At 62.4% G+C, this 224,514-nt stretch carries 228 protein-coding genes and 4 pseudogenes (2 of these 232 running past the window's edge); 27 read left to right on the forward strand and 205 right to left on the reverse strand.

Features of this window, described 5'->3' with window-relative positions; translation table 11 throughout:
• Positions 1-1,059, forward strand: partial view of an IS110 family RNA-guided transposase gene (locus tag HGI30_RS14760; RefSeq protein WP_168907279.1) — the 3' portion only. The gene continues 186 nt to the left of window position 1, outside the view; the window shows 1,059 of its 1,245 coding nt (coding positions 187-1,245); its start codon lies off the left edge, out of view; it ends in the stop codon at positions 1,057-1,059.
• Positions 1,060-2,273: 1,214 nt separating this feature from the next.
• On the opposite strand, the gene HGI30_RS14765 is transcribed toward HGI30_RS14760, so the two are convergent.
• From HGI30_RS14765 to HGI30_RS14780, 4 genes are read right to left on the reverse strand one after another with little or no spacing between them, the layout of a single operon-like run.
• Entirely contained in the window at positions 2,274-3,299 is a 1,026-nt protein-coding gene (locus HGI30_RS14765) for a response regulator (protein ID WP_168908252.1), read from the reverse strand.
• Entirely contained in the window at positions 3,296-4,993 is a 1,698-nt protein-coding gene (locus tag HGI30_RS14770) for an ATP-binding response regulator (RefSeq protein ID WP_168908253.1), read from the reverse strand. The genes HGI30_RS14765 and HGI30_RS14770 overlap by 4 nt, the downstream gene beginning before the upstream one ends.
• Before the next feature lie 14 nt (positions 4,994-5,007).
• Positions 5,008-7,218, reverse strand: a complete 2,211-nt coding sequence (locus HGI30_RS14775) for an ATP-binding protein (protein ID WP_168908254.1) — start codon at positions 7,216-7,218, stop codon at positions 5,008-5,010.
• Positions 7,190-7,831, reverse strand: coding sequence for a C40 family peptidase (locus HGI30_RS14780; protein WP_168908255.1), 642 nt, complete (start codon positions 7,829-7,831; stop codon positions 7,190-7,192). The genes HGI30_RS14775 and HGI30_RS14780 overlap by 29 nt, the downstream gene beginning before the upstream one ends.
• 277 nt (positions 7,832-8,108) lie before the next feature.
• Between HGI30_RS14780 and HGI30_RS14785 the strand changes: the two genes are divergently transcribed.
• The 5 genes from HGI30_RS14785 (at position 8,109) to HGI30_RS14805 (ending at position 13,113) form a co-directional block, all read left to right on the forward strand.
• Positions 8,109-8,495 (forward strand): SET domain-containing protein, encoded by a 387-nt coding sequence (locus tag HGI30_RS14785; protein WP_168908256.1) that lies wholly within the window; start codon positions 8,109-8,111, stop codon positions 8,493-8,495.
• Positions 8,496-8,693: 198 nt separating this feature from the next.
• Entirely contained in the window at positions 8,694-8,987 is a 294-nt protein-coding gene (locus HGI30_RS14790) for an ArsR/SmtB family transcription factor (RefSeq protein WP_168908257.1), read from the forward strand.
• Entirely contained in the window at positions 8,984-11,797 is a 2,814-nt protein-coding gene (locus tag HGI30_RS23260) for a DsrE/DsrF/DrsH-like family protein (protein ID WP_235680139.1), read from the forward strand. The genes HGI30_RS14790 and HGI30_RS23260 overlap by 4 nt, the downstream gene beginning before the upstream one ends.
• A 147-nt stretch (positions 11,798-11,944) precedes the next feature.
• Entirely contained in the window at positions 11,945-12,571 is a 627-nt protein-coding gene (locus tag HGI30_RS14800; RefSeq protein WP_168908258.1) for a helix-turn-helix domain-containing protein, read from the forward strand.
• A complete protein-coding gene (locus tag HGI30_RS14805; RefSeq protein ID WP_168908259.1) occupies positions 12,568-13,113 on the forward strand; it encodes a methylated-DNA--[protein]-cysteine S-methyltransferase in 546 nt (181 codons plus the stop codon). Before HGI30_RS14800 ends, HGI30_RS14805 begins: the two co-directional genes overlap by 4 nt.
• Positions 13,114-14,119: 1,006 nt before the next feature.
• On the opposite strand, the gene HGI30_RS14810 is transcribed toward HGI30_RS14805, so the two are convergent.
• From HGI30_RS14810 to HGI30_RS14865, 12 genes are all read right to left on the reverse strand, one after another.
• Complete coding sequence (locus HGI30_RS14810; protein ID WP_168908260.1) at positions 14,120-16,084, reverse strand: DUF2339 domain-containing protein; 1,965 nt, start codon at positions 16,082-16,084, stop codon at positions 14,120-14,122.
• A 1,223-nt stretch (positions 16,085-17,307) separates the two neighbouring features.
• Positions 17,308-18,792, reverse strand: coding sequence for an L-arabinose isomerase (gene araA, locus HGI30_RS14815; protein WP_168908261.1), 1,485 nt, complete (start codon positions 18,790-18,792; stop codon positions 17,308-17,310).
• 18 nt (positions 18,793-18,810) lie between these two features.
• The gene (locus HGI30_RS14820; RefSeq protein WP_168908262.1) at positions 18,811-20,559 is read right to left on the reverse strand and encodes a ribulokinase; all 1,749 of its coding nucleotides are present in this window, start codon (positions 20,557-20,559) and stop codon (positions 18,811-18,813) included.
• 12 nt (positions 20,560-20,571) lie between these two features.
• A complete protein-coding gene (gene araD, locus HGI30_RS14825; RefSeq protein ID WP_168908263.1) occupies positions 20,572-21,267 on the reverse strand; it encodes an L-ribulose-5-phosphate 4-epimerase in 696 nt (231 codons plus the stop codon).
• A gap of 462 nt (positions 21,268-21,729) precedes the next feature.
• Complete coding sequence (locus tag HGI30_RS14830) at positions 21,730-22,554, reverse strand: ABC transporter ATP-binding protein (protein ID WP_168908264.1); 825 nt, start codon at positions 22,552-22,554, stop codon at positions 21,730-21,732.
• Positions 22,555-22,644: 90 nt separating this feature from the next.
• Positions 22,645-23,691 carry a FecCD family ABC transporter permease gene (locus HGI30_RS14835; protein ID WP_168908265.1) on the reverse strand — a complete coding sequence of 349 codons (1,047 nt, stop codon included), beginning with the start codon at positions 23,689-23,691 and terminating at the stop codon, positions 22,645-22,647.
• Positions 23,692-23,758: 67 nt separating this feature from the next.
• Complete coding sequence (locus tag HGI30_RS14840; RefSeq protein WP_168908266.1) at positions 23,759-24,745, reverse strand: FecCD family ABC transporter permease; 987 nt, start codon at positions 24,743-24,745, stop codon at positions 23,759-23,761.
• Positions 24,746-24,816: 71 nt separating this feature from the next.
• On the reverse strand, positions 24,817-25,842 hold the full coding sequence (locus HGI30_RS14845) for an iron-siderophore ABC transporter substrate-binding protein (RefSeq protein WP_235680140.1): 1,026 nt from the start codon (positions 25,840-25,842) through the stop codon (positions 24,817-24,819).
• Between the two features lie 305 nt (positions 25,843-26,147).
• Positions 26,148-27,248 (reverse strand): GntR family transcriptional regulator, encoded by a 1,101-nt coding sequence (locus HGI30_RS14850; protein ID WP_168908267.1) that lies wholly within the window; start codon positions 27,246-27,248, stop codon positions 26,148-26,150.
• 72 nt (positions 27,249-27,320) lie between these two features.
• Positions 27,321-27,722 carry a large conductance mechanosensitive channel protein MscL gene (gene mscL, locus HGI30_RS14855; RefSeq protein WP_168908268.1) on the reverse strand — a complete coding sequence of 134 codons (402 nt, stop codon included), beginning with the start codon at positions 27,720-27,722 and terminating at the stop codon, positions 27,321-27,323.
• Between the two features lie 192 nt (positions 27,723-27,914).
• Positions 27,915-28,913, reverse strand: a complete 999-nt coding sequence (locus HGI30_RS14860) for an aldose 1-epimerase (RefSeq protein WP_168908269.1) — start codon at positions 28,911-28,913, stop codon at positions 27,915-27,917.
• Between the two features lie 109 nt (positions 28,914-29,022).
• Positions 29,023-31,905, reverse strand: coding sequence for a glycoside hydrolase family 2 protein (locus HGI30_RS14865; protein ID WP_206110104.1), 2,883 nt, complete (start codon positions 31,903-31,905; stop codon positions 29,023-29,025).
• A 150-nt stretch (positions 31,906-32,055) separates the two neighbouring features.
• On the opposite strand from HGI30_RS14865, the gene HGI30_RS14870 reads away from it, so the two are divergent.
• Positions 32,056-32,997 (forward strand): ArsR/SmtB family transcription factor, encoded by a 942-nt coding sequence (locus HGI30_RS14870; RefSeq protein WP_168908270.1) that lies wholly within the window; start codon positions 32,056-32,058, stop codon positions 32,995-32,997.
• A 437-nt stretch (positions 32,998-33,434) separates the two neighbouring features.
• On the opposite strand, the gene HGI30_RS14875 is transcribed toward HGI30_RS14870, so the two are convergent.
• The gene (locus HGI30_RS14875; protein ID WP_235680141.1) at positions 33,435-34,718 is read right to left on the reverse strand and encodes a multidrug effflux MFS transporter; all 1,284 of its coding nucleotides are present in this window, start codon (positions 34,716-34,718) and stop codon (positions 33,435-33,437) included.
• 31 nt (positions 34,719-34,749) lie between these two features.
• On the reverse strand, positions 34,750-35,799 hold the full coding sequence (locus HGI30_RS14880) for an NAD(P)-dependent alcohol dehydrogenase (protein ID WP_168908271.1): 1,050 nt from the start codon (positions 35,797-35,799) through the stop codon (positions 34,750-34,752).
• A 157-nt stretch (positions 35,800-35,956) separates the two neighbouring features.
• Here HGI30_RS14880 and HGI30_RS14885 point away from each other — a divergent pair, with 157 nt between their 5' ends.
• Positions 35,957-36,505, forward strand: a complete 549-nt coding sequence (locus HGI30_RS14885) for a TetR/AcrR family transcriptional regulator (RefSeq protein ID WP_168909909.1) — start codon at positions 35,957-35,959, stop codon at positions 36,503-36,505.
• Positions 36,506-36,702: 197 nt separating this feature from the next.
• On the opposite strand, the gene HGI30_RS14890 is transcribed toward HGI30_RS14885, so the two are convergent.
• The 3 genes from HGI30_RS14890 to HGI30_RS14900 form a co-directional block, all read right to left on the reverse strand.
• A complete protein-coding gene (locus HGI30_RS14890) occupies positions 36,703-40,875 on the reverse strand; it encodes a discoidin domain-containing protein (protein WP_206110105.1) in 4,173 nt (1,390 codons plus the stop codon).
• A gap of 100 nt (positions 40,876-40,975) precedes the next feature.
• A complete protein-coding gene (locus HGI30_RS14895) occupies positions 40,976-43,669 on the reverse strand; it encodes a discoidin domain-containing protein (RefSeq protein ID WP_168908273.1) in 2,694 nt (897 codons plus the stop codon).
• A 340-nt stretch (positions 43,670-44,009) separates the two neighbouring features.
• Positions 44,010-45,263, reverse strand: coding sequence for an MFS transporter (locus HGI30_RS14900; RefSeq protein ID WP_168908274.1), 1,254 nt, complete (start codon positions 45,261-45,263; stop codon positions 44,010-44,012).
• 172 nt (positions 45,264-45,435) lie between these two features.
• Between HGI30_RS14900 and HGI30_RS14905 the strand changes: the two genes are divergently transcribed.
• Entirely contained in the window at positions 45,436-46,068 is a 633-nt protein-coding gene (locus HGI30_RS14905; RefSeq protein WP_168908275.1) for a DUF1796 family putative cysteine peptidase, read from the forward strand.
• 756 nt (positions 46,069-46,824) lie between these two features.
• On the opposite strand, the pseudogene HGI30_RS14910 reads toward HGI30_RS14905, so the two are convergent.
• The 39 genes and pseudogenes from HGI30_RS14910 to HGI30_RS15100 all read right to left on the reverse strand — a co-directional run.
• Positions 46,825-47,199, reverse strand: a pseudogene (locus HGI30_RS14910) (sigma-70 family RNA polymerase sigma factor); the annotation flags it as partial.
• A 13-nt stretch (positions 47,200-47,212) separates the two neighbouring features.
• The gene (locus HGI30_RS14915) at positions 47,213-48,721 is read right to left on the reverse strand and encodes a recombinase family protein (RefSeq protein ID WP_168908276.1); all 1,509 of its coding nucleotides are present in this window, start codon (positions 48,719-48,721) and stop codon (positions 47,213-47,215) included.
• Positions 48,722-48,925: 204 nt separating this feature from the next.
• A complete protein-coding gene (locus HGI30_RS14920) occupies positions 48,926-49,405 on the reverse strand; it encodes an ArpU family phage packaging/lysis transcriptional regulator (RefSeq protein WP_235680142.1) in 480 nt (159 codons plus the stop codon).
• 46 nt (positions 49,406-49,451) lie between these two features.
• Positions 49,452-50,096 carry a putative metallopeptidase gene (locus HGI30_RS14925; protein ID WP_168908277.1) on the reverse strand — a complete coding sequence of 215 codons (645 nt, stop codon included), beginning with the start codon at positions 50,094-50,096 and terminating at the stop codon, positions 49,452-49,454.
• Between the two features lie 128 nt (positions 50,097-50,224).
• Positions 50,225-50,635 carry a type II toxin-antitoxin system PemK/MazF family toxin gene (locus tag HGI30_RS14930; protein WP_168908278.1) on the reverse strand — a complete coding sequence of 137 codons (411 nt, stop codon included), beginning with the start codon at positions 50,633-50,635 and terminating at the stop codon, positions 50,225-50,227.
• Positions 50,622-50,969: a hypothetical protein gene (locus HGI30_RS14935; RefSeq protein WP_168908279.1), complete on the reverse strand. Its 348-nt coding sequence runs from the start codon at positions 50,967-50,969 to the stop codon at positions 50,622-50,624. Before HGI30_RS14935 ends, HGI30_RS14930 begins: the two co-directional genes overlap by 14 nt.
• Positions 50,966-51,223 carry a hypothetical protein gene (locus tag HGI30_RS14940; RefSeq protein ID WP_168908280.1) on the reverse strand — a complete coding sequence of 86 codons (258 nt, stop codon included), beginning with the start codon at positions 51,221-51,223 and terminating at the stop codon, positions 50,966-50,968. Before HGI30_RS14940 ends, HGI30_RS14935 begins: the two co-directional genes overlap by 4 nt.
• A complete protein-coding gene (locus tag HGI30_RS14945) occupies positions 51,220-51,579 on the reverse strand; it encodes a hypothetical protein (protein ID WP_168908281.1) in 360 nt (119 codons plus the stop codon). The genes HGI30_RS14940 and HGI30_RS14945 overlap by 4 nt, the downstream gene beginning before the upstream one ends.
• Positions 51,569-51,739: a hypothetical protein gene (locus HGI30_RS14950; protein WP_168908282.1), complete on the reverse strand. Its 171-nt coding sequence runs from the start codon at positions 51,737-51,739 to the stop codon at positions 51,569-51,571. The genes HGI30_RS14945 and HGI30_RS14950 overlap by 11 nt, the downstream gene beginning before the upstream one ends.
• Positions 51,740-52,155: 416 nt before the next feature.
• Positions 52,156-52,881: a hypothetical protein gene (locus HGI30_RS14955; RefSeq protein ID WP_168908283.1), complete on the reverse strand. Its 726-nt coding sequence runs from the start codon at positions 52,879-52,881 to the stop codon at positions 52,156-52,158.
• Entirely contained in the window at positions 52,874-53,029 is a 156-nt protein-coding gene (locus HGI30_RS14960; protein ID WP_168908284.1) for a hypothetical protein, read from the reverse strand. Before HGI30_RS14960 ends, HGI30_RS14955 begins: the two co-directional genes overlap by 8 nt.
• A complete protein-coding gene (locus HGI30_RS14965) occupies positions 53,026-53,280 on the reverse strand; it encodes a hypothetical protein (RefSeq protein WP_168908285.1) in 255 nt (84 codons plus the stop codon). Before HGI30_RS14965 ends, HGI30_RS14960 begins: the two co-directional genes overlap by 4 nt.
• Positions 53,281-53,293: 13 nt before the next feature.
• Positions 53,294-53,470: a hypothetical protein gene (locus HGI30_RS14970; protein WP_168908286.1), complete on the reverse strand. Its 177-nt coding sequence runs from the start codon at positions 53,468-53,470 to the stop codon at positions 53,294-53,296.
• Complete coding sequence (locus HGI30_RS14975; RefSeq protein WP_168908287.1) at positions 53,463-53,675, reverse strand: hypothetical protein; 213 nt, start codon at positions 53,673-53,675, stop codon at positions 53,463-53,465. Before HGI30_RS14975 ends, HGI30_RS14970 begins: the two co-directional genes overlap by 8 nt.
• Positions 53,676-53,678: 3 nt before the next feature.
• Entirely contained in the window at positions 53,679-53,936 is a 258-nt protein-coding gene (locus tag HGI30_RS14980; RefSeq protein WP_168908288.1) for a hypothetical protein, read from the reverse strand.
• Between the two features lie 22 nt (positions 53,937-53,958).
• Positions 53,959-54,291: a hypothetical protein gene (locus HGI30_RS14985; protein WP_168908289.1), complete on the reverse strand. Its 333-nt coding sequence runs from the start codon at positions 54,289-54,291 to the stop codon at positions 53,959-53,961.
• A gap of 51 nt (positions 54,292-54,342) precedes the next feature.
• The gene (locus tag HGI30_RS14990) at positions 54,343-55,341 is read right to left on the reverse strand and encodes a DNA cytosine methyltransferase (protein ID WP_168908290.1); all 999 of its coding nucleotides are present in this window, start codon (positions 55,339-55,341) and stop codon (positions 54,343-54,345) included.
• A gap of 32 nt (positions 55,342-55,373) precedes the next feature.
• Entirely contained in the window at positions 55,374-55,571 is a 198-nt protein-coding gene (locus HGI30_RS14995) for a hypothetical protein (RefSeq protein ID WP_168908291.1), read from the reverse strand.
• Entirely contained in the window at positions 55,571-55,948 is a 378-nt protein-coding gene (locus HGI30_RS15000; RefSeq protein ID WP_168908292.1) for a nucleoside triphosphate pyrophosphohydrolase family protein, read from the reverse strand. The genes HGI30_RS14995 and HGI30_RS15000 overlap by 1 nt, the downstream gene beginning before the upstream one ends.
• Positions 55,945-56,178 (reverse strand): DUF3310 domain-containing protein, encoded by a 234-nt coding sequence (locus HGI30_RS15005; RefSeq protein ID WP_168908293.1) that lies wholly within the window; start codon positions 56,176-56,178, stop codon positions 55,945-55,947. Before HGI30_RS15005 ends, HGI30_RS15000 begins: the two co-directional genes overlap by 4 nt.
• 412 nt (positions 56,179-56,590) lie before the next feature.
• Positions 56,591-56,776 (reverse strand): hypothetical protein, encoded by a 186-nt coding sequence (locus HGI30_RS15010; RefSeq protein WP_168908294.1) that lies wholly within the window; start codon positions 56,774-56,776, stop codon positions 56,591-56,593.
• A complete protein-coding gene (locus HGI30_RS15015; RefSeq protein WP_168908295.1) occupies positions 56,760-57,071 on the reverse strand; it encodes a hypothetical protein in 312 nt (103 codons plus the stop codon). The genes HGI30_RS15010 and HGI30_RS15015 overlap by 17 nt, the downstream gene beginning before the upstream one ends.
• Before the next feature lie 76 nt (positions 57,072-57,147).
• Complete coding sequence (locus HGI30_RS15020; protein WP_168908296.1) at positions 57,148-57,741, reverse strand: hypothetical protein; 594 nt, start codon at positions 57,739-57,741, stop codon at positions 57,148-57,150.
• A 111-nt stretch (positions 57,742-57,852) separates the two neighbouring features.
• A complete protein-coding gene (locus tag HGI30_RS15025; RefSeq protein WP_168908297.1) occupies positions 57,853-58,041 on the reverse strand; it encodes a hypothetical protein in 189 nt (62 codons plus the stop codon).
• Entirely contained in the window at positions 58,025-59,359 is a 1,335-nt protein-coding gene (locus tag HGI30_RS15030) for a replicative DNA helicase (RefSeq protein WP_168908298.1), read from the reverse strand. The genes HGI30_RS15025 and HGI30_RS15030 overlap by 17 nt, the downstream gene beginning before the upstream one ends.
• The gene (locus HGI30_RS15035; protein ID WP_168908299.1) at positions 59,352-59,693 is read right to left on the reverse strand and encodes a replicative helicase loader/inhibitor; all 342 of its coding nucleotides are present in this window, start codon (positions 59,691-59,693) and stop codon (positions 59,352-59,354) included. The genes HGI30_RS15030 and HGI30_RS15035 overlap by 8 nt, the downstream gene beginning before the upstream one ends.
• Positions 59,626-60,543, reverse strand: a complete 918-nt coding sequence (locus tag HGI30_RS15040; protein ID WP_168908300.1) for a replication protein — start codon at positions 60,541-60,543, stop codon at positions 59,626-59,628. Before HGI30_RS15040 ends, HGI30_RS15035 begins: the two co-directional genes overlap by 68 nt.
• 5 nt (positions 60,544-60,548) lie before the next feature.
• Positions 60,549-60,974 carry an HNH endonuclease gene (locus HGI30_RS15045; RefSeq protein WP_206109929.1) on the reverse strand — a complete coding sequence of 142 codons (426 nt, stop codon included), beginning with the start codon at positions 60,972-60,974 and terminating at the stop codon, positions 60,549-60,551.
• A 23-nt stretch (positions 60,975-60,997) separates the two neighbouring features.
• Positions 60,998-61,309: a hypothetical protein gene (locus HGI30_RS15050; protein WP_168908302.1), complete on the reverse strand. Its 312-nt coding sequence runs from the start codon at positions 61,307-61,309 to the stop codon at positions 60,998-61,000.
• Positions 61,310-61,652: 343 nt separating this feature from the next.
• The gene (gene recT, locus HGI30_RS15055) at positions 61,653-62,501 is read right to left on the reverse strand and encodes a recombination protein RecT (protein ID WP_168908303.1); all 849 of its coding nucleotides are present in this window, start codon (positions 62,499-62,501) and stop codon (positions 61,653-61,655) included.
• Positions 62,502-62,503: 2 nt separating this feature from the next.
• Positions 62,504-63,373, reverse strand: a complete 870-nt coding sequence (locus HGI30_RS15060; protein ID WP_168908304.1) for a YqaJ viral recombinase family nuclease — start codon at positions 63,371-63,373, stop codon at positions 62,504-62,506.
• A 192-nt stretch (positions 63,374-63,565) separates the two neighbouring features.
• On the reverse strand, positions 63,566-63,745 hold the full coding sequence (locus tag HGI30_RS15065; RefSeq protein WP_168908305.1) for a hypothetical protein: 180 nt from the start codon (positions 63,743-63,745) through the stop codon (positions 63,566-63,568).
• Positions 63,742-63,963, reverse strand: a complete 222-nt coding sequence (locus tag HGI30_RS15070) for a hypothetical protein (protein WP_168908306.1) — start codon at positions 63,961-63,963, stop codon at positions 63,742-63,744. Before HGI30_RS15070 ends, HGI30_RS15065 begins: the two co-directional genes overlap by 4 nt.
• Complete coding sequence (locus HGI30_RS15075; RefSeq protein WP_328805137.1) at positions 63,929-64,180, reverse strand: helix-turn-helix domain-containing protein; 252 nt, start codon at positions 64,178-64,180, stop codon at positions 63,929-63,931. The genes HGI30_RS15070 and HGI30_RS15075 overlap by 35 nt, the downstream gene beginning before the upstream one ends.
• A 48-nt stretch (positions 64,181-64,228) precedes the next feature.
• The gene (locus HGI30_RS15080) at positions 64,229-64,408 is read right to left on the reverse strand and encodes a hypothetical protein (RefSeq protein WP_168908307.1); all 180 of its coding nucleotides are present in this window, start codon (positions 64,406-64,408) and stop codon (positions 64,229-64,231) included.
• Positions 64,405-64,656: a DUF7667 family protein gene (locus HGI30_RS15085; RefSeq protein WP_456238616.1), complete on the reverse strand. Its 252-nt coding sequence runs from the start codon at positions 64,654-64,656 to the stop codon at positions 64,405-64,407. The genes HGI30_RS15080 and HGI30_RS15085 overlap by 4 nt, the downstream gene beginning before the upstream one ends.
• Positions 64,653-65,087, reverse strand: a complete 435-nt coding sequence (locus HGI30_RS23645) for an ORF6C domain-containing protein (protein WP_168908309.1) — start codon at positions 65,085-65,087, stop codon at positions 64,653-64,655. Before HGI30_RS23645 ends, HGI30_RS15085 begins: the two co-directional genes overlap by 4 nt.
• The gene (locus HGI30_RS15095) at positions 65,011-65,961 is read right to left on the reverse strand and encodes a DUF3102 domain-containing protein (protein ID WP_235680143.1); all 951 of its coding nucleotides are present in this window, start codon (positions 65,959-65,961) and stop codon (positions 65,011-65,013) included. Before HGI30_RS15095 ends, HGI30_RS23645 begins: the two co-directional genes overlap by 77 nt.
• A 223-nt stretch (positions 65,962-66,184) precedes the next feature.
• Positions 66,185-66,418, reverse strand: a complete 234-nt coding sequence (locus HGI30_RS15100; protein ID WP_235680144.1) for a helix-turn-helix transcriptional regulator — start codon at positions 66,416-66,418, stop codon at positions 66,185-66,187.
• Positions 66,419-66,546: 128 nt separating this feature from the next.
• Here HGI30_RS15100 and HGI30_RS15105 point away from each other — a divergent pair, with 128 nt between their 5' ends.
• Positions 66,547-66,966 (forward strand): helix-turn-helix domain-containing protein, encoded by a 420-nt coding sequence (locus tag HGI30_RS15105; protein WP_168908312.1) that lies wholly within the window; start codon positions 66,547-66,549, stop codon positions 66,964-66,966.
• A gap of 507 nt (positions 66,967-67,473) precedes the next feature.
• On the opposite strand, the gene HGI30_RS15110 is transcribed toward HGI30_RS15105, so the two are convergent.
• The 3 genes from HGI30_RS15110 to HGI30_RS15120 are packed head-to-tail and all read right to left on the reverse strand — an operon-like array spanning position 67,474 to position 70,965.
• Positions 67,474-69,822 carry a type IV secretory system conjugative DNA transfer family protein gene (locus HGI30_RS15110; protein ID WP_168908313.1) on the reverse strand — a complete coding sequence of 783 codons (2,349 nt, stop codon included), beginning with the start codon at positions 69,820-69,822 and terminating at the stop codon, positions 67,474-67,476.
• Positions 69,819-70,502, reverse strand: a complete 684-nt coding sequence (locus tag HGI30_RS15115) for a M23 family metallopeptidase (RefSeq protein ID WP_168908314.1) — start codon at positions 70,500-70,502, stop codon at positions 69,819-69,821. The genes HGI30_RS15110 and HGI30_RS15115 overlap by 4 nt, the downstream gene beginning before the upstream one ends.
• A gap of 4 nt (positions 70,503-70,506) precedes the next feature.
• Positions 70,507-70,965: a hypothetical protein gene (locus HGI30_RS15120; RefSeq protein ID WP_168908315.1), complete on the reverse strand. Its 459-nt coding sequence runs from the start codon at positions 70,963-70,965 to the stop codon at positions 70,507-70,509.
• A gap of 290 nt (positions 70,966-71,255) precedes the next feature.
• On the opposite strand from HGI30_RS15120, the gene HGI30_RS15125 reads away from it, so the two are divergent.
• Together HGI30_RS15125 and HGI30_RS15130 are read left to right on the forward strand one after the other, a co-directional pair.
• Positions 71,256-71,711, forward strand: a complete 456-nt coding sequence (locus HGI30_RS15125; protein WP_168908316.1) for a Panacea domain-containing protein — start codon at positions 71,256-71,258, stop codon at positions 71,709-71,711.
• Entirely contained in the window at positions 71,708-72,100 is a 393-nt protein-coding gene (locus HGI30_RS15130) for an MAG6450 family protein (protein WP_168908317.1), read from the forward strand. Before HGI30_RS15125 ends, HGI30_RS15130 begins: the two co-directional genes overlap by 4 nt.
• Here the strand turns inward: HGI30_RS15130 and HGI30_RS15135 are convergent.
• The 3 genes from HGI30_RS15135 to HGI30_RS15145 are packed head-to-tail and all read right to left on the reverse strand — an operon-like array spanning position 72,090 to position 73,323.
• On the reverse strand, positions 72,090-72,251 hold the full coding sequence (locus HGI30_RS15135) for a hypothetical protein (RefSeq protein WP_168908318.1): 162 nt from the start codon (positions 72,249-72,251) through the stop codon (positions 72,090-72,092). The two genes, HGI30_RS15130 and HGI30_RS15135, sit on opposite strands and share 11 nt — an antisense overlap.
• A gap of 15 nt (positions 72,252-72,266) precedes the next feature.
• Positions 72,267-72,518, reverse strand: a complete 252-nt coding sequence (locus tag HGI30_RS15140; RefSeq protein ID WP_168908319.1) for a hypothetical protein — start codon at positions 72,516-72,518, stop codon at positions 72,267-72,269.
• A complete protein-coding gene (locus HGI30_RS15145; protein ID WP_168908320.1) occupies positions 72,505-73,323 on the reverse strand; it encodes a ParM/StbA family protein in 819 nt (272 codons plus the stop codon). The genes HGI30_RS15140 and HGI30_RS15145 overlap by 14 nt, the downstream gene beginning before the upstream one ends.
• A 464-nt stretch (positions 73,324-73,787) precedes the next feature.
• On the opposite strand from HGI30_RS15145, the gene HGI30_RS15150 reads away from it, so the two are divergent.
• Together HGI30_RS15150 and HGI30_RS15155 are read left to right on the forward strand one after the other, a co-directional pair.
• Positions 73,788-74,120 (forward strand): hypothetical protein, encoded by a 333-nt coding sequence (locus tag HGI30_RS15150; protein WP_168908321.1) that lies wholly within the window; start codon positions 73,788-73,790, stop codon positions 74,118-74,120.
• 1 nt (position 74,121) lies between these two features.
• The gene (locus HGI30_RS15155; RefSeq protein WP_168908322.1) at positions 74,122-74,370 is read left to right on the forward strand and encodes a hypothetical protein; all 249 of its coding nucleotides are present in this window, start codon (positions 74,122-74,124) and stop codon (positions 74,368-74,370) included.
• Positions 74,371-74,441: 71 nt separating this feature from the next.
• Here the strand turns inward: HGI30_RS15155 and HGI30_RS15160 are convergent, their stop codons facing one another.
• From HGI30_RS15160 to HGI30_RS15295, 30 genes are all read right to left on the reverse strand, one after another.
• Positions 74,442-75,320, reverse strand: coding sequence for a peptidoglycan recognition protein family protein (locus HGI30_RS15160; RefSeq protein WP_168908323.1), 879 nt, complete (start codon positions 75,318-75,320; stop codon positions 74,442-74,444).
• Entirely contained in the window at positions 75,307-75,684 is a 378-nt protein-coding gene (locus HGI30_RS15165; RefSeq protein ID WP_168908324.1) for a phage holin, read from the reverse strand. Before HGI30_RS15165 ends, HGI30_RS15160 begins: the two co-directional genes overlap by 14 nt.
• Positions 75,681-76,064 carry a hypothetical protein gene (locus tag HGI30_RS15170; protein WP_168908325.1) on the reverse strand — a complete coding sequence of 128 codons (384 nt, stop codon included), beginning with the start codon at positions 76,062-76,064 and terminating at the stop codon, positions 75,681-75,683. The genes HGI30_RS15165 and HGI30_RS15170 overlap by 4 nt, the downstream gene beginning before the upstream one ends.
• A gap of 4 nt (positions 76,065-76,068) precedes the next feature.
• Complete coding sequence (locus tag HGI30_RS15175; RefSeq protein WP_168908326.1) at positions 76,069-76,248, reverse strand: hypothetical protein; 180 nt, start codon at positions 76,246-76,248, stop codon at positions 76,069-76,071.
• A gap of 5 nt (positions 76,249-76,253) precedes the next feature.
• Complete coding sequence (locus HGI30_RS15180; RefSeq protein ID WP_168908327.1) at positions 76,254-76,529, reverse strand: hypothetical protein; 276 nt, start codon at positions 76,527-76,529, stop codon at positions 76,254-76,256.
• A gap of 24 nt (positions 76,530-76,553) precedes the next feature.
• Complete coding sequence (locus HGI30_RS15185; RefSeq protein WP_168908328.1) at positions 76,554-76,826, reverse strand: hypothetical protein; 273 nt, start codon at positions 76,824-76,826, stop codon at positions 76,554-76,556.
• Between the two features lie 18 nt (positions 76,827-76,844).
• A complete protein-coding gene (locus HGI30_RS15190; protein WP_168908329.1) occupies positions 76,845-78,668 on the reverse strand; it encodes a right-handed parallel beta-helix repeat-containing protein in 1,824 nt (607 codons plus the stop codon).
• On the reverse strand, positions 78,655-79,458 hold the full coding sequence (locus tag HGI30_RS15195) for a hypothetical protein (protein ID WP_168908330.1): 804 nt from the start codon (positions 79,456-79,458) through the stop codon (positions 78,655-78,657). Before HGI30_RS15195 ends, HGI30_RS15190 begins: the two co-directional genes overlap by 14 nt.
• Before the next feature lie 11 nt (positions 79,459-79,469).
• Positions 79,470-79,865: a phage tail fiber protein gene (locus HGI30_RS23750; protein ID WP_456238617.1), complete on the reverse strand. Its 396-nt coding sequence runs from the start codon at positions 79,863-79,865 to the stop codon at positions 79,470-79,472.
• Between the two features lies 1 nt (position 79,866).
• Entirely contained in the window at positions 79,867-80,910 is a 1,044-nt protein-coding gene (locus tag HGI30_RS15200) for a baseplate J/gp47 family protein (RefSeq protein ID WP_168908331.1), read from the reverse strand.
• The gene (locus HGI30_RS15205) at positions 80,894-81,343 is read right to left on the reverse strand and encodes a DUF2634 domain-containing protein (RefSeq protein ID WP_168908332.1); all 450 of its coding nucleotides are present in this window, start codon (positions 81,341-81,343) and stop codon (positions 80,894-80,896) included. The genes HGI30_RS15200 and HGI30_RS15205 overlap by 17 nt, the downstream gene beginning before the upstream one ends.
• A 209-nt stretch (positions 81,344-81,552) precedes the next feature.
• Entirely contained in the window at positions 81,553-82,623 is a 1,071-nt protein-coding gene (locus HGI30_RS15210) for an XkdQ/YqbQ family protein (RefSeq protein ID WP_168908333.1), read from the reverse strand.
• A complete protein-coding gene (locus tag HGI30_RS15215) occupies positions 82,620-83,264 on the reverse strand; it encodes a LysM peptidoglycan-binding domain-containing protein (protein WP_168908334.1) in 645 nt (214 codons plus the stop codon). Before HGI30_RS15215 ends, HGI30_RS15210 begins: the two co-directional genes overlap by 4 nt.
• Positions 83,265-83,268: 4 nt before the next feature.
• A complete protein-coding gene (locus HGI30_RS15220) occupies positions 83,269-85,107 on the reverse strand; it encodes a hypothetical protein (protein WP_168908335.1) in 1,839 nt (612 codons plus the stop codon).
• 193 nt (positions 85,108-85,300) lie between these two features.
• The gene (locus HGI30_RS15225) at positions 85,301-85,699 is read right to left on the reverse strand and encodes a phage tail assembly chaperone (RefSeq protein ID WP_168908336.1); all 399 of its coding nucleotides are present in this window, start codon (positions 85,697-85,699) and stop codon (positions 85,301-85,303) included.
• A gap of 3 nt (positions 85,700-85,702) precedes the next feature.
• Positions 85,703-86,152 carry a phage tail tube protein gene (locus HGI30_RS15230; RefSeq protein WP_168908337.1) on the reverse strand — a complete coding sequence of 150 codons (450 nt, stop codon included), beginning with the start codon at positions 86,150-86,152 and terminating at the stop codon, positions 85,703-85,705.
• A 13-nt stretch (positions 86,153-86,165) separates the two neighbouring features.
• Complete coding sequence (locus HGI30_RS15235; protein ID WP_168908338.1) at positions 86,166-87,242, reverse strand: phage tail sheath C-terminal domain-containing protein; 1,077 nt, start codon at positions 87,240-87,242, stop codon at positions 86,166-86,168.
• A gap of 2 nt (positions 87,243-87,244) precedes the next feature.
• A complete protein-coding gene (locus HGI30_RS15240; RefSeq protein WP_168908339.1) occupies positions 87,245-87,691 on the reverse strand; it encodes a phage tail terminator family protein in 447 nt (148 codons plus the stop codon).
• Positions 87,681-88,145, reverse strand: a complete 465-nt coding sequence (locus HGI30_RS15245) for an HK97 gp10 family phage protein (RefSeq protein ID WP_168908340.1) — start codon at positions 88,143-88,145, stop codon at positions 87,681-87,683. Before HGI30_RS15245 ends, HGI30_RS15240 begins: the two co-directional genes overlap by 11 nt.
• Complete coding sequence (locus HGI30_RS15250; protein ID WP_168908341.1) at positions 88,142-88,471, reverse strand: DUF3599 family protein; 330 nt, start codon at positions 88,469-88,471, stop codon at positions 88,142-88,144. Before HGI30_RS15250 ends, HGI30_RS15245 begins: the two co-directional genes overlap by 4 nt.
• Positions 88,471-89,037, reverse strand: a complete 567-nt coding sequence (locus HGI30_RS15255; protein ID WP_168908342.1) for a phage head-tail connector protein — start codon at positions 89,035-89,037, stop codon at positions 88,471-88,473. The genes HGI30_RS15250 and HGI30_RS15255 overlap by 1 nt, the downstream gene beginning before the upstream one ends.
• 15 nt (positions 89,038-89,052) lie before the next feature.
• Positions 89,053-89,280, reverse strand: coding sequence for a hypothetical protein (locus HGI30_RS15260; protein ID WP_168908343.1), 228 nt, complete (start codon positions 89,278-89,280; stop codon positions 89,053-89,055).
• Positions 89,281-89,341: 61 nt separating this feature from the next.
• The gene (locus tag HGI30_RS15265) at positions 89,342-90,769 is read right to left on the reverse strand and encodes a phage major capsid protein (protein ID WP_168908344.1); all 1,428 of its coding nucleotides are present in this window, start codon (positions 90,767-90,769) and stop codon (positions 89,342-89,344) included.
• Positions 90,766-91,590 (reverse strand): head maturation protease, ClpP-related, encoded by an 825-nt coding sequence (locus HGI30_RS15270; protein ID WP_235680145.1) that lies wholly within the window; start codon positions 91,588-91,590, stop codon positions 90,766-90,768. The genes HGI30_RS15265 and HGI30_RS15270 overlap by 4 nt, the downstream gene beginning before the upstream one ends.
• On the reverse strand, positions 91,590-92,843 hold the full coding sequence (locus tag HGI30_RS15275) for a phage portal protein (protein WP_168908345.1): 1,254 nt from the start codon (positions 92,841-92,843) through the stop codon (positions 91,590-91,592). Before HGI30_RS15275 ends, HGI30_RS15270 begins: the two co-directional genes overlap by 1 nt.
• Positions 92,844-93,083: 240 nt before the next feature.
• Entirely contained in the window at positions 93,084-94,781 is a 1,698-nt protein-coding gene (locus HGI30_RS15280; protein ID WP_168908346.1) for a terminase large subunit, read from the reverse strand.
• On the reverse strand, positions 94,747-95,283 hold the full coding sequence (locus HGI30_RS15285) for a phage terminase small subunit P27 family (RefSeq protein ID WP_168908347.1): 537 nt from the start codon (positions 95,281-95,283) through the stop codon (positions 94,747-94,749). Before HGI30_RS15285 ends, HGI30_RS15280 begins: the two co-directional genes overlap by 35 nt.
• A gap of 54 nt (positions 95,284-95,337) precedes the next feature.
• On the reverse strand, positions 95,338-95,685 hold the full coding sequence (locus HGI30_RS23650; protein WP_407944992.1) for a 4-fold beta flower protein: 348 nt from the start codon (positions 95,683-95,685) through the stop codon (positions 95,338-95,340).
• A 142-nt stretch (positions 95,686-95,827) separates the two neighbouring features.
• Positions 95,828-96,256 carry an HNH endonuclease signature motif containing protein gene (locus HGI30_RS15290; protein ID WP_168908348.1) on the reverse strand — a complete coding sequence of 143 codons (429 nt, stop codon included), beginning with the start codon at positions 96,254-96,256 and terminating at the stop codon, positions 95,828-95,830.
• Positions 96,257-96,370: 114 nt separating this feature from the next.
• Complete coding sequence (locus HGI30_RS15295) at positions 96,371-96,535, reverse strand: hypothetical protein (protein WP_168908349.1); 165 nt, start codon at positions 96,533-96,535, stop codon at positions 96,371-96,373.
• Between the two features lie 83 nt (positions 96,536-96,618).
• On the opposite strand from HGI30_RS15295, the gene HGI30_RS15300 reads away from it, so the two are divergent.
• Positions 96,619-97,332: a hypothetical protein gene (locus tag HGI30_RS15300; RefSeq protein ID WP_168908350.1), complete on the forward strand. Its 714-nt coding sequence runs from the start codon at positions 96,619-96,621 to the stop codon at positions 97,330-97,332.
• Positions 97,333-97,357: 25 nt separating this feature from the next.
• Here HGI30_RS15300 and HGI30_RS15305 read toward each other — a convergent pair whose 3' ends face one another.
• The 10 genes and pseudogenes from HGI30_RS15305 to HGI30_RS15350 all read right to left on the reverse strand — a co-directional run bounded on the left by HGI30_RS15305 (position 97,358) and on the right by HGI30_RS15350 (position 103,923).
• Positions 97,358-97,558: a hypothetical protein gene (locus tag HGI30_RS15305; protein WP_168908351.1), complete on the reverse strand. Its 201-nt coding sequence runs from the start codon at positions 97,556-97,558 to the stop codon at positions 97,358-97,360.
• Positions 97,558-98,031 carry a hypothetical protein gene (locus tag HGI30_RS15310; protein WP_168908352.1) on the reverse strand — a complete coding sequence of 158 codons (474 nt, stop codon included), beginning with the start codon at positions 98,029-98,031 and terminating at the stop codon, positions 97,558-97,560. Before HGI30_RS15310 ends, HGI30_RS15305 begins: the two co-directional genes overlap by 1 nt.
• Positions 98,032-98,196: 165 nt before the next feature.
• Positions 98,197-98,838: a DUF4145 domain-containing protein gene (locus tag HGI30_RS15315; RefSeq protein WP_168908353.1), complete on the reverse strand. Its 642-nt coding sequence runs from the start codon at positions 98,836-98,838 to the stop codon at positions 98,197-98,199.
• Between the two features lie 461 nt (positions 98,839-99,299).
• Entirely contained in the window at positions 99,300-99,644 is a 345-nt protein-coding gene (locus tag HGI30_RS15320) for a YhjD family protein (protein ID WP_168908354.1), read from the reverse strand.
• 762 nt (positions 99,645-100,406) lie between these two features.
• Positions 100,407-100,604: a hypothetical protein gene (locus HGI30_RS15325; protein ID WP_168908355.1), complete on the reverse strand. Its 198-nt coding sequence runs from the start codon at positions 100,602-100,604 to the stop codon at positions 100,407-100,409.
• Positions 100,605-100,625: 21 nt separating this feature from the next.
• Positions 100,626-101,087 carry a hypothetical protein gene (locus tag HGI30_RS15330; protein ID WP_168908356.1) on the reverse strand — a complete coding sequence of 154 codons (462 nt, stop codon included), beginning with the start codon at positions 101,085-101,087 and terminating at the stop codon, positions 100,626-100,628.
• The gene (locus tag HGI30_RS15335; RefSeq protein ID WP_168908357.1) at positions 101,084-101,389 is read right to left on the reverse strand and encodes a hypothetical protein; all 306 of its coding nucleotides are present in this window, start codon (positions 101,387-101,389) and stop codon (positions 101,084-101,086) included. Before HGI30_RS15335 ends, HGI30_RS15330 begins: the two co-directional genes overlap by 4 nt.
• 55 nt (positions 101,390-101,444) lie before the next feature.
• A pseudogene (locus HGI30_RS15340) lies at positions 101,445-101,792 on the reverse strand (sigma-70 family RNA polymerase sigma factor); the annotation flags it as partial.
• 303 nt (positions 101,793-102,095) lie between these two features.
• Positions 102,096-103,115, reverse strand: a complete 1,020-nt coding sequence (locus HGI30_RS15345; protein ID WP_168908358.1) for a Gfo/Idh/MocA family protein — start codon at positions 103,113-103,115, stop codon at positions 102,096-102,098.
• Positions 103,116-103,149: 34 nt separating this feature from the next.
• Positions 103,150-103,923: a sugar phosphate isomerase/epimerase family protein gene (locus HGI30_RS15350; RefSeq protein ID WP_168908359.1), complete on the reverse strand. Its 774-nt coding sequence runs from the start codon at positions 103,921-103,923 to the stop codon at positions 103,150-103,152.
• A 106-nt stretch (positions 103,924-104,029) separates the two neighbouring features.
• Here HGI30_RS15350 and HGI30_RS15355 point away from each other — a divergent pair, with 106 nt between their 5' ends.
• Complete coding sequence (locus HGI30_RS15355; RefSeq protein WP_235680146.1) at positions 104,030-104,884, forward strand: helix-turn-helix domain-containing protein; 855 nt, start codon at positions 104,030-104,032, stop codon at positions 104,882-104,884.
• Between the two features lie 85 nt (positions 104,885-104,969).
• On the opposite strand, the gene HGI30_RS15360 is transcribed toward HGI30_RS15355, so the two are convergent.
• Genes HGI30_RS15360 through HGI30_RS15385 form a run of 6 tightly spaced genes read right to left on the reverse strand, consistent with a single transcriptional unit; the run spans position 104,970 to position 112,388 of the window.
• Positions 104,970-105,842, reverse strand: coding sequence for a sugar phosphate isomerase/epimerase family protein (locus tag HGI30_RS15360; protein WP_168908360.1), 873 nt, complete (start codon positions 105,840-105,842; stop codon positions 104,970-104,972).
• Positions 105,839-106,846: a DUF6005 family protein gene (locus HGI30_RS15365; protein ID WP_168908361.1), complete on the reverse strand. Its 1,008-nt coding sequence runs from the start codon at positions 106,844-106,846 to the stop codon at positions 105,839-105,841. The genes HGI30_RS15360 and HGI30_RS15365 overlap by 4 nt, the downstream gene beginning before the upstream one ends.
• A gap of 1 nt (position 106,847) precedes the next feature.
• Positions 106,848-107,123, reverse strand: coding sequence for a phosphopantetheine-binding protein (locus HGI30_RS15370; protein ID WP_168908362.1), 276 nt, complete (start codon positions 107,121-107,123; stop codon positions 106,848-106,850).
• A 3-nt stretch (positions 107,124-107,126) separates the two neighbouring features.
• The gene (locus HGI30_RS15375) at positions 107,127-108,518 is read right to left on the reverse strand and encodes an AMP-binding protein (RefSeq protein ID WP_168908363.1); all 1,392 of its coding nucleotides are present in this window, start codon (positions 108,516-108,518) and stop codon (positions 107,127-107,129) included.
• Positions 108,502-110,544, reverse strand: a complete 2,043-nt coding sequence (locus HGI30_RS15380; RefSeq protein ID WP_168908364.1) for an IucA/IucC family protein — start codon at positions 110,542-110,544, stop codon at positions 108,502-108,504. The genes HGI30_RS15375 and HGI30_RS15380 overlap by 17 nt, the downstream gene beginning before the upstream one ends.
• Positions 110,541-112,388, reverse strand: a complete 1,848-nt coding sequence (locus HGI30_RS15385; RefSeq protein WP_168908365.1) for an IucA/IucC family protein — start codon at positions 112,386-112,388, stop codon at positions 110,541-110,543. The genes HGI30_RS15380 and HGI30_RS15385 overlap by 4 nt, the downstream gene beginning before the upstream one ends.
• Before the next feature lie 116 nt (positions 112,389-112,504).
• Here HGI30_RS15385 and HGI30_RS15390 point away from each other — a divergent pair, with 116 nt between their 5' ends.
• Entirely contained in the window at positions 112,505-114,139 is a 1,635-nt protein-coding gene (locus HGI30_RS15390; RefSeq protein ID WP_168908366.1) for an AraC family transcriptional regulator, read from the forward strand.
• A 31-nt stretch (positions 114,140-114,170) separates the two neighbouring features.
• Here the strand turns inward: HGI30_RS15390 and HGI30_RS15395 are convergent, their stop codons facing one another.
• The 3 genes from HGI30_RS15395 to HGI30_RS15405 all read right to left on the reverse strand — a co-directional run bounded on the left by HGI30_RS15395 (position 114,171) and on the right by HGI30_RS15405 (position 116,724).
• A complete protein-coding gene (locus tag HGI30_RS15395) occupies positions 114,171-114,728 on the reverse strand; it encodes a nitroreductase family protein (RefSeq protein ID WP_168908367.1) in 558 nt (185 codons plus the stop codon).
• A gap of 217 nt (positions 114,729-114,945) precedes the next feature.
• A complete protein-coding gene (locus tag HGI30_RS15400) occupies positions 114,946-115,668 on the reverse strand; it encodes an NAD-dependent protein deacylase (protein ID WP_168908368.1) in 723 nt (240 codons plus the stop codon).
• 99 nt (positions 115,669-115,767) lie between these two features.
• Positions 115,768-116,724: a 3'-5' exoribonuclease YhaM family protein gene (locus HGI30_RS15405; RefSeq protein WP_168908369.1), complete on the reverse strand. Its 957-nt coding sequence runs from the start codon at positions 116,722-116,724 to the stop codon at positions 115,768-115,770.
• A 178-nt stretch (positions 116,725-116,902) separates the two neighbouring features.
• On the opposite strand from HGI30_RS15405, the gene HGI30_RS15410 reads away from it, so the two are divergent.
• On the forward strand, positions 116,903-117,412 hold the full coding sequence (locus tag HGI30_RS15410; protein WP_168908370.1) for a hypothetical protein: 510 nt from the start codon (positions 116,903-116,905) through the stop codon (positions 117,410-117,412).
• A gap of 199 nt (positions 117,413-117,611) precedes the next feature.
• Here HGI30_RS15410 and nfsA read toward each other — a convergent pair whose 3' ends face one another.
• The 11 genes from nfsA to HGI30_RS15465 form a co-directional block, all read right to left on the reverse strand.
• Positions 117,612-118,385 (reverse strand): oxygen-insensitive NADPH nitroreductase, encoded by a 774-nt coding sequence (gene nfsA, locus HGI30_RS15415; RefSeq protein WP_235680147.1) that lies wholly within the window; start codon positions 118,383-118,385, stop codon positions 117,612-117,614.
• 269 nt (positions 118,386-118,654) lie between these two features.
• Complete coding sequence (locus HGI30_RS15420; RefSeq protein ID WP_168908371.1) at positions 118,655-119,098, reverse strand: MarR family winged helix-turn-helix transcriptional regulator; 444 nt, start codon at positions 119,096-119,098, stop codon at positions 118,655-118,657.
• A 177-nt stretch (positions 119,099-119,275) separates the two neighbouring features.
• The gene (locus tag HGI30_RS15425; protein ID WP_168908372.1) at positions 119,276-120,157 is read right to left on the reverse strand and encodes an urease accessory protein UreD; all 882 of its coding nucleotides are present in this window, start codon (positions 120,155-120,157) and stop codon (positions 119,276-119,278) included.
• Positions 120,154-120,906, reverse strand: a complete 753-nt coding sequence (gene ureG, locus HGI30_RS15430) for an urease accessory protein UreG (protein WP_168908373.1) — start codon at positions 120,904-120,906, stop codon at positions 120,154-120,156. Before ureG ends, HGI30_RS15425 begins: the two co-directional genes overlap by 4 nt.
• A gap of 38 nt (positions 120,907-120,944) precedes the next feature.
• Positions 120,945-121,712: an urease accessory protein UreF gene (locus HGI30_RS15435; protein WP_235680148.1), complete on the reverse strand. Its 768-nt coding sequence runs from the start codon at positions 121,710-121,712 to the stop codon at positions 120,945-120,947.
• A gap of 83 nt (positions 121,713-121,795) precedes the next feature.
• Entirely contained in the window at positions 121,796-123,511 is a 1,716-nt protein-coding gene (gene ureC, locus HGI30_RS15440) for an urease subunit alpha (protein ID WP_168908374.1), read from the reverse strand.
• Complete coding sequence (locus HGI30_RS15445) at positions 123,508-123,885, reverse strand: urease subunit beta (protein ID WP_168908375.1); 378 nt, start codon at positions 123,883-123,885, stop codon at positions 123,508-123,510. The genes ureC and HGI30_RS15445 overlap by 4 nt, the downstream gene beginning before the upstream one ends.
• A 36-nt stretch (positions 123,886-123,921) precedes the next feature.
• Positions 123,922-124,227: an urease subunit gamma gene (locus HGI30_RS15450; RefSeq protein WP_168908376.1), complete on the reverse strand. Its 306-nt coding sequence runs from the start codon at positions 124,225-124,227 to the stop codon at positions 123,922-123,924.
• A 400-nt stretch (positions 124,228-124,627) separates the two neighbouring features.
• Positions 124,628-125,731, reverse strand: a complete 1,104-nt coding sequence (locus HGI30_RS15455) for a sensor histidine kinase (protein WP_235680149.1) — start codon at positions 125,729-125,731, stop codon at positions 124,628-124,630.
• Positions 125,721-126,422: a response regulator transcription factor gene (locus HGI30_RS15460; RefSeq protein ID WP_168908377.1), complete on the reverse strand. Its 702-nt coding sequence runs from the start codon at positions 126,420-126,422 to the stop codon at positions 125,721-125,723. Before HGI30_RS15460 ends, HGI30_RS15455 begins: the two co-directional genes overlap by 11 nt.
• Positions 126,423-126,613: 191 nt before the next feature.
• A complete protein-coding gene (locus HGI30_RS15465; RefSeq protein WP_168908378.1) occupies positions 126,614-127,081 on the reverse strand; it encodes a copper amine oxidase N-terminal domain-containing protein in 468 nt (155 codons plus the stop codon).
• Between the two features lie 194 nt (positions 127,082-127,275).
• Here HGI30_RS15465 and ilvD point away from each other — a divergent pair, with 194 nt between their 5' ends.
• Complete coding sequence (ilvD, locus tag HGI30_RS15470; RefSeq protein ID WP_235680150.1) at positions 127,276-128,961, forward strand: dihydroxy-acid dehydratase; 1,686 nt, start codon at positions 127,276-127,278, stop codon at positions 128,959-128,961.
• 80 nt (positions 128,962-129,041) lie between these two features.
• Here the strand turns inward: ilvD and HGI30_RS15475 are convergent, their stop codons facing one another.
• The 3 genes from HGI30_RS15475 to HGI30_RS15485 form a co-directional block, all read right to left on the reverse strand.
• Entirely contained in the window at positions 129,042-130,028 is a 987-nt protein-coding gene (locus HGI30_RS15475; RefSeq protein ID WP_168908379.1) for an anti-sigma factor, read from the reverse strand.
• Entirely contained in the window at positions 130,025-130,600 is a 576-nt protein-coding gene (locus HGI30_RS15480) for an RNA polymerase sigma factor (RefSeq protein ID WP_168908380.1), read from the reverse strand. The genes HGI30_RS15475 and HGI30_RS15480 overlap by 4 nt, the downstream gene beginning before the upstream one ends.
• Positions 130,601-130,717: 117 nt before the next feature.
• On the reverse strand, positions 130,718-132,133 hold the full coding sequence (locus tag HGI30_RS15485) for a polysaccharide deacetylase family protein (RefSeq protein ID WP_168908381.1): 1,416 nt from the start codon (positions 132,131-132,133) through the stop codon (positions 130,718-130,720).
• A 157-nt stretch (positions 132,134-132,290) separates the two neighbouring features.
• On the opposite strand from HGI30_RS15485, the gene HGI30_RS15490 reads away from it, so the two are divergent.
• Positions 132,291-133,397: an AI-2E family transporter gene (locus HGI30_RS15490; protein WP_168908382.1), complete on the forward strand. Its 1,107-nt coding sequence runs from the start codon at positions 132,291-132,293 to the stop codon at positions 133,395-133,397.
• 87 nt (positions 133,398-133,484) lie between these two features.
• Here the strand turns inward: HGI30_RS15490 and HGI30_RS15495 are convergent, their stop codons facing one another.
• The 18 genes from HGI30_RS15495 to cymR all read right to left on the reverse strand — a co-directional run bounded on the left by HGI30_RS15495 (position 133,485) and on the right by cymR (position 155,554).
• Positions 133,485-135,563, reverse strand: a complete 2,079-nt coding sequence (locus HGI30_RS15495; RefSeq protein ID WP_168908383.1) for a methyl-accepting chemotaxis protein — start codon at positions 135,561-135,563, stop codon at positions 133,485-133,487.
• 88 nt (positions 135,564-135,651) lie between these two features.
• Positions 135,652-137,499 (reverse strand): peptidoglycan D,D-transpeptidase FtsI family protein, encoded by a 1,848-nt coding sequence (locus HGI30_RS15500; protein ID WP_168908384.1) that lies wholly within the window; start codon positions 137,497-137,499, stop codon positions 135,652-135,654.
• A 125-nt stretch (positions 137,500-137,624) separates the two neighbouring features.
• Positions 137,625-139,775, reverse strand: coding sequence for a methyl-accepting chemotaxis protein (locus tag HGI30_RS15505; RefSeq protein WP_168908385.1), 2,151 nt, complete (start codon positions 139,773-139,775; stop codon positions 137,625-137,627).
• A 185-nt stretch (positions 139,776-139,960) separates the two neighbouring features.
• A complete protein-coding gene (locus tag HGI30_RS15510) occupies positions 139,961-142,129 on the reverse strand; it encodes a methyl-accepting chemotaxis protein (RefSeq protein ID WP_168908386.1) in 2,169 nt (722 codons plus the stop codon).
• A 259-nt stretch (positions 142,130-142,388) separates the two neighbouring features.
• On the reverse strand, positions 142,389-143,642 hold the full coding sequence (locus HGI30_RS15515) for a peptidase U32 family protein (protein WP_206109931.1): 1,254 nt from the start codon (positions 143,640-143,642) through the stop codon (positions 142,389-142,391).
• Between the two features lie 29 nt (positions 143,643-143,671).
• Complete coding sequence (locus HGI30_RS15520; protein ID WP_168908387.1) at positions 143,672-144,610, reverse strand: peptidase U32 family protein; 939 nt, start codon at positions 144,608-144,610, stop codon at positions 143,672-143,674.
• 25 nt (positions 144,611-144,635) lie between these two features.
• The gene (mltG, locus tag HGI30_RS15525) at positions 144,636-145,655 is read right to left on the reverse strand and encodes an endolytic transglycosylase MltG (RefSeq protein ID WP_168909919.1); all 1,020 of its coding nucleotides are present in this window, start codon (positions 145,653-145,655) and stop codon (positions 144,636-144,638) included.
• Positions 145,656-145,841: 186 nt separating this feature from the next.
• The gene (locus tag HGI30_RS15530; protein ID WP_168908388.1) at positions 145,842-146,144 is read right to left on the reverse strand and encodes a DUF1292 domain-containing protein; all 303 of its coding nucleotides are present in this window, start codon (positions 146,142-146,144) and stop codon (positions 145,842-145,844) included.
• Positions 146,141-146,455, reverse strand: coding sequence for a DUF1292 domain-containing protein (locus HGI30_RS15535; RefSeq protein ID WP_168908389.1), 315 nt, complete (start codon positions 146,453-146,455; stop codon positions 146,141-146,143). The genes HGI30_RS15530 and HGI30_RS15535 overlap by 4 nt, the downstream gene beginning before the upstream one ends.
• 9 nt (positions 146,456-146,464) lie before the next feature.
• The gene (gene ruvX, locus HGI30_RS15540) at positions 146,465-146,866 is read right to left on the reverse strand and encodes a Holliday junction resolvase RuvX (RefSeq protein WP_235680151.1); all 402 of its coding nucleotides are present in this window, start codon (positions 146,864-146,866) and stop codon (positions 146,465-146,467) included.
• 38 nt (positions 146,867-146,904) lie between these two features.
• Positions 146,905-147,165: an IreB family regulatory phosphoprotein gene (locus HGI30_RS15545; protein ID WP_028597553.1), complete on the reverse strand. Its 261-nt coding sequence runs from the start codon at positions 147,163-147,165 to the stop codon at positions 146,905-146,907.
• Positions 147,166-147,226: 61 nt separating this feature from the next.
• Positions 147,227-149,863, reverse strand: a complete 2,637-nt coding sequence (alaS, locus tag HGI30_RS15550) for an alanine--tRNA ligase (protein WP_168908390.1) — start codon at positions 149,861-149,863, stop codon at positions 147,227-147,229.
• A gap of 435 nt (positions 149,864-150,298) precedes the next feature.
• Positions 150,299-151,804 carry a stalk domain-containing protein gene (locus tag HGI30_RS15555; protein WP_168908391.1) on the reverse strand — a complete coding sequence of 502 codons (1,506 nt, stop codon included), beginning with the start codon at positions 151,802-151,804 and terminating at the stop codon, positions 150,299-150,301.
• Between the two features lie 103 nt (positions 151,805-151,907).
• The gene (locus tag HGI30_RS15560; RefSeq protein ID WP_168908392.1) at positions 151,908-152,978 is read right to left on the reverse strand and encodes an AI-2E family transporter; all 1,071 of its coding nucleotides are present in this window, start codon (positions 152,976-152,978) and stop codon (positions 151,908-151,910) included.
• 186 nt (positions 152,979-153,164) lie between these two features.
• Positions 153,165-153,365, reverse strand: a complete 201-nt coding sequence (locus HGI30_RS15565) for a YrzR-like zinc ribbon domain (protein ID WP_028597550.1) — start codon at positions 153,363-153,365, stop codon at positions 153,165-153,167.
• Between the two features lie 25 nt (positions 153,366-153,390).
• A complete protein-coding gene (locus tag HGI30_RS15570) occupies positions 153,391-153,942 on the reverse strand; it encodes a PRC-barrel domain-containing protein (protein ID WP_235680152.1) in 552 nt (183 codons plus the stop codon).
• 12 nt (positions 153,943-153,954) lie between these two features.
• Positions 153,955-155,106, reverse strand: a complete 1,152-nt coding sequence (locus HGI30_RS15575; protein WP_168908393.1) for a cysteine desulfurase family protein — start codon at positions 155,104-155,106, stop codon at positions 153,955-153,957.
• A 28-nt stretch (positions 155,107-155,134) separates the two neighbouring features.
• Positions 155,135-155,554, reverse strand: coding sequence for a cysteine metabolism transcriptional regulator CymR (gene cymR / locus HGI30_RS15580; protein WP_028597547.1), 420 nt, complete (start codon positions 155,552-155,554; stop codon positions 155,135-155,137).
• A 256-nt stretch (positions 155,555-155,810) separates the two neighbouring features.
• Here cymR and mnmA point away from each other — a divergent pair, with 256 nt between their 5' ends.
• Positions 155,811-156,953 (forward strand): tRNA 2-thiouridine(34) synthase MnmA, encoded by a 1,143-nt coding sequence (gene mnmA / locus HGI30_RS15585; protein WP_168908394.1) that lies wholly within the window; start codon positions 155,811-155,813, stop codon positions 156,951-156,953.
• Between the two features lie 566 nt (positions 156,954-157,519).
• Here mnmA and HGI30_RS15590 read toward each other — a convergent pair.
• Entirely contained in the window at positions 157,520-158,335 is an 816-nt protein-coding gene (locus tag HGI30_RS15590; protein WP_168908395.1) for an ABC transporter permease, read from the reverse strand.
• Complete coding sequence (locus tag HGI30_RS15595) at positions 158,332-159,348, reverse strand: ATP-binding cassette domain-containing protein (RefSeq protein ID WP_168908396.1); 1,017 nt, start codon at positions 159,346-159,348, stop codon at positions 158,332-158,334. The genes HGI30_RS15590 and HGI30_RS15595 overlap by 4 nt, the downstream gene beginning before the upstream one ends.
• 514 nt (positions 159,349-159,862) lie before the next feature.
• Here HGI30_RS15595 and HGI30_RS15600 point away from each other — a divergent pair.
• Positions 159,863-160,378, forward strand: coding sequence for an SRPBCC family protein (locus tag HGI30_RS15600; RefSeq protein ID WP_168908397.1), 516 nt, complete (start codon positions 159,863-159,865; stop codon positions 160,376-160,378).
• A 206-nt stretch (positions 160,379-160,584) separates the two neighbouring features.
• On the opposite strand, the gene HGI30_RS15605 is transcribed toward HGI30_RS15600, so the two are convergent.
• The 16 genes from HGI30_RS15605 to HGI30_RS15680 form a co-directional block, all read right to left on the reverse strand.
• The gene (locus HGI30_RS15605; RefSeq protein ID WP_168908398.1) at positions 160,585-161,658 is read right to left on the reverse strand and encodes a hemolysin family protein; all 1,074 of its coding nucleotides are present in this window, start codon (positions 161,656-161,658) and stop codon (positions 160,585-160,587) included.
• Between the two features lie 158 nt (positions 161,659-161,816).
• Positions 161,817-163,181, reverse strand: a complete 1,365-nt coding sequence (locus tag HGI30_RS15610) for an Nramp family divalent metal transporter (protein ID WP_168908399.1) — start codon at positions 163,179-163,181, stop codon at positions 161,817-161,819.
• A 292-nt stretch (positions 163,182-163,473) separates the two neighbouring features.
• Positions 163,474-164,799 carry a replication-associated recombination protein A gene (locus HGI30_RS15615; RefSeq protein ID WP_168908400.1) on the reverse strand — a complete coding sequence of 442 codons (1,326 nt, stop codon included), beginning with the start codon at positions 164,797-164,799 and terminating at the stop codon, positions 163,474-163,476.
• 276 nt (positions 164,800-165,075) lie between these two features.
• Positions 165,076-166,125, reverse strand: a complete 1,050-nt coding sequence (add, locus tag HGI30_RS15620) for an adenosine deaminase (protein ID WP_168908401.1) — start codon at positions 166,123-166,125, stop codon at positions 165,076-165,078.
• Between the two features lie 137 nt (positions 166,126-166,262).
• The gene (locus HGI30_RS15625) at positions 166,263-167,018 is read right to left on the reverse strand and encodes a tRNA threonylcarbamoyladenosine dehydratase (protein WP_168908402.1); all 756 of its coding nucleotides are present in this window, start codon (positions 167,016-167,018) and stop codon (positions 166,263-166,265) included.
• A 141-nt stretch (positions 167,019-167,159) separates the two neighbouring features.
• The gene (aspS, locus tag HGI30_RS15630) at positions 167,160-168,992 is read right to left on the reverse strand and encodes an aspartate--tRNA ligase (RefSeq protein WP_168908403.1); all 1,833 of its coding nucleotides are present in this window, start codon (positions 168,990-168,992) and stop codon (positions 167,160-167,162) included.
• Between the two features lie 5 nt (positions 168,993-168,997).
• Positions 168,998-170,269 (reverse strand): histidine--tRNA ligase, encoded by a 1,272-nt coding sequence (gene hisS / locus HGI30_RS15635; protein WP_168908404.1) that lies wholly within the window; start codon positions 170,267-170,269, stop codon positions 168,998-169,000.
• A gap of 519 nt (positions 170,270-170,788) precedes the next feature.
• Complete coding sequence (locus tag HGI30_RS15640; RefSeq protein WP_168908405.1) at positions 170,789-170,965, reverse strand: hypothetical protein; 177 nt, start codon at positions 170,963-170,965, stop codon at positions 170,789-170,791.
• Between the two features lie 112 nt (positions 170,966-171,077).
• Positions 171,078-171,521, reverse strand: coding sequence for a D-aminoacyl-tRNA deacylase (gene dtd / locus HGI30_RS15645; protein WP_168908406.1), 444 nt, complete (start codon positions 171,519-171,521; stop codon positions 171,078-171,080).
• A gap of 16 nt (positions 171,522-171,537) precedes the next feature.
• The gene (locus HGI30_RS15650; protein WP_168908407.1) at positions 171,538-173,715 is read right to left on the reverse strand and encodes a RelA/SpoT family protein; all 2,178 of its coding nucleotides are present in this window, start codon (positions 173,713-173,715) and stop codon (positions 171,538-171,540) included.
• Positions 173,716-175,062: 1,347 nt separating this feature from the next.
• Positions 175,063-175,575 (reverse strand): adenine phosphoribosyltransferase, encoded by a 513-nt coding sequence (locus HGI30_RS15655; protein ID WP_168908408.1) that lies wholly within the window; start codon positions 175,573-175,575, stop codon positions 175,063-175,065.
• 21 nt (positions 175,576-175,596) lie between these two features.
• Positions 175,597-178,020 carry a single-stranded-DNA-specific exonuclease RecJ gene (gene recJ, locus HGI30_RS15660; protein WP_168908409.1) on the reverse strand — a complete coding sequence of 808 codons (2,424 nt, stop codon included), beginning with the start codon at positions 178,018-178,020 and terminating at the stop codon, positions 175,597-175,599.
• A gap of 63 nt (positions 178,021-178,083) precedes the next feature.
• On the reverse strand, positions 178,084-178,980 hold the full coding sequence (locus HGI30_RS15665; protein ID WP_168908410.1) for a cation efflux transmembrane domain-containing protein: 897 nt from the start codon (positions 178,978-178,980) through the stop codon (positions 178,084-178,086).
• 16 nt (positions 178,981-178,996) lie between these two features.
• Positions 178,997-179,941: a protein translocase subunit SecF gene (gene secF, locus HGI30_RS15670; RefSeq protein WP_168908411.1), complete on the reverse strand. Its 945-nt coding sequence runs from the start codon at positions 179,939-179,941 to the stop codon at positions 178,997-178,999.
• A complete protein-coding gene (gene secD, locus HGI30_RS15675) occupies positions 179,931-181,202 on the reverse strand; it encodes a protein translocase subunit SecD (protein ID WP_168908412.1) in 1,272 nt (423 codons plus the stop codon). Before secD ends, secF begins: the two co-directional genes overlap by 11 nt.
• An 85-nt stretch (positions 181,203-181,287) precedes the next feature.
• Complete coding sequence (locus tag HGI30_RS15680; RefSeq protein WP_168908413.1) at positions 181,288-181,563, reverse strand: post-transcriptional regulator; 276 nt, start codon at positions 181,561-181,563, stop codon at positions 181,288-181,290.
• A gap of 238 nt (positions 181,564-181,801) precedes the next feature.
• Here HGI30_RS15680 and spoVB point away from each other — a divergent pair, with 238 nt between their 5' ends.
• Positions 181,802-183,379, forward strand: a complete 1,578-nt coding sequence (gene spoVB / locus HGI30_RS15685; protein WP_168908414.1) for a stage V sporulation protein B — start codon at positions 181,802-181,804, stop codon at positions 183,377-183,379.
• A 42-nt stretch (positions 183,380-183,421) separates the two neighbouring features.
• Here spoVB and HGI30_RS15690 read toward each other — a convergent pair whose 3' ends face one another.
• On the reverse strand, positions 183,422-184,198 hold the full coding sequence (locus HGI30_RS15690) for a DUF421 domain-containing protein (RefSeq protein WP_168908415.1): 777 nt from the start codon (positions 184,196-184,198) through the stop codon (positions 183,422-183,424).
• Positions 184,199-184,402: 204 nt separating this feature from the next.
• Between HGI30_RS15690 and HGI30_RS15695 the strand changes: the two genes are divergently transcribed.
• From HGI30_RS15695 to HGI30_RS15705, 3 genes are all read left to right on the forward strand, one after another.
• Positions 184,403-184,792, forward strand: a complete 390-nt coding sequence (locus HGI30_RS15695) for a TIGR04086 family membrane protein (RefSeq protein WP_168908416.1) — start codon at positions 184,403-184,405, stop codon at positions 184,790-184,792.
• A 118-nt stretch (positions 184,793-184,910) separates the two neighbouring features.
• On the forward strand, positions 184,911-185,732 hold the full coding sequence (locus HGI30_RS15700) for a phosphatase PAP2 family protein (protein WP_235680153.1): 822 nt from the start codon (positions 184,911-184,913) through the stop codon (positions 185,730-185,732).
• A gap of 231 nt (positions 185,733-185,963) precedes the next feature.
• A complete protein-coding gene (locus HGI30_RS15705; protein ID WP_168908417.1) occupies positions 185,964-187,031 on the forward strand; it encodes a helix-turn-helix transcriptional regulator in 1,068 nt (355 codons plus the stop codon).
• Between the two features lie 100 nt (positions 187,032-187,131).
• Here the strand turns inward: HGI30_RS15705 and yajC are convergent, their stop codons facing one another.
• The 28 genes and pseudogenes from yajC to HGI30_RS15845 all read right to left on the reverse strand — a co-directional run bounded on the left by yajC (position 187,132) and on the right by HGI30_RS15845 (position 211,679).
• Positions 187,132-187,497, reverse strand: coding sequence for a preprotein translocase subunit YajC (gene yajC, locus HGI30_RS15710; RefSeq protein ID WP_168908418.1), 366 nt, complete (start codon positions 187,495-187,497; stop codon positions 187,132-187,134).
• 53 nt (positions 187,498-187,550) lie between these two features.
• On the reverse strand, positions 187,551-188,684 hold the full coding sequence (gene tgt, locus HGI30_RS15715; RefSeq protein WP_168908419.1) for a tRNA guanosine(34) transglycosylase Tgt: 1,134 nt from the start codon (positions 188,682-188,684) through the stop codon (positions 187,551-187,553).
• A gap of 17 nt (positions 188,685-188,701) precedes the next feature.
• Entirely contained in the window at positions 188,702-189,745 is a 1,044-nt protein-coding gene (gene queA / locus HGI30_RS15720) for a tRNA preQ1(34) S-adenosylmethionine ribosyltransferase-isomerase QueA (RefSeq protein ID WP_168908420.1), read from the reverse strand.
• A gap of 4 nt (positions 189,746-189,749) precedes the next feature.
• Positions 189,750-191,846: a SpoIID/LytB domain-containing protein gene (locus HGI30_RS15725; protein WP_168908421.1), complete on the reverse strand. Its 2,097-nt coding sequence runs from the start codon at positions 191,844-191,846 to the stop codon at positions 189,750-189,752.
• A gap of 41 nt (positions 191,847-191,887) precedes the next feature.
• The gene (gene ruvB / locus HGI30_RS15730) at positions 191,888-192,889 is read right to left on the reverse strand and encodes a Holliday junction branch migration DNA helicase RuvB (protein ID WP_168908422.1); all 1,002 of its coding nucleotides are present in this window, start codon (positions 192,887-192,889) and stop codon (positions 191,888-191,890) included.
• Between the two features lie 22 nt (positions 192,890-192,911).
• Positions 192,912-193,535 carry a Holliday junction branch migration protein RuvA gene (gene ruvA / locus HGI30_RS15735; RefSeq protein WP_168908423.1) on the reverse strand — a complete coding sequence of 208 codons (624 nt, stop codon included), beginning with the start codon at positions 193,533-193,535 and terminating at the stop codon, positions 192,912-192,914.
• Entirely contained in the window at positions 193,532-194,035 is a 504-nt protein-coding gene (ruvC, locus tag HGI30_RS15740) for a crossover junction endodeoxyribonuclease RuvC (RefSeq protein WP_168908424.1), read from the reverse strand. Before ruvC ends, ruvA begins: the two co-directional genes overlap by 4 nt.
• 204 nt (positions 194,036-194,239) lie before the next feature.
• Positions 194,240-194,911, reverse strand: coding sequence for a BofC C-terminal domain-containing protein (locus HGI30_RS15745; protein ID WP_168908425.1), 672 nt, complete (start codon positions 194,909-194,911; stop codon positions 194,240-194,242).
• A 79-nt stretch (positions 194,912-194,990) separates the two neighbouring features.
• The gene (locus HGI30_RS15750) at positions 194,991-196,781 is read right to left on the reverse strand and encodes a LysM peptidoglycan-binding domain-containing protein (RefSeq protein WP_168908426.1); all 1,791 of its coding nucleotides are present in this window, start codon (positions 196,779-196,781) and stop codon (positions 194,991-194,993) included.
• Positions 196,782-197,030: 249 nt separating this feature from the next.
• Positions 197,031-197,351, reverse strand: a complete 321-nt coding sequence (locus tag HGI30_RS15755) for a hypothetical protein (RefSeq protein ID WP_168908427.1) — start codon at positions 197,349-197,351, stop codon at positions 197,031-197,033.
• A 91-nt stretch (positions 197,352-197,442) separates the two neighbouring features.
• On the reverse strand, positions 197,443-198,345 hold the full coding sequence (pheA, locus tag HGI30_RS15760) for a prephenate dehydratase (protein ID WP_168908428.1): 903 nt from the start codon (positions 198,343-198,345) through the stop codon (positions 197,443-197,445).
• Complete coding sequence (gene thrB / locus HGI30_RS15765) at positions 198,342-199,313, reverse strand: homoserine kinase (protein ID WP_168908429.1); 972 nt, start codon at positions 199,311-199,313, stop codon at positions 198,342-198,344. Before thrB ends, pheA begins: the two co-directional genes overlap by 4 nt.
• A complete protein-coding gene (locus HGI30_RS15770) occupies positions 199,313-200,599 on the reverse strand; it encodes a homoserine dehydrogenase (RefSeq protein ID WP_168908430.1) in 1,287 nt (428 codons plus the stop codon). The genes thrB and HGI30_RS15770 overlap by 1 nt, the downstream gene beginning before the upstream one ends.
• Before the next feature lie 36 nt (positions 200,600-200,635).
• A complete protein-coding gene (locus tag HGI30_RS15775) occupies positions 200,636-201,073 on the reverse strand; it encodes an ACT domain-containing protein (RefSeq protein WP_168908431.1) in 438 nt (145 codons plus the stop codon).
• A gap of 197 nt (positions 201,074-201,270) precedes the next feature.
• Positions 201,271-201,945: a class I SAM-dependent methyltransferase gene (locus tag HGI30_RS15780; protein WP_168908432.1), complete on the reverse strand. Its 675-nt coding sequence runs from the start codon at positions 201,943-201,945 to the stop codon at positions 201,271-201,273.
• Between the two features lie 202 nt (positions 201,946-202,147).
• The gene (gene obgE, locus HGI30_RS15785; RefSeq protein WP_168908433.1) at positions 202,148-203,470 is read right to left on the reverse strand and encodes a GTPase ObgE; all 1,323 of its coding nucleotides are present in this window, start codon (positions 203,468-203,470) and stop codon (positions 202,148-202,150) included.
• Positions 203,471-203,486: 16 nt separating this feature from the next.
• Positions 203,487-204,221: a Spo0B domain-containing protein gene (locus HGI30_RS15790; RefSeq protein ID WP_168908434.1), complete on the reverse strand. Its 735-nt coding sequence runs from the start codon at positions 204,219-204,221 to the stop codon at positions 203,487-203,489.
• 78 nt (positions 204,222-204,299) lie between these two features.
• Entirely contained in the window at positions 204,300-204,611 is a 312-nt protein-coding gene (rpmA, locus tag HGI30_RS15795) for a 50S ribosomal protein L27 (protein WP_028597510.1), read from the reverse strand.
• 17 nt (positions 204,612-204,628) lie between these two features.
• On the reverse strand, positions 204,629-204,964 hold the full coding sequence (locus tag HGI30_RS15800) for a ribosomal-processing cysteine protease Prp (RefSeq protein ID WP_168908435.1): 336 nt from the start codon (positions 204,962-204,964) through the stop codon (positions 204,629-204,631).
• 10 nt (positions 204,965-204,974) lie between these two features.
• On the reverse strand, positions 204,975-205,286 hold the full coding sequence (gene rplU, locus HGI30_RS15805) for a 50S ribosomal protein L21 (protein ID WP_028597508.1): 312 nt from the start codon (positions 205,284-205,286) through the stop codon (positions 204,975-204,977).
• A 157-nt stretch (positions 205,287-205,443) separates the two neighbouring features.
• A complete protein-coding gene (locus tag HGI30_RS15810) occupies positions 205,444-206,709 on the reverse strand; it encodes an Rne/Rng family ribonuclease (protein WP_168908436.1) in 1,266 nt (421 codons plus the stop codon).
• Positions 206,710-206,761: 52 nt separating this feature from the next.
• Entirely contained in the window at positions 206,762-207,640 is an 879-nt protein-coding gene (locus HGI30_RS15815) for a M50 family metallopeptidase (RefSeq protein WP_168908437.1), read from the reverse strand.
• The gene (locus HGI30_RS15820) at positions 207,633-208,844 is read right to left on the reverse strand and encodes a M23 family metallopeptidase (RefSeq protein WP_168908438.1); all 1,212 of its coding nucleotides are present in this window, start codon (positions 208,842-208,844) and stop codon (positions 207,633-207,635) included. Before HGI30_RS15820 ends, HGI30_RS15815 begins: the two co-directional genes overlap by 8 nt.
• Before the next feature lie 359 nt (positions 208,845-209,203).
• Positions 209,204-209,347 (reverse strand): annotated as a pseudogene (locus HGI30_RS15825) (FtsW/RodA/SpoVE family cell cycle protein); the annotation flags it as partial.
• Positions 209,348-209,439: 92 nt separating this feature from the next.
• The gene (locus tag HGI30_RS15830) at positions 209,440-209,742 is read right to left on the reverse strand and encodes a hypothetical protein (protein WP_168908439.1); all 303 of its coding nucleotides are present in this window, start codon (positions 209,740-209,742) and stop codon (positions 209,440-209,442) included.
• 83 nt (positions 209,743-209,825) lie between these two features.
• Positions 209,826-210,722: an N-acetylmuramoyl-L-alanine amidase gene (locus HGI30_RS15835; RefSeq protein WP_168908440.1), complete on the reverse strand. Its 897-nt coding sequence runs from the start codon at positions 210,720-210,722 to the stop codon at positions 209,826-209,828.
• 14 nt (positions 210,723-210,736) lie between these two features.
• Positions 210,737-211,528 carry a hypothetical protein gene (locus HGI30_RS15840; RefSeq protein WP_168908441.1) on the reverse strand — a complete coding sequence of 264 codons (792 nt, stop codon included), beginning with the start codon at positions 211,526-211,528 and terminating at the stop codon, positions 210,737-210,739.
• The gene (locus tag HGI30_RS15845) at positions 211,521-211,679 is read right to left on the reverse strand and encodes a hypothetical protein (RefSeq protein WP_168908442.1); all 159 of its coding nucleotides are present in this window, start codon (positions 211,677-211,679) and stop codon (positions 211,521-211,523) included. Before HGI30_RS15845 ends, HGI30_RS15840 begins: the two co-directional genes overlap by 8 nt.
• 119 nt (positions 211,680-211,798) lie before the next feature.
• On the opposite strand from HGI30_RS15845, the gene HGI30_RS23270 reads away from it, so the two are divergent.
• Positions 211,799-211,885, forward strand: coding sequence for a putative holin-like toxin (locus HGI30_RS23270; protein ID WP_328805287.1), 87 nt, complete (start codon positions 211,799-211,801; stop codon positions 211,883-211,885).
• A gap of 224 nt (positions 211,886-212,109) precedes the next feature.
• Here HGI30_RS23270 and HGI30_RS15850 read toward each other — a convergent pair whose 3' ends face one another.
• The 11 genes and pseudogenes from HGI30_RS15850 to HGI30_RS15900 all read right to left on the reverse strand — a co-directional run.
• A complete protein-coding gene (locus HGI30_RS15850; protein WP_168908443.1) occupies positions 212,110-212,250 on the reverse strand; it encodes a hypothetical protein in 141 nt (46 codons plus the stop codon).
• Between the two features lie 7 nt (positions 212,251-212,257).
• Entirely contained in the window at positions 212,258-216,694 is a 4,437-nt protein-coding gene (locus HGI30_RS15855) for an LPD38 domain-containing protein (protein ID WP_168908444.1), read from the reverse strand.
• A 21-nt stretch (positions 216,695-216,715) separates the two neighbouring features.
• A pseudogene (locus HGI30_RS15860) lies at positions 216,716-217,072 on the reverse strand (lytic transglycosylase domain-containing protein); the annotation flags it as partial.
• 47 nt (positions 217,073-217,119) lie between these two features.
• Positions 217,120-219,108: a hypothetical protein gene (locus tag HGI30_RS15865; protein ID WP_168908445.1), complete on the reverse strand. Its 1,989-nt coding sequence runs from the start codon at positions 219,106-219,108 to the stop codon at positions 217,120-217,122.
• A complete protein-coding gene (locus HGI30_RS15870) occupies positions 219,109-219,483 on the reverse strand; it encodes a hypothetical protein (RefSeq protein ID WP_168908446.1) in 375 nt (124 codons plus the stop codon).
• Complete coding sequence (locus HGI30_RS15875) at positions 219,484-219,834, reverse strand: hypothetical protein (RefSeq protein WP_168908447.1); 351 nt, start codon at positions 219,832-219,834, stop codon at positions 219,484-219,486.
• A gap of 12 nt (positions 219,835-219,846) precedes the next feature.
• A complete protein-coding gene (locus HGI30_RS15880; protein WP_168908448.1) occupies positions 219,847-220,953 on the reverse strand; it encodes a hypothetical protein in 1,107 nt (368 codons plus the stop codon).
• 10 nt (positions 220,954-220,963) lie between these two features.
• Positions 220,964-222,883 (reverse strand): hypothetical protein, encoded by a 1,920-nt coding sequence (locus HGI30_RS15885; protein ID WP_168908449.1) that lies wholly within the window; start codon positions 222,881-222,883, stop codon positions 220,964-220,966.
• A 5-nt stretch (positions 222,884-222,888) separates the two neighbouring features.
• A complete protein-coding gene (locus HGI30_RS15890) occupies positions 222,889-223,470 on the reverse strand; it encodes a hypothetical protein (protein WP_168908450.1) in 582 nt (193 codons plus the stop codon).
• A gap of 57 nt (positions 223,471-223,527) precedes the next feature.
• Positions 223,528-223,749, reverse strand: a complete 222-nt coding sequence (locus HGI30_RS15895) for a hypothetical protein (protein ID WP_168908451.1) — start codon at positions 223,747-223,749, stop codon at positions 223,528-223,530.
• A 31-nt stretch (positions 223,750-223,780) separates the two neighbouring features.
• Positions 223,781-224,514: the 3' portion of an SU10 major capsid protein gene (locus HGI30_RS15900; protein WP_168908452.1), read on the reverse strand. 424 nt of this gene lie beyond the right edge of the window; 734 of the gene's 1,158 nt are visible here — the last part of the coding sequence; its start codon lies beyond the right edge, outside the window — the gene reads right to left on this strand; it ends in the stop codon at positions 223,781-223,783.

Genomic DNA, 224,514 nt, shown 5'->3' on the forward strand with positions numbered 1-224,514 from the left:
GCGACATCGGTCTATAGCTGGCATCCGGCGATGTACATGCATCAGGATGCCGCGCTGCAGAAGCGCAAAGCCAAAGTCTTCACCATCAATCCGAAGCTGGTCAGCAAGTTCAGGGAAGCTTACTCGGATCTGGATAAGACCGACCGCCTCGATGCCTGGGTCATCGCGGACCGCCTTCGTTTCGGCAGGCTGACGACCACCGTCGTCATGCAGGAGCAGTACGTTGCGCTCCAGCGCCTGACGCGCATGCGGTTTCACCTGATCCACAACCTGACCCGCGAGAAGCAATATTTCTTGCAAAACCTGTTCTACAAATGCAACGCCTTTACCACCGAAGTGGAGAGCTCCGTATTCGGTCATGCGCTCATGGAGATGCTCTCCGAGAAGTATAGTCTCGATGACATCGCGACCATGGAGGTCGCTGATCTAGCTGACTATCTGCGGGACAAGGGGCGCAATCGCTTCCCTGACCCCGAGAATGTCGCGCGCTGCATTCAGAAAGCCGCTCGCGCCTCGTACCGCCTTGGGAAAGTCGTCGAGGATTCCATCGACCTGGTGCTCGGCACGTCCATTCAAGCGATTCGCAGCATCCAGTCCCAGCTGAAGGACCTAGACAAGGCCATTGAGCGGATTCTGGACGGCATCCCTGGCGCCAAATGCTTGCGTTCGATCCCGGGCATCGATCGGGTGTACGCCGCCGGCATTCTCGCGGAAATTGGCGACATCGACCGCTTCGGCGATCAGGCCGCTGTAGCCAAATACGCAGGCCTGACCTGGCGCAGGCACCAATCTGGACCGTTTGAAGCCGAGGATACGAAACGCATCAAATCCGGCAACCGATTCCTTCGCTATTACCTGGTTGAAGCTGCCAACTCGGTGAAGAACCGCGATGAAGAATTCGGCGCGTACTACCGGAAGAAATACAAGGAAGTACCCAAGCACCAACACAAACGCGCCCTCGTCTTAACGGCAAGAAAGCTTGTGCGTCTGGTCGATGTGCTGCTACGCAACGGCCAACTCTATACGCCGCGAAGGAAGGTGACGCCCGCGAAGGATTAACGCCTCCTTTGCTAAAGTCCATGCAATTTCCCAGTTAAAATCTGGAATTATGCTTGATTTTCGACTGGGTTTGATTGGATGTGCCTATTTTTCGTGACTGATACGCTTTACAGCCAAGAAAATTTCCAGATCTAACGGATCAGGGGCTTGACATCATACCGCTGGACTTTCGTCGTCCTGTATCCGTTATACCGGGACGACGTGTCAGTCGGACAGTTACGGGCGTCGCCGTTTCTGTCAGGCTTTGGCGATGACGGGCGTCATGGGGCGTGGCGCAGGGCGGTGACGGGCGTCATAAGGCGTAGCGCAGGGCGGTGACCGGCGTCATGGGGCGTGGCGCAGGGCGGTGACGGGCGTCATGGGGAAGCTTGCTGCGGATATGTCCAAGGCCCGCTGGCAACCGCTTGGCTCATCCTCTACCCTCCCTTTCCGAAACGGAAGGAAACGGCTCCAGAGAGCCGCTCCGCTTCTTCAAGAGAGCCCATCCGCTCCGCTCCAGCTTTCGTCGCCCCTCCGCCACCGTTCCAGCCTCTTCATTTTGAAGTAACTCGATTTTTTCGAGCTAATCCCTTCCTGGCGCCCCCTTCCAAGCCCGTTAGCTCGATTTTTTCGAGCTAATCCCTTCCGGGATCGCCACACGAACGTTGAAGGCCTAGCATCTTGATTCCTTGTCCCTCCACGCACCCGAGTTACTCGGTTTTTCCGCGCAACTCCGCCCGGCTGGCACCCCTCGCACCCGAGTTACTCGGTTTTTCCGTGCAACTCCGCCCGCTGGCCCCTCCACGCACCCCAGTTACTCGGTTTTTCCGCGCAACTCCGCCCGCTGGCCCTCCACGCACCCCAATTACTCGGCTTTTCCGCGCAACTCCGCCCGGTGGCACCCCTCGCACCCGAGTTACTCGGTTTTTCCGCACAACTCCGCCCGGCTGGCACCCTACGCACCCCAGTTACTCGGTTTTTCCGTGCAACTACGGCCAATCGGCCCTCCATGCATCCGAGTTACTCGGTTTTTCCGCGCAACTCCGCCCGGCTGGCACCCCTCGCACCCCAGTTACTTGGTTTTTCCGCGCAACTCCGCTTGTGCAGCCACCTTTCGGGCTGCAACCTTCGCTCTCAAGCTTCCTTGAAGTAGAAGTCGGCAGGCGGCTGCCTCTATCGATATAAAAAAGGTGCCCCCTGCCATCTGAAGGAGATGACAGGGGACACCGATGACGTTACAGTTCGACCTCGCGAAGGAGCAATACGGCCGCCGTGCGGTCGCTGACGCCGAGCTTGCTGTAGATGACGCTCGCATAGTTACGGATCGTGCCTTCGTTCATGAACATGACGGCCGCGATTTGCTTGTTGGACATGCCGCTGCGAATAAGTCCAGCTACTTCCAGCTCCCGCCCGGTAAAGCCCCACTCTGCTGACGCAGGCATCCCCGGAATCCTGCCGACGCCCGCATGCTGCCCGGAGCTTGCTATTGAGCGCTTTCCTGAGCTTGCTGCTCCCAATCGCCCTGCTTCCGCTGATAAACCTGGACCCGCTTCCGATCGCCAGGCTTCCGCCGCTGATCCTGGACCCGTTCCCGATCGCCAGGTTTCCCCTGCTGATCCTGGACCCGCTCCCGATCGCGAGGCTTCCGCCGCTGATCCTGGACCCGCAACCGATCGCCAGGTTTCCCCTGCTGATCCTGGACCCGTTCCCGATCGCCCAGCTTCCCCTTCTAGTCCTGGCTCCGCCACCGATCGCCGAGCTTCAGCAGACTGTCCAGCGAATTCGTCCGCCCCATATCCCGCGACTGCCGCCTCGGCCGGCGCTGCCTCCTCCGAGAGCCGCCGCAGTTGGGCAGCGACGTTGGAGGCGACGGCGGCAGGCATGACGAGGCGGCCCTTGGCGGCATCGCGGATCGCGTCGAGCAGCTGCGGGGCGTCCATGTCCTTGAGCAGATACCCGCATGCGCCCGCCGCGAGCCCGTCGCGGACGTAGCCGTCGTCGAGAAACGTGGAAAGCAGCAGGACGACGGTGCGCGAGCCTTCCTCGGCGAGCCGCCTGGCGCATTCAATGCCGCCCATGCGGGGCATCTGGATGTCGAGCAACAGCACGTCCGGCTCCAGCTCGCGAACTCGCTGCAGCGCTTCCGCTCCATCCGCCGCCAGTCCGACGACTTCCATGTCGGACTCGAGCCGCACGATCGTCTGCAAGCCGTCGCGCATGAGAGCCTGGTCGTCGGCGATGACGATGCGCAGCTGCCTCATGCCGACGCCTCCCCACCCGCTCCGCTTGGCGGAATCGGTACCGATGCCTTCTCACATGCGCTGGGCGCCTCTCCGCCCCCAGTGGCTTTCACCTTCGAGGGTCCCGTCGACATACCAGGGGGCGCGGCAACCGCCTCGGCTTCGTCCGCCTCACCAGCGAGCGGCCACGCGTGCCCTGGCTCCGCATGCCTTGCGGCCGCCGCCTCTAACTCCGCTGCTTGGCCGATCAGCGGCTGCTCGGCCCGATCCGGCACGCCCCCGCCCGCCGCGTCCCTCGCCTCACCAGCGAGCGGCCACGCGTCCCCTGGCTCCGCATGCCTTACGGCCGCCGCCTCTAACTCTGCTGCTTGGCCGATCAGCGGCTGCTCGGCCCGATCCGGCCCGTCTCCGCACGACGCGCTCGCCACGCCCGCCGCCACGCCCACCGCGCTCGCCACGCCCGCCGTCTCGACCGCCTCGACCGCCTCGGCCGCCTCGGCCTCCCCCGCCTGGCGGGGCAGCGGCAGCGCGACACGCAGCTCGGCGCCGCCGTGCGCGGCCGCGCCCAGCGTCAGGCTGCCGCCGGCTTCGGCGAGCTGCCCCTGCAGGGCACGCAGGCCAAATCCAGGCTCCGCCTCGCCGCTCCACATGCCGTCGTTCCACAGCGACAGCGCGATCCGCCGCCCGCCCTCGGCGGACGGCTCCGCCTCCACCCGGCAGACGAAGCGCTGCGCTCCTCCGTGGCGGATGCCGTTGGTCAGCCCTTCCCGCAAAATATCCCGCAGCAGCCGTGCCTGGTACCAGCTGAGATGAGGCAGGCCGGCGAAGCTTCCCTCCACGCGGACGCCGCTCGCCCATTCGGCTTCCCGCGCCACCTGCTCCAGCTCCTCCGCCGGAGGCCGACGGACCGCGACGTCCGCCGCGATCGCCCGCACGGAGCCGCGAATTTCCTCCAGCCCCTTGCGCGCGAGCTGGCGCGCGAGCTCCACCTTGGCCTCGGCCTCGTCGCCTTCGCCGGCGGCGAGCAGCCGGCGCGCCGCCTCCAGCTGCACGATCGCCGCGGTCATCGTATGCCCGACGCTATGATGGATCTCGCGGGCGATCCGCCCCCTCTCCTCCAGCACGGCCACCTCCGCCATCGCCTCGTACGCCGAACGGATGGATGCCTCGAGCTGCCGGCCGCGCTCCTCCAGCTCCTGCGTGCGGCGGCGGACCGCCTCCTCGAGCCGCGCCTGCGAGCGGGACAGCTCCACGGCCGCGCGGTAGGCGCGGATCGAGGCGTAGACGGTGCTGAACAGCTTGGAGCTGGTCAGCTCCGTCTTTTCGCGATAGTCGTTGATGTCATAGCTGCGAATGACGTCCGACTCGGGAGCCTGCCCCGGCTGCCCGGTGCGCAGCACGATGCGGACGAGCGCATTGCCGAGCTCCTCCCGGATGGACCTCGCCAGCCGCAGGCCGGCATCCTCCGTCTCCATGACGACATCCAGCAGCACGACCGCGACGTCGGGATGGCCGCGCAGCAGCCCCAACGCTTCCGATGCGCTGTAGGCGCTGTAAAAAACGAGCGGCCGTCCCTCGAACGTCTCCGGCCCGAGCACGAGCCGGGTAATGCGGTGGATGTCCGGATCGTCGTCGACGATCAGGAACTTCCAGCCGGAGCCGTCCTCGACCGCCGGCTCCTCCTCCGGCGCGAAGCCGATCTCCTCTTCCTCCATCCTCTGCTCCTCCTTCATGACCGATTCCTTTCCCGCGCGTTTGCGCCGTCCTGCCGCTCGTCCTCCTCCGACGCCTCGGGCAGCTCCAGCTCGAAGCGCGTGCCCCGGCCGGGCTCGCTCCAGATGCGGATCGCTCCGCCCCAGGTCGTCGCGACGAGGCTGTACACGAGGCTGAGGCCGAGCCCCGTCCCTCCGCGGCCCCGCCGCGTCGTCACGAACGGATCGAAGATCCTGGCGGCCAGCTCCGGCTCCATGCCGACGCCGTCATCCTCGAATTCCACCTGGATGCCCTCCCGCTCCTGCAACCGCGAGATGCGGATCATGACGATGCCGGCGCCTCCCTCCGGATACGCATGCGTGACGGAGTTGACGAGCAGGTTGGTCAGGATCTGATAAAAAGCCCCCACGTATCCCGTCGTCTCCAGCCCTTTCTCCGCCTCCACCCGCACGTCCAGACGGACGCCCGATTCCCGCAGCAGCGGGCTGAGGCTGATCAGCACGTCGAGCGCCGCCTGCTTGGCCTCGAACCGCTGCGGCAGCTCGCTCGCCTGGCCGGCCGCGACCTGCTTGAAGCTGCGGACGAGCTGCTCCGTGCGCTGCAGGTTGGACAGCAGGATGGACGCCGACTCCGAGCTTTCGGCCAAAAACCGCTCGAGCTCGGTCCGCTTCATCTGCCCGGAGGCGTACAGCGTCCGCAGCCGCTCGGCGCGCTGGACGAGATGGCTCGAAGCGGTGACGCCGATGCCGATCGGCGTGTTGATCTCGTGGGCGACGCCGGCGACGAGATTGCCGAGCGAGGCCATCTTCTCCGCCTGCACGAGCTGCCGCTGGGTCGACTCCAGCCGTTCCATCGCCTCCTGCAGCTCCGCCGTCCGTGCCTGCACCCGCTGCTCGAGCGTCTGATTCCACTCGTCCTTGAGCCGGTCCATCGCGAGAAGCCGCTGCGCCAGCTGCTCGGCCTCGGCGAACGAGCCGGCATAGTGGCGGGCGAGCAGCACCGACTGGAAGAGCGAGAACATCAGAAAGCCCAGCGGAGCGAGCGAGGCCGCGCGCGTCAGGTCCGCCATGTAGAAGAAATCGTGGACGACCGTGCCGGCGAGGAAAGCGAAGCCGCAAAGGAACAGCAGCGCTCCGCGCTCGCCCCGCGCTACCGCCACCGCGATCGCGCCGACTCCGTACGCCATGACGAAGCAGGCATACAGCTCGGCGGGGAGCAGCGCATATTCGTAGACGCGCTGCTCCGCCACCAGGCACAGCAGCGCTCCCAGGCCGCCGACGGCGTCGGAAGACCGGACGAGCCTGCGCCCGATGAACGCCGGATACAGCTCCCGCAGCATGCGCGTCAGCAGCAGCAGGCCGAGATAGAAGATGAGGTAGAGCGCCTTGGCGAACCATTGCCAGTCCAGCGCCGGAAAGATCGTGTAGACGAGGCGATCGTTGACCAGCAGCGTCCGCACCGACATGAGCAGCGAGAAGGAGCCGACGTACAGCGAAGCGAGATGGCGCCTTCGCACCGCGAACACGAGCAGATGATAGAACGCGATGATGCCACAGGCGCCGAAGGCGAACCAGGAGATCGCCGCGTCGCGGCGATACAGCGCCCCGAGCTCCGCTTCCGTGCCGATCAGCGGGCTGCGCTGGAACCCGCTTTTGTAATAATCGAAGTTGGACAGCTGCAGCACGAGCTCGAGCTCCGGCCCGTCCGCCCGCTCCAGCGGCGCCACCTGCACGATCTGGCGGGGCACCGCCTCTTCCCGCGAGCAGGAGACGACGCCGGCCGATGCCGTCTCGCGGCCGTCCGCCCACAGCCGGTACGAGGTGAACAGATTGCCGAGCTTGACGGCGAGCAGCGGCAGGTCCTCCGGCACGAGCGCCGTCAGCCGCAGCGTCGCGCAGCCGTCCAGCGGGTAGGTCCGCCCCCCGATCTCCTGCTTGTTCCAGTAGCCGGGCACGTCCATGAAGCCGGCCGGCCGCGGCGGCGGGCCGCCATCCCAGCTGGCCGGCTCCAGCAGCCGGCCGGGGTAGAACTCCCACTGTCCGCGCAGCGCGATCGCTTCGTCGAACGGCTGGCCCGACAGGTCGATCGTCCCCGCCTCCGCCGCAGGCGACCGCTCCCGGCCGCCTCCCGGGGCCAGCAGCGCCCACGCCGCCGCACCGATCAGCAGCAGCAGGACGACGGGTAGGAGCAGCCGCCTCTTAGGCTTGGGAAGTCGGGATTTCGACATCCTTCAAGTACCTCAGCTCGCGCGCGAGCTCCATGCCTGGGGCGAGCGGCAGCTCATGGCTCACGGCCAGCAGCTTGGGCGAGTAGGCGTTGGACGGATGCGCGCGCTTCATCCAGCCGAGGCGCATGTAGGTTTCCGCCACCAGCTCGCTGCAGAAGAACGTCTTTTCGTCCGCCTGGCAGTCCCAGCGCCCTGCGAGCAGCTCCTCCGCCATCCGCTTCAGGCTCGGGAACGACGCGTCATGCACCTCCTCGACGAACGCCTGGAACTTGTCCAGCGTGTCCGCCTGCCTTTCCCCGATCAGCTGGCGGAACGCATACCGCGAATCGTAGCGGCCCGCCTCGTCGGTCGCGATGCGCTCGCGCAGCCGCACGAGCATCGGTCCCGTCTTGATGCGATGCTCCTCGACATCCTCGAGCGTCGCCGTCGTCGTCGACTCCCAGAGCAGCGCCTCGTCGAAGCCGGGCAGCCGGACGACCATGCCGACATGCGACCATTCCGAACGGCTGATGATCTCGATCTCCACCGATTCGCGAAAAATGCCGTGAAAAAATACCAGATCCCCCGTCTGAAGCGTGCGTTCCCATTCCGTCCAAGCCGATTGCAGCGTCATGCCATCCCTCTCCCTATCCCGTGTCGCAGCCGGCGCAGGCGCCCGCATCGGCAAAAAAGCCCGTTCATCCGAGTGCCGCCTCATGTCGTCGGAGCAGGAGCGGCCAGGCGGAAAAACGGGCGTCTCGCGGATACGTCAAGCGCCGCGCAGGAAGCGCAATCCAATTTTACCATGAAAGCGCTGCTTCCGGCAGGAGCCTAAAGGCATGGTTTGCCGTTTTCGCGGCCGCGGGTTAAACTGAAGTATTCATTCCATGGAAGAGGAAGGGGAGCCGCTCATGCTGGAAGTGCGCCAATCTCCGAATACGACGGGTGAATTCACCCGGGGCGTATTCGCGACCCGCAACATCGCCAAGGGAACGCTGTTCCACGAGGCTCCGGTCGTCACGTATCCGAACGAGGAGCACGAGCTGATCGAGCAGACGATCCTCGAGGACTACGTGTTCAACTTCGGCGCCAACCACGGCGCGCTCGTGCTCGGCTACGGGAGCCTGTTCAACCACTCGTACGAGCCCAACGCGGTGTACGAGCTGAACTTCGATCAGCTGACCGTCGAGTTCTACGCCTATCGCGACATTGAGGCGGACGAGGAGATCATGATCAACTACAACGGCGAGCCGGACTGCGACGATCCGCTCTGGTTCACCGAGGACGACGGGGACTGACGAAGGGGAAAGATGCGGCGAGCTCAGGACGGCGAGCAAGTTCGAGGCGAGCGGAGCAAGAGCGGGTATGCCCCTGTTCCGCTCGAAGCGAGCGCGTCGAGGACATTTTCCCCTCGTCGGCGATCCCTCTTGCTCATTTCATCCATATATTGTAATATTACGTTATAACGATTCTTTGCGCGAAAGGAAGACCCGCCTATGAACACCGACAGCCGAGCGTTCGAGGAGGCGGCCGAGCTGCTGAAGGCGCTCGCCCATCCCGTGCGGCTCTGCATCGTGAACGGCCTGCTCGCCAAAGGCTCCTGCAACGTCAGCTTCATGCAGGACTGTCTCGGCCTGCCCCAGTCGACCGTCTCCCAGCATCTGCAGAAGCTCCGCGCCGCAGGCATCGTGCAGACGTCCCGCAGCGGCCTCGAAGTCCACTATACGATCGCCGACGAGCGCGTGAAGCAGCTCGCCGGCATCCTGCTCAAGGAGGAACCCTTATCATGACCCGCAAGATCCTCATCGTCGGCGGCGTCGCCGGCGGCGCTTCGGCCGCCGCCCGCCTGCGCCGGCTGGACGAGAACGCCCAGATCGTCCTGTTCGAGCGCGACGACCATATCTCCTTCGCCAATTGCGGCCTGCCCTACTACATCGGCGGCTCGATCCAGGACCGCTCCCGCCTGCTCGTCCAGACGCCGGAGGCGATGACGGCCCGCTACCGGCTGGACATCCGCGTCCGCAGCGAGGTCGTCGCCGTCGATGCCGCTGCCCGCAACGTGACGGTGCGCACCCGCGACGGACGGACGTACGAAGAGACGTACGACGCCCTGCTGCTGTCTCCCGGCGCGAAGCCGATCGTGCCGCCCGTGCCGGGCGCCGGGCTCGACGCCGTGACGACGCTGCGCAACCTGGCCGATACCGACCGCATCAAAAGCCTCGTCGACCGCCAAGGCACGCGCTCCGCGCTCGTCGTCGGCGGCGGCTTCATCGGCGTCGAGATGGCCGAGAACCTGCGCGAGGCCGGGCTGGACGTGACGCTCGTCCAAAGCTCGGGCCAGATTCTGGCTCCGTTCGATCCGGAGCTCGCCTCGATGCTCCAGACCGAGCTCGAGCGCGCCGGCGTGCGCGTCCTGCTTCATGAGACGGCGAAAGCGTTCCGCGAGCTGGCCGGAGGCGCCGTCGAGACGGAGCTGGCCGGAGGCGGCTTCATCCGCTCGGAGCTCGTCGTGCTGGCGGTCGGCGTCGAGCCGGATACCGCCTTCCTCCACGGCAGCGGCATTCCGCTCGGCGAGCGCGGCCACATCCTCGTCGACGAGTCGATGCGCGCCGGGGCCGACGGCGTCTACGCCGTCGGCGATGCCGTGCTCGTCCGCGAGCTGCAGAGCGGCCGGCCATCGGCCGTGCCGCTGGCCGGCCCCGCCAACAAGCAGGGCCGCATCGCCGCCGATGCGATCTGCGGCCTGCCCTCGACGTACAAGGGCGCGCAGGGCACGTCGATCATCAAGGTGTTCGGCTTGACCGGAGCCGCGACGGGACGCAGCGAAAAGACGCTGCGCGAGCAAGGCGTGCCGTACGAAGCGACGTACGTGCACCCCGCCTCCCACGCCGGCTACTATCCGAATGCCGCGCCGATGGCGCTCAAGCTGTTGTTCGCTCCGGACGGCGCCGTCCTCGGCGCGCAGGCGGTCGGCGCGGACGGCGTCGACAAGCGCATCGACTCGATCGCCGCCGTGCTGCGGCTCGGCGGCACCGTGCATGACCTCGCGGAGCTGGAGCTGGCCTACGCGCCGCCTTATTCCTCCGCCAAGGACCCGGTCAACATGGCCGGCTACACGGCGGAGAACATCCTCGCCGGCCGCATGCCTGTGTTCCACGCGCCTGAGCTGGCGGAGCGCGACGAGTCCGCGACGCTGCTCGTGGACGTCCGTTCGGTCATGGAGCATGAAGCCGGACATATCCCGGGATCGCTGCTGGTGCCGGTCGACGAGCTGCGGGAACGGCTTGCCGAGCTGGATCCGAGCCGCGAGATCTGGGTGTACTGCCAGGTCGGCATGCGCGGGTACACCGCCTCCCGCATCCTGGCCCAGCAAGGCTACCGGGTACGCAATTTGAGCGGCGGCTTCAAGACGTACCGGCTGTTCGAGGCGGCGAAGCGGATGGACGAAAAGGCCTCCCAAGCCCGACTCCAGGCTCCGTCCGCCGTCCCGATCGCGGCCACCTCGGAAGCTCCGGACCGTCCTGACGCGGCCGGTGGTGCCGCGGCGGCTTCGCAGCCGCAAGGCGGCAGCGGCGCGGCTCCAGCGGCCGTTCCGGCACGAGACGGCAGCGGCGCCATCGGTACCGCCGTCCAGGAGCCGCTCGGCGGCAGCCGCGCCGACGGCCGCCATGCCGTAAGGCAGGACGGCCTCCCGTCGAGCGATGCTCGGGAGACCGCCTCCGTTTCCAGCGCTGCCCGGGCTGCGGTCGAGACCGTCGCGAGACCGCTCGCCTCCTTCGCCCCGGCCGCCGCCGCACCTGCCGCAGTGGGCGACGCCCCGGCCCGGGCCGGCCTGCCGCAGCCGGACGCGACGCTCGACGCCTGCGGCCTCTCCTGTCCCGGTCCGCTCATCGAGGTGAAGCGGCGGATGGACTCGCTCGAGCCCGGGCAGGTGCTGCGCGTGCAGGCGACCGATCCCGGCTTCGGCGAGGATGTCGGGGCGTGGGCCCGCATGTACGGCGCCGAGCTGCTGCAGGCCGGCCGCGCGGAAGGCGGCCGCTTCGAGGCGCTCCTGCGCAAGCGGCCGGCCGCAGCGCTCGCGGCGTCCGGCGCTCCGGCCTCCACGGCTCCGGCAGCGGCTCCCGCCGCTCCGGAGGGCAGCACGCTCGTCGTCTTCAGCGGCGACCTCGACAAGGCGATCGCCTCCTTCATCATCGCCAACGGCGCCGCCTCGAGCGGCAAGAAGGTGACGCTGTTCTTCACCTTCTGGGGACTCAACGTCATCCGCAAGCCGGAGCGCGTCCAGGCGGACAAAGGCCTCGTCGGCAAGATGTTCGGCCTGATGATGCCGCGCGGCAGCACGCGGCTCGGCATGTCCCGCATGAACATGGGCGGGCTCGGGGCGAAGATGATCCGCGGCGTCATGAAAGGCAGCGGCATCTCCTCCCTGGAGGAGCTCATCCAGACGGCGCTCGATCAAGGCGTCGAGATCGTCGCTTGCTCGATGTCCATGGACGTCATGGGACTGAAGCGGGAGGAGCTGATCGACGGCGTCAAGGTCGGCGGCGTCGGCTATTACCTCGGCAAGGCGGACCAGTCCGGCATCAACCTGTTCATTTAGCAAGGCCGCATCCCGAGAAGCATGGGGCGGGCAGAAGGGCCTGAAGAGGCCGGCTGCCCGCCCCATGCCCCGTTCTTGCGGTCTCATCCTGCAAGGCGTCCGCAAGCGCCTGAAAAAGAGTATACTGGCATCATGGAGGTGACCCGCATGAAGCGAACGACCCGCTCCGGCTCGGCCGGAGCCCTGCTCGGCGGCGAGATGCCGTCAGACCGCGAATGGACCGCCATCACGGGCTGCGACGCGGCGGCGGACGGCGCGTTCTGGTACGCCGTGCGCTCGACCGGCATCTTTTGCCGGCCGTCCTGCCGCTCCCGCGAGCCGAGGCGCGACCGCGCGCTGGTGTTCCGGACGCCGGAGCAGGCGATGGACGCCGGATTCCGGTCCTGCAAGCGCTGCGAGCCGGAAAAGGCCGCCAAGCCCGACGAGGCTTGGCTGGCCGAGATGGAATCGCTCCTGGCGGCGCGACTGCGCGAGGGCCTGTCGCTCGGCGAGCTGGCGGACGCCGCCTGCCTGTCGCCCTGGCATCTGCATCGCCGCTTCAAGCGGGCGACAGGCTTGACGCCGCAGCAGTACATCCGCCGCGAGCGGATCGCGCGGGCCAAGCGGCTGCTGGACGACACGGAGCAGACCGTGGCGTCCGTCGCCAAGGAATGCGGCATCCCTTCGGCGAGCCGCTTCATCGCCTTGTTTCGCCAGGAAGCGGGCTGCACGCCCGCCGAGTACCGCCGCCGGACAGGCGGAGAACAAGATGCCGAAGGAGGCAAAGCCGAATGAGCGCAGAAGAGAACGTGCTGTACTGGAGCGTGCTGGAGATGGACGGCTGGCGGCTGCATGCCGCGGCGGATTCGGAGGGGTTCGCGTTCTGCGGATCGCAGGACGCCCCGTTCGAGGAGCTGGCCGAGTGGGCGGGGGCCCGCCGGCCGGGGTCGAGGCTCGAGCGGTCCGATGCCGTCCTGCAGCCTTATCTGGATGAGCTCGCCGCCCTGCTGAGCGGAAAGAGCCGGGAGTTCCGGCTGCCGCTGTCGCTCGGCGGCACCGCGTTCCAGCGGGAGGTATGGGACGAGCTGCGGCGGATTCCGTACGGCGAGACCCGCACGTACCTCCAGATCGCCGAGGCGATCGGCCGGCCGTCGGCCGCGCGCGCCGTCGGCGCGGCGATCGGCGCGAACCCGGTGCTCATGCCGGTGCCCTGCCATCGCGTCGTCGGCTCCGGCGGCGCCCTGACGGGCTACCGGGGCGGGCTGGAAATGAAGCGCCGGCTGCTGGCGCTGGAAGGCTCTGCGGGCCGGCAGCCTGTCCCGGAGCGCCGGAGCTAGTCGGCGGCGCCGCAGGACGGCAGCCTGTCCCGGAGCTAGCCGGAGCTAGCCGGCTTCGCCGCGGGCGGCGCTGCAAGCAGGTTCATGCCCGGCGGCGCTGTTGCCGAGGGGGCATCCGCGAGGACAGCGGGACATGCCGGCACGTCCGCAGGTTCCGATGGACGGACCAAAAAGAGTCGAGCCCCTATTCGCGGGGCTCGACTCTTTTTGGCGTTCCGGCGATTCGGCCCGCTCCCTCGCATCCAAGGCATGTATGTGCCTTGGTTCCGGCAAGTTCGGCCGGCTCCCCCGCATCCAAGGCAGTCATGTGCCTTGGTTCCGGCAAGTTCAGCCGGCTCCCTCGCATCCAAGGCGGGTATGTGCCTTGGTTCCGACGTCGGCCGGCCCCCTCGCATCCAGGGCATGTATGTGCCTTGGTTCCGACGTCGGCCGGCCCCCTCGCATCCAGGGCATGTATGTGCCTTGGTTCCGGCGATTTGGCCGGCTCCCTCGCATCCAAGGCAGATAGGTGCCTTGGTTCCGGCAAGTTCAGTCGGCTCCCTCGCATCCAAGGCAGATAGGTGCCTTGGTTCCTGCGATTCGGCCCGCTCCCTCGCATCCAAGGCGGTTATGTGCCTTGGTTCCGGCAAGTTCAGCCGGCTCCCTCGCATCCAAGGCGGTTATGTGCCTTGGTTCCGGCAAGTTCAGCCGGCTCCCCCGCATCCAAGGCATGTATGTGCCTTGGTTCCGGCAAGTTCGGCCGGCTCCCCCGCATCCAAGGCGGTTATGTGCCTTGGTTCCGGCAAGTTCGGCCGGCTCCCCCGCATCCAAGGCAGATAGGTGCCTTGGTTCCAAACTTTGCAGCTTGCCCGGTTTGCCCGTCAAGCTGCGCCAGCCCCGCCTTGCTGCCCAGCCTAGGCTGGGCATGTCTCGCCTGTCGCAGCCAGCCTATCAAGGCTGGCTTCGCCCTTCCATCTCCGCGCGCGGCAAAGGCTTGCGGAGCGTTTGGGCCCGATTGCCTTTCCCGCTATTCCTGCTGCTTGCGGTAGAGCATCCGGGACGCCAGGATGCCGACGATGCCGAGGCCGATGAACAGAATCGCCCGCACAGCGGTCGAGACGCCCGGCAGATCGATGAAGATGACCTTGATGAGCGTCAGGAACAGCAGCGCGATGCCGGCGGCCCGCACCTTGGCCTTGTGCAGCAGCAGTCCGACGGCGAAAAGCGCGACGGCGTAGGCGACCCAAACGGCGGACAGGACGAGCGAGCGGCGGTCGGGATCGAGCGTCTCGGCGAGCACGAGCGTCAGCTGCGTGAGGAAGACGAGCACGAGCAGCCCTCCGCTCCAGAGCAGCAGCGGTCCGGGACCGCCTGGCAGCTCCTTGTGGCGCAGCGGCCGGAGCAGGACGTACATCGCGGTCCAAGCGGCGAGCAGCACGAGCCAGCCGAACGTCTCCTCCGACCAAGCCTCGCGGATCGGAGCGTTCAGCACCAGCCCGACGCCGAGGAACAGCGTGGCGGCCGCCCCTGCTTTTTGCAGCCCGGAGGACAGCCTCAGGCCCAGGTAGAGCGATGCCACGCCCTGAGCGAGCAGCACCGGACCGAGATAACGATACGAGGCGGCGTCGAAAGCGAGCAGCACCCAGCCCAGCGTCGACACCGCCATATACAGGCGCATCCGATCCTTGTCGCGGGCACGAAAGCCGAAGGCGGCTCCCGCCAGCAGCAGCGACAGCGCGGCGATCATCCAGCGGTAGCCGGATTCCCCCGCCAAGGCATGGAGCCAGCCCGCATTGACGGCGAACGAGGCGAGCAGCAAGGCTTGCCGCTCCGGCTTCCTGGCGAACTCCGCATCCCGCAGCGACAAGCCGAGCTGCAGGAGGTAATGAAGCAGCAGCGCTCCGAGCACGAGCCATCGCTCGCCCGCTCCTTCCGCGCTCGCGCCCCCGAACAGCATCGGCGGCAGCAGCAGGACGTACGACAGGACATACGCGATGCGGAAGCTGGAGCGCCAGCTGAGCAGCAGCACCGCGGCCGAGAAAGCAGCCTCGTAGCCGATGAACAGCGGCAGGTTCGGGTCGGCCGAGTCGACGAGGAACGGCACGAGTGCGCCGGCGACTCCAGCGGCGAGCATAAGCGCCTGCGACCGATAGCGCAGCGAGCAGCCGACGAACAGCAGCACCGCGGCCGCATAGAGGGCGAATGCCGTTGCCGGGCCGATGAAGCCGTACAGCATGTGAGCGGCGAAAAGCGTCAGCACGAGCACGCCGTTCGCGCCGCCGAGCAGCGTCTGCGCCAGCGCTCTCCGGTCCTGCTTCATCCAGCGGACGCCCAGCCCGAACATCGCCGCCGAGGCGGCGATGCCGATCCAGCAGCGGATCGCCGGCGTGATGTAGCCCGCGCTCGACGCCGCCAGGAAGCCCCACAGCACGCCGATCAGCAGGACGACGATGAAGATCCTTGGCAGCCAGACCTGGCCGATCTGACGCTCCCAATCCATCGGCGGACGCGGCTGGCGCGTTTCTGCCTGCTGTCGGCTGCCCGCCGGATGCATGATCTCTTTCGGATGCGTGCCTGGATGCTCTCCCGGCTCCGGACGACCGCTCTGCGCATTCCTTCCTGCCTGCTGGCTGAGGCCCGGCAGGCGCGTTTCCTCTTCCAGATGCGTGCCTGGATGCACTTCCGACTCCGGTCGACCGCTCTGCGCATTCCTTCCTGCCTGCTGGCTGAAGCCCGGCGGGAGCGCTTCCTCATTCGGAGGCGCGCTTGGATGCACTCCCGCTTGCGGGTGCACCTTTGATTCCGGTTGATTGACGTGCGGACGCGCATCGGCCTGCAGGCCGTTTTGCGATGAATTCGCCTCGGCATATGTTCCTGCCTGCAGCGGCTCTCCCGCCTGCAGCAGCCGTCCGTATCGGTACAGCTGACGCCGAAGCTCCCGGACTTCTTCCTCCAGCCGCTCGACCCGCGTTTCCATCGTTTCCTGACTCATCGGCGTCCTCCTTCCGGTTCGCATGATCGTCCTATTATGGCAACGCCTTCCATCTCGTGTCAACGCTTTAGCTTGATGCGGCGGCCACGGGACCATCATCATGCTTGCTGGGCATGAGCCGCCATTGTTCCGCAGGGTCACAGAAATAAAGCTCATGCTCTACCCGTCGCATGAAGGCAGTCCCGACCCCTTCAACTCTCGCCCGTACTCCCGATCTGTCGCATGAAGGCAGTCCCGACTCCTTCAACTCTCGCCCGTACTCCCGACCCGTCGCATGAAGGCAGTCTCGACCCCTTCAACTCTCGCCCGTACTCCCGACACGCCGTATGAAAGCAATCCCGACCCCTTCAACTCTCGCCTGTTCTTCCGACACTCCGCATGAAGGCAGTCCCGACCCCTTCAACTCTCGCCTGTACTTCCGACACTCCGCATGAAGGCAGTCCCGACCCCTTCAACTCTCGCCCGTACTCCCGACACGCCGTATGAAAGCTGTCCCGACCCCTTCAACTCTCGCCCGTACTCCCGACCCGCCGCATGAAGGCAGTCCCGACCCCTTCAACTCTCGCCTGTACTTCCGACACTCCGCATGAAGGCTGTCCCGACCCCTTCAACTCTCGCCCGTACTCCCGACACGCCGTATGAAAGCAGTCCCGACCCCTTCAACTCTCGCCCGTACTCCCGACACGCCGCATGAAGGCAGTCTCGACCCCTTCAACTCTCGCCCGTACTCCCGATCCGTCGCATGAAGGCAGTCCCGACCCCTTCAACTCTCGCCCGTACTTCCGACACTCCGCATGAAGGCAGTCCCGACCCCTTCAACTCTCGCCCGAACTCCCGACCCGTCGCATGAAGGCGGTCCCGACCCCTTCAACTCTCGCCCGAACCTAAGCCAACGGGCACGGCTAATCGGCTGCCACTCAAGCCAACCTGGCTAAAGAAAGAGGCTGTCCCGGGGCCGTCGCTTCGACCTCTGGGACAGCCTCTGCGGGATGGCGTATCGTTCTAGTACTTGTTACAGCCTATAGAATAGAAAGGTTCATGCCGCTGCTTATTCGAGGCCTAATCGGTATCCAAACGAGATAGATCGGTCGCGGTTCAGACGCTTGCTGCCCATACGGACCCTGGCGGCGGACGCTTGCTGCTCGGCGGACGCTTGCTGCCCATACGGATACGGACCTGCCGGCGAAAGCTTCGCCTCAAGCCGCCCTGACCGCGCGCGCCGCCTAGCGGCCCAGCCGCCAGGCGAGGTCGCTCCACCGCAGCTCCTGGCGCAGGCGTCCCGGGTCGGTGCCGCGGCCGATGACGACCGCCTCGATGCCCGCCATCTCCGCGAAGTCGAGCAGCTGCTCCGTCTTCACGACGTACGAGAAGCCGGTATGATGCGCGCCGCCGGCCGCGATCCAGCCCTCGACTCCGTCCTTGAGCGTCGGCAGCACCTTCCACAGCACGCGCGCGACCGGCAGCTTCGGCAGCGGCCGGCCCGCCGCCACCGCCTCGACCTCGTTCACGACGAGGCGGAACCGCCCGCCGAGGTCGACGATCGTCACGTTGAGCGCTTCGCCGGCGCGGCCGTCGAACACCATCCGCGCCGGGTCCTCCTTGCCCCCGATCCCGAGCGGATGCACCTCCAGACGGGGCTTGCCGGCCGCGATTGTCGGGCAAATCTCCAGCATATGCGCGCCGAGCACCAGCTCGTGGCCCGGTTCCAGATGATAGGTGTAATCCTCCATGAACGAGGTGCCCGCGTTGCCGGCCATCACTTTCATGAGGCGCACGAGCGCGGCCGTCTTCCAGTCGCCTTCGCCCGCGAAGCCGTAGCCGTCCTCCATGAGCCGCTGCACCGCGAGGCCCGGCAGCTGGCGCAAGCCGTGCAGATCCTCGAACGTCGTCGTGAACGCCGTGAAGCCGCCTTCCTCGAGAAAGGAGCGGATCGCCAGCTCCAGCCGCGCTTGATAGGCGATCGCCTCGCGCTGCTCCGGTCCCGGAGCGACGATTTCATAGCGCTCCGCATACAGAGCCATCCGCTCCTCGACCTGCTCCGCCGCCACCGCCTCCACGCGCTGCGCCAGGTCGCCGACGCCGTACGTGTTGACCGACCAGCCGAACTTGATCTCCGCCTCGACCTTGTCGCCCTCGGTGACCGCGACCTGGCGCATGTTGTCGCCGAAGCGGGCGACCTTGAGCGATCGGCTCTCGGCGAATGCCGCCGCCGTGCGCTGCCAGCCGCCGAGCTGGCTCAGCACCTCCGCGTCCTGCCAGTGGCCGAACACGACCTTGCGCGGCACGTTCATGCGAGCGGTGATGAAGCCGTGCTCGCGGTCGCCGTGCGCCGACTGGTTGGCGTTCATGAAGTCCATGTCGATCTCGTCCCACGGGATGTCGCGGTGGAACTGAGTGGCCAGATGCAGCAGCGGCTTGGTCAGCGCGCTCAGTCCGCCGATCCACATCTTGCTCGGGGAAAACGTATGCATCCAAGTGATGACGCCGGCGCAGAGCTTATCCGAGCTCGCCTCGACGAGCGCCTGCCGGATCTCGTCCGGCGTCTTGACGACGGAATGCAGCGACACCTCATAAGGCAGTCCGCCCTCCTCGTTCAGATGGCGGACGATCGCGGCGGCGTTGGCCGCGACCTCCTCGAGCGTCTCCGGACCGTATAGATGCTGGCTGCCGGTCAGGAACCAGAAGCGATAGGCAGGTACAGGAATCATAGAGAGAAGACCTCGCTTTCAGATAATGGATGTGGATGCGGATGTGCATGTGGATGCGGATGCGGATGCGGATGAAGGCATGGATGCGGGAGCCGCAGCGGACTTCGCCGTCTCGCGGATCGTCTTGAGCGTCTTCATCACGTCGTTGCCGCCGCGTCCGAAGTAGTCATGCAGCCGGCTGTATTCACCGTACAGACGCTCGTAGACGGCTTGATGGTCCGGAATCGGACGATAGCTCTCTTCCTTGACCCGCGCCATCGCGGCGGCGGCTTCGACGATCGTCGCGTAGCCGCCTGCCTCCTCGCCGGCCGCGACCGCGGCGAACATCGCAGCGCCGAGCGCCGGCGTCTGCCGAGAGTCGGCGATGAAGATCTCGCGCCCGGTCACATCGGCGTAAATCTGCATGAGCAGGCGGTTCTTCTGCGGCAGGCCGCCGCAGGCGTACAGCACGTCGACCGGCACGCCGCTGCCGTGGAAGGCGTCGACGATCTTGCGCGTGCCGTAGGCCGTCGCCTCGAGCAGCGCGCGGTAGATCTCCTCGGGGCGCGTCTGCAGCGAGTAGCCGAGCAGCAGGCCGGTCAGGTCGGTGTCGACGAGCACGGAGCGGTTGCCGTTCCACCAGTCGAGCGCCAGCAGCCCCGACTCTCCCGGACGGGACTTGGACGCCTCCGCCTCCAGCCACTCGTGCACGCCGATGCCCGCGACGTCCGCCGCCTCGCGCACGTAGGCCGGCACCCCCTCGGTGACGTACCACTCGAAAATGTCGCCGACCGCCGACTGCCCGGCCTCGTAGCCGTAGTAGCCCGGGATGATGCCGTCCTCGACGACGCCGCACATGCCCTCCACCTCGCGCTCCTCCGTGCCGAGCAGCATGTGGCAGATCGACGTGCCCATCGCCATGACGAGCTTGCCGGGCGTCACGACGCCGACCGCCGGCACGGCCGCATGGGCGTCGACGTTGCCGACCGCGACGGCGATGCCCGCCCGCAGGCCGGTCCGCTCCGCCATGTCCGGCGTCAGGCCGCCGGCGCGCGTGCCGAGCGGCACGATGTCGCCGCGCAGCTTCGTTTCCGCCAGCCGCTCCAGACGCGGATCAAGCGCTTTCAAAAAATCCTTGCCCGGATAGCCGTCCTGCTTGTGCCAGATCGCCTTGTAGCCCGCCGTGCAGCTGTTGCGCAGCGTCACGCCCGTCAGCTGCGCGACGACCCAGTCGGTCGCCTCCAGGAACCGATCCGTCTCCTCGTAGATATGCGGAGCCTCGTCGAGAATCTGCCAGATTTTAGCCATCATCCATTCCGAGGAAATCTTGCCGCCGTAGCGGGCCAGCCAGCGCTCGCCTCGCTCGGCCGCGATCTCGTTCAGCCGGCTCGCCTCGTCCTGGGCGGCGTGATGCTTCCACAGCTTGACCCAGCTGTGCGGCTCGGCGCTGAACGCCGGCAGCAGGCAGAGCGGCGTGCCGTTCTCGTCGACCGGCAGCATCGTGCAGGCGGTGAAGTCGATGCCGATGCCGATCACCTCGTCCGGATCGATGCCGGTCTGCCGCAGCACCTCCGGAATGGAGCGCTCGAGCACCGCGATGTAGTCGCCGGGATGCTGCAGCGCCCAGTCGTCCTCCAGCAGCCGGCCCGTGCCGGGCAGCCTGCGGTCGATCACATGATGCGGATAGGGCGTCACATGATCCGCCATCTCCGCCCCGTCCGCCAGATTCACCAGCACGGCGCGTCCGGACTGCGTGCCGTAATCGACGCCGATGGCGTAGTTGCCCATTCTGATCTCCTCCTAAGTCGCGGTCTGTCCGTAATAAGCGCCTGCGCCGTGCTTGCGCAGGTAATGACGGTCGAGCAGGCCTGCGGCCATCGGCTGCGCCTCGGGCCGGAGCTGGAACGTATGGTACGCCATCTTGGCGACCTCCTCCAGCACGACCGCGTGATGCACCGCCGTGGCCGGCGCCGTTCCCCAGACGAACGGCGCATGCGCATGGACGAGCACGCCGGGGATGTCGTCCGGCTCGCGGCCGGCGAACGTCTCCACGATCACGCGGCCCGTCTCCTCCTCATATGCGCCTGCGATCTCCGCATCCCGCATCGGGCGCGTGCACGGAATCTCCCCGTAAAAATAATCCGCATGCGTCGTACCGAGCGCCGGAATCGGACGTCCGGCCTGAGCCCAGGAGGTCGCCCACGGCGAATGCGTATGGACGATGCCCCCGATGCCGGGAAACGCCTCGTACAGCACCAGATGGGTCGCCGTATCCGAGGACGGCTTCCACTTGCCCTCCACGACGGCGCCTTTGCGGTCGACAACGACCATGTCCTCCGCCTTCATGGCGTTGTAGTCGATTCCGCTTGGCTTGATGACGACGAGTCCGGTTTCCCGGTCGATGCCGCTCGCGTTGCCCCATGTGAACGTCACCAGTCCGTGGCGCGGCAGGTCGAGGTTCGCCTCCAGCACCTCTTGCTTCAGCTGCTCCAGCATGCCGGCTTGCTCCTTTCGCTTGAACCTGCCCTTAGTATAAACTTGTATGTACATGTTGGAAAGAATTTTTTTCTTTCGGTAAAATTGGTATGTACAAGAAGAAACGGTCCGCTTGGGCCGGCTAGTCCATTACCAAAAAAGCGCCGTCCGGGTCGGACGACGCTTCTGCTGCTTCAAGGAGTCTCCGCTGCCGATCTCTCGGCCGTTTCATCCCGGATGCCCCCGGCCCGTCCGGCGCTTGCCGCTGCGGAATCGCCCTCGGCTACGGCAATCTGGACGAGACGCGGATCGCCGAGGGCGTCCGCAGACTCCGGGCCTTCGCGGACGCCGGCGATGAGGGACCGCGCCGCCGGCCTCCCGGTCCGCGGAGGTGAAGACAGGAAGTCCGCGGAGGTGAAGACAGAAAAAAGCTGCCGCTTCTGCAAGCGGCAGCCTTTGCTCCTCCTCCCGAATCGTCCCTTCCTACCTTCCCAGCGGAACGACGAGCGGCGTATGCGACACGGGATCGTCGATGATCCTGCACCTCAGGCCGAAGACGTCTTCGACCAGACTTTCCGTAATGATCTGGCGGGGGTCGCCTTGCGCGACGACCGCGCCATCCTTCATCGCGATGAGATGGGACGCATACCGCGCCGCATGGTTCAGGTCATGCAGGACGGCGACGATCGTGCGGCCCTGCTCGTTGAGGTCCTTGAACAGCTCCAGCAGATCGATCTGGTGAGCGATATCCAGATACGTCGTCGGCTCGTCCAGCAGCAGCAGCGGGGTCTGCTGCGCGATGGCCATCGCGACCCAGACGCGCTGCCGCTGCCCGCCCGACAGCTCGTCGACGAGACGATGGGCGAGCCCGCTCGTATCGGTCAGCCGCATCGCGTCACCGACCGCTTCTTCATCCTCATCCGTCCATTGCCGGATGAAGCTTTGATACGGATAGCGTCCATGCGCGACGAGATTCGCCACGGTGATGCCGTCCGGCGCGATCGACGATTGCGGCAGCAAGCCGAGCTTGCGCGCCGCCTCCTTGGACTTGTACGCCGCGATATCTTTTCCGTCCAGCAGGATCTGTCCCGCCGCCGGCTTGATGAGCTTGGACAAAGCCCGAAGCAGCGTCGACTTGCCGCAGGCGTTCGGCCCGACGATGACCGTATAGGAGCCGTCCGGAATCCGCACGGAGAGATGGCGGGATATGACGCGGTCTTCATAAGTGATGGTGACGTCTTCCGTCCAAAGCCTCGACTTTGTCTCGGAGCGGGTCTGCCGTCCTTGGTCTTCCACGAATCTTGTCATCTGATGGCTCCCTTGCTTACCGTCTGCATGCGCTGCCGCATGAGACTCGGATGGATGGGATCGGTCCGCGCGAACCTAGCGGATGCCGGGCTACAAGGCCGACCGCGCTTGCCGGAACAGGACCCCGACGAGGTACAGGCCGCCGATCGTCAACGTCACGACTCCGACGGGAAGCAGGATGCCCGGGGCGATCCGCTGGGCGGCAAGGTCCGCGCTCAGCAGGATGAAGGCCCCCATCGCCGCCGCAGGCGCGAACCCGTGCCCGGACCTCGTCAGCCGCAGCGCGATCTGAGGCGCCGCCAGGGCAATGAAGCTGACCGGCCCCATGACGGCCGTCGGAGCGGCGGTCAGCAGGACGGCGATCAGAATCAGGAGCAGGCGGGACCGCTCCACAGGAACTCCATGGGCTTTGGCCGCGTCGTCCCCGAGCTCCATGGCCCGCAGCGGCCGGATCATCGTCGTCGCCGCCAGCAGCAGCGCGCCGACGATGAGCATCGCCGGCACCGCCTGAGCCCAGGTGATGCCGTTCAAGGAGCCGGCACCCCAGGCCGCGGCCGTGAAGGCGACCTCCGTCTTGCTGCGCAGCAGGAGGATCGAGTTCAGGCTGGTCAAGATCGTCGAGATCGCGACGCCGACGATGATGAACCGGAAGCCTTGCGTGCCTTTTTTTAAAGCCAGGGCATAAATGAGCGCGGCCGTCGCCAGGCCGCCGATCAGCGCGCCGCCCGCGATGCCCGAGAACGACTTGGAGCCGACGAGCAGCATGGCGACGAGCGCTCCCGTGTAGGAGCCGGACGTCAATCCGATGATGTCCGGAGAACCGAGCGGATTGCGCGTCAGCGACTGGAAAATGGCTCCGCTCACGGCCAGTCCGGCGCCGAACACCGCTGCCGCCAGCACGCGCGGCAGCCTCCACTCGACGACGATCGTTCGGGCCAGCTTGGTGCCTTCCCCGCTCAGGGCGGCCAGAACCTCCGTCATGCTGAGGCGCAGGGAGCCCATCATCAGCCCGGCGACGGCAAGAATCAAGGTCGCGGCGACAACCAGGCCCGTCACGGCAAGGCTTCTCGCGTCGACTCGGAGCTGGATCCCTTTTTTGATGCGTATGTAGCGCCTGCCGAACGGAACGGGGGTCATCGCGGGCACTCCTCCAAACGTTGAAAATAGCCTTCGCTGACCGGCGTGGCTGTCGTCATGGCTGCCATCATGACCGCGCGCCAGCCGAGCGGCGACGGACAAGCAGGATCAGGATCGGCCCGCCGATGAAGCCCATGATGATGCCGACAGGAACCTCGGCCGGCGACAGGACGGTTCGCCCGATCATGTCGGCGACCAAGAGCAGCAGCGGAGCGACGACGAGCGAGTAGACGAAGATCCAAGGCTGGCTCGGACCGACGAACCAGCGGATACAGTGGGGAACCATCAGCCCGAGAAAGCCGATCGGACCCGCGATCGCGGTCGCGCCGCCCGCAAGCAGCGTGACCGCGACCAGGCCGATGCCGCGGACCAGCAGCACGTTCACGCCTAGCGAGGCCGCCCGATCCTCGCCGAAAGCGATCGCGTTGAGCGCAGGCGAGATCGCCAGCGCCAGCAGGGCGCCGACGAGCAGGATCGGCAGCACGGGCGCGACATCCGTCAGGCTCGTGCGGGCCAGCGTCCCCACGGTCCAGTTCAGCATGCGCTCGAACGCCTTGCTGTCCAGGATCGTCATGGCGGTCGTAAACCCGCTCAAGGCCGCGCCGATCGCGACGCCCGCAAGCGTCAGCTGAACGGGCGTCGGCGAGCTTCTGCCCCCGCCGCCTCCGATCACGTACACGATGACCGTCGCCGCGAACGCGCCGACAAGCGCGAAGCCGACGGATCCCGATACCGTGCCGATGGAAAAGAAGCCGACGCCTATAGCAACAGCAAAGGCTGCCCCTGCACTCACGCCAAGAATGCCGGGGTCAGCCAATGGATTTCTCGTCAACGCCTGGATAAGCGCTCCGGACAGTCCGAATGCAGGACCGACCGCGAGCGCGAGCAGCGTCCGAGGCAGCCGGGAATCCAGTATGACCCGGTGCTCGTAGGTGTCGCTGCTGGAAAGCAGCGCTTGCAGGACGGTATCGATGGACAGCCGCTTCGCTCCGACCATCAAGCTCAGGCACGCGGCAGCCGCAAGCAGGACGAGCGCGATGACGAGCCCCGCCATCCTTTTGGACCGCAAGGAACCGACAGGCCGAGCTTGATTTCGGTCAGGCTTGGACGGCTTGGCCAACGAGATCACCCTTTTACGATGGCTTTGACTTGGGCAGGCAGGTTCTCGATCGTCCACAGCAGCGACGGAACGGTGCCCGTGGAGAACGCGTTGGACGTGTCTTCATCGAGGATGAGGGATCTGCCGTCGACGACAGACGGGATTTTCTGGAACAGCTTGTTGTCCGTAATTTCCTTCGGATCGACCCAGATCGGCATGATGACCGTCGCGTCCGCATCCAGCAGGTCCAGCTTCTCGTCCGAGACTTTGACGTAGAAATTGCCTTCGGACATCTGCTCCACTTCTTCCTTGTTCTTGAATCCAAGCCGTTCCATGAAGTCGAGTCGGGCATCGCCCTTCACATAGGCGCCGAAGCCATCGGAGGAATACGCCCCGACGACGATGGACTTGCCGGCGAACTCCGGATGGTCCGCAGCCGCTTTGGCGAACGCGTCGTCGACTTGCTTGAGCAGCGCCGCGCCTTCTTCTTCCTTGCCGAGAGCTTCGGCGATCATGTTGACCTGCTCCTCCGTGGAGGTCAGATAGTTGTCGCCGTCTGCCGGCACGCCGACCGTCGTGGCGATTTCGGACAGGCGCTTGTAGCGCTCCTCGTCCCCGGAGCTCTTCACGTCCAGGATCAGGTCGGGATCGAGGGAAGCGATCTTCTCGTAATCGAGCTCCATCGTTCCGAGAATCGTAGGGGGTGTCGTGTAGGCGCCTTCCAGCCATGGGCCGACTCCGTCGCCGCCGAATGCGAGCCAGTCGCTTGCGCCGACCGGCTGGACGCCGAGGCTGAGCGCCGTCTCGGCATCGCCCCAGCCCAGCGCGACGATGCGTTTCGGTTCTTCCGTGAGGTTCACTTGACCGAATTTGGTATCGATGCTGGCGTTGAACGCTGCTTCCGCAGCAGGCGACGGACTGGTGTTGGCATTCGCTGCATTGGAGCTGTTCGCTCCGTTGTCGGCGTTGGACGAGCATCCCATCAGTCCGACTGCGATCGCAGCCGCGATGGACAGGCTACCTAGGCTTTTCTTCATTCCGGCTTTCTTCACGATGATGATCCCCTTTTCCGCTTCCTGCAATTGATAATCATTATCGTTAAGAATATTCAACTTCATTTCTTTTGTCAAGCAAGATGGAGCTGAAATCACGGCAAGCAAGCAGGAAATTTATGCCACCGCGCATTCCACCTATTCGAAGCATGGATGCAGCTGCGAATCTTTCGGCTATTCGGTTTGTTTTGTGTCATTTTATTCCATATTATTCGATATAAATGTCAGGGCTAGTGCCTGCACTAGATGCGTCCTTCCATGAAAAAGCAGCGGCACCCGGGTCCGCCCGGATGCCGCTGCCGGCGTTACTTGCCGTTCCACGGAGCGGTCGAGCCGCGCTCGATCAGCTCGGGCGCATAGACGAGCTGCTCCTGCGGCGGCGGCGGACCGCCGTCGGCCAGGTCGAGCAGCAGCCGCGCCGCTCTCGCTCCGAGCTCAGCCTTGGGATGCGACAGCGTCGTCAGCTTGACCGGGCCGGCGAGCGCGAGCTGCGAGTCGTCGAAGCCGACGACCGAGAGCTCGTCCGGAACGGACAGGCCGAGGCCGAGCGCGAGGTCGACGAGCTGCACGGCGAGCTCGTCGTTGTAGCAGACGAGCGCCGTCGGACGCTCGCCCTCCGGCAGCTCCAGCAGCCGCCGCGCGGCGGCGGCGGGCTTGGTCGCCTTGTCCTCCGACGCGTAGAGGACGAGCCGGTCCGGCTCCGGCGTCAAGCCGTGCTCGCGGCAAGCGCGCAGCATGCCCTGCAGGCGCCTCGTGCCCTGCATGTCGTCGGTCTTGAACAATCCCGCGAGACGCGTGTGGCCGAGCCGCAGCAGGTGGGCGGCGGCGGCATGGCCGCCTGCCTCGTCGTCTACCTTGACGCAGGGGCAGTCCAGATCCGGATAGCGCTCGTTGATCATGACGAGCGGGATGCCGTCCAGCTGGAGCCGCACGTACAGGTCCAGGTTCGTGTTGCCCTGGGCGCTGCGGGTCGGCTCGACGATCAGCCCCTTGACCGGGTGGGCGAGCATGCGCTCGAGCCCCTCGCGCTCCGCCTCCTTGCTGTTGTCCGTGCTCGACAGCAGCAGCCCGCAGCCGCGGCTTCTCAGCTCGGCCTCCGCCCCGCGCACGAGATGAGGGAAGATATAGTCCGAGATGTACGTCGTAATCATGCCGACGGCCGTGCCGCCGACGGCTCCGGCGCGCGCCGACGAAGCCGCGAACGTGCCTTTGCCGTGCACGCGGTAGAGCAGCCCGTCGCGGACCAGCTCGCCGATCGTCTGGCGCACCGTCTGGCGGCTCAGCCCGAACTCGGACGCCAGCTCGTTCTCGGACGGCAGCTGCTCGTCCGCCCGGTATTTGCCCGCCTGCAGCCAGCCTTCGATCTGCTGCTTCAGCAAGCGGTATTTCGGTTGTCTGTCCTCCATGCCTGCACCCCGTCCATCAAGCTACCGATCAGTATACCATAGGACGGGCTTGTACGGACATGTCGACGAGCGCTAAGGACGGTTGCGGTTCGACTGTTCCCGGAGCAGGTCGCGGATTTCGATGAGCAGCTTCTCCTCGCCGGTCAGCACGATTTCCTTCTCCGCCTGGCCTTCCTCGACCTTTTCCTTGCGCTTGAGCTTGCCGAGCAGGCGGATGAACAGGAAGATCGAGAACGAGACGATGAAGAAGTCGATGATCGACTGCAGGAACAGGCCGTACTTCAGCGTCGTATCGCCGAACGTCGCCGCCAGCCCGGAGACGTCGACGCCGCCGAGCACGATGCCGAGCAGCGGCGTCACGATGTCGGCGACGAGCGAGCTGACCATCTTGCCGAAGGCGGCTCCGATGATGACCGCGATCGCCAGCTCCATGATGTTGCCTTTCATGGCGAATGCCTTGAAGTCTTTCCACATGGCTTGTCCACTCCTTTTTCGATGTGCCTGGGTAGATCGGAACGATCCCTTTCAGTATACCTTTTCCAGGCCGATCGGAAAGGAGCTTTTGCCGTCATGCCGGAATCGTGCGACGGGGCCCGCTTCCCGCGAAAAGCCGCCCTATCGCATAGGGCGGCTTTTCGGCATCGCATTCTTTTGAACGTACAGCGGTCAGCGGGCCGCCTTCACATACAGCCGCGCGCGCTCCTCCCAAATCTCGCCGGGCTCCAGGCGGAACAGCCCGATCTCCTCCGCCGGCAGCGGCGACTTGGGCGCGTTGACGAGGCTGACCTGCGGCTCGGGACAGAAGAAGCCCTCCGTCGCGAAGTTGTTCCAGATCATCCACTGCTTGTAGGACGTGCCGACGTCGTAGACGAGCGTAAGGCCCGCTTTGGCGTCCGTCAGCTCCATCCGGTTGCGGCCTTGCTGCGGCACGGCCGTGTAATGGTTGTCCATCGCCGCGTGGAACGGATCGACGCCCTCTCCCTTGAGCTGCTCCTCCTCGGGGCTGAGCGGCTGATGGCGCGAGGTCGGCAGCATGCGCTCGTCCAGCTCCCAGCGCTCGCCGATCGTCAGCTTGACCTTGCAGTCGGACGCCGCGCTGCCGGGATGGAACGGCGCCCGCACCGCCGTGTGGAAGGCGAGCAGGCAAGGCAGGGCGACGTCGCCTTCGTTGATGACCTGCACCTGCTGGGACAGGCCCAGCTCGCCCAGCTCGTAGCGGAGCCGGATCGTGTAGCGGAACGGGAAGCTCGCATAGCTCGGATGGCTCTCGTCGACCCGGATGGCCGTGACGGCATAGCTGCTGCTCGCGGTCGTGCCGTAGTCCTCGATCTCCCACGGCACCTTATAGACGAATCCGTGCAGATGGTTGCCCGTCTCCGGCTCGTTGACCGGCAGCTGCAGCGTGCGGCCTTCCCAAGGGAAAGCGCCGTCCTCGTAGCGGTTCGGCGGGAACAGCACCGGGATGCCGTGGATCATCGGACGCGCCTTGAACGCCTCCATCTCCTCTGCGGCCGGCTCGTTCAGGAACCGGCTGCCCGATTCCGTGTCGCGGAAGGCGATCAGATTGCCCCCGATCTCCGGCAGCAGCGCGGCCTCGTACTTGCCCGACCGCAGCCAGACCGCCTTTTCCCCCTGGTACGTCCCCTCGTATGCTTGGTGCTTCATGTCGCAGGTCCCCCTCCTGTCATCGCGTTCATCCTACTCCACCTTACCTTACCGCATGGCGAAAAGTCCGTCCATAGGACGGACTCCCTTCCTCCGCTCGCGGCCCGATTCAGCGGCAGATCGCCTCGATCGCCACCGGATAGCGGCCGGCATCCCGGCCGTACAGCGACAGGCCGCCTTCGCCGGCGCGCAGCTCCAGCCGCAGGCCGCGCTTGCGGTCGAGCTTCGCCACGAGCCGCGCCGGCACCTGCGCCCGGCACAGCCAGCCGTAGGAGCCGGCCTCGCTCAGCCGGCGGTCCGACTCCTGGTAGTGCCAGGAGAGGATGCCGCGCGCGTCGGCCGGATCGTCCGGCAGGACGAAGGCCGCGATCCGCTCGCCGTCCACGAGAACGTCGACCTGCGACGCATGCTTGTCCTCGCCCGTCATGAAGTGCGTGTTGGCGTTGTTCTCGGCGTCCGCCCGGTCGCCGTGCATGAAGTCGACGTTCGCCGCCTGGCTCTGCCCCTCCACATGATGCGCGAGCAGGCGCTTGGAGCCGGCTTCGAAGCGGATCTCCACCTCCGACAGCAGCGGCAGCCGCTCGGCGTCCGGCAGAACGATGTCGTAGGCGAAGCTGCCCGCGCGGCCGCCGTTCAGCTTCTGTCCGCCGATCGCGGTCCATGCCGGCTCGAACGAGCGCTCTGCGGTATCGGCGACGGGCACGGATGCGGCGAGCGGCCGGCTGCCGGAGGACCCTCTGACGTCGAACGTCGTGAAGTTGCGGCTGACGACCTCGCCCTTTTCGTCGACGAGGCGCAGGCCGAGGACCGCCACGGCGTCCTCGTGCGGCATCGTCACGCGCAGCGGCTGCAGCTCGGCGACGCCGTAGCCGTCCCATCCGAGCTCGACCTCCCCGCTTTCGCGGATCGTCCGCGCTCCGTCCCGGTCATGGGCGAGCTCCCACTGCAGCGTCAGCGTCCGTCCGTGATGGGCATCGCTGTAGCTGGAGCGGAGCAGCTTCACCTCAGCCTCGGAGCCTGCCTCCACCGTCCGGCAGGGAGGCTCGTCGACGACGATGAAGTCGGCCGCGTGCAGGTCGCGCAGGCTCATGCCCGGCAGGACGCCGTCATAGCCGAAGTCCTTGGCCGACCCGTCCAGGCGGTAGTAGCCGTTGAATTCGTTCGTCACGTCGCGGAACTCGGTGAACACGAAGCCGCACAGCTTGTCGTGGCGGCGGAACTCGTTGAGCATATAGCGGTAATGCCAGGCCAGGTCGCTGTCGCCCGCTCCGCCCTCGATGCCCCAGACGTTGCCGCACTCGCTGTTCATGAGCGGGGCATCCGCCTGCTTGTTGCCGCCGATGTAATTGAGCTCGGAGCCGGGATGCGTGCCCGCGACGACATGCTCGACATGCTCGCGCAGCTTGCCGTACCCGTTCACATAGAAATGCCATGTATTGAGGTCGGTCTCGACATGGTCCCCGTTGCACGGCGAGTTGTCCTCGACGAGACGGGTCGGGTCCATCTCCTTGGCCCAGCGGTAGCAGCGGCGCACCCATGCCTGGGTTTCCGGGAGGTACAGCTGCCGCTGGCCCGCGTCTCCCGTCGTCGACACCGCGCCTGCGTCCGTCTTCAGTCCCCAGGTCTCGTTGAACATGACCCACGAGAAGATCGACGGATGGTTCCAGTCGCGCTCGATCGTCTCCCGCGCCTCGCTCTCGTACGCGGCGCGCGCCCGCTCGTCCGGATTGCCCCAGAAGCAAGGCATGTCTTCCATGACGAGGATGCCGAGCTTGTCGGCCCAGTACAGCTTGCGCGGCTCCTCCGGCTTGATGTGGATGCGCACGAAGTTGAGGCCGAGCCTCTTCATCAGATAGATTTCCTCGCGCATCTCTTCATCCGTCGGATACGTGAAGTAGCCCGTCTTGTGGTAGGACTGGTCGAGCGTGCCGTTCAGATAGACCGGCTTGCCGTTCAGCGTGATCCACTTGTAGCTCCGTTCTCCGAACGCCTCGGCCCCGATCTCGCGGATGCCGAAGTACGTGGAGATGCGATCCTCGCCCGCCAGGCTCGTCAGCGTCAGCTCTCCTTCATACAGATGCGGAGCGTCCGGGCTCCAGAGCCGCGGCTCGCGGACGGTGAAGCGGACCCGCGCTTCGTTCGCGCCGGGTGCCAGCTGCAGCTTCTCGCTCGCCGCCGCGTCCGGTCCGAAATCCAGCTGCAGCAGCGCCTCTCCCGCCTGGTCGGCCTCGATGCGCAGCACCGCCTCGACCGTGCCGTCGATCGCCGTCTCGAACTTGGCGCTCCGCACGAACGTCTGCGCCCGGCCTTCCAGCCAGACGGGCTGCCAGATGCCGCGGATCTCGCCGTAGCCCTGCTTGCCGCGCGCCTGCCACGCTCCGTCGAGGTCCTCGGCGCGGACGACGATCTCGTTGTCCGCCTCCGTCCGCCAAGACCCCGTCACGTCCAGCTCGAACGAGCCGTAGCCTCCCCGGTGGGAGCCGGCATGGACGCCGTTCACCCAGACGTCGCACTCGTAATCGACCGCGCCGAAGCGCAGGAAGACGAGCGAGCCGGGTGCGGCCGGCGTCCAGCGTACGGTCCGCCGGTACCAGCCGATGCCTTTTTCGTCGCGGCCCCAGCCCGACAGCGGACTCGCCCACGAGAACGGCACGGTGATGCGGGCCTCGAATTCGGCTGCTTCCGGCAGCCGGCGGGCGGGCGCGGACGCGGGTGCGGTGTCGGATGCAGGTGCGGATGCGGGTGCGGTATCGGACGCGGATGAAGAGTCGGATGCGGCGGCAGAGGAGGAAGTCGGCGGGCCTTGATCCGGTCCGGCCGACTTCGCGTCCGGCTGCGCTTCGTTCGTTCCGGCCGCCTGGGCGGAGCGTTCCGAAGCAGCTGCCGCCTCGAATCGGAAGTCCCAGGGGCCGTTCAAATTCAGCCAATCCCCGCGCTCCCAATCGGGACGGGGATGCTCGGGGCGAGGCAGCTCAAGCTTCGTATCGGTCATCGATGGCACGTATGGACACACACCTTTCCAGCAGGAATTGCCCTCATCATAGCGCATACATAATGTTTGTGCAATGTATATTATAATTTTACAATATTGATGAGAACCGCTAGACTAGAAGCATCCATCGATTCCAAAGGACGGGCTGCCATGAATGAACCGAAGCAAGAGCTGATCCGCTATCCCGCCTCCCGCCTGCTCGACGTCGCCAAAGCGCTGTCGAGCGACATCCGGCTGCGCATCCTGGAGGCGCTCGGCGAGCGGCCGATGAGCGTCAGTCAGCTCGCCGAGGCGCTCGGCGCGGCTCAGCCGACCATCTCGATCAACGTGCAGGCGCTCGAGCAGGCGGAGCTCGTCTCCTGCCGCCAAGGCAGCGGCCGCGAGAAAATCTGCACGGCCAGCTGCCGCTCCGTGCTGCTGGAGCTGCCGCTGCGCTCCGGCGACGCGCTCCGGCGCGTCGAGGAGATCCGCATGCCGATCGGCCTCTATTCCCGCTGCGACATCCAAGCTCCATGCGGCATGGCCTCCCGCGAAGGCGTCGGCATCGGCTCGCCGGACGACCCCCGCGTCTTCTACATGCCGGAGCGGACTGAGGCGGCCGTGCTCTGGTTTTCCGGCTGCGGCAGCCTGGAGTACGAATTCGCCAACCCGATGCCGCCGGGCGCGGAGCTGGACGAACTCGCGCTCACGGCCGAGCTCTGCTCCGAAGCGCCCGGCTTTCGCGACGACTGGCCGTCGGACATCACGCTGTCGATCGGCGGCCGTACGGTCGGCACGTGGACGAGCCCCGGCGACTTCGGCGATCGCAAGGGGCGCTTCACCCCGGAGCGCTGGCGCGGCAATACCGAGTACGGCCGCTTGACCGAATGGAAAGTAACCCGTGACGGCTCGTTCCTGAACGGCGAGCGCTGCTCGGAGCTGTCGCTTGGCGATCTGCCGCTCGCGTTCAACGAGCCGGTCCGCATCCAGCTGGCGGTCGCCGCCGGCGCGACGAACGCGCGCGGCCTCAACCTGTTCGGGGCGGGCTTCGGCGACTACGCGCAGGATCTCGTGCTGAGCTTCGCGCGCCGGACCCGTCCGGACGAAGGGTGACGAGGCTGCATGCGCAAGCTCTCCTGAAGGGCAGCGGCGCCTTGAAGAGCCGCGCGCGCTCGTGCGGCTGACGAAGCTGCTCCGGGCAAGCGGCAGAACGAATCAAAAAAAAATCGGACGAGCCGCTAGCTAGCGGTTCGTCCGATTTTTTTAAGCTGCGTTGCGTCTGCGCGGAGGCGCAGCGCGCGGCGCAGCGCGAGGCGGCGGCCATGGACGGGTCAGCCGATGGCTGCGGAACGCCCCTGCGTAGGAGCGCATTCTCGCTGCGTTGGCGCTCCTCCATGCCATATTCACCGCATACGGGCGCGTTTCCCCGGCAGCGGCGCTCACCATTGCCACTTTCGATCGGCTCGTGATCGGAACGAGAGCCGCAACAGCCGATCTTCTGCACCTGCTGCCGCTCAGACAGCAGCTGCCGCTCAGACAGCAGCCGCCGCTCAGCCTGCGGCGGCGGCACGCGGCCGCGCCGCCAGGCCGGCATAGGCCAAGGCGGCCAGCAGGCTCGACGCGAGCAGCAGGATGCCGAAAGGCAGGGCAGAGCTTTCGCCGGCGATGCCGACGATCGGCGAGGCAAGCGAGCCGAACAGATACGGCAGGATGCCCAGCAGCGCCGCCGCCTGCCCCGCACGATGCCCCTGCTTTTCCATCGCGAGGGCGAACGTCGCCGGCCCGATCATGCCGATCGACATGGCGAAGGCGAACAGCGCCGCTACGAGCGCGTACAGCGGACCGCCGGCCAAGACGACGAGCAGCACGGCCGCGCTGGAGACGCAGGCGGTCCACAGGCCGAGCCGCACGATCGACGCTTCGTCGCGCTGCCCGGCCAGGCGCCGCACGAGCAAGGAGCCGAGCATGATGGCGCCGCCGTTGAGCGCGAACAGGACGGAGTACAGCAGCGGCGAGACGCCGTACATCGTCTGATAGACGAATGGCGTGGCCGCCACGTAGGCGAAGACGCCGGCGAACAGGATACCCGTCACGAGCGCGTAGCCGATGAAGGAGCGGTCGGCGATCAGCCGCCTGTACTGCCCGAGCACCCCGGCTATGCCGCTGGCCGCGCGCCGCTCCGGCGGCAGCGTCTCCTTGATTCCGAGCAGGGTGACCGCGGTCAGTCCGAGCCCGAGCAGCGCCAGGCAGAGGAAGACGGACGTCCAAGGCGCATAGGAGGTCACGACGCTCCCCGCGACGGGCGAGATCAGCGGCGCGACATTGCCGATCATCGTCAGCAGGGCGATGAACTTCGTCAGCTCGACGCCGCTGTACGAGTCGCGCACGATGGCGCGCGAGATGACGATTCCGGCCGAGGCGACGAAGCCTTGCAGGAAGCGCAGGGCGATGAACGACTCCACGTCCGGCGCGCTGGCGCAGGCGACCGAAGCGGCGGCGTACAGCAGCATCGCGGCTGCCAGCGGCCTTCGCCTGCCCAGGCTGTCGCTCAGCGGGCCGAGGAACACCTGGCCGAGCGCCAGTCCGAGCAGGCAGCTCGTCAAGCTGAGCTGGACGGTGGTCGGATCGGACTGGAACGTGCGGGTCAGCTGCGGCAGCGACGAGAGGTACATGTCGACGGTGAACGGGCCGAGCGCGGAGAACAGGCCGAGCAGCAAGGCGAAGCGGACACGGCCGCGCTTCGGATTCGAGCTGATGCGCCTCGCCTCTCGGCCGTGATTGCGGGCTGAGCCCATGTCCGTCCCCTCCCGGCTGCGCTTGCGGTTCAAGCGCATGTCCATCCCCTCCCGAGCGGACGCGGCACGGCTACTCCCGCCCCATCGTGCTGATGTCGATGACGAACCGGTAGCGGACGTCGGAGGCGAGCACCCGCTCCCAGGCCTCGTCGATCCGGTCGGCGGCGATGAGCTCGATCTCGGGCGCGATGCGATGCTCGGCGCAGAAATCGAGCATCTCCTGCGTCTCGGCGATGCCGCCGATCGTCGATCCGGCAAAGGAGCGGCGATGCAGCAGGAGCGGGAACGCATGGATCGTCATCGGCTCGGCCGGCGCGCCGACGTTGACCAGCGTGCCGTCGAGGGCAAGCAGGGAAAGGTAGGCATCGATGTCGATCGCCGCGCTCACCGTGTTCAGGATCAGGTCGAACGAGCCCGCCAGCGCCTCGAACGTACGAGGATCGCTCGTGGCGTAATAATGAGCCGCGCCAAGGCGCAGGCCGTCCTCCCGCTTGCTCAGCGTCTGCGACAGGACGGTGACCTCGGCGCCCATCGCATGGGCGAGCTTGACCGCCATATGCCCGAGTCCGCCCAGTCCGACGACCGCGACTTTGCGGCCGGGCCCGGCTTGCCAGTGACGGAGCGGGGAGTACGTGGTGATGCCGGCGCATAGCAGCGGAGCGGCCGCGTCCAGCTCGATGCCGTCCGGAATCCGCACGACGAAGTCCTCGTTCACGACGATTCGCTCCGAGTAGCCGCCTTGGGTCAGCTGCCCGTATCGGTCGACCGCGCCGTAAGTGCCCGTATTGCCTTTCTGGCAGTACTGCTCCTGCCCGTCCCGGCACGGCTTGCACTCCCGGCAGGAGTCGACCATGCAGCCGACTCCGACCCGATCGCCGACCGCATGGCGGGTGACGGCCGATCCGACGGCCGAGACGACGCCGGCGATCTCATGTCCCGGCACGAGCGGATACTCGACCGGTCCCCAGTCTCCCCGGGCGGTATGGATGTCCGAATGGCAGATGCCGGCGTACTTGATATCGATGAGCACGTCATGAGGCTCCAGCTCCCGGCGCTCGATTTCCGTGCGACGGAATGGACCTGCGGCGTCGAAGACGGCATGGGCTTGCGTTTGGATCATGGGCTTGGCCTCCTATGCAATAGCAATTGTTTATTCAACTTCTGTCTATTAGTATAGAGGCAGGCACGATCGGTTCAATGGTTGATTCCGCTGGATCTGTTCCGAATTCAACAAGCGGCATGCCATCTGTTCGATAAACGAAAGGTCGGTGAACAATGTGGCCAAGCCGGACCGCCGGATCGCCCGTACGCAGGAAGCCTTGAAAAAAGCCCTCGTCGGGCTGATGGCCGAAAAGAAATTCGACGAGGTGACGATCCAGGACATCGCCGACCGGGCGAACGTCAATCGCGGCACGCTCTACCTGCACTACAAGGACAAGTACGATCTGCTCGACAAGCTGATCGAGTCGCATTTCGACGAACTCGCCGCGCTGGACGAATGGGCCTGCGCCTTGAACTGGAACGAAGCGCTGGTGCCCTACTTCGAGTATTTCGAGGCCAACTTCCTCTTCTTCTCGGCGATGCTCGCCAGCAAGGAAGCCCCGGCCTCCTTCCGGAGCCGGCTCCTGGCCTCGTTCATGGACGGCTTCAAGGACGAGGTGGACCGCACGAGCGGCCGAAACGAGGGGATGAGCGAGGACGTCCTGCTGCAATACGCGGGCTCCGCTTATGTCAGCATGATCGAATGGTGGATCCGGAGCGGGATGCCTCATCCCCCCAAGGTGATGGCCGAGCAGGTCGGCCGGCTGCTGGAGCGCAGCCTGTAGCCGGAGCGTCAGCGCTTGCCGCGCTCTTTGCGGCGGCTTCCTCGCATTCCGCGCTGCCGAGCTTTTTGCTCCGTCCGGCTTCTTGCGCGGCCAAGCCTGCCCGCAGCGCGTTGCAGGCCGCCATCATGGTACGCCGAACAGCCGGATGAACCGCCTCCGCGGTCCTTCCGGCTGTTTTTCGTTTTGGAAAAGAGGCTTCAGGAGCCGTACACGTTCAGCTCCCGGATCGACCACCAGCTGCTCGCCGTACCGGTCTGCACAATCTTGACGTAGCGTGCCGTCTTGGACGCGAATGTCGCCGTCACGACCGGATCGCTGCCGGTCCCCGTCGCGGCCGGACTGCCCCAGCTCGCGCCGTCGGCCGACACATACACCTCGTAGCCGCGCGCATAGTCGCCGTCGCTGCCCGTCGAGTCCATGACGAGCTTGCCGAACGTCTTGGACGCCTTCATGTCGATCGTGATCGACTGGCCCGGCGCCATCGCCGCGCCCGTGCTCCAGCGCGTCGCCATGCTGCCGTCCAGCAGGTTCGCCGCAACGTCGCCGCTCGTCGGATCGCTGCTCGCCGTCCAGCCCGCGCGGCTCAGCGCCGCTCCCGGCGATGGCGTTGCGGACGGGGTCGGCGTCGGACTCGGCGTGCCGCCGCCCGCCGTGCCGTACACGTTCAGCTCGCGGATCGACCACCAGCTGCTGGCCGTGCCGGTCTGCACGATCTTGACGTAGCGCGCCGTCTTCGCCGCGAACGTCGCCGTCACGACCGGACCGCTGCCGGTCCCCGTCGCGACCGGACTGCCCCAGCTCGCGCCGTCGGCCGACACATACACCTCATAGCCGCGCGCATAGTCGCCGTCGCTGCCCGTCGAGTCCATGACGAGCTTGCCGAACGTCTTGGACGCCTTCATGTCGATCGTGATCGACTGGCCCGGCGCCATCGCGGCGCCCGTGCTCCAGCGCGTCGCCATGCTGCCGTCCAGCAGGTTCGAGGCCGGATCGCCGCTGGACGGCGAGCTGCTCGCCGTCCAGCCCGTGCGGTCGAGCGCCGCGCCCGGCGTCGGCGTGGCCGTCGGTGCCGGCGTCGCGCTCGGCGATGGCGTCGGCGACGCGCTCGGCGATGGCGTCGGAGTCGGGCTCGGCGTCGCCCCGCCCGTGCTGAGCGGGTCCGCCTTGACGAGCTTGCCGGCCGGCACGGTGACGCTGCCCGTCGGTCCGGAGGCGCTGCGGAACTGCACGGTGATCGGCTGCCCGGTCGGATTCCAGACCATCGCCGTATAGGCGGAGCCTTTTTTGTACACGCCGACGCCGCCCCAGTTGCTCGCCCACACGTCCGTCGTCCGGTTGCCGTAGCTGGCGGCGTTGTGGATGAACCAGTAGGAGTTGAAGATTTCGTTCTTCTGCAGGATCGACGGATTCCACTTGGCGATGGCCGCCTGCGGGTCGCTCAGCGACTGGTACGGCCAGACGATATGCTCCCAGCCCGATTCCGGGCCGCCGTTGTCGCGCAGGAACGCCGCGTACAGATCGGCCGCCTCCTGGCGGTCGCGGCCGTAGTAGCTCATCCACTCGCCGGTCGGCAGCCAGTGGATGCCGTAGATGTTGACCGGCGCGCCGGAGAAATACGTGCCGTACAGATACGAGCTGCCCCACACCTGCCCGGCGACGCCGTGGCGGTATTCGGGAATCCAATTGTCCCGGTCATAGTTGAACCAATATTGCTCGATCGCCTTCAGCTCGGTCGCGAAGCCCCAGGCCCCGGTGTCGCGGTAGCTGTCGTTGCCGGTGACGAGTCCCCACAGGAACAGGCCCGCCCAGCCGTTCAGCGCCTCGCCCGCAGCCTCCTGGTTGTTGCCGTTGTCGTTGTCCGCATAGGCGCCCGCCCACGAATGCCCCTCGTACGGGTCGAAGCTGCGCAGCCACGGATACATCGTGTCGGTGCGCGACGGATTGGCGTAGTCGCGGATGAGATGCTCCACCATGCCGGCGTAGTCCCGCTTGAAGGCGCTGTCGAACGACGCCAGCACGGCGGAGGCGTACACGTAGTAGCCGTAGGTGTAATGGTGGTCGGTCAGGCCTGTATTGATGCCCCAGCCCGCCGCCCACGGGAAGATCGAGCCCCATTCCGGCGCGTAGTGGAGATAATACGTATGCGGCGCGTCGGAGGCGGAGTACGTGTACCAGTCGGTCAGGATCGTGCGCAGCACGCCGAGGTAGCGGTCGCGCCGGGCCGTGTCGCCGATGCTGTCGCTGACCATCGCGCCGAGCGCGGCCGGATAGAGCACCTTGCCCTGCCAGTACGGGTCCTGGTTCATGAGCCCGCCCGTATTCGACAGCTCCGTGTCGAGCTGGCTCAGATACCCGGTCAGCTCGCTGCGGGAGTAAGCGGCGTCGTTCGGCTCCGCGAACTGCGGCAGCAGTCCCGTGAACGAATCCGACGTCGAGAAGCTGTTGCCCTCCCGCAGCTTGAGGGTGCCCCGAATCGATGGATACGTCAGCGCCGTCAGCGGAGTTTGCGACGACTTCCACTGATGGGGCAGCAGCGCCATCAGCGTGTCCGCGGAGAAGCCGGAGCGCTTCAGCTCGGTGACGCTCGCGAACGTCGCGGATACTTTCGCCTGGCTCATGTCGTAGCCGTACGTCACCTTCGTGTCGGTCACGAACGCATAGGCATGCCGGTAAAAATAGCCCAGGTCGCCGCTGCCCGGCAAGCCGGCGACGGACAGATAGGTCGCCCCTCCGCCGAGCTTGATCTTGATCTTGCCGCCGGTCCGGGTGAAGACGGTGCCCGGCGGCGCGAAGACGCCGTAGGAGCGGAGGACGGCCTTCGGCTGCACGGCGTTGTCGAGCGTCGCGATCTCCAGCCCGATATGGTCGGCCGTCACACTCGAGCCCTCGGCCGCCAGCAGCGGCTGGCCGGCATCGTCGAAGGCGCGGCTCAAGCCCGGCACGAACAGCTCCGGCGCGTTCGGGTCGCTGAACGTGCTGTAGACGTACGGCGAGCCTTTGACCAGCACGCTCCTCATCTTAGGCGCAGCGTCGTCGCTGAGCACGACGCGGACGGAGAAGTCGCCGTAGCCGTCCACCTTGGTGTCGATCGCGCCGGGATCGGACAAGTTGCCGGCGGTCAGGTACAGATCGGGATCGCCGTCGGCGTTGACCGCTCCCCCGTCCCCGTTGATCGTGCCCGCTCCCGGAGCGAGCAGCCCGAGCCCGTTCGCGGAGTATTTCGCCTTGAGCGGCAGCGTGACGATGCCGGTGCCGGCGCCCAGGCGCTGCACGAGCAGGTTCTGCCACCAGTCGTTGGACGGGATCGGGGCGTTCAGCCCGCCGGTGCGGTTTTTCGGATAAAGCGGCTCCAGCTGGGTGACGTCGCCGACCTCGTAGCTCCCGCTGCCGACCGGCACGGTCGAGGGCTGCGGCAGCGGCGCGATCGCGTAGGCCGGCTGCGGATCGCCCGAGCGGTACGGAAACACCTGGAACTCATGGAGCGAGTAGCCGTAGTTCGTCCCCCGTCCGATGCCGAGCATGCGGACGTAGCGGCCGCTCGCGTAGAGCGGGACCGTATCCTTGCCTCCCGCCCCGTAGCGCTGGCGGTAGACGGTCGTCCAGCTCCGGGCGTCTTCCGACACCTGGAGGTCGTACACCCGGCCGAAAGCCGTCTCCCAGTTCAGCACCACCTTGCCGATGCGCTGGCTCTGCCCGAGGTCGACGTAGATCCACTGCGGATCGGACGACGCCGACGCCCAGCGGGTCGACAGGCTGCCGTCGGTCGCGGCCGCGGCGGCGTAGCCGGAGGCGTCCGAGGAGGAGACGGCCGGACGGCCGAGCGCGGCGTTGGCCGGCGCAGGCTGCGGAGCCGGACCCGAGCCGCCCGTTCCATACAGCTCGAATTCGTACAGCGAGACGCCGTAGGCGGGCAGCGCCCTCTGCACGGCAACCAGCCGGACGTAGCGGCCGGTCCCGCTGAGGGCGACATCCGTCGTACCGCCGGTGCCGCTGGAGGTCGCATACACAGGCGTCCAGGCCGACTCGTCGCTCGACGTCTCGATGCGGAACGACTTGGCGTAAGCGCCTTCCCAGCGGATGACGGCCCGGCTCAGGGTCGCCTGCGCCCCGAGGTCGACGTAAAGCCACTGAGGGTCCTGGCCGAGCCGGCTTTCCCAGCGGGTCGACGGATCGCCGTCGAAGGCGAGCTGCGGTCCGTTCCCGCCGCGCACGGAGGAAGCATAGGCCAGACGGTTGCTTGTGAGCAGGTCAGCGCCCGCTGCGGCGAGCGCGGGGACAGGACGCGCGGCGGGAGCGAGCAGCGGCAGCAGCAGCGCGAGTGCGACCGTCCAGACGGCGAGCCGCCGGCCGTGCCGCAGGCTTGATCTCATCCGATTCACGTTGATCGATTCCTCCCTGATGGGTTGAATATGGAGAGGGCACTCCGAGATAAAAAGAGAAGGACGTCGCCGCCCCTCTCATCGCCTCTGCTCAGCTATGCACGTTCAGCTCGCGGATCGACCACCAGCTGCTCGCCGTGCCGGTCTGCACGATCTTGATATAGCGCGCCGTCTTGGCCGCGAACGTCGCCGTCACGACCGGACCGCTGCCGGTTCCCGTCGCGACCGGACTGCCCCAGCTCGCGCCGTCGGCCGAGACGTACACCTCGTAGCCGCGCGCATAGTCGCTGTCGCTGCCCGTCGAGTCCATGACCAGCTTGCCGAACGTCTTGGACGCCTTCATGTCGATCGTGATCGACTGGCCCGGCGCCATCGCGGCGCCCGTGCTCCAGCGCGTCGCCATGCTGCCGTCCAGCAGGTTCGCCGCGACGTCGCCGCTCGACGGCGCGCTGCTCGCCGTCCAGCCCGTGCGGTCAAGCGCCGCGCCTGGCGTCGGCGTTGGCGTTGGCGTCGGGGTCGTGCCGGTGCCGTACACGTTCAGCTCGCGGATCGACCACCAGCTGCTCGCCGTGCCGGTCTGCACGATCTTGATATAGCGCGCCGTCTTGGCCGCGAACGTCGCCGTCACGACCGGTCCGCTGCCCGTTCCTGTCGCGACCGGACTGCCCCAGCTCGCGCCGTCGGCCGAGACATACACCTCATAGCCGCGCGCGTAGTCGCCGTCGCTGCCCGTCGAGTCCATGACCAGCTTGCCGAACGTCTTGGACACTTTCATGTCGATCGTGATCGACTGGCCGGGCGCCATCGCCGCGCCCGTGCTCCAGCGCGTCGCCATGCTGCCGTCCAGCAGGTTGGAGGCTGGATCGCCGCTCGACGGACTGCTGCTCGCCGTCCAGCCCGTGCGGTCGAGCGCCGCGCCCGGCGTCGGGGTCGGCGTTGCTGTCGGGGTTGGCGTCGGCGTGGCTGTCGGGGTCGGCGTTGCTGTCGGAGTCGGCGTCGGCGTCGCCGATCCGTTGCCGGCCCATTCCGCCAGCGTCTGGCGCATCGCCTCGGCAGGCGTGTTCGCATAGACGCGGCCGCCGATATCGTTGACGATGTGGCTGATCTCGCTGCCTGCCGTGCCGGACAGCCAGATCGTCGTCATGTTGTGGAACTTCACGCCCGGCGCGTTCGGCGCCTCGATGGCGCTGTTCAGCTTGACCGCCGCGTCGCGGAAGTAGGAGTAGATGCCGAGCCCCCACGCCTCGTGGGTCGTCACGCCGGCTCCGACCTTGTAGGAGGCGTAGCCGTTCACCGCGCCGCCGCCGCTTTTCCAAGCCGCCTGGTTCGGCACGTCGTACGGAATCTCGGACTGATAGAAGTACAGGCGCCCGCCATTGCCGTTCCAGACGGTCTGGTACTCGTTATGATGCTCGTTGAACAGGCCGTACAGCGTCACGTCGGTTCCGTTGACGACGAGGCCGTTCTTGGAGACATTGGACGTCCAGCCCGCCCCGGCGCCGTGGTCGGCGCGCCAGATCCAGAAATGGTCGCCGATGACGTCGTTGCTGTTGATGCGCAGGCTGATGTCGTTGCGGCCGTTCGACGCTCCGCCGGTGCGGAAGGTCAGGTCGTGGAGCGAGGTCGGATTCGACTGGTGGCGCGCCGTGCTGCCTTGCGGCCCGACGTCCAGCAGCACCGGCGAGTTGGCCGGACCGGCGTCGAACGTGAGGCCGGCGATCTTCACGCCGTCCACGTCGGCCACGGTCATCGCCGCCAGCCCCGTATCCGGCACGAGCGTCGGGATGCCGATGCCGAGCACGACCGTGTTGGGAGAGGTGATCCGGATCGTATCGTTCAGATGGTAGATGCCGGGCGTGAACAGCAGATGCTTGCCTTGGGCCAGCGCCGCGTTGAGCGTCGCTGCGGTAGCGCTTTCAGGACGCGCGATGTAAAATTGGCCGATCGGAATCGACTGGCCCGGCGTGGAGCCGGCCGCCCAGCTGACGCCTTGCGTCCCGCTCTGCAGCGACGGCACGAATACCTGGTACTGGCCGCTGCCGTCGATGTACAGGTACGGCTTCTCGCGGATGACCGGCGTCGTCGGCACGACCGTATAGGGCGGATCGGGGAACGTGCCGGACGGCGCGTTCTTGCTGCCGACGAACATCATGTTCCAGACGCCGTTCGTCCACTCGTTCCATTCGCTGTTGCGCGAGAACCACTGCTGCTGCGACGCCGGCACGACCTTGCCGTCGACCTTGGAGTCGGCGAGGAAGCCGCCGCTCGCCCAGCCGGCGTTCCAGTTGGAGTCGAAGTCGAACAAGTCGAGCTCGCCCTTGATGTTCAGCCGGCGCAGCGGCGCGGCTTGCGAGACGGCGATCTGCGTCTTGCCGCTGGTCGGAGCCAGCGTCATATTCTCGATCGCCCGCCAGAAGTTGCGGGTCGCGTTGCCGTTGTCCCAATCGGCGTTCACGTTCACGCCTCCGGTGACGGTGACGTCGCCGGGGTTGCGGCCGAGGCCGGCCACATGGGTATAGAAGCCGACGTTGAAGTTGACGTTGTACGAGCCCGGCTTGAACAGGAGCGCCTTGCGGCTGCTGCTGAATTCGGCGGACTCCAGCGCGCCGAAGATCGACGTCGCCGTGGCGGAGATGTCCGCCGCCGGCATCGACGGGTCGAACACGTACACATCCGGTCCGAACATCGTCGTATTGGCGTCGCTGACCGGAGCGGCGGCAGCCGTTCCGGCGGCCAGGCCGCCGAGCGCCAGCGCCGCCGCGGCCGTCAGGATCATTCTCTTCATGGTTCATCCTCCTTTGAGTTGGCCTTGCGCATGCGGTAAAGCCCATGTCGTTGAAATCGTTTTCAAAAAGGTCGTGCCTCGCCTCCCTCGTGACGGTTCGCAGCCGTCCGTCGCGCTGCGGCCTCCGCTCTCGCGGATGGCATCCCCAGTATAAGTCGGCCTTCGGCTCCTGAATACGGGCTTTTTCCAAGTTCTTGAAAAAACAAACCCAACGGCTGAAGTTTGCGCAGGCGCGTCAAAAAGCCCGTCCCGCGAGCGGAGGCTCGCGGGACGGGCTGGAGCGGGATTGTCTGACGAAGCCGTGAGCCGCTCACGCCTCCTTGCCGATCCGACCTGCTCCTCAGCCTTCGCCATGCGCAGGCGCGGGCTCGTCCCGGCGGACCAGCAGCAGCAGCAGGAACTGCAGGCCGGCCATCGCGACGAGCACGCCGGCCATGACGGCAGGCTGCAGGCCGCCGGCGGCGAGCAGCAGGATGCCGATGGAGATGACCCGGCCCGCATTGAGGAACAGCTCGCGCATGATGACGGACTCCACCCTCAGATTGCCCTTGAGCGGCAGCGTGCCGATGAGGCGGTAGTAATAGGAGGTCAGCGTGTTGACCGCGAGCGGGTTGAAGATCGAGAACAGCATCATGAACCCGACGACCGACCAGAGCGAGACGTCGATCAGCAGCAGCGACGCTCCGATCGTGACGCCGCTGGAGGACAGCAGCAGGTACTTGTGGACCTGTTCCTTTTGGGCGGAGCGGGAAATGACATAGCCCGTCGCGACCGTCAGCGCGGAGAAGAAGACGCCGAGGTAGCCGACCCAGTCCTCGCGCCCGACGGTGCGGAAGAGCAGGATGTTCGGGAGGAACAGCATGACCCCTTGGAACAGCCCGAATACGAGGAACCCGTACAGCGCCAGCAGCCAGCGGCGGTTTTTGCCCATGAGCAGGCCCATCAGCTTCAGGTAGTAGGTCCGATGCCGGTCCGGCTTGAACGGGATGCGGAAGCTGACGGCCGCCGCGATGACGAACATGAGGAAGGCCAGGGCGAAGATCACGATGTAGCCCTGCAGCCCCTCGCTGCGGCGGATGATGAAGCCAGCGAGCGCAGGCCCGGCGAGGCCGGCCGAGTTGAAGCAGATCATGTTGAACGCGAGGTAGCGGATCCGGTTGGCCTCGGTCGAGACGTCGTACTGGAGCACGAGGTAGCCGACCCAGTAGAAGCCCGACGAGATGCCGTTCAGCAAGGCGAAGAGCACGAAGAACTCGGCCACGTTTTCCTGAGCGATGACGACGAGCAGGTAGAAGATCGCGATCATGACGATGCCGAGCCGGTACGCCACCATCCGGTCCTTGCGCTTGGCGAGCCAGCCCCCGAGCGCGAATGCCGCCGGCGTGATGCCGAAGCTGATGATGTTGTACAGGCCGTTCACCGTCAAGCTTTCCGTCAGCCGCCACAGATACAGGTTGAGGAACAGCCCCGACATCGACGCTCCGAATTGAAAGCAGCTGTGGATGAGGAGCGAGACGACCGCGTCCTTGCCGAGCCTTCTTTCCGGCGGAAGCGCCGCGCGAGCGGGCAGCCTCCACCTTAGCCTTGAGCCCATTTCTTCTCTTCCTTCCGTCTCTCCCGCGCCCGGCCGTTGCCGGAGGGCGGGAATGGTGTCAGGACGGATTATAGCACCGCCTGCCCCATTTGTCCCGCTTTCTGCGCCAGCCCTGTCCTTCTATCGATTCGCGGCATCTACTGATAGAAAGCCGAACGAGGAGGGGCATCTCATGATGACGCTTTCTGAACTGAAGGGACCTTACGACGCGATCTACAGCCTCGGCCACAACTGCCTGCCCGGCGTGCAGTTATCGAAGAACGGCCTCCGTCGCTACTCCGGGCCGATCGACTGGATGGGCTCTCCGCTGCTGAGCGGCGTCTCGCGCGCCTTGCAGGAGCGCTTCGCGAACTTCATGGAGCTGCGCAATCTCAGCGTCACCGGCATCGATCCCAATGCCGGCTGCTATCTCGTGCATGACCTCGCCTATCATATCGTCTCCAACCACGACTATCCCGTGCGCGCCGATCCTGCCGAGGCGCTGCTCCCCTATCCGGAGGTAAAGGCCAAGCTCGACCGCCGCGTCGAGAGGATGCTCGGCAAGCTCGCCGGCAGCAGCCGCATCCTGCTTGTACGCACCGAAGGCAGCTACCCCGAGCTGTTCGAGCTGCAGCTCGTGCTGCGCTCGCTCGTCGGGGCGACGTTCGCTGTCCTCTACGTGCAGCATGGCGATGCCGAGGGCATCGTCGACCTCGGCTGGCGCATCCCGCATGTGTGCGCCGTGCAGATTCCCCGCGTCCCCGACATGTTCCATGACAATGACGCAATCTGGCGCGAGCTGCTGGCGGGCATCTATCACGTTTAAAGGTCTCGCGCTGGCGCGAGCTGCTGGCGGGCATCTATCACGTTTAAAGGTCTCGCGCCGGCAGCGGCGCGAGCTGCTGGCGGGCATCTACGCTGGCAGCGAGCTGCTGGTAGGACTAGAGCACGTCCAACGGTGCTAATGCCGGAGGGACGGGACCGCCGGCCACGTTGCTTCTCCCACAGCTCTAACGACGCGTCATAAGCTTAGAAGCCTGGATTTCCACTTTTCCACTTTCTAACGACGCCTCAGACGCTTAGAACTATCCATTATTTCTATAGGAATAGATGGAACGTCATTTCTGCCCGCTAAGCGTCTAACGAGTCGTTAAAGTATAGCGAGGGTTGAAATCGGCCTCGCAACGAGCTGATTCGTCGTTAGCTTTCGCCGACGGCTTCGCAGCCGATGCGCAATCGTCCTGGCAATCGAAATTCGTGCATATGCCATCCGAATCTTTGTGAAAACGCGCCGCGCGGCGGGGCAGACGCCTCGTCGCTTTTTAGCCTGATTCTCGCTTTCACCTGCAAGGAAGCTTCCCGCTTGGCAGCCTTCTCTGTCGCGGCCGGCCTGAAGGCGCTGCAGCCCAGAGCAGCAGCCGAGCCGGCGCAGCATCGGCTTGCTCGATCTTCTTTAGGTCGTCAAGGGGATACCGCGCACATCAGGAAAGACGCCGAAAAGGCCCGACGGACATGCAGAAAGGCCGCCCTCCGCAAACGGAGAACGGCCGTATCGACTCGATGACGCGCGAAAGGCGAGCCTTCACTTCTTCGCCTTGTAGAACTCGTGGTACAGCTTCATCAGCGCGCGCTTCTCGATCCGCGAGACGTAGCTGCGGCTGATGCCGAGCTCCTTAGCGATTTCCCGCTGCGTGCGCTCCTCGCCTCCGTGCTCCAGCCCGAACCGGGCGATGACCACTTCCTTCTCCCGCTCGTCGAGGATGTCGAGGTTCTTGTAGATTTTCGACTTCTCGATCTTCAGCTGCACCTTCTCGACGACATCGTCATGCTCGGAGCCGAGGATATCGATCAGCGTAATTTCGTTGCCTTCCTTGTCCGTGCCGATCGGATCATGCAGGGAGACGTCCTTGCGCGTCTTCTTCAAGCTGCGAAGGTGCATCAGGATTTCAAGTCTAATGTCTGTAGATATTCTAAAAGCCGTATATATCCACCCGTTCTCCTTTGTAGACGCGCACCTCGCGCACCAAGGACCGGATAATTTCCTGTTTGTCTTCAAAACTGAGGTTGTCGAGATCTTTCGAGAGGTAATGCGCGATAAGGTCGTCCTCAGCTTGTTTAGTAAATTCTCTGCTTTTCTGGTTACCCATCTTCACCTGCAACTGTTCCAAGTTGGATTTCATCTGTTTTTCTTTCTCCGCTAGGTCACGAAGCTCATTCCGGATATCGGATTGCCCGATTTCGTCTTCGATTTCAGCAAAAAGCTTAATCAAGTTCTTCCGGCGGTTGCCGACCTTCTCAATTTCTTTCTCAATTCTCTCGAACTCCAATTCTTCAAGTGAACGATCTGGCCTTGCCACTTCCTCAGCCGCCGCTGTTTGATGGTCCGATCTTGTGAGCCAGGCAAGTACAGTTTGCCACACCTCTTCATCGAGCTTCTCGCAACTAATCCTCATTCCACACCCTTTAAACTTTGCGCCAGAGAAGTTCTTGGTGTCAGAATACTCCAGTTTGTGCTTGCCCCAATGCTTGGCGCGAAGACCGGTCATTGTGTTTTCGCATTCACCGCACCTAACGAGGCCAGACAAGAGGTATTTTCTTAATCCTTCTTTGGCAAAGCGGCGCTTTGACTCGCCGATAAGTTGCTGTGCACGAGCAAATTGAACTTCTTCTATGATCGGAGGAATACTTAACTCAATCCATTCGGATTCAGGCCTTTCCCTCATCGGTATCTTTTCATCTGGATCACGATATTTGTTCCCAAGCATACCTTCTGTGTTCCACCGGTTTTGAAAGTAGTTCCCCACATACGATTGATTGAGGAGAATTTGGCGAACAACTTGTCGATGCCAAACGGGCGCCCCTCTTTTGGTCGGCACACCTTGACTTGTAAGGAAATTTGCAATTCCGTTAATACCTTTGACAGGGCTGTCGGGGAGAGTAAAGAGATCGAATATCATTTTTACGACCTTTGATTCGTCGGGATGAATTTCGTACATCGAGGATTCAGTATTGAAGTTGTACCCGTAGAGTTGGGAGTTTTTCACGACTTTCCCTTGACGAGCCTTCTCTTTACGACCGCGGCCCATCCGTTCTGTAATTTTTGCTTTTTCAAATTCCGAAACTGCTCCGCGGATTTGGTAGAAAAGCCGGCCTTCTGGAGACTTTTCGTACTCGCTGTTGACGAATACCAGCTTAGCGCGCTTCTCTATCTCCTCCGTGATAATGAGTTGATTCATGAGATTTCGGCTCCAGCGGTCCGGATCATAAACGATGACCGTACTGATGACTCCGTCACGGACATCATTACGCAGTTTTTCTAGAGCGGGACGTTCCAGGAACTCTCCGGAGTATCCCTCATCAATATACTCGAGGACATCATTCCCCTTGGCTTTGTTCTTGCACTGCCGAATCTGGTCCTTGATGCTGTATCCGTTCTTCGCTTGTTCCTCCGTCGATACCCTCACGTAGATCCCGATCATGGAGTTCCCTCCTCGCCTTCTTTCGGAGGTAATTGTAGCACGCTCGTACAGCACTGTCATTAGAATCGCCTGGTATGAAGTTAATATGCATCTGCGGACACCTCCCGCTATAAGGGTATGACTGGTCAGCCTGTACTCTTGCCTCGCTCATCCAAGTTCCTTACTTTCCGACACAAAGGACAAGTCCTCTGTGCCGGCGTAGGTTTAATGGTCTCTCGTCAGATCCTTGACCTGCAGCAGCCGGAAGTCATGGAAGATGAATGCGAGGCGATAAAATGCGCGGAGCCGGATCTCCATGTAGCGGTTTTTCCCCATCGGCATGTCGGTCTGGAAAACGTCAAGGTCTCGCTTGTACTCATCCTCCATGTACCGGAACTCAATGAGTTTGCGCTCCGTGACCGGGAGCTTTCGGACGCCAGCACGCACCTTCTCGAGGTAAGTCCGGCGCCGTTCCGGCTCGTCTACGTTGTACATGGCAATGCTGGCCGTCTGGTCGCTTGTTGTGCCGGTGTAGCTGCGGGGCATGTCCGAGTAACTGGCGGTCATGCTCGCCTCTCGCTCCTCGAATGTAATGCTCTTGTAAAAAAGGAACTTGTCGAAGACAGCCTCGATTGCAGCCTGCGTCTTTTTCCCGTCCAAGTCGTTCAGGTTTGGCAGCGGGCCAAGATCAAATTCCTGCTGCACTTTGCCTCCACCCCCTTAGAAGAGGGGCCCGAAGGCCCCGTGCTGCTTAAAACGGCACGCTGTGCGGGTCTACGCCGTCCATAGGATCGTCGGCCGCGGCAGCAGCTTGCTCGAGCGTGACCTGCCGGCGCTCGTCGTACTCTTCGTCCGGGTCGCTATCGGCATGCCCGGCGGGCTCCTGCGACTCTTGAGACGACGCGGTGACGTCCTCGATGGTCAACTGCCCTGCTTCGTCCAGCGCCTTGGAAAAGCTCTTGATTTCGTCCATCGCGATACCGTGCCGGCGGATGACGTTGTTAAATGCCTCAATGTCCGGGGGAATCGACTTGAGGATCGGCCGTCCGTCTGCAGCCTCTTTGATGTCACCGTCTTTGTTGGTCGACACCTCGAGCGAGTAAAGCTGATGGTCGAGGATGTAGCGCTTTTGGTTAGGCTTCATGACTGCCCACGCGTCGGCATTGAGGATGAGTGCTGCGTCTTTTTTCGTTTCTTGGCGATAGAGTTCATTGAAAATAGCGAACTTGCCGAAGACCATCTTGCCCTTTGCTTTCCATCCGCCGTGCCGCATCTTGATGATGATGTGCGAGTCCCCCAGATCGTCATGATGCTTCTCGATCAACTCATGGAGCAGTCCGTATACCTCCTGCGGTGCGTCGGACAGGTACTTTTCCTTTTTGGGTGCTCGTGCCATATGATTGCTCCTCTCGTGGGGTTAGTCCCCGATATGATGGTCATCCGACTCGGTGTCGGCTTGCAGCTCGGCTAGCTTTTGCTCTGCCTCTAGCGCCCTTTGGCGCCAGTATTCCAGGTCTTCAACAGTCATCCTTTTGCAACTGCCCCCTTATTGTCTGCTCGAGCAGGCAATGCCAAGCTGCACAGTAATGCCCGCTCGATCTCCCGCATGTCGCGGTCTGACACGCTATCTATTTTGTGCACGACTTGGTATTTGTTGATGGTCACTAGCTGCTCTAGCAACACTGTGTTGCCTGTCATCCTGCCGTCAAACCTCCCCGACAGCCGGGCATGTGTCGGGAGAAAATTCTTGTGTCTCGAGGTGATTGGAGCCACGATGAGGCATGGACTCACTTCGTTGCCACGGTTGTTTTGGATGACGACCACTGGACGGCAGCCGGCTTGGACGTGGGACTCTTCCGGCTGTTCGCCAAGATCAACCAGGAGAATGTCTCCTCGGTAGATATTGACGCATTCTCCCATGTCAGTCTTTTTCATGGGTGCCCTCCTCAATCAGTTCAAGGGCTTCTGGTGCATAGTAGGCGGTGTAAGGCCAATCGTAGCGAGGATGCGGTACTACAACTCGCACACGCTTGCCGCTCTCACTGTAGCCTGTTACCGTTCCTTCAACTTTCTTTCTTGCGCGACTCCGCACCCTATCCCCCGCCTTGAACTTCGGCGGCTCCGGTGTTGGCGGGTCGAATGCGCCGGACTTGATCTTGCCAATTGTCATGTCAAGCGCTTTGGCTTCGTCCTGTCTATTCTCACGCTGGGAGTAGTGCAGCTCGCGTTCCAACCACTCAAGCTGCTTATCTGCGTCAATCAGCCTCATGTGTTGCCCTCCTTCATCTTGGCGTTGATCCAATTCACGGCGTCAGCCGCTGCCTGCTCCTTAGTCTCGAAAGTCGGATCGCCTACTCCGTCTTCCTCACGTCTCAAGGAGCTATAGTAAAAGGGCTCACTGACGTGCCAGTACCAGCGATTGTGCCTGTACTTATCCTGCGACACCGAGACGGTGACGCCTTTGCGCTTGCCCTGCCATGTCGCATATCCGTCCAGCCAGCGGGTTTTGTCGTAGAGTTTCATCCGCTTGACTCCCCCCTCAGCGCCAGGATGGCCGCTATGGTGATGGCTAAGAGGAGTTCTCCTGGCTGCCCACTATGCTCGGCGTAATCGCCGTCTGGTTTATAAAACCGGACATGTGCTTCGTTGGGATGAGTTTCAATACCGACCTCCCACCCCCGCCGCTGCATCTCCTCGATGACCTGCCCTGCTCCTTCCCATGTGGTGGAGGGAGTGAAGTCTTTTGACGTGCACTGGATGACTCCCGCGAAAACCCATGCCGGCCGGCCGCTGAAAGGCATCTCAATCTCGTCCCAGCCCAGCGCCCGCGCCAACTCCGCATCCAACTCCGGCCCGGCGGGCATCGTCCTAATGTCCATTGGGGGCCTCCTTGTAGTAATGCAGGAGCTTTTCTTTCATGACAACGTGATTTGGTTCAAAGTCTCCGTCCAGTACAACGTGGTCGCCGCCTACGCGAGCAACGGTGACGATAGAACCGTCATAGATCTTCTGCAGCTTTTGTCCGGCTTCAATCTTCATGCTCCCTCTCCCTCCTTGAACAGCCCTGCGTCTTTTCGCATCTTCCATTCGCAGTATTTTTGACAGTCTTCTTTGCGCTCAAAGTAGTTTCTAAGATGCCCATTCGCTTCAATTTCTTCAAATTTCGTTACGCCTGGTACATAAATACTTGCAGATGACCTCGACCTGTACTCAAGACTGTCATAATTCCTTCCGCTCGTGATCCTATAGTAAAAGAATGCTCGTCGACTCTCGTGACTGTAATTCATTTCGTAAAGCTCGTTTTCTGCTGTTAACCAAAGGGTTATTCTTTGACTGCACGTGCAGTTTTCCGCCATTCTGTTTCCGAGGGGGGTAACATATTCGATTTTCCTTTGTTCATCTCCCACCGCCGATCCCGAAGCGCTTCCCGCGTCTCGCGGTACTCGTCGCCTACGTCACCCATCGGTTCTATCTCCTTTCAGCTTCTTGAGGAAGTCTAGCGCTCGCTGGCCGCCGTCGACCTGAACCTTGCTCGGCATAACTCCGTATCCTCGAGGCTGGCAGTAGTAGACGCTGTCCTCCTCTTCCGTCACGTCCCCGTACCACTCCAGCGCCTCGACGGCCTCTTCCAGCCGCTGGCGAAGCTGGTCGCTCTCCTGCACCGCGTCCTGGCGCTGGCCGTCGATCTGCTGCAGCTTGTCCCGCAAGCGATCGTTCTCGGCCTGCAGGCGGTCGGCCCGGTCGCGCTGCTCATCCAGCAAGGTTGCATTATGCAGGGCTTGGAGGTGATTCGCGCCCATCCGCGCTTCCAGCCGCTCGATCTCTCCCTGCTGGCGCTGTACCTCTGCCTGCAGATGAGCATACTCCTTTACCGTCTCCTCAACCTTTTCGCGGTAGGCATTCTGCCAGTGCAGCGCTGATCGTCTTGCATCTTCGACATGCCCTTCGCACCAGAGCGCCTTCCATTCGGCAGCGGCCAAATCCGCCTTCAGCCGCTGTACCTCGGCTAGGAGGGATCGGAGGTCGACGAGGAACACATGCCTGTTCTCTCCCAGGTACCCGTCTCCCTTGATCCAGAGGTCGGTGCCATCGAGTTTCAAACTGGACGGCTTCTCCAGCGCCTGCACGATCTCCGCCATCTGCTCCGCCGTCATGGGGGCGGGCTGCTGTTCGTTACTCATGGGCGGCCTCCTCGTCGAACATGACTTTTTCCCATTCGTCTTGCAAAGCCGCTTCCTCTTCACCGATGTTATACAGTTCCGCCTGCAGCTCGCGTTTCCGCTCAATCAGGTTGTCGATCTTCTCTGCCACTTCCTGACGTCTACTCATGGGCGGTCTCCTAAAATGATTTCAATGCTACTAGGCTCACCGATGGCTTTTGCCGTCACCTGATAGCCTATTCCCATAGCGGCCGTAAGCCGCATCAAAATGTCCGAACGTGCTTCTGTGTCAAAGTGGCAGACCATTCCTCCGATCGTGTGGGCCGCCATTGACAACAAGGCATAGAGCTTTTCCTCTGATGCACACTTGCCGGACTCATTTATCAGGTATTTCGCTACATTTTCGAATGTCGGTTCCATCCGCTATCCCTCCTTAGGAGCCCCCATGGGCTTCCCTCGCAATCTGCATCATGGCCGGGTAGGTGTCCCTCTTGATCGCTTCGATCGTTTCCGCCATCTCCCGAAACGTCATGCCGTCGTCCTCGATCATGCGGCGCATACCATCGACTACTAGCGCCTGGCTGATTTTGTTCAGGTTGGTTCTACTCATGTGCTGCCTCTTCAGCCTCTCGGACTACCTTGCTTATAAAGGTGGTTGCGAGGCATTGGATTTTCTCGCCTTGGCGGCCGCCCTTGAGGATTCTCCGGTACTCGACGCTATAGCCGAGATAAGATTGGAAGAGCCTCTCTACTTTGCGATCAGGTCCAGTCGTCATGATGTATGTCTTACCGGGCTGAATATCCTCTACTTTCATTCGCTATCCCTCCTTGACCGCCGCCACACACTCGCGGAACCGGCGCTTAATGAAATCGTCGTGCCGGGCGCTCGCCACGTTGGGATGGCGGTGCCGTTGCCGGAGATACTCCGGTCCGACATGGTCGATTGATGCAGGCGGGCTGGCCCACCACGAATCCGTCCAGCGCCCGGTGCCATCGGTAAACCGGCTCATGTAACCGTCGATTTTGCCATCCGGCTTGTCGCGATACGGCCACATCTCGAATTTCAGTCGTGCCATGCTATCCCTCCTTGGGAGGCCCCTAGGGGCGCTCCGCTGTATAAATCTTTGCCCGCTCCCGGCCCTGTCGCTGCCGTTGATACTCATCTGGCAGCTGCGCCTTACCATGCAGGCCCATGTGATGCGGGCATAAATCCCGGTCCTTGCCCACGTTGGTCGCGCATTTATCGCAAATGGGCAGGTCGCACGTTTCGTATTTGTCGCCTCGGTTTGCCTCGATAAAGTCCTTGTAATCCCGGAAGAACGTCAATGGATTGCTGTAGTCGACGACATAATCGCACCAGCGGTTGACCGGGTTACGCTTGCAGACTGCGCATATGCCGTTGCTGCCGAACGAATCAATGACATCAGCCAACCGTTCCCCTCCTTGGAAGCCGTAGCCTCCCTGTGTTGTGCCCCCTGGGGGCTAGATGACCAGTTGGAGCTGTCCGTCCCGCGCCGCCGTGAACCAATCATGCTGCTCCGTCGGCGCAAGCACTGCCTCGAAGATCGCTTCGAGCACCTGTACGACGATGGAGTTGCCGGCCAGCTTGTAGAGCGCGGCGTTTCGCTTGCCCGGCATGCTCGGAAATTCAGCGGCCGCAGCGTCGAAGTCCTCATCCGTGAACCCCATGAGCCGCCAGCATTCGCGCTCCGTCAGGTATCGGTACTGTCCGCCCTCCTGCCGGATGATGCCGGCGTTCGGGCAGCGGTCCTGCCGTGTGCTGATGGTCCAGCAGCTGTCCTCGATCACGTCCAACGGGCGATACTTGCCGCGCACCGCCGGGTTGAACTCCTCGATTCGGTTGAGCATGGAGGGGATGTTGATCTGATACTGCTCGCCGGTGACGTCCGGCTCCAGGAACTCGTTGATGTGCCTCATCGGCCGCCGGCGGAGCCGCCCGAAGTCGAAGGCCGGCCCGCCGAGCGTGCTGATCGTGAACACCCGGTTCCTGTTCTGTGGAATGCCAAAGTCCATCGCATTGATGACGTCGAAGCTGTTGGTGTAGCCCAAACGTTCCATGTCCCGCTGATACTTGTTGAAGCTATGAATGATGTCGCTATCCAAGACGCCCTTGACGTTTTCCCAAACAACAACTTTCGGTCGCCACTCTCCCATGGCCTCAATGATTCGGAGTGTCTCCCACATCAGCGAGCTGCGCGTCTTGTCCTCGTCTTTGCCGCCAAGCCTCTTGCCGGATCGGCTGTAGTCCTGGCACGGGCTGCCATGGACCAGGATGTCTGGCCGCAGGTTCCATCCGACGACCGACTGCGGCTTGTGCAGCCGATCGTACATGGCGTTGTAGCTGCGCACTGCCTTGGCGTCGATCTCGACGTAGTCGATCGCTTTGTGCTCGACGCCTAGGTTGATGAGCGCCTTCCTCGGAGCGCCGATGCCGCCGAAGAGCTCGAGGATCTTGATCACTCCCTATCCCTCCTTATGAAACTGACAGGCTGTCAGGACTGAACTTCGCCTTTGGCCCATTTCTCGAAGGCGTCCTCGTAGCACCGACCTTGTGCTCCGTCCGTGCCGTTTTTCTTGATGCGGATGTAGCTGACATGGTACGTCCTGCATGTTCTGGAAGGGTCCATGGCGAGAACTCGCCGGTTCGGGCCTTTTTCGCCGTAGTAGGTCTTCCCAACCACAATCTCCATCAGAGCACCTTCCCGCCGTGACGGACCGGTCGAGTGGCGTTGTAAGCCATCTTCTCGGCGATGATGCTTTCCAGATCGATGCCGTACCGGCCTGCGGCGTCAAGCACCCGAATGACGATGTCGGCCAGCTCGGAAGGGATGCCGCAGGGCTTGTCGCCGTTTTCGTACCACACCTCGTCCGGCTGCTTCCCGACCCGGAAGTCCTCCAGCGCCTCTGATGCCTCGCTGTGGATCAAGGCGATGATCTCTCCGAAGCTGCGATCCTCATCCCACCATCCTTTAGAGATAGCGTTTTGGTGAGCAGCGTTTACGAGGTCATTGATTCTGGCCGGCGCCACGCCTTCGGGCAACTGGACGGTCTTGATTGGTTGGGTCATTGATTTCTCTCCTCTGGATTGGATTTTTGCTTCAAGTAATCGTTGATGTACCATGCGGCTTTTTTAATGTCCTCGTCTCCGTTTTTGTGGTTAGAGCGCCAGCAATACTTGATTGCATTGCCCTTTACAAAGCCGCGGAACTCCTCTGGCGTAAGGGCTGCTCGGATCGCTTCAATGCACTCAATGCCTCCGGCGTTGTAATGACTCGGATGATTGACTTGGTCGCTCATTACTATTGCTCCTTCCGCTTTTTGCGCTTTCGGCCGCGTCCATCTGTATGAAGTCCATGCTTTTTCATTTGGTGGCTGACGGTCGAGTGGGAAATGCTGTACTTGATTGCGATCTGGTTAATCGTCAGGCCTGCAGCAGAGTCGGCCTGGTACATCTCCCGTGTGATGACGGGCATGTGTCCGTCGCCGCGCCTGCGGGCTCCAGAGGGTAGTTCCTGAGGCTGCCGGGGCTCAACCTTGGGGTAAGGGATACCACGGTCCGCTGCGGTCGGGATGAGGTGGTTTTTGCCCTCTATGTGCCATTGATGCTCCTGCTCCGTCATCTGGTAGACAGCCACTCCGCTCGACCCCTCAAACGGCCTGGTATCCATCTTGGGGACTGCCCGGTGCGAGCCAGCTGGCATAAAGTCACTCATCGCGGCAGCCTCACTTTCTTTTGGTAGTCGACCTTGCCGATCGGGTACGACTTCCTTCGGTGATCGATTTCTTCTTGCGCGGCGAGCTTGTCGGCAGTTGTCGCCATCGGGTCATCGTAGAGGATGATCATCAATTGAGCGCGGCTCGCTTTTCGAAAATTGGGTTCAGTCACCGTCTTCACCCTCATCATCTTCATCCTGCGTTTGATCCGTATTTCCGCCTGTAGACAAGCGTTTCGCGATTGCTTCACGCTGCTCGGGCGTCAATATCCTCTCCGCAATGATGCGGACGTTTTTCTCCTTTAAAGTCCACCTTCCGGAAATAACTCTTTCCCCGTCGTATTCCGGGTTAATCGGAGCTCCTGCGATCTTTGTCAGCTTGCGTATATGAGGCTGGAACGCAGACCAAGCTACCCAAACCCGCTCTACTGAATCAAATCTCAAAATGGTTTCTTGCTCTTCGCGCGAATATGTCATCGCTACCTCCTCGAAATAAGAACACTCGTTTGGTCAAATGGGCGTAAGAGCCCGCTGCCGAGCTGGTGCGCGGCATTTATGCGTTATGAAGGATCTTGGTCGTGACATCGACTTGATAGGGCAGCGTGTCCAGCAGCGGCTGCAGTTCGCGCATCCGGTAGAGGTTAAGGGCGGCTCGGGCAATGATGTAAGCGTCGATGATGTTGTCCGATCGCTTCAGCCCGGCTACGGGGTAGCCGAAGTGCTGAATTGATGCTCGCTTCACTTCAGCCTTTTTCTCGGGACCGGTCAGGCGGCGCTTGTTGCCCGTCTCGCCCGTCCATCCGGTGACCCCGACATACTGCTTGGTCCATATCGGGTTGATCTCGTTGTAGCGTAGCTGCCGGCGGATAATCATGGACCGAAGACCGCCGTGTAGTGCGCCTGTTGTTAAAGGCTTCTGTGTTTTCGCCGCCGCCTGCTCGATAACGATCTCATCGCCAGGCTTCAGGAGCCGGTATAACTGGTTTTCGAGGTCGACTAGCTGCGGCATGCTGATTTCCCTACCCTTGCCCTTCTCGCCGGCGCCTATCAGTTCGAGCTCCTCCAAAATGCTGCCGTCGTAGTCGAGGGCGACGAAGCCGGTCTTCGTGGCCGGATCCACCCCTACGAAGCGCATCGCTTCTTCCACCTTCCGAGAATTTCCCTATCCCACGGCAGCTCCAGGACATAAAAAACTTGTCCGATGACCCGGCCGCGCTTATCAAAGATGACTTGCCCCGGCCTTGTTTGCATGATGGGGTCAACCTTTGGCATCTGCTGCATCCCTCCATCGGTATCGTTGGGCTTGATCGGCTACGTAGTCGTAGGTGCGCATGAGCTTGTCTCGTTCGGGTCCGCCGAAGAGGGGGTCGTCCAACTTCTTTGCCTTTTCACGTAGCCATGTCAGCGAGTTTTCGTATTGCTTGTCGTCCTCAATGCGCTTTGTCACGCGCCTCAGCCGCCTTCCTGCGGTCCTCGTCGGTGATGTTAAGGAAACGGCCGGTCGTCTTATTAAAGGCCATCTCGACGACTCCTGTGCCCACATCGCGCCCCTTTGCGACAATCACCTCGACGATGTTTTTCTTCTCGCTTTCCTTGTCGTAGTAGTCGTCCCGATAAAGGAAGATCACGATGTCGGCATCGCTCTCGATTGAACCCGATTCCCGAAGGTCGCTCATCATTGGGCGTTTGTCCTGGCGCTTTTCGCAGTCACGGCCGACTGCAGAGATTGCGATGACAGGGATGTTGTATCGGCGCGCCAACTGCTTCAGTCCCTTGGACACGTAGGCAATCCGCTCATGATCGCTTTTGAACCGCTGGTCCGTCTGCACCAGCTGCAAGAAGTCGATGTAGACGACCAGATTTGGGTTGACCTTAACCAACTGCTTAACCTCTCGGGAGATGTGCTGGAACGTCATGCCGGCCGTGTCGTCTATGGAGATCGGCAGCCGATCGAGTTCGTCCATCGCATAGCTCCAGCGCTCCCAATCCGAATCGGAAAAGGCGCCGCTTTTCATCTTCTTGCCGTCGATGTTGCCAAGCACCGAAAGGAACCGTTCGCCGATCCTCTTGTCTGGCATCTCCAGAGAGAACAACACCGCTTCGTATCCGCCTTTGGCAGCAGCAATCATGTCGTTTACGATGTAGGCGGTTTTGCCCATAGATGGCCGCGCCGCGATGATTTCAAGGTCGCTACGTTGGTGGCCGCCGGTCAGTTTATCCAATTCAGCGCTCGCCGTCTGTGCGCCGGTCATCCCCCGCTGCTGGCTCCGCTTGTGCAGCTCCTTCGAGTGTCCCGCGAGCACATCGCTCATCTTCTTCACGCTGCTGGTCGCCGGGCCATTCTTGATCGCGGCAATCTCTTCGAGAGCAGCTTGAGCTTTGCTGACGTATTCTGCCGCGGTGCTCGCCCCTCCGGATCCGACATCGGCCATCATTCGCAGCGTGTCTTCTGTCCGCCGGCGAATGTAGCTATCCCGGATAATTGCCTGATGCTTTTGGAGGTTGTCTTGGCTGTAAGACGAGCTTGCCAATTCAGCTAGGTAAGATGGTCCGCCGATCTTAAACAGATCCGTTCCAGAGCGCTCGGCCATCATCACGAGGTCGAGCGTGCCCTCTTGCTCGTAAATCACTTTAAAATATTCGAGGATTAGCCGATGCCGCTCGTCCTGCAACTCTTCCGGCTGAATGTAGATCTCGTCCATTAAATCCGGTTGGAGCAGGGCAGCACCGAGGACGGATATTTCTGCGTAGAGCTTGTCACTCATTGACGTCACCGCCCCGCAGCATTTTCGGAATCAACCGCTCTGGCAGCGGTACTGCTTGCTGATGCCATCCCTCGATCTCCCGCAGCCGTTCTGCTGTCTCCGAGCGCAGCTGGGCGTAATCGGTAAACTGGCCGGGGTCTCGGGCGATGATGTCCGCGGCTGTTGGCGGATAGGGACTCTGCTGCATGAACGACTTCAAGTTCAGCTTGGCGGCCTCGAACGACATGGCCTCCATCAGCGAGTGCCAGACTGCTGATTTTTCCTCGCTAATCTCGAAATGCTGGTAGTTGCTCCGTATGATCGCCATAAGCTGGATGACCTCTGTCTTCTTCACGGCGAGCCTCCTCATACATCATCTGCAGGCGCTCCTTCTCGGCATCAAACTTGGACTGCCGAGCTGCCGGCGCTGCAGGCTTATTCAAGAGCCCTTCCGGATCTACTCTGTCGTAGTCCAAAAATCGTTGCTGGTTTAAATAGGTGGATGGATGAGGGATGTAAGACGTTTGGGTTTGGAGCATCTTATGCGTCTCTGCGAAATTCTTCGTATGAAGGATGATTTTGATTGGATCAAAGCCCGGTTCTTTCTGCAGCTTTTTCCATGCTTTCTGAGCAGCTGCTTTTGAGATCCGTCTGGGGTAGGCATTCCAGAACTCATCAAAGCTATTTTCGCTTTCTTTAATTATTACTTTCTTTAAAAGATCTTTTTCTTTATCTGGGGGGCCAATCGTGTACCTAATAGTAGCTACTTTAGGTGCACAATCGTGTACCTCATAAGCTTTATTAGGGACACAATCGTGTACCTGATCTTTTTCTTCATTAGGTACATGATCGTGTACCTTAAAATCTGAATCCATCTGCTCACCACCTCTAGCGATTTTCCATGTGTCATAATCCTTGTTGAATGCAAGGCGCCTCGAAGTTGTTCGAGAAGCTCTTTTCGTAACGACCAGGACTCGGGCTTCAATTAAGGCTGCCAATTCCCGTTTAACCGCGCTTTCTGATAAGCCGGTGTGGCCGTGTAAGAACGTAATTGAAAAGTCGTGGTCCTTTCTCGACCACCCGTAGGTGTTCCGCCAAATTACCAAGATGAGCCGCATCTGGGCGCCGTTGAACTTGAAGAAAGGAACTTGTTCCATTAGCTCATTTGCGACCTTGGTGAACTCGTCGGGCTGCGGGTTTGCCATTCACCTCACACCTGTCTCAGGATCAACCCCGATTCTTCAAGTGACTTTCTTCCTTTTTTCGTATTGCATGTCCGGCATGCCGTAACGAGGTTATCCAGTGTTGTTGGTCCACCCGCGCTTTCTGGAATTACATGATCCGCTGTCAATTCGTCTTCGGATCCGCAATAACGACAAGCGTGGCCGTCGCGCTTCAGCATTGCAATTCTTAATGTCTGCGAAATTGGTTGTTTCTTTTTGGGAGATGGCTGGGAGTTGTTCGGTTCGCCAAAGAGGAGATCATGCGCTTTTTGAAGACATAGGTAGCAGAGATCAAAATCTTTTTTATTCCATCTCACCGAAGGAATGGATGGGAGATCGCAACCACAGTCATTACATTTTCGAAGTGGAAACTCCTCGCCCATCAACCAATACGTTCGTTTCGTGGTTGTCACCTCGGACATCTCACCTCACCCGTTCATCTTATTTGGTAGAGCCTGTCGATTGCCCGAGCCTTCTCGATGCCTTTGGCTGCAGCTAACTCGATGATTTGCATGATGCATGTAAGGCGGATACGTTCGGTCTGTTCTCTCGCAGCGTCCACTTCATCCATAAGGCGTCGCTGCTCGTTACGCAACTGAATGACATTATCCTGGAGGCGCTCAGCTGCCTCTGTCACCTGGATGAGCTTGGCGTCGTAATTGTTGATCATTTCAGTTACAATTCGGTTTTCTGTAGCCGAGTAAGGATATTTCGAGCATTGATGGCGTAACTGTGCGACCTGGACCATTCATTTGCCCTCCGTTCGATATAAATGCTTCCTAAACTGTTCCGCCCATTCCCGACCTTCTCGGGTATAGTCGACCCACCAGTGACAAGTCCCACTATTCACGGACGGCCCGCACAGCATTGCGACATCGCGCTCCGTCGTCTCCTCCAGCTTCCAGCGCCTGACGAGGTGTGCACATTGGAGCATCCAGGCATCGCGCCGGCCGCACCGCTCGCAGCGTCCTCTGGCCCTTTCGGCAGCCTTGCCGTATACCGCTGGGGTTATCTGACCTCGCTGCTTGGCTGTCTTCTTGGTCCGTTTGTGGGTGGGCTTTGGAGCCGGGGTGAAGTCTCCGATCGGCATGCTACTGCGCTGATTCGCCGATCTCTTGGCGAGGTTCTTCGTTTTCCTGTGGCTGCCAGTCCGTAACGTCGATGACTTCAGACATGTCGGACGAAACTTCCCGCTTTGTCGTCTCGTCCATCGAAACGGCCTTGGCAAACTCGACGCTGATCGGCATGTATTTCATAAGGCCTTTCAAGACGGTCTTCTTCGCCATCTCGTCGAAGTGGTCGACCCATGGCCCGTACTTCGCTTTGCTGAACTTGTCGCGGTGCTTCTCGATATCTTTTTTGCTCATGACCAGAAAAGAGTACCCGCCGTCCTTGAACTTGGCGTAGGCGTAGTATTTCGTGACAGTTCCGCGCTCGCCATCTGCAGGAACATGCCGGAGCTTCTCCCCGGTACCGTACTCGTACTCGAAAAGGTCATTTTCATACACCTCATGAGCGACGATGCTGCTGATCTGCCCCGTACGGCGGGCCAGCTCCAGCAAGCCCTTGTAGCCAATCTGGAACTGCGCTTCTTCTACGGTCGCAATGACCTTGCCCGTGTTGGGGTCCTTCTTCCGGTTCGTGTAAGGGACCAGGTACGCATGACCGAGGACGGATGGCTCAAGGCCGAGTTGAGCGCATTGCATGACGGCTCCAAGGAGAGATTCCGGTGTGCATACCTTGAGCTTCGGGTTGGTCCGGATTGACGTTGTTGCAATGCGCAGCAGCCGCTCCGGCGTCATGTGCTGGGGGATCGCTTGGGCGATGGCCGGCTTCATTTGCTCGAACAGGTCGCCGATCGTCGGCCCCTTCTTAGCGCCGCCTGCTGCTTGGTTTGCGAGCTGATTGGATATCCCGCTTTGATCTACCGTTTTGGTCATGACTATTCTTCGCCTCCGACGACCTTGAAGGGTCTATTTTTTGCATTGCTCCGCCAGGTGAAGACAGGATCGCCTTGGAAATACGCCACGTCGGCGTCGCCAATCATGCCCTTCAACTGGTTCTTTGCAGCCTCTTCCTGCTGCTTGTAAATGCGGCCGTACTTCCGGGCTTCGTAGAGGGATTGCATGAATTCATAGGCGGTTTCAGGAAGATCGACTTTCTTGGACGGTTCCGACTGTGGGTAGAGGTCGTTCAGATACTGGGAGTCTTGATGGGAGAATGCAGGAGGTTGTTTTGCCTGTACATTGTCATGCCAGAAATTCGACTCGATCGTGATGAGGTTGGAGATGAGTTCTTCGTCTCGTTCAATGACGCGCCACTGGAAGTTCCAACCACCGATCAGGACTGCGATAAACCAGCGTGCTGCCCCGGTGACGGCCATGTAGTGATTGCACTGTAGGATGTATTCCGTAGGCGCCTGGGTGCCTGCCCAGTCGTCCTTCGCGTATTCCGAGGTGTTCTTGCATTCGAGCCCAGCGTTCAGCCCCGGCAGCCAACGGTCGATGTTCGCAAACATAAACTCATATTCCGGATGCTTGAAAATTGCATTCCTCTTCTGTACCTTGTAGCCGGTGTCGTCCGCGAACCAATCCGCAATGAGCGGCTCCATCTTCCGGCCGGCCGCCATCTTCGGGTTATCCTCGAGCGGAGGCAGTTCGCCGATCTTATCGAGGTAGACGCTCATAGCTGACTTGTACCGGCTCATATTGCAGATCGCCGCGACATCCGATCCGCCGATGCCTTTCCTGCGCCATTCCAGCCAATCCTCATGCGAAAGGTTGACGGTGCTGACTACGCGCTTTGCTTTCATCAGCGCAGCCCCTCCTGGATCTCCCGGATGCATCCCAGGCATACGCTCTTCTCGCCGATTTTTCGGTGTACTTCCGCCTGACCACAAAAGTTACGGCGGAGTTCGATAGGCAGGACTACCCGCCCGAGCTCGTCTACTTTGCGAACCACTCCAGTTGCTTTCATGTTCATTTCCCCTTGTTTGGTTTTTGGATTAATAGTGCGCCGCGACCATGCACTTGAAGCTGCAGTAGAGTTCGCTGCCTCGATATACGTACTCGTCGGAGTACAACTCCTTGCCGCAACTGTTGTTTTCGCATTCGCCGATCGATATCGGCTCCAACTCCTGTGGATCGGGCAGCCCTTCGGCAAAGCGATCGAGATCGATGCTCATCTCAACGTGATCCTTTCTTTGACAAAATCTGCGACGGAATCAGGATCAATCCAAAGCACCAATTCGCTCAACCCTTCGATCGTCGTTTCATGCTTGTCGATAACCAGCGGGTAGTAAATTCCTCCAATGTCGACTTTGACTACAAAGTCCGTGTCATCATCCAACTTGTAATGCTCTTTCGCATCATTCAGTTGGCGCTGCATGTCTCCGATTTTCAATCCGCTCGCTCCTCCCGAAAAGGTAGTCCATCGTAACGCCGGTCACATCAGCAATTTGGATCAGCGTCGTAAAGTCCGGTTCACGGCGCCCTGATTCGAAATGACTCACCGCAGCTCTGCTGAGCGCCAGCTGATCGGCGAGGTCTTGCTGCGTCCAGCCCTTGTCTGCGCGAGCCATATAGATCCTGTGCCCGACTCTGACGGCCATGGCGCTCATGCAGCCATCCGGTCTGCTCTGAGGAGAGCCTCGAGATCGGCGATCTCTTTATCCAGCCAGCAGTCCGCACCATCCATGATGGCTCCAGACCGGGCGAAACTCGCGCAGCTTTGCGACGTGACAGGCGATGGCCTCTCTTTCTTGCTTGGCGGTGATCTGTTCCTTCAGATGTTGTTCAAGTCGGCGCGACTCTTGCTCAAACAGCCGCTCCATCTCTTCATGCGTCATACCAACGTCGCCTCCGTTTCGTCGATCTGACGGCAGATTTCGTTGTGCCAGTCCATATCCCCGACCTCGTAAGCGTGGTAGGCGAGGCTCTTGAGCTCGTCCAGCTTTCTTACTAGCGCGAGGTTGGACTGCAGGTAATGGGTGAGATCCCGGCGATCCAAGGACGTCATGTGCAGCTGACCGTCGCTTTCAAGGCATCTGTGCGTCAGCTCCGCTAGCTTGCGATGGATGGGAGAGATGCCGATCATCGGGGTTCACCGAACAGCTTGTAGCAGAATTCGCCCATCGGCCCTTCTGATGTGTCGATCGTGCCCGGCTCGGCCTCGCACAGGAAGCAACTAGGCGGTGAAAGTTTAACGGGAGGACTCCACGTAGCAATCCAATAGAGAGCTTCGGAATACTGATGTTCTTTGGTTTCGGAGACTGATCGGAGTTCAAAGACCTCCTTGTATCCCTTCCATAAGATGTGGAATGAAGAACGGAATCCCGTCTTGTAGTTCGGTGAATCAGGGTCTCCCAGGAGCTTTACCACCTTCTGCTTCCCATGCGCTTTAAGGTTTTTCAGTTGCTGTCGGCTGCATTGAATGCGTTCGCGAGCTTCCTTAAGACTCTTCTCCAGCTCGGAAATCCGCGTCAATAACGACTCGTTCGGTGTTCCGAGAGACAACTGATTGAACATCCTCACTCACCTCGATTTGGTTTTTTTGAAGTAGCTGCTGATAATGAACCTTATGCTCTGCGATCGTCTTATCAACTTCCTTGAAGAATTGATCGATTGTGTCGATCGCTTCTTTGTTTGTGGGGATCGAGGTAAAGTGCATAAGGGCTTGGGATAACTCGACCATGATGTGGGCATTCGTGGTTTTCAGGCATTTTTTGATTTCCCGAAGATTGACCTTGTCACGATCCAGTGCAGCCAGTCGATCGGTGACTTCTTCTTGCATAATCCGAATAGACTCGTGAAGCTGAGTGTTTTCCTTCTGCAGCATTTGCGTATACTCGTAGTCTTCGCGAGAGATGTTCGGCCTCGCTTGGAGCAGCCTGATTTCAGCCTCGAGCTCTTCTTGCCGCTGCTGGTGCTGCTTGATCAGTTGCCGGCGTTCTTCCTCCGCTTCGCTGGCTCTGGATTCAGCTGCGGCCTTGGCGGCTTCTGCTTCCTTAAGCTCCTTCTTGACCTCCCGCAGCTCCCGGACGGTCATCTCGTCTACCGTCTTGGTTTCGCCGGTTGAGGGAATCGTGTGAGGCTGCTGGATGAACTCGGTGCGGTCGATCGTATCGGGAAGGGACAGCATTTCAAAAAGTTTCCCTGTTGGCAGATGCGACGTCGCATCTCCTAACTGTTCGAACGCTTGTATGAAGCGAGATGCGGTAGACGCATCGAACTGGCAATGATCTTTTGCCCATGATTTGAAACTGCCCGGAGCTAAATCATTATCCCTTACATGCTTGAGCCGCTTGCCGATTTCAAAGATCGACTGGCCGGCTACTTGCTTGTAGCTGTTGATTTCTGCGGTGATGACATTCAAATCAGTTGATAGGAGTTGATTGCTCAAGACTTGCTGCACCATCCTCTCCACTGCTAATTTCGACAAAACAAAGGACTTTCGGACTACAATAATTGCCGTTCCAGCTGATCATTTTGCCATATTTTATGAAAATTTACGGACTGTTCGCATCTGTTCTCATTGCGTGCATATAATGGACATAATATAATGATTTCAATGCAAGCGTGCATTAAATGCACATATTCAAGACGCTTAATAAAGTACTCTACTCTTACTCGTGTAGGTCACCAAACAGTCTGTCCACTGTGGTGCCTAGGTACTTAGCTAGTCGAAAAGCGAATTTAAGTTCTGGATTACAGCGACCATTTTCAATCGTTCTGATAAAACTCTCGCTGACATCAAAATCAAGAGCCATGCCACGTTGAGACTTGTTTTTTTGGAGGCGAAGCTCTTTGAAGAGATCGCGTTTAATAATTTCGCGGGCATCAGCTTTTCGCCTGGACAATGCATAAACCTCCTTTACTATGAGTATGATGATAACTGACGCGCATCTTTTGCACATCCAAATAATAGCATGTGCAGAAAGTGCACGTCAACCACTTTAAAATGATTTTTTGGGGCGGTGTTTTTGACGTGTCTAAAGAATTGAAAAAAGAAGTTGGTAAGAGGTTGAAAGAACTTCGCACGAATCGAAACTTGATGCAATCCGATGTCGCTGAAGCATTAAAAGTTGACAGGGCCAGCGTATCGAATTATGAAATTGGTCGCGCTCTTCCAAAGAAAGATGCTCTACTCATACTGGCTGACCTTTATGGCACGACTACAGATTACCTCTTGGGAAAGACCGACGATCCGGATCAACACAACAAAAAAACTCCCGACCCATATTTAAATGAGCGGGAGTTTCTTACTGCAATTGATTTGTCATCGTCAGATGAAGAGGTACAAAAGCAGTTCAGTTTTGTAATTGATGGCGAGGAAATTACGGAAGAAGAGTTTAAGAGGATGATCGCTGCTGTTCGTTCGGAACGCCTTTACCGGAAGAGCCCTTAACTTGTTCAACGAGAGTCGGAATGTTTACGAGCTCCTGCAGTTTTCTCAAATCGACGATCTTTTTTGACGAAATGATGGATCACCCCTTGATGTCTCTGTTGGATAAAATTTTCAAGAATACTAGGAACAAGTATAGCAGAAATGCGAACACTTTCGTTATCAAAGTAAGCATTATATTTTGCGACATAATAAGACAAAATGTGCAAAGGAGTATACTATGGCATTCCTGTTGGGGGAATGCCTGCTGCTCGATAGGCTTGATGAGGCAAACATGACTAGGTCCGAATTTGCGCGTAAAATGGAGTGTTCTCCGGCTTACGTCACTGGATTAATCAAGGGGACGGAAAAAATGTCGCTTGAGTTTGCGATAAACACCTCCATTCTCCTAAAGTGTCGTGTGACAGATTTATACATCCTCAGACGGACGAGAAGCAGGCATAACCGCTGATTTCAGCGGCTCCCGACAGACTTTGTTTTAAGCTATAGCCTAAAAACAGCCTATCCGGATTATCGGATAGGCTTGGGTAATTTTGTAATGAATCGTGCATATCCGTCTTGGTTTTTGATGAGGTTGAGAGAGTGGAACCGCGGCAACTTAAGCAGATCCTCCTCCTGGTAAGGATGCAACTCCGACGCCAACTCCGAATAGTTTTTTTTGTCGCATCCCGCAATCAGCATGTAACTCGCATTTGCCGACCGCAGCTCCTCGCGGATGTGCTTGATCTGGTTGAGGTAGTGAGCTGAGATAATCGGTTTCAGCCCGAACTTCGCATATTGGCTGAGCTTCGACCGCATGAACTGCTCGGTGTGCTGGACCTGATAGAGCTCATCGGCGATTAGGTTGACCTTGACCATCTTGGACCGATCGCCGCCGAGACGCTTGCTACGCATTTGCAGCGCAAGCCATATCTTTGTGGACCAATAGGTCGTGTAGACATCCCTCTCCGAATCCGTGCCGAACATATCAGACGGCATGCGGATGCAGATCAGCTGGTTCTTCTGCATTTCCTGCACAAGGTCGACGTTGCCGGCAGTCCCTTTATCCAGCATCCGTTCCATGTAGGCGTTTTGCTCCAGCTGGTTGAGACGATCGATGATGCCCACGACATACGTCTCCTTGGTGCCTGTGATTACACCGCTCTTATCTCGGTCGTCCAGCTCGCCGAGCGATCGGATGTATTTTCGTAGGTTCTCCCGCTGAGCGGCTGGCACCGCCTTAATGAGCCGCTCTCTGGTCTCGTAATCCTGCAAGCAGTCAAATACGTCCCGGACGCTGCCGCCGCTGATAAAGGCAACCAGGCCCGCGCTGACCAAGTATCGCTGCATCTTGGCGGACAGCTTGGTTTCCTCCGCATTGATGGAGTTGACCAGCGTCAGCAGCTGCGTGGTCTGTTTCTTGGCGCCATCGTAGCTCTCAAATGGATCCGCGCTTTTGCCCACCTCGTTGTAGCCGATGCCCTGCAGCCGGCGCGGATCGGCGCAATCGATGACGAGCGTCTTGTCACGTGGGATCGCCGCGGCAACCTCCCTCGACAATTCACATTGGCCGACAAAGTCAAAGATGATGACGCACTCCCCTGCGGCGATGGCGTCCCGGCTAAGGTTGGCGATCAGCGTCGATTTCCCGGCCCGTGTCGGCCCGATCAGCACCGTCGTAAGGTTTTGGTACTCGCGATCCGTGGAGAGGTATGCGGCCTGCTCGTGGCCCCTGTAGGTGTTGGTGCCGATGCACATCACGCCTTTCTTTAGATCGTCCGGCACCTCCGTCTCCTGCGTCTCGACCCTCTCGATAAAGTTATAGCGTTCGAGCACGTCGCGGCCGGCCAACGCGATGAAGGACTGCGCCTCCTCGTCTCCGATTTTGTTGCGACCTGCCCGGATGTCGCGGGCTGTCATGTCGAGCTGCCGGCGGTATGGACGATACTGGAGCCGGTTGTCCTCGCTCACCGTATCGAAGGACTGCGCCAGGCTCCGTGCCGCATTGCGTTGCCTCATGCCGTCCGCGCTCTCGGCCATGACCACGATCTGCGTGTCGAGCACAGTGGCCGAAGCCTTTTTGCTCGTGCTCTCGCTGACCCTACGCGCCCCGTTAAGCCGATCGAGCAGCGCGTCCATATAGTCGCCGCCCCCTGCCTTGCCGGAGGCTGTGCGCGCCCCTCCCAGCGCCTCGGCAATCTCTTTAAAGATGGCATTGCCTGCAGCGAGCAGATACTTGAGCGCGTAGGACGTGCCGAACTTGTTGCGATCGACCGGGAGACGGCGGTTAACCTTGTCGATCGTGGCCCTGTAAAGGTGACGCCAGCTGAGCTGAGAGCCCGGCAGAAAGTTGTAGAAGACCCCGAGCCGGTCGCCCTCCTCCAGCAGCTCCACCGCGTTGAGGTTGCTGTTTAGCAGATCGTTGCTCCGCCGGTCGACAGCAAGACTCAGCGCATCCTCCTTTTCGTATACGAGCTCGTAGCGCGTGGCCGAAGCGCCGAACACTGGCAGCTCTTGCACCTCCTCGATCGTCACCTGCCCCCACACGTCCGACATCTTTTCGCGCAGGTAGCTCAGGTGGTTCCTCGGGACGATGAAAAAGAACTCCACCTTGCGTTGCTCCATGTAGACGTAATAGGCGACCTTGCCGGGAAGCGTCCAGCTGTACCGCGTGCCAACGACAAACTCCCGGCCGAGCGCCTTTATGACTCGCTGCTCCTCAGCTCTGATGCTGGCGAGTGCTCCCTTGTAGAGAGCGGCGATGGCCCGGGCGATCTTGTGCGTGCCTTGGTTGCGCACGGCGTTGTTGGGCTTTATGCGGAGATAGGCGTACTCAGGCTTTACAACCTGCAGAAACCTGCTTAATGTTATGCCGCTCATCGTCCAAAACCCACGCCAAGCAGACGAATCAGCGAATATATCCCGAAAACGAGTCCTGACCAGCGGTAAGCATCACGCATGCCGAGCGCTCCGAGGATGATGAGGACGGTGCAACTGAGGAGCCCGATGCCATAGCTCAGATCGACCAACACCGCGCCGGCCTCCACCAACCAGTGGACGATGTGCTCGCGGGCGCCGTGAACGACATGCTCCGCCGCATGATCGACAACCTTGTCAGCTACCCAGCCTGCCGGCCCTTTGATGCCAAGGATGGACGGCCCGGCGATGTCCCCACTGTAGCGTTGCAGGTCCGGCACGAGCGCAGTAGGATCGGCAAAGCTGCCGTCCTGGATCAGACCAAAGTGCAGATGCGGTCCGCTGCTGTGCCCCGTGTTGCCGCTGATGCCCAGAAGGTCGCCGGGATCCACCCGCTGGCCGGCATGCACCGCAACGCTATCCATGTGCCCGTAGACGTGCAGGTCGCCTGTATCTGTCCGGAGGATGACGCCGCGGCCGATGTTGTCGGCTCCATGATCGACCACTCGCTCGACGGTCCCAGACATGATGCTGTGCAGCTCGGTGCCGCGGGGCATAGCCAGATCGACGCCGTGATGCTCCCGGCCGCCGCGGATCTCCTCCAGCACGCCGTATTCGGAGCTGATGCGAAACTTCATCGGCATGTCGTCACATCCCCTCAAATAGCTGCTCGACCTGACCAAATGCCCACGGGAGCCCGAGTAGGATCGCATAGACCATCAGATAAGCGAGACCGGACTTGCGTGCCTGCACGAAGTCGCCCTGCACGGTCGCCTGAATTGTGTCAAAGGCTCCCTTGATGATAATGACCCATTTGCCGATGCTGATCAGTTTGTGGTAAAGCTTCTGCGCGCCGGCATCCAACCCAAGGCCAGAAGCATCGCTGGCAGCAAAGACATGATCCAGTCCGCCGGCACCGAGCAGCACCATGATTGTGATTGCTCCCACCCGGTAAATCAGTTTGTGCCGCTCGATGTGCTCCACGACGATCTTAGCGCCGGTCTGCAGTCGCTCCACAAGCGCACGCCGGGTCCGCTCCGGGATAGCCACCGCCGCCGGCCGCAGATTCACCCGGTAACCGGATGGCTGTAGTGTCAATGTCGCCATAAAAATCCTCCTCGCAAATCTTGATGTACTGGCATCTTTTCTGTGCCGGCCGCATAAGCTGAGGGTAAACCGCCCGCAGCGCCTTAGCCGGAATCTGCCCAAGCGGTTTTCGTTCGCTTACCACGGGTTATCGAATGTACATGGTTGTGTCATTTTATCCACAGCTGTGCACAACCTGGTATACTTTTGCTGCAGAATGTGAAATAATAAGGACGTTTAGAGGCGAATAGGAACAAACGTTCCGCGAACAGTTCTTATCGCGTCGTTTAATTAAAGAAGGAGGCGACATCATGGCGACTATTTTTGATGTTGCGAAGTACTTCCGCTGGCGGGTTGATTATGAGGCCGGGGATACAATGACCAACTTGAAGCTCCAAAAACTCTGCTACTATGCACAGGCGTGGAACTTGGTTTTTAACAAGAAGCCTATGTTTCAAGAACCACTTATGGCTTGGGACCACGGACCAGCTAATTACGACCTGTATAAGCATTATCGCTCTCAACTTGATCAAGGCTGGGATTCAATTGAACCCGGAGATATCAAGGAATCTTTTTCGCCAAATGAAGTATTCTCGTTTGAGGAGTTGGAGACTCTTCAAGAGGTGTGGGACACTTATGGAGATTTGGGTGCTAAGAGGCTCGAGATTCTCACTCATCAGGAGGATCCTTGGCTGAAGACGCGCAAGAATGTTGAGATCAGCCATGAATTGATGCAAGAGTATTACACTCAGCAACTTGCTCAATGAGCAGACTGAAGAACCAAGGATCAAGCGGCGGGCGGAAGATTTCAGATAAAGCCATTGAAGTCAAAACGGTATCTCGCCCTTCGATTTGTTTCCACGACATGAACGACTCTGTTTATCGGCTTTCTGATATCGACAAATACGGATTTGAGCTTATGCTCAAACAATTTAAAATCATGGGTAGCATGACGTGGAATGAAATTTACAGCCACAAAGGGTTCAAATGGGAAGAGATCCCCGAGCGATCAATGAAGTACGCCATACCTAAATCCTTAAACCGCACTTCTCTCTTTCATGTTAAAGTATCTGGAAAATTTCGCGTTTGGGGTTACAGAGAAGATAATGTTTTCCACTTGGTCTGGATTGACCCGAACCACGATGTTACCGCTTGATAAGGTGCCGAATGGTGCCTTTTTTTATTGCCCATACAATCCTCCTGAGTGGGGATTCCATGACCGACAGCAGCTGGTCAATTGACTCCATTCTCTGCTGCTCCCGGGCCGCCAGCGCCGCCGGGTCCTTGCCGTTGATGAGCATCTTCACTTTTCTCGCCTCCCCTCACACAAAGGCTGCTGCCGCGCTGTATGCCAGATCCCCCGCATCCGCTGGTAGACTTACTTTCGCCGGCCTCAGTACCGCTCCCTTAGCCGGGATCGTCATAACCGCCCCGCCTGCTGCATCCATATCCCGCTGGATCAGTCGCTTAAGGTAGCCAGAGCGGTTTTTTCTGCTGCGCACCCATTGCCACATTGCTTTTTGATCCGGATCCAGGACGTTAAAGCAGACAACCTCTTTCTCAATTTTTTTCATTGGCGTAAAGCCCCTTCGCGATTCGATAAAAGGCGTCGACGTTGGCGAACTCGCTCATGCCCGCTTTGAGCAACTGAGCCGAGCCAAAATACTTTGCGAGCTCTCGCTGTATGGGCTCTGCGCCGCCTCCGCACAAGTGGACCGTGTCTCGGTTGCTCCATCCCTTGTTGACCGCATAGGCAGCGATCTGGCGCGCAAACGAGTCGAGGTCAAGGTTACGGCGCGTGTCCATCCCAGTCACGAGCGTGAAGCTCTCCAGGTCCTTGTACCGTCCGTCTAGCAGCGTGCCGTAATTGACCGTGCCGGAGCCGATGTCGATGACCCTCACTGTACCCTTGGCACCCGCCAGAAGGCCCGCAGACACGCCCTCAGCGGCCACCTCACAGCGGTTGATCGTGATGACCCGGCGCCGGCCGTTGATGGTCATCTCATGCTCGCCGATGAGCATCTTTTTGATGAGCTCTTTTTGGTTGCGCGTATGAGTCCCGACCGGCTGCCCCACGACGATGTCATGCTCCGGCCCCGAGGCGTATTGATGGAGCGCGATCAGGACGCGCAGGCGAGCCTCTGGGTGCGCCTTGCTGTCCCCCTTGAGACTGTCGGCCATCTGGCTCTCGTGCAGCGCCAGCGTGCCAGCAAAGCCCCTGCGGCCCTCATAGGCCCAATCGTAATCGTGATCCCCATGCTGCTGCAGGATGTTTCTCTCCCTCCAGTCGTAGCCGATCGCGCTGGGGAACTGCCGAAACTGCTTACCGTCGTACAGCTTAACCGCGCTGCCTCCTGGATCGATGCCAACGATGCCCATGGTGTAATCCCCTCCAGTTACGTCTCCAGTGACGTCATCGGCCACCTGCCGGATGCTGTCGTTGCGTCACTGGTTATGTCACTAGCCTATGGAGATGGCTTGGGCGAGTTTCCTAGAGTTTTCTATACGGCGTATGTTTTTTTCAGAGATTGTCCATCCTTGAAGGTAAAAAGGAGTGGGCAATCATGTCGTATGGTCTCGGTAAAACGCAGACGAAGTTCGGGAGATGGTGTAAGGCGAACGGGGTTAAGCAAGGGGAACTGCCGGTGGATAAGAATACAGCGACACGGCTTTGTTCTGACCTGAGACATGAGCCTTATGAGGGAACTGTTATAAAAGTAATTGGATACTTGCGGAGGAAAGGCTTCGATGTTCGAGCAGCTGATTTTTGGAGTTGAAAATTTCTGTATCATAGATTGATACATTTCGTATATTCTGTAGAAAAAGGCTCCGAGGTGACGCGAATGTTTATTCTTGGCTTAGTTGGAGGGCTGTTGGGGATATTGTTTGGAGTTATCGCAGTAGCTCTCGGCGTGGCCCAAACTTCTGCTGGAAACGATAACTTGCTGGCTGCATATGGGCTATTCGCTTCTGTGTCCTCTATCCCAGCAGTTATTGGCTGCGCGGTCTGTAAAACAAGACCAAGAACAGCAGCGGTTCTTTACTTGTGTTCTGTCGTGGCTGGAGTTTGCTCGGCGTTTATTTACTACCTCATTCCGGCGATTCTTTTGATTGCAGGCTCACTGTTTGGACTTAAAAAGAAATCCGTTTCAAGTCTTAATTCAGGGGAGGGCTAACATGATTAATGCGCCTGTAAAAGGCAGCGAATCCGCTGAACAGCGGCCTGCCATCAAGAAGAGCAAAGGAAATTCTGTTGGAAATCTGCTTCTTTTATTCGGTGGAGGATTGTTCATTACCAGCATTTTTGTTTCTCTTTTTTATAACAGGGACTTCTATCCGAATATCTTCCTTGGCCTAATGGTCGCTGGTTTAGGTGAGGCAATAAACCTCCTGCAGAAAATAGAAGGGAGGAAACGCCATGAATAAACGGCTCGCGAGCGGCTCAATATCGAGAAGACGAAAAAAAGCCCGCCGACCAATAGGTCAGCGGGCTTTGCTCATGCCAAGGGGATGCCGGCGCAGACGCGCAAGGCATTTGCCATTTGGTTGTAGCGTCCGGAATCGCCGCCGGATTGTTTGGCGTTGAACCAGGCCGGCGACAGCCAGTTGTAGATGATCTCTTGCGCGTTGCTCTTGGGCAGCCCCTCGCCAGCAGCTGCGGCGCGGACATTGGCCGCCAGGCGCTCGTAGTGCGCTGCTTCTTCGCGGAGGCTCTGCTGCAGGGCCGCATGCCGCGCCGGCTGGATGTACGAGACGATGACATGGTCCCGCACGTCTGCCGGCAGCTTTGCCGCTGAGGGCGCCGGGCGCACGGCTGTCGATGCCATCTCGGCGGTGACGTCGCGAATCAGGTCGCCCAGCGTCTTGCCTCTGGTCGCGAGCGCCTGGTCGATGTCCCGCTTGCGGGCCGGGTCCAACTGCCGGTGGCTGACGATGTGCGTCGACGGCGTCTTGCCCCATTTGTGGCAGCACAGCGCGAGGTACCAGACCATGCGCTGGTACGCTGCGGCAAAGTCGATCGAGCCGCCGTAGCACAGCTCGATGCCCAGCGCGGCGTGGTTGGCATCGTAGCCATACAGCTCGTTGTCCGTCTTGACGCTGCGGACGACGTGATAGGCCTGCTCCGCCGGGTCTGCGCCGGTGCCGGTGGGGATGATCTCGAGGATGCGCCGGTCATCGATGAACACATGCGCGGAGGCCGTCCGGTCCGTCATCCGCTGGAAGTAGGTCCAGTGGTTATCCGCGGACGCGCCGGGGTTGCCGGTGTCGTGCGCAACGAAAAAGGCCGGGCCGCCGGTTACGAGCCGGGTGCCTGGCCTGACGTTGGCGCGCCGGTCGATGTACCGGCGCTCGATGGGGTACTTATTGCTGTCCACGCCGCACCTCCGCTGCCGCTGGTCCAATAGCCACGGCCTTGAGCTCGTACAGCGCCTTTTCGACGGCCGCTCGCAGCTCCTTGTCCTTGAGAGATGCCACGATTGGCACCGGTAGGTTTGCCTGCAGGTACCTCATCGCCTCCTCCAGCTTGTTTCGAGCGCCCTGGCTTGCTGCTGTCGCCTCGACGTAGGAGACAGCCTCTGCAGCCATCTTGTGCAGCACAGCACGCTGCTGCTCGGTCGTGCGGGCCTCGAGCCAAGCGTCCAGTCGCTTTCGAACTGTCGCTACCCATGCGAGCACGGCGGCCGCCAACAGGCCGACAAGGGCCTGCACGATGGTGTCGATGTACGGTTGGATCGTCATTTTCCATCATCCTTTCGATCCCGACCCATCCGGCGAAGGAATAGGTACAGGTCATATTTTTTGGTCTTGGTCTGGTAAGCGAGCAGCAGTAAGCCGGCCGCGGTGCTGATCGTGGCGATCAACCAACTGAGAAGCTGGGCGGTCCGCATCTCCGGCGTGCGAAACCCAAAGACCTCACTCGCCCGGATCCATATGGCGACAAGCATCTTGATATCGTAGGCGGTCAAAAAAAAGAGCATCGCCAGCATAAATGCGCTGACAACGCCCGAGCGAAACCGTTCGTGGAAATACTTTCTGTGTGCCGCTAAGATGTAGGTCGCCGTCCCGATCGTGACTGCGTAGACGATCAGCAAAGCAATGTCGATGATATGGAGGAGCATTGGCTCACTCTCCTTTGTCGTAGATGAGGTAGCGTGCAAAGCCGTTACGTTCGATTTCCTCTTGAATCTCCCTTGTCGCTTCCCGGTAGCTCCGGATGGTGATGGACACCCGTCTGGATGCGCGGTTAAGATCTGCTTGTTTGGCCCGGGTCGTTGGGAGATGGCGGAGCAGCTGCTTGAGCATGCCCATCATCCTCCTTTGTCCTCGTCCTTCTTAAGATTCTTTACCACGTCGAGCAGCGGGCCCATCACCCCTTCGCGCTCTTTATCGAGAATCGCCTGCAGTTTGTCTCGATCCTCTTCGGCCTTTTCCAATAGCTCACGGGGTACAAGGTCGCCCCGCAGCAGCATGCGACCGATATAGCCAAGCACGAGCAGCAAAATAAGCAAGAGGACCAGCGACAGCCCGTACTTCTCAATGAGCTGAGCGGCCCTCTCGGTCGCGTCCAGATGGGCTTGATCCACCCCTGCCACCTTCTCTCTCTAAAGTCAGCAATCAATTGCATTTGCAAAGGCCGGCAGCGTCTTGAGGTGTTGATAGGCCTGCTTGATGAAATTTGCTGCAAATTCGGTCACCGACGGCCGAAACTCGAAATATTCCGTATGAGCCGACATCTTGCCTTGGTCCCGAGCTGCAGGCGAAACGTAATACCGCAACTCGATCGAGCACTTAGTCTTACTCCCTCCTACGCCTTGGACAACGGCATAGGCTTGGCTTATCGATATTCCACATGGAATGTCGATATTGATTTGCAACGCCATCCGACGATCAACTCCTCTCTATGTCGTTGTCGCGAACATCTGTCCGTCATTGGGGCCAGTCGGCGCCCCGAACTTAAAACGAGGTCGATTAGACAAATCGGTCCAGATGTGCAAATCGCCTATGACGAGATGCCCCTCGTTCCAGCCCGGCTGACAACGCAGCCCTCCTTCGGCGACAATGGCTCGCGGCGTCCTCAGCGCGCCTTGCACATCTTCATACAGGATGTTCGTGTAGGTCGCCGCCGGGTCGTCCACGTTGACCGTGCTCGCCTTTGCAATAGCGAATGGAGTGTCTACCCCTACCGCCAGCACTGGCGCAAGGGCAGGGCGCTTCAACAGGCCTAACCGCCGGAACCCCTCTTTGTCGGCCGTAACGATTGAGGTCATCTGGTCGTTGCCGCTCGCCTTCACAACATTCTCCAGATGATTCCGCCGAAGCGCATCCGGAGCGAGCCCGTCTGTCAGGCCATTTCGTGTATTCCGGCTTCGGTTTCCATCGCAGTAGACATGAATGGACTCGGCACCGCAGACGAGCGGAAAATTTGTAATCGGAGTCGATCTGCGATCAATAATCGTATTATCTCGGACGTAGACGTCTGAGATCGTCGCCGCGTACTGTCGGTCAAGCGATATCCCGAAATTCTGGTCGAGGTTCGAGCTGCCGATTGCCGTTGTGCCGTTGGAATAATACTGCGTGCCGGCATCAAGGATTTGGTTATCCGCAATGGTGATGTTTTTGCAACCCATCACCTTTATTCCGCCTCGAGCTGGGCTAATGATGGTGTTGTCGCTGATCGTCAGGCCTTCAGCAAACGAGGTAGGATTCGACGGCGCAGTAAGGTAAGGGAACCCACCAACATTGATACCGATTCCCGCGTTGTCTTGCAATTCATCCACCGGACCTCGATAAACGGTATTGATGAGATTCCCACTGATAGTTCCGTATTTCGGAGCGTCTGTGAGTTTAATTCCAAACTGCCCGGACCAGCTAATGACATTGCCCGTGCATGTGAAATTCTCCACGCCCGCCGCGCTGGTGCCGACAGAGTCCTCCCATCCGGCCAGCCAAATACCCGCATAGGCAGAATAGTTAATGATGTTGTTGTTGCAAGTCACTCGACGGCACGAGCGGCTAATGCTGACTCCATTGTCCGCCGAATAGTCGATATGGTTCGCGCTGAAGTTCAGCTTTTCGGTCCAAATGAAGCCTACATCCAAGCAGTTGTAAAAGTCGTTTTCAATGACTCGGCTGCGCCCAGACACACCGCGCAACAAAACGGGCAAAGAAGAAATGCCGTTGAAGCTGCAGGATCTAATCTGAACATTCCGAATCTCCGGGTTGTTCTCGCCTGGAACCAAACTTCCGCTCAGACGAATGCCATGTTCAATTCCTGGAGACTTGTTGCGACCGCGACGTGGAAATGTTCCACTATCTTGGACGCCTCCAAGAAAAAGGAGATTTTCAAATCGAATGTCATGGATGGGCTGGTTCCCGTTTACAAAACTTGCCAGGGCGTTTCCGTTCGAGGTCAAAACGGAGTCAACGCCAACACCCCAGTAGATCAGGTTGCTTCGGGGAATTAGACCGGCAGCATTATAAGTGCCGACAGGGAAAAACACACCGCTAGCACCATTTTGAGCGGCCTCATCAATGGCTAATTGAATGGCTGCCCGGTCGTCTGTTACTCCATCTCCTTTCGCCTTATACCACTTTACGTTGACAGATCGAGCCCGAAATTCGTTTTCAAGTTTCTGAAAGTTTTCATTCATCTCCTGCCGCAGCAGGCCGTCCGTCCCGTTCCATTTGTGCATCTTCAGATACGTTGTGCTACTCGATGCCATTGCGCCTGAGCACCTCCTCTACGGGAATTAAAAACGTGGTCTCAAGTTGGTCCCAAGTCGGGATCTGTTCAGCCTGATTCCACGTTAGGGCGACTTCCTCTATTTCATCCCAGGGCAAATAAGTCGGTTCAAATTCGTATTCCAGATGAGCCGGCAGCGCCTTGTCAGCCGTTTGTCGCATTTCATTAATTTCTTGCGGTATGCCTCGAACTTCATAAATTGTCGCTCTGACCAGATAATCATTAAGCAGAGGCAATACTTTGCTCTTGTAAAAGCTGTTAACCATATTCGTATAAGCACCTAGCGTCATCGGAGGTTGGGAGCTTTGCGGTTCATCTAAAAGCTCCCTCCGATAACCCTCCAACATTGAGAACAGACGAATTAGTTCAACCGCCTGAGTAGATTGGATATCGGTGAAGAGGGCAGAACGCTGCAAGAAGTCGGGCACATAGCTCCGAATAGCCTCCGCAATGTCCCGATCCGTTACGAAAGCTTCTGCCCCCCCGCTCCCGCGTGCTGTACCCGACATGATCGTATATCGAGCAGCTGAGGGAGCAGACAAGTCGCTTTTCCCTCGCGCTGTACCTGCAGCAGCGAGTTGACGAATTCCCGCTGCCATAACCGCACTTGATGCCGCGGCAAGTAGAACAGGAGAGCGGATTATTCGAACTGCGCCTCCTGATGCAAACGCCTGCCCCAAGGCGCTACCGCCCGCGGTTAAAATTGTGACGGCGACGGCGACGGATTGAGCCAATCCGCTAGAACTCCCTGTCGCTACGATCTCAGCCATACGGCATCACCTCAATCTTCCGAAACGGTTAATGTCCCAGCGAAAATCTTGAGTTGGTTTGATACCGCAATCGGTTGGGACGGTGTCAAAGCGCCCATATACAACAGCTTCCCGGCCGTCGCAGCGTCATAAATGCCGAAGTGCGTGAGCGTTCCCCATGCCGCCGTTGCGACCGGAAAAAGAATGTCCGCCGAGTTGCTGCTGCTTCCGGAGGTTGAATTTGTAAACGTGACTGCTTGCCGCGCATAGCCTCCTCCGCTCGCTTCCGTCCCCGTCCCTGCCTCGCCTGGATCCGAAGTGAAGAGAGCAACAAAGAGTGCGGCCGGTGGAGTATATACAGTCCCGCGGAGCACGTGGTTAAGAATTTGGTTTTCGAGCCAATCCGATTTGCCTGGCAATGGAATCACCTCATATGGTTAAATTTATTGCTCCGACAACGGGCACTTGGTCCTGCTGCAGCTGATAATTCCCGCTGAAGCCGTTGACCAGCAGATCGGTGTAGTCCATCACGCCGTCAGCCGAGAGGATGCATTCTCCGATTCGGCTTGCACGTACAATGAGCGTGTCGAAGGCCAATCCTTTGAAATATGCCGTCATCGCATCTTGAACCAATGCTTTGACCTGGGTTTCCGATGCGCCGGGCTCGAGAGTCACTTTTGCCGACACGCTGATGAGGACTTCACTTATTCCAACAACGGTCGGTACAGATCCGACAGTGGCCATCTCTTGAATCAAGGCATTCGCGGCAGCGACAGCGGATGCCCCGGGTGTTCTCTTTTGTGCTGAAATCAAGATGATTTTGACAGTGCCTCCTCCAGCCCAAGCACGAATAACCCGAGCATCATCAATGCCGGGTACCGTCTTCGCCAACTGTTTGTATTGCGTGGGGTTGCCGCTTCCGGCCGGCTCGGTGCGCTTTTCCACCACCCGAGCGAGAAGAGCTTCGTTCGTTTCAATATCCTCGCCGCCTCTTGTTGGTTCCAAGTTGACGACCGACACGTTAGGAATGGACGATTGGATGATGAGTGATTCAGCGACGTTACCGGCGAAGCCAGCCTGCAGGGCGGTGATTTTCGCCATAACGCTTCCGGACACCGGGATGCTCGCTGCCGCGTCAATAGTAAACACCGTGCCGCTTGCTGTTGCTACAACGCCTCCCGCCGCTACCTCCACACCGGCCGCTCCTGTCAGCAGCACTGCTCCTTCGGCAGGGACGGCCGGCTTTCGGACCAGTCCTTGCTCAGCTGCCAAGAGATTCACTTCTTCATCGGAGGCATCTTCGGCGCTCCCGGCGCGCACTCTCTTCATCCGCTCCATTTCCTCGTACGCTTGGGCGACCTCCAGCGCTACCGGAGAGAGAGCGTCGAACGTAAACGTTCCCTCTCCCTTTGCCGCTCCGCTCGCCACTTGCCCCAGCATGCGGGTCAGAATGTCCTCATAGCTGGAAGCCATCGATTACCACACCTCCGTAAACCGTGTTAGCCGTGAAATGTATGGACAGCGTGTCGGCGTCCTGCTGGAGTTGGAAATCAGTCAGGGACTGGATGTAGGGGCTTGCTCCTAGCGCCTCTTTGACAAAGCGCTCAGCCTCGGATTGATCAGGAACACTGCGCTGTCCTAACAGGCTATCGAGCTCTTGTCCATAATCCCAACTGTAGGCCAAATAACGGAATCGTTCTGTTCTGAGCGTCTTGGATATCCAAGTTCTGATGGCGTCTATCCCCTCGATCAGAACCGGATTGCCGTCCCTCAGAACAAAATCATCTAGTGAGAAGTCCCAGACGTACTCTCGAAAAAGCGGCAGGTCGGCAGGCTCCTCAGTTGCAGATTGGACCGATTCCGCTACCTGAACTCCGTCGATAAACGGGAAAAGGTCATCAGCCATCCGCCGCCACCACCTTAAAGGCTGCCCATCGCCCGGCAGCTGGGAGAAGCATGACTTGCTCCCCTGCTACATGCACCCACCCCGGTTGGATGAGCAGGTCATCCGTTTCGAGCGTCATGTCTTGATGCAGGATAGAGAGAGGCGCCGGCCACGTGCTCGTGACGGTTCCGAGACGTGGCGAGCACCGCTGCGCTTCATTTCGAGCCGCTTCACGGATAAACGAAATTATCCAGGCTATATGATGTTCCGGCGGTGCTGCTGTCGCTTTTTTTGCGTGTTTTCTTGCTTGTTCCACTCTCAACCTCGCCTCCTTCCTGCTCATCCATGACGTTTTGGAAATTGACCGTTAGCGTAATCGTCTGCATGCCGTTTTCCCAAACATGCTCGTCGCTGTCTACATAATAAAGGCCCACCAGTCCGGTGAGCGCATCTTCGATACGAACAGCATTGCCGGTAATGAGATCGATTTGCCCATTTCCGACGACCGTCACGTTAGCCGTCCGCTCCGCTCCGCGCAACATCGCACGAGCTGGCCCATAGGGGTCTTTCTTCTCCTCGGCTTGATAGATTTCTTGCAGCCGTCCATACCGTTTCAGGTTGGCGTCGTCCTTCACCTCGCCGGCATAGTTGTCGTTCTTGTCCACAATACGGACCGCCGTTACGGCATCCTCAATGCTTTCGGTGTAGCTCGCTTCGGTCAAGTTCGTGTCGGCCGTCAGCATAACACCTGCCGTCCTCGCACCCTTCTCGATGACGCTCAGCCGTCCAGCTGACATCCGCGGAATATACCGGCGTCCCGTCTGCTTGGAGGCCTCCGTGTAGCCAATCATGATCGTCTCATAAGCGCTGCGATTCAGAGCCGTAAATCGATGAGAGCCTCCGCCCTCATCCATGTACCCCACAGGGACGCCGATCTCACCGCAGACCGTCCGTGCCACCGCCGCGGCTGTCGCACCTTTGAAAACGCGGGACACTTTGGATTGGGTCAAATACCGCAATCCATCGTAGGCGGTGTAATCGATGGCATTTCCCGTCAGCGACTTGCTCTTTTTGAAGAGGTATCCGCGGAAGATTTCTTTGCTGGCATCATCGTAGATGAAGATCATTTCCCCGAGCTCCATCGGGACCCTCGGGACGTTGGGATCCTGCGGAGCGAACAGGAGCGAGAAAGTCGCCGATCGGGCAGCCGTTGACTTGTCGCCCGACCACGACAGCCGCAAGAAAAGGCCGGATAAATCCGTCTTCACTCCCGTGCGGGAGACGTGCTTGAGCGAAATCATAGCTTCAACACCTGCCCGATCTGCAGCTTCCGGTCATCTTTGATTCCGTTCTTCTTTTTTATTTCCGGCCACCGGCTGCCATCGCCATACACTCGCTTGGCGATAATATAGCCCGTATCGCCCCTTTTGACGGTGTACGTCTTCGGAGTGGCCTTGGCTGTCGCCTTTGTTGCTTGGACCGCAGCCGTTTGACCTTGCATCGTCCCGGCCGCAGCTGCTTTTTGTGCAGAGACGAACCTGTATTCCTTTAGCGTCAACGAGAAGTGAACGTCCAGCGGTCCCGGTCGATGGCCATAGCTGAACGATTCAATAACCACGACCTGATTGAGGCTTAGTCCTTTGGCTGTGATAAGTAACCGGAGAGGCTTTCCGCTCTCTTTCCAGCGATTCAGCGTATTCACGAACGTCACCGGCGGCGGGAAATCCTTGTAGACACAAAGCCCGTCATCCTGAATTGGAAAGTAGCTCTCGAGCGAGATGCTGCTGAGCTGCCGCTTTCCCATCACGAGAATCTCGCCGAGGTTATGGACGTTCACGCTTTTGTGGGCCATTCCGGTCTGAAAATCGTAACTCGTCGGCGGCACCGGCAGCCGAAGCTTTTCTTTGCCGCTGTCATAAGACAGCACAACGTCGATCGGCATACCGTTACCCCCCGTTCAAGCTTACTGATTCAAACGTCTCGCGAAACATCTGGGCGAGCCTTGCGAAGTCGGATTCATCGCGGACGATAGGGTCATGAAGATGGATTTCAATTGGCCGAACTCCTGCGGATCCGGCTGTTTTTGATTCCTGCGCTGTGAGGACCTGCTCGCCTTGATGCAGCAGCACCGGCCAGTTATCGCGAGGAACGGTGTGCTGGCCCATTGCTCGCTTAATGCCCAATTGGTCATAAATCCATCCGTTGATTTTGTCGTAGACTGGTTTTAATGGAGCGTCTTTGGTCATCGCATCAGATAACGCCATGCTCGGCACAACGACCTTTGGCGCTTCTTTGGTTGCCTTTCCTGCAGCTGCAGTCGTGGTGCCAACAACGACTTTCGCTTGCAATCCGCCCGGTGTAGCCGCCCCTACCGCAATACCGCTCAGCAATGGGTGATCCTTCACGACGCTAAATAACCCGTCAACAAGGCCGCTGCCGATGTTTTTACCAACTTGGAGAGCGGCATCGACGATTGATTGGCTGTTTTTCAGCCCCTCGCCTATAACGTCACCGATCTTTGTTGATACGTTGGCAAGGGTCTCCCTACCCCCCTCGTTTTCATACCACCCGTCGAACTGCTCCTTCAGCTTTCCGAATGCAAATTTCACTTTGGCGACCAGGTCCATGTCCTGGAATTGGGGGTTGTCGATAAAGGTGGTCTTGATGTATTCCCAAGCCTGCTTACCTTTTTCGACAACAGACCTTGTGAACGACGCCATCATATTGCTGCCTGCGTCAAAAAGCTTTGTCGCTCCGCCGCCGCTCAAAAAGTCTGCCCAGCGCTTTAGCTCCGGCTTGAGATATTCGAGCGTCTTCGTACCCATGTTCGTGACACCCGACTTCATCGTGCCGGTGATGGTCGACCAGAGGCCGTAGGAGGACTGTCCGAGTTTTTCGGCGCCGCCGCGGAACATCTGCGTCAGCCCGATTCCGGATCCGTTCTTGATTTTGGCCCAGTCGCCGCCGGCCGCCTTGATTTGGGCCTGTGAGATCTTGAAGCCAAACTCCTTCATCCGCTCCGTCTCGCCTGTCGCCATATCTGCCAATGCCTCGATGGCGTCACTGAGCGACTTGCCCGGCGTCAGAGCTGTCATGTCCTCTGCCAGCCGCAGGAGGCTCATGGCGGGCTTTGTCTTGCCGCCAGCTATACCAAGCGCTCGTGTGCCTGTTGCAATGACCTCATCCGTATCGAACGGCGTCAGGTCGGCGTTTTTCCGCAAGTCGGAGATGAATCGCTGCGCCTCTTGCCCAGCCCATTCCTTTCCTTTCTTCGGATTGTTAACTCCGAGGAAGTGCGTCATGGAAATCATCTGGCGCTCCAGCATGGATGCACCGCTGAGGCTCTGCTGGTAAAGTGCAGCTCCACCAGCTGCAGCCAAGCCGCCTCCGATGATGAGCGGCTTGCTTAGTACCTTCAATGTGTTGGTCAGACCTCGGAGGCCGCTGGAGGCCATGTCGACGGCCTTTACCGTGACCTTGAACGGCGTCTTGGTCATCCACTTGATGGTATTGACCGCTGGCCGAATCTGCGCATTGAATCGCTGTGCATGAGCCGTCACGACGACCGCGGCGTTCCGAATTGCCTTGGTTCGCTTCTCGACTTCCTTCATCGCCTTCATCGCCGGCGTGTTGTTCATACGGATCTGCCGGCGCTTTTTCTCCTCCGCGTCCATCTGCTTGCGGACCGTTTGAACCGATCGGGCGAACGTGTCCGTGTTCTTTTTCGCACGCTGCATGACTGCGGAATAGTTGTCCCGCAGGCTGATGACCGATGTAAGCCGCACCTGATTTCACCTCACATTAACGGGAGCATCGGCCAGGCGCCGGTCTTCATGAGGCGCTCCCGTTCCTCTTGTTCATGGTGGTAAAAAGCCCGGATGAGCAGTTGCTCTCCGGGCGGCATGTTATAGATTTCGCTTGGTCGAATGCCGCGCCGGGACCAGTAGTAGTACAGCATCTCGGTGTAACCATCCGACCTTATTCGTTTTTTAACTCGACGACAGCGCCTTCTCCGAAGCCGGACAGGTCGGAAATTTCGCTGTACAGGACGGCGATCTCCCCCGGGAGCAAAAAGCCGGTATGGAGCAGGAGCTCTTTGGGTGTCGCCACGCCGTAATGCTTCAGCAACTCGGAATCCTTGAGCGATGGATCGAGAACGCCTTTAAGAATCGTAAAGGCTCGAATCGCTCCCTGATCTACATCTCCGTTTGACGTAGCGATTTCGGCGATTTCCTCCTGCTCGTCGTAGGTGAGCGCCTGAAGCTTGAATTCCACCGGCGCTCCTGCGAGGGCTGTCAGACGCGGCAACTCGACGCGCTTGGTCGGCCGTGTAACCTTCGAACGATCAATTTTCAGCAGTAAATCGAGTGCAGACATGTATTAGCCTCCCAGTTTCGGATCGATAGAGTCATTGATGGTCCAGTCCGTAAACGTGAACGGCGCTTCAATCTCACCCTTTACTCCGGATTCCCAGTCTGCCAAGGTCAGATCGTTGAAGCTCGCATCCTTAACCGTGACACGCTCGGAGCCGAAGGCTGCCGGATCCGCCAGAGCGGTAAGGATCGTAACCCGCGGCAACTGCCCGAGCTTGATCTTGTCGCTGAGTTTCCGGATGAGCCGAGAGTTTACCTTGTGTAGACGGAGGCTTCCATTGCCCTTGTAGCCCATGAATTTTGAATCCGTGCCCATCTTCCCCGCCAATTGCACGTCTTCCTTGTTGAACTCCAGCTTTGCTTGAAACCCCTTTACCTCGGCGAGATATTCCCCATCAAGCCAGGCCTCTCCGAACGTGCCGCTGACGATCCGTTCGCCGCTGAAATTTGCTGGCATGCCTCATGCCTCCTTACAGATAGATTTGCATGTCGAAGTCTTCAATCGCATCCAGCGCACGAAGCGGGCCGCTGATGAAGACCTTGTCTCGCGTATCCGCCTCTTTGACGGCTTGGTCGGACATAGCCGCGACAGTATCCGCTCCAAGAAAGGTTTTGAGGAAGGTCCTCTGCGCCGGCACATTCACTCCAGCTCGGCTCATACCGGGATTCAGAACCCCGGCTTGCTCCAACTCCTCGTAGTAGGCGTTGATGGCATTGAGAAGCAAAAGCTTGTTCGTGTAGCTATTGGACACCTTGCCGATGTAGTTGTCCTCGATTGTCGCCTTGAGGTCTGTATAGACCTTGTTGAAGATCCGAACAAGCTTGATCTTCTGCCAGTCGGCGCCGTATGGGTCGGCCAGCGTCGTAAGCGACGTGACGCCGCGGGCGATCTTGACCTTCGCGCCGTCGTTGATAAGAATCAGCTTGCCGGCCGCGATAGCTGTGCTCGCGTCTGTCTTGGTTATCTTCGGCACGTCCGTGACCTCTGGCAGCACCTGATAGGTCGGAGCGACCGTCAGGGAGAGTCCGGCCAGCAAGCCGGCGATACGGCCGAGGAAGTTCGTCGTCGTGTAACTCGTGGCTCCGACGAGGATGTTGTCGGTTGCGAAGTTGACGATGGCCGGATGATCGCCGGCATGGTTCGGCAGTACAAACGTGATCTTCCGTTCCTTTGTCTCGTACATACCTTTGGCCCATGTCGCAGCTGCTGATACATCGCCGGCGGCGATTCCAGGAACAGTTCCCACGTTCCAAGGAATGGTTTCAAGGTAGTTGTAGGCTGCGGAGTAATCCGTCGCGGCGGACGGGATGACGACAACCTTTACAAGCGCCGGCGTACCGATCATGGCGAGCGCGATGTGGTTTTTATTGACGACGGTCAGCCCCGCGGGGATCTCGTCGCCTGGACGCAGTTTGTACTCCGTGACGCCAGTTGATACGGAACTGTCCTTCAGCACGATCGCCAGCACGCCGGCGCCGCCTTGCTGGACGGCAGCCGCCGCGGTGGATTTGAACACGATGTTTACGTTCGGCATTCCGAGTGGCATTGTCATCCTCCATTCTGGTCCAGATGGACCTCTTGCATTTTGTCGTACTCCGGAAGCTCCCGAGCCGCTTGGCCTTCCAGGATAACAGTGATGTAGACTTCGCCGTCCCTTGGTCCGCCGTCAATGCCCGCTAAGGAGTAACAGGAACCATCCGGGGCAGAAAGTGCCGGCGAAGCCTGCAGCGCACCCATCAGCCGATCGGAAACGTCGAGCTGATCAAAGGCATCCGGCTCACCACCGCGAGCCAGCCGGGGGAAGTAGACGATCTGCCAGGTCATTCGTTGTTGCCGGTAATTCAGATTTAGGAATTCGGACGAATGCGCTGCGAGTTGAACGAAAAAAGACGGCTGTTCAAAGCCGTCCGGCGCCGTGTTGACGTATGTGATCGCGACCTCTGGAATCGTCTCCTTGAGCAAGCGCCGAATAGCATCCAGGCTGCTACGAAACATCGAAGCCCGCCTCCCTGCCAAGGTCTCCAATAAAATCGTCGACCATATCCGGTATGTCCCGATTAGTTCGCTCGAGCGCCCGCTTGGTAAAGTGCGTTCCGGCCACGAAGCCGAGATCCTTTTTGTACCTGCGAATCTTGCCGGTCTTCGTCTTCTTGCGCGTCACCTTGATGAGCCTGTGACCGTCCTCGACCATCTTCGCATACCAGACCTTTGTGCCAACTTCGATCGTCTCGCCAGGATCGACGAAAAGGATCCATTCCTTTTGTCCTTTGTAGAGCTCGCGTTTAAACGACGCCTTTAGCCGGCCCGAGCTGACGGGTGCTTCTGAGGCGCAGTTATCAAGGTGCTTTTTCCCGACGTCGTACCGCAGCTGGTCATAACGGGTTTTGTCCTTGGCTGCTTTGCCGAGTGCCTTCGAGAGTTTGTCCAGACCGTCAATTTTGAAGCTCATGCCGGCGCCTCCCTCTCTATTTGGACTTCGGTATGATGGTTGTTTGGACGGTATGGCTCACCGGCACGGTACTCACCTGCTCCGTGGACCTTCACAAGATCACCCGCCTGGACTTCGGCCGCAACAGGCATGTAGATCATGTAGACTTCCGCGATCTCTGTCTGCGGCTCACCACGAACAGCAGAAATACTTTTGCGGGACAGCCGACAAGGATGGGAGCTGACTCGCTGGTAATCGTTAGGACCATTAATGGGCGAATTGTACTCGTCCTTTTGCGGCAGCGCACGCCAAACCGTGCAGCGCTGATTAAGCATTCCCGGCCCCATCAGCGCCACCGCCTGACATGTGATCGCAGTAAACCACGTACGGCCCGTGGGAGGTTCGGGGACTCGCCGTCAATCCCCTTATCGTAAGTCACAGAGTAGTCGCCGATCCGCTCCGATACTTTTCCCCACTCTCCCGAATACAGGAGCTTGCAGAGCAACAGGCAGGCCAATTCGATTGATTTGGGCAACGTAGGTTCAGGACCGCCAGGCTCGTCGCTCGGCAGCACGAATCCGCCCGTATACCGTACAGGAATGTTGAATATTCCACGCGGCCAGTGCTCCTTCCGGAACAGCATGCCGTCTTCCAGTTCAACAAAATTAGTGATGAGTTGTTCCGGTTCACCAACGGTCAAGATTGAGGCCACCGGATAGGCTCGAAGAGGAAGCATCGTTGATCCAAGCCCGCTGCAAAGCTCTGTTCGCTCCTTCAGTTCGAACGAGCGCCGGCAGTATAACTCTACCGCCTCTGACGCAGCCTGGAGGTAAAGCGCGACCTGTTCGTCCGCGCTTGAGTCCTCTGGCATGATGAGTAGTTGCTGTTTGGCCTTAGATAGGGTCGTAAGCATACCCAATCACCTGCCTCACTTTTCTTCTTTGGGTGCCTTTTGCTTCTCGGTCTTCGCGTCAGCCTTCTTCTCTTCATTTCCATTTCCCGCGTTTTCGTTCGGCTCTACAACTTCTTTGCCGATCACATCCGCTTCCCGAAGCAGCTTCTCCCTTTCCTCATCGGCTTCAATGACGTCTCCGACCCCCACCACATTGCCGGACAAGGTATCTTCAAATGGGTTTTTCACGATGAACCTTTTCATGTTTACCTCTCCTCTCATAGGGAAATGCAGGCCGAGGATTCCCGGCCTGCACAGCAATAAACTAGACTGCCGGGATGTCCAGGATGACGTAAGGGCTGACCTTCGTGACGCCGTTTTCCAGCGTCAGAGGCGCAACGACCCACGGTTTGCCATCGACGTTCCAGAACACCTTGATGACCGTCTTGTTCTGTTTAAACATGACGTGCTCAGATGCGGCGATGAACGGGCCGCTGCCGTCTTTGATCAGGTAATAGGACAGATCGACTAGCATCAGGTCGCCTTTGGCACCGAGAGCCGGCGTCTTGCCCGTGAACACGATTGGGATGCCGAACAGGGTAGACGGCAGGCCGCGCGTAGCGTCGCCGCGGATGAAAATGCTGTTGCCGGCATCGTCCTTCAGGGAAGCGATCATCACCATAGCCGATTGGTTGGCCACGAAAACGGAGTTGGACGTCGACTCCGGCAGCAGCGATGCCAGCATCTGCAGGATGTCGATGAACTGGATCTTGTTTGCCGTCGCGCGTTTGACTACCAGGCCACCCGCAGCGCCCAGGACGCCGGTTGGCTTGCCCGTGCCATTGCCGGTCAAGAAGGCGATGTCCTCAGCAGCCGTCATGGCTTTCGTGAGAAGGCCACGGATGAAGGAGTCGGCAGCCTTCCAGTTCCGCAGCAGCTTGTCGGTGACGATCGTCGTGGCCGCCACCTCGTTCGGCTGCAGGGAGACCTCCGCCAGGGATGCATTCGTGTCCGGCTTGTCGGCCCCTTCCCCGATCCATTGGACCTGCACGCCGCCATATACGCCGTTGGTGCCTTGGTTCAGGGCCGGCATCGTGACCTTGGAGTCAGGCGGATCTCCTGCAGGGATGACTGTTGCGCGCGGACGGACCACGGACGGCGAAGCACCGATCTGCAGCACGTCCGGAATGAATTGATCCGGCACTGCGTAGCCGCCTTCCGAATCGACGCCCATCGACCACTGGTTCTGGAACTTTGGCATGATCTGGTCGCGGAACGCTTCCGGAACCCCATAGCCGCCGCCCTCGCCCTGGCCTACAGGCAGGTTCTGCAGACGGCCCGTCGAATCTCCGAAACGAACTGCATGGATGATTTCGCCGAGGTTTTGGAAGCCGCCGTTGTCGAGGCGTTTCGCCTGTACCGGAGCGCCGGCCACCGCCGCAGGACGGAAAGGCTGCCCGGACGTCTGGTTCAGCACTGCAGTACGAGCAGCCATCTTGTTCTCGCGCCCCTCTTGCTTCTGAGCCGCTTCGATTTTCGCGGAGTAGTCGTCGAACGAAGCATCCAGCCGATCGTACTCGGCCTCTTCTTCGTCCGTGAGGTTCCGGCCCTCGGTTTTAGCTTTGTTCACGATGGCTTGCTGTTGGTCATGGACAGAAGCACGAGCCTGCAGCAGCTCCGCAAGCGATTCGACCGCACCTTCGGCGAACGTCTGAAGATTCAGGGGGAAACGGAATTTGGACTGGTTTTTCATCGATTGAGCACTCTCCCTTTCAAAGCGAGTTGTTTTTCAAACAAAGAAAGCGGTGCGCTTGGCGCCCGCTCAGGTGTGGTTGATTCGGTTGTCATGTTGGCTTCAGGGGCGGGCGTCTCTTGCTTCGGAGGCTTGATCCGATTGTACTGTTCGGCAAAGCGATCCATGGCCTGGCTGACGCTGTTCTGAATGGCCAGCCTGCTGAACATGAACGAATCTTGGACTGCCGGATCCGCATCAGCAGGCACCGCTTCATCGGTATAGAGGATGCCATTGGCGAATCCCTCGGCTACTGCCTTCTTGGCGCTCATCCAGGTTTCTTCATCCATCAGCCTCGAAATCTTGTTTGCGCTCAGACCCGTTTTCATCTGGTACGCATTGACGAGCGTTTGCTTGACCTCATCCAAGACGTCGGCCATATGGCGCATGTCCTTGGCTTCCCCGCGCGTGCCGCTCCAAGGGTTATGGATCATCAGGATGCTCACCGGGGACATGTAGACTTCATCGCCGGCCATGGCGATCACGGAGCCCGCGGATGCCGCCTTGCCGTCGATCTTGACCACGACTTTCCCCTTGTGCTCCTTCAAGGCGTTGTACATCCCTGCCGCGGCAAAGACGTCGCCGCCCCAACTGTCGATCCAAACCGTGATGTCCTTGCCTTTGTATGCGGAGAGCTCCTCTTTGAAGGCGCTCGGATTGGCGACGGGTATGCCGAACCATTCGTAAATCCATGCATCGTCATCGCTGACGATCTCGCCCTCAATGCGCAGCTCAACATTGTCGCCGTCGGCAGAAGCTTTAAAGTTCCAGAACCGTTTCACTATTTACTCTCACCTCCTCCACCAGAGTTTGGTTTTGTTTGGCCGGCTGCCGCAGTAGGCGAGACCATATTTCCGTTGACGAGGTAAGCCTCGCCCTCCGGACCGTCGATTGGATTCATGTCCTCGATCTCCAGCCACTTATTGGCGTTGATGACGCCGTTCTGCCGCATCTGCGCCAGACCTTCTTGCCGGCTCTTGTAGTCTCCTCGCAACAGGCCGGAGACATTGAACTTGGCATAGTAGCCTGCTCGACGCTCAGCCGCCGTGAACAGTTTCCAGTTGATTGTTTTCTCCCATGCCACCAGGTAAGGCATAAGAGAGTACTGCACGAACTCAATCGCTTGGTGCTCGATATTGTTGTTTGTGCTCCGTTCCAGATTGGCAATCATGTGCGGCGGAACGCGGAATAGCCCGCAAATTTCATCGCGGGTAAATTTCCGATTCTCGATGAATTGCGCATCGTTGAAAGACATCGGAATCCGGGAAAATTTCGATCCTTCCTCGAGCAGTAAAGGTCGCCACGAATTGGCGAGTCCGGATCCGCGCGCCTCCAGGTCATCCCGAAGTCGGTTGTATGCGACTTCGGAGAGCTCCTCCTGCACCTCGATTACACCGCCAACGTTCATGCCCTGCCCATAGAAGCGCGCGGCAAACTCGGCTGCCGCCAGACCGACCCCGATGGATTCGGCTGCCATACGGATGGGGCTGTATCCCATGATGCCGTCGAAGCCAAGCCCCGGAACATGGAAGATGGCTGAAGCTGGATAGACTTCCTGCTTCCCTCGGTCCGTGATCCGGTATTTGATCTTGCCGTCGGACAAATCTCGAAACGGCTCAACCATGGTCCATGGGATCGGATACAGGTCCGCAGGCCGCCCCCGCCCGTCGAGGGTGATGACAGAATAGCAATTCCCGGCCAACGCCTGGCTGCCGAGCTGCTGTTCCCGCCAGGTGACCGTAGTCATCTCATCGTTTGGAAGCGAGTAAAGCAGATCATGGACCGGATGATCCGCAGCCTGATCCGATCCGCCCCCAGGCCGCTTTTTGTACACACCCAGCGGTAGGGTGCCCATCGTTTCTGCGAGCACCCGCACGCAGCTGTACACGGTAATGAAGCGCATCGCGCTTTCCTCGTTTACCTTGACGCCGGAGTGTACCTGTCCGCCCCGGGCACGCTCCACGACCTGACGATGAAAGTCGTCCATGGTGTAAGCTTCAGATTTAGCGGAAATCAGTCTTGAAAGAACGCCCATTTGCTCCTCCTTTCTCCGCTGTCGCCTTTACAGGCTTGCGGGGTTATGTGCGGGGGCTCTCATTAGGAGGAACGCCCTGCGCGGCTCCTGGGGGCTTCCGGCGAGGTGGAAGCCCGAGCCAGAGCAAGAGGATGCCGCAAACCATATAGCTGGCAGGCTGGTAGATCAGCCACAACCCGTACCCGAGAAGGAAAAAGCCCGCCACAAGGCAGGCTTCCCGGAGATTTTCGATTGTGATTTTCATAGCTTCCGCAGCCCCCTCTTCTCATAAGCTGATTTGCGTTTCTCCCGGAAGACAAGTGCGCGGGCCAATGCGTCGATAATGGCTGCGATACCGTCGATCCGGTTCGAGGATTTCTTCTTGTCTGGAGCGATGTTCTCGTTCGCGTCCATGCGGATGACGACATTGTCTGCCATCCAGCGGAGCACCTCGTTGCCGCCGTGGAAGAAGCGCTTGGCAATAACCAGCGCCTCCAACTCCTTCGTTGCTGCCGAGAGGTTTCGCAGGTTCTGTGACAACTCGACCATCTCGAGCCCTTCATCGGCCAGTTCCAGCGCGATCTGAGTGGCGTTCCATGGATCGAAGGCGATCTCTTGGACGTCATAGAGCTTTGCCAAATCGAGCACCGTCTTTTTAATAAAACGGTAGTCAATGATATTACCAGGCGTCGTCATGATCAGGCCGTCTTTGATCCACTTGCGATACGGCACGCCGTCGCGCTCTTCCCTTTCCTTGAAGTCCGTCTCTTCCGGCATCCAGAAGAAGAGCAGCACCTCATAGACGCCGCTCTCCTCTTCTGGTGGAAACAGCAGCGCGAAGGCTGAGATATCCGTCTTGGTCGAAAGGTCGAGCCCGCCGATGCATTTGCGACCAAGCAACCTCTCCTTGTCGATGACGCCTGCCGCTGCATCCCACCGCTGCAGAGGCATCCATTTGACCACAGCATTGACCCAACGATTCAAGTCCTTGATCAGGAAGTTGACGTATGCTGAGGCGAGCTGCTTCGCTTTGTTCGCCTGCCGTCGCATGTAATCCATGCCCTTGGAGACCCCCAGGTTCGGGTTCGCCTTCGGCCAGCAGCTTTCGTCGAATGGATCGTCATCCTCGTCGATCGCGGCGATGTAAGCAAAGAAGGTCTCGTCGGACTGGATGCCCTTCAAGACCTTTACGGCGTATTCGCGGAGCTGATGGCAAGGTCCCTGGATGTTAAAGCCGGCCGTCGTGATGACGAAGATCAGCGGCTGCTCCCGCGCCGAGGTGCCCGACTCGATGACGTCGTAGAGCGCGGAGGACTTGTGCGCATGGTATTCGTCGATGACAGCACCGTGGACGTTGAGACCGTCAAGGGAGTTGGAATCGGCGCCCAGCGGCTCGAACTTGGCTCCCGTCTCCGCTACGCTCATGTTCTTCCGGTAGACCCGGACATGCTGTAGGAGATCCGGAGAAGCCTTGACCATCCGTGACGCCTCGTCAAAAGTCAGCTTCGCTTGGTCTAGCTTAGTCGCCGCGGAGTAGACTTCTGCTCCGTATTCGCCGTCCGCGATTGTCAGGTAGTTGCCTACGCCAGCTGCAAGCGTGCTCTTCCCATTTTTCCGGGCAATCTCGTCGTAAGCGACCCTGAAGCGCCGGAGCTGTGTGTCTCGCTCGAGCCAACCGAACAGGCTGCCGACGATGAATTTCTGCCAGAGCTCCAACTGGAAAGACTGCCGCGCCCACTTGCCCTTGGAGTGCTTGAGGTATCGATAAAAGTCGATGGCATGCGCCGCTGCCAGGTCGTCGAAGTAATACTCAAAGGTCGTGACGTTCAGTTGGGAGTCCCGGAGGTTATCTAGATGCCGCTGACAGGCAAGCTTCACGAGCTCGCCAGCGATGATCTCGCCGCTCAGGACCTTCTGAGCATACTCAAGGACTGGGCAGGTCGCGTTTTCTTGGGCCATGCAGATACCCACTGAATGAATCAGAATTGCCCGCTGGCGGCGCGCCACCGGTCGGCAGGATGGTTGGCGCCTCCATTCTAGCTCGCGCCGCAGGAGAGAGTCCGAATTCAGCGCTGATCATCTTTATGACCGCGGCTTCCTTCTGGATTACGGCAATCTCCGGGCGCTGCACAAAGTTGGTGGCGCCTGCCTTGTTGGTGTATTCATGGAACATGGATCCAGCTTTCTTGAGCGACTTCGTTGCGGTGGCATGCCGGCTGTAAGAGAGGCAGTAGGCCTCAAACAAGGCCATGTCCGCGACAGTCAAAAGCCCGAGCTTCATGAGCTCGGGCCCGATTCGATTCCATTCTCTTTTGGCCATCGCATCAAAGTATGGCGGCGCCTTCGGTAATTCGTTCGGAGCCCGAGGTTTGGGCTCGTTGGCTGGCGAACGGTCATTGCGAAACGTTCCTTCCAGCACCTTCAGTTCCGTAGGCTTGGGCCTGGGGCCTCGTGCTCCCATAGGATTCACACCTCCAAATAAAAAAACCCGTCTTTAAATCGACGGGTTCAATAATTATTTTATAAATTCGTTCCAAGCAACTCCCCACGACAAGGAGGGAATTGGGGCAAGAGGTGGGAGCGACGGGATTGGCTGGAGGGGCGTAAGTGAAAAAACCGGTGGTAGTGGCGGGACTTGGGTCAGAGGAGTTATCGGCCCACCAGTTGCACCTTTAGTAAAGGCGACTGCATTGCCATTTTTGTCTCTTAAAAAACCTGATTTGTAAGTTCCGAAGTGTTCGCCACGAAACGAATATACTGATCCGTTTCTTACAAATGCTTTTGCTTCGCCCCTAACAGAGTAAATGACATCCCTCTTTAGCCACGCCTGAACTTGTCCGTATTTATCAAAAATTGACTCCATTTCTCCATCACCCTTCACTCGATGTGTTGGAGAAATTATACTACAACCCCCCCTTAGAAAAAACCTGACCGCGGTTATACGAAACTGGACGCGCGGTCTATGGCTGTCAGGGGCTTAGGATTTGCCCCCCCCCTCCCCCTTTTCATTCGACACGGTTCGACTTTTCGACAAAACCGAGGTCCAGCGCCCTTTTCTCCCTTCTCACGCCCATTCCCCTGCCGAACCCACCATCCTCGGTCACTGTCTTGATGTCATGGTGCCTCTTACACAGCGGCTGCCAGTTGTTCTCGTCCCAGAACAGCTTCTTTTTTCCTTTATGAGGGATGATGTGGTCAACGACGGTCGCAGGCGTCAGCCTTTCCTCCATGTAGCACTCGAGACATATTGGATGCTGTTGGAGGAACCTTACTCTTCGCTCTCTCCAGCGAGCGTCATAGCCCCTCTTCGCTGCGCTCTCTCTAAGGTCGTCGTACCTCTTATGGGTCTTACTCGCGTGGGCCGTGCAGTGCCGTTCTGCAGTTAGCTCAGGGCAACCTGCCTTGGCACACGGCTTCTTGAGTTTGCTCGGCACTTACCACCAACTCCTTTCGGCGCTCGCGTAGATCTCAGGATGACGAGCCACGTACGTTTTCACCTCACTCTTTATTTTGGGCAAACAAAAAGGCCACTCGTTTGAGAGCGACCTTCATTGCTTTTCTAAAATTTCTAAACCTTGATTTAGCAAATCAATTATTTCACGAATTTCCCCCTTATCAAGCGTTACGTCAGAATTAAGAATGAGATACCCATCGTGTATTTCTATACTGTTGTATTTGGGTGTGACTATACGAAGCGGGCTGGGCTGATCCATTGTCTTTACTCCCACCTCTTCTATTTACAATTTCCCCCATCAGTGATACCTTTTGTATCAAAACTATTCATTGGGGGATTTATATGTCTTCTTTCACTGACGCTCAATACCTGCTTTATGATGCTGGAGAACAGCTAAAAGCCATTGAGAAATTTTATGCTGAATCAATCCAGGAACAGAACATCTCTCCCGCGTTAAACCTCAAGGTTAAACATTACGTGGAAGACCTTCGTTCCTGCCTTGAGTACGTGGCGCACCATATTCACTTTGTATTTTGTCAAGGGAATGAGTTCCCCTTCAAAACGCAGTTCCCAATTTTTGAACATGAAGACAAAATGATTAGAAAGATGGTGGCAGATAGAACAGCTCCTTTTAAAGAACTTCCTGTTAACAAACCAGAGCTTTGGGATTACCTTTTAAGTCTTCAAACTTTTCGAAATCCCGAAACCGCTTCGTGGCTTTACATCCTTCAGGACTTGAGCAACAGCAGCAAACACAGAAAATTATCTCCACAAAGAAAGCAAATAGACATGTTCGCAAGGCATCTTGAATTCCCGGGAATAACATTTAAAAACTGTACTTTCAGGGGAGTCAAAAATAATATTCAAATTAATGGAGTTAACTATGACCCCACTGTCGAGAATGGTTTGAGTAGTGTGGCGCTTGTCGAGGATGTTGACGCATGGGTAAGTTTTGTCTTTGAAGAACTCAACATACCTGTTTTTCCTACACTGCAAGATATTCTCCAAGGCGTCGCTTCAGTAGTAGATCAAATTGAAGAATATCTAAATGAATAACCACTGCCGCTTATGCGGCTTTTTATTATGCATCAATTAAATACGGCACCAGATCATCATATGAGAACGTGTCGTACTGGATCTCATGTACGTTGAAATACTCGCGCACCTTATCAACGAGTGGCTGCAGTGTTTCCACTGTCACCGGGAACGTTTCACCTGTTCCGTAATCCATATACTGCTGCGTCAGTGCCCATTCGATCGCCTGTGGCGTTTCTATTGGCATTATGCTTGCACCCCCTGAAGGTTAATAGTCAACGATCCGCCTGTCGGCGCCGTGCTGCACTGTGCTCGTACCGTAATTGATGCCCATGCATCCGCAAGAGCCGGAATATCGGCAGCCGTGACAACACCGAAACTCGTTGCCGGAATCGTTTTCGATCCTGCATTCGCCGTTGCTCCAGAAGAGTTCTTCACGAGGACCGATACGATAACGGGCTGATTCAGCGTGTTGAACACCATGAGCGTCTTGCGTCCGCTGATAGCCGCGATGTCCACACCTGCCGGTGCCGCGATGTCCTTGTTCGCTGTGTCCGTAATTGCTAGAGCATTATGGTACAGCGCCTCTAGATAGCTGCGTCCGACCAGGCGGGTGTTCCGGCTCCCATCAACATTGATTCCGTCAGCTTCGTTTGCTTCCGTGCCGTTAGTGCGGCGAACCCTCCCCGAGCGGATGTAGTCATAGTCTCCTGCTGGCATTAGATCAGCTCCTTAGATTGGTTTCGCACCTTGTCGACGCTCCTCGCGGTTCCTCGGCGGCTGCGGTTCAGAAGCATGGCCGGCGTGCCGCAAGAACCAGTTCCAGAACTTCTTCATGTCCATCCCCTCCGTTTTTGGGCATAAAAAAAGCACCTGTCCAGGTGCTTAATAAGAAAAATGTTTTACAAGATCAATGAGCAACGAACTTATATCCATGGCATCTTTTCTGGATATATATCGTTTATTATATTGGCTCCCATGAACCAGATTACGCATTCTTCTTACCATGTGCATAATATTAGCCTGATGATCATCAATAAGACCTTCGGATACCGCTTGAATAATCATTCCATTAAGATTCAATTCATCCGTCGCTTTAAGCTTTGCATATAGCATTCCTTCAAAAACAGCACCGCACATCAATGCAAAAGATAACCATACTCCTTGTTCAAAGCTTTTTTCTGCTTCCTCATAAAATGCGCCTACTCTAGTTCTAAGCTTTAGATCAGTAATCCATGGAAACAAAAGTGCATAATCTCTAATGCCATAGTAATTTAAAACTATATGAATGGTTTGTACTCCATCTTCGCCAGCATCAGAAGCCATTACAATGTTATTACCCTCAATTCTATCTTCATTCGTAGAAACTCCAGCCAAAGAACCCAGATACCCTATAAAGTGCCCTACAGAAAATGCAGGTAGGATATTAATTTTGTGATACCAAAGATATGGAAATTTACTTTCTAAATTTGGATTTGGAAGAACGGTTATTTGATCTTTCTTCACTTCAAATAAAATAGATTTCAATATATCCCCTCCATCCTAGCAGTATGCAGCATCTTCCAAATATCTGCAATATATGCTATCTTTCGAGTAAAGAGATGGAAGGGATGATTTGATGTTTTTACGTATTGCCGACGCCTTGTTTGGGGAGTTTCGTAGAATCACTTTTGGTTTCATTCTAGCTTTAGCTTCACTTGCCGCCATTGGTTACATAGCGAAATTCTTGGACTCCCTCCAACAATGAACGCCCCGAAGAACAAGATACTCAGGCAAAACAAGCATTTCTTCGTTGCTATGCTCAGCCAAACTCCAGTATCCGTCTGGATGCATGGTGAGCTGCTGGACTATGGAGGCATCATTCAGATGGTGAATCCCATATCAGTAAAGATCAACGATTCATATTATATCCGTAACGTCTGTGAGTTTCGGATACGATAAGAGCCCGTGGGATTACTCCCCGGGCTCCTTTTCATACGACGAATCGGTTAGAGGTCCGGCCTCCTCCCGAAAACGTGCTCAGCGTAATCCCCGATGAGCGCCTGGATCCTACGCTCTGCTTCCTCTGGATGCACCCTCAGGACGTCGGTTATTGACCTGCTCCTATAGGGCACCAGGATCGTCCCCCGTTCCATCCCCAAACGAAGAACGTAGATGTTGGCCGCCTTCAGCTCTTTACGCAGCTCAGCCAGCTTCTGAGCGGACCAAATTGCCATGCCGTAGGTGCAGGCCGAGTAAAGCCTGTTTAGGATGTTGCGATTGGCCTCGAGCGTTTCATAAGCCCTCTCGTACCTACCTGGCATCAACTCAAGGATCGCCACATCCTCGATCATTTCCTGCTCTCGTTTTGTCGGCGCTAAATTCATCCCCAATGCAGATCACCTCTGGGGATAGTATACTGCGAACACTCGTTCTTATACCAGTTGAAAATATTGACGTCAGTCAGCTGCGGTTAAAAAGAACCCACAAACTCTTACCGCGCCCCAACCGAAATCAACAAGGTCGCATCCAGACAAAGCCTCGTACCCCAAATACGTTCCAACGCCTTGGTGGTAGTTGTGGACCTTCTGTCCGATTTCAAACCGCATAAGGATCCCCTCCGTTTTATACATTGTACCCTCACCCAAACCGCCGATCAATCAGCAGCTTGGGTAAGAGTGCGACCATTATTGACGCTGGTCGCTTGCGCCTGCGATCCGATCTTTAGCCGCTGCAGTCGCGGCCCAGGGGAGAGGAATGAGCCGAAGGGTGGCTCTACAGGATCGGCGTGAATGGTGACCGCTGATTGTTGGGCTCAGCGGACGAAGCCTTTGTTGGCCGCCTACATGGAGTAAACGGCATTCGGGCAGCCAGGGGTCAAGGGCACCGGAACGCGAATTCGGGCCGTTTCTGGCCGTCTTGCAATAGGTTACGCCATGATGCACCTCTACATATGGCGGCAAGGTTCGAGAGGAGCTTTCACCGCATGCAAAAAGCCGACCACTTGGGCCGGCTGGATCGTCAAGGCGTTCACGCCTCAGCGGTGTCTCTCTCGATCCTGACAATATCAATATACCATGTCCAAAAGCAAATGGAGTCCTGTCTGCGTGCGAGTTTCAGCCGAGTTGAGATTGAATAAGGTTGGAATTGCTCGAACGCACGATTTCGGCTGTGAGGATCGAGCCCCCGCACCACGGATCGTTGTATCTGCGCCCCTTCAGCCGGCAATATTTACGCTTGGCGTCCGTGCCGTTCTTTGCCTCAATCTGAATGCGCTCCTTCTCCCAGCGGACGCCGACTAGGTATGTAGCCATCTGCAGCACCTCCTGAATGTTTTAAGCGCAGGGCCCAACAATAAGCGAATAAGGCCTTGCCTCTTTGTACCCCGAATCGCACATGATCGTCAGGCTCTTCTGGTTGGCGCGCACGACCGCGACGACGCCGTATGCTGAGTCAAGGACCTTGTCGCCTGGCTTGGAGCTCCTGAGCCGTCTCTCGATCTCCTCACGCACTGTACGTGCCCTCTCGAGTGCCCCGGACTCGATGTCCTTGATCTGGCCCTCCAGCACCTGCAGCTCACGCATGAGCTCAATCTGCTTCTTGGCCCGATCGATGCTCATGTCCATGCTCCGGGCACGGCGGGCATTAAGCTTGGCGTTGTTGGGGCCGGCTGACCCGACTGTCCCCAGATGGAAATGCTGTCTGACTCCGTCCAAGTGGCTGTCGGTCAGCTGGCCGAGCTGCTCGATCTTCTTCGTGAGGGCTGCGTGGCGTTGCTTGAGCTGGTCGATCGTCATGCCTGCTGATACCTTTCGGCCCGAGCTTCCTCCTCTTCGTCCCACAGCTCCTTGGACGTCTTGCGCTTGATGATGACCTTGACCTTGTCGCGGATGTCGCGGTATTCGTAGTCCCCCGCGGGAACATCATCAGCCCGCAGAACAAGGTTCGCACCGATAATCCCGATCGTATACCACTCGGCAGTTTCGTTACCCTGTTCCTCCGTCAGCTCTGGCTTATGCCACGACGACAGTCCGAACCATCCACCTCTCGTGCTTTCGTTGTGCCGCTCGCAGAACTCGAGCAAGGTCATTTCAGCCATCTTCGCCACGCTCCCTCAACGAATTCCTTATCTGATATGTATACTACACTACAGACATTAGAATTTCATTCTCGATGCAGCGGGCCGCGAATGTCGCCAGCTTCGTGCCTTTGCCGGTCTGGAAGCTCTCGATCGCCTTGATGAGACCGATCGTGCCGATCGAGATGAGGTCCTCGGCGTCCTCGCCGGTATTGTCGAATTTCTTGACGATGTGCGCGACCAGCCGCAGGTTGTGCTCGATGAGCAGATTGCGCGATTGCTGGTTGCCCTCGGCCATCAGCTTCAGATGGCGGAGCTCATCCTCCTCCTGCAGCGGCTGCGGGAACGCGTTGTTTTTGACATAGGACACAAGCAGGCCGAGCTGCTTGATGAACAGGGCGATTGCAGCAAAAAGTCCAGGCATTTCGGAGGCCACCCCCATGCAGTACTACCGTCTCTGCCAGGGGCAGGCGGTGCAGATGTAAGGTTAGTTTATGTGGGCGGCCGCCCAGAAGTGCCTGTACGTCGCGTTCGTTCCGCAAAATTAGACATCCGGTCCGCTGATTCATTCGACCGGCAAAAGGGTACGTGGCGGGCTTTCTTCTTTTCCCCTGCCGAAACCAAAAAAAGGGAGCGAAGCGCGGAACGCTTCACTCCCTGCCGATATAGGGGAGCCTCTCGGCTCGCCCCCCAGCCTGCCGCGAGGATGCGGCAGGCTCTTCTTCCGTTACAGCTTGACGAACTGGCCGGTCCGCTGCGACTCGAACGCCGCGAGGATGACCTTCAGCGACTTCAGGCCTTCCTCGCCGGAGATCGCCGGCGGCGTGCCGGTCGAGATCGAATCCAGGAACGCGTCGATGACGCCGCTCGGCACTTGCTTCTCGTTGGTCGCCATGGCGCCGACCTTGTACGTCTGGGTGAGGCCCTCGGTCGGCTCGACGATGACCTCGTCGCCGTCGACGGTGCCGATCTTCATGACGCCGCGCTCGCACCAGAGCACCGTGCTGTTGTCGCCGCCCTTGTACTGCGTCCAGCTGGCGACCAGCGTGCCGATCGCGCCGCCCTTCATGCGCAGCAGGCAGGAGGCATTGTCGTCCACGTCCGTGTCCTTCTTGTCCACCGTGCCGATGAAGCCGGCGACCTCCGCCACCTCGTCGTCCAGCAGATAGCGGATGAAGTCCGACTTGTGCACGCCGAGATCGCCCATGGCGCCCATGACGGCTTCGTCCTTGCGGAAGAACCAGCTGCCCGCGCCGTCGACGCTCCAGCTCTCGGGACCGGGATGGCCGAACGACGTGCGGAAGGTCAGCACGCGGCCGAGCTCGCCGGAGTCGAGAATCTCCTTGGCCTTGACATGCGGAGGCATCAGGCGCTGGTTGTGGCCGACCATGAGGAAGACGCCGTTGCGGCGCGCGGCCTCGATCATCTGCTCGCCTTCCTCCGCGGTCGCGGCCATCGGCTTCTCGACCAGCACATGCTTGCCCGCGTTCGCCGCGTATATCGCCATCTCGGCATGCAGGTGGTTCGGCGTGCAGACGCTCACGGCATCGACGTCCTCGCTGGCGAGCAGCTCCTCATAGCTGGCATACGCCTTGCCGCCGTATTGGTCCGCCATCTCTTGCGCCCGCTCCAGGATCGGATCGGCGTAGGCGACCAGTTCCGCCAGCCCGTTCTCGGCATACTCGGGGATATGTCTGCGCTGGGCGATCGCGCCGCAGCCGAAGACCGCGATCTTGATTTTGCTCATCGGTTCGGTTCTCTCCTTCGGTATCGGTTCGGGATCAAGCGTTCAAATAATGGCGCTGCACCCAGTCGAAGCTGCTGGCCACGCTGTCGAGCGGCGGGTTCTGGCAATGATCCTGCTCCACGATCAGCCACTGCACGCCCGCTGCCTCGGCTGCCTCGATGACGCCCGGCAGATCCACGCCGCCTTGTCCGAGCTCCAGCGTCTTCATTCCGCCTTGCTCGTCGAGGGCGAAGTCCTTGAGGTGGAGGAGCGGCAGGCGTCCGGCATACTTGCCGATGTACGTCACCGGATCGCGTCCGGCGAACTGCACCCAGCAGACGTCCATCTCGACCTGGACCGCTTCCGGCGCCGTCGCCTGGAACATGGCGTCGAACGCGTTCTCCTCGCCGACCCGGCCCTCGAACTCGAACTCATGGTTGTGGTAGCCGAAGATCAGCCCCTGCTTGGCCGCCTCGGTCCCGATCGCCTGCAGCTCGGCGTACAGGGCGGTCCAGCCCTCGCCCGTCTGCGGCCGGTCCTCTTCCAGGAGATAAGGACAGATCATGTACGCGGCGCCGATCGTCTTCAGGTAGTCGATCTCCTTCTGCAGGTCCTGGCGCAGCGCGTGCAGCGAGACGTGGCTGCTGAAGCCCTTCAGGCCCAGCTCGTCCAGCGTCGCTTTCATCTCTTCGGCGGTAAGGTCTCCATAACCTGCGAACTCGACGCCTTGGTAGCCGAGCGCCGCCACTTTGCGCAGCGTGCCCTTGAAGTCGGTCGCGGTCTCCTCCCGCAGCGTGTACAGCTGCAGGCCGATGCTGATTTTGGTCATGATGGGAAGTCTCCTCTTCGGAACGGGATTCTAGCTCTGGTTTCATTCTAGGCGATTCCCCTCTACAATGAACATATCCAATTCCGGCAAAACATGAACGATTTGCTTGGAAATCTCGAGATGGGGGCCGTTCGTCCTGGAAACTTCCGTGCTGATCTGCGACTATTCCAGCCATTACAAGCCGTTTCTCCACGATGCGAGAAGCGGCCTGCAGCATTATCTATTTCGCCTGCAGACCGAAGGCACCTGCGAGGTCGCCTCGGGCGGCGCCTCCTACCGGCTTGCCGGCGGCGACCTGCTCCTGCTTCGTCCCGGAGACGACTATCATCTGATCGTGAACGAGCCGGCCAAGAAGGGCCGGCTGTCGAGCGGAGACTATTACCTCTTTTGCCAAGGCACCTGGATCGACGGATGGTGGAGCCGAAAGGCGCGCCCGACGGTCAGTCCCATCGGAGCCGACGAGCAGCTCATCACGCTGTGGCGCAGCCTTCTGCTGGAAAAGCGCCGCCACGCCCTCGACGAGGATGCGGAGCTGAAGGACGCGCTCCTGCGCAGCCTCTGCCTGTACATCGACCGGGCGATCAGCGAGAGCGTGCCGAGCGGGGCGCCGGGAACGGCGGCGCTCAAGATCAAGCGGTTCATCGAGGAGCATGCCTTCTCCACCTTCAAGCTCGAGGAAGCGGCGCGGCATGCCGGACTGAGCCTGTCCCGCGCGGTAAGGCTGTTCAAGGAGCAGTTCGGCAAGACGATGATCCAGTATGCGATCGAGATCCGGCTGCAAGCGGCCGTCGAGCAGATCAAGTACAGCGAGCTGAAGCTCGAGCGGATCGGCAAGGCTTGCGGCTTCGCCAGCTACTCGTATTTCCACCGCGTCTTTCGAACGCATTACGGGCTCTCTCCGCTGGAGTACCGATCCCTGCACTTGCAGCGAGGCTCGGGCGGCTCGGAGGGCGAGTCCTGACCGCAACAAACGGCCAAAAAAAGCGGTCCCGCCCGTCCTCGGACTCGGCGGAACCGCTTTTTTTCTCGGGCGGGCAAGAACGGCTTCAGCCCGGAGCGCCGGCCGCCACCGCCTGCGCCCGAGCCAACCGGCCGCGCAGCCAGCGGCTCTCGCGGGCGAGCATGCCGGCGGGGTCGCCGCCGAACCATTCGACCGAGCCGAACAGCTCCGGCTCGCCCGCGGCGAGCTCCAGCAGCGGCTCGTAGTCGATCGCGCCGTCGCGGAGCGCGACCATGCCCTCGCGGCTGCCTCCGGCCGCATAGACGATATCGGGGCGGAAGACGCCGACATGCTCCAGCCGGTCGATGTTCTTGAGGTGCAGGTAGCCGATCCACGGCTTCAGCTCCCGCCAGCAGACGGCCGGGTCGCCTCCCGCCTCCCACAGATGGAGGGCGTCGAAGTTGAGCAGCGCCGCTCCCGGCCGCAGCGCATCGGCCAGCCGCATCATCTCCGCCGCCATCGCCGGCGTGTCGAGCAGCGTCGCCGGATGCGTCTCCAGCAGCAGCTGCACGCCCGCCTCGCGGCAGAGCGCCCCGAGCTCGCATGCCTGCTCGATGACGGAGCGGCGCTCGCCGCCGTTCAGCTCGGCGCTGCCGCGGCCACCGGCGAAGATGCGCAGGCGCGGAGCCCCGCACCAGAGGGCGCGCTCGATCAGCCTCAGGCAGCGGTCGCGGCTCGCGGCAAAATCGGCCTCCGGCGAGACATCGACATAGTGGCTTACCATCGAGATCGAGAGGCCGTGCGCGCGGAGCCGCCCAAGGTCCTCTTCGGCCTGCCGGCGGTTCAGCTCATGGAGCTGGGCGGCATGGGCGCCCCACAGCTCGATGCCGTCGTAGCCGAGCCGCGCGGCCAGCTCCGCCAGCTCGCGGAACGAGACGAGCTGATGGCGGAACGAAATCGTGCACAGCGCCGTCTTCATGCCGGAACCTCCGCCGGCTGCGGCAGCGGCGGGGCCGGCTCGCCGAGCTTGGCCTGCCGCCAGCCGTCGTACTGGCGCCAAACCTCCTCCTTGATGCCGCGTTCGATTTCGTCGGCTTCGTCGAGGCTTTCGAGCAGCGTCTCGACGAGCGCTTTTTTGCCGGTCATGGCGATCTTCACGGACAAATAGTGAGCGGTCGAGTACGTCTGGCACAGGTCCTCGACGCGGTTCGCCCACTTCAGGAAATGATCGCGCGAATAGCCGAGCGTGTCCTGGAAGTACATCAAGGCGTACTCGTAGCCGTACTTGCGGATCGCGAGCACCTTGAGCTGCTTCAGCGCCGGCAGCAGATGCGCGAGCGCCTCCGGCGATCCGGCGTCGGCCGCCCTCGTCACGATGGCGCGCACCTGCTCCGTCAGCTCGTTGCGCTCCGGGCGGAACGTCTCGCGGAAGTAGGCGTCCACGAGCTCCAAGGAAGGCGATCCCACCTCCCCCGCATCGATCGAGTAGCCCGCGCCGTCCTCGCCCATCGCCAGGATGGCCGCGACGACGTCGTCCCTTTTGGCCTCTCCCTCCCAGCGGAAGTCCGGATCGAACACGAACCACGTATCGTCCCGATCGGTCTTCGACACCATCAGATAATGGGGAAACGGGCTCATGCCCGCCTTCGTCTCGCGGTCCGGCAGCCGGCTCATGTCGAGCATGACGAGCAGGTAGCGATGCTCCGGCTGGGCCTCCATCAGCTCCAGCAGCCGCTGCACGTTGCGCTCCGGCGAGAGGCCGGGGTCATGCCAGCGCTCCGCGCGCAGGCCGAACAGGCGCTCGTAATCGTCGAACCGCCGCTGATGCGACAGCCTTTCGGAATGATAGGCGAGGCGGCCGTCGGCCGTCACGTCGAACTCCGCGTCCCATACGCCGAAATAGAACGGCCGGTGATCGGCTTCTCCGCGCCTTTTTACGATCTCGCACAAGCAGCTCATCAGGCAATGGATCTTGATGCTCATGTCAACCCTTCCCTTCCGCTGCGAGCGGGCGCAGCTCCCCCATGAAGTCCAGCACCGAGCCGACCGTCGCGAACGCGCGCGGATCGACCTCCGCGTCCGGCACCGCCAGCCCGAGCCGCACCTCGATCCAGACGATCAGCTGCATGACGAGGATAGAGTCCAGCCCCAGGTCCTCGGCGAGCCGCAGCTCGTCGTCCAGCCGCTCCGGCAGCCCGCCGAGGCCCAGGCTCTGCTCCATCAAGGCGCGCAGCTCGTCCCTTCTCCCTTCTCTCGGCATCGCTTATTCCTCCTCCCGGCGCAGGCGCGCGCGGCTGATCTTGCCCGAAGGCAGTACGGGCAGGGCGGAGACGAGCGCGATCGCGGCCGGCACCTGATAGGCGGGCAAAAGCTTGCGGCATGCCTCGCGGATCGCCTCCTCGCCCACGCTTCCGTCGGCGACGATGCGCGCGCTCACGCGCTCGCCCATGACCGGGTGGCGGCTGCCGTAGACGACCGCCTCGCGTACGCCTTCCACTTGCAGCAGCGCCCGTTCGACCGCGGCCGGATACACCTTGCGCCCGCCGATGTTGATGACGTCGTCCACGCGGGCGACGAGCCGCAGCCCGCCGTCCGCCGCGCGGTAGGCCAGATCGCCGGTGCGGAATTCCGTGCGCTCGGCGGCGGATTCCCGGCCCCCGGCGCCTGCTCCCGGATCGGACAGGACGATCCCGTCCGGACGCCGCTCGCCCCTTTCCTCCTCCGCTGCGGTCAGCGTCGGCAAAGGCGCACCGGCGCCGCGACCATATTCGCCGGCGGCTGCGGCAAGCGGCTGCCGGCGGCGCAGCGCAAGCTCCGCCGGCTCGTCCGGGCCGCTGCCCGCCCGCGCCTCGAAGCGGCCGAGCTCCGCGCCGATGTCTTGGACGCCGGCCATGCGGGCGGACAGCGAGACGCAGCCGAGCTCGGTGCAGCCGTACTGCTGCATGAGCGTGTCCGCCGAGGCCTGCAGGCGCTCGAACAGCGGCTCCGTCATCGGCGCGCCGGAGGAGAGCAGCCGGTGGAAGCGCATGCCCTTTCCCGCGAGCGAGGACAGCAGATGGAACAGCAGCGGCACGCCGTAGGCCAGATGGCGCGGATGCTCGCGCAGCGCGGCCAGCATCGCCTTGGGGTTGCGGGCCGGAGCGAGCACCGGCTCGCCTCCCCGCGCCAGCGTGGCCACGACGCCGCACAGCAAGCCGAAGGAATGCGACACCGGCGCGAGCACGACCGTCGTCAGGCCGCTGTCCGCGCCGGCGCCGGCCTGCTCGAGCGCGCGGTTGTAATCGGCCGTCTCCTCGGCGATGTCGGCCCACGTCCGCCGCAGCAGCTTGGAGCGGCCGGTCGTGCCGGAGGAATGCTGGAGCAGCGACGGCTCCCACGGCGTCCGCGCCTGCGGCTGCGGCCCGGCCAGGAACTGGTCGGCGCGGCCGTAGACGAGGCCGCAGCAGCCGCTCTCGAGCGAGGTCTCGAACGCCGCGTCCAGCGGCATGTCCTCGCTCAGCAGCAGCGCGGACGCGCCCTCCTCGCGCAGATAGAGCGCCAGCGCCGCCGTCTCCTCGCGGCTTTCGAGACAGAGCGCGTACAGCCTGCCGGCCGGCCGCGCGAGATGCGGCAGCCGGCGGAACCCGGCCCAACGAGACTCAAATCGGCTGGACATGGAGCATCGCCTTCCTTTCTTGAATTCGATGGCGGGCGGCGGCCAGCGGATTCGGCGCCTCGTGGCAGTAGGTGGCCGCCGGGTCCGGGAACAGCCGCCCCTTGGTCAGCGCCTCCACCCGGCTTGTCGGGGTGAAGGGGTCGAAGGCGGCCAGCCTCTGCGCCAGCTGCGGGAAACGCTCGAAATGGGCGTCCAAACGCTCGGCCGCCAGCTCCCAGAACGCTTCCTCCGCGAAGCCGTGGCGGCGCTCCAGCATCCAGCTCAGCTCGCCGAGGTTGAACAGCAGCAGCGCATCCAGGAGCGTATCGCGCACGGAGGCCGGATCGTCCTGCTCGAACAGCGCGTTCGGCGCGGCGAGGCCGAAGTTCTCATGGATCGAGCGATAATCCGGACATGCCTGCGGCTCGGCCAGCAGCGGAGGGTGATAATAAAAGCCTTCGTGCACGTCCTTGAGCGCGGAGCGCTCCGGCCAGCCGCCGCGATGCAGCAGCGCCATGTTCTGCCCGTGCGACTCCAGCGCGACGCCGTGCGCGACGAGCAGATGCGCGGCCGGCAGCAGCGACACCTCCAGCAGCCGGCGCGTCCACCGCCGGACGCCGTATCGCTCCAGCCAGGGGCCGATGAACGTGCCGTCCGCGTCCTCCGCGAACAAGGCGTTGAACGGCGCGGCCTGCTCGCCCGCCTCCAGCTTCGGCTCGAGCGACTCGCGCCAGAGGCAGGCGAGCACGCCGTAGATGTCCGGCTCGACGCTCTCGTCCGCAGGCGGCGGATCGTAGACGACGCCGGCGAATTCCTCGAGCAGCACCAGCCTCGCCTCGTCGCGCAGATAGCCGTCGCCGGCGATCATCCCGCTCAGCCAGCGCGACGTCTGAGGCGCGCTCGCGACCGAATGCGGGCTCAGATAGCGCGAGGCCGACGTGTTGACGAGGCTCATCGCCAGCTTCGCGTACGGCCTCTCCGGCCGGGAGCGGTTCGTCATCGTGCGGATCGACTGCTGCGGCGCGTACAGGTCGCCTCCCTCGCCGAGCAGCACGATCGTCCCCTCGCGGATCGGGTCCGCCAGCGCCCGCGCGATCCGGTGGCGCCATTGCCAAGGATGGACCGGCAGCAGCGCGTAAGCGTCCGGATCATGGCCGAGTCCGCGCAGCCGGGCGCGGAACGCCTCCACCGTCTCCTCCCCCAGCTCCTCGCGGACCAGGCTCTCCAGCGACAACTCCGGCGCGCAGGCCCGATGCAGCCAGCCGTCGTCCCGCACCGCCGCCCACAGCAGCCTCAGCTCCGGACGATATTCCGGCCCGTAGCGGAAGTTGTCCGCATAGTCGAAGCCGACCCGCGACTTGTACGATGGATGATAAGGATGGCCTTCGCCGAGCTCCGTCTCCAGCTCCCGGTACGGCAGCTCGCGGAGCGCGGCGACCGGAGATGGATGGCCGTAGCGGTAGATCGCATCCTTGAGGCGCGTCTCTTCCAGCTCGCGAATGAACGCGGCGAGGCTGTCCGGCTCGACATCGGTGCCGCGCAGCAGCTCCGCCATCATCATGCCGAGCGGCGTTCCCTCCGCCGCCCCGCCGGCCGAGCGCCGGCGGACCGGACCGTCCAGCCGGATGCGGCCGAACGTCGCTGTCCGGCGGCCCTCCGCTTCATACGAGACGGAAGCTCCGTTCCGGTCCGTCCCCCGCAGCGAGAACAGCAGCCGCGGCCGCCCTTCCGGCCCGCCTTCCGCGGGCAGCTCCTCGTACGGCACGAGCCGCTCGAACAGCATCGACTCGGCCAGCTGGCGGCGCATCCGCTCGCCGACCTTGTCATAAGCAGGCGAGCGCAGCGCCTGCTGCACGAGCTCGTCCTGCCGGGACGCCGGGGCCGACGGCAGATGCTCGTCCCGGCGTCCAAGCTCGTCCTGCCGCACAGGCTCGCCCTGCATCCAGCGCTCGTTCTCGTGCACGTGCTCGTCGTGCCGTGATCGCTCGCGTTGCCGCATCTGCTCTTCCAGTCGCATTCCATCGTCCAGCTGCCTGTCCGGCATCATGAAGCTCCTCCTCCCATCGCTTCGGCGAGCGCCCTGCGCCCGCCGCTCTTCCGTCCGAGCCCAGCCGCCGCGAGCAGCGGGTTAGGGATCGGCACGTAGACCGACTGCCGCTCGAGCGGCAGCTCCAGCTCGTCCATGTCATGCAGACGCGTCAGCAGATTGCCTTTGCACGGCAGCTCCTCCGCCTGCAGCAGCCGCTCCAGGAAGCGCGAGCCGTCCCGGTCCAGCGGGCGGAACGCTTCCAGCTCCCGCCGGATGTCCAGCAGCAGCTCCTCCTCCTCGGCCAAGCCCTCGCTGCCGAACGCGCCGGCGAGGCCGAACAGATGGTTGACCATCAGGTAGTAGATCAGATGCTCGTCCGTCACCTCGTCGGCGTAGACGTCGCCGCTCTTGCTGCCGATGCCGGGCAGCTCGCGCTCCAATACGCCCAGCATGGAGCGGCTGAAATAATAGCCTTGATTGTCGCGGAACCAGTACCGCACCGGCCAGCCGTCGCCGTCCAGCTCGACGAGGCTGTTCTGCATATGCGCCTCGAGCGCGATGCCGTACGCGAGATGCAGCCGGACGAGCGGTCGCAGCGACAGCACGAGATAGCGGCGGAACCAGCGCCTTGACGCCTCCGCCTCCGCGAGGCCGGTCCGCTCGGCGAGCCGTCCGATCAGGCGGCCGAGCGGCGAGCGCCTTCCGGGCAGCGGCTCCTGGGCGAGCGCGGCGATCGTGACCGTCCGGCACGCCTCGCCGCCGCGGAACGGATTGTCCCGCAGCACGACCTCGAAGCCGCTTGCCGGGCCGCCCTGCTCCTCCAGCGTCGCGTAGGCCGGGTCCGCCATCACCGCGAAGCCGGAATCGGCCCGGCAAGCCTCGCCGATGCGCGTATCGAGCAGACGGCGAATTTCGATGCCGCTCTCGAGCTCGTTCGTCTTCATGACCCGCAGCGAGTTGGTCAGCTTCACCCGCAGCGAGAATTTAAACATGTAGGCCGCATCCGGATGGTAGACCGTGCGCACGGATGATGTCGGCAGGTATTCCCTGCCCCCTGGCCCCAGATCCCGCAGCAGCCCGCGCTTCAGCCAGTCTTGCGTCCGCGGCTGCTCCAGCAGCCAGCGCGCCTGCAGCGGATGGACCGGGAGCATCGTCCACCCGGCGTCGGCGGCGCGCTCCTGGAGCTCCGGCGCCGCTTCGGGATCGGCCAGCAGCTCGCTGCGCAGCAGCTCCGAAGCCGGCCGAACGACCGCCGACCGCTCTCTGACGATGGACGGATGCGCCTGGAAATAGTGCAGCCGGAAGCGTCCCCCGAGCTCGGGACAGTAGACGCTCGCTTCCGTGCCGTTCATGCCTTGGCGGCTTTTCGGCGTCGGGTGGAAGCCGTGGCCGAAATAGAGCGACTGCTCGGCGGCCAGGAAATCCTCTTCGCCTGGCTCCGGCTCCGGCCGGGCAAGCGCGGCGGCGACGATCTCCTCCACGTTGCGGCAGCTCTCGATGATCCGCAGCAGCAACTCGTCGCGGCGTGCCGAGCCCGGCCTCGTCAGCGCCAGCTCCTGCGCGAGCAGCGCCGACGCCGTGACGTAGTCGGCTTCCGCCAGCGCTCCGCCGAGCTCCGGCCGGTACCAGGCTTTGCCGCTGGCTCCATGCCTGCCGGTCGGCGAGTAATAGTTCAGTCCGATCCACAGCACGAGTCCCTGCGCGCTCAGGCGCAGCTCCAGCGAGCCGGCCCGGCCCGGCTGGACGCCCGCAGGCGCTTCGTGCGGCAGCCGCAGCTCGGCGGCCGTCCTTGTTTCGCGGGCATAGCAATTGACCATCGCTTGCAGAGCCGTCCGCTCTGCGGCCGATCTGGCCTCGTTCATGATGAACCCCCTTCTTGTCCTGCTTGGCTCGGTCGATCGCTTGCCAATATGAGGAATGAACGTTTATAATAATGATAATCATTCTCATCTTATTTCGAAAAAAAAAGGAGCTTGCCATGCCCAGCGTCATGAAACGCTCTTCCTATACCCTCGTCTCCTTGAAACGGCACCAGGCCGAAGCCGGATCGCTGATCCCGCCGTTCCGGCTGCTTCGCCACGCCCTCATCTTCCTGTTCGACGGCTTCGGCCGGATCGAGCTCAACGGACAGCCGTCTCCGCTCCAGCCCGAAAGCTGCTGGGCGCTCGCTCCGGGCACTTGGATCAAGGCCGAGCTGCGGGCAGAGCGTCCGCTCGACGCCTATGTGCTGGAGTTCGACGGCAGCGGGCCCAGCGCCTTGCCCCTGGCCGAGGAACAGCCGCTGCCGGGCACGGCGGGCGAGGCGGGCTTGCCCGCGCGCTGCATCCGCATCGCCGGCCCCAGCTCCGTGCTGACGCTGCTCGGCGGCATGCTCGAGCTCGGCCGCAGCCGGACGCCTTCGGCCTTCTTTCGGCGCCAGGCGCTGTTCTACGAGCTGCTGCACCGGGTCAGCCTCATGCCGGGCGAGGAGGAGAACGGCGCTCAGGAGGCGGTGCGGCGCACGATCCGCTATTTGGAGACGCATTATATGGAGCCGATCCAGGTCGGAGAGCTGCCGAGGATGGCGAGCTTGACGCCGAGCGCCTACTGCCGGTCGTTCAAGAAAGCGACCGGCCAGTCGCCGACCGCCTATTTGACCGAGCTGCGCATGCGGCAGGCCAAGGAGCTGCTGCGCCAGCCGGGACGTCCGACGCTGCGGGACATCGCGGCCAGCGTCGGCTATGCGGACGAGCTGTATTTCAGCCGGCTGTTCAAAAAGACGTCCGGCCTCTCGCCCAGCGCCTTCGCCGGCCGCAACGCAGCGCGCGTCGCGGTCGTCAGCCATCTGTTCCTGCAGGACCATCTGCTGGCGCTCGGCGTCAAGCCGGTCGCCGCGCCCGCCTTTCCGAGCGTCTACCGCACGTCGTCGGGCTTCCCGAACTATCTGCAGCCGCAGCTCGAAGGCACGAAGCCGCTCAACGCCGAAACGTCGATCCGTCCGGACGACGTGCAGCGCCTGTCGCCCGACCTCATCATCAAGATGGACTTCGGCGGCAATCCGACCGACGGTCCGTGGCGCGGCCTGCCGAACACCGTCTGCATGGACGGCTTCGGCGGCTGGCAGGCCTACCTGGAGGCGCTCGGCGGCATGCTCGGCCGGGAAGCCGAAGCGGAAGCCGCCGCTGCCCGCGTGCACGGCATCGAGCTCGCCTATCGCGGCCAGCTCGCCGCCGCCGCCGAGGCGGCCGGAGAGCTCGCGATCGTGCGCGTGCTGCCCGGCGACTTCCGCCTGTTCGGCGCCGACGGCCATGCGTTCAGCGACCTGTTCTACGGAGCGCTCGGGTTTCGGCCGCACGGCCGCATCCGCCACGGCTTCTATCGCAGCCATGCGTTCGAGGAGCTGCTGCGGATGGATCCGGACAGCATCCTCGTCGTGTGGAGCGATGCCCGCGAGCTGTCCCGGCTCCGCTCCCACCCGGCGTGGAGGGAGCTGCGCGCGGTCCGCGAAGGCAGGCTGCACGTGCCCGACAGCCGCGAGTGGGACCCATGGGGGCCGTCCGGACGAGAATTCACCATCTACGACTGCGCCCGCTACTTCGCGGGATCGCCCCGGGGGTCCGCCCGCGTATTCTGAGCCGCCCCCGCCCGGCCCGGCTCCAGCCGGGTTACAGCCAGGTAATGAGCTCGGATGCCGGAATTCTCGGCTCCGCCTTCGGGATTGCTTTCGGATAGCCGACATGCAGGTTGCCGACCGCCCGCTCGCCGGGACGGATGCCGACCGCCTCGCGGAACACTTCTTCGTTCAGCCACTCGTACGTCTCCCACACCATGCCGATGCCCTTGTCCCAGGCAAGCAGGCTGAAGTTATGGATGACCGTCGCCGTCGCGGCGTAATCCTCCTCCCTTACCTGCAGGTAAGGGTTTTCCTTCATTACGACCGTGACGATCAGCGGATTGCTCATGATCTTGCGGTAATATTTCTGGCCGGTCTCCTGCTTTTTGGCCGGATCGCGCTCCCAGCGCTCGTTCATCGTCCGGCAGGCGTCGGCGATTTTGCAGCGTCCCTCGCCCGCGGCGACGATGAACCGCCACGGCTGGGTCATGCGGTGGTTCGGCGCCCATACCGCCGTATCGAGCAGCTCCATGACGAGCTGCGGGTCGATCTCCCGATCCTCGAATACGTGCACGCTGCGCCTTCCGCGAATCAGTTCGTTCAGTTCCATGGCTACCTCCATTGCAAGCTGCAGGGCGGCTCGCCGCCCGCATGTCCTAGCATAACCGCCCCTCCGGCGGCGAGGCTATGGAGGGCATTGTCCCTTTTCCATGGACAAAAAAACCGCCTGCGGCAGCGAGCCGCAGACGGCAAAGAACAAGCGTTGGCAGAGGGCGACCCCGACCTGCCGGAGCAAGACGCGTCGGCTCGCCGGCGGGCGCGGCCGGTCAGAGCGAGCCGAGCGCCTCGCCGATGCTGCCGCGCACGAGATGGGTCGCCATCCGGTCCAGCGGGGTCGGCGTGAGGTTGATGAGCACGAGGCTGTCGCCCCGGAACAGCGAGACGAGTCCCGCCGCCGGCTGCACGGTCAGCGAGGTGCCGGCGACGATGAGCGTGTCCGCCTGCCGAATATGCGCGGCCGCCCGCTCAAGCAGGTCGAAGTCGAGATTCTCTTGATAGAGCACGACATCCGGCTTGATGATGCCTCCGCACTCCGGACAAAGGGGCACCGGCCGCGGATCGCCGGTCACGGCCGCCAGCGGATGGAAGATGCCGCAGTCCAGGCAGCGGTTGCGGTGGACGGACCCGTGCAGCTCCAGCACGTTGACGCTGCCGGCCCGCTGATGGAGCCCGTCGATGTTCTGCGTGACGACCGCCTTGAGCCGTCCCTCGCGCTCCAGCTCGGCGAGCTTGAGGTGGGCGGCGTTGGGCTGCGCTCGCGGATGGAGCATATGGGTGCGGTAGAACGAGTAGAAGTCGGCGGGATGGTCGAAGAAGAAGTCCCGGCTCAGAATCTCCTCCGGCGCGTACATCTTGCTCGTGCGCTGCTCGTACAGGCCTCCGGCCGAGCGGAAGTCGGGAATCCCGCTCTCGGTCGAGGTTCCGGCTCCGCCGAAAAAGACGATGCGTCCGCTCCTGCGGATCGCCTCTCGATAATCCGAATCCGTCATGCCGGCCGTGCTCCTCTCGTCGGTAAAATGGGACGCCGGCGGCTCGTCCGGCGATCCTAGCAGGCGGGCGGCAGCTCGTCCGAGCCGCGACGCCCCGCTTTAGAACCGCGTCCGGTAGACCGCCTTGTTTTCCAAGCCTCGGATCAGCGGAGTCCATGCTTCCTGCTCCGGGATGGAGCCGAGCGCATCCTCCACCATCTGCAGCTTGGCGTCGAGCGAGTCGATGTAATGGAGCGCCACCGCCTCGGCGAGCTGAGGCTGCACGGGGCTGCCCCATTCGCCCAGATTGTGGTGCGACAGCACGAGATGCTGCAGCACGGTCACCTTCGGCGAATCGGCCGGCACGCCCAGCTTGAGCGCCGCCTCCACGATCCAGCCGGAAATGAGCGCCAGATGGCCGATCAGCCGGCCGCGGTCGCTGTACTCGGACACGATGCCGAGCTGCGCGTTCATCTCCTCGGGCTTGGCCAGGTCATGCAGGACGATGCCCGCGATCAGCGCGTCGCGGTTCAGGAACGGCCGCTGCGCGCACAGGAATTCGCCGATCTCCAGCATGCGCACCGTATGGTAGGCCAGTCCCGCGTAATAGGCATGATGATGGCTCTTGGCGGCAGGATAGTGCTCCAGCCGGTCGCCGGCCTTGACGACGCAGTAGGCCGCGATGTTCCGGATGTCCGGATCGCCGATGCTGTCGACCTTGGCGCGGATCTGCGCGACGAGCTCCTTGGCCTCGACCGGCGCGGCTCGGATATAGTCGGTCAGCTGCACGCCGTCCTCCGGGCCCGCCGGCCGGATGCGGATGATCTTCAGCTGAAGCCGTTCGCGGTACAGCTGCGCGACGCCGTGCACCTTGGCGACCTGCAGCGATTGCAGCGTCTCCTTTTCGCCGGGCTTCAGGTCCCAGTATTTGGCCGTAATCTGGCCGCTTGAATCGGCAAGCACGAGGTCCCAGTAGTCCTTGGGCGGAGTCGCGTTCGTCTGCTTGACGTCAAGCTCCTTGACGAGAAAGAAGCCGGTCACCTCTTGCTTGTCGGTCAGCGTGCTGATCAGGGTCATGCGTGAAAGCTCCTTCCGGTAAAGCCATAATGAACCTATTATACTCGATTTGGCAGCGGACGGATAATCGGCCTGGCTTCCCTGCGCGCGTATGCCCTCGCTTGCGATTGGAAACCCTTGCAGGAGGGTAAGGACAACGTATCAGAGCGAAGCTCGATTCGACGGAGGAGGAATCTTCATGAACCGCAACGACCACGACCACAACGACCACGATAAAGGACTCGCGACTGAAAAGGACATCGACCCGCGGCACGGCCTGTTCGAGGATCAGCCGGAGGGAAGCCGGGTTCCAAGCGCCGAGGAGGAGCTTCTCCGCACGTATCCGTCCGGAGAAGGCACCTACGGCGGCGTGCAGGTCGACCGCTATACGGTCGCGTCCTCGGAGGCGAACGAGCGCCTCGCGGACGATATCGCGTATGCGGAAGGCCCGGACCCGGGCGACTATGCCCGCCAGCGCGATGGCGGCGACTATGCCGTCGAGACGCCGGTAGGAGAATCGCCGGTCCCCGGCGCGGGGCTAGCGGAAGCGGACCTCGGTCTCGACCGGACGACGTCCAAGCCGAGCGCCGATGCCGAGCTCGACCTGACGGACGGCACGCCGGTCGACCCGGTCGCGCCGCCGGACGAATTCCACGGCACCGACCTGCTGAACGGCGTCGGCTCGGCTCCTCAGGAGGAGAACCGCTAGCAGGCATGCCGCCGCGCGTTGCATCGTGAACGGCGCCCTGGCACGCAAAAAGGGACGAAGCTGAGGCTTCGTCCCTTTTTGCGCAGTGACTTCGGCATCGATGCGGAACAGACATGGGAAGGTTTTGCCCTGTCCCCTCGCTTCGCCGGCTCCGGCCGCCGCTCATGCCCCGTCCGTCCCGTCCGTCCCGTCGGCCTCGTCAGTCTTCCAGCCGGAACCCTTGCTCGCGGAGCAGCCCGGTGAACGTGCGCGGCGGATAAGCCGTCCGCCCGCTCATTTCCTGCGTCCACGTCGTATCGCGGCCTCCCCCGGAGCGTCCGCGGATGTACTCGCGGTACTCGCGGTCGTACGCTTCCAGCCCCTCCCGGCGGCTGCCCGCCGGATAGCGGTTTTCGGCGTAGACCGCCGTGCGCGGCAGCCGCGGACGGCGGTCGGGCTCCTCGGCCGGCACGCCGATGCACATTCCGAACACCGGGTAGACGAGCGGCGGCAGCTCCAGCAGCTCCGAGACGGCGCGCATGTCGTTGCGGATGCCCCCGATATAGACGATGCCGAGCCCCTGCGCCTCGGCGGCGATCGCCGCGTTCTGCGCCGCCAGCGCCGCATCGACCGTCGCGACGAGGAAATACTCCGTCGATGTCTGCAGCTCTGCGCCATGCATGCCCGCCGCCTCGGCGAAGCGGCTCAGGTCGGCGCACCAGACGAGGAAGACCGGCGCCTCGCGCACATGCCGCTGGCCTCCGGCCAGCTCGGCCAGCCGCTCCCGCAGCTGCGGGTCGGTGATGCCGATGACGCTGTAGGCCTGCATATGGCTGGACGAAGAGGCCATCTGCGCGCTGCCGAGAATCCGGTCGAGCTGCTCCGCCGTCACCGGCTCATCCGCATACCGGCGGATCGAGCGGTGCCCCTCCAGCAGCGACAGCGTCTGCTCCATGCGGATCGCGCTTGCTTGCTCCTGCTTGCTCATGTCCATCTTGACCCCTCCCGTACGTGCTTGCTTTCGTTACCGCAGCAATTTCTGCATCCGAGCCTAGAATAGGCATTCGGACGAGCCTTGTCAATCGCAGGAGCCGGCACGCTTCCCGCTCGGCAAATTCTGTCCCTCACCAAAAAAAAGCCCAGGCCCGCTTGCAGGCCTGGACGCATTCTGAACTTCCCTCGGCGCCTCGCCGGCGCAAGCGTTGCCAAAGCAGGCGATCCCGCCCTGCGAGCTGGCGCCCCTTCGGCCCGCATCGCCAGCGCTTACTCTTCCTGCAGGTTGGCGATCATGCGGTCGAACAGCTTGAGCATCGTCTCCATCTCTTGTTGCTCCATGCCGCGGTACAGCTTCAGCATGAGCGCATGCCGGGTCTCATCGATCTGCTTGAGCAGCTTGAGGCCGGCCGTGTCGATGCTCAGCAGCACGACGCGCCGATCCGACTCTCCCCGCTCCCGCGCGATGTAGCCCAGCTCGACGAGCCGATCCGCCAGACCCGTCACCGCGCCCGACGTGATGAGCAGCTTGTCCGCGAGCACCGATGCCTTTTGCGGCCCTTCCGTGGCCAGCAAGGTCAATATGCGGGCATGCGTAAGGCCGAGCCCGTGCTCGTTGTCCCGGTTCCATTCGGATGTAATCAGCTTGCGCACCAGCCGGAACCGGTCATCCAGCTGCTTGGTCAGCTCTTCCGTTGCCCCATCCTGTACCATGCTTTCGCCTCCTGCTTCTTCTCTTGCGTTCGTGATGTAGGATAACCTTATAGGGTCAACTTCTTGTAGGTAAAGCAAAAAAAGACAAAAAACCCGATCCTCGGGCAGCTCCGCGCATGACGGAAGCATCCTTAAAGGCTTCCTACGCCGGACGACGGGATCAGGTTTCATATTAATTTACATAGGCTTGATGAAAGGAGGCGGCGCTGCGGTCCACAGCCCTCTCCGCGCCTCGAGCCGGGCTTCGCCCAGTACGCGCTGCACCGTCCACGCCGCATGGCCCGCCGCCTGCACGACGAGGCCGCTGCGCCAGGTGCGCGAGACGCCGATACGCACCTCCCGGCCGGGCAGCTGCGGCAGCCGGCCCAGCGTATCCCGCAGCCGCCGCTCCAGATCGGCATCCGCGCCGCGCCCGAACAGGCAGAACGTGCCCCAATGCGTGAAGCGATGCCAGCTGCCCGGAGCGGCGAGCAGCTGCATGCCCGGCTCGATCAGCTGACGCTGGCGGAAAATCAGCTCGCCGTCCTCGTATACCGTCAGCCGGTTGTCGAGCCTGCGGTAGCGGAACACTTCTCCGCGCAGCGTGCGGCCCGGGCAGAGCACCTCCGCCTGCATCCAGCTGGCGCCCGGCGCGAGCCGCACCTCGGTATCCGCGAGCAGCGAGGCGTCCTCGTACAGCATGACCGGCTCCGGCAGATGCTCGCATACGGCTCCCTCCTCGAGCGCGAAGCGCTGGCGCAGCGAGGCCCCGCCGCCTTCCGGGCATCGATGCGCCTTGAGGAAGCTCTGGTTGGAGATTTGCGCCGACGCGCCGGCGCCGAGGCTCCAGTCGAGCTCGTAGCGGTCTCCATCCAGCATGCCCGGAGAGACGTCCATGACGAGCACGCCCGAGCCGAAGCCGAGCGGGAACGCCTTGGCGATCTTGATCGGCGACGTATGATAGCGCGAAGCGAGCCGGGTCAGCCCGCCTTGCTGCTCGAAGCGCGCTTGCAGGACGGATGCTGCGCGCTCCGCCGCCGCAGGAGCCGCCGGATCGCCGGCAGCCGCCGGCCGGCTCAAGCGAGCGCGCCGCCTGGGCCAGCCATCTTGAGCGGCGTCAGGCTCGGGCTCAGCTCGGCAGCAGCCGCTCCGTGGCCATGCGTCAGCCCTTTGGCATGGGCGAGCTCATGCTCGATCCAATCGACCATCTGCGGCACCCCGTTCCCGCCGAACAGGTTGGTGAAGACGAACGGACGGTCGCCGCGCATGCGCCGCGAGTCCTCCTCCATGACCGCGAGGCTGGCGCCGACATGCGGGGCGAGGTCGATCTTGTTGATGACGAGCAGGTCGGAGCGCATGATGCCCGGGCCGCCCTTGCGCGGGATCTTCTCCCCCTGGGCCACGTCGATGATATAGATGAAGCGGTCCACCAGCTCCGGGCTGAACGCCGCCGCCAAATTGTCGCCGCCGCTCTCGATGAAGATCAGGTCGAGCGGCGAGAAGCGCTCCTCCAGCTCCTCGATCGCCTCGAAGTTCATCGAGGCGTCCTCGCGGATGGCCGTATGCGGGCAGCCGCCCGTCTCCACCCCGATGATGCGCTCCTCCGGCAGCACGCCGGTCGCGGCGAGGATGCGCGCATCCTCCTTCGTATAGATGTCGTTGGTGATGACGGCGAGATTCCAGCGGTCCTTCAGCTCGCGGGAGAGCGTCTCGACCAGCTTCGTCTTGCCCGAGCCGACCGGGCCGCCGATGCCGATGCGCACCGGACGCCCCTGCGGGATCGGATTCGCGTTCCACTCGATATGGGTATGTCCTTGGCCTTGGCACATGGGGAACTCCTCCTAAGAATGATGGAATAAGGATCGAATCAGGACATGAACAGCCGGGAATAAAGCGTCTCGTGGCGGATCATGCCGAGCTCCGAGCCCGGCATGTCGCTCCAGGCGTCCTCCGGCTCCATCGCCAGCGCCGCGCGCGCGGCCTGGACCGTCTCGCCCGACAGCAGCGCCAGCAGCCGCTGGGCCTCCGTCTGGCCGATCGCCATCAGGCGCAGCGCGCTGTTCACGGCATGGCTCAGGCAGCCGTACAGCCAGCCCTGGAGCGCCTGCTCCTCGCCGATGCCGGCTTGCCGGCAGATCCAGCCGAACACGAGCGGGTGGGTGAGCAGGCACTCGCCGCTCCGATAGGCCGCCTCGAGCCGGGCGAAATCAAGGCCGGGATAGCTGCTGCGAGCGAGCGCGAGCAGGCGGCGGCCCATCTTCTCCATCCCGGAGCGGGTCTCGGCGCTCATGCGGCCGGCATGGACGAGCCGCTCGGCGGCCCACAGCCGGTCCCACTCCTCGATCGGCGCGTCGCGGTACACGGCGCGGACGACGAGCGCGTCCGTCGTCGTCCAGCTCTGCCGCAGCATCGCCCGCAAGTACGCCTCCAGCTCGTCGGGGCGGGCGATGTCGCCCTCCTGGACGAGCGTCTCGAGGCCGAACGAGTGCGAGAAGCCGCCGATCGGCAGCGCCGAGTCGAGCAGCTGCTGCAGCACGAGCCACGGCACGAGCGGTGCGGACGGCGAGGCCGCCGCAGCCGGAGCGCCCGCCAGTGGCTGCGCGAACGGCGCGCCGTCCTTCGGCTGTGCCGGCACGATAGACGGCGACGTCCACGCAGCGAAAGCACCCGTCGTCGGCCGGGAGAGCGGCGCCCCGGCTTCCGGCCGAATCGCCCCTGTCAAAACAGGAAATACCGCTGCGCCATCGGCACGGTCTCGGCCGGCTCGCAGACGGCCGGCTCGCCGTCGACCGTCACGCGGTACGTCTCCGGATCGACGACGATGTCCGGCGTGGCGTCGTTGTGAATCATGTCCTTCTTCGTGACGGAGCGGCAGCCCTTGACCGGCTCGACCCATTTCTGCAGCCCGAGCCGCTCGGCGATGCCTCCGTCATAAGCCGCTTGGGAGACGAAGGTGATGCTCGTGCGCTGCATCGCCTTGCCGAACGCGCCGAACATCGGACGGCCGAACACCGGCTGCGGCGTCGGGATCGAAGCGTTCGGATCGCCCATCTGGGCGTAGGCGATCATGCCGCCCTTGAGGACGAGCTCCGGCTTGACGCCGAAGAACATCGGGCTCCAGACCGCGAGGTCGGCAAGCTTGCCCGGCTCGATCGAGCCGACGAGATGCGAGACGCCGTGCGTGATCGCCGGATTGATCGTGTACTTGGCGATATAGCGCTTGATGCGGAAGTTGTCTCCGGCGTCCGTATCCGGCGCGAGCGGGCCCCGCTGCCGCTTCATCTTGTCGGCGGTCTGCCACGTGCGCAGGATGACCTCGCCGACGCGGCCCATCGCCTGGGAGTCGGAGCTCAGCATGCTGAATACGCCCATGTCGTGCAGGATGTCCTCCGCGGCGATCGTCTCCGGCCGGATGCGCGAGTCGGCGAAGGCGACGTCCTCCGGTATCCGCGAGTCCAGGTGATGGCACACCATGAGCATGTCCAGATGCTCCTCGATCGTGTTCACCGTAAACGGACGCGTCGGATTCGTCGAGCTCGGCAGCACGTTGAGCTCGCCCGCCGCGCGGATGATGTCCGGCGCATGGCCGCCTCCGGCGCCCTCGGTATGGTACGTATGGATCGTGCGGCCGCCGATCGCGGCCAGCGTATCCTCCAGGAAGCCCGATTCGTTGAGCGTATCGGTATGGATGGCGACCTGCACGTCGTAGCGGTCGGCCGCCTGCAGGCAGGCGTCGATCGCCGCCGGCGTCGTGCCCCAGTCCTCGTGCAGCTTGAGGCCGATCGCTCCCGCCTCGATCTGCTCGATCAGCGGCTCCTGGAAGCTGGCGTTGCCCTTGCCGGTGAAGCCGAGGTTCATCGGAAACGCCTCCGCCGCCTCCAGCATCCGGGCCATATGCCAGGCGCCCGGCGTGCAGGTGGTGGCGTTCGTTCCGGTCGCCGGACCGGTGCCGCCGCCGATCATCGTCGTCACGCCCGACGAGAGCGCGGTCTCGATCTGCTGCGGACAGATATAGTGGATATGCGCGTCGATGCCGCCCGCCGTGACGATCTTGCCCTCGGCCGCGATCACCTCCGTGCTCGCGCCGACGATCATGCCCGGCGTGACGCCGTCCATGATGTCAGGATTGCCGGCCTTGCCGACGGCGACGATGCGGCCGTCGCGGATGCCGATGTCGCCTTTGACGATGCCCCAGTGGTCGATGACGACGGCGTTCGTGATGAGCGTGTCGAGCACGCCCTCGCTGCGCAGCGCGGAGCTCGACTGGCCCATGCCGTCGCGGATGACCTTGCCTCCGCCGAACTTGCACTCGTCCCCGTACACCGTATGGTCGTGCTCGATGACGGCCCACAGCTCGGTGTCCGCCAGCCGTACCGCGTCGCCCATCGTCGGGCCGAACATGCCGGCGTAGCTGCCGCGATCTATCTCCCTCATGACCGTCCGCCCTCCCGCTGCTCCCACTGCTCCAGCCTGCGCCGCACGTCGTCCGGCATCGCGCCGGCCTGGGCCGGCCCGCTGGTCAGCCCGCTGAGCCCGTAGCCGAGCCGGCTGCCCCCGAGCTCGACGAGCTGGACCGGCTTCTCCTCGCCAGGCTCGAAGCGGACCGCCGTGCCCGCCGGGATGTCCAGCCGCATGCCGAAGGCCGACTCCCGGTCGAACCGCAGGCCGCGGTTCACCTCGAAGAAATGGTAGTGCGAGCCGACCTGCACCGGCCGGTCTCCTTGATTGACGACGATCAGCTCCGCCGTGCGGCGTCCTTCGTTGAGCACGATGCTCCCCTGAGCCGTGCGGTATTCCCCCGGTATCATCGCGGTCCTCCTCCTCGGCCGTCCGGCCGCTTCTCTCTATCCGCCGATCGGATGATGCACCGTCACGAGCTTCGTGCCGTCGGGGAAGGTCGCCTCTACCTGCACCTCGTGGATCATCTCCGGCACGCCCTCCATGACCTGGCTACGGGTCAGGATCTGCGTCCCGTACTCCATCAGGCGGGCGACAGTCTGGCCGTCGCGCGCGCCCTCCATGATCTCGGACGTGATGAGCGCCACGCTCTCGGGATAGTTGAGCTTGACGCCTCGGTTCAGCCTGCGGCGAGCCACGTCGGCCGCCACCGTGATGAGCAGCTTTTCTTTCTCGCGCTCGGTCAACTGCATGCCCTTCACCTCTTCTCCGGAATAGCTCCATTATAGCCGCGCCTCGGACGGAAAGTAAATGAGTTATGTTAGATAATCTAACATAAGGAAACCGGAAAGCGCGAAAAAAAGCCCCGTCGTCCATATGGACAACGGGGCGAGCGAGTCGGCATGTCAGCCAAAGTTCCTTGACGGCAGCAGGCGCTACCAGATGCGCAGCAGCAGATCGACGAGCCCGGCGGACTCTCCCTCCTGGCTGCCGATCAGCAAGACGGCCATCAGCATCACTGCGCATGCCATGACCATCATCCACAGGTATCTCATGGACGTCCCTCCGCTTCGATTCTTTTCGATAGGACCATTGTACCGCAGGAAGGATCGTTCATGCCGTAAAGCAATCCTAAAAAAACCTTAAGAAAGTCTAAAGATCGCTTTCCTGGGCCAGCGGCAGCCGGACCTGGAACGAGGTCAGGTACGGATCGCTCGCGGCCGAGATGCCGCCCCCGTGCTGCTCCACGATGCTTTTGGCGATCGCCAGGCCGAGGCCGGAGCCGCCGCTGCCGAGGCCGCGCGCCTTGTCTACGCGGTAGAACCGGTCGAACAGATGGGGCAGGTCGACCGACGAGATCATCTCCCCGTAGTTGACCACTTCCACGACCGCCTCTTCGCCTTCGGCCGACGCATGGAGGTCGACCTTGCCGCCGTCCTTGCCGTAATGGATCGCGTTGGCGAGCAGATTCTCGAATACGCGCACGAGCTTGTCCGGATCGCCCGTGACGGGCAGCTTGCCGGATGGAGCGTGCAGCGCGCCGGCGAGGCCGGCCTCCTCCAGCGGCACCCGGTACTGGATGAGCAGCTGGCGCAGCAGCTCGGTCAGATTGAACGTATGGATGCGCTGCGGCGACGTCTCGTACCGCATCTTCGTATAGTCGAACAGGTCATTGATGAGGACGTTGAGCCGCTTGGACTTCTCATAGGCGATGTTCACGTACTGGCGCACCTCCACCTCGTCGCGGCAGCGGTCCTGCTCGATCAGGCCGAGGTAGCCGATGATCGACGTGAGCGGCGTCCGCAGGTCATGCGAGACATTCGTGATGAGCTCGCTCTTGGTCTGCTCGGCCCGCCGCTCGTCGTCGAGCGACAGCTGCAGCTTGTGGACGAGATAGTTGATGTAGGCGGCCAGGTCGCCGAGCTCGTTTTTCTGGCGCACGGGCACTTGGTAGTCGAAGTTGCCGTCAGCGATGTAGCGGACGCTGCGGCTGACGTCGCGGAAGTAGCGGAACTGCCGCTGCTGCAGCAGCAGCAGGAACAGCAGGAACAGCCCGAGCGCGAGGATGACGAGCGTGAAGTCCCCGAGCTGGTCGATCAGCAGATGCGCGAGCCACCGCAGTCCGGGCAGCTCGCTCGCCAGCCGTTCCGCGACGACGACGAGCAGCACCGACGTGATGACCGACAGCGCGGCGCTCAGCGCCAGATGGAGCAGCAGGCGGAACGTCATGTCCTTGACGACGTTGTCATCCTTCAATTTTGTAGCCGACCCCCCACACCGTCACGATGAACTTGTCTCCCGTCTCCTGCTCCAGCTTGTCCCGCAGCTTGCTGATATGCACCATGACGGTATTGTTCGATTCGTAGAATTTTTCCTTCCATACTTGCTGGAAAATGTCCTCCGCGCTGAACACCTTGCCCGGATGGGAGGCGAGCAGATGGAGGATGCCGAACTCCGTGCTTGTCAGATGGAGCTGGCGGCCGTCCTGGCGGCAGGTGACCGTATGGGTCGACTTGTCGATGACGAACGGCCCGAGCTCGACCGCTCCATCGCCCTCGCCGCCGGCGGACTTCGGGAACTGGTAGGCCCGCCGCAGCAGCGACTTGACGCGGGCGACGAGCTCCAGCGGATTGAACGGCTTGACCATGTAGTCGTCCGCCCCCGTCATCAGCCCCATGATCTTGTCCATATCCGCCGCCTTGGCGCTCAGCATGAGGATCGGCACCTGGGCGGAGCCCTCCCGCCGCAGCTGGCGGCAGACCTCGAGGCCGTCCGTCTTCGGCATCATGATGTCGAGCACGATCAGATGGAACGGCTCCGCGGAGGCCAAGGCGAGCGCCTCGTCCCCGTCATGGGCGAGCACCGTCGCATAGCCCTCGTTGGCCAGATAGATCTGGATCAGCTCCGCGATCTCGCGGTCGTCGTCGACGATCAGCAGCTTTTTCACGCACACCCACTCCTTACTGCCACTATACCGCACGGCCGCCGGCCTTGGAAGCGCGCGCGCCCGATCGCAAGAGCCATTTAAGGATTCTTCAGGCTTTCTTTAGGAAAAGGCAAAAAGAGCCGTCCCTCCGGTCTGCAAGTTCGACCTTTCGGGACGGCTCTTCTTTACCGCGGCCTGCTGAAAACGGAAGCTCAGCTTTCCACGCGGTCGGTGATCGTGATGAGGTTCTGGTCCGGATAATAGACGCAGTATGCGCCCAGTGCCTCGGCGATGAAGCGCAGCGGCACCATCGTCGTGCCGCTCATGTTCTGCGCCGGCACCGACAGCTCGATCTCCATGTCGTTGACCTTGGCCTTGGTCTTGTTGACCTGGAGGAAGATTTCGTTCTTGCCGCGCGTCGCCTGGATCGTCTGCTCGTACTGGTCCCAGTCGACCGTCGCGCCCATCGCCTCGAAGATGCCGCGCAGCGGCACGAGTGTGCGCCCGTCCTTGACGATCGGATCGTGGTCAAGCGTCTGCCTCAAGCCGTTGACCAGCACTTTAGGCGCGTCCTTGGCGGCCTCCGCGGACGGAGCGGCCGCTCCGGCGCCGGCGATCAGGATGCCGGCCAGCAGCAGCCCTGCCGCTTTCTTGCTTCGATATGTACTCTTAATACTCATGAATCATGCCTCCTCGCAGCGGATTTGATTCTCATTAAACCGCTTTCCGAAACACTTAAACGCAGTCGATAACAGGAAGTTGCGATGCCGATAGCCGTCATTTTGCTTTAATGCAGGAATGCGGCAATCGGTAGTCAATTCAGGGGACATATGGTACACTAATTGGAATGATGTTAATCCTGGGAGGGACAAGCATGGCACCGAAGAAGATGCGTTCTGACATGATCAAAAAAGGCTTCGACCGAGCCCCGCACCGCAGCCTGCTGCGCGCCGCCGGCGTCAAGGAAGAGGACTTCGACAAGCCGTTCATTGCCGTATGCAATTCCTATATCGACATCATCCCCGGCCACGTCCACCTGCAGGAATTCGGCAAGGTCGTCAAGGAAGCGATCCGCGAGGCGGGCGGCGTGCCGTTCGAGTTCAATACGATCGGCGTCGACGACGGCATCGCCATGGGCCACATCGGCATGCGCTACTCGCTGGCGAGCCGCGAGATCATCGCCGACTCCGTCGAGACGGTCGTCAACGCCCACTGGTTCGACGGCATGGTGTGCATCCCCAACTGCGACAAGATCACGCCCGGCATGATGATGGGCATGCTCCGCGTCAACATCCCGTCCATCATGGTGAGCGGCGGCCCGATGAAGGCCGGCCGCACGAGCGACGGCCGCGCCATCTCGCTGACGAGCGTGTTCGAGGGCGTCGGCCAGTTCATGGCTGGCAAGATCGACGAGGTCGGCCTGACCGAGCTCGAGCAGTTCGGCTGTCCGACCTGCGGCTCCTGCTCCGGCATGTTCACCGCCAACTCGATGAACTGCCTCGCCGAGGCGCTCGGCATCGCCCTCCCGGGCAACGGCTCCATCCTGGCCGTAGCGGAAGAGCGCAAGGAATTCGTCCGGGAGTCCGCCCGCCAGCTCATGAAGCTGATCGAGATGGATCTGCGTCCGCGCGACATCGTCACGGCAGAGGCGATCGACAACGCCTTCGCGCTCGACATGGCGATGGGCGGATCGACCAATACCGTCCTCCATACGCTCGCGATCGCGCATGAAGCCGGCATCGAGTACCCGATCGCCCGCATCAACGAAGTCGCCAACCGCGTGCCGCATCTGTCCAAGCTTGCTCCGGCGTCCGACCTTCATATGGAGGACGTGCATGAGGCCGGCGGCGTCAGCGCCGTGCTGCGCGAGCTGCTCAACAAGCCGGGCGCGCTGCATACCGAGTGCATGACCGTCACCGGCAAGACGATCCGCGAGAACGTCGAGGACACGGAAATCAAGCGTCGCGACGTCGTGCGCCCGATCGACGATCCGCACTCCGAGCGCGGCGGCCTGGCCGTGCTGTTCGGCAACCTGGCTCCGGACGGCGGGATCATCAAGGTCGGCGCCGTGGACAAGTCCGTCGGCGGCTACCACCGCGGCCCGGCGATCTGCTTCGACTCGCAGGACGCGGTCCTGGAGGGTCTCAGCAAAGGACTCGTCAAGGAAGGCCATGTCGTCGTCATCCGCTACGAAGGGCCGAAGGGCGGTCCCGGCATGCCGGAGATGCTCGCTCCGACGTCGCAGATCGTCGGCATGGGCCTCGGCGCCAAGGTCGGCCTCATCACCGACGGCCGCTTCTCGGGCGCTTCGCGCGGCATCAGCATCGGCCACATCTCGCCCGAGGCGGCGGACGGCGGACCGCTCGCGTTCGTCCATGACGGCGACATCATCGAGCTCGACATGAACAACCGCACGATCCAGCTCGAGATCAGCGACGAGGAGATGGCCAAGCGCCGCGCCGAATGGACCGGCTTTGAGCTCAAGATCAAGCGGGGCTACCTGGCCCGCTACGCTCATCTGGTCACCTCCGCCAGCACCGGCGGCGTCATGAAAATCTAATCCGTCCCCTACAGCAAAAGCTCCCCGGCGCACCATGCGCCGGGGAGCTTTTTGGTTTCAACCTCTGCCGAATCGTCCCTCTACGTCTTGAGGGCTCCTGCGAGCACGACGTCGCCGCGCGGCGCCTGTCCGAAAGCATCCGGCTCCAGCGTGAGGGCGACTTGGTCGTACGAGCCGCCGGGGAACGTGAACGTGACCGCTCCGGCATTGCCTGTCGGCTTGAACGTGCCGGCGTTCACCGGCTTGTCGCCCTTGATGAGCCACACCTGGTACGCCTGCTCGTCCTTCAGCTCCGGCAGCCGGCTCGCCTGCACGATCAGATGGGTGCCGCGATCGTCCACGACGAGATAGGCTTGCCCTCTGGCCACGAGATCCTTGACCGGCTTCAGCGAGACGATCTGACTGACCATCGCGCCGGCGGAGGGCTGCTCCGTCTTGCGCAGCTGCTCCAGCGTGCTGTCGAGCGTCTGCGTCGAGGCTTGCAGCTCCGCCGAGAGCCGCTTGTTCTCGCGTCCGAGGCTGTCCATGCGCTGGGCCAGCACTCCGGTCACGAGCAGCATGACCGCCGCCGCGCCTGCCAGCGCTCCGACAGCGAATCTCCTTCTCCGCGCGAAGCCTTCCTCCGAAGCTCCCGCGGCCTTCGCGCGGCCGGCTGGAAGCTCGGTCCGATCCCGGCCGGCAGCCGGCGCTTCCTCAGCCGTCTCCTCCGGTGGAGCCGGCGGATGCGGACGAGCGTCCTCCTCCTGGAGCACTGGGAGCAAAAGGTCGGGAGGCAGCGCCGGCTCGGAGCGATCGTCCGGCTCGTTCTCCAGGCGCTCCGCCCGAGGACGGCCCAGCACCTGGCCGAGCACCCGCTCGCGCATGCCGCGCGGCGGCTCAGCCGGTTCGGCGGCAAGCGGCAGCAGGCCGAGCAGCTCCTCGATCTGCTCCAGCTCCCGGCGGCAATCGCTGCAGCCGGCTACATGCCGCTCCATCCGCTCGCGCTCCTCGCCTTCCAGCAAGCCCATCGCGTACAGCTCGATGTCCGAGCATGGCTTGCGCTCTTCCCCCTCATGTCCTTCCCTCATGATCGAACCTCCCCCCTCCATGATTCGCCCAGCTGAGTGCGCAGCTGGCGAAGGCCGAGGCGGATTCGACTTTTTACCGTGCCGAGCGGGATGTCGTGCCTGTCCGCGATTTCCTGCTGGGTATAGCCGCCATAATAGACCCATTCGATCACCTGCTGCTGCTCTTGGCTGAGGCCCGACAATGCCTGCCTCATCTGCTCCGCCATCATCCGATTCTCGACGGTCAGCTCCGTCGTGATCGGATCGCGCAGCTCATCCATGCCGTCTTGGCCGCTGGCGGCCGGACGGCGGTCGCGCTTGCGCAGCCAGTCGATCGCTCCGTTGCGCGCCATCGTAAAGATCCATGTGCTGACCTTTCCCGAGCGGCCGTTCGAAACATACGCCTCGGCATGGTTCCAAAGCTTGAGGAACAGCTCCTGGACAATCTCTTCCGCCGCCATGCTGTCCTTGACGATCCGATAGATGAACGAGTACAACGGCTTCTCATAGCGATCGTAAAGCTGCTCCAGCGCATCGCTGCTCCGGGAGGCGATCTGAAGCATCAGATGCTCCTCCCAGTCTGCCTCGGTCATGTGTTCCTCTCCTTCCTTCCTATCTATCATATCCCCTAGGGGACAAAAGTCCAATCCGCCGCATGAAAAACGAGAAGCCGGCCGCCCGAAGGCGACCGGCTGGCAGTTTCAATTCAATCAGGAGAGCACGCTTGGAGCGGCCGCGGCCTCGCTCGCCAGAGCGGCCAGCGAAGCTTCGGGCTGCGTCTCGACCGCTCGGCGCGGAGCCGGGGCGGACGTGCTGGTGTAGCTCTCCATGTCCCTGCGGGAGAGAAAGAGCATGCGCGGATACATCGTCTTGGCTTCGCCTCGGGAGGACGCTCCACGGGGCTTGCGCGACTTGGCTCGGGGCTTGGCGGAAAGGATTCGGAAAAGAATCTTCAAATAAATGCGGGATGCTTTGGCGAACAGGCTGTCCGGGAGGTCGAACACTTGAAAGCCCAGCTTGTCGGTTCCGTTGTGGATCATCGTCACTCCGTAAAGCGCCTTGACCTTGTCCATCGCGGGATCGCTCAGCACGGCGGCCGACACCGCCGGCAGAGCCGACTCCATCTCGCGCAGGAGGCGGACGATGACGGCGACCGGGGAAGAAGAGCGGACCGCCGCTTTGCGGAGCATCTCGTTGTCGAGATGAATCTCGGCCAGGGGATCTCCCTTGACGATGCGCACGCCCTCCCTCAGCTCGATCGGCGGTCCGTTGTAGGCGACCTTGCGATAATGGAACGTCGGCTTGCCGCCTTTCTCGATGCTGACCGGCTTCAAGCGAAAGACGAGATGGAACAGCTTCTCGTACTGGAGCCAGGCGCCCGCCAGCAGGCGGTTGAAGGCACCGGGCCGCTTCGCCTTGTTGGTCTCGGTCAGCTCCATGAGCCTCGGCACCGTCACGAAGCGGAAGCCCATGCGGCCGCCCTCCTGCAAGTACACCTCCAGCGCCTCCAGCATCTGGGCCGGCGCATCCTCGTCCGCTCCGAGCGTGCGGCCGCAGTCATGCAGCAGCATCACCTCGCCCGGGCGGAGCTTCTTGAGCAGCCGGCGCTTCAGCCGCTCTGACGTGTCATGGGCCTTCCAGTCGCCGAATATGCCCGACCAGAGCACGATCTTGTACTGTCCCTTCTTGGAAAAATCGAACAGATTGACGATTCCCCACGGCGGCCGGTAAAAGACGGGCGTCTCGCCGATCGCCTGCTCGATGACCGCGCTCGTCAGGGCGATCTGCTTCCGGACGGCCTTGGGCCTCATGATCCAGTTGCTCTTGTGCACGTAATTGTGGATGCCTACCGTATGCCCCTCGTCCCTCATCCTCCGCAGCAATTCCGGATGCTGCTCCGCATGCGATCCGACGACAAAAAAAGTCGCCTTGGCGCGGTGCCTGGCGAGCAGATCAAGCAGCATGGGCGTATAGACGGGATCCGGACCATCATCAAAGGTGAGCGAGATCTCCTTGTCCGCGACTCCGCGCTTGAAGACGCGAAAGCCGAACAGTCGGCTGATCAATCCTGGGATAAACGCATAGAGCGATAGGAAGTAGAATCCCCAGACGAGCAAATTCTCCATGTTTCTGTTCCCCACCATATTCTCTAGAAGTCTACCACCCATTGTAACATAAACGAGTTTCAAAAAACCGCCTGCATCTCTAAAAACTATAGTACAATCAAATCGGAAATATGAATCCATTCCCAAATGATGCAACCAAAGGAGTCGGACTTCCCTCATGCTGATGTTTTACCGCAAGTATTGGCGCACCGCGTTCGATATCGGCCTGATCGCGCTGACCGTGTACCTCATTATGCTCGCGTTCAGCTTCCTTTACTCCATCGCGGCGCCGATCTTCCTGTCGCTGCTCATCTTCGCCGTCATCGAGCCGCTGGCAAGGCTGCTGCATCGGATCGGACTCAAGAAGTCGATCGCGTCGGCGCTCTCGATTCTGCTGTTCTCCGCCGTCGTGCTCGGCCTCTTCTTCGGCGCGGGCTACATCATGGTGCGCGAGGCGAACTCGATCGCCCACAAGCTGCCCCAGTACCAGGCGATCCTGCAGGAGCAGCTCGCCCAAGGCTCCATCTGGCTCAAGGACAAGACGAGCGCGCTGCCGCCGGATACGGTCGACAAGATCCAGGACTATATCGACGCCTTGACCCGTTGGGGGCAAAAGGTCGCGGAAAGCTTCCTGCTGAAGGCCGCCGGATACCTGAACTCGGTTTCCACCTTCATGTTCAACTTCGTGCTCGGCGTCATTCTCGCGTACTTCCTGAGCATCGAGATCGCCGACTGGAAGCGGATCGCCTCCAGCAAGACGCCCCGCACGTTCAAAAAAGCCTTCCTGTTCCTCCGCGAAAACGTCTTTTCCGGCATCGTCGGCTATCTCAAAGCCCAGCTCAAGCTCATCTCGATCACCTTCATCGTCATCTTCGTCTCGCTGCTGGCGCTCGGCGTCGACAACGCGCTGACGATATCCGCCATCGCCGCCGTGTTCGACGTGCTGCCGCTGCTCGGCGTCGGCACCGTGTTCGTCCCCTGGATCGCTTATCTGCTCATCGTCGGAGACTACAATCTGGCGATCTGGCTCGGCATCCTGTTCCTCGTCATCGTCGCCGCGAGGCAGATCCTCGAGCCGCTCATCACCGGAGACACGCTCGGCGTCTCCGCCTTCACGATGCTGGCCTTCATGGTCATCTCGCTGTCCTTGTTCGGCGTCGCGGGCGTCATCCTCTCTCCGGTGCTCGTCATCCTCGTCAAGGCGCTTTACGATCAAGGCTACTTCCGACGCTGGATCACGCCTCCCAAGGACGAATACGACGTCGAGCTCGCGGAGAAGGGCTGAGGACTCCTCTTCCGCCAACCACTCAAAAAGGGCCGCATCCGCTGTCGTCGCGACAGCGGATGCGGCCCTTTGAACGTTGTCCATTCCTCAGCCCTGCCCGTCGGAGGAGGCGCCCGCCTCCTGCTCGAGCCGGAAGCGCTCCAGCGAGGCTCTCAGCGACGAGGCGACCTCTTCCAGACGGGCGGACAAGCCGACGAGGCTGTCGCTCACGCCCAGCTGCTCGCCGCTGAGCGAAGCGACCTGCTGGGAGGCCGCGGCCGACTGCTCCGAGACGGAGCTGACGCTCGTCATCGCCTCTCCGATCTGCAGCTGCGAGATGCCGAGCTCGGCGATCGCCTCGTCGACCCGCGCGAGGCTGTCCGTCAGCAGCTCCATCCGGGACTGCGCCGCGTGGAACAGGCTGTTCGCCTCCTGGACCGAATCCAGCTGCTCCCGGAACGCCGGACGGGCCGTCTCCAGCGTCTCCACCGTTTCCGCCACCTCGGCCTGCAGGGCGGACAGAATCGCCTCGACCTGGAGGATGGAGGCCTTGGACTGGTCGGCCAGCTCCCTGACCTCGCCGGCGACGACGATGAACCCTTTGCCGGCCTCGCCGGCCCGCGCCGCCTCGATCGATGCGTTCAGCGATAAAATGTTCGTCTGCTTGGCGATGCCGGAAAGCAGCGCCAGGATGCCTCGAATCGAGCGCATCTGGTCGGACAGGAGCGCGATCTTGGCCGAGATGTCGCCTACGATCCGATCGGCTTCCTCCGTCTTGCTCAGCATCTCGGCCATATGGCCCGTTCCTTGGAGGCTGGCCGTCTCCACTTGGACCGCCGACGTCCGCATCTCCTCGGTGCTGACCTTCATCCGCTGCATGCCTTCGTCCATCCGCTCCGACAGCTCGGCGCCCTTTTCGGCCTCGACGGCCAGGCTGGAGGCGCCAGCCGCGATCTCGTCCGTCGCGGCCGCGATCTCCCGCGCCGACGAGGCGGTGCGGCGCGACTGGTCCGCCATCCGGCCGGCGGTGTCGAGCAGCTCGGCCGCCGAGCCTCTCGTGTCGCCGACGAGCCGTCCGAGCTGCTCCATCATGCCGTTGAAGCTTGCGGCCAGCTGGCCGATCTCGTCCTTGGAGCGATGCCGCGACCGAACCGACAGCCGGCCGTCCTTGCCCTGCTGCATGAGGCCTTGCAGCTGGCGGAGCGGCCTCGCGACTCTCCAGACGACGAACGCTCCGACCAGAACCGCCAGCAGGGCGGCGCCGACCGCGACCCAGACCGCCATGACATAGATGACTCTGGCATCCCGGACGAGCTCTTCTCCGGGAACCCAGGCCGCCACGGTCCAGGGACTGTTCTCGAGCCGGTCCTCGATCGTCAGCTGCGAGCCGATCCAGTAGTGGACCGGCACCTCGGAGCCCTTCAGCTGCAACGGGCTCGGTTGTCCCACCGTCCGGCCGCCGTTCGAGTCCGAGAGCACGACCCCATAGGCGTCGACCAGGCTGATCTCGCCGCCGACCCCCAGGCTGATGCCGTCCAGCTGGCTGCGGATCGCGTCCGCCTCCAGCTCCAGCAGCATCAGATAAGCGGGATCTCCCGAAATCGACTTGATGACCCGGGCGAGGCCGATCGACGGCTGTCCGCCGCCGCCGAAGCCTTCCGGCTGGTAAGGAGTCCAGTACGTCTGGCCGTCCCGTCCGATCGCCTCTTGCAGCCAGGCTTCTCCCTGCACGTCCTCCGTCTGGATGGACCCGGTGCCGACAACGCCGGTCTCCAGCCGATCATCGATCGGGATGAAGCTGATGTGCCGAACCGTCTTGTTGGCCATCACCATCGAGACGATGCGGTCATAGAGCGTACGCTGGGACTTGAAGCGGGTGAACGCATCCTCTTCTCCTTGCGCGAACATCAGCTCGCCGACGGAGTCCTGGACGATTTTGTCCGTCAGGAACTGCATCGAAAAGCGCAGATAATCGTCCAGCGCGATGTCGAGCCGCTGCCTGACCTGATGAGCCGTCTCGACGGTCGCCTCCGTCACCTTGCGCTCGACGATCGACTTGGCGATGCCGTAGGAGAGGAAGCCCATGGCGATCACGCAGGCCACGATGCTGACGAAGATGATGAGGAACAGCTTGACGCTGATGAGGCGGAATGGCTGCAGGAAGCGCTTTGTGCGAAAAGAATTCATATGAAATCGTCTCCAGTTCCGAAATAGATCCATCTTTATACCTATCGGAACATGGAGAAGGAAATTGAATTAACAATCGCTTCATTTTTTACGGTTGCTGCGACGCGCCGGCGGAAGCTTCCCAAGCGGCGATCCGGTCCATGACGCCGCCGAACAGCCGCGCCGCAAGATTCGGACTGCCTTCCGGGCGTTCCTCCGCGAGCACGGCGACGGCATAGCGCGGACGGTCCGCCGGGCCGTAGCCGACGAACCACTGGCTGTTGCCCGCGCCGATGCGGCCGCTCTCCGCCGTGCCCGACTTGCCGGCCAGCCGCCAGGACGATCCGTGCAGCCTGCTCCCCGTGCCGGACTCGACGACCTGCTCCATTCCGTCGCGCAACAAGGCGGCGACACGCGGAGAGATGCGCCCATACGGGGACGGGGAGCGGTGGGCGCGCAGCCGCGCGAGCCGCTGGCCACCCGCATAGGCGATTTCCTTGACGAGCATCGGCTCCGCCACCTGGCCGCCGTTGACGATCGTCGCCATCAGGTTCGCGGCCTGCAGCGGAGTCATCCGCACGTCTTCCTGTCCGATTCCGCTGCGGGCCAGCTTGCCGCTGCGCAGCAGCCGGGTCCGGTCCCAGGAGGCTGCCTCGCCGAACACCGTTCCCGCTTCTTCTTCCCCGATCAGCCGCAGCGGTCCGCGCAAAGCCCCCTCGCTCCGCCCGTCCGCCAGCTGCCAGCCGATTTTCCGGCCGAGGCCGAGCTTGTCGGCCATCCGGGCCAGCTGGCTCGGCTGCAGACGCTCGGCCAACGAAGCAAAGACGATGTTGCAGGATTGCGCGAGGCCCTGCTGCAGCGTCAGGCGGCCATGGCCGCCTTCCTTCCAGCAGGAGAGGCCATGATGGCCGTATTCGCCGTCGCAGACGAATTCCTCCTTCGCGTCGGCGACGCCGGCCTCCAGCGCCGCCGCTTCCGTGACGAGCTTGAAGATGGAGCCGGGAGCCTGGGCCCGCACCGCCCGGTTGGCCGCTCCTTCGTAAAAGGCGGCCGCTCCCGCGCTCGGCGGCCCCATCTCCGGCATGGAGACCATCGCCAGAATGTCCGCGCTGCCCGCATCAAGGACGACGATCGCGCCTTTTTCAAGGCCCGAGAGGCCCGCATAGCGCTGAAGCTCCTGCTGCAGCGGCAGGCTGAGCGTTGTCCGCACCTGGAGCGGATAATTCGGGTTGGACGGCCGATTCACCGTCAGGCCGAGCCCTTTGAGCGGAAGTCCGCGCGCGTCGGTCATAGAGCTGGCGTAGATCGGCCCTGTCCCACGGAGCAGCGCATCGAGCGACAGCTCGAGCCCGCCTCCGCCCGTAGCATCCCGCAGGCTGGCCGAGCCTTCGGCCAGCCGCTTGCCATAGGCGGCCGCGATGCGTTCCGGATTCTCGCTCACATAACCGATCGCCTGGATCGGCGCGGCAGCGGGATCGCGGCGAGAGCGATACGGCAGCATTGCCACGCCCTCCAGCTTCAAGCCGGCCAGCTCCGACTGCTGCCGGGCGTCGAGCCGCAGCGGCAGGCCGCTGTGCCGGTCCATCCAGAAGCCGGGCTCGCGCCAATCCTCGAGAGCCCGCCGCAGCTCCTCCGCGCCGACCTGCAGCGTCCTCGCCAGCTCGGTCATGTCCCTGCCGCTGCCCCGGGGCTTGCCGGCCGGATACGGGAATATCGCCAGTGCCTCATAAGCGAAGCCGGTCAAGGGCAGACCGGAGCGGTCGACAAAATCGCCTCTTCCCGCATCGAGCAGCAGTCGATGGCTGCGCTGCCGCACCGAGGTTTCGGAGGCGGTGGCATGCCGGGCGGGCGATGCGGGACTCCACGGCCACAGCATGATCCAGCCGAGGCGCAGCAGGGCGACGAGCAGCAGCGCCGCGAGCAGCGCGGCAGCTGTCTTTAAGCGGACACCGGACATGGCCGTTCCTCCTTCGTTTCCGCAATCGCGGACGCGACTGGGTCTGCATCCATTATTCCCCTGTTGCTCGGCCGCTACACGCAAAAGAAGCCCCGCCGCAACCGGCGGGGCTGTATCGGGAGCAGCTAAACCTTGAAGCGGTCAAGCGATCGCTCGAGCGACCGGGATACCTGCTCCAGCTGCCCGGAAAGCGAGACGAGGTTCTCGCTGACGCCAAGCTGCTCGCTGCTGAGGGAAGCGACCTCCTCCGAGGTGGCGGACGACTGCTCGGCCACCGCGCTGACGCTGCCCATCGCCGACCCGATCTGCAGCTGCGACTCGTCGAGCAGGCGGATCGATTCCGCGACGTTCTCCAGGCTGGCGGCCAGCGCGTTCATGCGGGCCTGCACCTCGTGGAAGATGCCGTTCGCTTCCTTGACGGAGCTGATCTGCTCCTGGAATACCGGCTGCGCTTGGCCGAGCGCCTCGACCGTTTCCTCGATCTCCGTCTGGATCGTCGTCGTGATGGACTCGACCCTGCCGATCGACTCCCGCGACTGCTCCGCCAGCTGGCGGATCTCTCCGGCGACGACCATGAAGCCTCGTCCGGCCTCTCCGGCCCGGGCGGCTTCGATCGACGCGTTGAGGGAGAGGATGTTCGTCTGCTTGGCGACGCTGCCCAGCATCTCCAGGATGCTGCGGATCGAGCGGGTGCTCTCCTGCAGGCGTCCGACCTTTTCCGTCATGGAGCGGACCATCTGCTCGGTCTCCGCCGTCTTGCGGATCATCGAGGCCATATGCTCCGTGCCTTGGCGGCTCGCCTGGTCGACCTGCTCGGCCGACTGCCGCATCCCGTCGCTCATCGTCTTGACCTGGCGCATGCTGTGATCCATGCTGCCGGCCAGATCGCTGCCGCGCTCGGCCTCCATCGCCAGGCTCGTCGCTCCGCCGGCGATCTCCTCCGTGGCGACCGCGATCTCCCGCGCCGCGCCTGCCGTGCGGCGCGAGGCCTCGCCGACGTCGGCAGCCGTCCGCAGGACGAGCTGCGAGTTGTCCCTCGTCTGTCCGACGAGCTCGGTAATCTGCCCGAGCATATCGTTGAAGCTTTCGGACAATTGGCCGATCTCGTTGCGGGAGCGGTTGTCCGAGCGCACGGTCAGGTCGCCTTCCCTCGCCTCCGCCATCAGGTTGCGCAGCTTCTGGAGCGGCCTGCCGACGCTTGCGATGACGTAGACACCGACGAGAATCGCGAGCAGGGCGGCCGCTCCGGCGATCAGCCAGGTCATGCGCTCGATCTCCTTGGCGTCGCGCACGAGCTCGGCGGTCGGAATCATGCCGAGCACCTTCCAGTCGACCTTATCCAGATTCCGATACACCGCCAGCACCTCGCCAACGTTGCTGTTCGTGACGAAGCTGCCCGAGACGTCCGACCCGCCGCTTTGGCTGAAGTCGATGATGGATTTCTGGCCTTGCATGCCCGTCTCGACGTTGTCGATCAAGATCGTGTTGTCGCTGCCGAGCAGGCGGATGCGGCTTTCCTCGCCGATCTGAATGTTCTGGAGCTGCTCGCCGAGCACCGTGGCCTTGAGCTCGATCAGCAGCACGTAAGCGCCGGTCCCGGTCGTATCGCGGATGAACCGCGCAATTCCGAACGACGGCTGGTCGTTGCCCTGGAATCCGTTCTCCTGGATCGGAATCCACAGCGTCTTGCCGCCGAGCTCGACCGTCTGCTTGAACCAAGCCGCGTCCGCGACGGTTTCCCGCTTCAAATTGCCGGTCCCGAGCACGTTCGTCCCGTACTTCTCGGTGTTGATCGGAATGTAGTTGACGTTCATGACGTCCGCGTTGGACATCGCCATGGACGTCAGCTTGTTCGTCATCGCCCGCTGATTCTCGAACAGCGCGTACTCGTCCGAGGATTTGCTGCCGAGCGCCGAGACATGGTCCTGCAGCGACTTGTCCGTGATGAACTGGATCGAGAAGTTCTCGTAGTTGCCCAGGATCAGATCCAGCTTCCCTCTGATCTGCTCGATCGTCTCCTCGGAGGCGGCGGTCACCTTCTTTTCGATGACGCCCTTGGAAATCTGGAAGCTGAGCGTGCCGACGATCGCGACACAAGCTACGATGCTGACGAAGACGATGAGGAACAGCCTGACGCTCAGCAGATGAAAGGGATTGCGAACGCCTGCCCTCGCTTCTGCCGCAGTGCCGTAGGACTGCCGGGGAACGGTCGGCTCCGCGCTGCTTCCGTCATCCGGACCGGATTTCCGCAGACGGCGCTGGAACGGATTCTGCATCTGATTACACCATCCTCTTTTCATGAACGCTTGTCCCTATCCATATCGGAATATGCTTGAGCGAAGTTTAATCGATTTTAAAAATAAACAAGGCTGCCGACTCTTGACAAGTCGTTCCAGCCCTAGTTTTTTCCCAAGCAAAAAAGCGTTCCGTCCGGCGGATTCGCCGGATGGAACGCTTCGCATCAATCGGTCCGGAAGCGCGCGAGCGCCGCCTGCAGCGAGCGCGAGACGCCCTCGAGCCTCGAGGACAGCTCGACGAGACCTTCGCTGACGCCCTGCTGCTCCTGAGTGAGCGATGCCACCTCCTCGGAAGTAGCCGACGCCTGCTGGGATACGGCGCTTACGCTGGACATCGCCTCGCTCAGCTGGGCGTGGACGCCGTCGAGCAGGTCGACCGACTCGCCCACGCGGTTCAGGCAATCGGCGAAATCGCCCATCCGGCCTTGCACCTCCTGGAAAATGAGGCTCGTCTCCTTGACGGAGTGGATCTGCTGCTGGAACATCGGCTTGGCCTCGCCGATCGAGGAAGCCGTCTCCGCGATCTGCTGCTGGATCCGTCCGATGATCGTCTCGACCAGCGCGATCGACTGCCGGCTCTGCTCCGACAGCTGCCGAATTTCCGCCGCCACGACCATGAAGCCCTTGCCGGCCGCTCCCGCGCGAGCCGCCTCGATGGACGCATTGAGAGAAAGGATGTTCGTCTGCTTGGCGACGCCTCCGAGCACGTCCATGATCTGGCGGATGGAGCGGGTGCTCTCCTGCAGCGATTCGACCTGCCCGGCCATCAGGCTTGTCGCCGATTCCGTATGCGCCGTCTTCTCGACCAGCTGCGTCATGTAGTCGGCCCCTCGGCGGCTGGAAGCCTCGACCCGCGCTGCCGTCTCGCCCATCTGGCTGTTGCTGCGCCGCAGCTGCTCCATCCCGCGGCTCATCTCCAGCGTCAGATCGCTTCCGCGCTCGGCATCCCCGGCCAGGCTGGCCGCGCCGCCGGCAATCTCCTCCGAGGCGGTCGCGATCTCCTTGGCCGCCTCAGCCGTTCGCCGGGAGGCGCCTCCGAGCTCGCCCGCCGTGCCGAGCACCTGATCCGAGCTCCCGCGAGCTTGCCGGACCAGCTCCGTAATCTGCGCCATCATCTCGTTGAAGCTCGTTTCCGTCTGGCCGATCACATCGCCGCCGCGCGGCTGCGCCCGCACCGTCAGGTCGCCTTCGCGGCCTCGCTGCATGAGGCTGCGCAGCCGCTGCAGCGGGAGCCCGACGAGCCGCATGACGAACAAGCCGATGAGAGCGGCCAGCAAGGCCGCCGCGGCCGAGACGATGAACGTCAGCCGGTAGATCGCGTCCGCTTCCTTCACGAGCAGATCGACCGGAAGCACCCCCGTCAAGATCCAGCCGTTGGACGGCAAGCGCTCGTAGATCGCCAGCGCTTCCCCGCTTGCCTCTTCCTTGTGGAGCGATCCGCTCGGCCGGACTGCCGCCTCGGCCGCCACCTCGACCCGCGCCGGCTTGCCGATCGCTTCCCGGCCGGCGCTGTCCAAGAGCACCCGATCCTCGCCGTCCAAAATCGAGACGGCGCTCCCTTCGCCCAGCTCAGCCCCCTTGAGCTGATCCTGCAGCGCGGTATCTTGAATCTCGACGAGCAGCAGATAGACCGCGTCCGTGCCCCCCGGCTCCCGCAGCGCGCGCACCAGGCCGACCGACGGCTTCCCGCCGCCTTGGAATCCGGACGGCTGCGTCGGAATCCAGACCGACTTGTTTTCGGTCTTGATCGCCGTCCGGTACCACTCCTGCTTCTCCAGCTCGGCCCTGTCGAGAGCGCCTGTCCCGAGCACCTTGCTGCCGAGGTTTTCCCGGAGCGGGATGAGGTTCAGGTTCTCGACGCCCGACAAGCCGATGACCATGCTCTGAATTTTGTTGTTCAGCTCCCGCTGCGCTTTTTCGAGCGTGATCTCGTCGTCGGCGTACAGCGTGCTGCCTATCATGTTCTGCAGCGTCGTATCCGAGACGAACTGAACGGCGATATCGTTGTATTTGCCGAAGACGAGCTCGAGCTTCTCGGCCAGCTGCTTCAAGGTGCGGCTGGACGAATCCGTCGCTTGCTGCTCGATGATCGACTTGGAAATGCCATAGGACAGCTGGCCCATCGCGAGCACGCAGGCAAGAATGCTGGCGAAGACCGTCAGGAACAGCTTGAGCCCGATCGGAAGCGTCCGCCGCGCGCCGGATGAAGCAGGCGGAGGGCTCTCCGCTCCTTCGAGATTCCGTTCGGCGCCGTCAGCTCCTTGCCCGCGCCTTGCCTCCGGCTTGTTTCGTCTCGTCGCCCGCTCCCATCGATCCTTCCATCCATTCCGCATCACAGCCACACTCCATCCGTTTGCTGAATTCCTCGTTTCCACTTGTATCGGATCGTCCGTGAGGGTCCATTATGCCTATGTCAGCTTTATTTTCATGAATTATTATGGGTATTAATTCCTTTTTTATCGATTGCGATAATTTCTTTTTCGGGTTAACGAGCTAAGGCACTAAAGAATTCGACGATTCTTCATGTAAACGCATTCATCAAGCAATAAAAAAAAACCTGGACCCCTTCGGTCCAGGCTTGTCTTTTGGCGCTCAGCGAACGCGCTTGCGCATCATGTCCATCGGCTTGACCGGCTGGCTGACGCGCAGCACGATCTCCTGCAGCGGATGGCGCGCCGCGTCAAGCGGCTGCCCGTCCCGGTCATGGAGCTCGCCGACCGTCTGCTTGAAAAACGTGCCGCCGGGACCGAAGAACTCGATCTCCTGGCCCGGCTTGAAATGGTTGCGCTGCTGGATGACCGCAAGCCCCGTCTGCTCGTCGTACTCCAGCACGACGCCGGCGAAGTCGTACGGCGCCGCTTTTTCCTCCGGCTCGTAGATATGGTCCTCCGTACCCGGCGTATCGAAGAAGAAGCCGGTGTTGAGCGGACGGTTGGCCGCCTTGTGGACCTCCTCGAGCCACTCCGGCTTGAGCTCGTAGCCGGCCGGATCGGCGAAGTAGGCGTCGATCGCCTGGCGATAGGCGTTGACGACGGTCGCGACATAGTGCAGGCTCTTCATCCGGCCCTCGATCTTGAAGCTGTCCACGCCGACCTCGATCAGCTCGGGGATGTGGCGGATCATGCACAGATCCTTGGAGCCCATCGTGAACGGCTGCTCCTGGTCCTCCGCGATCGTATCGCCGTCGACGTACAGGTCATACTTCCAGCGGCACGACTGGCAGCAGCCGCCCCGGTTGGAATCGCGGTCGGTGAAATGGTTGGACAGCACGCAGCGGCCCGAGAAGGAGGAGCACATGGCGCCGTGGATGAACGCCTCGATCTCGATGTCCACATGGGACTTGATCTCGGCGATCTCCTCGAGGCTCGTCTCGCGCGCCAGCACGACGCGCGGCAGCCCCTCTTCCTTCCAGAACTGCACGGTCCGCCAGTTCAGCACGGACTGCTGGGTGCTCAGATGCACCTCGAGGCCCGGAGCGACGCGCTGCGCCGTCTCGACGATCGCCGGATCGGCGGCGATGATGGCCGCGATGCCGACCTCCTCCAGCTTGCGCAGGTACGCTTCCAATCCCTCGATGTCCTCGTTGTGGGCGTAGATGTTCGTCGCGACGAACACCTTGGCCCCGTAGCGGGCGGCGAACTCGACGCCCTCCCGCATCTCCTCGAAGCTGAAGTTGTCCGCGCCGGAGCGCAGGCCGTACTTCTGGCCGCCGATGTAGACGGCGTCTGCGCCGTAATGGACGGCGAATTTAAGCTTTTCCAGATTGCCCGCGGGCGCGAGCAGCTCCGGCCGGTCGAGCCGGTATCGTTTCCCCTCGTAGCGGGGCTTGTTCAACGTCATGCCCATCGTTTCGTTCACCTCCTGAAGCCCGGCCTTCAATAGACCTGCTCCTTGTAGAAAAATCCATAGCTCAGCTCGCGGGACGGGTCCTGCGCGCGACGGATCGCGTCCAGCCAGGCCGGGTCGAACCGGTATGCGGCCGGATCGGCGGCATAGGCGTCGATGGCGGCGCGATAGGCGCGCACGACCGTCTCGTTATAGGCCGGCGTCTTCATCAGGCCTTCGACGCGCAGGCTGTCGATGCCCGCCTCCAGCAGCTCATGCAGGTTCTCGATCATGCAGATGTCGTCCGAGCTCATCATATACGTTCCGTGCGCGTCCTGATAGATGGGATAGCGCTCGTCGCGGCGGTCGGCCTCCTTGAGGAACAGCCCCTGGCCAAGAGCGCTGTCCACCTGCTCCGGCGCCTTGCCGAGATGGCCCAGATAGCTGTCCACGAGCGAGCGCTTGGAGTGGTAGATGTTGGTCATGCCGTGGACCTGCACCTGCACCTCCAGCGACGTGCGCTGCTTGACCTCGATCACCTGCTCCATGTTCAGTTCGCGGGCGAGCACGATGCGCGACGCCCCTCGCTTGCCCCAATACTCCGCCTGCGCGTAGCTCGTCGAGGTCATCTCCGCGTTCCAGTGCAGCGGCACGGACGGAGCCGCCTCGCGCGCGGCCAGCAGCACCGACGGATCGCCGAAGACGATCGCGTCGACGCCGATCTCCGCGAGCCGGCCCAGATAGCCGGGAAGCTCCTCGGCCGTGCGGTTGTCCATCAGGTTGTTGACCGCTGCATAGATGCGCGGCCGGCGCTCCGAGCCGCGGGCGAACCGCACCGCTTCGCCGATCTGCTCCAATCCGAACTCTCCCGGCAGCCTGGCTCCGAATCGGGATTCCCCGATGACAAAAGCGTCCGCGCCGGCCTCTGCCAGCAGGCGGAGCTCCTCCATGGAAGCGGCCGTCGCCAGCAATTCCGGTTTTGTTCCCACCGTCGATTCCTCCTTGGTCCTGCTTTTATTGCTTGCCGCTTTCGCGGATGTTTTTCAAATGCTGCTCATACGTGACGGCGAACAGATGCTCGCTCGATCCGTCCTTCTTCGTCACATAGTAATAGAATTCGTTCGTCTCCGGCTGCAGCGCCGCTTCGATGGACTTGAGGCTCGGGCTGCTGATCGGGCCCGGCGGCAGTCCGTCGCTGCGGTAGGTGTTGTAGGGGCTCTCGACCTCCAGATCCTTTTCGAACAGCCGCTCCTTGGGCTTGTCGAGCAGGTACTGGACCGTCGCGTCGATCTGCAGCCGCATCGGCTTGGCGATCCGGTTGTAGATGACGCCGGCTACTGCCGCGCGCTCTTGGTCGACGACGACCTCGCGCTCGACGAGAGAAGCGACGGTCATGAGCTCATGCAGCGTCAGCCCGCGCTCCGCGAGCGTCTCGTCAAGCTCGCCCAGCTCGGCCAGCTTGCGGTCGGTTTCGGCGAGCATCCGCTGGAGGATGTCCTCCTCGGTGCTGCCTTTCTTGAGCTCGTACGTCTCCGGAAAGAGGTAGCCCTCGAGCCGGTGGCGGAGCCGGGCGTCGTCCGGGATCGCTCGGACCGCCTCCGACTCCCAGTCCCTCTTCTCGTCCGCGAGGGCGAGGAAGCGCGTCCGGTCGATGAAGCCCTCCGCCGCCAGCTTGTCCGCGATCTGCAGCAGCGTGAAGCCTTCGGGAATCGTGAAGCGGATCGTCTCTTCCTTGACCGTATCGCCCTCGTTCAGCTTGCGGATGATCGCGTCATGCTTCATGCCCGGGGACAGCTCGTAGGTGCCGGCCTTGAACGCGCCGCCTTGCTCCCGGAATTTCAGGTAATACTTGAAGATGAACGCATCGCGGATGATGCCCTCTTGCTCCAGCCGGTCGGCGATGCGGTTGGGGGACATGCCCCGCTCGATGGCGACCTGCCTGGCCTCGCCCGTCTCCGCCGGCCGGAGGCCGTTCCATATATAGCCGCCCAGTCCCGCTGCCGTAAGCAGCAGCAGCGTGACGAGCGTCAGCAATACCCATACCGTAATTCGGCTTCTCGAAGGGCCTGCAGGCTCCTGCGCGTCCCCTCCGATTCGATCGTTCCTTCGCATCTGGCTTCTGTCCCCCGCTTCCGACTGTACCTGAATCCCCGGATCACGGCCTCGCGGCGCGCCCGGGCAGTAGAAAAGGGGCGGCAATTGCCCGCCCCAACCTGCCTGCTATTCCTTGCCCGATTCTTCGAAAAGCAATGCGTCGTAAGCTTCGGCGGCAAGCTCCCATTCCTCGTCGTCCTCGATCGTCTCGAGCTGCGGCTCGCCCTCTTGCGAGGCGACCCGGAACATCTCGACTTCGCCTTCCTTGCGTCCGGCCGGAGACTGGAGCGCCGCGTAATGCGAGCCGTCCAGCTCGAACTCGGCGAGGATGACGAAGGCGATCTCGCCCCCGTCCTCGTCGACGAGCAGCACTTCGCGGCCGAAAGCCTGCTTGAGCAGCGTCACGCGCTGCGGAAGTCCTGCGCTCATCCGTTCTGACCGTCCTCCAGCTCGCCGAGAAGCGTGTTGAACGTCTCTTCGACCATGTTCCACTCTTCCTCGTCCTCGATCGTGTACAGCTTCAGATCGTCGCCGTCCTCCTCGTAGCGGAACGCGTAGACTTCGTCTTCTTCCTCTTCGTCCTCGCCTTCCGCCGCGCTCAGCGGTACGACCATCATGTATTTCTGGTCCGAGCCGTCGACTTCGAATTTCATGATGACCTCGAACTCTTCTTCGTTGCCTTCCTCATCCGGAATATAAATGATTTCCGGCTCTTCAAACTGCATGTCGTCCTTTGCCATCGTTTACCCTCACCTTTTCATCTTAGAGTCGAGATAGTTCTGCAAAATCAGCGCGGCCGCGAGCTTGTCGACGACCTGCTTGCGTTTGTTGCGGCTGACATCCGCCTCGAGCAGCGTTCTCTGCGCGGATACCGTCGTCAGTCGTTCGTCCCATAGGTGTACAGGTAAGTGGACTGCTTGCCTCAATTCCTCGGCAAATGCGATGCAAATTTCGCCACGCGGACCGATCGTGCCGTTCATATTTTTAGGAAGCCCGACGATGATCTCGGACACCTCGTGCTCGGCGGCGAGCTGCGCGATCCGCTCCAGCTCGCTGCCCTTGCGCTGCAGCACCTCGAGCCCCTGGGCGGTCCAGCCCAACGGGTCGCTGAGGGCAACGCCGATGCGGCGGTCGCCGTAGTCCAAGCCCATAAGTCTAGTCAGTCTGCATTCTCCTGTCGCGGGCCTGATCAGCGGTGGGCCGCCAGATACGAGCGGACCAGCTCCTCGATCAGCTCGTCTCGTTCCTTCTTGCGGATCAGGCTTCGTGCGTTGTTATGCCTCGGGATGTAGGCGGGATCTCCGGATAGCAGATACCCGACGATCTGGTTGATCGGATTGTAGTCCTTGTCGACCAGCGCGTCATACACCGTCAGCAGGATCTCCTTGGAGGAAGCCTCAGGACCGTCTGCAACCACGTCGAACTTCATTGTCTTGTCCATCGAGCTCACCGCCAGCACCTCGCTTTCCTCTGGCCCGGATCGTAAGGGCACGATTAAAGATACATCCCCACTATATCACATTTGCCTGGGCGAGAACCAGTTCTTCGACAAGCTTCAGCGCATCGCCGAGCTTCGACGGATCCTTGCCGCCCGCCTGGGCCATGTCCGGACGGCCGCCGCCTCCGCCGCCGCAGACGGCGGCCGCTTCCTTGATGATCTTGCCGGCGTGGAAGCCCTTCTTGACAAGCTCCTGCGGCACCGAGACGACCAGGTTCACCTTGCCGTCCGCCGGCGCGCCGAGCGCGATGACCGCCTCCGGCAGCTTGAGCCGCAGCTCGTCGGCGATGCCGCGCAGCGCGTCCATCGTCGGGGCGCTCACCTGCGCCGCCAGCACGGAGACGCCGCCCGACGTCTTGACTCCGCTCTCGAGCTGGCCCGCCTCGATGCGCGACAGCTTGCCCTGCAGCGACTCGTTCTCGCGCTGCAGCTCCTTCACCTGGCCGAGCAGCGCCTCCAGGCGGCGCGGCACGTCCGCCGTGCCGGCCTTCAGCAGGCCGGCCGCCTGATCCAGCAGCTCCAGCCGGCCTTCCATGAAGGCGTAGGCGCTGCGGCCGGTCACCGCCTCGATGCGGCGCACGCCCGAGCCGATGCCGGTCTCGCCCACGATCTTGAACAGACCGATCTGGGCCGTGTTCTCGACGTGGCAGCCGCCGCACAGCTCGATGCTGTAGTCGCCGACCTGCACGACGCGCACGACGTCGCCGTACTTCTCGCCGAACAGCGCCATCGCGCCCATCGCCTTCGCCTCGGCGATCGGCTTGCTTTCGATCACGACCGGCGTTCCGTTCCAGATCTGCTCGTTGACGCGGCGCTCGATGTCCGCCAGCTCCGCCGCCGTAATCGCGCCGATGTGGGAAAAGTCGAAGCGCAGCCGTTCCGGCTCGACGAGCGAGCCCGCCTGGTTGACGTGGCCGCCGAGCACTTCCTTGAGCGCCTTGTGCAGCAGATGCGTCGCCGTGTGGTTCTTGACGGTGTCGCCGCGCGACGACGAGGAGACCTCCGCCGCCACCTGGCCGCCCTTATGGAGCGTGCCTTCGACGACGAGCGCATGGTGGACCGGCTGGCCGTGCGGCGCCTTGGTGACGTCCTCGACCTGCAGCTTCACTCCGGGCGCATGCAGGACTCCCTTGTCTCCGACCTGGCCTCCGCTCTCCGCGTAGAACGGCGTGCGGTCGAGCAGCACGAGCACGCGGCTGCCCTCGCCGGCGATGTCGACCTGCTCGCCGTCCAGCACGATGCCGGTGACGACGGCATCTCCGACGAGGCGGGAGTAGCCGATGAACTCGCTCGGCTCCGTGAACTCCGACAGGGCGCCGCCCTGCACGCTCATGCCGCCCGTCTCCTGGCGCGCGGCGCGGGCGCGGCTGCGCTGCGCCTCCATCGCCTGGTCGAAGCCGCCGCGGTCGACGCCGAGGCCGTTCTCGCTGGCATAGTCCTCCGTCAAGTCGAACGGGAAGCCGAACGTGTCGTACAGCTTGAACGCGTCGTCGCCGCCGATCTCCGTGCGTCCTTCCGCCTTGGCCGCGCGGGCCAGCTGCTCCAGCAGGCCGAGGCCGCCTTCGAGCGTGCGGTGGAACTGCTCCTCCTCGCCGCGGATGACCTTCTCGATGAACTCGCGCTTCTCGACGACTTCCGGATAGTAGACGCCCATGATGCTCCCGATCGTCTCGGTGAGCCGGTACAGGAACGGACGGTCGACGCCGAGCGTCTTGCCGTAGCGGACCGCGCGGCGCAGCAGGCGGCGGATGACGTAGCCGCGGCCTTCGTTCGACGGCAGCACGCCGTCGCCGGCGGCGAAGACGACCGTGCGCGCATGGTCGGCGATGACCTTGAGCGCGATGTCCTTCTCCAGGCTTTCTTTGTACTTGACGCCCGCGATCTCGCACGTCTTCTCGATGATCGGCAGGAACAGGTCGGTGTCGAAGTTGGAGTCGACGTCCTGCAGGATCGTGGCGAACCGCTCAAGGCCGGCGCCGGTATCGATGTTCTTGTTCGGCAGCGGCGTGTAGCTGCCGTCCTTGTTCAGGTTGTACTGCGTGAAGACGAGGTTCCACACCTCGAGGTAGCGCTCGTTCTCTCCGCCCGGATACAGCTCCGGATCGGACGGGTCGTTGCCGTACTGCTCGCCGCGGTCGTAGAAAATCTCGGTGCACGGGCCGCAAGGACCTTCCCCGATCTCCCAGAAGTTCCCTTCGAGCTTGATGATGCGCTCCGCCGGCAGGCCGACCGTCTCGTTCCAAAGCCGGTACGCGTCCTCGTCCTCGGGATGCACCGTCACGCTCAGGCGCTCCGGATCGAAGCCGATGTAGTCCTTCGACGTGAGGAACTCCCACGACCAGACGATGACCTCGTCCTTGAAGTAGTCGCCGATGGAGAAGTTGCCGAGCATCTCGAAGAACGTCTGGTGGCGGCGCGTCTTGCCGACGTTCTCGATGTCGTTGGTGCGGATGCACTTCTGCGCGTTGGTGATGCGCGGATTGTCCGGAATCTCGCGGCCGTCGAGGTACGGCTTGAGCGGCGCGATGCCGGCATTGATCCAGAGCAGCGACGGGTCGTTATGCGGCACGAGCGAGGCGCTCGGCTCGACCTTGTGTCCTTTGCTTTCGAAGAATTTCAGCCATTTGGCGCGGATTTCTGCTGCTTTCATGACAAATCCAACCTTTCCTATCGCGGAATGTGAAAAACAAAAAACGCCCCTGTCTGCCGACAGGGACGATTGAACTCGCGGTACCACCCTGGTTATCGCTCCGGCTCCGCGGCGTGCGGAAGGTCAGCGATCTCCTCGATCCGGCAGATAACGGCTCCGGCGGCCGGTGGAGTTGATCCACGCTCCGAGATCAGCTTCGGTACGCTCTTCGGCAGGCGGATTCTCGCAGCCGTCCGACGGGCGCGCGAGCGCTCCCCGAAAGGAATCCGTTCTCTGATTGCCGGGCTGCGCCCTACTTGGCATCCCATCAACGCTGTGCGTATTGCGGCCTCGCCCCTGGCGGAACGTCCTGCAGCCGTATATACCGCCGATTATAGGATAGAGCCGCGCGATTGTCAATTTGGCCGAGCGGACAGCCGGAGCGGCATGCGCCGCTCAGCGGGAGATGGAGATCCGATCTTCGTCCTGATCCCAGTCCACCTTCGCGCCCAGCGACTCGCTGATGAACCGCAGCGGCAGGTACGCGGTCCCGTTCTCGATGAAGGGTTCTGTCTTCAGAGGAGCGGGCTTGCCGTCCAGCGTCCAAGCCTGCGCTTTGAAGTCCATCGCCAGAGACACGCTTTTCCCTTCGGAGCTCTGCTTGATCGACGCCAGCTTGAGATAGAAGTCCCAGACAACGGACGCGCCCAGCTTCTCGAAAATGGAGCGCACCGGCACGAAAGCTTGATCGTTCCGCAGGATGACTCCGTTCATCAACGGAACCTTCTCGCCGTTCACAGCGACGGATATGGCCCTTTGTACGGCGACAGGCGTCCGATGCTCGAACGCGAAGTCGCCGTGTCCGAGCTGAGCCAGCTTGTTGATGCCCCAGCCCCATAAGGAGCCGTCCGCCTTCTGCAGGATCAGATGCCGCTTGTCCGGCTCCAGACGGACGATGCCGACCGCCAGCTTGCGGAAAGCCGCATCGGCTGCAAGCTTCTCGAGATCGGTCGACGTCTCCATCACGGAGCCGTCTGCCGTCAGCACGACGAGAGACCGCTCCACGAACGCGGCATCGCGCACTCCGCTTATGTTCTGCAATCGCAAGGGGACCGGATGCTCATGTAGGATCGTTCCGTCCGTGAAGCCGGTCCGCGTCTGCCCCCAGAACCAGGCGTTTCCTTGGCGGTCGATGGCCAGATGGCTTTCTCCGTTCGAACGGATCGCGGCGATGGCGACGAGCGGCTGCACACGAGATGCGGCCAAGGACGGGCTGTCCTCCAGCGGGGACGACGCCGGGTTGTCCGCCGCTGCGAGCGACCAGACGGTGCCGTCCTTTTTCAGGACGAGCGATCCCGCGATGTCGGCGACTTGATCCATCCCCCGGACGGCTTGCGGAGCGGTGAGCCCTCCCTCCTTGGTCCGGACGCTGCGGAGCAGTCCTCCCTCCGAGGTCAGGAATACGATGATTCGCTCGTAGGACGACTTGTCGTAAAATCCGTCCGCTTGGACGGCTCTCGCGCCGCCAAGCTCGATCGACTCGATGCCGCTCGTTTCCGGCTCTTCGGAGCTTACCGGAATCCTTTTGACGAGGCCGTCTTCCTGGACGGCGATCAGCATCCCGCCTTCATCGAAGACGGAATCGACCGGGCCGAGCGCGGGCAGGGCTTCGACTCGGAACCCGCTTGGGGTCGGTTCCCAGCGCCAGACCGTGCCGTCCTTTTTCTGCACCAGATGCGCCCCCAAGGAAGCCTTGGCATCGTTCAGATCCAGAATCGGCGTCGGCACCGGGCGGTTGTCTCCCCAAACCCAGTACGATCCGTCGCTGCGGATGAGCGAAGACGCGTCAAAATCCGCGATGGCGGCTCCGGCCGCCTCGACGCGAGGGCCGCCTGTCCCTAGGGCGATCGCTGCCAGCAAGCCGGCCGCGATCGCGGCATGGCGCAAACGATTCTTGTTCATTCGAATCCTCTCCTAGCCGCATGGATAGAAAAGTTCCCAGAACCTTCCTTCTCCAGTTGGACGCGGCTGGGGGCGGATTAGTTGCTCCTACGACGGGAAAAGCCTACACGGTCCGCCGGCGCACATAATAGGCGAACACATGCTGCAGGATCACCTTGAGCGCGGCGAACACAGGCACGGCAAGAATCATGCCGGGGATGCCGGCCAGCTGCCCGCCCACGAGCAGAGCGAATATAATCATGAGCGGATGGATATGCAGCGTGCGCCCGACAACTTGCGGCGAGATGACGTTGCCCTCGAGGATCTGGCACGCCGTATTGACGACGACGACGAGCACCATCATCTTGAACGACACCGTCGAGGCGACGAGCAGCGCCGGCGCCGCTCCGATGAACGGTCCGAGATACGGGATGACGTTGGTCACCGCGACGATCGAGGCGAGCAGCAGCGCGTAAGGAACCCCGATGACAGCGTAGCCGGCGTAGGCCAGCAGGCCGATGATGACGCAGACGAGGAATTGGCCGCGGATGTAGCTGCCGAGCGCTTCGTCGATGTCCTTGAGCATGCGCACGACCGGCTTGCGATGCGACTTGGGCACGCAGGCGATGACCGCGCGCTCCATCACCTCGAAGTCCTTGAGGATGTAGAACACGAGGAACGGGATGATGAAGAACAGGAACACCGCGCCCAGCATCGAGCCGATGTTGTTGATGAAGTCGGTCGTCGATTCCGCGAGCCGCTTCTCCAGCCCGGCGAGCGCGCGGATCATCGCCTCCCGGAAGCTTTCCGGCAGGAACGACGTATGGTTGAAGTCCCGCACAAGGCTCTGCGCCCGCATCGTCAGCTCCGGCGCATGCTGGCCGAGCTCCTGCACCTGCGAGGCCACCATCGGGATCAGGTTCATGAGGATGACGGCGAGCGCCGAGCAGAACACCGCGTAGATGAGCAGGACGGCAAGCGAGCGAGGCACCCGCCGGGCGCTGAGCAGGCTGACGATCGGGTGGAGCACGTAGGCGATGACCATCGCGATCAGGAAAGGCGTCAGCACGGCGCTCGCGAAGCGGTACACGGTCATCAGCAGCGGCTTGAGGAGCAGCAGCAGGAACAGGGCGAGCAGGCCCAGGATCGCATACACCAGTCCCAGCAGCATCCGGTTCTGCGACCATTTCTCCATCCCGGCTCCTCCCCTCTGTATCTGTCCGAAGCCAGGCAGACAAGCCTGCGCATCGGCCGGCCTGCCCGGCAGGTCGGTTACAGTATATGCGCCTTCCGCCGCTCCCATACCTTGCCTGTCCTTCCCCCTTCGGATCAAAAGGAAAAGCCCCTGACGGGCATCCGTCAGGGGCGCAGCTCCAAAGATTCAGTTGGCGTGGATCTCGGACGAGGCGATGTCATCCTCGAAGAACAGGTCGTCCAGCGAGCTGAGCGTTCCGTCCTCCTCGACCTGATAGACCGACATCTTATCGCCGTTGACCGTCAGCTCGATATAGCAGCCCCAGCAGTAAAACTGATGCGAGCCGATCTTGCCGATATCTCGGGAATTGCAGTTGGGGCATCTCATGCTCATCGATTCATATCTCCCTACATTACGGATCGGAAGCTGCGACACGCTCCAGGGCATCCTCGTCCAGCGGCGGGACGACAATCGCATCTTCCCCTAACAAGAAGACATCCGGATCCCGGGGCGCTCTTAGCCATCTCCGACCGTCCTTGAGGTCCGAGACAAATCCGTCCGTCAGTTCAAAGCCTACTACCTGTGTACCCACATTCGGGTCGAAATAAACATCGCTTACCCGGCCCAGCTGCTCTCCCTCCGCGGTGACGACGGGAAGCTCCTTGAGCCGCACGCAGCCGCCGAGAAACGAACGCGGCAGCGACTTCAGCCGCCTGACGCCGATCGACTCCTCCGAGCGGAGGAAAACGCAGTCGGCGCCGCAGACGAGAACGTCGTCCCATCGCACGGTCCGCGCCCGCCCCGGCCGCCAGCACCAGCCGTCAAGCACGAGTCCTTGCAGCGTCCAGTGCTCGTCGAACCAGGCGTCGCGGACCTTGCCGGCGCGGGCGCCGGAAGCGGCGAAATAGGCCGGCTGCCCGATGACGTCCTGCAGCTTCAGCATGCGGTCGGGTGGATTCGGCACCTGCAGCGCCTCCTAAGAAGATTTACGATTACGGCCGAGAAAGGTTTCAACCCGCTCCGCCGCAAGCTCCATTTCTTCTGTAGTATTGCCCAATCCGAAGCTGAATCTTACCGCCGAGCCGGCAAGCTCCTGCGGCACGCCCATCGCCTGCAGCACATGCGACGGCTCGAGCGCGCCCGCCGTGCAGGCAGAGCCGCCGGAGGCGGCGATGCCGGCCAGGTCGAGATTCATGAGCATGGACTCCCGGTCGACGCCCGGAACCGCCAGGCTGACGATGCCCGGCAGCCGCCGCTCGGGATGGCCCAGCAGGACGGCCGCTCCGTCCGTAAGCTCGGCCATCCGGAGCAGCCACAGCGCGCGCAGCTCCTCCATCGCGGCCGCCCGGCTCTCCCGCTCGCGGGCGGCGAGCTCGGCCGCTCTCGCGAAGCCGACGAGCGCGGCGACGTTTTCCGTGCCGCCGCGCCGCTTGCGCTCCTGCGAGCCGCCGACGAGCAGCGGCGCCAGCGGCGTGCCTTGGCGCACGAACAGCGCGCCGGCGCCTTGCGGGCCGTTGATCTTGTGGCTCGAGAGCGTCATCAGCGACACGGGCAGGCTGGCGACGTCGATCGGCAGCTTGCCGTAGGCCTGGGCCGCATCGGTATGGAACGGCACGCCGCGCTCGCGCGCCGCCGCCGACAGCTCCGCGATCGGCTGGATGACGCCGGTCTCGTTGTTGGCGTACATGATGCTGACGAGCCCGGTGTCGTCGCTCAGGCAGTTCCGCAAGTCATCGGGCGAGACGAGCCCGTCGCGGTCGACCGGCAGCACCGTGACGCGCCAGCCGCCGCGCTCGAGGCGCTCGCATTCCTTGAGCACGGCATGGTGCTCGGCCGCGCTCGTGACGAGATGTCGCTTGCCGCTCGCCGCCTGCGCCTCCAGCACGCCTCGCAGCGCATAGTTGTCCGCTTCCGTCCCGCCGGAGGTGAAGACGAGCTCGTCCGGCCGGCAGCCGATCGTCGCAGCAACCGCGTCCCGCGATGCGCTCACCCGCTTGCGGGCGTCTCGGCCGTAGCTGTGCAGGCTGGAGGCGTTCGCCGGAGGGCCCTGCAGCACGTCGAGCATCGCTTGCGCGGCTTCGGGATGCAGCGGAGTCGTCGCGGCGTGGTCGTAATAGATCCGTTCCATCGCGTTCAAGACCTTTCTGGAATCGAAATCAAATATAGAACATGTAGCTGTCGGCCTCGCTCTTGTCCGTATACTGGATGAGATCGAGCAGCGTCGTGGAGTCCAGCACCTCCGCGATGCTGTCGCGGATGCGCAGCCACAGGTTGCGCTTGGCCGGATCGTCCTCCTCGGTGAAGTCGACCGGCGAGATCGGCCCTTCGAGGATGCGGATCACGTCGCCGGCCGTGATCGTGTCCGGATCCTTGGACAGGATGTAGCCGCCGTACGCTCCGCGGATGCTTTTGACGAGGCCGGCGTTGCGAAGCGGGGCGATCAGCTGCTCCAGATAGTGCTCGGACAGCTGGTTTTTCTCGGCGATGCTCTTGAGCGAGATCGGGCCTTCTCCGAACTTGGCGGAGAGCTCCATCATAATGGTAAGGCCGTACCGGCCCTTGGTGGATATTTTCATTGCTGCACCTCTTTCCCTGATTGGTCGAAAAACTAAATCAAGGTATTCCCATAATACTGATATGTTAGCACAGTCAGGGGCGGTCCGTCCGCTAAAATCGGCTTGCGGCCGACAAGAAATCGAATAAAGCGGATGAAACTCTTGGCTCCGTTGTGCTACAATGGGAGAACTCTTCCCGCCCGGCCGTCCAGCCGGGAAGGACACAAGGTGTCAGAATAACAGGGAAGGCTCCAGATTGTCAAGGTGGTGGATTACTATGGCAGCGCAGGAAAGCAACCGCTCGAAGCGCGTCGTCGTCGGCATGTCCGGCGGCGTCGACTCGTCCGTGACCGCCCTGCTGCTCAAGCAGCAAGGCTACGACGTCATCGGCATCTTCATGAAAAACTGGGATGAGACGGACGAGAACGGCGTCTGCAGCGCGGACGAGGACGCCGAGGACGTGCGGCGCGTCTGCGAGCAGATCGGCATTCCTTATTATACGGTCAACTTCGAACGCCAGTATTACGACAAGGTGTTCTCGTACTTCCTCGACGAGTACCGCCGCGGACGCACGCCGAATCCCGATGTCATGTGCAATCGCGAGATCAAGTTCGGCGAGTTCCTGGCCAAGGCCAAGTCGCTTGGCGCCGACTATCTGGCGACCGGGCATTACGCCCGCGTCGTCCGCGACGAGAACGGAGCGACGACGCTGCTGCGCGGCGTCGACGCCGGCAAGGACCAGACGTACTTCCTGCATCAGCTGAACCAGGAGCAGCTCGCCTCGGCGATGTTCCCGATCGGCCACCTGCCGAAGCCGGAGGTGCGCCGGATCGCCGAGGAGAACGGCCTGGCGACCGCCCGCAAGAAGGACAGCACCGGCATCTGCTTCATCGGCGAGCGCAACTTCAAGCAGTTCCTGAGCGGCTACCTGCCGGCGCAGTCCGGCCCGATGGTCGATCTGCGCACCGGCGAGACCAAGGGCCGTCATGACGGGCTCATGTACTACACGCTCGGCCAGCGCCAAGGGCTCGGCATCGGCGGCTCCGGCACGGGCGAGCCGTGGTTCGTGGCGGACAAGGACTTGGAGGCGAACATCCTGTATGTGGTGCAAGGCGACGCGCATCCTCGGCTCTACTCCTCCTCGCTGACCGCGAGCGAGGTCAACTGGATCGATCCGCAGCGCCCCGCGGGCGACATCCGCTGCACGGCCAAGTTCCGCTACCGTCAGCCCGACCAGGGCGTCACGCTGCGGCTGGGGCCGGACGGCGGCGCGGAGGTCGTGTTCGACCAGCCGCAAAAGGCGGTCACGCCGGGACAAGCCGTCGTGTTCTACGACGGCGAGCGCTGCCTCGGCGGCGGCACGATCGAGACCGTGACGCTCGTCGACGAGCGGACGTTCGCCGAGTCCGGCCGCGCTTAGCTGCTGTGGCCGATATGCGTGTCGCACCAGACGGGTGAATGCCCAGCTAGCCGTCTCGGCTGGGGATTCGGATTGCAGGGCATGTTTCTGCCTTGAATCCGCCGACTCGGCCGGGGATTTGGCATTCAGGGCAGTTTTCTTCCTTGAATCCGCCGCCTCGGCCGGGGATTTGGCATCCAGGGCAGTTTTCTGCCTTGAATCCGCCGGCTCGGCCCGGAGATTGAGTATCCACGGCAGTTTTCTGCCTTGGATCCGCCGACTCGGCTGGGGATTGAAAAAGTCCAGGGCACATTCTGCCCTGGACTTTTTCACCCCGAACCTCTAACCTGAATCCGCCTTTTCAATCCTAGAATGAAAAGGGTCTGTCCCCGGTCCTATGAGATGACCTTGGGGAACAGACCCTTTTTTTCGTCTGGATGCGCATTTGAACGGCTTGGAGCTTCAAGCGCTCCACAAACGGGCATGTTCCGAAGCATGTCGCTCAAGCGCTTCCGCCTCCGACGGCAATCCCACGCCTCCTCGCCGGCACATGCTCCGGCGGGGCAGATGCAGCGAAGCACAAGCCATCAAGTGCGGCGCATATATGCCTTCACCGTCAGCGGCGCGAAAATCGCGACGATCGCAGCGGCGGCGAGCAGCGACCAGCCGACCTCTGCCCCGAGCGTCCCGCCGTTCGCCAGATCGCGCACGGCGCTCACCAGATGGGAGACCGGATTGAATTTTACGAACCACTGCAGCCAGTCCGGCATCGTCTCGACCGGCACGAACGCGTTGGACAGGAACGTCAGCGGGAACAGCACGATCATCGAGATGCCTTGGACGCTGGAGGCGCTGCGGGCGATGACGCCGAAAAAGGCGAAGATCCAGCTGACCGCCCACGAGCAAACGATGACGAGCACGGCGGCGATGGCCACGTAGCCGAGGCCTCCCTCCGGACGATAGCCCATCAGGTAGCCCATCACGAAGGTCAGCACCGTAGCGATCGTATAGCGCACCGTATCGGCCAGCAGCGAGCCGGCCAGCGGCGCGATGCGCGCGATCGGCAGCGACTTGAAGCGGTCGAACACGCCTTTGTCCATGTCCTCGCGCAGCTGCACGCCGGTGACGACCGAGGTGCCGATGACCGTCTGCACGAGGATGCCGGGGATGATGACCGGCAAGTAGCTGGGCACGTCGCCGGAAATGGCCCCGCCGAAAATATACGTGAACATGAGCGTGAACAGAATCGGCTGCAGCGTCACGTCGAACAGCTGCTCCGGCGTCCGCTTGATCTTGAGCAGCCCCCGGTACGCCATCGTCAGCGAGTTGCGGATGGCCTGGACGAAGCCTCCGCGCTGCACGATCCGGCGGGAAGCGCCTGCCGGCGCGAATTCGGTCTTCATGCGTTTCTTGCCTCCATTCGTTCGTTGCCTGCGGGAGCATCCGGCGAAGGGGCCCCCGGGCCGCTGCCGGTGATCGTCAAGAACACTTCGTCCAGCGTCGGCTTCTGCACGCTGATCTCCGCCAGATTCACGCCTGCGCCGCGCAGGGCGATCAGCAGGTCGGTGACTTGGCCGGCTTCCGCCATCGGCGCGGTGATTCGTCCGGCTTCCGCCGTCACGCTGGAGCGGGCCTGCAGCACGCGCTCGACGGTCTCGCGGGCGGTCGTAATCTGGCCCGGATCGGTCACCCGCAGATGCAGCGACGAGCTGCCGACCGATGCTTTCAGCTCGTCTCCGGTGCCCTCGGCGACGACGCGGCCGCGGTCGATGACCGCGATGCGGTCCGCGAGCTGGTCCGCCTCGTCCAGATACTGCGTCGTGAGCAGCACGGTCGAGCCGTTTTTGACCAGCCTGCGGATCGTGTCCCACATCTGCGCCCGCGTCCGCGGATCGAGTCCCGTCGTCGGCTCGTCGAGAAAGAGGAGCGGAGGCTGAGAGATCAGGCTGGCAGCCAGATCAAGCCGCCGGCGCATGCCGCCGGAGAAGTTTTTGAGCGGCCGCTTGGCGGCTTCGGTCAGGCCGAACTCCTCCAGCAGCTCCGCCGCTCTGCGCCTAGACTCGGCGCGGCCGAGGCCGAGCAGCCGCGAAAAGATCACGAGATTCTCGGTCGCGCTGAGCGACTCGTCGACCGAAGCGTATTGCCCCGTCACGCCGATCAGCTGCCGTACTTGCTGCGGCTTCCGCATCACGTCGACGCCGAAAATGCGCGCCTCGCCCGCATCCGGCCGCAGCAGCGTCGCCAGCATCCGGATCGTCGTCGTCTTGCCTGCTCCGTTCGGGCCTAGCACGCCGTAGATCGAGCCTGCGCGCACGTTCAGGTCCACGCCGTCGACAGCCCGGTTGTCTCCGAATTGCTTGACGAGTCCGAGCGCTTCGACCGCCCACTCGCCCGTAGTCGATGGATTGGATTTCATCGTGGTTCATCCTCCCTGGATATCGTTCGCTGCAAGCATACCTCCCGAATGTGAACTCGATTTGAACCGAAGCGAAGGAATGGGCGGGACGCTCATGAATGAGGGAAGGCGCAAGAGCGGATTGACTTCGAGGCGGTGCGGGACAGAACGAACCAAAGGAGCTTGCTCCCTTGGTCTTGGGCTGGCGCCGCAGCTGGCCGAGGCCTGTCCAGCCCCCGCCGGCTCGGCATTCGCGCAGTCCCCGCACGCGGCATGCGGATGCGGGATGGAGGACGCAGGATGGAGCGGATGCGGAATGGAGCGAATCCCTGGATGGAGCAGACGCCGGGATGGTGCGGATGCCAGGATGGAGCGGATGCGGGATGGAGCAGGCGAAATAGAGCATGGGGAATGGAAATCGCGGGCTTGCCGACCCGGGCATGCGGACGCGCGAGCATGCAACGGCGCCTTGAACGGCCGCGCGCGCTCCCGCATAATAGAAATCGATCCAACCGATAGAGAGGATGAATGCCGCATGTTGAAACGAAAACCCGCTCCATCGGTCGCCTCCAAAGCCAAAGGAAGCACGCTGCTGCTCGAGCGCGCGTTCGACGCCTCGCCCTCGCAGCTGTTCCGGGCTTATACAGAGGAAGACCTGCTCCGCCAGTGGTGGGGACCGAAGGGATGGACCGTCGCGGAGAGCCGGCTCGACTTGCAGCCGGGCGGAAGCTGGCACTACGGCCTCGCCTCCGAGGACGGCAGCCGGAAGACTTGGGGCAAGTTCGTCTACCGCGAGCTCCAGTCTGACCGGCACCTCGTCTATGAAGACTACGCGGCGGACGAGGCCGGCAACGTGTCCGAAGGACAAGGCTTGCTCGTCACGCTGGAGTTCCGCGAGGGGAACGGCCGCACGATGCTCGTCAGCCGAGCGGAGTTCGCTTCCTCGCAAGCGCTGAAGCGCTCGCTCAAGCTCGGCGTCGTCGAAGGGATGAGCCAGACGTGGGAGCGCCTCGCTGCCTGTGTCCGCCGCATGGACGGCAGCAACAGCTGACGCATAGAGGACAGCAACGGCTGGCTCTACCACCGCATGGACGGCAGCAACGGCTGGCTCTACCAACCGCATGGACGGCAGCAACAGCTGACACGTCCATCCGGGCTTGAATCCCCATCTGCTCGAGGCCGGCTCATTTCCAGAGACGCCCTCGCTCACCTCCGTCCCCGTGCCGGCCCTCGCGTCCTGCCGCGAGCTGCGGCCGGTCAGGTGCCGGTATCGCGGAGGTTCCGCTCCGCGTCGAACTCGTCGGTGATGTCGCCGACGATCTCCTCCACGATGTCCTCCAGCGTCACCAGCCCCGCCGTGCCGCCATACTCGTCGATCAGAATCGCGAGCTGCGTCTTGTCCTGCTGCATCCGGGCCAGAAGCGCCTGAATGCGCGTCGATGCCGGCACAGCCGCCACCGGACGTATCAGGCCGTGCCAGTTCGTCGTCTGCGCTCCCGCTCGCAGCAGGTCCTTGATGTGGACGAAGCCGATCACGTCGTCCTTGTCTCCGTCGCACACCGGATAGCGCGTATGCATGCGCTGCAGGGCGGCGGCTTTGTTTTCTTCCAGCGTGCGGTCGACGTACAGGCAGATCATGTCCGTTCTTGGAATCATGATCTCCCTCGCCTGCGTGCCCGCAAAGTCGAAAATATTGTCCATGAGCGCCAGCTCCGCCGGATCGATCAGCCCGCTCCGGCGGCTCTCCTGCATGAGCAGGCGCAGCTCCTCCTCGTTATGCGCCGGCTCGGTGCCGGCAGCCGATTCAAGGCCGCTCCATCGCAGCAGCCGGCCCGCCATGCCGTCGAGCACGCGGATGGCGGGGTAGAGCAGCGCGTGAAGCAGGATGAGCGGGCGGGAGGTCCAGAGCGTGACCTTTTCCGCTTGGCGGATGGCAAGCGTCTTGGGCGCCAGCTGGCCGAGCACGATGTGGAACAGGGCGATGCAGCCGAAGGCGGCCACGAACGAGAGGGTCCCCGCCGCCGGACCGGCGATGCCGAAGCGCAGCAGCAGCGGCTCGAGCAGCGCCGCGACCGCCGGCTCGCCGACCCAGCCGAGCCCGAGCGAGGCGAGCGTGATGCCGAGCTGGCAGACGGAGACGAAGGAATCGAGGCTGCCGGTGAGGCGGGAGGCGAACCGCGCCTTACCGTTGCCCTCGGAGACGAGGGCGCTGATGCGGCTGCTCCGCACCTTCACCATCGCGAGCTGCGCGGCGACAAAAAAGCCGTTCAGGAAAACGAGAGCTACAATGAGCAGCAAGCTGATGCCGAGCGGCAAGGGGTCGTCGGACACGCTCTACCCTTCTTCCGCTTCGAAAGCGAATGCGGAAGTCGGGCCACCTCCTCCAGATCAAGTCGATTGCCTCTATGTGTATGCGGAAGAAGTCGAACTATTCCGAACGCAAGCCAAGAAGGACGAGGGCTTCGGCTCGCCCCCGTCCTTCTTGGCGTTCAAAACCAGCCGCTCACGGTCATCGCGAGCAAATAGAGGTTCAGCGCTGCGATCAGCAGCGCGCAGCTCCAGGCAACGCCCTTGAGCAGCGGCCGATTGGCGAATTCCCCCATCTTGCGCGGATCGCTCGTAAATTGGACGAGCGGAATGACGGCGAAGCTGAGCTGCAGCGACAGAATGACCTGGCTGAAGATGAGCAGCTCGGTGGTGCCTTTCTCTCCATAGAGCGCCGTCACGATGACGGCCGGCACGAGCGCGATCAGGCGGGTGATGAGCCGCCGCAGCCAAGGCTTCATGCGCAGGCCGAGAAAGCCTTCCATGACGATCTGGCCGGCGAGCGTGCCGGTCAGCGTCGAGTTCTGGCCGGCGGCCAGCAGCGCCACGCCGAACAGCACGCTGGCCGCCGCACCGCCCATGAGCGGCGCCATCAGCCGGTAGGCATCGCTGATTTCGGCGATGTCGGTATAGCCGCTCGTGTGGAATACCGCCCCGGCGACGATCAGGATGGCGGCGTTGATGAACAGCGCCAGCCCGAGCGCGATCGTCGAGTCGAGCGTGGCGAAGCGGATCGCTTCTTTTTTGCCCAGCGGGGTCTGCTCGAAGCGTCGCGTCTGCACGATCGAGGAGTGCAGGTACAGGTTATGCGGCATGACCGTCGCGCCGAGAATGCCGATGGCGATGTACAGCATCGCCGGGTTCGAGACGATCTGGCCGGAAGGGATGAAGCCCTTCAAGACGTCGGCCACGACCGGCTGCGCCCAGACCAGCTCCAGCAGGAAGCAGCCGCCGATCGTGCCGATCAGCACGATGACGAGCGCCTCCATATAGCGGAAGCCCTTGTTCTGCAGCAGCAGCACGAGCAGGACGTCAAGCGAGGTGAGTATGACGCCCCACAGCAGCGGCAGGCCGAACAGCAGGTTGAGCGCGATCGCCGTGCCGATCAGCTCCGCCAGGTCGCACGCGGCGATGGCCAGCTCGCAAAGCACCCACAGCAGCAGCGCGACCGGCTTGCTGTAGTGGTCGCGGCAAGCCTGCGCCAGATCGCGGCCCGTGACGATCCCCAGCTTGCCGGAGAGCGACTGAAGCACCATCGCGATCAGGTTCGACAGCAGCACGACCGACAGCAGCGTATAGCCGAACAAGGAGCCGCCTGCCAGATCGGTCGCCCAGTTGCCGGGATCCATATAACCGACGGCGACCAGATAGCCCGGTCCCATGAACGCGAGCAGCTTCCGCAGCCAGCTCCCTTTTTGCGGCACATGGAGGCTGCGGTTGGCTTCGGCGAGGGACGGCTCCCCTCCGCTTCGTTTCCACCCGCCCGATTCCAGCGTTGCTTCAGTCCCGCCCCATCGCTCGTTCTTCATCGCTCATCTCTCCTTTTGCGCACGCACATCTATGTTGAGTCAGGGAAACTTTTAGAGCCGGCGATTCCTCTTTCCGTTAAAGATATGACGAAGAAACGCAAATGTTACATCTCTATATAGTTTAACCCTAAATTTCGTTGTTGTTAATCATGAATGCGCGCGCAGACGAAAAAGCCCGCCGCCCCGAAGGGCGGCAAGCCGGCGGAGCAGGCTCTCGAACGGTCGGAAAGGCAACCTCCGCGCTAGCGTCAAGCTTTTTAGCCTGACGACGCGATGCCAGAGGGCAGAGCGGTCAGCGGCTCTGGTTCCGGTCCGATCGGCGCTGCTGCTGGTTGTGGCGGATCTTGTCCTCCATGCCCTGGCGGGTCGCCTCATAGACCGTCGAGCCGGCGAGGCGCTCCGGATAATAAAGCTGATCGACGTAATGGCCGGGAAAGTCATGCGGGTATTGGTAGCCGACATGGCCGAGCTGCTGCGAGCCCTTGTAATGCGCGTCGCGCAGATGCAGCGGCACTTCGGGCGTGCCGACGGCATCCATCTTGGCCATCGCCTTGCCGATGGCGAGGGCGGTCGCATTGGACTTGGGGCTCTCGACCGCGAACAGGATCGCTTGCGCGACGTTGTACTTCGCCTCGGGCCAGCCGATCTTGTGGTAGGCGTCCATGCTGGCGACCGCCTGCAGCATCGCCTGCGGATTGGCGAGGCCGATGTCCTCGCTGCAGGCGACGATAAGGCGGCGGATGAACACCATCGGATCCATGCCGAGCTTCTCGACGGCGTACAGGAACCAGAACAGCGCCGCGTCGCTGGAGCCGCGGATGCTTTTGTGAAATGCCGACAGCACGTCGTACTGGGTCGACTCGTCGGCCTGCACGGCGCGGCTGCGGATCGACTCCTGAGCGACCTCCAGCGTGACGATCACGGAGCCGTCCGGCTCGGATGGCGTCGTCACGGCGGCGAGCTCCAGCGCGTTGAGCGCGCGGCGGATGTCGCCGCCTGCCATGGCGGCGATATGCTCCAGCGCTTCGGGCCGCACGTCGAGCTTCATGAAGCCGAGTCCGCGCTCCTTGTCGGCGATCGCGCGCCGCATCGCTTCCAGCGCATGCCCGCTCTCCAGCGCATGCAGCCGGAACAGCGTCGAGCGCGACAGCAAGGCGCCGTTGACGGAGTGGAACGGATTTTCGGTCGTCGCGCCGATGAAGATGATGATGCCTTGCTCCACCGCAGGCAGCAGCGCGTCCTGCCGCGAGGAGTTGAAGCGATGCACCTCGTCGAGGAACAGGATCGTCTTGCGGCCGTACAGCGACTTGGCGCTCTTGGCCCGCTCGATGACGTCGCGCACGTCCTTGACCGTCGCATCGACGGCGTTGAGCTTGACGAACTCGCCCTCCGTCCGGCGGGAAATGATATGGGCGAGCGTCGTCTTGCCGCTGCCGGGAGGGCCGAACAGCAGCAGCGAGCTCACCTGGTCGCCTTCGATCGCCCGGCGCAGCAGCGTGCCCGGGCCGACGACGTCGTCCTGGCCGATATAGTCGTCGAGCGTCTGAGGCCGCATCCGATCGGCCAGCAGCCTTGCCCGCGGCTGCCGCTCCTCTTCCTTGTAGTCGAACAAGTCCATGCCTGCCACCTCGGTTCTAAGAAATTCTCCTGAAAGTGTACCATACCGCGACTTCGGCGTACAAACGTTCGCTTCCGCGTCGGAAGGGGAAGAAGACCGCGGCAAGACGGCGGACCAAAAAAACAAACGACAAATAGACGAAGCGGCCGGCGGTCCGCCTCGTCTGTGGTCTGCCTACGCTGCCTGCTGCATGGCTGCGCCGTCAGGGCCCGGACAGCCGGACCGTCGGCACCGCGATGTCCGCGGCAGCGGCGGCAGTGTCCAGGCGGCGGCCGGTCAAGCCTGCGCCTCTCCGGCAGTCAGGCCGAGCTCCCGCCATTCGCGCTCGAAGCTCGCCTTCAGCTGCCGCTTGCGCTCTTCGTCCACGAACGCCGCTTCGATCGCATGCCTCGCCACGTTCTTGATGTCCCGCTCGGAGAAGCGGAAGCGGCGCGCCAGATTCTCGTATTCCCGGGTCTGGTTCGTGCCGGATACGGTCGGATTGTCCGTATTGACCGTCACGAGCAGCCCGCTGTCGAGATAGTCCCGGATCGGGTGATGGTCCATCGACGGGACCGCCTTGGTCTGCACGTTGCTGATGACGCACAGCTCGAGCGGAATGCGGCGCTCGCGGATGAGCTGCGTCACCTCCGCGTCCTCGCGCAGCCGGACTCCGTGTCCGATCCGCCGGGCGCGCAGCTTCTCGACCGCGCAGCGGATGCTGCACGCCCCGGCCGCCTCGCCGGCATGGATCGTGATCGGCAGGCCGAGCCGATGCGCCAGCTCGAATACTTCGGCATGCAGCTCGTTCGGATAGCCGGCCTCGTCGCCCGCCAGATCGACGCCGACGACGCCGAGCGACACGAACCGGCTGGCGGCCCGCACGACCTCCTCGTTGTCCATCTGGCCATGATGGCGCATGCAGATGAGAATCATCCGCACGCAGTGGCCGTATCTCGCCTCCGCCTCCGACAAGCCCTCCGCCACGGCCGTGACGATCTCGTCGACGGACAGGCCTCCTCGCGTGTGGAGCTGCGGGGCGAACCGCACTTCCACGTATCGGACGTTGTCGAGCGCCGCATCCTCGGCCGCCTCATAGGCGATCCGCTTCAGCGCCGAGCGCGTCTGCATGAGCAGCAGCGGCAGCTCGAACCGCTCCAGGTATTCGACCAGGCTGGAGCAGGAAGGCGGCGCCGTCATCCGTTCGGTCAGCTCCCGCAGATCGGCGCAGCTGAGCTCGATTCCTTCCTCCTCCGCGATCTGGGCCGCCGTCGCCGGCCGCATGCTTCCATCCAGATGGCAATGAAGCTCGATCTTGGGCAAGCGTCGCATCAAACTCATCTCCATCGTCCATCACCTTCCCGCAGGGTATTAGATCGATGGTACTTCCTCTACAGGTCGATGTCAATATACCTCACCCAAAATAGGCTTTCCCTTAATAGGTGACATATACCTATCTTGTGGGATCGAACCGGACTGTCCGCCTACACCTCGATGCCGCTCTTCTCCAGCAGGTCCCGCACCGCTGCGCTGACCATGATGAGGCCGGCGACCGGCGGCACGAACGCGTTGCTCGCCGGCGGCTGCTGCGCCTTGCGGATCTCCGGCGCGTTGTCCGGCACGATCCGCTGCGTCACGTCCTCGCGCGGCTTTTTAGGGGCCTCCGACGAGAAGACCACCTTCACGCCCTTGCGCACGCCTTCGCGGCGCAGCTTCTGGCGGACGACACGCGCGACCGGGTCGGTATGCGTCTTGGAGATGTCCGTCACCGTGAACTTCGTCGGGTCCATCTTGTTGGCCGCGCCCATGCTGGAGATGACCGGAATGTTCCGCTCCAGGCACTGCTTGATGAGATGCACCTTGTACGAGATCGTGTCGGAAGCGTCGAGCACGTAGTCGAGCGGGTACTGGAACAGCTTCTCGTACGTCTCCTCCGTATAGAACATGCGCAGGCTGATCGCCTCGCACTCCGGGTTGATGAGCTGGATGCGGTCGCGCATCAGATCCGCCTTCGGCTGGCCGACCGTCGTCGTCAAGGCGTGGATCTGGCGGTTGATGTTGGTGATGTCGACGACATCCTTGTCGATCAGGATGATGCGGCCGACGCCGGTGCGCGCGAGCGCCTCCGCGGCGATCGAGCCGACGCCGCCGATGCCGAGCACGGCGACCGTGCTGCGCTTCATGACGTCGATGCCTTCCGGACCGAACGCGAGCTCGGTGCGGGAAAACTGGTTCAACATGGGCTTTCGCCTCCCTATCTGGTTTCCAGCGGTTGCCCGCGGGCGATGCCAAAGCCGCACCGGAGCCGGTGCGGCTTTGGCGGCAAATCTATGGTCCGGAGCAGCGGGCTTGCCGCCGCTGCGGGCGACGCGGCGTCCCGATCAGCCTTGGACGGGAGCGCCGGCGGCCGCTTCGGCCGGCTGGCCGCCTTGCGGCGCGGCCGGCTTGGAGCCTGGCTTCGGCACGGTGCGGATGTGCAGCTGCTGCAGCTGGGCAAGATCGACCTGTGCCGGAGCATCCATGAGCAGGTCGGTCGCGCTGGCCGTTTTCGGGAAGGCGATCGTCTCGCGCAGGTTGCTGCGGTTCGTCAGCAGCATGACGAGGCGGTCGAAGCCGAACGCGATGCCGCCATGCGGTGGCGTGCCGTACTCGAACGCATCGAGCAGGAAGCCGAATTTGTCATGCGCTTCTTCCATCGAGAAGCCGAGCGCCTGGAACATCTGCTCCTGCACCTCGCGCTTGTAGATCCGCATCGAGCCGCCGCCGACCTCGTAGCCGTTCAGCACGAGATCGTATGCTTGCGCGCGGATCGCGCCCGGATCGGTCTCGAACAGATGCAGATCCTCTTCCTTCGGCCGCGTGAACGGATGATGCTCCGCCACGTAGCGCTTCGCCTCCTCGTCCCAGCCGAGCAGCGGGAAGTCCACGACCCAAGCGAACTTGTACGCGGAGTCGTCGATCAAGCCGAGCTGGCGGCCGACCTTCAGGCGCAGGTTGCCGAGCACGTCGGCGACGACCTTCTTCTTGTCCGCAGAGAACATGAGCAGGTCGCCTTCTTCCACGCCCAGCCGCTCGGTAAGCGCCTGGATTTCCTCCGGCTTGAGGAACTTGACGATCGGTCCGCGCCACTCGCCGTCCTTGACCGTGATCCAGGCCAGGCCCTTGCCGCCGTAACGGGCCGCGAACGGCTGCAGGTCATCCAGCTCCTTGCGGCTCCAGCTCGCGCAGCCTTTGGCATTGAGGACGCGCACGACGCCCCCGCTCGACGCGACGCTGGCGAATACCTTGACGTCGCTCGACGAGACGATATCGGTGATGTCCTCGATCTCCAGGCCGAAGCGCAGGTCCGGCTTGTCCGAGCCGTACTTGTCGATAGCGTCGGCGTAGGTGATGCGCTGGAACGGGGCCGGAATGTCGACGCCGACCGTCTCCTTGAACAGTCGCTGGGCGAGGCTCTCCATCATGGCGAGCAGCTCGTCCTGGCTCAGGAACGACGTCTCGATGTCGACCTGGGTGAACTCCGGCTGGCGGTCGGCACGCAGGTCCTCGTCGCGGAAGCAGCGTGCGATCTGGTAGTAGCGCTCGATGCCGCCGACCATGAGCAGCTGCTTGTACAGCTGCGGCGACTGCGGAAGCGCGAAGAACTCCTCCGCATGCACGCGGCTCGGCACGAGGTAGTCGCGCGCGCCTTCCGGCGAGCTCTTCGTCAGGATCGGCGTCTCCACCTCGACGAACTGCTCGCCGTCCAGGAAGTCGCGGAAAATTTTCGCAGCCTTGGAGCGGAGCAGCAGCGTGCGCTGCATCTCCGGACGGCGCAGGTCCAGGTAGCGATACTTCAGGCGGAGCGTCTCGTCCACCTCGATGCCGTCCTCGATCGGGAACGGAGGCGTCTTGGCCGCGTTCAGCACTTCGATCTCTGTGACGCGCACCTCGATCTCGCCCGTTTCCAGGTTCGGATTGCGCGTCTCCGCGTCGCGCTCGACGACCTTGCCTTTGACGGCAAGCACGTACTCGCTGCGCGCGCGATCGGCGACAGCCAGCGCATCGCCGGAGAAGTCCGGGTTGAAGACGATCTGCACGATGCCGGTGCGGTCGCGCAGGTCGATGAACAGCACGCCCCCGAGGTCGCGGCGGCGCTGCACCCACCCTTTCAGTTCGACGGTCTTGCCTACGTCCGCCTTGCTCAAGCGTCCGCATTGAATGATGCTGCTCATATCCTTCACTCCTTGTCGGTAGTTGGCTGTTCGTTGCGGATCGCAGCGGCCAGGCCGCTCAGGGGCACCATCCGCTGCTCGCCCGTATCCATCCGCTTGAGCGCGATCTGCCCTTGCGCCAGCTCGTCGTCGCCGAGGATCGCCGTGAAGCGGGCGGCATAACGGTCGGCGGATTTCATTTGGGCTTTCATCTTGCGCCCTTGGTAGTCGCGATCCGCCGACAATCCGGCGCCGCGCAGCGCATGCAGCTGCCGGGACACCTCGCGCTCGGCCGCCTCGCCGAGAGCGACCAGATAGACGTCGAGCGGCTGCGCCGCCGAAGCCTCCTCCTGCTGATGCTCCAGGATGAGCACGGTGCGCTCGAGGCCGAGGCCGAAGCCGACGCCCGGCTGGTCCGGCCCGCCGATCTCGCCGACGAGGCCGTTGTAGCGCCCGCCGCCGCCGATCGTGTCGATCGCGCCGATGCCCTCCGCCTTGAATTCGAAAGCGGTGTGCGTGTAGTAATCCAAGCCGCGCACGAGGCGAGGGTTGATTTCATACGGGATGCCCATGTCGTCGAGGGCGGCTTTCGCCTGGGCGAAGTGCTGCGCGCTCGCCTCGTCGAGGCTGTCGAGAATCGACGGCGCGCCTTCGAAGTGCTCCTGGTCGACCTTGCAGTCCAGCACGCGCAGCGGATTGCGGTCCATGCGCGACTGGCAGTCCTTGCAAAGCAGCTGCCGCTTCGGCTCGAGGAAGTCGAGCAGCTTGGAGCGGAATTGCGCCCGCACCTCCGGCGTGCCGACGGAATTGATCTCGACGCGCACGCCGCGCAGCCCGACCTCCGTGTAGAACGTGTAGCCGAGCGCGATCACCTCGGCGTCAAGCGCGGGGTCCGCCGAGCCGAGCGCTTCCACGCCGAACTGATGGAACTGGCGGTAGCGTCCCGCCTGCTGGCGCTCGTAGCGGAACATCGGCCCGATGTAGTACAGCTTGGTCAGATCCGGCTCGCCGTACAGCTTGTTCTCCACGTAGGCGCGCACGACGCCCGCCGTCCCCTCCGGCCGCAGCGTCAGGCTGCGGCTGCCGCGGTCCTCGAACGTATACATTTCCTTCTCGACGATGTCCGTCGTCTCGCCGACGCCGCGGCGGAACAGATCCGTCGACTCGAACATCGGCGTGCGGATTTCCCTGAAGTTGAAGCGTCGGCAGATTTCCCGCGCCTTCGCCTCTACGAGCTGCCAGCGCTCGACCGCTCCGGGCAGCAAATCCTGAGTGCCCGGCATTTTTTGAAACCTCATGCATGCCCCTCCTGTCTCTATTTCCTCGCATCGCCCGGGCGGGCGGAAAACAGCAAAAAGGCTCCCGTCCGCCGGCGACGACATGTCGCCAGGGACGAGAGCCATCGTTCATTCTCCCGTGGTGCCACCCTGATTCCGAATGCGAAGGCTACTGCCAGCCCGCGCGTCCGCTCCGATGCGGTTAACGCCCGCCACACGCGATCAGCTACTTCGTTCCCGTTTCGCCGACCGTTCTCCGGGATGTCCTTCTTCCAGCCACCATAAGGACGCTTGCAGCCGAACGGCGTCCCTCTCTGCGTACGTGTGCTGAACTACTTGTTCCCATCATCGAAGCCATATGAGTGAATTTCCACCATTCTACCGCGCTGCAGGGATCAAGTCAAGAATCCGGCAAAAAAAGGACCCGGAGCGGCAGCTCCGGGCAACAGGTCAACCTATTAAAAAGGGGGTCGAGGTTCAGTATAGCCCTCTTATGTTAAGGCAGCGTTCCGGTCGGATTACAATTCGATGACAAAACGGTCAGGGGCGCTCGGGCTCAGGCTGCTTGCGCGCCGGAGCCGGAGCCGAGCAGGCCCAGTCCTCCGCGAACTCGAGATCCTCCTCGAGATCCTCCAGCAGCAGCGCCTCGCGCCGCTCGGCCTGCAGCAGCCGGCGTCCCGCTCCATCCAGCATGAGCTGCTTGCGTCCTATTCGCATGACATGCACTTCCTTTCGAAAATTGAGCCACGGATGCCGCGAACCATTTCGATAAGTAGTGTTGCCACGCCCGGCCGGACTTAATCCTGCTCGCCGGCCGCGCGAACCGCCTTTATTCCTTGCTGTCGATCACCAGCGTGACCGGCCCGTCATTGACGAGCGACACGTCCATCATCGCCCCGAAGCGTCCGGTCTCGACCTTGAGGCCGGATGCCCGCAGCGCAGCGTTGAACGCCTCGTACATCGGCTCCGCCTGCTCCGGGCGGGCCGCCGCCATGAAGTTCGGCCGCCGCCCCTTGCGGGCGTCGCCGTAGAGCGTGAACTGCGAGACCGACAGGATGTCGCCGCCCGCTTCCTTGACGCTGAGATTCATCTTGCCGGACTCGTCCTCGAAGATGCGGAGCCCGACGATCTTGTCGGCCATCCATCTCAGGTCGGCCTCGCTGTCCTCGTGGGTGATGCCCACGAGCAGCAGGAGACCGCGTCCGATGCGCCCCGTCGTCTCGCCCTCGACGGCCACCTGGGCCGAAGAGCAGCGCTGCACGACCACTTTCACGTGATGCCGCCTCCTCTTACTGCATGATCCGCTGGACGGAATAGATGTCCTTGACGCGCTTGATCTTCTCCACGACCGATTGCAGATGCTCGATGTTGCGGATGAGGATCGTCATGTGGATGATGACCATCTTGTTGCGTCCGGTGCGGCCGGTGACGGCGGAGATGTTCGTCTTGGACTCCGCCACCGCCTGCAGCACCTCGTTGAGCAGGCCGCGATGGTCATAGCCGGTAATCTCGATGTCGACGCTGTAGTTCGACTCCGCCGACTCCTCCCATTCGACCTCGATGACGCGGTCGGCGTCCTCGCCACCTTCTTCGAACGGGATGTTGGTGCAATCGCTGCGGTGCACGCTGACGCCGCGTCCGCGCGTGATGTAGCCGACGATGGCGTCTCCCGGCACCGGGTTGCAGCAGCGGGCGAACCGGACGAGCAGATTGTCGATGCCCTTGACCGTGACGCCTCCCGTAGCCGCCTTCTTGCGCGAGCCGGGAGATTTCATCTCGACCGGCTCGCTCGTCAGCTCGATCTGCTGCGCCGCCTCGGCCTCGCGCCGCATCTTCTCCGTCATCTTGGTGCAGATCTGCGCGGCCGTGATGCCGCCGAAGCCGATCGCGGACATCATGTCCTCGGGATCGTGGAAGCTGAACTTGGAGGCGGCCTCCATCAGCTTGTCCTCGGTCATCCAAGCCGACGGCTCCAGCCCCAGCTTGCGCAGCTCGCGCTCCAGCGCCTCGCGGCCCTTGATGACGTTCTCCTCGCGCCGCTCCTTCTTGAACCACTGCTTGATCTTGGCCCGGGCATGCGAGGACTTGGTGATCTTGACCCAGTCCTGGCTCGGCCCATACGAATGCTTGGACGTCAGGATCTCCACGATGTCGCCGGTCTTGAGCTTATGGTCGAGCGGCACGATGCGCCCGTTGACCTTGGCTCCGATCGTCCGGTTGCCGACCTCGGTATGGATGCGGTAGGCGAAGTCGAGCGGAACCGAGCCGGCCGGCAGCTCGATGACCTCGCCCTTGGGCGTGAAGACGAACACGAGATCGGAAAAGAAGTCCATCTTGAGCGACTCCATGAATTCCGATGCGTCCTCCGCCTCGTTCTGCAGCTCGAGGATTTCCCGGAACCAGCTCATCTTGTCCTCGATGTTGCCGCTCGGAGGCGTTCCTTCCTTGTACGCCCAATGCGCGGCGACGCCGTACTCGCTCGTCCGGTGCATCTCCCAGGTCCGGATCTGGACCTCGGTTGGCTCCCCGTTCGGTCCGACGACGGTCGTGTGGAGCGACTGGTACATGTTCGCCTTGGGCATCGCGACATAGTCCTTGAAGCGGCCCGGCATCGGCTTCCACAGCGTATGGATGATGCCGAGCGTCGCGTAGCAGTCCTTGATGTTGTCCACGATGATGCGGATCGCCATCAGGTCGTAAATCTCGTTGAACTGCTTGTTGCGCATCGTCATCTTGCGGTAGATGCTGTAAATATGCTTGGGGCGGCCGGAGATGTCGCCCTCGATCCCCATCTCGTCCAGCTTCTCGCTGATGCGCGAGATGACCTGGCCGATGAAGTCCTCCCGCTCCGCGCGCTTTTTCTTCATGAGGTTGGCGATCCGGTAGTACTGCTGGGGATTGAGGTACCGAAGAGCGGTATCCTCCATCTCCCACTTGATCGCCGAGATGCCGAGCCGGTGCGCGATCGGACAGAAAATCTCGAGCGTCTCGTAGGCGATGCGCCGCTGCGCTTCCTCCGATTGGAACTTGAGCGTCCGCATGTTGTGCAGCCGGTCGGCCAGCTTGATCAGGATGACGCGGATGTCCTGCGCCATCGCGACGAACATCTTGCGGTAGTTCTCGTTCTGATGCTCCTCCTTGGAGCGGAACTTGATCTTCTCGAGCTTGGTGAGGCCGTCGACGAGCATGGCGCACGTATCGCCGAAGCGGGCTCTCACCTGCTCGACCTCCACCGTCGTGTCCTCGACGACATCGTGAAGAAGCGCCGCGATGATGGACGTCACGTCCATCTGCATGTTCACGAGAATCTCCGCCACCGCCACCGGATGGAGGATGTAGGGCTCCCCGGACTTGCGCACTTGGCCGAAGTGAGCCTGGTCGGCAAAGTCATAGGCCTCCCGGACTCTGGCGAGATCCTGTTCCTTCATATAAGTCGACGCCTTAGCGAGTAATTGGTCTATGCCCATGAAACGTCCCTTTCTGAGTGTCAGGATTCGACTCCAGCCGTGTCCCCGTACCTATGAAAATTGGTTTAACTCTTATTATGCCCCCATCATGCGTTGCCCGTCAACTCGCTTGCCGCCTGACGCTTTTCGACATTCGCGGACAGCTGTCGCCCTCCCGCTCCTGTCTGCTCAAGATACCGAAACCGACTCCCGCTTCGCGCACGATTGATACCGAAACCAATTCCCGCTTCGCGCACCACTGGTACCGATACCGATTCCCGCTTCGCGCAACGACTGGTACCGAAACCGACTCCCGCTTCGCGCAACGACTGGTACCGAAACCGATTCCCGCTTCGCGCACGATTGATATCGAAACCGATTCCCGCTTCGCGCACGACTGGTACCGAAACCGATTCCCGCTTCGCGCAACGGGGACTCGTTCCGATCTCCCTGGAGCCCAGATTCCTTTGATTATTCTACTCAAAGAGGAAGGAATCCGGCCTCCAAGGGAACCGCTGCCGCTTCTCCACGAGCCCCCGTCCGCTTCGCTCCCCGGTTTCAACATACGCTCAATACTCCTAACGGTCGCCGATTTTCATCCGACTTCGTGCACAAATGACGGTAGTCCCGACCCCTTCGCTCATGCCCTTCGGCCGCTCGGAACCTCATGACGGTAGTCCCGACCCCTTCGCTCATGCCCTTCGGCCGCTCGGAACCTCATGACGGTAGCCCCGACCCCTTCGCTCATGCCCTTCGGCCGCTCGGAACCTCACGACGGTAGTCCCGACCCCTTCGCTCATGCCCTTCGGTCGCTCGGAACCTCATGACGGTAGTCCCGACCCCTTCGCTCATGCCCTTCGGCCGCTCGGAACCTCATGACGGTAGCCCCGCCCCCTTCGCTCATGCCCTTCGGCCGCTCGGAACCTCATGACGGTAGTCCCGACCCCTTCATTCATGCCCCTCGATCGCTCGGAACCTCATGACGGTAGCCCCGACCCCTTCGCTCATGCCCTTCGGTCGCTCGGAACCTCATGACGGTAGTCCCGACCCCTTCGCTCATGGCCTTCGGCCGCTCGGAACCTCATGACGGTAGCCCCGACCCCTTCGCTCATGCCCTTCGGCCGCTCGGAACCTCATGACGGTAGTCCCGACCCCTTCGCTCAACCTGATTGGTTGCTTGAAAACTCATCCAGGCAGCGCGGATCGCCTACGTATTGCATTGTCTCCTTAGACGATAAGGGTAACGGACCGAAGCGAGCCGTTGCCAATCGCCAAATCGGCGGCGGTCCGCTTCTCGGACTACTCGCGGAGAAACAGCAAAAAGGCCGGGGATCGCCCCCCCGGCCGTCATTATTTCCTGAGAAATAATTAATATTGGATGAGCGAGAAGACGTCCGTTCCGTCCAGCTTCTCGCGTCCGTTCAAGTACGTGAGCTCGATCAGGAACGAAGCCCCTACGACTTCGCCGCCGACCTGGCGGATCAAGTCCATCGTCGTCGCGATCGTACCGCCGGTCGCCAGCAGGTCGTCGGCAATCAGCACGCGCTGACCCGGCGCAATCGCATCCTTGTGGATCGCCAGCTTGTCCTTGCCGTATTCCAGGTCATAGGAGGCCTCGACGGTCTCACCCGGCAGCTTGCCGCTCTTGCGGATCGGCACGAAGCCGACGCCGAGCGCCAGCGCCAGCGGAGCGCCGATGACGAAGCCGCGCGCCTCCGGTCCGGCGATCAGGTCGATCTGCTTGTCTTTGAGCGCGGCCTTCATCTCCTCGATGGCCGCACGGTAGGCTTGGCCGTCGCCCAGCAGCGTCGTGATGTCCTTGAACCGGATGCCTGGCTGAGGGAAGTCCTCGATGACGCGGATATAGTCTTTGTAATTCATGTTCATTGATCTCCTTTTTATTCAACTCAAACTAGGTTCGGCTTGACGCTCCGGATGGAGCTGCGCCAGCCAGGCGCTTATCGCCTCCGGACGGTCCTGCAGAAGCGCGGCCAGCCGGGCCTCTTCGCGCGCCGCCTTCCAGGAGGGCGATTCGGCCAGCTCCCGGCGGCCGGGGGAGGGCTCCAGCGCCAGCGCGCCGCCCTCTTCCCGAAGGAAGCCGAGCTCCATGAAGACGGCCAGCGCAAGCTCCGCCGCAGGAAGCGGGCAGCCCGCTTGCATCGCCAGCTGCCGGGACGCCTCGCTGCGGCTGCCCGGGAGCGGCGCGAGCCGCCGCAGCCGTGCGTAGAGCTGCCCCATCCGCTCCCGTTCGGTCCAGTCTGCGCCCGCAGACGCCTGCCTTGGATAGAGCAGATGGAGGGCAGCGATTCCCGGCGTAAGGCGAAGGCCGGCTTCCAGCTCCGCCCACGAGGACGGCGCCTCCAGCAGCGCCAGCTCGCGGCAGCCGAAGCCTTCCGCCGGCAGCTCGGCCGGGCTGTAGCAGCGGAATCCTCCTGCCTCGCCGGCTCCCGCAGCGGCGGTCTCTTGCCGCGCAGGGCCTTGCAGCCTGGCAGGCGAAGCGACGGCCGCTCCAGCTTTCCCTTCGCGGAGCAAGCGTTCCCTCAGCCGGACGAGGAGCGCCAGCGGATCTCGGGTTCCCCGATGATCGAATACCCGCGGCTGCCGGACCGCCAAGTCCCGAATCATGAGCTGAGGGCGTTTTCGGCCGTTCCACTCGTTGATGCTCAGCTCTCCAACAATGTCGGCCGACGGGCTGCCTGCCAGCAGCTCCGCCAGGCCTCCCAGGCCGAAGCCGATCGCATCCAGCGCGCCGGCTCCCGACGTGCCGAGCGACAGCTTGAGATGGGACTGGTCCTTGCCGATCGTCCGCAGCTCGGCGAGCCTGGATCCCTGCAGCAGCACCTTGGGCAGCGGGTTGCCGCTTCCGAAAGGCTCCAGCAGAGCCAGCTGCTGGATCGTCTGCAGCGACGCTTCCTCAGGCGAGCAGACGAGATCGATCTCGCTTACCGGCACATAGTCGTCCGGCTTCAGCTGCCGCGACGCCTCCAGGCAAAGCCCGCGCTCCAGCTGCGCGAGATGCTCGTGCTTCAGCGTCATGCCGGCGGCTGCCGCATGGCCGCCATAATGCTCCATCAGATGCTTGCTGGCGCTCAGCGCCTCATATAGGTCGAAGCCCGGGATGGACCGGGCCGAGCCCTTGCACAGTCCGGTCTCGGAATCGTGTCCGAGCAGCACCGCCGGGCGGAAATGCCGTTCCAGCAGCTTGGAGGCGACGATGCCGATGACGCCAGGATTCCACCCCTGCCTCGCGAGCACGATGACGCCGGGATGGGGCTCTCCGGCCTCGTCGGCTCGCCGGCAGCGCTCCTGCCAGGCTTCCTCCGCCTCTTGCGCCATCTGCTCGACGATCGCGCGGCGGCGGACGTTCAGCTCGTCCAGCTCCCCGGCGAGGCCGGTTGCCTCGGACAAGTCCTGCGATATGAGCAGCCGCACCGCCGTATCGGCATGCTCCAGCCGGCCGGCCGCATTGATGCGAGGTCCCATCTGAAACCCGATATCGGACGCCGTCACCGATTGGAGCGACGTCCCGCACGCTTCGGCCAGAGCTTGGAAGCCCGGCTTCGGCGCGCGGCGCATCGTTTCCAAGCCGAAGCGAACCAGGATGCGGTTCTCGTCCTCGAGCGGCATCAGGTCCGCGACCGTGCCGAGCGCCGCGATGTCGCTCCACTCCAGCGGCGGACGGCCGAGCAGCGCCTGCGCGAGCTTGAAGGCGACGCCTGCCCCGGCAAGTCCCTTGAACGGGTACGGACAGCCTGGCTGCTTGGGATTGACGATCGCATCCGCCTCCGGCAGCACCTCGGGCGGCTCGTGGTGGTCCGTCACGATGACCGACAGGCCGAGGCTGCGGGCGCGCGCGATCGGCTCGACCGCGCTGATGCCGTTGTCGACCGTGAGGAGGAGCGAGAACCCCTGCTCGGCGGCACGTTCGACGGCCGGCACGTTCAACCCATAGCCTTCCTTCATGCGATGCGGAATATAATAGTCATGTCGGATGCCGAGCTCGCGGAGCAGGTAGAGCATGAGCGACGTCGAAGACACGCCGTCCGCGTCATAGTCGCCGTAGACGAGCACGCGCTCGTCGCGGGCGGCCGCCTCGCGGATCCGCTTCACGGCCGCATCCATGCCGAGCAGCCGGTAAGGATCATACAGCTCTTCCGCGCCGCCTCGCAAAAAACGTTCCGCCTCCTCCGGCGTCTCCTGGCCCCGAAGGACAAGCAGGCGCGCCGCCAGCGGAGACAGACGCAGCCGAGCCGCCAGCTCGGCCGCCTTTTGTTCGCCGGCTGCATCCAATTCGCGGATGCGCCAGCGGGTTTTGGACGGTATCACTCCCGTCACCAGCCTTTCCAGCAAACAAACGCTGCCGCTTAGCGGCAGCGTCGACTCACCTGTTTATTGCAATAAGGTCGGCATATGCTCCTGGTTCGGATCATGGTTCGATTTGTAGGGGTAGCCGGGATTGTACGGCTCGACGCAGATCCGCACCTCGACGATCTGCAGGAAGCGCTTCTGCACGAGCGTCTTCACTCTCCTCGCGATCTCCGAGCCTTCCATGACCGAGATGCGGGGATTGACGCTGATGACGATATCCGCGACCAGCTTGCCCTCGTGATGGAGCGGCTGCGCGGCTTCGACCGTGACGACGCCGTCGATGCGCTGGATCAGCTCCATCAGACTGTTCGCCAAAGCTTCGTCCGCAGGCTGCGGCTCGACCCGCGGCCGTCCGGCCTGCATGATGAGGCCGTAGCCCTTGCAGACAAGGATGACGGCAATGAGCGCCGAAGCGAGCGGGTCCAGATAGAGCAGCCATTCGACGCCGCTCTCTCCTCCCGCCCAAGCCGCTCCCGCTCCGGCCGTCGCGGCGATGGAGGAGAGCCACTCGGTCGCCGGAGCCGTCCCGCGCAGCGCGAGCAGGCGGAGCAGCAGGCACGCCGGAACGACGAAGGCCGCCGGCCACTTCGGATACGTTTCGAGCGGAGCGAGCAGGTCCTGGGCTGCCAGCATCGCCAGCTCCAGCCCGATCAGCATGAGCAGGATCGAGAACAGATAGGCGGGCGCATGCTCGGCTCCGCCGAGCCATCGGCGGGAGCGGGCCGACCGCGCGTGACGCGAAGCCTCGCCGCTCGCCAAGTAGCTGCCGCACGCGTCCGCTGCCGAGCGGAAGGCGTCGGCGAGCACGGCAGAGCTGCCGAGCAGCGCACCCGACGCCCCTTTGGCAAGCGCCAGTCCGAAATGAACGGCAGTGCTCCTTTTGCCGGAGACGGCAAGGGGCTGTAGCTTGATGGCCATCGGAGGCGCCTCCTGACTATGAAGCGGCTTGGTTGCCCGCAGGCGCCTGCTTCGGCTTGGACTTGGACTTCATGAGCAGCCACAGCGGGCTCGCGATGAAGATGGAGGAGTAAGCGCCGCAGAACAGGCCGATCAGGATCGCCAGCGAGAACAGCCGGATCGACTCGCTGCCGAGAACGAACAGCGCGGCGGCTGCGAACAGCACCGTCACGGCCGTATTGATCGAGCGGGTCATCGTCTGCCAGACGCTGTCGTTGACGAGCTTGCGCAGGTCCGCGGGCGACTTGATCTTGGCGAAGCGCAGGTTCTCGCGTATCCGGTCGAAGATGACGATCGTGTCGTTGATGGAATAGCCGATGATCGTCAGGATCGCCACGATGAACGGCAGGTTCACCTCGAGCCGGAACACGGAGAAGATGCTGATGACGAGAAACGCGTCATGCACGAGCGAGACGATGGCCGCGAGGCCGAAGCGCCACTCGAAGCGGATCGCCATATAGATGACGATGCCGATGCTCGCGACGATCATCGCCTTGAGCGCGTTCCACTGCATCTCGCGCGCGATCTCGACGTCGACCGTATTGACCTCGACCGAGGCGGCCGGGTCGAACTTGGCCTTCAGGTCGGTCTTGAGCTTGTTCTCCTGGTCCTGGGAGAGCACCTCGTCGAAGCGGATCGTCATGCGGTCCTGACCGAAGCTCGGCGCATTGTGCTTGCCGTAGCCGCCGTCGGTCAGGAACGTCTCGACCTCGGCGCGCTGGCTTTCGAGGTTTTTGGACGATTGCACGTCGACGCTCGAGCCGGAGCTGAAGTCGACGCCGTAGTTCAGGCCCAGAGACGCGAGCGAGATGATGCCTCCAAGCGTGACGACGATGGCGAAGATATAGAAATACTTGCTGTATTTGACGAAATCGATTCTCGATTCCCTGAAGTTGCGCAGGTCCTTGTTTTTAGAGGGCACGGATTTCACTCTCCTTTACCCCGTAGTAGCCCGGCTTGACGAATAGACCGCTCTTGATCATGAGCCAGAGCAGGTAACGGGATACGACGACGTTGGAAATGAGGCTGATCAGCACGCTGAGCAGCAGCGTGATCGCGAAGCCCTTGACGGAGCCGACGCCGATGAAGAACAGCACGAGCGAGGCGATGATCGTCGTCACGTGGGAGTCGATGATCGTGCGCAGCGACGTCTTGGAGCCCGCGCGGAAGGCGCTGTTCAGGCTCTTGCCGGAACGCAGCTCTTCCTTGATCCGCTCGGCGGTGATGATGTTGGCGTCGACGGCGATGCCGATGCCGAGGATGAACGCCGCGATGCCCGGCAGCGTCAGCGTCGCGTCGAGCGCGATATGCGCCGCGAGCAGCAGCCAGGTGTAGATGATGAGGGACACGCTCGCCGCGAGTCCAGGAACGCGATAGAAGACGAGCATGAAGAGCACGATGAACACCGTGCCGATGAGGCCGGCGAAAATCGTATCGTCGAGCGATTTCTGGCCCAGCGTCGCGCCGACGGACTGGGTATATTTGACCTCGAGCTTCAGCGGAAGCGCGCCGAGGTTGATCGTGTCGCGCAGTTCCATCGCCTCATCCCGAGTGAAGCTGCCGGTAATGGAGGCTTCGCTTTGGTTGATTTCGCCCGAAACGCGCGGCGCAGAAATCTCCCGGTCGTCGAGATAGATGGCGAGCACGTTCTTGCCTTCCGGAAGCTTGGCCACTTCCCGTGTGATTTCGCCGAATTTCGAAGCGTCCTTGAGCTTGATGGAGATGCCGTACTCGTTGAGCGCGCTCTGCTGCAGAGCAGCTCCATTCTCCTTGAAGTCTTGGCCGGTCAGCTCGATCTTGCAGTAGCCCTCGCCGTCCTGGCAGCCGCGCGCGCTGCGGAACGTCAGGTTCGCCGGCTTGACGAGCGTCTCGCGGAGCTCCGCTTCCTTGCTCTCTTCCATGCCGGCGATGCGGATGCGGATCCGGTCCGCGCCTTCGGTCGTGACCTCCGGCTCGGAGACGCCGGTCTGGTTCACCCGTTTCTCAAGGCTTTTGGCCGTTTCGTTCAACGATTCCTTCGTTACCGTGCCGCCTTCGTACAAGGGCGTGGCTTGGTACAGGATTTCGAATCCGCCCTTGAGGTCGAGGCCGAGTCTAGTCTTGTCCAGCAGGGCGGGGCTTGTTGCACCAATGACGCCTAAGCTTACGACGACAATGAGCAGGAATGCCAGCATCCGTTTCATATGCCTGATGTTCCTCCTTAAGTTCTCAATCGTATCTATTATAACGACCGCCAAAATGGGAGTCAAAAAAGAAAACCCCTGCTTCTCAGGGGTTTTGCCAGGCGCTCATCGTCAGATGATGCATCAGCTGCTGCGGCTTGAGCGACAGGATGTCGTTGACGAGCCGATGCAGCGGCGGCTCGCCGCTCTTCGCATATCTCGCGTTCACGCACTCCCATATATCCGGTCCGGACACCGATTCGTACCCGATCCAGCGGAACTCCTCCGCCTTGCTCTCGCACAGGACGAACAGCTCCGCCGCGATCTCGTCCTCCGACGCCTCGCGTGCATGATGCTCCCCGAAGGGAAGAATTTCCGTCATTCGGCCTGCCGCCTCCCTCGCTGCTTCGATCGTCCAGCCGTCTTGATCCCATCGCTACCCCTTCGACACGTGGACCCCATTTCCTGCACGAGGAGCTTTTTTCATTTAAAAAAATGGATGGAGACATGCCCCTGCCCCCTGTCCGCATAGACTGGTCTACGGACGCGCTCTGCACCTCGCCGCTCTCTCCATGGCGGCGGCAGAGCCGATTACGGCCAAGCGGAAAAGAGAGGTTGCCATGACGAAACAAACGTTCATCAAGGGAGCGATGATCCTGCTTGCCGCAGGCGTCGTCAACCGCATCCTCGGCTTCGTGCCCCGGATCGCGCTGCCCCGGGTCATCGGCGCCGAAGGCGTCGGCCTGTACCAGCTCTGCTATCCTTTTCTCGGCGTCCTGCTGACGCTCATTACCGGCGGCATCCCGGTGGCTGTCGCCAAATGGGTCGCCGAAGCCGAATCTCAAGGCAGCGGCGCGAGGGTTCGCCAGATTTTCCGCGCCGCGATGGGACTGACCGTCGCCCTCGCCCTGCTCATGACGAGCGTCATGCTGCTGTCCGCCAAGTGGATCACGACGCAGGTGCTGACCGACCCGCGGGTGTACGAGGCGTTTCTGGTCATGGCGCCGATGCTTCTGCTCATCGGCGTCTCCTCCGTCTATCGCGGGTATTTCCAGGGCAAGCAGAACATGATCCCGACCGCCCAGTCGCAGGTCGTGGAGACGGTGCTGCGGATCGCCGCCCAGCTGACGCTCGCCGCGCTGCTGCTGCCGATGGGCCTGCAGTGGGCGGCGGCCGGCGCGATGATGGGCACCGTGATCGGCGAGGTGGCGGCGCTGCTCGTCATGCTGCATCATGCGCGCAAGGACGCCCGCGACCGGACCGGGCTGAAAGCGCCGGCTGCCGAAGTCGCGGTGCCGCTGGAGCCGCTGCCCCCCGGCAGGGCCCCGGTGCTCCGCAGGCTGCTCCGCCTGTCCGTGCCGATCACCGGCAGCCGGCTCGTCGGATCGCTGTCGTACCTGCTCGAGTCCATCCTGACCGCCCGCAGCCTCGCGGCCGCCGGCATCGCGACGGGAGCCGCTACGGCCCAGTACGGCGCGCTCCAAGGGATGATCATCCCGCTGCTGCTGCTCCCGACCGCGCTCACCTACTCCCTGTCCGTGTCGCTCGTCCCTTCGCTGTCGGCGGCCGCGGCGCGCGGCGACCGCGCGGCCATCCACTTGCGGCTGCATCAGTCGCTGCGGCTCGCTCTCGTCAGCGGCGCCCCCTTCGTCGTCATCATGGGGCTGCTCGCCGAGCCGCTTTGCCGCATTCTGTACGACCATGCCGAGATCGCGCCGCTGCTCGCGCTGCTCGCTCCCGTCGGCATCTTCATCTATCTGCAAGGACCGCTTCAAGCCGCGCTGCAAGCGTTAGACAAGCCAGGCACGGCGCTTCTGAACACGTCGATCGGCGCCGCCGTGAAGCTGTATCTGATCGTCGAGCTGGCCTCCCGTCCGGAGCTCGGCATCTACGGCGCCGTCATCGCCATCTCCGTGAATATCGCGCTCGTCACGCTGCTGCACGGAATCAGCGTGCTGAGGATTTCCGGCTTTCGCATGCAGCTGCCCGACTTCATCAAGGTCGGCGCCGCGATGGTCATCATGGGAGCGGCCTGCCGCTGGATCATGTCCCACCATCCGCTGACGCTCGAATGGCTCGGCCTGGCCCTCGCCTGCGCGGTCAGCGCGCTCCTTTACTTGGCGCTGATGGCCGTCATGGGCATCATCAACCGGCATGACCTCCGCCGCATCCCCGGCATCGGGCGCTGGTTCGGATAAGCCGGACGCGAAAAGGAAAGAGCAGCCGCGGCATGCGGCTGCTCAAGGCTTCTTCTTGATGTCGACGAACAGCTCTCCCTTGTGGTCGACCGAGCAGAAAAAGACCTGCTTGTAATCCGACACGTTGAACTTCCGCAGCTGCTGCTTCAGCCAGAATCGATTCTTCTCCAGCTTTTCCAGGCTTTTGTCAAGCACCTTTCCATCCATGATGAGTGGAATCGGCAGCGTTTCGAATCGATAGCTGACCGGCAGCTTCAACTGCACCGGCTTGTCCCGCACGTCGTCGCCGGCACTCCCCGCTTCGGATCCGCTGCTGCCCTCGCCGGCCGGAGCGTCCCCTTTCCCTCCGCCGCCCGAGCCGTTCCTTTGCTGTTCCTTGGGGATGACCGACAGCTTGCCGCTCGTCTCCAGAATCGCGAACTCGACGTCCGCCACGCGCGCGACCTGGTTCTCCCTCAGCTGCTGCAGCAGGTCGTCCAAATTGTAGCGCTGCTTGCGCATCTCCTCCGGATCGAGCTTGCCGCCGGCGATGATGACGCTCGGCTTGCCGTCGAACAGCAGGCGCAGGCGCCGGTTCTTCATGCTGATGAAGGCGATGCCGACCTGAATCGCCATCAGGATGACCATCGGCACGATGCCGTCCAGCATCGGCCGCTCCGTATCCTCGATGACGAGCACGGCGATCTCGGCGATCATGAACGAGATGACGAGGTCGAAGACGCTCATCTTGCCGATCTCGCGCTTGCCCATCAGCCGCATGATGAGGAACACGACGAAATAAATCAGAATCGTGCGAAGCAGCAACGATCCAAAGTCCATGTCAGGCCCGCCTCCCCTCTCTGGCGCTTGTTCATGGGCTATTGTCGGCTTTTCGCCGTTCCGGCATGCGGCTGCTCCGCCATCGAAATGTTGGCAATTGCCGTTCCTTTCGCCTAGAGGCGCGGACGGCGGCGACTTGTACTAATTCAGCCGGCTTGGCCATATGGTGAAGGGAATCGAACTCTCGGAAGGTGGGGATCCGATATGAATCCAATCAAGACCGTACCTAAAGTAAGGCTCGGCTCGCCGATGATGGCCGGACTTGTCTTCGCCGCATTATGGCTCGCGCTCGGCGCGCTGCTGATGTCGCTGCTCCTGTACGCGGGCGGCCTGCACGAATCGTCGCTGCCCGCCTGGTCGCTCGGGGTCCATGGCGCGGCCGCGCTGTGCGGAGGCTTCACCTCGGGCAAGCGAAGCGGCGCGAAGGGCTGGTATCACGGGGGCTTGCTCGGGCTTGGCTACGGGCTGCTCGTGCTGCTCGTCAGCTTTTTGGCGGCGGATGCCGGCATCGGGGCGCGAACGGGCATCCTCTTCCTGATCGTCGCCCTGGCCGGAGCTTTCGGAGGCATGGTCGGCGTCAATTTGCGCAAATAATCTGGAATCAATTGAGAGCCGTGTAAATAACAAGCCGATATGCTATACTTGCTTACGTTCGTCTGCCAGGCTCCACGGAGGCGGCGTCGCATCAGGTTGACCTTTAGGGGGAAGCATATTGGCTATCTTTCATTCCATGAATCAAGTGACCTTATATACGATCCTGACATCCGCTCTGCTCATCGGGTTCGGGACGGGGCGCAACCCGCTTCGGGCCGCCTGGGTATTCGTCCGCAATCTGGCGACCCGTCCGCGCTACCTGCTGCTGTTCGGCTCGCTGCTCGGCATCCTGTTCCTCAACAAGTTCGAGCTCACGCTCGAAAAGGCGATGAAGCCGCAGCCGGACTTCACGCCGTACATCTTCGCCCTCGAGGGCCGCTTCGTCGAGAACTTCCAGCAGCTGTTCCATGCCGAGTGGCTGACGCCGTTCCTGGCCTTTTTCTACATCGTCGTGTTCCAGAGCGTGCTCGTCGCCTCGCTCGGCATCTACATGTTCCAGGACCGCACGGGCAGACAGTTCACGGCGACCTGTTATGCCGTGATGATCAATTATCTCGTCGCCATTCCGTTCTATCTGTTCCTTCCGGTCAAGGAAGTATGGGCCTTCGACCCGAACGTGCATTTTTACATGCTCGAGTCGTTCCCCACGTTCGAAATGATGTACCGAGGCCTCTCGGGCCTCGACAACTGCTTCCCGAGCCTGCACACGTCCATATCCGTCACGATGGCGCTGCTCGCCGCCCGGTCGGGCAACCGGCGCTGGGCTTGGTTCGCCGGCATCAATGCCGCCATCATTATTTTCACCATTTTCTACATGGGCATCCATTGGCTCACCGACATGCTCGGAGGCTTGGGCCTGGCGGCCTTCTCCGTCGCCCTCGCCTATCGTCTGGCCGACTTGAGCTCGCTTCGCAAGCCGCTGCCGACCGTGCAGGGCTGACGCTTTGCTTTCTCGATCCTGTCTTCAGGACCGCGATGTCCCGCCGCAGCGGGTATATCGCGGTCCTTTTTCGCGCGGCGAATATCTCCGAACGCGCTTTGAGCGTCGTCACCATGGTTCACCCGCGCCCCTGGTTCAAGATCGATCGCTTCCAGCCCGTTATCGCTTGCGAATAAGCCATCCCCTGTCCTATTGGACGGGGTATACTGTAGAAAAGAGGAGGCGAGCCGGATGACGAGACAGCTGGAGCTGTTGCTGCTGCTGCAGGCGGAGGGCAAGAAAAGCGTGCGGGAGCTGGCCCGACAGCTTGAGGTTTCCCCCCGCACCGTGCAGCGCGATCTCGACTCCCTCTCCGCAGCGGGGATACCTGTCGTCGCCGAAAGGGGCGGGGGCGGCGGTTGGAGGCTGATGGAAGGCTACCGGACACGGCTGACCGGAATGACGGATGCGGAGTGGAGAGCGCTGCTGCTCGCTTCGGGCAGTCCCGCCGCAGCCGAGCTGGGCTGGTCGTCGGAGCTGGACAGCGCGCTGCTGAAGCTGCGGGCGGTGCAGCCCCGCGCCTCTCTGCCGCATGCCAACGCGCTTCAGTCGAAGCTGCTGCTCGATGGCGAAGGCTGGAATGCGGCCGAAGCCGCGCAGCCGCATCTCAGCCTGCTCATGGAAGCGGTGCTGCAGGACCGGCGGGTCCGCTTCCGGTACGCCCGCCCCTCATCGAACCCGACATCTGCGGCTGAAGCCGAACCTCCTCCTCTTCGCGAACGGCTGGCCTGTCCGCTCGGCCTCGTGCGCAAAGGAAGCTCCTGGTACCTCGTCGCCGACGAGCTGGAAGAAGCGCGATCGGATTCGCCGCAGCAGACGCCGATCCGCAAGACGTTCCGCGTCTCGCGGGTGCAGGAGGCACAGCTGGACGAGCAGACATTCTCTCGTCCGGAGCCGTTCGACCTCCCGTCCTGGTGGGCATCATCGGTAGCGGATTTTCAAGCGGCGCTGCCGAAGCCGATGACGGCCGTCCTGCTCCTGCCATCGGATTCGCTGGCCCGCTTGAAACGCATGCGCTATGTCTCCGTCGAAAATAGCTCTATCCGTCTGTGGAGAGGCGAGCGGCCGGATTGCTCCGAAAGGCCTGACGAGGACGCGGAAGAGGGCGTCTGGCTGCAAGCCGAGGTCCGGTTCGATACGATGGATTATGCGGCGAGCGTCCTGCTGTCCTTGGCTCCGGAGGCAGTGGCGCTGCAGCCTCTGGAGCTGCGCCGCGAGATTCGGGAGCGCGCCCTTCGCCTCGCCCGCATGCACGAATAAAACGAAAAAAGGACCAAGCTGATCGATCAGCTTGGTCCTTTTTTTTGTCCAGCCGTGCGCCGGCCTGTCGAGACGGCTGCGCGCGGCAGCTTCGAGGAGCTTACAGCGTGCCTTCCGGCTCCACCTTGTCGCTCTTCTCTTCCTTGGCGGCCGCTCTGCTCTCTGCCGGAGCCGGAGCGCTGCTCAGCACCGTATTGATGGCGCTGCGCTCGAAGGTAATGCGGGCCGTATCGTTGACGCGAAGCACGACCGTGTCGTCGGTCAGCTCCACGATCGTGCCGTGCATGCCGCCGATCGTCGAGATCTTGTCGCCTTTCTTCAGCGCGCCGAGCAGCGCGTTGCGGGCTTTCTGCTTCTTTTGCTGCGGACGGATCAGCAGGAAGTAGAACACCACGAACATGAGGATGAAGGGAAGCAGCATTCCCCAGATGCCGCCGCCGCTGGCAGGTTGAGATGCGAGATACATGGAAAGGACCCCTTTCGGATGCGTGTCGATTCTTTCGGCCTCGCGGCCGGTCTTTAAAAGCCTTTTTCGTTGTCGTGCAGGCCGTACATCGTGAAGAACTCGTTGCGGAAGTCGAGCAGCCGATCCTCCTGGATCGCCTGGCGCACCCCGCGCATCATCTCCAGCAGGAAATGCAGGTTGTGGTACGTCGTCAAGCGGATGCCGAACGTCTCGTCCGCCTTGATGAGATGGCGGAGATAGGCGCGAGAGTAGTTGCGGCACGTATAGCAGGAGCAGTTCGGATCCAGCGGACCGAAGTCCTCCGTATGCTTGGCGTTGCGCAGGTTGACGCGGCCCTCGCTCGTCATCGTCGTGCCGTTGCGCGCGATGCGCGTCGGCAGGACGCAGTCGAACATGTCGATGCCGCGGATGGCGCCGTCGAGCAGCGCGTCCGGGGAGCCGACGCCCATCAGGTAGCGGGGCTTGTTCGACGGGAGCAACGGCACGGTCTCCTCCAGCACCTCGTACATGAGATGCTTCGGCTCGCCGACGCTCAGACCTCCAATAGCATACCCCGGAAAATCAAGGGAAGTCAAATCCGCCGCGCTCTGGCGGCGCAGGTCGGCGTGCATGCCGCCTTGCACGATCGCGAACAGGCCCTGGTCGCCCGGACGGGCGTGCGCCTTGAGGCAGCGCTCGGCCCAGCGCGTCGTCCGCTCGAGCGACTGCTTGATGTACTCGTACTCCGCCGGATAAGGCGGGCACTCGTCGAACGCCATCATGATGTCCGAGCCGAGCGCGTTCTGGATTTCCATCGCCTTTTCCGGGGAGAGGAACAGCTTGTCTCCGTTCAGATGGGAGCGGAAGTCCACGCCCTCCTCGCGGATCTTGCGCATGTTGCTGAGCGAGAACACCTGGAAGCCCCCGCTGTCAGTAAGGATCGGGCGGTCCCAGTTCATGAAGCGGTGCAGGCCGCCCGCCTTGGCGATGAGCTCATGGCCGGGACGCAGCCAGAGATGGTACGTATTGCTGAGGATGATGTGGGCGTCCATCTGCTTGAGCTCTTCCGGGCTCATCGTCTTGACGGTCGCCTGGGTGCCGACGGGCATGAAGGCCGGCGTCTCGATGACGCCGTGCGGCGTGTGGACGCGGCCGAGCCGCGCTCCGGTCTGCTTGCAGGTCTTGATCAGTTCGTAAGTTACAGCCACGGTTCACTCTTCCATTCCTAATAGATAAACATCGCATCGCCGAAGCTGAAGAACCGGTATTGCTCCCGGACGGCAGCCTCATAGGCGGCGAGCACGTTCTCGCGGCCGGCCAGCGCGCTGACCAGCATGACAAGGGTCGACTTGGGCAGATGAAAATTCGTCAGCAGGGCATCCACGGCCTTGAACGCATAGCCGGGATAAATAAAGATGTCGGTCCAGCCGCTGCAAGCCTGCAGTCCGTCCGGAAACCGCTGGGCCGCCGTCTCAAGCGTGCGCGCGGAAGTCGTGCCGACGGCGACGATGCGGCCGCCGCGCTCGCGCGTGCGGCGCAGCCGGGCCGCCGTCTCCTCGCTCAGCTCGTAATACTCGGAGTGCATCACATGCTCCTCGATCGTATCCGCCGAGATCGGGCGGAACGTGCCGAGGCCGACATGCAGCGTCAGCGGCGCGACCTCGACGCCCGACTGCTGCAGCTCCTCCAGGAAGTCCTGGCTGAAATGAAGCCCTGCCGTCGGCGCGGCAGCCGATCCCGCCTGGCGGGAATAGACCGTCTGGTAGCGTTCGCGATCGTCAAGGCGCTCCTTGATATAAGGCGGCAGCGGCATCTCGCCGAGGCGATCCAGCAGCTCGGGGAAGATGCCTTCGTAGAGGAAGCGGACCGTACGTCCGCCCATCTCCCCTTCCTCCTCGACGACGGCTCGCAGCAGCGGTTGTCCGTCCGCTCCTTCTCCGAACGCAATGACGGCTCCGGTCCGCAGCTTCTTGCCGGGCTTGGCCAGCGTCTCCCACGTGTCGCCGTGAAGCGGCTTCAGCAGCAGCAGCTCGGCCTTGGCGCCCGTATCTTCCTTGATGCCGAGCAGACGGGCCGGGATGACCCGCGTGTCATTGACGACAAGCGTATCGCCCGGTCGGAGATAGTCCTTGAGGTCGCGGAATGAATGATGGCCGAGCTCGCCCGTCTGCTTGTCGAGCGTCAGCAAGCGGGAGGCGGTCCGCTCCGCGAGCGGCGTCTGCGCGATCAAATGCTCCGGCAGATGAAAATCGTAGTCTTCTACATTCATGAAATCAGTATCCGTCCTTAACGAGTTCAATCTCTTTATAGTAGTATTTCAGAATCGCGTCGTACGCATACCCCTGCTCGGCAAGGCCTTTGGCCCCGTATTGCGACAGCCCGAGGCCGTGCCCGTAGCCGGTGCCGCGGATATACCACGATGCTCCGGAAGCGACGGGGCGAATCGCCCCGCCTGCGCCGGCGACGTTCAGCGAGGCTCCTCCCGAGGAAGAAGCCTTGGCTCCGCCTGCGCCGAGCACCTGCACGGCCGCGCCGGCTTCCTTGGCGCCGATCTGGCCGCCGCCGCCGAGCAGCGACAGCGACGCCGGCTCGATCCAAAAGCGCGTGCTCGGCAAGCCGCCGAGCGCCCCGCGCAGGCTGTCCGGCGACTTGACGCCGAGCTCCTTGCCGTTGACGAGCAGCTTGGTCACCCTTCCCGAAGGGCCGCGCTGACCGACCTCCAAGGACGTAATCGGCCCCGAGACCGCCGAGGCCGTCTTGCCCTTCATCGCGTCCAGCAGCTGCTGGCTCGTGAACGGTCCCCGAATCCAGTTCATCTCGTTGGACTGGGGCACTGTCTCCAGCACGGTCACCTTGGCGCCGGCGCCGAGCTTCTCCACTGCGGCGACGCCGGTCTGGACGAGCGGAATCGGCCGCACGTTCGTATCGGCCGCCTTGGCGGTGGCGGTCTGCGCGCCAGAGCCGCCGGCGCCGGACAGCGTCACGGTGTCCGAGCGGACGAAGCCGCTCTTGCCTGACGGCGTCAGCACCCGATGCCAAGCGAGCAGGCCTTTTTCGGACGAGCCGTCGGGACTTGCCACGCTGCCCAGATAGGGAACCGGATTGCCCCACACCTCGGCGGGATCGGCCGTCTGGCCGCCCGAGCTGGAGGAGAATACGGCCTCGATCGGCTTTCCGGCCGACTTGAGCACGACGCCAGCCGTCGCATCGACCGCCTGGATCGTCGTCGGCTTTTCGGAGGACGTGCCGTTGTACGCCTGGCTGAGCGTCGTGTCGACGACCTCGGCGATGCCGAAGCCGCTGCCTTGGGCGAGGGCATAGGAGCGGGCGGCGACGGCCTGCGCCTTGAGCGCCTCCGCATGCCAGGAGCCCGGCATCTCGCCGCCGACGACCGAATACAGATACTCTTCGAAACCGAGCTCGTTGATGACGGCGAGCGCGCCGTTGTAGCTGCCGACTTCCACCTGGCCTCTGTACGTACGTCCGTACCGCTCGGCAAGTTTCACCGGCTCGGCTCCCGCCGGACGGACGACGGCGAAGGAGCCGGACGGAGCTTGGTACAGCGGCGTCGGCGAGCTCTCCTTTTGGCTGATCGACAGCTCCTGCCGCTTCATCAGATAGGCGCCTGGGGAAGCCGGCGCGAGACCGGCCGCTTCCGCGACACCGGCCAGCTTGAGCCGGACCGCGTCGAGGCCGGCCGCATCCGCCGCCGCTCCGACCAGCACGGAATAGGCGGTCCCGCCGCCGCCCGGCCGGAGCGCCACGAACGTCTCGACCCCGGCCGCGCCGAAGACGCCGGCGGCGGCGAGCGCCTCTGCCTCGGTCGCGAAGGCGGCCGTCTCCAGATGGAGCGGACCGCGCACCGTGCCGGCTCCCCCGCCGAATGCCTTGACGGTCGCGTTTTGCGTCCATTTGGCGAGCGCCGTCGAGGCCGCGGAGGCGGTCGCATACGCCCCCTCCGTCACCTCGTATGCGCCAGCGCCTGCGCGGGACGTCTTTTCCAGCACGGGATTGCCGCCGGCCGCCTTGACGGCCTTGGTCACGGCAAGCGCCGCGGCGAAGTCGGCGCTCTGCCCCAGCAGCGCCGAATAGCCTTCGGCCATCGCCCTCAGCTCGGCGCCGGCCGGCACGGCATCCAAAAGCCCCGTCTCGCCGTTCTTCTTGACCGCGACACGAAGTCCGCCGGCCGAGCTCAGCGTAGCCGCCGGGGTGGACAGCGTGTATTTGTTCGGAACCGTGATGAAGATGCCGACCCGGATGGCGCGCCCGGCCTCTCCGTCCGCCATGGCGGCGGAAGGAAGGCACAGGCTCGCCGCCAGCGCGGCCGGACCGAGCCAGGCCGCCGCTCTATATGCATTCGATCTCTTCATTTCGTCTCCTTTCGATGTTCGGCTCCTGCGCATTGCCTCCCCTATTCCGGCACCGGCAAGCCGAGGTGACGGTAGGCGAGCGGCGTCGCCACGCGTCCGCGCGGCGTGCGCTGCAGAAAGCCGATCTGCATGAGATAAGGCTCGTAAACGTCTTCGATCGTCTGGCTTTCCTCGCCGATCGTCGCCGCCAGCGTGTCGAGCCCGACAGGACCGCCGCGATAATGCGAGATCATCGCCTGCAGCAGCTTGTGGTCGATGCGGTCGAGGCCGAGCGGATCGACGGCGATGAGCGACAAGGCGAGCTCCGCGAGCTCGCTCGTAATGATGCCGTCCCCGCGCACCTGCGCGAAGTCGCGCACCCGCTTGAGCAAGCGGTTGGCGATGCGCGGAGTGCCGCGCGAGCGCAACGCGATCTCATGCGCCGCTTCCCCGACCATCCGCACGTCCAGAATCTCGGCCGAGCGCGAGATGATGAACGCCAGCTCGTCCGTGCCGTAGTACTCCAGCCGGCTGACGACGCCGAAGCGGTCGCGCAGCGGCGCGCTGAGCAGGCCGGCGCGCGTCGTCGCGCCGATCAGCGTGAACGGCGGCAGGTCGAGCCGGACGGAGCGCGCGCTTGGACCTTTGCCTATCATGATGTCGAGGCAGAAATCCTCCATCGCCGGGTAGAGCACCTCCTCGACCGCGCGGTTCAGCCGGTGGATCTCGTCGATGAACAGCACGTCGTGCTCCTGCAGGTTCGTCAGCAGCGCGGCGAGATCGCCGGGCCGCTCGATCGCGGGTCCCGACGTCGTGCGCAGGCTGACGCCGAGCTCGTTGGCGATGATGTTCGACAGCGTCGTCTTGCCGAGCCCCGGCGGGCCGTAGAGCAGCACGTGGTCGAGCGCCTCCTTGCGCAGCTTGGCCGCCTCGATGAATACCTTGAGGTTGTCCTTGACCTGCGACTGGCCGATATATTCGTTCAGATAGCGGGGACGCAGGCTGTACTCCACCGCCTGGTCCTCCATCATCAGATTGGCGGAAATGATGCGATCATCCTCCATCTGCTCCCCTCCTCCTGCGCGCTCAGCCTTTGAACAGCTGCTGGAGCGCGCGCTTCATGAGCGCATCGACGGTCTCGCCGGGCAGCTCGGCGCCGCCCATGCCGGCCCAGGCCCGATCGAGCTCCGCCGCCGTGTAGCCGAGCGCGGCGAGCGCCTCGCGCGCCTCCGTCCATGCCGAGCCGGCGGCGTCCGCGACCGTCCCGCCTCCGGAGGCTTCCGCCTCCCACTGCAGCTCGACCGTCTGCACGGCGAGCTGAAGCTTGTCCTTGAGGTCAAGGATCATGCGCTGCGCCGTTTTCTTGCCGATGCCCGGCAGCCGAGTCAGGAAGCTCAGGTCCTCGCGATGGATCGCGGCGACGACCGCCTCCGGCCTTCCCCCGGCAAGGATGCCGACCGCGACGCGCGGACCGATGCCCGACACCTCCAGCAGCTGGCGGAACAAGGCCTGCTCCTCGCGCGTCTGGAAGCCGAACAGCTGGGCGGCGTCCTCGCGGACATGATGATGGCAATACACGGTCACCGCCTCCTCGCTCCGCGCGAAGGCGTACGGGTTGGGCGTAAACACGCGGTACCCGATGTCGCGAACGTCGATGACGACGGAGTCGGCATCAATCTGGGCGACGCGGCCCTTCACATAATCGATCATCTTCGGCGCACCTCGTTCAATTTGGTCTGGAGGACGGAAAAATGCGCATGGCAGATCGCTACCGCGAGCGCGTCCGCCACGTCGTCCGGCTTAGGGACCTTGGCGAGGCGCAGGAACATGCGGACCATCTCCTGCACCTGGCGCTTCTCCGCCTTGCCGTAGCCGACGACGGCCTGCTTGACCTGCATCGGCGTGTACTCGCTGATCGGCAGGCCGCGCTGAGCCGCCGCGAGCAGGATGACGCCCCTGGCCTCGCCGACGGTGAACGCCGTCGTGACGTTGCGGTTGAAGAACAGCTTCTCCACCGCGACGCAGTCGGGCTTGTATGTATCCATGAGCGACGAGGCGGACTCGTACACCTGCTTGAGCCGCAGCTCATGAGGCGTGCCGGCCACCGTCTCGATCGAGCCGTACTGCACCGGCGCCAGCTTGCTTCCGTCCTTGTCGATGAAGCCGAACCCGGCGATGGCGATGCCCGGGTCAATCCCTAAAATGCGCACCCGCGCCACTCCCTGCCGTCATTTATGAAAAACGAAAAAACCCCGATGCCCGGGGTACAGACTCTATCAGTATAGCAAAATAACTCTCTCAGGAGAACAAGCGTTTCGCAAGGCGTCCGCTCCGCCGCGTCAAAAAGCCCCCGGCTCCATAGGGAGCGCAGGGGCAGGGACATCGGCCGGGCGGATACGGGCCGGGCTTGTCGTTCAATACGTGTGCTTCATGGCGCCTCGGCTCGCGTCGACGGCGAAGTCGCCGTAGCTCGAGATGACGCTGTTGTATTCATCCTTGTCCTGCACCCGGATGCCGCCGAACAGGCGGTCGAGCTCCTCCTTCGGCAGCGAGCTTTCCATATGCTGCAGGTCAAGCTGGTAGAAGGTCTTGATGACCTTCTCCTCCTTCGGCGGTCCCTCGAAAAGGGTGAGGCTGCCCCCGGCGTCCACGCCGAATGTCGCGCTTTGGCGGCAGGAGGCGGACAAATCGTCCACCGTCTCCGTCAGCAGCACCTCGCCGCCTTCGACCGTAGCGGTCAGCCGGGGCTGCTCCAGCAGCAGCCGATGCACCTCTTCCGCCTCCAGGCGGCCGAGCGGCTGCGTTTCGACGCCGCACAGATACACCTTGCGCAGGACGACGGGGGCCGCCTCCCGATCCCGCAGGAAGGCGGCCGCCCCGTCGTCGGACTCCTTCGCGCGGGCGCCGTGCTCCGCCGGCGCGGACGCAGCGGCAGGGACCGAGGCGACAGGAGACGCGGCGGCAAGCTCAGGCGGATAGCCGGCGAGCAGCAGCGCCGCGCCTGCCGCGATGCAGGCGAGGCGCAGCGGCAGGCGGCGCTGCAGCTTCCATTTGCGTTTCGTCCACAGGCGGAACAGCTTGAGCATGACATCCTTCACCCTTTCCGGCGCTTTTGCCGTTAGGATGAACGGATGCTGGATGAATTATGCATTCATAGCGGCGGGGCTAGCGCCGATTGATCCACGGCCGGCTGCCTTTGGGCCGGCGCACGGTCGGCCTCGCCGCCGCTCGGATGACCGCCTTCTTGGCCGGCTTGCGCGGCGCTGCCGTGCCGGTCTTGGCCGGCTTCGACGGCCCTTGGACCGTCAGCCCTCCGGCCGCAGCGGATGGCTCGGATGCGGACTCGCCGTCCGCCGCTTCGTCCTCGCGGTCACCGCATCCGCATGGCTGCGCCTGGACCGGGCTCAGCTGCGCCGGAGCCGCGGCCGCAGGCTGGCCGTAGCCCCCGGCTCCATGCAGCCCGGCCGTCGCTCCGGGCCAGGCCGGCTGCGCATAGCCGCCGGCAGCCGGAACGCCGTAGCCGGCGGGACCGGCGGAAGCGGGAAGAGCCGCCTCCGGCTGCCAGGTGCCGCTGCCTCCGTAGCTGAAGGAGCCGCCGGGGCCGAGGCTCCAAGGGGCGGAGGCTCCGTATTCCGCAGCCATCGGATAGCCGCCGGCCGCAGCGGAAGGCTGCGCCGGGTAGGCTCCATAGCCGCCATAGCCTCCGCCATAGCCGCCGGCATAGCCATAGCCTCCGGAAGAAGCAGAAGCATACGGGTCCATGTAGGCCTGGTGATGTCCGCCCCATGGCGAAGCTGCAGGCGATGCGCCGGCCGGCCACCCGCCTGGCTGGGCGTAGCCTTCCGCGGGCCCGGCCGCTTGCGGCTCATAGGGTGCATAAGGCATTCCGTAGCCGGCGCTCTCCGGCCCGTGGGCGCCTGCGCCATAACCGCCATGTCCTTGACCATGCCCATAGGGGGACTCGGCGGCAGCGAACGGCGAGTGGCCGCCGTGCATGGCGTAGCCGCTGTAGCCGCCGTGGGCAGGCTCGGCGCCGTAGGGCGAACCCATGGACGGCGATGTGCCATAACCTTGATATTCGCCATAGCCGCCATGCCCGCCATGCCCGCCATATCCACCATATCCGCCCTCGCCCGCTCCCGCAGCCAGGCCCGGGATTTCCTGCGAGTAGGTCGGACCGTAATGGCCATAGCCGCCATGCCCGCCGAAGCCGCTGCCGGCGGCACCGGCAACCGAGCCGGGAAGCTGAGGCATCTGATAGAGGGGAGCGAAAGCCTCCGTGGCTGGAATCTTCTCCTGCATGAACGGATGGACCGCCTCGCCCATCTCATGGCCGGCGTGATGGTGGCTCTGCCCGGCGACGGTGTACCCGGCGTGGGACTTCGCCGCTTCGGAGAGCAGCGGCTCCATCGCATGCTCCTTAGGCATGGAGCCGTAGGACGGCTTCTCGACGACGGCTACGACAAGCTCCTCGACCTGCACGACCGGAGGCGGCGGCAGGACGGGCTCCGCCTGGACCACCGTTTTCTTTTCCGCTGCCGGCTCCGGGCTTTTCGGCGCGGTATTCTTCTTGCCTCCCTCGCCCGATTCCGGCTCCGCCTTGTGCTGCGCGGTGAGCGGCGATGCGGACGGCTTCGGAATATGGACCGTGTCGCCTTCCTTCAGCTCGGCCGGATCGACGATCTGCGGATTGGCTTTGATGAGCTCCTGCAGCGATACGCCCCAGGCCTTCGACAGCTTCCACAGCGTGTCGCCGATCTTCGCCTTGTACTTGTGGATCAGCTCCGGCGCTCCCGGCTTGCTTGCCGACGCCGGCACCTTGACCTTCGTGCCGATCAGGATGTTATGAGGATTCGTCAAGGTCGGATTGAGCTTCTGCAGCTCTTCTACGCTCACCCCGTATTTCTGGCCGATCAGGTACAGCGTATCGCCCTTCTTCACGATATGGATTTTCACTTGCCGACTCCCTCCTCTTCGCGTGCCTCTCGAATGCGGCGGCTGCCCGCCCATCTGTCCGTCGTTACATCGTATGCAGCGACTGGGCATCTGTCTCCCTTTTCCGCAAAATAATCCAAGCCCCGCGCGGAATCACGGAACGAGGCGAAGAAGGGGCGAACGAGAACGGGCCGCGCGGGCGCGCGGGCGCGCGGGCGAGCACAGCGAAAAGAGCGCTCCGCTGGAGCGCTCGTGCCGGCGATGCAACCGCTACTCTTCCTCGCCCTCCTGTTTGCCCGGAGTCGGCAAGAAGCCGAACTCGATCTTTCTCGGCAGAGGATTCCTCCAATGCGCTTCAGCTGCCTCCAGGATGTCCGGCACTTGCCGCACCGTCAGGACGAAGCCCCGCAGCATGCCCGCCAGCGCTTCCAGACGGTGATCCTCCCATCCGCTCCAGTCCCCGCTCTCCAGCTCAGGGAGCAGGCCGAGGGGCGTTTTTTTCGCCGTCTGCCGCCATTTCTCCCGCTCCTGCTCCGTCATCCCGCCGTAGAGACTCGCGATTTCCGCCATCCATCCGCTGCGCTTGTCCATTCCTGTTCCTCTCCTTTGCCTTGGAATAAAAAAGCGTCCACCCAGCCCCTTAGGCCGAATGGACGCATGTTCTCTTAGAAGTCATATCGCTTCAGGCGCGGCTCTCCGCGGCCTCCTGCGGCAGCTCCGGAGCGGTGCTGCCGAAGCTCGGATACGAGCCGAGCACCCTTACCTGGCAGCCGATCGCCTCGATCTCCTGCAGCGCGGCGGGCAGCAGCACTGTATCCAGCGCCATCTCGATATCGATGACGAAGTGGTACGTGCCCAGCCGCTTCTTGGTCGGACGCGATTCGATGCGCGCCAGGTTGATGCGCCGCCAGGCGAACGCCGACAGCACCTGATGCAGCGCGCCCGGGAAGTCTTCCGGCAAGGTGACGAGGATCGACGTCTTGCGCACCGGCGACTCCCGCAGGGCGAACGGCTCCTTGCCGACGAGCAGGAAGCGCGTGTAGTTGTTGTCGTGGTCCGTCACGCCGGGACGGATGACGTCAAGGCCGTAATGGGCGGCCGCCAGCGTGAGTCCGATCGCGGCCCAGCCTTTGCCGGGATTCTCGCTGACGATCTTGACCGCCTCGGCCGTGCTGCTCACATGCTCCCACTCGGCATGCTGCAGGTTCGCCCGCAGGAAGCTGTGGCACTGCGCCATCGCGACCGGATGGCTCAGCACGCGCACGATGCGGCCGAAATCCGGCTCGCCGTCCTCGCCGGACAGCTCGCCGCGATGGCCGATCAGCTGCTGGCGGGACGGGTAGATCCATTCCGCCTGGATCGGCAGGTCGACCTCGTGCAGCAGCCAATCCATGTGCAGGTTGACGGAGCCCTCGATCGTATTCTCGATCGGGATGACGCTGTAGTCCGTGCGTCCTTCCACCGTGGACAGGAACACGTCGGATATCATCGGGTAGTAGACGCGCTCCGCGCCGTCCTCTCCGCACAGGCTGCGGGCAGCCTCGTCGGAGGTGGAGACGACGGGAAGCAGGGCGACTTTCATCATGCTTCGGAATCTCCTTTGCGATGGCCTTGCGGCGCCAGCCAAGGCGCCAGATGCTCGTCCAGCACGACGGGCCCTTCCAGGTCCGGCTCCAGCCGGATCAGGTCGGCCTCGGTGCCCGCCGCTGCCAGCGTGCCGAGCAGGAACGACTCCAGCTCGGCCAGGCGCGGGCTGTCCCGATCCACGAGCGCCAGAAGCGTCGGACCCGCGCCGCTGAGCGCGGCGCCGAGAGCGCCGTGCTCGGCCGCCCCGGCCAGCACCTCGGCCATGCCGGGGATGAGCGGAGCGCGATACGGCTGATGCAGCTTGTCCTGCATCGCCCTCGCGATCAGCTCGAGCCGGCCCGAAGCCAGCGCCGCGACGAGGAGGGAGCTGCGGCCGACGTTGAATACCGCGTCCTTCATCGGCAGCTGCGCCGGCAGCGCGTGGCGGGCTTTTTCGGTGGCGAGCTCGAAGCGCGGAATCGCCGCGACTGCGGCCAGCCGCTCCGGAGGGTCCAGACGGACGAGATCGGCGCGGCTGCCGTCCCAGGCGGCGGCGATGAGGCCGCCGTACAACGAGGCGCCCACGTTGTCGGGATGTCCTTCGAGGCGGGTCGCCAGCTGCAGCAGGCCGTCCCGGTCGAACGGCCGCCCCGCCAGCTCGTTGGCCGCGTACAGGGCGCCGACGATCGCGCTCGCGCTGCTGCCGAGGCCGCGCGTGAGCGGAATGCCGCTGCACATGTCGATCTCGAGCTCCGGCACGGGCCGTCCCGCTTCCTCATGAAGCAGCGCCGCGACTTTGTAGAACAGGTTGCTCTTGTCGGTCGGAATGCCGTCCAGTCCCCCGCCATGCAGCCGGATCGACGTGCGGTCGGAGATCCCCATGCCGACCCAAGCGTAGAGCGAAAGCGCCATGCCCAGGCTGTCGAAGCCCGGTCCCAGATTGGCCGTGCTGGCCGGAACCCGTACCAGCACGCGGCTCATGCCCATCAGCCTTCCACCCGGTAGACGCTCTTGACCTTCTGGATGACGTCGAGCGTCTCGAAGGCGTCTACGACCTTGTTCATCGCCGCCTTGCTGGCGTTGTGGGTGATGACGATGATCTCCGCCTCGGCCAGCTCCGCGTTCGGCTGCTGGATGACGGATTCGAGGCTCACCTCGTACTCCGCGAACACCTGGGTGATGCGGGCGAGCACGCCGGCGCGATCCGCTACATGCAGCCGCAGGAAATACTTCGAGCTGATCTGCTCGTCGCTCTTCAGCACGCGCTCCTTGAAGGAGCCGCCTCCGCCGAGGCCGTTCACGCCGATCTTGAGGTTCTTCACGACGGCGACCAGGTCGGCGACGATCGACGTCGCCGTCGGCAGCTCGCCGGCGCCCGCGCCGTAGAACATCGTCTCGCCGACCGCCTCGCCATGCACATAGACGGCGTTGAACACGCCGTTCACCGACGCGATCGGATGGCTCGCCTTGACCATCGTCGGCTGCACGCTGACGCTGATCGACTCGTTCTGGCGCTCGGCGATGCCGAGCAGCTTGACCTCGTAGCCGAGCCGCTTGGCGTAGGCGATGTCCTCCTTGCCGACGGCCGAGATGCCCTTGACCGTCACGTCCTCCAGTCCGACCTCGCAGCGGAAGCCGAGGCGGGAGAGGATGGTCATTTTGCGAGCGGCATCCAGGCCCTCCACGTCGGAGGTCGGATCAGCCTCGGCGTAGCCGAGCTCCTGCGCTTCCTTGAGCACGTCCCCGTAGGAGGCGCCTTCCTGGCTCATCTTGGTCAGGATGTAGTTCGTCGTGCCGTTGACGATGCCCATGATCTTCGTGATGCGGTCCGAGGAGAAGCCCTCGATCAGCGTGCGGATGATCGGGATGCCTCCGGCTACGCTCGCTTCATAGAAGACGTCGCAGCGGTTCTCGCTCGCCGTCGCGAGCAGCTCGCGTCCGTGCAGCGCCATCAAGTCCTTGTTGGCCGTGACGACGTGCTTGCCGAGGGACAGCGCCTCCAGCAAGTATTCCTTGGTACGCTCGATGCCTCCCATCACCTCGACGATGACGTCGATGTCGGGGTTGCGGATGATCTCCCAAGCGTCCGTCGTCAGCTTCGCGGCGTCGACGTCGATCGTGCGGGACTTGTCGACGTTCTGCACGAGCACCTTCTCGATGACGATCGGCGAGCCGACCTGGCTCATCAAATCCTCCTGATGCCGCTCCACGATCCGCACGACGCCCGTTCCTACCGTTCCCAGGCCAAGCAGGCCGACTTTAACTGGTTTCATCGTTCATCATCCCCCATAGTCCAATTGTTGCGCTGCTCATCCCTGTCCGACGACCGCGGCCCGCTTGACGCCCTTCTGCAGCCGCAGCTCGTCGAGGAAGGCGAATCGGTCCTCCTTCATCGGCGCGGTGTCGACCGAAAGGACGACGTTGGCGTAGCCCTGCAGCGGGATGCTCTGGTGAATCGTCAGCACGTTGCCCCCCCGCGATGCGACGAGTCCGAGCACATGGGACAGGATGCCGGAGCGATGCTCCAGGTCGATCGAGATCGTAATGATCGATCCCCGCTCCAGCTCGCCCAGCGTCAGCACGCCTTCCCGATACTTGTAAAAGGCGCTGCGGGACAAGCCGGCCCGCTCCACCGCTTCGTGAATCGTCGCCGCCTCGCCTCGCCCGAGCATCTCCTTGACCGCGATCGTCTTGACGATCGCCTCCGGGAGCAGATCCTCGCGGACGACATAGTATCGATCCGTCAAGCTGGCGTCCTCCTAGCATAGACAGTTGTTTTCATATAGTGGACATTATACCGGATGCCCATGGGTAGCGGCAACCTTTTTCTGCGAGGCAGCAGGAAGAATGTCGTTCTTTATGACGTATTTATGTACAGGATAGCGCACTTCTGCCGAACAAAAAAGAAATAGCGCCCGCAAGGGCGCTTCCAGGCAGCGCGAGCTCACGCAAGCGCGCAGAAAACGGCGAAGTCCCGGTACTTGTAGACGACATCCGCCGCGCCAAAGCCGGCTTCCCGCAGCCAGACGAGCTGCTCTGAAGCCTTGGCGTTGAGGTCCGTCTCGCGGCGCTTCACCGAGGCGTCGGCCGCTTCCTTGCGGATGCGGCCGTCGAAAATCTCCTCGAGCCATGTCCGGCGGTAGATTCCGTCGAAGACGGGCGCCTCGGCCGCGGCCTGATCCGCGTTCACGAAGCAGCCTCCGGGCGCCAGGCTGCCGCGGATATGCCGGAACAGCCTGCGCTTCGCCTCATGCGGCAGATGATGGATCGCCAGCGAAGATGCCACGAGGTCGAACGGCCCTTCCGGCAGTCCGGCCGACATGTCGCCTTCCGCGAAGCGGACCCCCTCGTCGCCGGCGAACCGCTCCCTCGCCTTGGCCAGCATGGACGGGCTGAAGTCCATCAGCGTCAGCTCCGCCTCCGGATACGCCTGCCGCAGCATGGCCGAGAACAGCCCCGTGCCCGCTCCGAGCTCCAGGATGCGCGGCTTTTCCGCGCTGGTACGCGCCGCTTTCAAGGCGGTTCCATAGAAGTCGTCGTAGCAAGGAATGAGCACCCTGCGCTCCTCGTCGTAGCGGGCCGCCGCCAGTTCGAACTGCTCTTTCACCTTTTCGTCCATCTCCGCTTCGCCTCTTCCCTTTGGGATGGCTTCAGTTTAGCATGGAACGTTATTGATCTGAAATATAAGGTACCGATTAGTTCATTGCCATTCCCTATAAACAACTTGCTGGCCGAAAAAATAAAGCGACCCCGTCGGGGCCGCTTCTTGGAAACTGTCGGTTCCGTCCGCCATACGGACAAGAGACGGCAGCAAGCTTCAGTCATTCATGGAAATAGTCGCTGCCCTCGAAGAACTCGAAGGTGAACTCGCCGATGCGCACCGTGTCGCCGTCCTTGGCGCCGATCTTGCGAAGGGCGCTGTCCACGCCCATCCGACGCAGCATGCGGGCAAAGCGCATGATCGCATCGTAGGAGTTGAGATGGATGCGCTTGATCTGGCGCTCGAACGATTCGCTCTCGACGACGAAGTAGTCGTTCTCCTTGTAGACGCGGAACGGCGTTTCTTCTTTCTCGGAGTGGCGGAAAATCTTGCGCTCCTCGACTTGCTTGACCTCTTCGAGCTCCGGCGCTTCCGGAATGGTCTCGAGCGTCGCCGCTGCTTTGTAAAGCAGCTCCTGGATGCCTTGCTTGGTCAGCGAGGAGATCGGCAGAATCTCGTAATTCCGCTCCTCGGCGCGTTCGGCGAGCTGTTCGCGGAACCGCTCGAGGTTGGCTTCCGAATCCGGCATGTCCATCTTGTTGGCGGCGATGATCTGCGGGCGCTCCGCCAGCTTGGCGTTATAGAGCACGAGCTCCTCGTTGATCTTGAGCCAGTCCTCGAACGGATCCCGTCCTTCCGAGCCGGACATGTCCACGACATGCACGATGACGCGCGTCCGCTCGATGTGGCGCAGGAATTCGTGGCCGAGGCCGACGCCTTCATGCGCGCCTTCGATCAGCCCGGGCAGGTCCGCCATGACGAAGCTGCGGCCCTCCTCCACGTCGACGACGCCGAGGTTCGGCGTGATCGTTGTGAAATGATAGGCGCCGATCTTCGGCTTGGCCGCCGAGACAATCGACAGCAGCGTCGACTTGCCGACGCTCGGGAAGCCGACGAGGCCGACGTCCGCCATCACCTTGAGCTCCAGCACGAGCCAGCGCTCCTGGCCCTCCTCGCCTTTTTCGGCGATCTCAGGCGCAGGGTTGCTGATCGTAGCGAAGCGCGGATTGCCGCGGCCGCCGCGGCCGCCCTTGGCGACGACGACTTCCTGACCGTGGCGGGTCAGATCGCCGACGATCTCGCCGGTGTCGTCATCGATGATGATCGTGCCCGGAGGAATGCGGACGATCATGTCCTCCGCCCTTGCTCCGTGCATCGTTTTCGGACGGCCCCTCTCGCCGCGGTCTCCCTTGAAATGCTTTTGATAGCGGAAGTCCATCAGCGTGCGCAGGCCTTCGTCCACGCGGAAGATGACATTTGCGCCGCGTCCTCCGTCGCCGCCCGCAGGCCCGCCCTCAGGCACGTACTTTTCTCGGCGGAACGAGACGATGCCGTCTCCTCCGTCTCCGCCTTTGACAAATATTTTGGCTTTATCGACAAACATGATTCGGTTCCTCCATCTATGCGCAGAGCGGCGCTTTCAGCAGAACATGGCGATGCTGCTTCAAGCTGTCGGCCTGCAGCGGGGTTCCCCGCAGGCGCTGCTCCAATTTGTCCACGAGTTCGGCCTCGTCCATCAGCTCGCCGGCAAACTCCAGCTCTACCAAAAGCTCGCCGCTGCCGCGGGAAAGCCTCAGCTGCAGCCGGGCCGGGTCTCCCCCGCCCGGCTTGATGCTGAAGCGGTAGGCGTTGATGACTTCTATGATCGCTTCTCCGGCCCCGTCGCGGCCCTCGCTCAGCTCTTCCAGCGACAGGTTGTCCTCGATGTCGACCTCCAGCACGATCGATTGGGACAGCGTGCGGAAGGATTGCAGGTAAGCGGTCAGCGCCGGGCAGCCCAGCTTGGAGATCCGGCTCTCCCGAAGCATCTGCTCCCGAATGCGCTCTACGGTCGCGAGCGCCCGATCCGGCTTGTTCATCCGGATGTAGCCGTACAGCACCTGCAAGTCGTTCATCCAGTCATGGCGATGGTGGCCCAGCGTCTGAATGGAAGCCTGCTGCACCGCCGCCAGGCTTTTTTGCAGCTGCAGCCGGTGCTGCTTCCTCTCCATGCGGATCCACAACGCCGCCGCCGCTGCCGTCCAAACCAGGAACAGCACCTGCGTCCAAAGCCAGGACGGCCGGATGACCGCGGCTGCCGCCGGCAGCAGAACCGAGCCCGCTGCATACAGCTTGGCCGAATGATAGCGATTCATACGTCGATCCCACTTTCTGCCCGGATGATAAAAAAACCCGGCCTGCTCGTATCAGGCCGGGTCGCGTGTCTCTGGTTCTTAAGCTTCTACTGCTGCGGCTACCGGAGCCAGATCAACCGGGTATACGCTGACTTTTTTGCGGTCGCGTCCCCAACGTTCGAACTTGACTACGCCGTCGATCAGCGCGAACAGCGTATCATCCTTGCCGATGCCTACGTTGTTGCCCGGGTGGATCTTCGTGCCGCGCTGGCGGAACAGAATGTTTCCAGCCGTTACGGTTTGTCCATCCGCACGCTTCGCGCCCAGACGCTTCGATTGGCTGTCGCGTCCGTTCTTCGTGGAGCCGACACCCTTTTTGGATGCGAACAATTGAAGATTCAGTTTCAACATGACGGAGTCCTCCCTTCTTACTTGAGTTGTTCTTCGAGGGCCACATGGGCGCTGTAGGAATCCGCGATCCCTTCCAGCATGACCTTCATGGATTCCAGGAGCAGCTGCATCCGGGCATCCGCCTCGGCATCCGCCAGCTCTGGAATATCCGACTGGAGCCATCCATTCTTCATGCTTGCCGGAAGTTCGATTCCTGCAAGCACTTCGATAGCATTAACGGTGCCCACCGTGACGGCGGATACACCTGCGCATACGATATCTTTGCCCGCTTTGGCATATCGCGCGTGCCCCTCGACCGAGAAGGCGGCGATACGCCGGTCATCGGACCGCCGGGTGAAGGTAATGATGATCATGGCTCTAAGCTTACGCTTGGATGCTTTCGATCGTTACTTTCGTGTACGGCTGGCGATGGCCTTGCTTGCGGCGGTAGTTCTTCTTCGGCTTGTACTTGTAGACCGTGATCTTTTGGCCGCGGCCGTGCTTCTCGATCTTGCCGGAAACTGTCGCTCCCGCAACGACCGGGGAACCGGTCACGAGACCTCCGTCCTTGGATACGGCCAGGACGCGATCAAACGTCACGCTCTCGCCTTCGCCGGCGTTCAGCTTCTCGATGTAGAGAACATCGCCTTGCTGGACTTTGTATTGCTTGCCGCCCGTTTCAATAATTGCGAACATGGATGGTGCACCTCCTTGTAGTCGAAGACTCGCCACGATCGGGTGCCGGTCGCGTCAAGCGCGCCAAGGCTTGAAAAACCCGTCCTGTGCGGTACCATGATGTCTCATCGGAGACATACACCAAGACATTGTATCATAGGCGAAAAGCCCGATCAAGCTATTTCGGCGGATCGCCGTCCCGCTTCCCGGCCGCGCGGCGGCCGCTGCCGCCGCAGCACTCGCAGAGGGGGTACAGCTGGGCGCCGACGCTGCGGCGGGCTTTGCGGCGCGTGATTTCAAGCAGCCCGAGCCGGGTCCAGCCATGGATCTGGCATTTGCTCCGATCCTCGCGCGAAGCTTTTTCCAGCTCCTGCCGGACCCGCTCGCGGTTGGCGCTCTCCTCCATGTCGATGAAGTCGACGACGACGATGCCGCCGACGTCGCGCAGCCGCAGCAGGCGGGAAATTTCCTGCGCCGCCTCCATGTTCGTGTGGAATACGGTGTCCTCGAGCCCGCTCGTGCCGGTGAACTTGCCGGTGTTCACGTCGACGACCGTGAGCGCCTCTGTCTGCTCCCAGACGAGGTACCCCCCGCTCGGCAGCCAGACGCGCGCCGCGAACGCGGCCTGGAGCTGGGCCGTCACGCCATAGCGGTCGAAAAGCGTCTTGCGCTCCAGCTCCCGGTCGTACAGCCGCAGCTGCCGCTCGCTGCCGGGGGCAAGCTCCCTCAGCAGCTGCCGGGCTTCGGCGAAGCGGATCGGGTCATCGACGAGCACCTCCATGCCGGAGGAATACGTATCGCGGAAGACGCGGCGCATGAGGCCGGCCTCCAGCATCACCGGCTCGGCCGGCCTGGCCTCGCGGCCCCGCCGCTCGACCTCCTCCCACTGGCGCCGCAGCTGCGCCAGGTCCCCCTGCAGCGAGCGCTCGCTCTCCCCGGCCGCCACCGTGCGCAGGATGACGCCTTCGCCGCTGCGGCGAAGCCCTTCTCCGATGCCGCGCAGCCGTCCCCGCTCGCTTTCGGAGGCAATTTTCTTGGATACGCCGACATAGTCCGCTCCCGGCATGTAGACGAGCCAGCGCCCCGGCAGCGAGTAATGCGTCGTCACGCGGGCGCCCTTGCCGCCGATCGGCTCCTTGATGACCTGCACGAGCAGCTCCTGTCCGGGCCGGGCCAGCTCCGAGATCGACGGCTTGTCCCCTTGCTTGGCCGCTGCGGGATGCAGCAGCTCGTCGATGTAGAGGAAGGCGTTCTTGGCCAGGCCGATGTCGACGAACGCGGCCTGCATGCCGGGGAGCACGTTGACGATCCGTCCTTTGTACAGATTGCCGACAAGGCCGCTTTGCGGATCGGATTCCATGAAGAATTCCACGGCGCGGCCATCCTGCAGCACCGCCGTCTGCAGCATGGCGCCGTCGCCGTGGACGAGCATCACTTTGTTCATCGTACCGGCACACCGCCTTCCGGTCCCATGCCGGACCTAGTTGGCTCTTATTTTACCGCAAAAGATCCGAAACTGCACGGTCTCCGGACAAATACCCCTCGACTACCCGCTGCTCCGGGAGCACGCCGACGATCCGCCCCGGATCTTCCATGACATAGACGAGATGATAGTGGTCGCGAAGGAACAGCCGCGCCGTCGTCCAGACCGGGTGGCGCCCCATGACGACGATCGGACGCGCCCTGGAGCCGGCCTGGATGCGTCTTTTTGCCGACCGCCCCCTCGCCATCAGGAAGCGCAGGAAGAGAAACGGGATCTGCTTGCGGTACGTCCAGTTGGCGGCCAGCAGGAACAAGCCGACGGCCAGCAGGTTGGCCTGCACCCCGCCGGAGCCGCTGCGCTGGAGCTGCGGCAGGAGCGCGTAGCCGATCATCAGCAGGCTGCAGCCGATGCCGGCCCAGGCGCTGAAGCGCAGCGTGCCGTAGTAGTTCATCCGCAGGCCGCAGGCGAAGCGCAGCAAGCGGCCTCCGTCGAGGGGATAGATCGGCAGCAGGTTGAACGTCAGCAGCAGCAGATTGGCCTGCACCAGATAGGAGGCGAGCGCGGCGTCCATCCACCCTCCCGCGCCGAGCGCCCAGGCCGCTCCCGCCATCCAGACGTTCTGCAGCGGACCGGCGAGGGCGATGGCGGCTTCCTCCCAGGCAGGCGCTCCGGGCCGCTCCTCCAGCTCGGCGACTCCGCCGAACGGCAGCAGGCGGATCTCCAGCACCTTCCACCCGAAGGCGTGAGCCGCCGCCGCATGCCCCAGCTCATGGACGAAGACGAGCAAGAACAGCAGGAGCAGCTCGCCGATATAGCCCGTCAGGACCGACAGCAGCATGAGCACCGCCAGCAGCGGATGGAGGCTCCAGCGGATTCCTCCGACCTCAATCAAGCGGAATCACGTCCGCCGGATCGAGGTAGCGGTCCTGCTCCTTCACGGCAAAATACAGAAGCGCTCCCGCGCTCCCTTCCGCAGCGGAGCCGAGACGGCCGATCGTCTCTCCCGCCTGCACCCAGTCGTTCGGCGCGACGACGGTCTCGCCCAGCCGACCGTAGTACGTCGTCCGTCCCCCGGCATGCTGGAGCACGACGGTCGGACCTTTGGCGTCGTCCGCGGAAACGACGAGCACCCGCCCTTCCTCCGCCGCCAGCACGTCCGCCCCGGGAGCTCCGGATATCTCCACGCCGCCGAGCAGCTCGGCGAACGGATGCACGATGCTTCCGCCTGCGACCGGCGCGACGGTCGCCCGCTCGGCCGGCGCCGCGGCCGGCCTCGTGCCGCCGGACTTGTCAAAGCCCGGCAGGAAGGACGGCGGCGCGCCGAATACGCCCTCGTACCAGACGGCGATCGCGGACACGTCCATCGGTTCGGACAACGCCTGGCGCACGGCCAGCTGCCCTTGGCGGGCCGCCGGGCCGTCCAGCTGGAACAGCCCCCACACCGCGCCGAACAGCGCTGCGGAGACGAGCAGCCGGCGTGCGAAGCTGCGCGCGAAGCGGCCCCCAGTACCCGGACCGCTCCGATCGCCGCCCCCTCCGCCCGTTCCCGCGCGGCTGCCGGAGCCGCCTTCCCGCAGCGTTCGCGGAGCGAGCCCGGTCAATTCGCCGCTTGCCTGCTCCAGCCGCTCCCACGGATTGGCGCTGTTTTTCCACTCCGCCTCCGGGTCTTTTTCCTGCGCCTGCGGCCAAGCCTCATCCGGCCAGCCGCTGCCGAGCGGCTGCTCCCACTCTGCGGGAGCGCCCTGCCGATAGATCCTTGTCCCGTACGGGCCGTCTTGGCCGGAGGCTCTGCCGCCCGGCCGGCCGGCCGACGGCAGCGTCTCATGCGGCTTGCGCCCGCTCAGCCGGGCTCCCGAGCCGGATACGCTGCTCGCTGCAGACTGTGAAGCGGCGTCTCGTGCCCGCTTGCCGCCCAGGATGCCGTCTCTCCCGGCGGCTGCTTCCGCATGCCTCGCCGCATCCGCCTCCAGTCGCTCCGTCAGCTCGCGGATGCGATCCTGCCTGCGCTCCCGGTTCGCGCTTGTCAGGCCGCGCGCCGCTTTCCCTTTTTTATCCCGGCCTGCCTGTCCATGTTTGTCGTTCGGATTGCCCCACATGCCCGTTCCCTCCTTCTTTCCCCCGCTTCGCTGGCAGCGGAAAGGCTTGTTCTATCTGTATGTGAGGGCTTATCCGAGTATGCGGGAAGGGGGCGAAGCCGCGGCTGCGGCAAGCATGAAAAAAGCCCCCAAGGCGGGGGCTCTCCTGACCTACATCGACAAACGAAAGCAACCCGCCACGGGTTGAGCGCCTGACGGGTTACTTTCTGCTCGTTCAATTGGAGGGTTCCACCTGAAAAAGGCTGTACAGGGAGGGAGCGTTGGCGCGCTCTCTCTTTTTTGCCTTGCTGCAGTTGTGTAACCCTAGATACGTCTATTATACCCTGATGAGGGAAAATTCCCTCTCCAGCCCGGCTCGGTCAGTTCTCCAGCTGATACCGCTCCTGATGCGCGCGAATGCTGAAAACCAGCCCCACGCATAGCATGTTGAGCAGCAGCGACGTGCCGCCATAGCTGACGAACGGCAGCGTGATGCCGGTGATCGGCATGATGCCGATCATCATTTTATCCGTTTTCGTCTCGTTTCGCGCAGTCACGTTTCTTCAATAAAGTGTGGTTATGCGAGGATAATCAGGGAAGTGATTTTCGCACAAATTTATATTCTGTCGGAAAATCCGTGACCTTTTCCGTGACCTTTTTGAGTCACGTGACCATTCATCCGCTCCCAGCCGTATCGAGGTGCCTCAGACTCACGCAGCACCCGATACCGGAACGGCAGCTGGCTTGTGACCGCGATGAAGCCAGTTTGCTCCAGGACAATGAGCACATGCCGTACGCGACCCTCCCGCTTCCCGGTGAATTGGCAGAGCTTTTCGATGGAAAGCTGCTTTGACGCGAGCTTCGAATGGTTCACCATGATCCGCAGCACCTTCCGCTCCAGATCGTCCAGTTTCTCCATGGCCCGTTCCCCCTTGTTCGCTTTGCCTCATTATATGCGAACACAATGCGAACACTCAACAAAAAAAGGCGTGCTCCGAGAAATCAGAGCACGCCTTTTTCTTTCATGATGGGTTCGAGCAACAGCAGCTTTCGGACAGCTTCCTCCTGCCAGCTTCCGGCGCCCATCGCCGTTTGGCCGAGCTGCAGCACCCGCGACGCGATGCCCGCCGCCGTCACCGGGCCGTCGCCGTACGCGATGGCCGGCATCACCGGAGCCAGGTACAGGAGCTTCGTCTCCGCCGCAGCGCCCCAAGTCTTGTCGAGCAGACGTTCCGCCAGGTCCCTCACCCTCCCGGCAATGGCGAAGGCGGTCGCGTACCGGCTCGCCTGGCTAAGCTGGTACGCCACGCGCTCTTCGTACAGCTCGAGCGTCTGGATACTCTCCGCGACGGCGAGCTCCGCGTACAGCCGGGCCCACGGAAAATTCAGGCCCGGGCAGAACGGCTTGCGCTTGGGGTCGATCTGAAAATGACCCAGCACCGTGTCCGGCCCGAACCGGATATGATGGCCCCAGATCCGCTCCACCTCCGTCTGAATGTACTTGTGCAGCCAGCACAAGCTCCAGAACTGCTCCTCCGTCAGCATGCCGTCCGCGCCGCTGCCCACGTAGCCCTCGTTCTCGATGCTGACGCAGTACAGGTTCGGGTTCACGCCCATCTCCCGCACCACGGCCGCCCGGGCCGTCGGGATCGCCGCCGGCAGCAGCCCTTGCGTCCAGGCCGCGCGCTTGATGTCCACGTACTGATGCACGCGGCCGTCGCGCGAGTTCCCGAAGTGCGAGGATACTTGCGCGGCCGGATTGCGGAACCAGGCATCCATGCTGGCCATCGTGCCGATCGAGATATGATTCACGATGACGATCGGCGTGTAGGTCCTATTCTTGGCGGCGCGGGGGCCGTGATTAGGCACCCGGTCACCCATCCATTTCATGTCGATCATGCTGCTCTCTCCCCTCAGTACGTCTGCCGTGCTTCGGCGCCTTCCTGCTCGGCTTCCTTCGCGTCCTTCTTACCCTCGACGAGGTTGTACCCCGTCACCGCCGCCGTCAGCGTGAAGATCAGCTCGTTCCCCAGCTGCAGCTTGAACAGCTCGTCCGCCACGATCAGGCCGAAAGCCGTGAGCGTGAAGACGAGCTTCCGGCTGTTGGCCTTGAAACCGATTGGCAGACCGTTCGCGCCGCGCACGACCGTCACGTACTCGTTCGCCTTAAGGTAGCCCAGCAGTACCAGCGTCGCCGCAGCCAAATTCGTCAGATCGATCTCCACGCCGAGCAGGCGCGTTGCCGCTGCGGCCGCTGCTGCACCAATCACCGTTAGGGAATCCGGTCTAAGCCATTTTTTCATCGTTTGTTTCCTCCGCTTCGATGTAGTCGAGTTTGTGACAGACAAGAGCTCCTTGGCGGCTGCAGCGCGGGCACGCGATCGTGCCGCCAAGAAAGAAATAGAGAACGTTTTGAGAGCGCGTCGAAAGCTTCTGGACGTCTTCGAGGTACGAGCATCCTCCGGCCATAGCGGATCCACTCCTAGCGCGGCCATCGTGCGCCGCTGATTTTCCATGATGACGAGCTGATTGGCCACGTAGGCCTTGACTTCGCTGTCGTCCGAGAGCAGCCATGGCACCACCCGGCGCAGCGCCTGCTTCACCTTCCGCTGCTTGAGCAGCACATACACGGCCGTGCCGAGCGCGCTGAGCGACAGCCCATTCTTCCATACCGTGTGCGCCAGTTCGATGATCAGGTCATACACGCCGCCCCGCCTCCTCCGGCAGCAGCACCGGCACCGGGCCGGGCAGGAGCAGCTGCTGAGCCATCCACGGGCCAAGCAGCTCGCCGATCGCCCGCAGGCTGTCGTCGCTGAAGTCGGACTCGAGCAGCTCCGACTCGTCCATTTTTATCATCCGACTCCCTCTTTCCGGGCAAAATAAAAGAGCCCCCGTATACGGAGACTCATATAGTTGGTATAATCGTCCAGTACAGCACCGCTTGTGGTGGCCCCTCCGGAAAGGAGGGAACGCCTATGGAAACTTTCCAAGCGATCATGGCCATGTTTGCCTTCGGTAGCTTTCTGCTGAATCTCCTGACCTACATCGAAAAAAGAAAGTAACCCGCCACAGGTTGGACGCCTGACGGGTTACTCTCTACTCTGAGTTCAGTTGGAGGGTTCCACCTACAAAAGGGCTGTACGGAGAGGGAGCGTTGGCGCGCTTCCTCTTTTTCTGTTGCGTAACGTTACTTTTATTATACACAACTTCGATCAACAGTACACAACTTTGTCAACCATCCTGCTACGACTTGCAACAGGATGCAGATAACTACAGCAGATAGCGGTCATTCATTTTCTACATCCACGTAACCTTCTGTCTGCACCTCGTGAAAGTCTCCGCTGCGCCCGCCGCCGCTCGTCATCAGGATCAGGTTCAGTAGAATAATCGCGATGACGATCAGCGTATTGCCCGCCTTCTGGCTCATGCCCCACCTACTTCCCCAGCGCTTTTTTGGCTGCTGCGTTCATTTTAGCATCGAGCTCGTCCAGCCGTCTCCGTTTGTGCTCAGCTTGCACATCCTTCGCGGTCAGGATCTCTTTGTACTGCTTCTGCAGCTTGGCGATCTGCTTCTGGTAGGGCTTCATGCGGGCGTAGTCCTTCGCGTCCTCCGCCTGCATCTCCGTCTCGTTGAAATCGGCTGATGCCTTTTTCTTCGAGAGCTTGTCCCAGTCCTTGTAGAAGTCCTCCCGAACCTGGCCGCCGCCGCTGGTCTTCACGAAGAAGGAGCGGGCGAGCGGCTGTTCGGTTGGCTTCAGCTTCGGCAATGGAACTTCCCGGCCGCCCCGCGCCGCGTTGATGCCTGCGTCAACCATGTCCACGCCGTAGTTGGCCAGGCCGGCGCCGTAGCCGCTGATGGTGTTGTCGATGATGCGCGGGCTCGCCAGGTTCGTCTCGCCGAGGCCGACCTGCGCCATGAAGGAGCCGATTTCCTTGGCCAGCTCGCTTGTGTAGACGCCGTACTGGTCCTTCTTCTCGAAGCGCTGCTCGCCCATTGGAACGACCGGCGTTTTTCGGAAGAAAGAGTAGTTGGAAACGGCTTCGAGCAAAGGTGTCAGTGCTGTAATCATAACAGGCGGTGCAATAGACCCTACAGCAGTCCAAACATATCCGTCATAGGCATCCGGGTCATTTTTCGCCAACCAATCGAGGAACCGCTCCGTGCTCGTCGCAAAAAGCATTCCAGCCTCGAACGGCTTCGGGATTCGAACGAACTCACCCGTGCCTGGTATGCCGATGACGAAGAAGTTATCCTTTTGAAATTGTGGAATGTTCTCAAATTTTTCCCGCTCCTCCGGACTGAGTTGAGTTCGATTCCAGCGATGAATTATTCCTGCCGGAATAGCAAGCGCGGTTATAGCTCGGATGGTAAAAGAAAGAGGATTATCAAGAAATGCTCGCCTCATTTTATCTGTCCCCTGAAGCGAGGCGTTTAAGAATGCGATTATCTGATTCGCATTTCTCATTGCGCTGCCGGCCCGGTTGAAGTCCATCAAATCCTTCGCGGTGTAGGCCGCCTCCTCGATGTCACCCGTCTTCTTCAGCGCCTTGTTAAAGGCGCCGACCTTGGTCGATAATTCAGAGATTTCTGCGCCGGCTCGTAGCAGGCCAACCGTACCTTTCAGAGCTTTGTATCCGCTCAGCAGTTTGGCCAGCTCCGCCGGCGAGGTGACGGTGATCATAGTTTTGTCTCGCCAGCTCTGACGGAACACGGCTTGCATCGCTTCCCGGCTTGCATCTCGATCAAGCGACATCATCGTGCCCATCGCGCCGCCGCTGTTCACGAATTTCTCGTAGACATCCGTACGGCCGATGACGTGCCCGAGCCCCTTGAAAAAATCGATCGGGTTGAAACCGTACTTGCTGCTGTTCACGATTGCTCCAACTACGTCCCGAAAAGCGTTGCGGATAATGAATTCTGGAGTCAACGTCGCTCCGGATCTTAGCAAATTTGCAGCGGTACCAGCAACGAACCTAATGAGACCCGTCAGCTTTTCGTCATCCAATGACAGCATGGCGTTGTAGAGGTCCGGGTTCCGCACCTTGTACGCCAGCTTCTTGCCGTCCTGGTAGACGTCGATGATGTGCTCCTTCCCGGACTTCTGCCCAGGCACACGCTCCACCCAAACGCCCGCGCCTTCCACGTCGGCAAGCGCGGCGAGCCGCTGACCGACCTTGTTCTTCGCGGCCGAATTCATGACGAGGAACGTGTTCTTGATCATCGACTCGAACGGGTTGATGATGCTCCGCTGGCTGCCCTCTTCGCTCATTTTCCGAATCGGGGTCGTGATGTTGGCGAACGCTTTCGACGCGCCGTAACCGCCGTTCTTGAAGCCGACCACGTCGTCATCATCAAAGTGGCGCATGAACGGCACGTAGTTCGGGTAGAGTCGCTTCATCTCCTGAACGCCTTGTTTGGAGATGAAGCCGGCATCCTGCAGGATGCTCAGCAAAGCATCGTTGTACTGCATGATCTGCTGATGCGCCTTCTTCACGATCGTGTTGCTTTCCCAGCGGGTCATGACTTCCGACATCTGCGCTGGCGTGAAGGGTGTCTCCTTGCCCAGACGTCGCAAGTCGATCGCATGCCGCACGGCCAGGTAGGTCGCGAAGTCGTGTTCGCTCATGCCAATCTCTTCAAGCGGCCGGACGATTTTGGCCATGCCCTCGCTGAGCTTGTTGCCCTGGCTATCGAAGATCCCGCGCGTGACGGCCATCTTCGCCCGCTCCGGCACGCCGCGGCTGAGTCGGGCGAGCTTGTAGAGAGACTTGCCGCCCTGTTCGATCTTTCCCGTCAGCGCGAGCTCGGCGAGCCTCAGCGGGTTCAGGTCGTCAAAAGCCTGCGTGTAAAACTTGCTCCAGGTCCAGCGACGCTCCTTCTTCCCGCCGGCCATCTCAATCAGGCCCTTCGCCTGCTCGTAGTCCCCCTGCTGCAGCCAGGTCTGCATATCCTTCTGGACGCGGACCAGCCCCCGCTGCATCTTGCCCGGTAGCACCGAATTGAGGTACGCCCCGAACTTGGGAGCGAGCTGCTTCGCCTGCTGCGGATCGGCCAGGTAGACGCGGAAGAACTCCGCGATGCCCTCGTCGAACCACTCGCTGCGCGGGTACTGTTGGTAATCGTGGACGCCGACCTGATCCATCATGTCGAGCAACTCCTGTTCGAGCTGACGATTCTGCTTCAAGCTGAACCGTTTCTCGAGGTGATGGCCGACCTCGTGCGCGATCGTGTCGAGATCCTCGGCGTAGCCCGTGCGGATGACTTCCGACTGCGTCTTGTAGAGGCCGAGCACCTGCTGGCGGGAGACGCCCATGCGGCCGGTATCAATCGTCGCTCCGAGATTCTTTCGGATGCTCTCGACGACCTGCACACGGGAGATCGTCTTCCCGCCATCCGCCGCGCCCGCTCCCGGCGCCATCCCAGCGCTGCCCGCTCCAGCGACGCGCGCCTGCGATCCCTCTGGCAGCTGCCGCTTGATCTGATCCCGGCTCGCCTGCAAGGAGTCTGCCACCTCCTGCACCGCCGCGCGCTCCGCCGGGTCCGCAATGGCCGGAGCCGCCTGCCTGATGTTGGCCAACTCCCCATCGATGTCCTCGATGTCGGCCGGCCGCCACGGCGGTACGTCGCCCATGTCGTCGGCGAAGCCCTCGTTCACGTGCTTGGTCGCCAGTTGCCGCAGGTCCTTGTCGGTTGGCTTGCGGCCGTTCTCGGCAAAGAAATCCCGATACCAGCGGGGATTGTCCGACTGCCGGCCGAACCGCCCCGTTACCTCGCCTTCCGCGTTCTGAACAAGGCCGCCCTGCCGCACGCCGCCGCGCGAAGCCATCGACTCCTTCAGGTACTGGTATTGATCCTCGACGGCCTTTGCATACTGCTGCTGCAGCCGATCGTGCCGATTCAGGTTGTTGGCCAGCTCGACGCCAGGATCGGAGACAGCTGAGCCGCTGACGTTCCGCTCGATGCGCGCAGTCGGAGGAGCGATGACCTCCCCCTCGGCTCGCGGCGCGTTCGTCCGCTCCACGAATGCCTCTATTTCTTTCCGCAGCGGGGCCTCCTGCGCGTAACGAACCGCCTTCGGGATCTGCATTGCGCCTTCAAACAGCCCGCTGAGCCCTGCACCCAGCACCGCGCCGGTTCCGGCCAGCTTAGCGATCTCGTCGCCGTCCGTCTGGCCCATCGCCATGCCGGTTGCCGTATTCGTCGCCGCCCCCTCCGCCGCGCCGCCGAGTATCCGCGCCGCAGCCCCAGGCACTCGCCCGGTCGCCGCGCGCTGGACCTGCCCGGCGATGACACCGCCGCCCATCGCCGGGCCGCCCGCCATCAAGCCGCGCGTCAGCTCGGAGATCCCGCCGCCAGCCGCCCGCAGGAATCGGTCGAAAGCCGGATTGCCCGTCGTCGCGCTCAGCCGCGGCTCCGCCTCCAGAACCGAGGCGTTGTAGTTGCCCTCCTGGAACACCTCGCCCGCGCGGTAGACGGGCAGGTCCTTCAGCTTCTCGACGAACTGCTGCGCCTTGCTCGAGTTCGTCGTGTAATGGACCTCCGGCACCTCAATCATGCCCGGAAGCGTCTTGCTCCCGGTTCCGCCTGCCGCCTTGATCTGCGCGCCGCGCTTGAGCGGATCGAATTCAAAAGGCTCCGGCGTGGATGCCGAAGCCTTCGGTTTGGCCATCTCCTTCAGGTTCTGCAGAATCGTCCACGGGTTCGTCATGGCGAGCGCATGCTGCCCGATCGCACGCTCCTCCGCCGTCCGGATCGGCGCCTGGCTGGCATAGACCGCCTGAACGCTCGCATACTTCGATGTCCCTGAGGGCGAACCGCCCGCCGCCTGTCCGCCGCTAATTGGACGGACGCTGTCGTACTTGCTGGCCATCCTCTTCCTCCTTTCCGGCCGTCAACCCAAGATTTTCTTGACGTAGTTCTTCGTCTCCGTCGGGGCGTATGCGAGCCAGTTGTCGCCGTATTTCTTGACGGCCTTGTCGACGTTGCCTCCGCCCCAGTTGTAGCCGGCGAGCGCCTTGGCCCAGTCTCCCTTATATTTGGCCGCAAGCCCGGACAGCATCTTGCCGGCCGCATCCACCGCCTGGGCCGGATCGTAAGGGTCGATTCCGTACCCGCGCGCGGTGGCCGGCATGAACTGCATCATCCCGGAAGCGCCGCTCTTCTTGTTGGTCGCGTTCGGATTAAAGCCCGACTCCGTCTTCGCGACCGACTCGAGAAGCCCCTGCGGTAGCCCGTATTTGCTTTGTGCCGAAGAAAATAAGCTGGCGTACTGGTTCGGCGCCTGTACGCCAGCGGCTACTTTCCCGCGCTGGGTTGTGCCGGCGTCGTGTAGTTGCCGCCTCCGTTCCCGTTGCGCTTGAGGAACGACGTCTCCTCCTCGCCGGTGATGCCCATGTAGCGAAGCACCTGCGCGATGCTGCCATCATCATACCCCTGCGAGCGCATGGACGTGACCGTATCCACCCACACGTTGTAGCGCGCATCCTGGTTGGTCTTCGGCGGTGTATACCGATACGATTTACCTCCAGGGTCCTGGCCGGCATACTGGAACGACTGCGCCAGTGACTTGATTTCGTTCGGATCAATCGTCCGGATCTTGTTCGCCGCGCCATCGCTGTACGGCATGCCAGCCTGCACCCCGTAGGATTCGAGCCCGGCCGGCGCCTGCCCGGTGAGCTTCCAGATGTCGACGAGACGGCCGAACGAGCTGTTGCTGTTCTGCTGGCTCTGGCTGTTCGCCTGCAGCTCATAGGAGCGATCCGACTCATAGACGCCTCGGCTGTAATTCTGCTGCGCCATCGCCTGCTGCAGCGCGGCCATCGTCGGCCCGTTTCCGCCTGCGGCCGCCTGCCGGAAGAGACCGGACCAGTCCGCCTGCGGGTTGACGATGGCGCCCGTAAGCCCCGCGACATCAATGGCCGCGCCGAAGTTGGCCTGTTGCCGCTGCAGCTGCGCCTGCTGGCCGGCAAGGCTGAGCGGAGCCGATCCGCTCGACGCCTGCCGCACAAGGCCGCTCCAATCACTCTGCGGGCTGAGCACCTGCCCGGTCAGCTGGGAGTAAGCGAGGGCCGCGTCCAGGTTCTGCTGCTTGCCGGCCATCGTCGACTGGCCGTTGTAGACGCCCGTCAGCCCCGCCTCCTGCATGAGTTTCTGCCAGCCGAACTGATCCTCCGCGAACTGCTGATTGATGTCGTCCCGGTAACGGCCGTAATTGCTCTGGTCGACCTCAAACGCACGCGTGTCGCCATACTTCAGCAGGTCGTAGAGCGCTGCCGCCTTGTCCGCGCCGACCGACTGCGCCAGCGCGAGCTCGTTCTGCGCCGCGTTGTTCTGGAGGTTCGCTCGCTGCTCGCTGATATTCTGGAGCGCATTCGTCTCCGCGCGGTTGATGTCCGTGAGCGCCCCCTGACGGCTGGCCGCCTGCGCCGCCGCGAGCGTCAGGTTTTGGCCGTCGCCGGTCAGTCCCATGTTGGCCATGACCTCGTTCATGCCTTGCTGCCCCTGCATCGCCGCCACGTCCGCCGCGTTCCGGTTGTCGTAGGCGGACTGCCGGGCCTGTGTCTCCTGGGCATTGTAACCCTGCAGCGCCGTTGCAAGTGCGTCCCGCAGCTTCTGCGTCTCCGCCGAAAGCCGGTTGTCGTAGAGCGTGTTCAGCTGATTCGTCATGCCGGTCAGGTCCGGCCCCGTATATGTCGACTGGTAGCCTGGCTGCGCCGGCGCGGCCGATCCGTTCGCCGGGCTGCCGCCTGACGGGTAGAAGGCGGCCCCCACGGAAGGCGCGGACGGCGTCGCAGCAGGAGCCGACGGCCCGGGCTGTGTAGACTGGCCAGCCAGATACTGCCGGAGCTGTGCCGCACTCATGCCTTGGACCTGCCTTGCCAGAGCGGGATCGAGCTGCGAGTAAAGCCCCTGCGCCGTGCTGGATGCCCATTGCTTGTTTCCCGCGTCGTACTGATCCTTGGCGTAGAGGATGTCGTTCAGCGTCTTGCCTGCGCCGGAGCTTCCCGTCACGGACGTGCCTTGCTGGACGTAGTTCGTCGTCGGCGCCATCGAGACGGCCGGCGCGCCAGACGCCACCGGCGCCGGAGTCGCTGCCGGCGGGCTGTAGGTCGTCATGCTCCCGCCGGTCTGATTGGGAATCACCGGGTTCTGCAGCGTGACGCTGCCGCCGAGCGCGTTCCCGCCGTTCGCTTGGGCCGCGAGCGCCTGCTGCGCCTTCTGGCTCCCCGCAGCGGCCGCCGCCTCCTGCGCGGCGCGGAGCTTGGCTAGATCCACTCCTGGCATCTAGACCGCCTCCTCGCCGCCATCGACCGGCTGTTCAGAATTTGACGGCGGTGCCGGGTCCGCTGAAGGCACTGTCTCCGCCGGCGGGATGACCACCGGCGGCTCTGGTTCCGTCGGCGCGGGCGGCTGCGGCGTCGGTTCGGGCTCCAGTGGAGCCGGACGCGGGGGCATGAGCGCCGTCGTGTCGCCGTGCTCCGCCGCCGTAATCCAGCTGCGGCCGAGCGCGTTGTCGACTTGGTCGTAGCTGTACGTCGCTGCCGCATACTGTTTCACCGGCTGGACGTACTCCGGCTTGATGCTCGGAAACGACCGATTGCCGTAGAGGTAGACCTCTCGGGCGTAGGAGCCCGTCATAAACGGATAGATTGTCGCCATCTAGCGGCCCCCCATGCTTTCCAAGATGAATTCCATGAATGCCGTCTGATCGGCTGATTGCTGAGCCAGCTGTCGCTCGAGCTCTTCAATGCGGAGCTGATCCTGCGTCTTCGGCACCGGCCGCGCCGCCCATTCCTCGTCGAGCTCTGCCTGCGAGCGGGCGAGCATGCTGCCGCTCGTGATGCGATACAGCGGCTGCCCGCGATCGTTCGTGAGCGGGATGTTGAAATGCCGCCCGCTCTGTCCGCTGACAAGGATGTCCCCGGCCTGAGGCTGATCAAAGGCTGTCGTGAAGCCGCGAACGACGAGCCCGGCGGCGTCGGTGCGGATGAACCATTGCGGATCGTACATGGTCGTGCCTCCTTAGAGTTCGGCGTCGGCGGTCCAATGGAACTGCCACATGCCATTCGCAAGCGTCCCGGCGCCTTGATACATGCGTCCGGCACGGTTGGTGCTTGGTCTCTCAATCCCGCTCACAGCAGAATCAGATGCATCTCCAAATCTTCTGGACGAATTTACGAATCCTGTGAACGGGCTATACAGCGTCATCGTAGGGACGGTTCGCTTGGCGACCTTGAAAGATCCAGCATCAACAAGACCAAATCCGTTTGAGGAGTGTCCCGTTACCGTGCCTGCATCAACTACTGTTCCAGGCGCATCTTGGAGAGAGTAAGTCTTTTCATAGTACCTCTGACAACGGGCTAACTCGTCGGCGATTACTGACTGCGAGAAAGAGCTGGCTGTCTCCCCGGCGTTTACGCTAGCCATCGCGATGTCGTAATAACCCACGACTCCACTGCTGGGAATGCGGAGGAACTGAAGGAACAGGTAACTATTTGCACCGATTGTCTTGCCATTTACGCTCGGTATCGAAAATGTAACCGTCACTCGGGAAAAAGTTGGACCGATGGCAACGGTGGAGACTTCCGATACAGTCGGAGATCCTCCTGATCCGAATACCTGTCCGTAGGCAACCTGCATGCTCGTTGCTACAGGCGAACGAACATACATGCTCAACGTAATTTTTTGCCCCGCAAAAGTACGCACATCTTCGATTTTTTGCCCAAGATTAATTGAACCCGAGGATAAAGAAATCACTCTTAATGTCAGATAGTGGCGCGGGTTTAAGTTTGCGGGTAGCGTGGGGTCTCCAGGGATGATGTCATTTCTCCCCACTGTATAGGATGCACTCCCTCCCTCGTCAGAAACGAACCAGCGATCGGCCGTGTATACGTTTCGACCGCTGAAAAATAGGCCTCGCTGCCAAATATCGAATCCCCCGTTTATAAGTCCTTGCCTCGAAAATGGCGAAAGACCATACTGCGGCAGCGGGTCCGCTCCGTTGATGTATGCCGCCAGCTGATCCAGCGGCTGCATCATCTGATCGCGGAAGGCCGTCTCGTTGGCCGGCTTTTGCGGGAACGTCACTGTGTTTCGGTAGCCGTCCGGCGGATTGAATTGAAAGGGCATGCTGCACCTCCTATTTCACTTTTTTGACGATCAGGTACTGAACGATCAGGCTCATCAGCGACAGGTTTTCGTTGAGCGAGTCGTTCGCGAACTCCATCTGGAAGTAGACGACCTTCTTCGTGCGCGGCCGCAAGCGCTCGGGCGGCGGGTATTCGTTGACGGCCCATGTCCACGTGTCCCAGGCGGCCAGATTCCAGCGGAACGAGTTAACGTTCACTTCCTGCTCGTCCACCTTCTCCCCGCGCTCGCTGATGTACCGGATGCTTACGGTGCTGTAGCCGCCGGCCTTCGACGTGAACCAGACCTTCTTCACGGTCTTCAGCCAGTCCGGCAGCCCGAAGGAGAAGCGCTTCGTCCGCCAGTAAGCATCAATCGGCTGACCGAAGTCGTTCTGGTTGGCCGTGAAGCCGATGAGCCGCCCCGCACTGCGGCTGCCGTAGTAAAGCTCCCGATCGCCCTGTATCCAGCACGCCGCATCCATCCCGCTGAGCGGGAACCACGGAAGCCGCTCCTCGTCCGCCGCAACGTTGCCGCTGCTGCCGAAGGGGCCAAGCCGGTAGTCCCAGACGTAGACGCTGGAGCCGACGCACAGCCAGTACCGGCCGTCGAAGTCGACGCTGCTCGCCGCCTGCAGGTCCGCCTTCGGCAGATCGAGCAGCCCTGGCCGCGTCGGCTGGCCGTTGATGTTGCCGCTGATCGGCTGCACGTTCCGCTCGTCCTTTAACGAGGTCTGCAGCAAGATGAAGCCGCCCAGCTCGCTATTGAAGAAGACGACGTTGTTGTCGATGATCTGCACGCTGCCCGGCATGTCGCAGCCGATCGCTCCGTTGATCGGGTAGAGGGGGAAGGACGCGCCGATCGCGCTCGCGCCCCAGAATCCCTGCGTCATGGGATTGGTGTAGCCCGTGAAGTACAGGCTCCGCTCCTTGAGGTACACGAGCTTGTCGTAATGCTTCGCGCAGGCGACGAGCCGCTCCGAGCTGCTGCCGACGTCCGAATACTCATTTTCCGGCCAGTAGGTCGGGTCCATCAGGCCGCTGCGGAATGCGCGGTTCGGGTAGCTCGGATTGCCCCAGGCGAAGAGGCGCGTGTCGTTGTCGCCGCCGTAGTCGATCGCGTAACGACAGCCGCGAATCCGCTCCGGCCCGCCTGGGTTGCTCTTGTACGCCGTGACGATGACGTTGTTCGGCGCGCCTGTTGGGATCGCTCCGTTCGGCGCGCTGCCGGCCGCGAAGTCGATGAAGGCATAGGGCGACGCCGTCCGGTTGACCGTGAAATGTGTGCCCTCTGTCCGCGCCGCGCCGTTGATCGTCACCGTGACGGCCGTCGCGTCCAGGCCGGTCAACGGCAGATAGTACTTGGTCGAGCTGCCGTCCGAGCTGAAGCTGACCTTGAACGCCGCCGTCAGCAGGTTGGCTTGCTGGTAGGGTGTGCCGCCGCCGGATGGCGGGACCGAGATTGCCAGCGTCGGTACGAACCCCGTCACGCTCGCCGCGGCGAAACTGCCGTCGATTGCGACGAACTGGCTGCCGTTGAGGTAGTAGAGCTTGCCGCCGAAGGCGATGAAGCTGCCCGGGGCATTGGCCAGGCCGCTCATGATCTGCACAGGCGCACCGCTGCCGCTCTGCCGGTACAGCGCCGAGCCCCAGGCGAATACGCGCTGCCCCGCCCAGAAGCGCTCATACGCCCCGTTCACGCGCCCCGCGCCGAGGGAGGAGGCGTAGACGTAGGCCTGGCCATCGCGCTTGCTCAGGATGCTGCCGTTGTCGTTGGCCAGCATGTTGAGCATGGCCGGGCTCTGGTTGTCTCGGATCTGGGTCGGATCGTACTTGTAGGAGACGCCGCCGGACAGCATGACCTGCGAATCCGCGCCGAGCCGCAGCTCTGGGGGCGCCGCCGTGGCCGCCGGGCGGTCGATCGAGATGCCCATCTACCTCACCTCTCCACGCTGATGGTCATGTACTGGCTGACGCGCGTCTGAATCTGATCGAAGGCCGAGTTGAACAAGCCGAGGAACGTCGCCGCCTTTTCCCTGCTCTCGTTGTCCGGCTCGAGGCTCAGCACGTAGAAATTGGCGTAGTAGCAGAACAGCAGGTGGTCGACGCGGTTCTCCGGCACGAGCGGCTCCGCTGTCAGGTCGCCGATCGGCAGGCGCGGAGGCAGGAAGGCGTACTCGACCTGCAGCTCCTCCCCGGCATGGTCCCGGCACGTCAGGAACGACTCGTTCCGCAGCGACCAGTCAGCCTCGTCGCCGTAGCCGTCGTAGGCGTTCAGCAGCCGCACGGCGGGCCGCGACAGGCCGGACAGATCGAACGTCCCTCGCTCGTCCAGCGTGACCGCCTCCTGCGCCGTGAGGACGTACTTCTCGCGCGCGACGAGCTGATAGGCGTAGTTGATCCCCGTGACGATCTTCGTCGCGATGCTCAGCTCCTCGCCTTCGTAGGTGCCGGCCGCCGACTTGGTCAGCGTCTCGTCGATGTCGCCCGCGCATTGTTGAATCATCTCGTCCAGCGTCATGATGCTCCCCTCCCCTCAACGTAAAAAGGGCAGGGCACGAATGCCCTGCCCCCTGTATCAACCTTCCGCCTCGTTGCCGGTCACCTCGACGATCGAGCTGCCGAACAGGCGATGCCCCTTGATGAAGTCGACCTCTTTCTTGACGGTCGTCGTGTATTCGCCGTTCTCAAACCGGATATGCTGGCCGGGAACGGGGACGAGAATGCCTTCGACGATGCTGTTGCGTGCGGGAACCATGCAGAGCACCTGGTTCGCGCAGCGCGAGCTGAATTTTGCCACTGGAGCCTCTCCCCTCTATCGTTTCGTTGGACTAGCTGGTCACACCGGTCAGGACGGCATGCGTCTCCGGATTGCGGACCTCAAGGCCGGCCTCCGTAATATACTGGTCAACGCGCGCATCGAGGTCGTTGGCCTGGATGTTCGTCTCCAGCTTCGTGTCGCGGCCGGCGAGCGGGCGGTGCTTGACGTTGGCCGGGTCGATGATGACGCCGTAGCCGCCGTAGACCGCGCCCTCCAGGATGTGCTGGTAGTTCATCAGGTTGTAGGTCCCGAACGGCGTGATGTACTTCTTGATGTCCAGGCCGAATTCTTTGGCCTGCTGATCGACTTCGAGTTTGTTCATGGCCCAGCTATTCAGGACCGTGAGCAGGCGGGCCGAGCACAGCAGGATCTTCTCCTTCGAACCGTATTTAAACACGGTCTCGGAGATGTTGTTGTCGAACTCGGTTGCCGTCAGCTGACCGCCCGCGTCGTAGTTGTTTTTGGTCAAGAAGGAGAGCAGGCCACCCGTCGTGCGCAGAGGTTTCGCTCCGGACGTGTCCAGCTTCTTCTCGCCGAACATGTAGGAACGCGCGATGTCAATTTTGTGCTGCGCGCCGCCTTTTGCTTGCTGGTAGGCCAGGTCCTTACCGCCGTACATCTTCGTCGCGTTCTCCGTGCCGGTCACGCCGAACGGCGTTTTGAAGATCTGCGTGTAGTTGAAGCGCGGGACCTCCTGCGTCGACTTGAGCTCGCGCGTCCCGGAACCCTCCTGATTGGCGTTGC

The organism is Paenibacillus albicereus (assembly GCF_012676905.1).
Classification (GTDB): domain Bacteria; phylum Bacillota; class Bacilli; order Paenibacillales; family Paenibacillaceae; genus Paenibacillus_O; species Paenibacillus_O albicereus.

Bases quoted from the DNA above. Each gene is read 5' to 3' on its own strand.
- HGI30_RS14785 (WP_168908256.1), top strand. From the start codon at position 8,109: ATGCTGGAAGTGCGCCAATCTCCGAATACGACGGGTGAATTCACCCGG.
- HGI30_RS15200 (WP_168908331.1), bottom strand. From the start codon at position 80,910: ATGGCTTCCAGCTATGAGGACATTCTGACCCGCATGCTGGGGCAAGTG.
- HGI30_RS15145 (WP_168908320.1), bottom strand. From the start codon at position 73,323: ATGGGCATCGTTGGCATCGATCCAGGAGGCAGCGCGGTTAAGCTGTAC.
- HGI30_RS15305 (WP_168908351.1), bottom strand. From the start codon at position 97,558: ATGCCAATAGAAACGCCACAGGCGATCGAATGGGCACTGACGCAGCAG.
- alaS (WP_168908390.1), bottom strand. From the start codon at position 149,863: ATGAAAGCAGCAGAAATCCGCGCCAAATGGCTGAAATTCTTCGAAAGC.
- HGI30_RS15005 (WP_168908293.1), bottom strand. From the start codon at position 56,178: ATGAGCGACCAAGTCAATCATCCGAGTCATTACAACGCCGGAGGCATT.
- HGI30_RS15780 (WP_168908432.1), bottom strand. From the start codon at position 201,945: ATGGACGAAAAGGTGAAAGAGCAGTTCGAACTGGCGGCGGCCCGCTAC.
- HGI30_RS14935 (WP_168908279.1), bottom strand. From the start codon at position 50,969: ATGAGGCTGATTGACGCAGATAAGCAGCTTGAGTGGTTGGAACGCGAG.
- HGI30_RS15625 (WP_168908402.1), bottom strand. From the start codon at position 167,018: ATGTTGAACCAGTTTTCCCGCACCGAGCTCGCGTTCGGTCCGGAAGGC.
- HGI30_RS14765 (WP_168908252.1), bottom strand. From the start codon at position 3,299: ATGAGGCAGCTGCGCATCGTCATCGCCGACGACCAGGCTCTCATGCGC.
- HGI30_RS15285 (WP_168908347.1), bottom strand. From the start codon at position 95,283: ATGGGAGCACGAGGCCCCAGGCCCAAGCCTACGGAACTGAAGGTGCTG.
- HGI30_RS15755 (WP_168908427.1), bottom strand. From the start codon at position 197,351: ATGGACAAGCGCAGCGGATGGATGGCGGAAATCGCGAGTCTCTACGGC.
- HGI30_RS15365 (WP_168908361.1), bottom strand. From the start codon at position 106,846: ATGAGCATCAAGATCCATTGCCTGATGAGCTGCTTGTGCGAGATCGTA.
- HGI30_RS15060 (WP_168908304.1), bottom strand. From the start codon at position 63,373: ATGAAAGCAAAGCGCGTAGTCAGCACCGTCAACCTTTCGCATGAGGAT.
- HGI30_RS15375 (WP_168908363.1), bottom strand. From the start codon at position 108,518: ATGTCCAGCCGATTTGAGTCTCGTTGGGCCGGGTTCCGCCGGCTGCCG.
- queA (WP_168908420.1), bottom strand. From the start codon at position 189,745: ATGAATGTAGAAGACTACGATTTTCATCTGCCGGAGCATTTGATCGCG.
- HGI30_RS15855 (WP_168908444.1), bottom strand. From the start codon at position 216,694: ATGGCCAGCAAGTACGACAGCGTCCGTCCAATTAGCGGCGGACAGGCG.
- HGI30_RS15255 (WP_168908342.1), bottom strand. From the start codon at position 89,037: ATGCTTACGACCCTATCTAAGGCCAAACAGCAACTACTCATCATGCCA.
- HGI30_RS14995 (WP_168908291.1), bottom strand. From the start codon at position 55,571: ATGGAGATTGTGGTTGGGAAGACCTACTACGGCGAAAAAGGCCCGAAC.
- HGI30_RS15165 (WP_168908324.1), bottom strand. From the start codon at position 75,684: ATGACGATCCAACCGTACATCGACACCATCGTGCAGGCCCTTGTCGGC.
- HGI30_RS15190 (WP_168908329.1), bottom strand. From the start codon at position 78,668: ATGGCATCGAGTAGCACAACGTATCTGAAGATGCACAAATGGAACGGG.
- HGI30_RS15380 (WP_168908364.1), bottom strand. From the start codon at position 110,544: ATGATGCCGGACAGGCAGCTGGACGATGGAATGCGACTGGAAGAGCAG.
- recT (WP_168908303.1), bottom strand. From the start codon at position 62,501: ATGACCAAAACGGTAGATCAAAGCGGGATATCCAATCAGCTCGCAAAC.
- HGI30_RS15405 (WP_168908369.1), bottom strand. From the start codon at position 116,724: ATGACCCTGATCAGCACGCTGACCGACAAGCAAGAGGTGACCGGCTTC.
- pheA (WP_168908428.1), bottom strand. From the start codon at position 198,345: ATGATGAAAGTCGCCCTGCTTCCCGTCGTCTCCACCTCCGACGAGGCT.
- thrB (WP_168908429.1), bottom strand. From the start codon at position 199,313: ATGGGCATGAGCCGCGTGCTGGTACGGGTTCCGGCCAGCACGGCCAAT.
- HGI30_RS14790 (WP_168908257.1), top strand. From the start codon at position 8,694: ATGAACACCGACAGCCGAGCGTTCGAGGAGGCGGCCGAGCTGCTGAAG.
- HGI30_RS23645 (WP_168908309.1), bottom strand. From the start codon at position 65,087: ATGTTCAATCAGTTGTCTCTCGGAACACCGAACGAGTCGTTATTGACG.
- HGI30_RS15395 (WP_168908367.1), bottom strand. From the start codon at position 114,728: ATGGAACTGAACGAACTGATTCGCGGAAGGCGCAGCGTGCACGTATTC.
- obgE (WP_168908433.1), bottom strand. From the start codon at position 203,470: ATGTTTGTCGATAAAGCCAAAATATTTGTCAAAGGCGGAGACGGAGGA.
- HGI30_RS14875 (WP_235680141.1), bottom strand. From the start codon at position 34,718: ATGCGCTTGAACCGCAAGCGCAGCCGGGAGGGGACGGACATGGGCTCA.
- HGI30_RS14775 (WP_168908254.1), bottom strand. From the start codon at position 7,218: ATGTCGAAATCCCGACTTCCCAAGCCTAAGAGGCGGCTGCTCCTACCC.
- HGI30_RS15065 (WP_168908305.1), bottom strand. From the start codon at position 63,745: ATGAGCATCGATCTCGATCGCTTTGCCGAAGGGCTGCCCGATCCACAG.
- HGI30_RS15040 (WP_168908300.1), bottom strand. From the start codon at position 60,543: ATGGCAAACCCGCAGCCCGACGAGTTCACCAAGGTCGCAAATGAGCTA.
- HGI30_RS15565 (WP_028597550.1), bottom strand. From the start codon at position 153,365: ATGAGATGCCCCAACTGCAATTCCCGAGATATCGGCAAGATCGGCTCG.
- HGI30_RS15015 (WP_168908295.1), bottom strand. From the start codon at position 57,071: ATGACATATTCGCGCGAAGAGCAAGAAACCATTTTGAGATTTGATTCA.
- HGI30_RS15800 (WP_168908435.1), bottom strand. From the start codon at position 204,964: ATGATCATCATTACCTTCACCCGGCGGTCCGATGACCGGCGTATCGCC.
- HGI30_RS15515 (WP_206109931.1), bottom strand. From the start codon at position 143,642: ATGGGCATGACGTTGAACAAGCCCCGCTACGAGGGGAAACGATACCGG.
- HGI30_RS14930 (WP_168908278.1), bottom strand. From the start codon at position 50,635: ATGAAAAAGACTGACATGGGAGAATGCGTCAATATCTACCGAGGAGAC.
- HGI30_RS14965 (WP_168908285.1), bottom strand. From the start codon at position 53,280: ATGGAACCGACATTCGAAAATGTAGCGAAATACCTGATAAATGAGTCC.
- HGI30_RS14860 (WP_168908269.1), bottom strand. From the start codon at position 28,913: ATGAAGCACCAAGCATACGAGGGGACGTACCAGGGGGAAAAGGCGGTC.
- HGI30_RS15420 (WP_168908371.1), bottom strand. From the start codon at position 119,098: ATGGTACAGGATGGGGCAACGGAAGAGCTGACCAAGCAGCTGGATGAC.
- HGI30_RS14800 (WP_168908258.1), top strand. From the start codon at position 11,945: ATGAAGCGAACGACCCGCTCCGGCTCGGCCGGAGCCCTGCTCGGCGGC.
- HGI30_RS15575 (WP_168908393.1), bottom strand. From the start codon at position 155,106: ATGGAACGGATCTATTACGACCACGCCGCGACGACTCCGCTGCATCCC.
- HGI30_RS15410 (WP_168908370.1), top strand. From the start codon at position 116,903: ATGAACCGCAACGACCACGACCACAACGACCACGATAAAGGACTCGCG.
- HGI30_RS14840 (WP_168908266.1), bottom strand. From the start codon at position 24,745: ATGGCGGGGCTCGTCATCGCGCTCGTCCTGCTTGCGGCTGCCGCGTGC.
- HGI30_RS15485 (WP_168908381.1), bottom strand. From the start codon at position 132,133: ATGGAGAATTTGCTCGTCTGGGGATTCTACTTCCTATCGCTCTATGCG.
- HGI30_RS15075 (WP_328805137.1), bottom strand. From the start codon at position 64,180: ATGAGCGCCATGGCCGTCAGAGTCGGGCACAGGATCTATATGGCTCGC.
- HGI30_RS14805 (WP_168908259.1), top strand. From the start codon at position 12,568: ATGAGCGCAGAAGAGAACGTGCTGTACTGGAGCGTGCTGGAGATGGAC.
- HGI30_RS15350 (WP_168908359.1), bottom strand. From the start codon at position 103,923: ATGACCAAAATCAGCATCGGCCTGCAGCTGTACACGCTGCGGGAGGAG.
- HGI30_RS15400 (WP_168908368.1), bottom strand. From the start codon at position 115,668: ATGACGGATTCGGATTATCGAGAGGCGATCCGCAGGAGCGGACGCATC.
- HGI30_RS15680 (WP_168908413.1), bottom strand. From the start codon at position 181,563: ATGACGGAAATTCTTCCCTTCGGGGAGCATCATGCACGCGAGGCGTCG.
- HGI30_RS14980 (WP_168908288.1), bottom strand. From the start codon at position 53,936: ATGGCACGACTGAAATTCGAGATGTGGCCGTATCGCGACAAGCCGGAT.
- HGI30_RS15615 (WP_168908400.1), bottom strand. From the start codon at position 164,799: ATGGACTTGTTCGACTACAAGGAAGAGGAGCGGCAGCCGCGGGCAAGG.
- HGI30_RS15610 (WP_168908399.1), bottom strand. From the start codon at position 163,181: ATGAAGAACGAGCGATGGGGCGGGACTGAAGCAACGCTGGAATCGGGC.
- HGI30_RS15850 (WP_168908443.1), bottom strand. From the start codon at position 212,250: ATGAGCCAGAAGGCGGGCAATACGCTGATCGTCATCGCGATTATTCTA.
- mnmA (WP_168908394.1), top strand. From the start codon at position 155,811: ATGGCAGCGCAGGAAAGCAACCGCTCGAAGCGCGTCGTCGTCGGCATG.
- HGI30_RS15370 (WP_168908362.1), bottom strand. From the start codon at position 107,123: ATGCCGAGAGAAGGGAGAAGGGACGAGCTGCGCGCCTTGATGGAGCAG.
- HGI30_RS15490 (WP_168908382.1), top strand. From the start codon at position 132,291: ATGCTGATGTTTTACCGCAAGTATTGGCGCACCGCGTTCGATATCGGC.
- HGI30_RS15250 (WP_168908341.1), bottom strand. From the start codon at position 88,471: ATGGGGCCGGGAATGCTTAATCAGCGCTGCACGGTTTGGCGTGCGCTG.
- HGI30_RS15690 (WP_168908415.1), bottom strand. From the start codon at position 184,198: ATGGACTTTGGATCGTTGCTGCTTCGCACGATTCTGATTTATTTCGTC.
- HGI30_RS15745 (WP_168908425.1), bottom strand. From the start codon at position 194,911: ATGCTCAAGCTGTTCCGCCTGTGGACGAAACGCAAATGGAAGCTGCAG.
- HGI30_RS23270 (WP_328805287.1), top strand. From the start codon at position 211,799: ATGGAAACTTTCCAAGCGATCATGGCCATGTTTGCCTTCGGTAGCTTT.
- HGI30_RS15210 (WP_168908333.1), bottom strand. From the start codon at position 82,623: ATGATTTCGCTCAAGCACGTCTCCCGCACGGGAGTGAAGACGGATTTA.
- ilvD (WP_235680150.1), top strand. From the start codon at position 127,276: ATGGCACCGAAGAAGATGCGTTCTGACATGATCAAAAAAGGCTTCGAC.
- HGI30_RS15280 (WP_168908346.1), bottom strand. From the start codon at position 94,781: ATGGCCCAAGAAAACGCGACCTGCCCAGTCCTTGAGTATGCTCAGAAG.
- HGI30_RS14900 (WP_168908274.1), bottom strand. From the start codon at position 45,263: ATGGGCTCAAGGCTAAGGTGGAGGCTGCCCGCTCGCGCGGCGCTTCCG.
- HGI30_RS15770 (WP_168908430.1), bottom strand. From the start codon at position 200,599: ATGAAACCAGTTAAAGTCGGCCTGCTTGGCCTGGGAACGGTAGGAACG.
- HGI30_RS14870 (WP_168908270.1), top strand. From the start codon at position 32,056: ATGAATGAACCGAAGCAAGAGCTGATCCGCTATCCCGCCTCCCGCCTG.
- aspS (WP_168908403.1), bottom strand. From the start codon at position 168,992: ATGAGCAGCATCATTCAATGCGGACGCTTGAGCAAGGCGGACGTAGGC.
- HGI30_RS15495 (WP_168908383.1), bottom strand. From the start codon at position 135,563: ATGAATTCTTTTCGCACAAAGCGCTTCCTGCAGCCATTCCGCCTCATC.
- HGI30_RS15790 (WP_168908434.1), bottom strand. From the start codon at position 204,221: ATGAATCGCTATCATTCGGCCAAGCTGTATGCAGCGGGCTCGGTTCTG.
- HGI30_RS15300 (WP_168908350.1), top strand. From the start codon at position 96,619: ATGTCTTCTTTCACTGACGCTCAATACCTGCTTTATGATGCTGGAGAA.
- HGI30_RS15390 (WP_168908366.1), top strand. From the start codon at position 112,505: ATGCCCAGCGTCATGAAACGCTCTTCCTATACCCTCGTCTCCTTGAAA.
- HGI30_RS15870 (WP_168908446.1), bottom strand. From the start codon at position 219,483: ATGGCGACAATCTATCCGTTTATGACGGGCTCCTACGCCCGAGAGGTC.
- HGI30_RS15125 (WP_168908316.1), top strand. From the start codon at position 71,256: ATGGCGACTATTTTTGATGTTGCGAAGTACTTCCGCTGGCGGGTTGAT.
- HGI30_RS14770 (WP_168908253.1), bottom strand. From the start codon at position 4,993: ATGGAGGAAGAGGAGATCGGCTTCGCGCCGGAGGAGGAGCCGGCGGTC.
- HGI30_RS14810 (WP_168908260.1), bottom strand. From the start codon at position 16,084: ATGAGTCAGGAAACGATGGAAACGCGGGTCGAGCGGCTGGAGGAAGAA.
- ruvA (WP_168908423.1), bottom strand. From the start codon at position 193,535: ATGATCGATTATGTGAAGGGCCGCGTCGCCCAGATTGATGCCGACTCC.
- HGI30_RS15885 (WP_168908449.1), bottom strand. From the start codon at position 222,883: ATGGGCATCTCGATCGACCGCCCGGCGGCCACGGCGGCGCCCCCAGAG.
- yajC (WP_168908418.1), bottom strand. From the start codon at position 187,497: ATGTATCTCGCATCTCAACCTGCCAGCGGCGGCGGCATCTGGGGAATG.
- HGI30_RS15555 (WP_168908391.1), bottom strand. From the start codon at position 151,804: ATGAACAAGAATCGTTTGCGCCATGCCGCGATCGCGGCCGGCTTGCTG.
- HGI30_RS15640 (WP_168908405.1), bottom strand. From the start codon at position 170,965: ATGCGAATAGGACGCAAGCAGCTCATGCTGGATGGAGCGGGACGCCGG.
- HGI30_RS14960 (WP_168908284.1), bottom strand. From the start codon at position 53,029: ATGAGTAGACGTCAGGAAGTGGCAGAGAAGATCGACAACCTGATTGAG.
- HGI30_RS14970 (WP_168908286.1), bottom strand. From the start codon at position 53,470: ATGAGTAGAACCAACCTGAACAAAATCAGCCAGGCGCTAGTAGTCGAT.
- HGI30_RS15530 (WP_168908388.1), bottom strand. From the start codon at position 146,144: ATGAGCGCAGGACTTCCGCAGCGCGTGACGCTGCTCAAGCAGGCTTTC.
- HGI30_RS15185 (WP_168908328.1), bottom strand. From the start codon at position 76,826: ATGGCGTTGCAAATCAATATCGACATTCCATGTGGAATATCGATAAGC.
- HGI30_RS15195 (WP_168908330.1), bottom strand. From the start codon at position 79,458: ATGGCTGAGATCGTAGCGACAGGGAGTTCTAGCGGATTGGCTCAATCC.
- HGI30_RS15665 (WP_168908410.1), bottom strand. From the start codon at position 178,980: ATGGCCATCAAGCTACAGCCCCTTGCCGTCTCCGGCAAAAGGAGCACT.
- ruvB (WP_168908422.1), bottom strand. From the start codon at position 192,889: ATGGAGGATGATCGCATCATTTCCGCCAATCTGATGATGGAGGACCAG.
- HGI30_RS15510 (WP_168908386.1), bottom strand. From the start codon at position 142,129: ATGCGGAATGGATGGAAGGATCGATGGGAGCGGGCGACGAGACGAAAC.
- HGI30_RS15650 (WP_168908407.1), bottom strand. From the start codon at position 173,715: ATGGGCATAGACCAATTACTCGCTAAGGCGTCGACTTATATGAAGGAA.
- HGI30_RS15345 (WP_168908358.1), bottom strand. From the start codon at position 103,115: ATGAGCAAAATCAAGATCGCGGTCTTCGGCTGCGGCGCGATCGCCCAG.
- HGI30_RS14955 (WP_168908283.1), bottom strand. From the start codon at position 52,881: ATGAGTAACGAACAGCAGCCCGCCCCCATGACGGCGGAGCAGATGGCG.
- HGI30_RS14925 (WP_168908277.1), bottom strand. From the start codon at position 50,096: ATGGCACGAGCACCCAAAAAGGAAAAGTACCTGTCCGACGCACCGCAG.
- HGI30_RS14830 (WP_168908264.1), bottom strand. From the start codon at position 22,554: ATGACAAGATTCGTGGAAGACCAAGGACGGCAGACCCGCTCCGAGACA.
- HGI30_RS23650 (WP_407944992.1), bottom strand. From the start codon at position 95,685: ATGGAGTCAATTTTTGATAAATACGGACAAGTTCAGGCGTGGCTAAAG.
- HGI30_RS15500 (WP_168908384.1), bottom strand. From the start codon at position 137,499: ATGTCCGGTGTCCGCTTAAAGACAGCTGCCGCGCTGCTCGCGGCGCTG.
- HGI30_RS15590 (WP_168908395.1), bottom strand. From the start codon at position 158,335: ATGAAGACCGAATTCGCGCCGGCAGGCGCTTCCCGCCGGATCGTGCAG.
- HGI30_RS23260 (WP_235680139.1), top strand. From the start codon at position 8,984: ATGACCCGCAAGATCCTCATCGTCGGCGGCGTCGCCGGCGGCGCTTCG.
- HGI30_RS15475 (WP_168908379.1), bottom strand. From the start codon at position 130,028: ATGAGGGAAGGACATGAGGGGGAAGAGCGCAAGCCATGCTCGGACATC.
- HGI30_RS15725 (WP_168908421.1), bottom strand. From the start codon at position 191,846: ATGAAGAGATCGAATGCATATAGAGCGGCGGCCTGGCTCGGTCCGGCC.
- ureC (WP_168908374.1), bottom strand. From the start codon at position 123,511: ATGAGGGAGATAGATCGCGGCAGCTACGCCGGCATGTTCGGCCCGACG.
- HGI30_RS15325 (WP_168908355.1), bottom strand. From the start codon at position 100,604: ATGGCTACATACCTAGTCGGCGTCCGCTGGGAGAAGGAGCGCATTCAG.
- HGI30_RS15130 (WP_168908317.1), top strand. From the start codon at position 71,708: ATGAGCAGACTGAAGAACCAAGGATCAAGCGGCGGGCGGAAGATTTCA.
- HGI30_RS14865 (WP_206110104.1), bottom strand. From the start codon at position 31,905: ATGACCGATACGAAGCTTGAGCTGCCTCGCCCCGAGCATCCCCGTCCC.
- HGI30_RS15810 (WP_168908436.1), bottom strand. From the start codon at position 206,709: ATGAACAAAGTGATGCTCGTCCACGGCGACGGCGCCATGCTGCAGACG.
- rplU (WP_028597508.1), bottom strand. From the start codon at position 205,286: ATGTTCGCAATTATTGAAACGGGCGGCAAGCAATACAAAGTCCAGCAA.
- hisS (WP_168908404.1), bottom strand. From the start codon at position 170,269: ATGAGGTTTCAAAAAATGCCGGGCACTCAGGATTTGCTGCCCGGAGCG.
- HGI30_RS15505 (WP_168908385.1), bottom strand. From the start codon at position 139,775: ATGCAGAATCCGTTCCAGCGCCGTCTGCGGAAATCCGGTCCGGATGAC.
- HGI30_RS15085 (WP_456238616.1), bottom strand. From the start codon at position 64,656: ATGATCGGCATCTCTCCCATCCATCGCAAGCTAGCGGAGCTGACGCAC.
- HGI30_RS15115 (WP_168908314.1), bottom strand. From the start codon at position 70,502: ATGCCGATGAAGTTTCGCATCAGCTCCGAATACGGCGTGCTGGAGGAG.
- HGI30_RS15335 (WP_168908357.1), bottom strand. From the start codon at position 101,389: ATGGCTGAAATGACCTTGCTCGAGTTCTGCGAGCGGCACAACGAAAGC.
- HGI30_RS14850 (WP_168908267.1), bottom strand. From the start codon at position 27,248: ATGGAGGACAGACAACCGAAATACCGCTTGCTGAAGCAGCAGATCGAA.
- HGI30_RS15320 (WP_168908354.1), bottom strand. From the start codon at position 99,644: ATGATCGAGGATGTGGCGATCCTTGAGTTGATGCCAGGTAGGTACGAG.
- HGI30_RS15830 (WP_168908439.1), bottom strand. From the start codon at position 209,742: ATGGAGAAACTGGACGATCTGGAGCGGAAGGTGCTGCGGATCATGGTG.
- HGI30_RS15175 (WP_168908326.1), bottom strand. From the start codon at position 76,248: ATGCTCAAGCAGCTGCTCCGCCATCTCCCAACGACCCGGGCCAAACAA.
- HGI30_RS15000 (WP_168908292.1), bottom strand. From the start codon at position 55,948: ATGACCCAACCAATCAAGACCGTCCAGTTGCCCGAAGGCGTGGCGCCG.
- HGI30_RS15445 (WP_168908375.1), bottom strand. From the start codon at position 123,885: ATGATACCGGGGGAATACCGCACGGCTCAGGGGAGCATCGTGCTCAAC.
- HGI30_RS14940 (WP_168908280.1), bottom strand. From the start codon at position 51,223: ATGAAACTCTACGACAAAACCCGCTGGCTGGACGGATATGCGACATGG.
- HGI30_RS15705 (WP_168908417.1), top strand. From the start codon at position 185,964: ATGACGAGACAGCTGGAGCTGTTGCTGCTGCTGCAGGCGGAGGGCAAG.
- HGI30_RS15360 (WP_168908360.1), bottom strand. From the start codon at position 105,842: ATGAAGACGGCGCTGTGCACGATTTCGTTCCGCCATCAGCTCGTCTCG.
- HGI30_RS15235 (WP_168908338.1), bottom strand. From the start codon at position 87,242: ATGCCACTCGGAATGCCGAACGTAAACATCGTGTTCAAATCCACCGCG.
- HGI30_RS15215 (WP_168908334.1), bottom strand. From the start codon at position 83,264: ATGCCGATCGACGTTGTGCTGTCTTATGACAGCGGCAAAGAAAAGCTT.
- HGI30_RS15875 (WP_168908447.1), bottom strand. From the start codon at position 219,834: ATGTACGATCCGCAATGGTTCATCCGCACCGACGCCGCCGGGCTCGTC.
- HGI30_RS15330 (WP_168908356.1), bottom strand. From the start codon at position 101,087: ATGACGATCGACCAGCTCAAGCAACGCCACGCAGCCCTCACGAAGAAG.
- HGI30_RS15260 (WP_168908343.1), bottom strand. From the start codon at position 89,280: ATGAAAAGGTTCATCGTGAAAAACCCATTTGAAGATACCTTGTCCGGC.
- HGI30_RS15695 (WP_168908416.1), top strand. From the start codon at position 184,403: ATGAATCCAATCAAGACCGTACCTAAAGTAAGGCTCGGCTCGCCGATG.
- spoVB (WP_168908414.1), top strand. From the start codon at position 181,802: ATGACGAAACAAACGTTCATCAAGGGAGCGATGATCCTGCTTGCCGCA.
- HGI30_RS15110 (WP_168908313.1), bottom strand. From the start codon at position 69,822: ATGAGCGGCATAACATTAAGCAGGTTTCTGCAGGTTGTAAAGCCTGAG.
- HGI30_RS14880 (WP_168908271.1), bottom strand. From the start codon at position 35,799: ATGATCCAAACGCAAGCCCATGCCGTCTTCGACGCCGCAGGTCCATTC.
- HGI30_RS15205 (WP_168908332.1), bottom strand. From the start codon at position 81,343: ATGGCTGATGACCTTTTCCCGTTTATCGACGGAGTTCAGGTAGCGGAA.
- mscL (WP_168908268.1), bottom strand. From the start codon at position 27,722: ATGTGGAAAGACTTCAAGGCATTCGCCATGAAAGGCAACATCATGGAG.
- secD (WP_168908412.1), bottom strand. From the start codon at position 181,202: ATGAAACGGATGCTGGCATTCCTGCTCATTGTCGTCGTAAGCTTAGGC.
- HGI30_RS14905 (WP_168908275.1), top strand. From the start codon at position 45,436: ATGATGACGCTTTCTGAACTGAAGGGACCTTACGACGCGATCTACAGC.
- HGI30_RS14895 (WP_168908273.1), bottom strand. From the start codon at position 43,669: ATGAAGAGAATGATCCTGACGGCCGCGGCGGCGCTGGCGCTCGGCGGC.
- HGI30_RS15295 (WP_168908349.1), bottom strand. From the start codon at position 96,535: ATGGATCAGCCCAGCCCGCTTCGTATAGTCACACCCAAATACAACAGT.
- HGI30_RS15230 (WP_168908337.1), bottom strand. From the start codon at position 86,152: ATGCCAGCAAATTTCAGCGGCGAACGGATCGTCAGCGGCACGTTCGGA.
- HGI30_RS15600 (WP_168908397.1), top strand. From the start codon at position 159,863: ATGTTGAAACGAAAACCCGCTCCATCGGTCGCCTCCAAAGCCAAAGGA.
- HGI30_RS15140 (WP_168908319.1), bottom strand. From the start codon at position 72,518: ATGAAAAAAATTGAGAAAGAGGTTGTCTGCTTTAACGTCCTGGATCCG.
- rpmA (WP_028597510.1), bottom strand. From the start codon at position 204,611: ATGTTGAAACTGAATCTTCAATTGTTCGCATCCAAAAAGGGTGTCGGC.
- HGI30_RS15080 (WP_168908307.1), bottom strand. From the start codon at position 64,408: ATGACGCATGAAGAGATGGAGCGGCTGTTTGAGCAAGAGTCGCGCCGA.
- HGI30_RS15450 (WP_168908376.1), bottom strand. From the start codon at position 124,227: ATGCAGTTGACCGAGCGCGAGAAAGAAAAGCTGCTCATCACGGTGGCG.
- HGI30_RS15865 (WP_168908445.1), bottom strand. From the start codon at position 219,108: ATGCCAGGAGTGGATCTAGCCAAGCTCCGCGCCGCGCAGGAGGCGGCG.
- HGI30_RS14890 (WP_206110105.1), bottom strand. From the start codon at position 40,875: ATGAGATCAAGCCTGCGGCACGGCCGGCGGCTCGCCGTCTGGACGGTC.
- HGI30_RS15150 (WP_168908321.1), top strand. From the start codon at position 73,788: ATGTTTATTCTTGGCTTAGTTGGAGGGCTGTTGGGGATATTGTTTGGA.
- HGI30_RS15275 (WP_168908345.1), bottom strand. From the start codon at position 92,843: ATGGGCGTTCTTTCAAGACTGATTTCCGCTAAATCTGAAGCTTACACC.
- araA (WP_168908261.1), bottom strand. From the start codon at position 18,792: ATGATTCCTGTACCTGCCTATCGCTTCTGGTTCCTGACCGGCAGCCAG.
- araD (WP_168908263.1), bottom strand. From the start codon at position 21,267: ATGCTGGAGCAGCTGAAGCAAGAGGTGCTGGAGGCGAACCTCGACCTG.
- HGI30_RS14820 (WP_168908262.1), bottom strand. From the start codon at position 20,559: ATGGGCAACTACGCCATCGGCGTCGATTACGGCACGCAGTCCGGACGC.
- HGI30_RS15385 (WP_168908365.1), bottom strand. From the start codon at position 112,388: ATGAACGAGGCCAGATCGGCCGCAGAGCGGACGGCTCTGCAAGCGATG.
- HGI30_RS15595 (WP_168908396.1), bottom strand. From the start codon at position 159,348: ATGAAATCCAATCCATCGACTACGGGCGAGTGGGCGGTCGAAGCGCTC.
- nfsA (WP_235680147.1), bottom strand. From the start codon at position 118,385: ATGGACATGAGCAAGCAGGAGCAAGCAAGCGCGATCCGCATGGAGCAG.
- HGI30_RS15265 (WP_168908344.1), bottom strand. From the start codon at position 90,769: ATGAAAAACCAGTCCAAATTCCGTTTCCCCCTGAATCTTCAGACGTTC.
- HGI30_RS15820 (WP_168908438.1), bottom strand. From the start codon at position 208,844: ATGTGGGGCAATCCGAACGACAAACATGGACAGGCAGGCCGGGATAAA.
- ruvX (WP_235680151.1), bottom strand. From the start codon at position 146,866: ATGGGCTTGGACTACGGCGACCGCCGCATCGGCGTTGCCCTCAGCGAC.
- HGI30_RS15465 (WP_168908378.1), bottom strand. From the start codon at position 127,081: ATGAGTATTAAGAGTACATATCGAAGCAAGAAAGCGGCAGGGCTGCTG.
- HGI30_RS14835 (WP_168908265.1), bottom strand. From the start codon at position 23,691: ATGACCCCCGTTCCGTTCGGCAGGCGCTACATACGCATCAAAAAAGGG.
- ureG (WP_168908373.1), bottom strand. From the start codon at position 120,906: ATGTGCCAAGGCCAAGGACATACCCATATCGAGTGGAACGCGAATCCG.
- HGI30_RS14945 (WP_168908281.1), bottom strand. From the start codon at position 51,579: ATGGACATTAGGACGATGCCCGCCGGGCCGGAGTTGGATGCGGAGTTG.
- HGI30_RS15240 (WP_168908339.1), bottom strand. From the start codon at position 87,691: ATGTTTCGTAGCAGCCTGGATGCTATTCGGCGCTTGCTCAAGGAGACG.
- cymR (WP_028597547.1), bottom strand. From the start codon at position 155,554: ATGAAAATATCCACCAAGGGCCGGTACGGCCTTACCATTATGATGGAG.
- HGI30_RS15560 (WP_168908392.1), bottom strand. From the start codon at position 152,978: ATGGAGAAATGGTCGCAGAACCGGATGCTGCTGGGACTGGTGTATGCG.
- HGI30_RS14780 (WP_168908255.1), bottom strand. From the start codon at position 7,831: ATGACGCTGCAATCGGCTTGGACGGAATGGGAACGCACGCTTCAGACG.
- HGI30_RS15310 (WP_168908352.1), bottom strand. From the start codon at position 98,031: ATGCCAGCAGGAGACTATGACTACATCCGCTCGGGGAGGGTTCGCCGC.
- HGI30_RS15050 (WP_168908302.1), bottom strand. From the start codon at position 61,309: ATGGTCCAGGTCGCACAGTTACGCCATCAATGCTCGAAATATCCTTAC.
- HGI30_RS15120 (WP_168908315.1), bottom strand. From the start codon at position 70,965: ATGGCGACATTGACACTACAGCCATCCGGTTACCGGGTGAATCTGCGG.
- HGI30_RS15880 (WP_168908448.1), bottom strand. From the start codon at position 220,953: ATGCCCTTTCAATTCAATCCGCCGGACGGCTACCGAAACACAGTGACG.
- add (WP_168908401.1), bottom strand. From the start codon at position 166,125: ATGGAGATGAGTTTGATGCGACGCTTGCCCAAGATCGAGCTTCATTGC.
- HGI30_RS15535 (WP_168908389.1), bottom strand. From the start codon at position 146,455: ATGGCAAAGGACGACATGCAGTTTGAAGAGCCGGAAATCATTTATATT.
- HGI30_RS14915 (WP_168908276.1), bottom strand. From the start codon at position 48,721: ATGATCGGGATCTACGTGAGGGTATCGACGGAGGAACAAGCGAAGAAC.
- HGI30_RS15030 (WP_168908298.1), bottom strand. From the start codon at position 59,359: ATGAGTGACAAGCTCTACGCAGAAATATCCGTCCTCGGTGCTGCCCTG.
- HGI30_RS15845 (WP_168908442.1), bottom strand. From the start codon at position 211,679: ATGATAAAAATGGACGAGTCGGAGCTGCTCGAGTCCGACTTCAGCGAC.
- HGI30_RS15835 (WP_168908440.1), bottom strand. From the start codon at position 210,722: ATGATCGACATGAAATGGATGGGTGACCGGGTGCCTAATCACGGCCCC.
- HGI30_RS14950 (WP_168908282.1), bottom strand. From the start codon at position 51,739: ATGAAGATTGAAGCCGGACAAAAGCTGCAGAAGATCTATGACGGTTCT.
- HGI30_RS15170 (WP_168908325.1), bottom strand. From the start codon at position 76,064: ATGCTCCTCCATATCATCGACATTGCTTTGCTGATCGTCTACGCAGTC.
- HGI30_RS15890 (WP_168908450.1), bottom strand. From the start codon at position 223,470: ATGACGCTGGACGAGATGATTCAACAATGCGCGGGCGACATCGACGAG.
- HGI30_RS15480 (WP_168908380.1), bottom strand. From the start codon at position 130,600: ATGACCGAGGCAGACTGGGAGGAGCATCTGATGCTTCAGATCGCCTCC.
- HGI30_RS14975 (WP_168908287.1), bottom strand. From the start codon at position 53,675: ATGAAAGTAGAGGATATTCAGCCCGGTAAGACATACATCATGACGACT.
- HGI30_RS15245 (WP_168908340.1), bottom strand. From the start codon at position 88,145: ATGAGCTTCAAAATTGACGGTCTGGACAAACTCTCGAAGGCACTCGGC.
- HGI30_RS15155 (WP_168908322.1), top strand. From the start codon at position 74,122: ATGATTAATGCGCCTGTAAAAGGCAGCGAATCCGCTGAACAGCGGCCT.
- HGI30_RS15225 (WP_168908336.1), bottom strand. From the start codon at position 85,699: ATGTCTGCACTCGATTTACTGCTGAAAATTGATCGTTCGAAGGTTACA.
- HGI30_RS15655 (WP_168908408.1), bottom strand. From the start codon at position 175,575: ATGAATTACAAAGACTATATCCGCGTCATCGAGGACTTCCCTCAGCCA.